Genomic DNA, 230,686 nt, shown 5'->3' with positions numbered 1-230,686 from the left:
CTTCTTTCTGTTGTACTGTTTACCTGTATGCCAAAATATCCCTGGCTAAAGCCATTGGACATAAAGTAAGATCCAACGGGGTCCTGACCGGTGGGCACCGTTACTTCATTATAAAACCATTCAACGCTTTTACCTGCGGGCGGTGTATAACCCAGGTGTACAGAGGGACCTCTTCTGCCCCAGTATACATCGGTTTGAATGTAGTTGAGCCGGCCACTGGTGGCAGCGCCGCTGATGTACAGGTCAGACAGGTCGGCGAAGTAGCTGCCTGTTTTAGATACGCCCTGGAAATCTACTTTCACATAGCCGGTATCCGTTAGGTTGAAATCACCCACATCAATAGTGTGGTAGTTGCCGCCGGAAGCGCTAATAGTTTTCGACTGGCCCGCTGCTGTTATTTTCAGCTGGCTGCTGCCACCGGGTACTTTTCCCCGCAACGCCAGATGCAGCGTGCCGGTGGCGCTGGTGCGGAAGTAAGCGCTGAATACGGAACTGCTGCTGGTCCAGTTGGCCAGGCCATAGTCTACCACTACTTCCGCAGCGCCGGCGCTGCTTTGTGTTAACCAGGCGTTGCTGCCCAATGCCACGGCAATATCCGTAATGCCCGAAGCCTTAACAGTGGCGGGCAACAGACTGTCTTTCGGGGATTCGCCGGAGGCAAAATAGTTCTTTGAACAGGATGCGAGGGTGAGGCATCCGAATGCGAACGCAAGCGATAATTTTGGTTTCATTGCACTGTATGTTTGGTTAAAAAAGACAAATGGGCTCACAGATTTTTTCGTACGCTCTTCTACGTGGTATACCTTGAATTTAGTTACTGCAACGGTTATACGGAAATAACAACTGCCAATTATGACATTGTAATGACGCCTGTATTTTAAGAAGCGGGCCAATTGTGTTATTTATCTCCCGAAAATAAATATGGTGATGACATAGGGGTACACCGGGTACATGGTGTCTTCCTCTAAAGCAATAAATATCACCTTCATGATGAATCAGCAACGCATATACCAACAGCCAGTGCAACGAAAGAAAAGATATACCTGTTTGTTACTCGCCTTATTTGCATTTACTCCTGTACAACGCCTGTGGGCCCAGCTGGGCGCCACTTCGCTGAATGGCCCCGGTATAGGGATCAGCGTGGATTACCTGCCTCCCTCCCGTTATATCAGGCCGGAAGACAGTGTAAAAACAAAGTCCACCACCTCGCAGCAGCGCTATAATTTCGGCGCCGTATTTATGCTGAGCAGCTATGTGGATACCGCTACCGGAAAGGTCCGTAACTGGAGCCTGTCGGCCTCCGGCAGCTATACCAAGCTGATTAACGAAGATTATGATCACCGCATCTTCCCGGAAGAACTGCTGGAAACACAGCTGGCATTGCAACATTTCAGGAGTATCGGTAACCGCTGGGGTATGCTGAGTGTGTTATCCGGCGGGGTTTTCACCGATATGGAAAAGATCAATGGGAAAGATATTTTTATAAACGGAGGCGTATTATTTGTAAAACAACATAACCGGCGGTTCTCTTATGGTATAGGCGCTATGTTTACCAATAGCTTTGGTACGCCTATGTTGCTACCCGCATTGCTCATTAAGTATCAAACAGACAGCAGGTTCAGGATAGATGTTAATTTCCCGGAGAAGGTCAGTGTATCCAGCAGGCTGAATAAACAAACAGACCTGGCGCTGGCGTTCCGTATGCGCGGTTCCTCGTACGACGTGGAAAATGCACCGGATAAAAAGCGGCTGATGGGTTATGCGGAAATAAGCGTGGGACTGGAGAATACCTGGCACCTGAACAGGCATATAGATTTTGTAGCATCGGGCGGCAGCATCCTTTACAGCGGTACTACTTTCCGGGAGAAGAATTTATCGGAGATGTTTTCGGATAAGCCGATGCATCGTTTTGCCACCAACTACTTTTTCAGTGGCGGATTGCGGTGGAATTTCCAGCCACGCAAACAATAAAAAAAACGGTCGCTGTTTGTTTAAAACAAACAGCGACCGTTCAGTTATATTAAGTCTCTATCTCACTTCGTAAGGAGGCTGTGCAGGCGCATTGTAAGGCTTTGTTTGCAACAGGCTCTTTATCTCTGTGATGGCCCGTTCCAGCTGCGGATCAACACCTTTGGCCATATCGCCGAGATTTTCATCTACTGCAATATCCGGATCCACGCCGTGTCCTTCGCGGAACCAGGTGCCGTCGTTGTTAAACATCCGGAACGATGGTACCGTGATGATGCCGCCGTCTATTAACCCCGGTGTGTTGCTGATGCCTATGAGGCCGCCCCAGGTACGGGTGCCGATGATAGGGCCCAGTCCTGCTTTGCGGAAGTAATCCGGGAACGCATCGCCACCGGAACCGCTCCAGCCATTGATGAGCATTACCTTCGGTCCGAAATGCGCATAAGAAGGCCATTGGGTAGGCGTACCGTTACGGGTGGCCCAGTAAGCCAGTGGCTTGCGGTTCAGCATTTCAATAAAACGATCAGGAACCTGTCCGCCGTTGTTGAAACGTTCATCAATGATAAGGGCTGCCTTATCCCATTGACCGTTAAACTGGCGGATCAGCTCATCCTGCCCGTCGATGCCGGTACTTGGCACAAAGATGTATCCCACCTGGTTATTGGTGGCATCCGCAATACGTTTGCGGTTACTTTCTATCCAGGCCAGGTGACGCAGGCGGTATTCACTGCCGATAGTTTTTACAATCGCCGTTTTAGCGCCTTCCAGCGAAGGACGGCTGTTCCAGGTAAGCTCCACTACTTTCCCGGCGAGCGACTGGAACGCACTGTAAGGTTCCTGCGCGGTGGTGAGTGGCTCACCGTTTACGGCCAGGATGTAATCGCCTTCGTGGATGTTTACACCCGGTTCGTCAAGCGGGTTGCGGGCTTCCGCATTCCATGCCGCACCGCGGATGATGCGTTTAACTTTATAGTATTTACCATCTGCCTGCCAGTCCACACCCAGGTAGCCTACATTTTCATGTTTGCCATCTTCAATATCTCCGCCAAAGTTATACGTGTGCGATGCATTCATTTCACCCAGCACTTCATTGATCACAAAGCTCACTTCCTCGCGGGTGCGGGCGCCTTCCAGGAGACGCAGGTATTTATCTTTTACATTATTCCAGTTTACACCGTGCATGCGGGGATCGTAGAAGAAGTCGCGTTCCATGCGCCAGGTGTCCATAAACAGCTGTTTCCATTCTTCTGCGGGGTTCACGGTCATTTCCATTTCTTCCACCCGCATAGCGGTATCAATTTTCTGATTTTCCGCTACATCGATCACGCCATAGGGGCCGTTATTGATCAGTATTTTGTTCCCGTCGGCGGAAAGTTCGTACTGGCCCGGATCTTTGATGATGGTTTTCACCTGTTTGGTGGCGATATCATAGTATTGCAGCGTGGCTTCACCGCTGCTTTCCTCATCGCTGGGCGGCGTGCTGCTAATGAACAGGATCTTGCCTTTCACAGCGCCGAGGCGGGAGTAGTTGCCGCCTGGTACCGGCAGCAGTACCATCCTGGCTTCCATGTTGTCCAGGTCGATGCTGGTGGCGGTTTCCTTTTTCTCTTCCGCAGGCTTCTCCTTCTTCTCTTTTCCTTTTTTGGCAGCCGGTTTTTCCGGTTCTTTTTTATCTTCCTTTACATTCACCGCATCGTTGCGGATAGCCAGCAGGGAGGGTGTTTCCTTTTGCAGGCCAATGATCCCGATCACGGTGCTGTTGGCGTAGATGAAGGTATTGTCGATGCTGCTGTAAGTAGGTTTGAACGACTGGTTAGTGAGTACATAGAGATACTTACCATCTTCATCAAACACCGGCCGGGCGGCATCATAGAAGCCACTGGTCACCTGGTGGCGCTGGTTATTTTTTGTATCGAAGAGGAACACCGCTTCATGACCGTTGTCCATGTCGCGGCTATAGGTGAGCCACCTGCTGTCTGGAGTCCAGCTGAAACGGAAGCCTTCCAGTACATCGGGTGAATAATGAAGGGCTTTGTCTACCGCCGTGGTTTTACCACTGGCAATATCCAGCACCCATATTTTCAGTTCCTGGTCTATAAACGCCACTTGCTTGCTGTTGGGCGACCAGTGCGGGCGATAGCGGAATCCGGCGCCGTAGTGCGTGATTTGTTTAGCTTCATTTTCCTTGCCGGCGGAGGCCAGCCAGAGCTCATATTCGCCCGACTTATCACTCCACCAGGCAATGGTTTTGCCATCGGGCGACCATACGGGGTAGCGTTCTGCCACGCCGCTGGTGCGGGTAAGGTCTTTCACATAACCGTTTATGGCGGGTACGGAGAATACATCGCCGCGGGCGCTTATCAGTGCGCGCTGGCCATCAGGGCTGATGGCGGTGGACTGGATATATTTCACTGTGCGTTGCGTACGTGGTTTCAGCGCAGCGAGATCCGTGCTGATATTGACTTTCACCTCGGTAGATTGCTGCGTGTTCAGCGACAGCACAAACAATTTACCATCAGCTTCATACACGATGTCGTCCGGCCCCAGGGAGGGAAAGTGCACGTCATAGTCTTTGTAGCTGGTAATTTGCTCGTATGCTTTGGTATTGGTATCGTAGCGCCAGAGGTTCATCCTTTTCTCTGCGCCGCGGTCGGACAGGAAGTAGATAAAGTTATTGTGCCACATGGGGAATTCATCGCCGGCTTCACTTTTAGCAGAAATGTTTTCCGACTGTTGCTTCGTAAAATCAAACACATGAATATCTGCTTTCATACCGCCGCGATATCTTTTCCAGTTGCGGAAACTCTGGGAGCGCGTTACCAGGGCCATTTTGGAGCCATCCGGCGACCATGACCCGAATTCAGCGTAGGCCAGTGGCAGTTTGGTAGCGGCGCCGCCATTTTCCGGGATGGTATAAAACTGGTTGAAGCGTTCTTTTGTGCTTTCCCTGCCGGAGGCGAAAAGCACCTGTTTGCCGTCGGGCGTCCAGTCCACCACGCGGTCGGAGCCACCATATGAGGTGAGGCGCAGGGGTACGCCGCCGGCTACCGGTAACACGTATACGTCGGTGTTACCATCATAGTTGGCGCTGAAGGCGAGTTTACTGCCATCCGGCGAAAATTTCGGAAAGGTTTCCACGCCCGGTGGAGAGATCAGTTTGATGGCTGTGCCACCTGTTTTCGGAACAATCCAGATATCATTGGCATAGGAAAATGCGATCTGCGACCGGGATACATCAGGATAGCGGAACAGGCCGGCATCTACCTGTGCCATTGCCTGTTTTCCTGCCATAGCAGCAAGGAAAACCAGGGCCGTTTTTTTCATCATAAGCGTTTTAAATTTTTTGACAGGACCACTTTTACGCGGTTTATTTGTTGCGGATTAAAAACCAGTTTGCTAATCTATGGAAATCCGTTGATACCATAATTACCCCTGATCACAAATAAAATATCATGATAATCAGTATTGCGAAGTAGTTATTTCCCGATGTGCAAAAAATATAGAATAGCCGCTATGGGGAGTCCTGGGGCAAAATGCGTGTGCATAAAGGCTGTGCTGCTTTATATTCCGGGCCTTTTACGCAAAAAAAGCCGATCTTTGTAAGGTATCAAAATATATACATAAATATGGCTAGATCCCAGGAAACAGTTGGTAAAAAAGAAAAAGAAAAGAAAAAAGCGAAACAAAGACTGGATAAACAGGAAAGAAAGGAAGAACGAAAGAGAGAAAGCGGTAAAGGAAAGAGTCTGGAAGATATGATGGCTTACATAGATGAGAATGGTAATATCTCCTCTACTCCACCCGATCCAAGCAGGAAAAGGGAAATCAATGTGGAAGACATTCAGCTCGGACCAGGCAGACAATTGCCGGAAGAACCAGCAGAACTGATCCGCAGAGGTGTGGTGAAATTTTTCAATGAGTCCAAAGGTTACGGGTTTATTATCGATCAGCAGACACAGGATAGCGTGTTCGTACACATTAACCAGCTGACTGAACTTATTAAAGAAAAAGACAAGGTAACTTTTGAAGTGGAGAGAGGACAGAAAGGTCCAAGTGCCGTTAACGTAAAGAAAGAAGTAAAAAGCTAAACTGTAACAGGTCTGGCTTTATTAAAATAAAAAAATCTGAGCGGTTATTGATAATCGCTCATTTTTGTGCGTGGTAAGGTACTGAGCCACCTTCCTAAAAAAATACAGCGTGCCGCATCCAGTGAAAAAATTCTTCCAACGTCCTATCATCTGGCTATCCAACAGATTTTCATCCCAGCCGGATAAATCCCAGGTATTTGCGTCCCTATCCCAGCTTCACGAAGAAATCCTGAAAGGCAACCGGCAAAAAGGGTTGATCGTTCCTTTTGATTACGAGCATAGCCGCTTTATTATCTTCTCCGACCAGCATAAAGGCGGAAAAGATGGCGCCGACGACTTTATGGCCGCAGAAGCCAACTACGTAGCCGCGCTCCGTTATTACTACGACAGGGGCTATACCTTTATTAACCTGGGCGATTGCGAGGAATTATGGGAATGCCCGCCGGCAACCGTGATCCGGGAAAACCGTGATACCTTGCTGGAAGAAGCCCGCTTCCTGCAGCAGCAACGTTACTTCCGGGTATTCGGGAACCACGACCTGGAGTGGCATTACGCCGTACCGCGGCAGCAATTCCTGAAAGGAATCTTCGGGAAGAAACTGAAAGTATATGAAGGGTTGATCCTGCAAACACGCTACCAGGACCATGATTACAAAATCTATCTCACACATGGCCACCAGGGCGACCTGCGCAGCGACGGCAATGCTTTCAGCAAATGGTTTGTAGCCGCCATATGGACACCCATACAACGCTTTTTTGACATCCGGATGGATACCCTTTCCGATTCCTTCGACCTGGCCGACCGGCACAATATCATGATGTACGAATGGAGCATCCAGTACAAAAAAACATTCCTCGTTTCGGGGCATACCCACAAACCGGTGTTTGCATCACTGGATCACATCGACAAGCTTACGAAACAACTGGATAAAGCCCGCGCCCAGGGAGATACCGGCGAGATTGCCATCTTACAAAAAGCATTGGCAGCAAGACAGGCAGAATATGCCGGCAAACAGCTGGTAAAAACAATGGCGTACCCCTCCTATTTCAACACCGGCTGCTGCTGTTTTAATGATGGCGATATTACCGGGCTGGAAATAGCAGACGGCACTATCCGGCTGATTAAATGGAAAAAAGATGCACAGGGGAATTCCCGCGTGGTGCTGGAAGAATCCCCGCTGTATTACCTCTTTGATCAGATGACCTGATCAGCTGTTGTTTGTCTCATTGGTTGATGCTGCACCTCTTCGAGGAACGCCTGTTTCACCACTTTCGCCGTTTTATGATCCCCGGTATGACTCCATCCCGGCGGCATTACAACGTACAGCAGCTTATTTTTTATACCGGGCGCTTTCCGGACATCCTTCCACAAGCCGTACAGTTCACCAAAATAAACATCCAGGAAATTGTTGGGATTCATTTCCCTTGAAATACCATATTCGATCTGCATATCCCGCTTTTCAGGCTGGAAAGTACCAAATACTTTATCCCAGATGTTAAGCAGGTTACAGAAATTGGTGTCCATATACAAAGGGTTCTTTGCGTGATGCACCCGATGATGCGACGGCGTGAGAATGATTTTATTGAGAAAGCCAAGACGCCCGTCTTTAATCAGGTTTTCACCCACATGGATGAAAGATCCCCAGGTACCATCAATGAACATAATGATAAAAAGCAACGGCGGATTAACGCCCATCAGGATACAGATACTGGTGCGGATCACGTCTGCATAAGGCGCCTCCAGGAAGAAATGCGCATAGGTAACCGAAAGGTTCATGGTTTGCGGCGCATGATGGGTAGAGTGCAGGCACCAGAACAAGCGCACCTTATGCCCGTAGTAATGATAAATAAAGTGGGAGAACTCCCAGATCACATATCCATAAATAAACCAGTACCATTTAAGAGAAGTATTGATCAACGCATATTTCTCCAGCAATCCGATACAGAAAGCCACCGCCGCAATGGAAATGAACCGGGAGATGAACCGGTTGGCCACGAAGATCAGGAAGGGCATTTTATAGTCTTCGATCTTGAACTTCTTATAAAAAAGGGCCCGCCCTATTTCCAGCAACAGCAGGAAAGGCACCAGCGGGGAAATAACAGAGAAGATCCCGTTTAGTGTAAGCAACACCTTGTAATTCCCCGTTTTACATACTTCTATTAATTGTGAGATCCCCAGGAATCCGATGATCTCCTGGAATACCGTTTGAATGACCTCCATAACGCGCGTTTATTTAGTTTACTTTGTACGTACAATATACGACTTTGTATGAACAAAGTATATACAAAGGAATACTTTTTTCAGATAAGGAAGTGTTTGGTAAACCGGGATGACATGCCGGAAGCACCGCCTGATGGGCGTAAATCCGTATATTTATACCCGAAGACCGAAAAATTATTTTATGGAAGAGGCGGACAAACTAAAGCGTATTGTAGAAGCGAGAATGAAGCTCAAATCCCGCTTTGAGGAAAAGATGCGGCTCACCCCATCGGTAGCCGACAATAAACCCAAAGGCAGCGGCAATCCTAACCGGCATGGCATGCCGGTATTACCTGTAGGGCAAACCATCACGCATAAATGGCCTGTACTGGACCTGGGAATACAGCCGGAAATTGAAAAAGACGAATGGCAGCTTATCCTGGACGGCGCCGTGGAACACCCGGTAACATTAAACTGGGAAGACTTCCTCGCACTGCCGCAAACATCCGACACCTCCGATTTTCATTGCGTTACCACCTGGTCGAAGCTGAATATGAACTGGGTAGGCGTTCGCCTGCTGGACCTGGCTGCATTGGTACAACCCAAAGATACGGCCACGCATATACTCTGTTACGGCTACGATGATTACACCACCAACGTGTCGCTGGAAGAAGCGCTGAAACCCGATGTGTTACTGGTACACACCTTTGAAGGCGCGCCATTACCCAGGGAACACGGCGGACCGGTAAGAATGATCACCCCTGAATTATATGCCTGGAAAGGCGCCAAATGGATTCACCGCATTGAATTCCTCACCACCAACAAACTGGGCTTCTGGGAAGAAAGGGGCTACTCCAATACTGCTTACCCGTGGCGCAACGACCGGTACAGTTAATTCATTATAAACTTCACCAGCGAGGGCACTAATTGGGCCGACAGCGGCAACGGCGCCTGATTTCCCGCCGGAACCGGTGCGGTGTCTTTCAGTGCATGCGTCATTCCTTTGATCATCAGCAGCTGCGAACCCGGTTTGCAATTGTGAAGGATATCCGCCTGCACAGGCGGTACCTGTACATCACTGGTGCCGCCGATAATAAAGAACGGCATCTTTACAGCCGGCAGCAATGCGCACGGATCATAGTGAAAAGTACTTTTCCAGAAAGTGTATAAGGAGGGGTTAAAAAGCATGCTTAACGCCGCTGGCACCTGTTGCGGATTATTACCCTGCCGGAGTTCATTTAAAATCACGGTTACATCGTTGTACAGCGAATCAGCCAGTTTCGGTTTTAACTGCGCCAGCAATACTTTATCCATACATTCTCCTGGTCCGGATAAAGATACCAGGCTTTTGAAGCTCCTGCGGCCGGCCGCCATCAGCCCTATTAACGCGCCTTCGCTATGACCAATAACCGCCACATTTTTAAACTGCTGTGTATTTTTCTGCAGGTGATCTATCCATGCAATGGCATCATCCGTATAATCATCGAGCGAGGTGGCGCTGCTACTTTTTTTGAAGCCGGTACTTTGGCCGATGCCCCGTTTGTCGTAACGCACGGAAGCAATGCCATTGGCCGCCAAAGCCGCCGCCAGCTGCTGATAGGAGTTACCGTTGGTGGCAGGCGATAATGGGTTATTCCCATTGTGATCAGTGGGGCCCGATCCTGCAATGATGAGTACCACCGGCCAGGGTTGTTTCATCACGGGCTTTGTAAGCACGCCGTACAGGATACCGCCATCTGTGGTAGTCACCGTATCCGTTTCTTCATAAGGCAGCAGTGCGGTAGTTATAAGTTTGGTGCCGGCAATAAAAAAGCCGGCGATCCGGTGATTGTTGTCGAACACCGCCCGGAATGTGAGAATGGCCTTACCAAAGCGGTTATCTGCCAGTATAATATCATAGGCGGCTTCCTTTGCTGTTTTTTGGGAGATAAGCGCTTCCCATTTCCCATAGGATTGTTCGAGCTGTTGCCAGATCCCTTTGAGCATGTCCGGCGTTACCTTTGTTTTCATATTGGCATCCATATTTTCCCTGGCGCCATCCCAGTTTCCTTTACCAAGTTGCTCAAAAAATTGAGTGGTTATCTGATCGTTTTGTTGTGCAGATGCCGTGCAAAACAGGATGCACAGGAATGATAACAGGTACCACTTCTTCATGGGTCCGGATTTTTTTTGTTGACCTAAATTAATCGAATAAGGCTGACAGTCCAATTAAAATCGGGTTAAAAAGACAGGGCGCGTTTATTAAAAAATAAACAACTCTTATAGTCTTATTGCCAGATGAAAAAAGATACTTAACTTAAGATGGTATTTTTTCATCATTAAAACCTCAGTATGATTATGAAACTGAAACACCTGACCACAGTGATCCTCTCCGTGGGACTATTGTTCATGATTTCCTGCAAATCGAAACCAAAGGATGCAGACATACAGGCTGCAGTAACCACTGCATTACAGTCCTCTCCCGGCGTTAGTGCAGATGTTAAGGATGGCGTAGTTACCCTTTCCGGATCTGTTGCCAGCCAGGCTGACAAAGATGCGGCAGAAGCTGCTGTTAAGCTGAACCAGGGTGTTAAGAGTGTTGTTAACAATGTTACCGTAGCCCCACCTCCGCCGCCAGCACCTGCACCGGTAGAAGTTACTGCCGACGATTCACTGAAAACAGCGGTAGCAAGTATTGTGAAAGACTTTCCTGGTATCCAGGCAGATGTTAAAGAAGGAGTGATTATCATTACCGGCGAACAGAAAGCTGACCGTTGGAAGAAACTGAAAATGGCGCTGGATGCCCTGAAACCTAAAAAGGTAGATGCCTCCGGTTTAAAAGTAAAATAATCTTTCTCTTTAAATACAATAATCATGGCAGCATTACAGGATAAATACAAAGAGTTGATTGATGCAGCACAGGCTGCAGGCACCAGCAACCTGAAAGTAAACGAACTGGATGGCGTATTGCATATAGAGGGCGAAGCACCTACCGGCGCTGTAAAGGACCAGCTGTGGAACATCTACGGAAAAATTGATCCCAACTTCCTCACCGGCGACGTAGTGATGAATATTAATGTAGCTACTGCGGTAGCAGGCGCTAAACTGAAAGTGATCACAGAGTCATCTAACCTGAATATCCGCAAAGGTCCCGGCACCGACCAGCCTATTGTAGGAAAAGCAGCACACAATGAAATTGTTTCGCTGATCAGTAAACAAAGCGACCAATGGTGGCTGATCCGCACAGATGCAGGCGAAGAAGGCTATGCCTATGCGCAGTATCTGCAACCGGTAGAATAACTATTGAATGTATAAAAGAGAAGGCGCCCGTATTTATTACGAGGCGCCTTCTCTATTTTATAGCTACAGGTGGTTATTTAAATATCTTAACAGAAATGCGCCAGCGGGGTGTGGTAACTGTCGCTATATAAATCCCTCTTGCAACATTTGGTACCTGGAACTGGAACAGGTTTATCCCCTTCCGCAGCGTAACGTTTTGTGCAAAGATCCTTCTTCCACTTAAATCCACCAGCTGATAAAATGCCGTTCCTGCATAAGTGCTGAACATGTTAGACATTAAAGTAGTGCTACCCAGGAATACGCCGGTGAGTACATTGGGCGTTCCTTTGGTGCTATTGGTACTTTCACCCACCGTAAGCGTTCCGTTATTGTAAATAAACGAATAGTTCGCCGCCGCAGCCCCGGCAGCAGTAATCGGATACTGCCCCGGAAACGAATACAGTGTAGCCGTAGACGTTAGCACCGGGCGTTGGGTGATAACTGTTGAATCATCGTTGTAAACAAATCCGGTGTAATCTATTTCAAAAGCAGGATTGGGCATCCCGTATATTCTGCTGGTATCTTTCGGAGTAGCCGTTAACAGGGCCGGGCTGATCACCAGTGTTCTCTGAATTTTTTCTGCAGATGGATATACGTTATAATCCCACTGGGTAGCGGTAATAGTATCGGTACCCGCACCCAGGATTTTAACCTTCCATTGATTATTAGCGGTACTGTCCCGGTAAACCCTGGTGAGCGCAGGGTTGCCGCCGGAAAAGGTAACGGGCAAAAGCGTGTTATCACTGCCGGCGGTCAATGCAAAGTCAGCATCTCCATATTGCTTCCAGGCAATGGAATCCATTCTCAGGTTACCGGGAATGCCAATTTTGTAGGCGCCTATTGAATCGTTCAATACGATGAAACGTACTTTGGCGCCTTTGTAAGTAGCTATGAGGCTGTCTCTGTGCAATACATTGTAAGTAACAGCTGTATCGGCAGACCATACGGCCAGCACGGCGGAGCTGTCTTCCTGCTTCCGGAACGCCAACGCCCAGATGTTATTATCAACGGTGGGAAGTCTTTTAACAAACCCCGGATTGCTCCCCAGGTACCCCGTCATTTCCTTATAGGCATTATAAGATGGTTTGGGTGAAAAGTCCCATCTCAGCAACCCGAAATTACTTTCCTTATCTGCGGCATTGTTGCCATCGTTATGCAGGTCGTACCAGAATATTTTCTCTACCCCCAACGATAAATAATTCAGGTATACCCGCTGCAGCAGGTTGGCCTGGTCGCTTTCAGAGTAACCTCCCGCCAGCGAAGCGGTACCCATGAGTATACCTCCCTGCCAATCGCCATAAGTAAACAGCGACATGGCTTCTCCTACATTTACATCGGTACTGTTGTACGCATGAATGATGGGATAATAGGTATCGCCCGGCTGGAGGTTTTTGGGGCTGATAAAACGATCAACAAGTACATTGGATAAGGCCGGCACTCCTCCTGCCAGGGCATCAGGACTTACAGCAATCCTGGTAGTACTCTGTGGTATACCGGGTTTGGTCCAGAAAGCTTCAAAGCCCAGCCTGAAATAAGGATAGGTAATCCCTGTTTGCGATACATTGCTCCAGGTACCATCCGGGTTCTGAATACCGGTATAATAGAACGGCAATACATTCACGGCCAGCATTAATCCGCCGTTGATCACATAATTACGCAGGGGTTCCAGCAGGGGCTGATCGGTGGTGGTGGACTCAGAACCCAGTATCACGGGGAACTCCGCGGGATCAACAGTGGCCAGCTCGCTGAACGGGATAGGCTCCAGGGTGATACCCGGCAACCAGGAACGCCACGTTTCCACCTCATCGAGATTAGGAACCCTGGGGGATACCGCAATCCCTACTTTGAAAGAGGTAGTATCTTTTCCTAACTTATGCAAAGCATATCGAATGGCTTTAACAACAAACTGCGGCTGCTTCTGGATGGTAGGCGCCACAAAGGAGGAGCCACCGGACTCCGTGATCCAGACAGGCATACCCGAATCGCCGCGCAGTTTCATTTCTGCATAGAAGTCGTTCCGCATACGGATGATCCGGGCGCTTTTGTCTGTTGCATAGCCATAGGGATGAACAGCTATTTTATCGAAGTAGCCTTTTGCACCGGCGTTGTACATGTTTTTCAGGTAGTCGGTATTCCATCCGGAAAGACCGCCAACGATCACCGCGCAGGCCGTGTCAATACTCTTTATTTCTTCATAGGCTGCTTTCAGCACCGGTACGTATTGCGTTGCATTAGGACTGGGTTTCCAGAAGCCGCCATCCTGTTCATTCCAGATCTCCCAGTATTTCATATCGCCGTGATAGCGGGTTACCACAGCATTTACAAACGCCCGCCATTCGGGCAGGTGATTATAAATAGGCACCATATCCGGCCGGGGTTTGGTAATCTCCGAATCAAACGCCTGTAAGATGGGAAGGATCTGGATACCATACTGCCGGCATTTCAGCAGCAGCGAATCATACCTGCTGAACTGCATAACACCGGCGGTAGCGCATACGTAGGAGAATTGTATATCTACCCGCATCCATTTGATACCTGCCTGCTGGCATTTCAGCAGTTCATTATCAATCATAGGCCACTCCGGATTTTTTTGTGCATGTGCACAAACGCCCCAGGGGCTTCCTGTTTGTGCGGAAAGGGTGATGTAGGGCAACAGGAAAGTAATGCATATAGTAATGCAGCGAATAATTTGGTTGATCATAAAATGTTTTTTAAGATGTTACATTATCAATAGCCGTCATTTTGTGGAAATGCAGAGATACCACCTGCTGTTTTATCTATCTGATCCTGCGGTATAGGTCTTAGTACATGAAAGGGTTTAATATTTGGTGCACCGGTCGGATTATGCAGCCGTACCCTTTCCAGCAATTTCCCGGTACGAACCAGGTCAAACCACCGGTGATGTTCACCAAGCAGTTCCCGTTCTCTTTCGTCCAGGATAAAATCGATGTTGAGATCGGAGGCTGTTATTTCCATAGCGGCCTGGTTGGCAGCCGTTTCTTCTGCAGTGGCGCCGGGTTTGGCGGCACGTTTGCGCACGGCGTTTACATACGGCACTGCTTCTGCAGCCTGGCCGCTCATCATCAGCGCTTCTGCTGCCACGAGGTACGTTTCCGCCAGGCGGGAAACAATAAAATCGCGGGAACCTGCTTCGTTGTTAATGTCGGGGCGTTGCGGATCGAGGAACTTTGTCAGCGTTGGAAAATTGGTTTGGTTATACTGACTGGGAGCAATAACGGTATAATTAACGGCATTCCTTTCTGCAGTGGTATATTCACGCCCCGGAAAATAAGCGGCGGTATCACCCAATTGCAGGGTTACACGTTTACCATTAATCGTATAGGCGCCAGGGTTATTACAATAATATACTGTAACAAAACTCTTTTCATAGCGACTGTCGTGTGCTTTATCAAACAATGTGTCCGTGGTGAAACGGGTAGGTCTGAAATACGAATACGGTCTTCCGTTAGCGAGGTCCCTGGCCATTCCCGGCAGGGAAGTATAGCTCATAATAAAGAACAGGTGAGTTTGGTTGCCAACGCCATTGGTCAATACATTTTTACTGTATTGCACGGCAAAAATAACTTCGGGATTCTTCTCTCCGCTACCCTGTGCAAACACATCTGAAAAATTATTCAGCAGCTGGTATTTATAATTACTGATCACATTTTTCGCCAGCGTAGCGGCCTGCTGGTAATCGCCTGGCTGCCGGGCGGTGGTGCCTGCCCGGGTGAGGTATACTTTCGCCAGCAGGTTTTCAGCTGCTGGTTTTGTAACACGGCCATACTCCGTAGTGATGGCGCCCAGGTTGGCGATGGCAAACTGCAGATCCGCAATGATGGCTTTGTATACGCTGTCAATGGGTGTGCGGTGTGCCACCGTAGTTACTTCAGTAGTTTCCGTGAGCGACAGGTTCACCGGTCCCCAGGTTTGCACCAGCAGGAAATAATACATAGCGCGCAGGAAACGTACTTCTCCCACTTTTGCATTCCGCGTTCCTTCTGCAATGGGTACCAGCGGCGCCCTCGTGATCACAGCGTTGCAGGCGTTCACCGCCAGGTTGAGATCATTCCACGGACTGGAAATAAATCCCCTGCCGGGTGTAAGGTTGAAGTTATAGGCGTCCAATGCCAGCTCCCCGCTGCCGCACATATAAGTATCGGTACCATACACGGTTAACTGTGCGCCCATCTGGTTACCATACCAGGCGCGCAAATAGCTGTAAGCACTGTTTACGCCGGCGTTAAAGCCCTCCGGCGTATTGAGGTAGTTATCCGGAATACCGGAACGCATATCCTCATTCAGTTGTTTATAACAGGAAGAAGTAAAACAGGCGAATATGATGATAATAAAGCAAATCGGCTTCATAAACGGAATTTAGAAAGTGAGGTTGATGCCAAATACATAGTTCACATAAAAAGGCTGACTGAGGATTTCAGGATCTATCCCCTGGTCCTTGTGTACGAAGGACGAGAACACATACGGATTTTGCACGTTGGCGTATATACGAAAAGATTGTATACCGGCATGTTTCAGTGTGCTGCCTGGCAGGCGGTAGCCCAGGTTGATATTTTTGATCCGCAGGTAATCGCCTTTAAAATAGGTAAGCGTGCTGCCGAAAACCGGCCCCTGTCCTTGTCCGGCGCGTGGCCGCGGATAGGTATTCACCGGGTTATCCGGCGTCCAGTAGTCCACGTTTACAGTGTTGTACCGTCCTTCTAGTGCAAAGGTGTTACCGCTGCGCAGCGGATCTTTTACCAGGTGTCCGAATGCACCGTTAAGAAAAACTGACAAATCAAAACCGCGGTAACTAAAGCGGCTGGTGATGCCGCCGGTCCATTTGGGTCTTACCTGGCCCAGGATCATACGGTCGCCTGCATCTATTTTTTTACTGTTATTCAGATCACTCACTTTTATTTGTCCTACTGCAGAACTGTATTGCGCCGCCTGTTGCTCCTCGCCGGTTTGCCAGATGCCTGTTTTTACATAATCGAAATACACGCCGAGCGGTTCTCCGATAAAGCGGGCATTGCCTATGTCATCTACTTTTCCCTGCGACAGGGAAAGGATCTTTTCCTTATTGTAAGCCATATTAAAATCGGTGCTCCATTCAAAACCGCCTTCCTGCTTTGCTTCGATATTTACAGACGATACGGCGAATTCAATACCCGAATTACTGGTAGAACCCACATTGGAAGTGATAGTAGCATAACCGGAAGTAATGGGCAGCAAACGTGGCAACAGGAGGTCAGTAGTTTTGGATTGGTATACATCCACGGTACCGGTAATCCTGTTATTAAGGACACCAAAATCGAGGCCCGCATTGGCCGACCGGGTGGTTTCCCACCTGAGGGAGCCATTACTCAAACTGGCGGGGCGGTAGCCAAAGGCGGCCACCCCGTCCCAGTCGTACGACGTACGTGACAACAATGCCCTCGTCTGGTAGGGATCTATCCCGGCATTACCATTCTGTCCGTAGCTGAGTCGCAATTTCAGGTTGTTCAGCCAGTTCTTCTTACTAAAAAAATCTTCGTTACTGATATTCCATCCCAGTGCTACTGCCGGGAAGAAGCCCCATTTGTTCTTTCCGGCGAACTTTGATGATCCATCGGCACGGCCGGTAAGCGTTAACAGGAAACGGTCGTCGAAAGCATAGTTCACGCGGCCCATCCAGGATAAGATGCTCCAGCGGTTGTAACCACTACCAATACCGGTAATGGTGGCGCCGGCGCCCACGTTATAATAGAGGATGGAATCCAGCCCGGTGGGCAGGTCTTTCACACTACCGCTGCTGCTTTCGCTGTTGAAGTTCTGGAGACTGTATAAGCCGGTTACATTCAGTTTATGTTTACGGGCAAATACTTTGTTATAGGTAAGCATGTTTTCCCAGGTATATGACAGCGTAAATGTTTCGCTGTTATTTGCTGCGGGTGCTGCACCGTTCTGGAAAGTGGATGTAGCACCGCGGTAGTTACCGGTTCTGCTTTCTGTGAGATCCGGGGCGAAGTTCATCCTGAACTTCAGGCCGGGCGCCAGGTCCGCTTCTCCGTATATGCTGCTGAGAATACGGAAACGTTTATTGCGGTTCACTACTGCTCCGGGCTCCAGGTCTACCATCGGGTTTACCTGCAACTGATCCGACGAAGGGCGCATATTTATTTTCCCTGTGCTATCAAAGGCTGCACTTAAAGGCGAAGTGGTGAGCGCAGCATAAAAAGGGTTTACATCGATGCCATTAGACACGCTGAAAGTGCCCAGGGTAGACATGCCCGCTTTAATGCGGCGGCCTATCTTCTGGTCGATATTAATGCGTGTGGTATACCGTGTAAAGTCCTGTATGCGGATGTATCCTTTATCACTGAAATATCCCAGGGAGATGTTAAAGAGCGTATTATCGTTGCCGCCGGATACGCTCAGTTCGTGGTTTTGCGCGATACCGGTACGTAATATCAGCTGCTGATAATCGGTAGTGGAGCCGTTTGCGATAGCTGCCAGCTCCCCTTTGTCGAAAATCTTTTCGTCTGCATTGGGGTCTGCATCATTGTAGCGGCCAACAGCGCGGTTGGCTTCCCGGCGGTATGCTGCAAACTGCGGCCCGTTCATCATATTGGCCTTCCTGGTTACATCGGATATGTTGAGATAGGAATTGTAACTGACCACGGCGGGTCCGGGCTTTCCTCTCCGGGTGGTGATGATCAATACGCCGTTGGCGCCGCGGGAACCATAGATGGCGGTAGCGGAGGCATCTTTTAATACATCGATCGACTCAATGTCATCCGGGTTGATGTCGTTTAACCCACCAGACAATGGAATACCGTCCACTACATACAGCGGATCATTCCCTGCGCTGAACGACCGTACGCCCCTGATCAGCACGGATGGCTGAGAGCCGGGTTTGTTACCGGTATTGTTTACATATACGCCGGGTACCCGTCCCTGCAGCATTTGCTGCACATTGGTTACGGCCACTTCTCTCAGTGCTTTGGATGATACGGAAGAAATAGCGCCCGTTACATCTCCCCTTTTCTGTGTACCATAACCTACTACTACCACTGCATCGAGGCCGGACAGGGAAGGTGTAAGATTCACCAGCAGAAAGTCGCTGCCGGTCAGCGTTGTTTCTCTTGTGTCGTACCCGATATAACTAAACACCAGCGTTGCACCGGGAGAAACATTTTTCAGTTCAAACTCCCCGTTTTCATTGGTAAGCGTACCATTGGCCACATCTTTTTCTTTAACGGTAACGCCCGACAGTGGCGGGCCACCGGCAGCCGTTACTTTTCCTTTTATATTTTCTTTGGGAGCCGGCTGCTCCTCCACAAACACGCGTTTTCGTTTGATAACAATTGTTTTCCCGGAGATAGTGTACCAGAGCGGTTTATCTTTCAGGCAAATTTCCAGCAGGTCAGTAACAGACGCGCTTTGCACATCTATATCCACTTTGCCGGTACGCCGCACCAGTTCTGTATTATACCAGAAAAAATAACCGGTTTGCTGCTGCACGGCATCAAACACTTCCTCCAGCGATACATTCTTTTTTGAAATCGTAACAGATTGGGCAGATACATGCGCAAAGGCATGCATACAAACACCGACCATCAAAACGAAGATCATTTTCATAACGAGGAACATTTTAGGGAACGACAAGCCAGGCAAAGGCTCCCCCTTACACTTAGTGTAGAATTTCATACTTTTGTTCAGGTTGGGTTTATCCGTTAAGCAATCTTTTACAAATGGGTGTTGTCGGATTGCCCAATTACTTGCCAGGGGCGTTGCAACCGCTCCTGGTTTCTTTTTGGCAATCACTAACGGGAACGGGTGTATTATTCACTCATACGTGGACGTTTTTCATCGTGATGGAATCGTTTTTCATTTACCGTGGAAAAAAAATGTGTTACAGGGAAGAAACCATTACCTTTCTTCCTTTAATTTCAAAGTGTATATCTTCTGTTAGTTCAAGCATCTGTAATACCTCTGTCAGACTGCTTTTCCGGGAAATAGTACCGGAAAAATTTTTTGCAGACAGGTTGCCTTCAAACACCGGTTCTATATCATACCAGCGTGCCAGCTGCTGCATGATGGTAACAATATTCTCTGACCGGAACCGGAAAATGCCATCCTTCCAGGCCGTTACACCGGGGAGGTCCGGACGGGAAATAGTGAATTGGTTGTTATTTTTAGATAATCCTGCCTGTTGCCCCGGTTGCAATAATTTGCTCACGGTTCCTTTACTTACTTTCACAACGCCTTCCAGCAGGGTGGATTGGATCTCTGCTGCTTCTTTGTACGCCATAATATTAAAGCGGGTACCCAGCACGGCTACTTCCATGTTGGCTACCGATACTTTAAACGGGGCAGATGCATTCGCGGCTACTTCAAAATAGGCTTCCCCGGTGAGGTTAACGCGCCGTTCGCCGGCATTAAAAGCCACGGGATAGCGGAGCGACGACTCCGCATTGAGCCATACTTTGGTACCATCCGGTAATACCAGTTGAAACTGCCTGCCGCGGGGGGTAGTCATGGTGTTATAACTCATGCCCCCGGTACCGGAAATGGCTTCGCTGTTATAAGCCAGGCGGCCGTTGTTCAACGTTACCTGTGTACCGTTTTGCTTCGCCACTACCCCGTTGCCGAGGCTATCGAGTACCACGGTGCTCCCGTCGGATAAGGTAAGGATAGCGCCTTCGTGGCCAGGCACAATTGCCGGTACGTCCGGTGCAACGGCCATCCGGGGCTTCTCCGGCTGACGCAGCCACAGGTAGGCGCCGCCGGCAAGCAACAGGAAAGCTGCTATCGCTGCGGCGGCCAGCCAGGAATTGTGACGTGGTTGCTGGTACGCAGGCTGTTGTTGTTCCCATTCGTGTATGCCAGAGCGTATATGCATGAGCGTTTGATCCCAATCTGTTTTCCGGGCAAACTTATCATGGGGCGTTTTTCCCCATAACTGCCACAGTTCTTCTTTTACAGGGTCGTCGTTTTCCAGGTCGCCCACCAGTTGCCAGAACTCACGGATCTCTTCCGGCGTGCCGCTGTCATTCACAAACAGGTGGAACAGGTGTCGAAGTCTTGTTGGATCGGTGGACATATAACGTGCTTATACCTTATAAGACGGCACGAAGAAAAAAACAGGACTACTTCTCCCGAAAAAAAATTTAAAAGGCTTTCTGCTCAGCTGATAAAGAAGAGGTTCAAGGCAGCTTTGCTGGAATGATGCCTGCGCAGGAAGTCGCTGATAGACCGGGTAGCCGCTACCATGCTGTTTTTGACCGTACTGGGCGACAGCCGCAGCGCTTCCGCTATCTGCCGGTGGGTAAGTCCCTGTTCACGGCTCATGGCGTAGATCAGCTTCCGTTGCGGAGGCAACTGGTTAATGGCCTGGAGTAATAACTGCCGGCATTCGGCATCTATCAGCAGTTCATCGGCTCCTCTCTGGAAGGCCGGCTCCTGGCGGTCGATATATATTTGCTGTAACCGGGCGTGACGGGCAGTGGTGCGGAGAAAATCAAGCGCTTTGTGATACGCTACCTTGTGTAAAAAGCTTTCCAGGTTCCGGATATTATGCAGCAGTTCTTTCCCGATCCAGAACTTTACAAAGATGTCGGTTACTATCTCTTCTGCAATTTCCGGCGCCTTCACAATGGTGATGAGATAATAATACAGCTTATCCCGGTAACGTTCAAACAACAGGTTAAACGCAGGCTCATTGCCGGTTTGCAGCAATTGTATTAATTCCTCATCTGTATAACTGTTGTCTGCCCCCATTTAACCGCGAAGGTATTTTGAATCTAAAATAAAAAGAATGGTTGATAATACCGCGGAATTTGTCTTTCTCAGGATTAAACTGATTGTACTGATTCAGGGATTTGATCACTTTTGATTTTAAAAGATTCGGGGAGATATAAGCAAAAATATCCGCTTATATCTCCCCGAATCTTTTAAAATCCCAAAAGTCAAATCAAGCTAATCAGTACAATCAGTTTAATCCTGAGAAAGACAAAATCCGCTCCCCATTTTATTTATTTGCCGGAAATCCTGATAAGCGCCACCGAGCGGGGAGCTACTTCATAGCTAATCACCTTATCAACTTCCAGTTTATCAGTGGCCGATGTAACCGCCGCATTTTTATCCGTTACATTCTCCGTCAACACCGTTACCGCTGCATTGGTATGCCGCCCTATAAGGCCAGCCAGGTTGGCTTTGGCAGCTACACTGGTTTCGCCGGCGTTCACCAGTTTAATAATAAGATCACCGCTTTTACTGTCTTTTACGCAGGACACACCTGTATTTTTGTTATTATTCAGTGTGATGATATCCGGGTAGTAAGTATCGCCGGCATTGTTTGAAAACAGGTGCTGTACATAATAATTTGGCGTACGCGTGATAGTAGTGCCTGTGAAATAAATAAGGTTCGGGTTCCAGGAAGTATGGCCGGTGCGGGCCAGCAGCGGGGCGTAAGACGACAGCCGTACCACGTCGCCATTGCGTTCCAGGGCCGTCATGTACACTGCTTCTGCCAGGGCGTTGAACCAGGTATTTCCCCTGGAGGCATATTCTCCGAGGTATACTTTGGATTTATTACGGTTGTATGAATCGTAGCGGTTTTTATTTTCCAGGAACCATTCGGGTTTTTCGTAGTAATGCTCATCTACTATCTGTAACGCATTTTTATCGGCAAACGCCCATCCTGCCTCAAAGTCTTCCCCTGCCGGCGCCGGACCTACAGTTCCAATAAGCGTGATTTCCGGATGCTTTTGTTTTACTGCCGCTTCAATTAATTTAAAGCGTTCCCTGAAAGCGGGGGTTTGTTTGTCTTCGTTGCCGACGGCCAGGTATTCCAGGTGAAACGGCGCAGGATGCCCTGCAGCAGCCCTTTTAGCGCCCCAGGTAGAAGTAGCCGGTCCGTTGGCATATTCAATCAGGTCCAGTATTTCATTGATATACGCGGGCATTTCATCAAGGGGCAATCCTTTTTGCCCGGTACCGCCAATGCGCCAGGTGCCGCCGGAGTTCTGGCAACTCACCGCTGCGGGTACTACCGGTAAGGGTTTGGCGCCAATGTCTTCACAAAACTGGAAGTACTCGAAATACCCCAGTCCGAGCGACTGATGATAGCTCCATATATTTCGCTGTGCTTTTCTTTCTTCTACAGGACCGATGGTATTTTTCCAGCGGTACATATTTTCGAGGCCGTCGCCATGCACGAGGCAACCGCCGGGGAAGCGCATGAACCTGGGTTTTAAGTCGGCGATGGCTTGTCCCAGATCGGCCCTAAGCCCGTTTGGCCGGCCGTGAAAAGTATTGGCCGGGAACAGGGAAACCATATCTATCGCCAGGCTGCCGGGCGCTTTGGCTACCATCACCAGCACAGCGCTATCGGCTGTTTGTTGCGCGGTGAGAACGCCGCTGCTTTTTTTCCATTCCTTTGCATCCGCAGTAAAACTTACTTCTCCGTATACCTCGCCCTTCCGGCTGCGCAGCTGTACTGAAACCGGAATGGGGGTTGCCGACAGCAACCGGGTAAATACCGAAAAGTTATATTGCTCGCCCTTTTTTATAGCAATGCCATCAAAACCGTTGTTCTGTAACCCGATACCTTCCTGGCCGGGTTCTTCGATGGTGAGCACCACATAATGCGGGTTGTTGGGATGGATGGGCGATTTGCTTTCCACATTCACGGCGCCATAGCCAAAGCCTTTGGTTACGTATTCCCAGGCGGTAAAGGAATGCCAGCCCCATCTGTCGGCCGGGGTATACTCAAACGACCTGTTCTGGATCAATTCCGCATACAGGCCGCCATCTGCTGCATAGCTGATATCTTCAAAAAAGATTCCGAACAGATCGGCGGAAATAGGCTTGCCTGCTTTACGTTTTGTTTGTGCATCCGCCTGGTGTGTACCCAACAGGCCAATAAGGAACATAAAGAGTATGTCTTTTCTTAGATTCATTTTCATAACGTGAATTGAGTTTTAAAATCTGCCCGGCGGGATACCCGGCATCGTTCTGACAGGAAAAATAATAAAACTATTTTATTAATCGTCAATTTGACAATTAATTTTAATGATACGGGAAGATGCCTGTATTTTGCTGGTTACAATTGATTCTTCCCTTCCGCTGCAGGATGCTATTCAAAGAAGGTTTTAGCAACCGGAAACTCCTTTTGGCTAGCCGGATTTCTTCCACGGAACCGCCACGGATTATTCCCGGTTCTTTTTTCTCCGGCTGATATTTAAATCCTAACTTCCCGTTATTCATTTTATGACAAATGTCCATGATCATCAGACCATATACGCCCTCCGATAAACCGGCATGTGTAGCTGCATTTAAAAGTAATATGCCTGGCTTTTTCGCACCGGCAGAATTACCCGACTTTGAAGAATGGCTCCGGAAGCAGGACGCCCGGTATACATCTCCCAAAAAAAATAACAACGAACAATATTATGTAGCTACCCTGGAAGAACAGGTAATTGGTTGCGGAGGTTATTATATCGATACCGCAAAACAGGAAGTATCCATGACCTGGGGGCTCATCACGCATGCCTTGCATAAACAGGGATATGGCAAACAACTATTCCTGTACCGGGTACATGTTATTCAGTCGATATGCCCGCTATGCCGTATCAGGCTCGATACCACGCAACACTCCTATCCTTTTTTCGGGAAACTGGGGTTTGTGGTTACCAGTATCACAAAAGATTCCTATGGCCCCGGGCTCGACCGGTACGATATGGAGCTAAAAGCCTGAAGGTTGGAAAGTATTTTTTACCGGATGAAAAAAATGAAGTTATTTGTCCCCGTCATGAATAGCCGGTCGTTATTAAAACGAAACCATAAAACATTCAGCAATGAGAGAATTCATATTAATTTTCAGAAACAGCACCAACTCCCACGACAACCCATCTCCTGAACAGCTGCAGGAAAGAATGAACTGGCTGGCGGGTATTGCCGCCCAGAACAAACTGGCTGATAAAGGCAACCGGTTATCTGCCAGCGACGCTAAAACGGTGAAACCAGATATGGTAACGGATGGCCCCTACACGGAAATCAAAGAATTTATCAGCGGCTATATGATCTTAAAAGCAGCCAATATTGAAGAAGCGGTTGCCTTTGCCCAAGCCAACCCGGTACTTAAAGCCGGCGGCAATGTGGAAGTAAGGGCCATACTCAGACCGGAAGAGAAAAGCTAACGCCAATGGCAGCAAACACCTCAGAACTTTTACCCCAGTTATTCCGGTTGGAGTATTCCAAAATGACGGCAGTATTATGCCGTCTTTTTGGCTTACAGCACATGGAAACAGCCGAAGACATTGTAAGCGAAACTTTTTTAAAAGCCACTGAAGTATGGAGCGCACAGGGTATCCCCGAAAACCCCACTGCCTGGCTGTACACCGTTGCAAAAAATAAAACGAAAGATTATCTCAAACATATTTCCATCTTTGAAACACAGGTAAAAGGCGCCCTTACAAGCGGTGAAACACAGGCGGAACCCGACTTTGATTTCAACCCGCAAACCATCAGCGACAGCCAGCTGGCTATGATCTTCGCCGTTTGTAATCCCGCTAACTCCGCGGAATCACAGATCTGTCTTGCCCTCCAGATCCTTTGCGGATTCAGTGTAGAAGAAATTGCAGATGCCTTTCTCTCTAAAACAGAAACTATTAAAAAAAGATTGCTCAGGGCCAGAAGCAATCTGCGCAACGATAACTTCCAGATCCGGCAGCTACAGGAAGCAACGATAAAAGAAAGACTGGACGTTGTTTTAAGAACCCTCTATCTTTTGTTTAATGAAGGCTACTTTTCCAAATCCAATAATCATCTTATCCGGAAAGACCTTTGCTCAGAAGCAATCAGGCTGGCGCTGATACTCACCGAAAAACCGCTCACCAACACCACCCAATCCAACGCGCTGCTGGCACTGATGTGCTTTCAAAGCTCCCGGCTGGATGCCAGGGCCAACAACGAAGGAGAAACCGTACTTTATGAACAACAGGACAAAAACCTGTGGAGTAAAGAACTCATTGAACAAGGCAACTACTACCTCGTAAATGCATGCTCCGGAAATGAAGTATCAAAATATCATCTCGAAGCAGGCATTGCCTACTGGCATACCACGCCCACCGATAACAACAAATGGTCGCACATCCTGCAGCTGTATAACCAGCTGATATTAATTGAATACTCCCCGATGACCGCACTGAACCGGACCTTTGCCTTTGCAAAAGTTTATGGACATCAACCCGGCATACAGGAAGCGGAAAAACTTGGCCTGAGCAACAACAGCCATTATCATTCCCTGTTGGGCTATCTGTATGCGGAAACCGATACTGATAAAGCGATTGCCCATTACCAGCAGGCTATCTGTCTCACAAAATCAACAGCAGAAAAGAAAACGCTGATGAAGGAGATAAACAGACTGCTGCTATGATATGATCCGTTTTTTTCGATAACTTTATAGCATGCAGGCGGATATACAAACACTCTATCAATCTCCCATTTGCACGGTGCATAATTTTTTGTGCCGGTGCCAGGAGTGTGCGGTATCTGAAAAAGAATACCAGGGAACATTTTCCATTGCCTATATCCGGAAAGGGAATTTCCGTTTCCGGGTTTTCAGGAATGAGCTGGATGCATACAGCGGTCTGTTCCTGCTTTGTAAACCCGGCTATGAGCACAGGGTAGCGCACGTTCACAACATACCGGATCAATGCACCATCTTTTCCTTCGAAGCGGATAGTGAGGCGCTTTTAATGGAACACGCCGCCACCTTTTCCTGGTTTTTCAACAACCCGGATATTCACTCGATCCTGGTAAAAGCTACACCGGAAATGGAATTCCTGCATCAGCATATATTCGGTTTGCTGCAAAAAACACATTCCCCCCGGTTATGGACCGAGCAACTGATGACAGAACTTTTCCTGCTGGTGTTATCCGCCGGAGATCCCCTGCATCCCTTACCGGCATTGAATGATAAACAAAAAAGAAATTACCTGCCGGCGATAGAAAACGTGAAATCGTTTATCAATGAAAACTATGCCGACAATGTTACCCTTCCGCAACTCGCTACGCTGGGAAATATGAGCCCGTTTCATTTTAACCGTCTTTTTAAACAGATCACTGCCGTTACGCCTTACAGTTATATGTTACAGGTAAGGCTCAAACAGGCTACCCTGCAGCTTCGTAACACCAGCCTTCCCGTAACGGATATCGCGTTTTCCACGGGCTTTAACAGCCTTGAACATTTCTCCGCTGCCTATAAAAAACAGTTTGGAAAATCACCCTCCGCCATGCGTTCTTAAAAAGAGCAATTTTCCTTAAACAGATGGCTACCCTGCCGGTTAATTTTGCGGTAACAAACTTCATATCATGAAAACGCAATTATTAACGACCCTGGAAAATGCTAAAAATTATACGCTGAGCGTAGCAGAAGCGATGCCTGAAAAGGGCTACCCTTTTAAACCAACACCAGCCGTGTGGACGTTTGGAGAACTACTACATCATATTGGCTATGGCATTGGCTGGTGGGAAGAAAATTACATCAAACAACGGCCTTCCGACTGGAACCCTCCCGCCCCCACCACCCGCAAAGCCGCTACCATCGCTTACCTGAACCAGGCTTTTAGTGCACTGAAAGAAAGTATGGAAAACACGCCACTGTCGGACCAGGTGGTGGCAGGTTTCTACGCTACTATTGACCATGTTACGCATCACCGCGGACAAGCAACGGTGTATCTCCGCAACCAGGGCATTGTACCGCCTGAATATGTTTACTGATCATTCAAAAAAATCATATGCCGGTTTATTATATCAACAGCTACGATATCATTAATGAAGAAGAATATGCAAAGTACGGTCCGCCGGTTATTCAACTACTGCATAAATACGGCGCCGAAGTACTGGCATCAGACCTACAGGCCATCGCTGTGGAAGGAACGGTAAAGAAGATGAATGCCGTGATTAAATTTCCGTCAGAAGCTGCCGCGCTGCAATGTTACGATGATCCGGAATATCAGCCGCTGAAGGCTATCAGGTGGCGTTCCACTGATAATTGCAGTATGACGCTGGTGCATGGATTGGAGTAACGCGTTCATCACGATGAGTAAGAGATTTTTCGTAAACGGCCGGTTCCTGTTAACCGGCTGTTTTATAGAATTTCTATATATCCGTCCGTTCCATTCACGCGGATGCGTTGTCCGTCTTTGATCAACGTGGTGGCATTCTCTACGCCCACAATGGCCGGTAAGCCATATTCACGTGCAATTACCGCTCCGTGAGTCATCAGTCCGCCTACCTCGGTGACCAGGCCTTTTACAGACACAAATAATGGCGTCCAGCTGGGGTCCGTAAATGCCGTCACCAGTATATCTCCCGCTTCCAGATCAGCATCTTCCATGTTCAGGATAACACGTGCCCGCCCTTCTATCACTCCCGAAGAAACGGGCAATCCTACGATTGCGTTTGCGGGGAGATTTTCCCGTTTATACTTCCCCGTTATGATTTCACCGTCAGACGTGATAACACGCGGAGGAGTTAGCTTTTCATATAATTTGTACTCGTTTTTCCGTTTGGAGATGAGCTGGTGATCCAGTTTATTCGTGCGTACCACTTCGTGCAATTCTTCAAAAGTGAGATAGTATATATCTTCTTTTTCATGGATAACGTTGGCCCGCAGGAGTTGTTCCGCTTCTTTCAGTAACGCCTGCTTATAAACGAAGAAGCGGCTAATAATGCCGTATTTCGGATACTCACGATAACCGGCGAAGTTCCGGAGCAGGCTGATCATTTGTGCTGTTTCCGCGGCTTTTTGTTCGCCATCCGGCAATTGCTTCAACCTGGCTAATAATTCCTGTTCTTTCTTCAAGGCTTCCTGTTTCCCCTCCTCAAATTTCCGTTTGCCGGCGCCCGGCTCAACGTTTTTAATGTTACTTAGCATTATCGGAATAAGTGTAGCCGGGTTTTCGCTCCAGCGGGTTCTCGTAATATCAATTTCGCCTGCACACCGCATTCCGTATTTATTGAGATAAGTATCGATAGCATTCCGGGCTTCGGGTCCACCATTAAACCTGGCCAGTTCATCCAAAAAGCCATCTTCCTTTACCTGTTGTAGATAATTAATTACTTCCGGGTAAGGGCGGATCACATCAGCGACATCCAATAGCTCGAGGCCCATTTCCGAGGTGATATTGTTGGGGGCAGACTGGGCAAGGGTATCTGCTGCATTTTTTTCGCCTAACCATGTGTTCATGTTTTCATTGATCCAGATGGAAGCATCTGCAGAAGCCATGATTGCACTCATATTTTGCGGATCAAATAAGCTCTTCTTTGATTGCTGACTATCTTCCAGGATAAAGTCAAATAAGTCCGGCCCTGATTTCGTTTGAATGTTTTGTTTTAACGCTGCTATGGATGTTTGAAAACGCCGGATCAGATCCGAAACGATCGCCGGATCATTTTTAATCTGGTCCAGGATATCTGCAGCCGATTTACCGCTACTGGTCAAGGCTGGGTTCAACGCTTTGTTATCGGGTAGCGGCTTTATAAAGCCTTCCCGCTCCGTGATGGTTATCAAAGCGTCTTTTATGAGCGGCTCGTGTTGTCCGATGGCATCTATCATCGTTTCTCTGCCGGTGGGCGTGGCCAGGCTATCCGTAATATCAACAAACAATCTTCCACCGGCTTTAAACATTGGCCGGAAAGCGGTCAGTTGCCATAAAGACAATCCCAATGGTTTCATAGGATCCGTCATCATTTGCTGATGACCAACAGATATATACACGTGATTTTCCTGGTCATCCACTTCAGGAACCGGGTATAAAGTAGTGATTGGCCTGCTCTGAACAATATAAAATATATCATCCGCCAGGCACCATTCAATATCCTGCGGACTACCAAAATAAGCTTCGATCTTTCTTCCGGTATGTGCCAGCTGTAAAATTTGCTGATCAGTAAGTACCTGCGCCTTTTGCTGATCAGGACTGAGTTGGCGGGTCACTGTTCCTCCTTCTTCTTTTCCATAGATGGCCAGTTTTTTGGTTCCTGTCATCTTACCGGTAATTTCCCCCTCCTGCACCTTATAGCAATCGGCAGATACCAGGCCGGAAACCAGTGCTTCTCCAAGTCCAAAACCTGCATCGATGGAGAGCTGCTTCCGGTTAGCGGTAACCGGATCAGCCGTAAATAAAATTCCGGAAGCCTGTGGGAAAACCATTTTCTGAATAACAACAGATAAATAAACCTGGCTGTGATCAAATCCGTTTTGTATCCGGTAGATGATTGCACGATCTGTGAACAGGGAAGCCCAACATTTGCTGATATGCTTCAGGATAGCCGGTTTCCCGGTAATGTTCAGGTAGGTATCCTGCTGCCCGGCAAAGGATGCCGTGGGCAGGTCTTCCGCTGTAGCGCTGGAACGCACGGCAAAGGCGTCTTTTTCATCAAACTTTGTGAGATAGGCGCCAATCTCTCCGGCGATGTCCTCCGCAATAGGTATTCTTTCGATGACCGTACGGATTTTTGCGCCCAGTTCACGGATGCTTTCCCGGTCTTCAGCATTAAATTGCGTTAGTTCACTCAGCAAGCTGTTAAGCGCTTCATTATTTCCGGTTACTTTTTTATAGGCCTTTGTAGTAACGCAAAAGCCTCCCGGCACCTGTATCCCCTCTATCCCGGACAGTTCGCCCAGATTGGCGCCCTTTCCTCCCACTAGCATCAGTTTTGTGCTGTTGATCTCCTGAAAACCAAGTACAAATTGATCCATATGTTGTCCCTCCTTTTACCGGTAAAAAATTAAGTGAAGAATGTGCTATGCCGTCAAAAATACAAGGTATGACGCGTCAAAACACCGTTTCTCAACTATATTTTTTTCTGCACAATAATGATAATAGCAGGGACGTTTTATTCCAAAATAGAGGAGATTGGGAAGCACTGTTACTACTGTTTCTTCATCGCATACTTCAGGTACATATCGCCATCAGAGCTGGACTTCACCACGTACCACTTCTTATTATCACTCAGCAAAAGCTCATACGAAACGCCGTTTTTATTTGTAAGCTCCGTAACGCCCGCGATGTGTTTGTCAGCATACTCTTTTTTTACTGTTAGCAACACACTCAGTGGTAACTCGCTTTCCCCGCAGTAGCGTAAAGCGTAAACGAGCGTACCTGCTTTATCGTACCATATTCTGCACTGCGTTTCATCCCTGGTGAAAGAAACGATGTAGTATTCATTGTCTTCCACCCACCGGGTATATTTCGCATCGGGAAATGCCTGGCTGAATAGGCGGAGTACGGTGTCGGTGGGCGCTGCCATTGCCTGAGATAACCAAAGTGCGGCCATTGCCACCAGGAGGAGGATCTTTTTTATACTAAGAAAATTCCGTTTCATAATTTACAATTTAATTGAGGTGATTTTGTTTCTGAATGTAAAATTAGAACAGTCACCATCCTTTAAATTGTACAAAACGGAACAAAGCCTATATTTCCTTTTGAGAAGTAAGAAGTGCTGGTAAGGTTACTTCCCGGATGGCTCTGCGATACTTCGGACATGGGTATCTGATGGACTATCCATGCACTATCTATACTGTTCGCATGCACTCCTCATGCACTCCTCATGCACTATTGATGCACTATTGATGCACTATCAATGCACTCAGGCTGCCAGAGCCTGCTTTTCTCATTAAAAAAACATATCACAGGATTGTGGCTATGATTCAATAATTTTCCATGATGCAACGCTATCATCTTTGCCCAATGCTTTTTCCAAATACTGCACGATAAAATCAGCTGCGGCATCCAGATTGCCTGGATCACGCTCCCACGTACAATACTCGTTTGCTTTCCAATCGACCAGGCTCAGGTCATCTTTCTCATATGTATCCAAATCCCATTGCTTTAGCTGTATGGTGGGGTCGTTCGTAAAAGGATAATATACATTCAGCATATCCCAGGTAAACTGAAACCAGTATTCGGGAGTTGTTGTGTGCTCAAACGAAATGATACACTTCGTGTTCCCGTCAATGGCTAAGTCCATCACTTTTTGCAGATATTCCTTCATGTTTATTTGTTCCATATTCTTTTTTAAATATTACCTGGTAGATTTTAGTGCTCCTTTTATGACCATCCTTTTTTATTTTGGGTTAAGCTGTTGGGCTGCAGCTTCCTCTTGTATACGGGTGGCATGATTGCGTTCTAATTCCTGTCGTTGTTTTTTGTTTAACCGCTCCTTTTTTACAAAACGGCAAAAGCCAAAATACGATTGCGGGTACGCACCAAAATGTATGTTTTTTTGTTCTTCATCCCAATGAATGGCATAAGCATCGTTAGCTACGCTATCACTGCTCCAAAAAAGACTTAACTGCAGGCTTTGTTTATATATATCCGGTTCTGCCTTATGTCCCGGAAGAAAAAGAAGTAACTCATCTTTCAGCAAGGCCTGGTAGGTTGCAGCCGTACTATCTGGCTGGTAAGGGCCAAATATTTTTCTAAAATAGGGTAACTCGCCCGAATAGGCAACTTTACCATAAGCCAGGAACAGGCCGGCCAGTTCTTCGGAAGTTGGAAGTCGCCAGCCTTCAGGGCAAGCCTGCTGTGCCAGCTTCCAGGTATACGTTCGTCCTTCAGGACCGATGGGGTTATGCCGTGGGGTGAAGAAAAAGCTTGAACCGGGCAACCCGATTCTTGCATTACTCATTGTCCATAATTTGCCATTAATACGGCCTATCGGATAACGACTGCCATCCCGCTTATCTATCAGAACAGCATATCCTCCTTTCTTCCGTACAATTTTAGAACTTCCGGCGCAGCTACCTAACATGATAAATGCAAGCGCCGGGCCGCATAGTTTCCTGCATGCATTCGTGATCATATCCAAAAGTAACCACAAGGAGAAGTATAATAAATACCTGCTTACAGGTATTTATCTGCCGGTAAAACTGTATTATTTTTGCTTCTTTTGAAGAAGCCAATACCCGTTTACATTTTACCCTCGCACACTTGCAGATGTTATTAAAATGAAATAATTGATGACCCAAAATAATCTTCTTAAAATATTACCGCTGTTAATAAGCAGCTTTTTTTATTTTACTTCCTGCGCGCAAGAAATCGAATATGCCATACCACCAGGACAGTTTAGTCACATACAACCTATGAGCGAGGGGCTCATGAGCGCAAAAGCAAAAAAAGATGGGTTATATGGTTTTATCAATGCCGGGGGTGAGTGGAAAATACCCGCCCAATATCATCTATCATCCCCGTTTAGTGAAGGCTTAGCATCGGTAGTACCGGAGGGTGCTGATCTGTATGGCTACATTAACAAAACAGGAAAACTGGTTATAGAAACAAGATTCAAAGACACAAGACCTTTCTCCTGTGGACGCGCCATTGTGTGGCTCCCCGACGGCAAAGGCTGGGCCTGTATCAACAGTAACGGTAAAATAATATTTACGGCCGAAAGTATAAAAGCCGAACCTACCAGTATGCCCAATATGTTTAAGGAAGGACTGCTGGAAGTTTTCCAGGCAGATAAAGATAACAATTTCCGCCACGGATTTGCAGATACTGCCGGCCGGTTGGTTATCCCCTATCAGTATAGCAATACCTTTTATTTTTCGGATAACGTGGCGGTAGTAACAGTAACAAATAAATCAGGCAACTCAAACGAAGAAGACGAATACCATGCAATAATTGATAAAAAAGGTACTACCCTGTTAACCATTGTCAACAATAAACAAGACGTAACAATATTTAAAACAGGCATAGCCAGGTTTCTTGAAAATGGACATTATGGATTAATGGATAAGAAAGGTACAATAAGGCTGGCTCCCCGTTTTGATGTGTTGCCACCAGATTACAATGGCGGGCCGCTTTGGGGTATAATACATGGAAAGGCTGATGGCAGCAAAGAAGGCTTTCTGTACCTATTGGACAGCAATTTTACAGAAACAGGCAAATTACTCCTTTATACCACAGGCAAACGTATTACAGGTACTGAGGGCAATTTCAGCGAAGGATTACTGGCGGTAAGACAAGATGAATTATGGGGTTATGTTGACCAAAGTGGCAAATGGGTAATACAACCACAATTTACCGAAGCCGCGCAATTTTATGAAGGGTTTGCTATTGTGAGAAATAGTGAGAATATAGTAAGCATTATTAAGAACCCATTGAAAAAGAACTAATATCCGGAGACCTTGAAAATGGATAAAGTATTACAAAACAGGCGAAAAAGAGCAGCTACTTTACAAAGGAGCCTGGTTTGATGAGCAAAAAAAATTGACCGTTATCCATCATGGAAAAGTTGGTCATAGAGGTACAACGTTAAGAGATATCTCTTAACGTACTAAAAGTAGCTAATGAATTTTTAGAAATTTTTTATAACAATTGTAAAGCTGATGGCTTTGACATAGGACAAAAGAAACTGAATTTTTTTTGTGTAGTTGTAGATGATGAAAGAGCAGTAAGTAGTATCAAAACTTGTTTAAAGGAGTATCGGCTTGACCTTAACAAAGCAAGGATTGCAACAAAACATGAAGGTAAAAATTTTCTGTACCGTTCTATTATTATTCGGCATTATGGCACAAGCACAAGAAGGTAAAACTTATACGGCATTGGTCAATGATCTACGCTCAAAAGATAAAGACGGCGGTAAAATCAGATCAGAATATTATATGCTCAACTTTAAAAAAGATGAGGTACTCATTTTACCTTATACTATAGTTACTGAACAAGGAAACCACAAATATAATACAAGAGCCAGTCATAATGGCGACTGGATGCACGGCACGTGGTACCAATCCGATGGCAGTATCTATGTATATGGGCTACCGGGGGCATGATGGTGTTAAAGATAGTGCGGGGACCGACATCAGAGCAAATAATACCGGCAGGTGGACACGGCATGCCAGGGTTGCCTTTGAAAGCAACCCACACAACAAATACAAATGGACGACAGATGGGCAGTACATTTTTGTATTTGGTTTTAATAATTGGACTATGGCCATGGTTAAAGACGATAAGGTGGTGGTTTTACATGATGGTATAGAGATAGAAATGCACCCAATAGAATGAAAACAAAACTTTTTTATACGGCGCTGTTATTGCTGTACAACATTCTTGTTTGTGCACAAACTGATAAAAGCTACACAGCATTACAAAAACACTTTTCTATGAAAAAAGGAGAAGATGTAAACGACATATGGGAATATTACCTGCTTGATTTTAAGAAAGACCAGGTAGGCATATTAAGGTACGGTATTTATTCTCAACAGCAGGGAGGTAATTACTACTACACGCTTGCATCTGTTGATGATGAGTGGACTTACCATAAATGGCAACAGCAAAACGGCATTATCCAAATAGATTACCTGCCGGAAGAGGATGTTGCAAAAAAACTGAAAATAGCCGGTGATAGTTTAGTAAGCGTTAATGACAACCAAATAGTATTCAGGGAACGTAAGAATCCACAACCAGCAGATACGGTAGTCGGGAAAACTTATGTGACTCATTCCGCTAATAACTATCTTGCCTTTAGTTTTGATAAAGACAGCGTAGAGATAGCTCATTGGAAAGACATTGGCGACAAGGAAAAAGTATTTGTTTATGATGAAACCGAGAAGCCCAGGAAATATAAATGGTTAGCTGATGGCGATTATATCCTTATGCTGGGCTTCGAACCGATTAATGTGGCAATTTTCAAAAATAATACGGTTATAGGTTTCTATTTCAGGAAAGGCAGAAGAATACCAATGACATTAGAAACACGTAAACCAGGGAAAAACGTTCAGTGAGAGATGTTTACGGAAATATATCCTACTCACCTGAAATATATACGGAATCTTTAGGGTTATATAATATCAAATGTTTTATACCGGCTGGAAAATTCATCGATGCTGTTTCCATTAGCTTTTTTACTGCCATTTGAACCTCATTATAATTTAAATCAGCTGCCTGTGTTACCACGATGCTGATACCTGTTTTACCATTTATACGGGAAAAATTTCCATAAGTATAAGGACCAAATTCAACCTTCGCTGCCACATCCTTTAATCTCAAAGCTGTATCGGCATTACTGCGGACAATCATATTCCCGTACTCAACAAGCTGGGTATGCTCACTTTTGCACTTAATAATATAATCAAAAGTCTGTTTACCATTCTTGTATAATATCCCTGTTACCGCTTCCAATTTATCATCCGGAATAGTGGCTAATACTTCCTTCAGCGTTAAATTTAAAGCGGCCATGTGCTCTTTATTTAACCAGATACGCATCAACGAATCTTTATTCTCATCAAAAGTAATCAAATGACTGACCCCTGGAACCCGTTGTATTCCGGGAACAATATTGATTGCGGCATAATTAGCGAGGAATGCCTGATCGTACGGCCCGGTATTTTCCGAATACAAATTAACCGCCATAACTATAGGCTCATTTTTTCTGAGAACAGTGATGCCAGACTGTACTACCTCTGAAGGCAGTTGTCCTGAAGCTACAGAAACCAGGTTTGAAATATTCACTGCGGCCAGGTCCAGATCAGTACCTGGTTTAAAGTAAATGGTAATAATTAATGAGCCGTCGCTACTTGCGGTATAGGTCATATAATCCATGTTTTCAACATTATGAAAGATGGAATCTTTTAATGGCGGAGTTACTGAGCCTAATACAGTTCTGACATCAGCTCCAGGATAAAGCGCCCTCACCTGTATTGAAGGCAAGGCCATATGAGGGAATTGCTGTCCGGGTGATGCCATCCCGGCGCAACTAACCAGGATAATGGATATAGCATAAATAACCGTGGCTGATACGAGCCATTTCAAAAGTTTCTTAAACATCTGTTTTGTAATTATTCAACAAGGAAAAATAACTTCAAATATTGGGCTGCTACAAGGTAACTTATATTTAGATTAAATTCCACTCGTTCATTTTTTTATTGATCCGGCATGAAGGATTCATGGCAGGCACAGGAACCTCCGTTTTTACTGTTTCTTCATCACATATTTCAAGTACATATCGCCATCAGAGGTAGACTTCACCACATACCATTTCTTGTTATCGCTTAGCAAAAGCTCATACGAAACGCTGCTTTTATTCATAAGCTCTGTAACGCCGGCGATGTGTTTGCCGACAGATTCTTTCTTTACCGTTGTTAATTCCCTTTGAGAAGTAAAATTTCTTCTCCCCGGCTATGCGTCTCAAAAAAATACAAGATAAATTCCTGCTAACCGTCCACATTCTGACAGGTTTTTGTAGATTAGCGCCCGAGATCTGAACCACATGAGAAAAGTACTGTTTTTGCTATTACTGGCGCATCAGGGATGGGCACAACCAACCGCGAAGTCCGCCCAGCCAACCAAACCATCTATCGACAGCCTGTCTGTATACAACCGGCAGCTTTCTCCCCGGGAAATGAAGCAGGACCTGCAATTATTCCTCGACATCCGTAAAAAAACCAATTCCGGTTTGTATCGCTACCGTACCCAAAAGCAGATCGACAGCATCTATAAATGGGCTTTCAGGGAGGTGCGCAAGCCTATGCCTGTGCTGGGTTTTTATAAAATCATTCTGCAGTTGACCGATTTTGAAGGCAGCTGCCATAACTATACAGAGCCGCATGCCGACCTTGTCAGGTATTTCAACCAGCAGCGTGGCTTCTTCCCTTTTGCCCTTAAGTATATTGAAGGTAATATGATCTTCAATAGCAAAACAGCGCAAATCCCCGTGGGATCAAGGGTAACAAGTATCAATGGTGTTTCCGACAAGGAATTGATGCACTCTTTTTACAAATACATCACCACAGATGGCTTTACCGAAACAGGAAAGCTATCAGGCAGCGTGAACAAGAGTTATGGATTGCGTTACCTCTATGAGTATGGCATCAAAGACAGCTTTACCATCCGGTTTACCGCCCCGGGCGCCACTATGGAACAAACAGTAACGGTGCCGGCTGTATCGCTGGAAGAACGGAAAGCCAACCTGGTACTACGTCATAGCGCACCGGTAGACAGCGTGATCGATTACAACGTGCAGCCCAAATATAGTTTTAAGATGAAGAATCCTTCAACAGGTTTATTGAACCTGCGGATATTCTCAATGGCCACCGGGGCAGACGATCCGGCCTTCCCGGTGTATGTGGCATTCCTCGACAGCGTGTTCCGGGTACTTGATCAAAACAAAATACCCAACCTCATTGTAGACATCCGCAGCAATCCCGGTGGCAGTGATCCTACTTTTGAACAACCGATGATGTACCTGACGGATTCAAGCTTCAAAGAAAACAAACTGGCTTATACCATCTTTGGTGATGGGATTGCCTATGAAGAATATTTTTGGGGTGTATCCACGGCTGTAAAGATGGACTCAGCATCCAAGGCTGCGGGGAAGCTATTCCTGAAAGATTATTTTCCTGCATTGCAAAACGGCAGGAATATACAAAACATCAAATACAACCCGGTGTATTACCCTAAGCAGCCCGGTTTCAAAGGAAAATTGTATTTGCTTATTGATGAAGAGGTGGCATCGGCAGCATCACACCTGGCTTCTCTTGTGAAAGCCTATGCACGCAATGTGACCATTGTTGGGGTTGAAACCGTTGGCGGATATTATGTACACAATGGCCATATGCCATTGATATATGAACTGCCTCATTCAAAAATAAAAACGAAGTTCTCTATCGTTTATGTGGAGCAGGATGCACCGGTAAAGCCGGATCAACCGGAAGGCAGGGGCATTATTCCCCATCACACGGTATGGCCTTCTTTCAGCGATTTTATGCAAAACCGCGATACCCAGATGGAATATGTGCTGAAACTCATCGCTGAGAAATCCTGACATATCCATCCGGGTAATCACAGCATATGCGGCTGCGGGCTTGTTACAGCGACCAAACTGCCAGCTCGTAGCCGTCGGGATCTGTGAAGTGGAAACGCCTCCCACCGGGAAAGCTAAAGATGTCCTTTACGATCTTACCTCCTGCTGCTACAATCTTTTGTTGGGTAGCTTCAATATTGTTTGAATAGAGAATGATTAAAACACTACCCTTTACCGGTTTACCCGTGGTGAATCCGCCATCTACATAATCACCTTCAAATGCAGTATAGTCCGGTCCGTAATCGGTAAACTTCCAGCCAAAACTCCTGGTGTAAAATTCTTTGGCGCGGCTGATGTCTTTTGACAGGAATTCGATATACTGTACCTGCTCATGTTTTAATTTGCCTTTAAAATGCGTGTCTGCCATAGATCATATGCTTTTTACAAAGATATAAAATGACCGTTGTTGCCTGTTTGTAAAAAACCGACAGTATCATTTAAAGAAACACACAATACAGCCCGCCATTAACAGCGGGCTGTAAAACAAAACTTAATTATCCAGTATAAAGGTGCCGGCTTCCGCCAGGCCGGGTTGCGGCTGACTGTCGAGCCCCGATATTGGTACCAGTTTAAAATATCTGAATTGCTTTCTTACAGGAAGGTTGAAATACTGTTTATTTGGATAGAGATTAAGCAACACAGTGGTACCAAGATCTTCCCAGGTCTGGTTATCATTACCCACCAGTATCTGCAACTCCTTTATTTTCCGGTCACCATCTTTCTGGATGAAAACAAAACCATCTACGGAAAGCGTATCTCCCATATCTACCGTGATCCAATGGTCAGGATAGTTGGTAGCAGGGGCGGAATAGCGCGCTATCCAGGGCGTGGAAGCGCTGTCGTCTATTAACCGTATCGCCAGCCTGCTGTTGTTAAGTTCTTCAGAGCTGAATCCGGCGATCGACCAATTCTCTTTGGTATACATCTTACGTACCGGTTCACCGGAAGGCTTCGGCACAAACGAACCGATTTTAACCGGTACACCGAAATTTGGCGTGCCATCTGCATTCCATGTAAATTTCTGTATGCGCGCATTCCGGCCACCGCCGCCAGCCGCACTGCGTGCGTGGTAGATGATCCAGTCTTCCGTACCGTCCGGTGATTTGAAAAACCCATTATGACCGGGACCAAAAGCGCCACTATCTGCGTTCATCGAGAAAACAGGATTTGCTGTCTTCACCCAATCTGCAGGATTCATAGGATCCCCGTTCAGGTTAAGACTTAACAATCCCAGGCAGTAGGTATCCACCCAATAGCCGCTGCCTGAATATACGATGAACAGGCGTCCGTTGGGGTTGATGATCGCCTGGGGGCCTTCGTTAATGGCGTTTCCGTTCATTTCCCAGGAGTATGTGGGGCTGGAGATGGCTACTTTCGCGCCCGCAATTGTCCAGGGATTACTCATGGGTGCAATGTAAATACGCTGTGGTGCTGCGCCTGCATTGCCCCCGGACCATAACATGTACATTTGCCCGTTATACTTAAAAACGGTTCCGTCTATTGCCCATTGATCCGTAGAATCGGCAACTTTTCCCTTCAATGTCCATGTTCCCTGTGTGGGATCGGCGGAATTATTTTCTACCACATACATCCGGTGATTAGCATTGGTGCCGTTATCGGCAGCAAAAAAGATGTACCATTTATTGTCGATTTCATGAAGTTCGGGCGCCCAGATATTTTTTGAGTACGGCATTCCCTGTGGAGGAATCCAGGCATCGTAAGGTGGCGCCAATGCCAGTTCAGTCATGGCGCTTGTTTTGTAAAGCACCAGTTTACTTCCCTGTGTATACATGAAATAATACATTCCGTTCTTTTGAGTAACCCAGGGATCAGCTCCCCGTGGCATCAATGGATTCGTGAACGTGTTTTCGAGGGTAAAGTTCGCCTCATTCACTTCGTTAGCCAGATTCGCCGTTTTGGCGTTATTGGCAACCAGCTTACCGGGACTTACTTTTTTGCAGGCATAACAAAGTGCAAGACATAAACAGGCAAACAAATAGATAGCATTTTTTTTCATGGAGGAAGTGGATTAACTATTAACGCGGAAAAATGTGATACTTCTTCCTAATATACAAAATTATTCTTTGAACTTTCTCCACAAAAAAACTACCGCGCTAAAGCTGCACCGGCCCGCTTCAGGGTTAATACTGTTATTTCAGGCCATATGCCAATCCTGCCCTTTAATCCGTGGAAACCAAAGCCCCTGTTCACGTACAGGTATTTGCCGCCCTGCTTGTAAAGACCGGCCCATTGCTTGTAGAAATATTTTATCGGGCTCCATTTGAAACCAAACAGTTCAATACCAAACTGCATACCGTGCGTATGCCCGGCTAAAGTAAGATGTACATGTTGTTCATGATCTACAGTTACTTCATCCCAGTGAGACGGGTCATGCGACATCAATATTTTAAAAGAGTGATCAGGTACCCTGGCTGTTGCTTTCTTCAAATCGCCATATTTATGAAAACCGCCTTTACCCCAGTTCTCTACACCAATGAGGGCAACGCGTTCGCCCTGTTTGTTTATTTCTACCGCTTCATTAAGCAGTAATTTAAAGCCGGTTTCTGCGTGAATCTCCTTTAAGCGCGTAAGATTCGCCTCTTTGGCCGCGTTACTTTCCCATTTGATATAATCGCCATAGTCGTGGTTGCCCAAAACAGAATACTTTCCATAAGGTGCTTTCAGGTTTGTAAACATGGGAATCCATTGATCCATTTCTGAAGCTAAATTGTTGACCAGATCTCCCGTAAATAGCAGCAGATCGCTGTTTTGGGAATTTACGAGATCCAGTCCTTTTTGTACGCCTTTGGCGTCACTGAAGCTTCCGGAATGTACGTCCGATATTTGAGTGATCGTAAAACCGTCAAATGACTCAGGGAGATCCGGGAAATAGAGCGTTTCCTTTCTTATCCTGTAAAAATGCCGGCCGCGTGTTACGCCAAAAATGATGACAAGAAAGATCAGCCCTGCCAGTACAAGTGCTGCCTCACTTATATACACGCTCCGTGGTGGAAAGCCCTGGAACAAACGAAGGATATCTTCAGTCAACAAAACCGGCGAAGAAAATAATTTTGGAATGAAAATCAATAGCATGGTCGTCATCAGCAGGGAAACAAGATGCCGTACCTGCTTACCCGCTCTAAGCATGAACAGTGTGGATATTATCCCTCCAATCAATAAAATATCAACAACCCAATAGCCCATATGGAGCGCCGGATTTTGAGTAAGTGTAATAACAGCCTGGTAGAAATAGATATCGCCCACCAGGAAAAGCAATAATATCAGGGAAAGTCTTTTAGCCATATAAATAAAACATGTAAATTAGTAGACGAACAACTAACAGAAATATTTTGGAAATCTGTCATCTTTTTGAACATAATTATGAATACCGACACTAAAATATGAGGCATGGACAATTCCAACACACATAATCGTATCGCAAAAATGACATTTGCCTCGGTCTATCCATTGTATGTTGCAAAAGTGGAGAGGAAAGGCAGAACAAAAGAAGAATTGCACCAGATCATAGAATGGCTGACAGGCTTCGACAAAAAGAAACTACAGGAGCTGATAGAAGAAAAGGTAACTTTTGACGCCTTCTTCCAGCGCGCGTCATTAAATCCTAATGTGAGCCTCATCACAGGAGTAATCTGTGGGTACCGCGTGGAGGACATCGAAGATCCTTTGACGCAGCAGGTCAGGTATTTGGATAAGCTGGTGGATGAGCTGGCGAAAGGCCGGAAGATGGAGAAAATTTTGCGCGGGTCGTGAGGTGTTCACGACAGAACTTCCCGGCTTTCGGTGTGTTACCGGGCCCAACCTGTTTTGCAGCAACCGTTATTATCACTTTATTTTCTCAAAAATGTATTGTTCAATGACGGTATAATAAGAAAAATACACTCCTTTTTTCACCTCCTCTACTACTCTCGGGGAATTCAGAATCAGGTATCCTTTTTCGTCAATTCCGATTTGTGAAACCCCTGCACTTGCTTTGGCTAACTTATACATCATCATAAATCTCCTGTTTTCAATGCTATACTTAGCCGATATCATTTTTTTGAAAGCAGACTTTCCTGTTTCCTTAACATAAAGCTTGAAATGATTGTCCGAAATAACTGCAAAAGCTTCATCCTTACTTTGATCAGCCAAAAGAACGTCCGGAAGCCTGTAATATGTCTTCGTCGGAAGGTATACGGAGTCATTATATCGTATTGAACGAACATTCATCATTCGCCATATCCCGATAAATTTCTTTGGGTCATCAACGATCGTTGTTGTGTCCAGCTGTGCGTGTGGAATGATTGAATTAGCTGTTACAGAAGTAACTACGCCATTTTGAGTAAAGCTCAGTGCAGCCTGGGTCTTTCTTAATGCGGGCGTAAGAAAATTATAGTAAATATCAAAGTCGTTATCCCACTGAGGATATTCAAGTCTTGGTCTTGAAATTTTATAATTCAAAGGGAAATTAATACCCGTATCTTTAGCGATTTTTGAAAGTTGCTCAAAGTCGTTGTCCTGAGCAGAAGTATCAACCGAAGCCGCTGTCAGAAATAGTACAGGCAATGTTTTAATAAACTGATTCAGCATAGAGATAAGTCTTTACAATTGTGAATCGCGTTAAGGTCGTCGCACCGCAACAAGTTATTTCAATAGGTTGCACAATACCTAAAAATACCGAATATATTGCTTAGCTAAACTTTTCGAGCGTGTTAAAACGTATGGCACAAAAGAGAGATTCTCATGGAAATCCCGGTTGGATAATCTTGCTATTACAATTTTGACCCTTATGACCTAATACACAAGCAAAAACGAAGCCGGAGCGTATTTATTTAATTTAAAGGAAAAGGCTCCCTTGTTGACCTTTATACTTTCTCCAAGAGGGGTTCCGCGCAGATCTATCGGCACTACAGCCTTTACGTTACTTTCTTTACCCAGGTTTACTATGCGCTCGCCCTCTATGCCAGCTTGTTCCCACAAACGTAAAATCGTTCCTTCACCATCGGGATTATCACCATATGCGGTAACCAGCAAACCTTTTCCTGATATGGATACCCCGCTTTTACTAGCAGGCATTTTTCCCGCTTCACCGTCCGCAATTGCTGTTAATAAAGGAAGACGGGCCTCCCATGCATTTTGTGCCAGGTTATGAATAGCATTTGAGTTTTTGCTCAACGACCATACCCGAACCCTTTCGCTCCATGAACCATCCTGCCACAAAGCATAATTCGTATTCCACATATTATTGTAAAGGTTAACAAATACAGACGGAACAGTAGGTACATAATCCAGGGAATACTTCCACAATCCCAACTCACCCAGACTAATCAAAGGCGCATCTATAGGCGATAGCGCCATACCTGATTGATCCGGCTGTACAACAACGACACCTGTGTTTACCGCCATAAGACACCTATTGGCGCCTGTAATAATATCCTTTTCCGGATCTACAGCGCCCCCTAAACGACCAACAGTAAAGGTGGGTTGTTTTACACCAAACGGAAAGCAAAGCCATCCTCCCTCGGGTTGTTTATCTGCGGTTTTGGCATTTACAGTCCATTCAATATCAACATAAGCCTCATTGCGGGGAAAGGTGAAAGTCAGCGTATAGTGCTTTGCATAACCTTCTGTTGAGTCAGTAGTTAATGTTGCTATATCTGCAGCATCGGAATGAATAATAGCTATTTTCCAGTTCTTTGGTGTAAATGACAGATAAGGAATCTTATCTGCGCCGGGCATTCCTGGCTTTCCAAAATCATTCAATCCCCATCCATCCTTTACGCGGCTATATGCATTAAACCATTGATTGATTTCATTAGCACTAAAACGCTCGTGAACAAACTGCCCTAAAACATATTTTGAGGATTGATCGACCAGTTCCCTGCTAGTAGATTTTTCAATTAAAGATGCAATCCCCCCCTTTGTTAAATCAAAAGCAACTTTAAAATAAGGCGTATTGAAATCAGGATGCTCATCACTGATGGGGTTTCCATTCCTAAGTTCATCGGGGGTATAAGTCTTGTAGCCGGATGGAGGCACCTCCTTCACATAAACATAACTGCCTTTTTGAAAAGGGTTTTCGATCATTCCGGATCGTTTCCACGGCAAAGGATTATATACTACCAGTCGTTTTCCACTCTTGTTCACCGATGTTGCCAGGAGGTTCAAGTCCTTAGTCAGTTCCCCGGCTACAATATCGTTTGTATTGCGGATATACTGACGTTTGACATCATAAGAATATAGCCATTTTCTTTTACTTCCGGTGGTAGTGTTGTGTGCATCACTGTTTTTCAGGACCGCATAGTTGCCGTTTTCAGGAAGAGGTTCAGCCGCCGCTTCTTCCATCCACTTTTTCCACTCCTCTCCGTAGCTATACCGGGGGCCATATTCTGCGTTCATTCCCCAGGTATGTTCAGCATATAAAAGGCTTTGTTCGTACGCTTTTGCTAACATCGCAGTGATGGGCCTGACAGGTAAGCCCCATGCTTTCATTTGGGTGTGCAACACATCGAGTGCCGATTCCATCGGACGGATGTTTCTTGCAAGCTTTGTCTCCTCCGGGTTAGTCTGCACCCCGTGAATCCACGTATCAGGGCAATCTCCTTTAATAGTTGGCAGAGGAGGATTCTCTGCTAATACCGCCCTGGCAAAATCATCCAGCGTCCCGAAATGTATTCTCACACCCGGCAATTTCTTTTCCGCATAGTCCAGTAGCTTATGAATCTCCTGAGATGACGGTGGACCATGATTATCACCTGTCATTTGCATCGCGAGATAATTTTTACTTGGCCAGTTGGGAGTAGGCCGAATATCAGAACCATACAATGTGGTGTAATTACATAAAACTTTCGAACCATCCGGCCCTTCCCACCAAAACAGCTCGGGGAACCTGGGATACTGGCTGGCAGGATTACATCCTAATTGTAAAAATTGGATACCTGCATGTTTCAACAATGTGGGCAGGATCCACGAATGACCAGGTACATCAGTCATTTTCGCACTAATGGGTAAGGGCAGTCCATATTTTCTTGCAACAGCAGAAGAAAAGCTCAATCCCCGCACCAGGTCTTCATCATCCAGAGATTCAGTTTGCACGGTAAATGGAAGGCCGTGTACGGCTATCGCTCCCGATTTGATGGCCTTTTCAATTCTTGCTTTTCGTTCGGGTGTTTGCAAAGGCCCTAATATCTGTGCCTGTAAAGGCCATCCCGAAACCGTCCATGCAAAGTGCATTTTTTGGGGTAATGATTCACTGCTTTCAATTGTTTTCAGCGCATTATCCATCATCTCTTCCCGGTAGCGCCTAAACACATTTTCCGGCAAATCCGTAAATCCAAGATCAAAATGAGTTTTAAATACAACCCAGATGTCTGTCACTTTTGAATTTGCCTGTCTGAGGTCTTTTAAGTCCTGTCCAAATGCTGCATGCGCGAACAATATAAAACCAATTAATAAGGTTTTTATTTTTTTCACTTTCGAATTGAATTTGAATCAAACAATAATTTTAGCCACGTTAGTTTCTCAATCCCTTGAAGCAGACATGTTCAATAATTGAACTCCCAGTTTCCACCGTTTAATATCATCATACCTAAATCCCTCAAAGGCCAGCTCGTTCTTCTTTCATGCCCGGATTTTCTCTTTCATTTGGGATTGGGTGTACTTGTTGCGGTCTTTTGTTTTATACAACCTAATTTGAATCGGCCTTCAACGATGCATTAAAAAACACATCTAACCCACAACGCTCGCAAGGTTTAATTGATTTTCTCCCGTTGTGCAGGTGGAGTGTTTGCAGGATGTTTGCTAAGCTGTTTGTCATTGCAAGTGTCTTTTGAAGTACCACCTTACCGGTAAAGGACCTGGAAGTTACTTAAAAAAGGAAAGGTCGGATTTTCATCCGACCTTTCTTACGTGCCCAGAACTGGATTCGAACCAGCACACCCTTGCGGGCGCTGCGACCTGAACACAGTGCGTCTACCAATTTCGCCATCTGGGCAACTGATATTGTGTCAGGGCTGCAAATATAAGCAGCCATTTTATTTTTCCAAAATTTCACTGAAATATTTTTTCAGTCAACCGCCGCAATTCCCCTGAAAACCAGCCCGATAAACAAATAACCCGCAAGCGTTGTTAAAATAACTATGACTTCCATCATCATCATACTCGTGCTTATTGCGCTCAACTTTTACTTCTCCATTGCGGAGATTGGTTTAATTTCGGTAGACAAATCCCTCCTCCAGCAGCAGGCAGACAACGGCAATAAAAAAGCCCTCAACGTTTTAAACCTGATCAAAGATCCGGATGAATTCCTCAGCGCCGTGCAGGTAGGCATCACGCTGGTAGGCATACTGGAAGGACTATACGGCGGCGATCTCATGGCCGCCTGGCTGGAACCGGTATTTGTTTCCTGGGGCCTGCACGAAAGCATGGCACACCTCGTGGCGCTCATCGTAGGCGTAGGCGGCATCACTTACCTCACCATCGTTATCGGTGAACTGATCCCCAAAACCCTTGCCCTGCTAAACCCTCAAAAAGTATCTTACCTCATCACCCCCTCGATGATCCTCTTTTCAAAAATTACCTATCCCTTTATCAAACTGCTTACAGCAAGTACCAAATTAATTCTCGGCCTCTTCTCCGTAAATACGATCCGTGAAGAAAAGCTAACGGAAAACGATCTGCGGAGCATGCTCACCGCAGCGTACAAACAGGGACTCATAGACAAAGGAGAATTCACCCTGCATAAAAACCTGTTCTCTGCATACGACCTCACAGCCGAAAACATCATGACACCCTCCGGCATGATCACCTATGTAAATAATGAAATGAGCAGGGAAGTAATAACGGAAACGATTAAACGTAGTATACACCGCACCTTCCCGGTAATCAGTAACAAAAGGGAAGTACTGGGCGCCCTGGGTGTAAAAGACTTCCTGCTTTATCCTGATAAGCCGCTGGAAGCCTTCCTCAGCCCCGTTTCTTTCCTGTCGGTAAACCAGGCCGTGTATGATATCTTCCAGCAGCTGCGCCGCGAAAATACCAATATGGGCGTGGTGATTAACGAATACGGCGCCTGCGAAGGAATCATTTCCTATCATGATATTGTGTCCGGACTGCTAGGTGGCAGCCTGCCGGGATTCAATGCCACAGAGCGTTACCTCGTACAACAGGAAGATAAAAGCTGGCTTACCTACGGCTATACACGACTCAGCTATATCCGCGAAACACTGAATTTTGAATGGCTACGGGAATATGAAAAAGAAGACATTACTATTGCCGGCCTCCTCATCGATAAGCTGAAACATATCCCCGCCCCGGGCGAAAAAGTAATGCTCAACCAGGTAACCTTCGAAATAAAAAAAATGGATCATCACCGCATCGATGAAGTGGTGATCCGTACGCAAACGCTTGCGCAATAATACTTTTACTATAGTTTATGTACCATAACCTTTCTATCTTGACACAAACAACCTGATGGTTATGGTAAGAAAAACCTTCCTGCTCGGACTGCTCGTTTTGCAGGGCTTTATTTCCACTGCACAAACACGAAAACCAAATATTATTTTTATTTATGCAGATGACCTGGGATATGCGGAAACCGGTCCTTACGGACAACAGAAAATAAAAACGCCTCACCTCGACCGCCTCTCTGCAGAAGGCATCCACTTTAACCAGTTTTATACCAGCACACCGGTATGCGCACCTGCACGCTGTATGCTGCTCACCGGCCGTCATGGCGGGCATTCGTATATCCGTGGGAACTATGAAATGGGCGGCTTCCCCGATTCACTGGAAGGCGGACAAATGCCTTTGCCGGAAGGTACGGTTACTATTGGCACCATGCTTCAAAAAGCAGGGTATACCACCGGCGCCATCGGCAAATGGGGACTGGGCATGCAATACAGCACCGGTGATCCTAACCGCCAGGGGTTCGATTACTTCTACGGCTATCTCGATCAGAAGCAGTCACACAGCTTCTACCCTACCCATCTCTGGGAAAACGGCAAAGCCGACAGTCTACGCAATACTTTCATCAATGTACATCAGCCACTGTCGCCCGCCACGGCTACCGATGCCGATTTCGATTATTATAAAGGAAAGGATTATGCGATAGATGAAATGACGAAGAAAGCCACGCAGTTTATCAGGAAAAATCAACAACGGCCCTTCTTTCTCTATCTCCCCTACACCATACCGCATGTGTCCCTCCAGGTGCCCGACAGCGCGCTCCGGCAATACATCGGGCAGTTCAATGAAAAGCCCTACTACGGCCAGCAGGGATACAGCCCGCAGAAATACCCGCTGTCGGCCTACGCCGCCATGATCACTTACCTGGATTCACAGGTGGGCATTATCATGAACCTGGTAGCCAGCCTCGGACTGGACAACAACACTATCATTATGTTTTCCAGCGATAACGGCACCACTTTTAACGGCGGTGTGGACGCCGCCTTCTTCAATAGCACCGGGGGCCTCAGAGGGCTTAAAATGGACCTTTACGAAGGTGGTATCCGCGAGCCTTTCATTGCCCGCTGGCCAGGAAAAATCCCGGCAGGAAAATCATCCGAGCTGCCGGGCGTTCAATACGACCTGATGGCCACCTTAGCCGCTATTGCAGGCATCCCCGCCCCACCGAACGATGGTATATCACTGCTGCCGGAAATGACCGGCAAACACGCTCAACAACCGGAAAGAAAATATCTCTATTTTGAATATCCCGAAAAGGGCGGCGCCATCGCCATCCGCATGGGAAAATGGAAAGCCATTAAAAATGGTCTGAAGAAAAATCCCGCAGCTCCGTGGGAACTGTACGACCTCAGTACCGATAAAGGAGAAGAACATGATGTGGCCGCTGCACACACCGCCATGCTGCCGGTATTCAACGACATTGTAAATAAAGAACACCGGAACGCACATATCAACGAATGGGAATTCATCCACCCAAAAACAAGCAAAACAAAATAAAAACTCCGCCGGGATTTTCAACGCTACTGAAAACCCCGGCGCCTCATTATTTATTTTCCCACTTAAACCATTTCACGCCCAATACTACAAACACAATGGTATAACCGGCAGCCGCCAGTAAAGCCCAGGTGGTATCCATGTTCCAGCTGGCAGGATCCAGGCTCGCCGCCAACACCTTTCTTACCACGCCGTAAGGCGACCAGATCACCAGCAACCCTATCTTCTTTCCCAACACCCCAAACTCGCCAAACATGCCGATCATAATAAATATAAAGTAAACAAGACGGGTGGTAGAATTAACCGTATCCGGATTCTTGATGAGCCCTACAATGGCCTGTCCCATACCCAGGTACACAAAACCACCCAGCATCGCCATCAGCAAACCGGCGATATAACCTACCGGCGAAATATAGATATGATCCACAAAATAACCCACCACAAACACAAGGACCGTCATCAGTACGATCATCGCTACCTGCACAATCAAGCGGCTCATCATAATGGTCCATGCAGATACCGGCCCTACCCTCAAGCGCTGAAACACGCCCCTGTCGCGGTCGCGGGCAATACTGTTTGAATACCCCATCAACCCGATACTGGTAAGGCCGATCGTAATACAGGACGACAGCACAAACACGCCGCCCAGCTTATCCACCAATCCTTTCCACGACACTAAAATAACGAGCGACACCAACAGCACCAGTCCGAACGAACGGCGGTTGCGCCACAGCGTTGTAAAATCGGCCCGCAGCAATGCGGCCATCACAGTCCTATTTTTTGGTACACTTGTTTCCATCCTGGTAGCAATTTGATCAGGAACGAACAGCCGTTCCGGTTAAACCAATAAACACATCTTCCAAAGTAACCTTTCCCTTCCTCACCACGCTCAGCACAGCCGGATCATCCCGGTGCTGCGCAATCAGCGCCTCAGGCGTATCTATGGCGATAATACGGCCATGATCAATGATCGCAATACGGTCGCATACCGCTTCGGCTTCTTCCATCGAATGCGTGGTGAGTAATACCGCATGACCGTTGTTGCGGAAATGCTCCATCCTTTCCCATAACTGGCGCCGCGACTGCGGATCCAGCCCGGTAGTAGGTTCATCCAGCAATACCAGCTGCGGGTTATGAATAGTGGATATCACCAGCGATACCCGTTGTTGCTGCCCGCCGGAAAGCTGCGATATTTTTTTGCCGGATGCCTCCTCCAGGTTGATCTCTGCCAGCTTCTGTTTTACGGCAGCATCCTTTAAGTTTACACCATAGATGCTGGCAAATAACCGGATGATTTCGGAGATAGTCAGCTCCGGCTGAAAACTGGTAGCCTGTAACTGTACGCCCATATTGGCGCGGGCATGCAATGGTTGCTCCCGGATATCGAAACCCGCCACCGTAATACTCCCGGAAGCGGGATGCAGCAATCCCTCAATAGCGCTGAGGGTACTGGTTTTACCGGCGCCATTGGGTCCCAGCAAACCAAAAATTTCGCCGGCATGCACTTCAAAGGAAACGTCCTTTACGGCCTGGAAAGCCCCATACTGCACGTTTAGCTGGCTCACAGCCAGAACAGGAGCAGTTGCTTGTTGTTGATTGATCATCTGATCATATTTAGTTTAAACGGACGGTCGAAAATACAACAACCACGGGGATCACCGCGGCTAAACCGGCGAATGCCACCGGAAAAGCGGTAAATGAAGGAGTTAAAACGGTGAAAGCCAACTGTCCGTTGGCGTATTTGCGTCGGCCCGTAAAAAACCTATGGGGAAACCAGGCACTATAAAGTAACCAGTTGTCTGCGCAAAGCTTCCAGTACCATACCCGTGCGGCTTTGCACGTTTAATTTATTAAACAGTATTTCGCGGTAACCATCCACCGTTCTTTCAGTAACGTTCATTTTAGCGGCAATGGCTTTATAGGTAAGATCACTGCAGGCCAGGTGGAGAAACTCCCGTTCCCGCTCCGTGAGCGTTTGCTTTTGTTCTGACTGCAACAGCAACCGGCGGTAGTTAACATTGGAGGCATCGTTGTTATACTGACCGGTGGTATAAATTTCCGTTAATGCCTTTTCCAGTTCTGTGGGATGGATATCTTTCAGGAGATAGGCACAGCAACCGGCCTTCAGCATTTCTATGATCGTGGCGTCATTGTCTTTCATCGACAACGCTACTACTTTTACCGTGGGATATAATTTCAGTACTGCCTCGGTGGCCCTGGCGCCATCCATTACCGGCATATTTACATCCAGCAACAGGATGTCGGGCAATGCAGGCAGTTGTGCCAGTTTATCCAGCATCTCCCTGCCGTTCATGGCTTCCGCCACAATATGAAAGCCGGCGAAGCCGCTCACCAGTAAACTAAGCGACTTCAGGAACAACTGGTGGTCATCTGCAATACCTATGTTGATCTTCATAAACAAAAATTATTCAAGGGGTAATGTTATCAATACTGCGGTACCGCCGGCGGTAGTTACCTCCCAGCGGATATCGCCTCCAAGTAAAGTGGTGCGGTGCTGCATATTCCGGATGCCCATACCAATAGCCGACATTCCTGCTTTATCAAATCCGGAGCCATCATCTGCGATAATGAGGATCAACTGTTGGTCTGCCGTTCTGATACTGATGTCAATTACCTGCGGACGGGCATGTTTTATACAGTTCTGCATGGCTTCCTGGATAATCCGGAACAGGATGATCTGGGGCTCCGCCTGTAAGGGCAGCACCGTTAGTTCATGGGTAAACTTTACGGTGATGGCCCTGCTGGAATTGATCCTGTCTACCTCCGCCTTCAGGTTTTCTATCAGGCTGAACTGGTCCAGCCACTGGCGGCTGAACGACTTGGAAAGCGCCCGCAGATGCTGAATAGCGGTACTCAGGGTATCTTCTGCAATTTGCAGGGTGTCGGGGATTTCCTTCATGCTCCTTTGGGTAACATTGATCAGGAGCTTGGTACTGCTTAGCAATTGGCCGATATCGTCATGCAGCTCCTGTCCGAGGTGGGCAAAGGCTTCTTCCTGCATTTCAATCTGGGACCACATTAGTTGTTTGTCGTAATCTTCTTTCATTAACTTAAGCTGATGTAAGTATGCATCCTGCTTCTTCTTATAACTTATTACCGCTGCCACTACCACCAGTCCCATGATGGTAACCAGCAACGAAATAAAAATCACAGCTACAAAGAGATCCTGTTTGACCGGAAGCATACGACGCCTTTTATCAGCATAATATACAACAGGTAATTGGATAATGAGTTCAACACCGCGAAAAAATGCCTGGCCCTGGTGGTATCGTTTTCCAGTAACAGGTTATAAAAGGCGTTTACACTCACGGAAGCCGCGAAATAAATAAAGAAGGCAAGGGTTAACCAAAAAACAGGGTGCCGGAATATAGACGCTTCACTATCCGGGGTTATTGAAAAAAAGGATAAAAGGCACCAGCAAATAACCAGGAAGCTTTCTATCGTGATGTTGATACCCGGAAAGGCACGCCACCCGCCCAATACAAAGCTGTAGAAAAGAGATACCATGCAAAACACAAAAATGGAAATACCCATCAGTAAGCGCCAGCGGTAATCCCTGATCCCCGATCGGAGAATAATTGTAATCAGACTATATTCCAGCACCACAAAAAAATGATACACTATAAAAAAACCTAAACCTTCTGTGCCGATCAATTCTACTATCACTTCGGTAATAATAGATACGCCGAGCAATACGCACAGCAGCTTTACTTCCCTGTGTTCCAGGTAAAATAAGCTAATAATAAAACAGGCTATCAATAAAGCATAATATGCGTACACCCAACCGTTCATCGGCACAAAAAGTTTTAATTCGGGTTAACTAAATATCAGGTCCAGGTCTGCCGTGGCTAACGGTGATCCATGACCTTTCAGCAATTCAAATAAATGTTTCAATGGAGGAACCGGAACCGGTGTTCCATTACCTCTCTCCTCTATTTTAGGATCGCCGCCGGCATGCACCATGTCGTTGGCTGTAACTTTCTGCAGCAGCTGCGCATACCCTACCTGGCTGCTATCGAAAGTTAATCCCTCAGCTACCAGGCTCAGTTTTTCGTTGGGCTCCGGAATCGCAAAATGAAAACGTACGTATTCGCAACCTTCCTGGCTGAGAATACGTAAAAGAGAAGCTTTACTGAAATCCACGGAGTATGAACCCTGAAATAAAGGAATCAGTCCCGGATTAGCAATTAAAAATTTGTAGAAGTTATTCAGCATACCAAAATATGCCGCAACAGTAATAGGCATTCCATAGGTCACGGCCTGGTCCTCGGTAAAGGGCATGCGGTAATCCAGCTGTTCAGTTATAGGATTCAGGTAGCCCTGGTCGTTACAACCATAGCCTGCAAGGGACATTTGATCACTCATGTTAGGTCAGTTTAGTGGAAACAAATATTTGACTTTTTGTTCATGACTGATACCGGGAAAATCCCCGGTAATGTATTTTACTGCTTTCCACCTGCAGCCGTCCTCTTTTTTTACAACTTGAGCAAACCCAGCTTGTGAAGGGTGTTTACCGGTTTGTTGTCCCAAAACAATTCAAAATCATCCAGCCCTGCCGCCTCATAGCTGTCTTTCACTTCCTGCAGCGTATATGTTTTAGCGTTAGCCACGGCCAGCTGTTGCAGCATCTGCGTAAGCCATGCTCCCTGGGGAGGTTGCACGCTGATATTTACTTTCTCTTTTTTGCCCTGGAAAGTTAAGGAAGACATTTCCCAGGTACTCCCCTTCTTTGACTTGGTAATAATTTCCATCGCCGGCTGTTTGCCCAGGTACACTACTTTCGACGTGGGCTTCACCGTGCCCGCTTCTTCCTCCATCAGCGCGGTAGTGATGAAATCGGGATGCACCGTGGTTTTCGGTACTTTGAAGTCGAACCATTTAGACAAGGGGTAATCCAGGCAGGCGCCATGCATAAAGTTCAGCAGCGACTTCTTCAAGCCATAGCTGAAAGTTTCATGGTCCGCACCCGTAGGATCAATATGCATAATATCGTTATTGGCAAAGGCGCCGATTTCGTCTGTCTCTTTTTGTACGCTGAATTTCGCGGGCTCCAGTCCCACCGGGCTATGGGCCGTCATGGTAAACTGGTGCCAAAAGGCCGATTGCAGTATCCCCGCCTGGAACATCTGCCGCACCATTTCCAGCGCATCAATGGTTTCCTGCGCTGTTTGCGTAGGGAATCCGTACATCAGGTAGGCATGCACCATAATACCCGCTTCCGTGAAATGCCGGTTTACACGCGCCACCTGGGCCACAGTAATACCTTTCTGGATCAGCCCCAGCAAACGGTCGGAAGCTACCTCCAGGCCGCCGGAAACGGCAATACAACCCGATGCTTTCAGCAACAGGCAAAGGTCACGGGTAAAACTCTTTTCAAAACGGATGTTCGTCCACCAGCTAACAGTGAGCTTACGGCGGATGATTTCCAGTGCCAGCGCCCGCATCAGCGCAGGCGGCGCGGCTTCATCCACAAAGTGGAAACCGTTTTGCCCGGTTTGCGCAATGATGGTTTCCATCCGGTCGCATAGCAGCGAGGCCGTAATGGGTTCATATATCTTTATATAATCAAGAGAAATATCACAGAAGGTACATTTACCCCAATAGCAGCCATGCGCCATGGTGAGCTTATTCCAGCGCCCATCGCTCCAGAGGCTGTGCATCGGGTTTACCACTTCAATAGCGGAAATGTATTTGTCCAGCAGCAGGTTGCTGTAGTCCGGCGTACCCAGCTGGGCCTGTTTGTAATCGTGCGTGGCTTTGCTGTTCACATAAGTTACTTTGTCTTCTGTGAGCAGGAAAGTACGCTTCAGCTCTTCCGCTGTTTTCTTGCCTTCGAGAAACAACAGCAAATTTTCTATGGGCGCTTCCCCGTCGTCGAGCGTGATAAAGTCCACGAATTCAAATACGCGCGCATCCGCCAGCGAGCGCAGCTCGGTATTAGGAAACCCGCCGCCCATCGCTACTTTTACAGCCGGATAATGTTGTTTGATCCATTGTCCGCAGCGCAATGCGGCATACAGGTTACCGGGAAAAGGCACAGAAATCGCTACCATAGCCGGTTGCACCTGCTGCATATGCAGCGCCAGGAGATCGGTCAGGATGGTATCTATATAAGTATATTCCGCCTGTAATGCGGCGTATAATTCATCAAAGCTGTTGGCGGAGCGGCTCAGGCGTTCTGCATAGCGGCTGAAACCAAAATGTGGGTCCACACATTCCATGATCAGATCCGACAGATCTTCCAGGTACATGGTGGCCAGGTGTTTCGCTTTATCCTGCGTGCCCATAGAGCCAAAGGCCCAGTTCAGGTCGTCCAGCTGCGCAAATCTCGAAGCTTCCGGCAGGTAATCCCGTTTACAGATGAGATGTGCCAGCGTGGGATTCTTTCCCTGTAAAAATAAAATAACCGCGTCGATAGTTTGTATGTAATCCTCCTGCAGTACCAGCATCCGTGCAATATTCTCCGAAGCCGCCACCGGCGGGGCCGCAGCAATATGTGCAAACAACCGCTCCAGGCCCTGTTTTGAAAACAAACGGAGCGTTACCTCAATACCCAGGTCCGACTGGAAGGAAGTAATATGCTTTGTATTCAGAAATCCTTTCAGATAAGCAGTGGCCGGGTACGGCGTGTTCAGCTGGGTAAATGGTGGCGTTATTAAAAAAACGGAATTACTCAAGTCAGGTTATTTAAAAGGCAAATTTAGTTCTTTTTTAAGGAGAAACGATACGGATGCCTTAAGAGTATGATGCAGCGGGCCTTTCCTATTAGTCTACAAAATTTATAGACTTTTATTTGGAAATAATAAAAGACCCCTTTATCTTTGTTTCACCACCACTGATAAAGCCACCACTCCATCAGTATTTCACCACCAGTTTTATTTCGTAGCATACCTCGTCGCCCCACCAGGACCGGCAACGTCTTGCATTGTTCAACCAATAATATACAAACATGAAAACGCATAAGCACCTATTTCTAACCGGCCTGATGGTGGCAGGATTATTTGGCAACAGTACCTTTGCCGCCCCTAAAAAACCATTCGTAAAACAAGGCATCTGGAGAGGCGTGTTTACCCTCAGCGAATCGCAGGTCCCTTTTAACTTTGAGCTGAAAGGGAAAGATCCCGAACACGCAGTGTTTACGCTGATCAACGGTTCCCGCCGCGACGACTTCCACGTGCAACGCATTGGCAACGACTCTTTATTTATAAAGATGAACACCTATGATGCCGCACTCGTCGCCAAAATTGAATCAGACGGTAAGATTACCGGCGAATACCGCAGCCTGGTACCCAACTTCCGCGGCAACGCCCTGCCCTTTACAGCGGAACACGGACAAACCTACCGCTTCGCGGAACCTGGCACAGAAGCCGCTCCCACTTACGATATCAGTGGTAAATGGGACCTGAAAATTTACAGTAAGGAACCTACTCCCAACCGGATCGGATTACTGAAACAAAACGGTAATAAACTCACCGGCGTAGTAATGTCTGTAGTGGGCGACAGCCGCGAGCTGGAAGGCACTGTTCATGGCGATGAATTTGAATTGTCAGGCTTCACCGGCCCCAGTCCTATCTACATCAAAGGAAAAGTAAATGATGATAAATCCCTCACCGGGGAAATCAGCCTGGGTATCTACAATAACATCAAATTTGACGGAGAAAAAAATGCTGCCGCCGAATTACCGGATCCCTACAAACTTACTTTCCTGAAAGAAGGGTATAAAAAGCTGGACTTCACCCTGCCGGACCTCGATGGTAACAACGTTTCCCTGAGCGACGACAAATACAAAGGTAAAGTAGTGATCGTGGAAATCATCGGTACCTGGTGCCCTAACTGCACGGATCAGACTTCCTTCCTCTCACCGTGGTACAATAAAAACAAAGACCGCGGCGTAGAAGCAATCGCCATCGGCTTTGAACAGAAAGATGACCTGGAATATGCAAAATATACCCTGGGTAAACTGAAAGAAAAATACAACATACAATATGATATTCTTTTTGGTGGCATTGCTGATAAGAAAGTGGCATCAGAGAAGCTGCCAGCGCTCAACCGCATGATGGCCTTCCCTACCACTATTATAATAGACCGTAAAGGCGAAGTAAGACAAATACATACCGGCTATACCGGAGAGGTTACAGGCCAGTATTACAAGGATTATGTGGCCAAATGGAACCAGGACCTGGATGCTTTAATCGCTGAAAAGTAATTTTAACATTTAATTTCCGGATCCCGTAAACGCTAATCCGCCCGTCACCCTTAAATTGCACCAAATTTAAACACACAACATATATGCAACGATTAGCATCATTATTCTTTATTGGAGGATCTATCTTCCTGATGTCTTTCACCACACCTGCTACTGTCAACAAAGGAGAAAAACCAACCAAAGCTGCTTCCGCCAGGAAAGCAACTGTTTTCCAGGTAGACATTAAAGAAAGCAAGTTAAACTGGACAGGTAAAAAAGTAACCGGACAACACGAGGGTACTATCAATATTGCCGACGGCAAACTGGAAGTAGAAAGCAACGTACTGAAAGGTGGCAGCTTTTCACTGGATACCCGCAGCATCGCAGTAACCGATATCAAAGATGCCGGTGGCAATGCTAAATTACTGGGCCACCTGAAAAGCGAAGACTTCTTCGCCGTGGAAAAATTCCCGGCAGCCACTTTTGTAACTACCAGCGTCACTTCCAAAGGCGGCGGTAACTACGAAGTAACCGGTAACTTAACCATCAAAGGCATCACCAACCCGGTTACCTTCCCCGCAACTGTAACGGTTGCAGGCAGCAAACTCACAGCCAAAGCAGCTATTAAAGTGGATCGTACCAAATACAATATTAAATACGGTTCCAAAAGCTTCTTTGAAGGCATCGGCGATAAAGCCATCTATGATGACTTTGACCTGGATGTAACACTGGTAGCCGCTGCCAAATAATTCGTTCTTGTTTTTACTACCCCATTATATAATTCCTGGGGAGCACGGGCACTCCCGCCCATGCTCCCGGGAATGCCAATAACCATTTCTTTTTACAGCCTCCTTACAGCAACACCTTTTTTTATTCATCAACCAATTACTTTTTTGGCAACCCGCATGTTGCTGCCGGGCATTTCATGCCATCTATAACTTTTACCACCATGAAGCTGAGAAAAATGATATTCATTTTACTGGGTATGCTATGTGCCGTTACTATCGTAGCCGGGTTTAATATCACAGATCCGCCTACCAAAGCCCAACTTGGAAAAAAACTATTCTTTGATCCGTTGCTGTCGAAAGACCGCAGCATCAGCTGTGCCTCCTGCCATATCCCTCAATTTGGATTTGCAGATACCCTCGCCTTCAGCAACGGTATTCATCATACACCTACCAAAAGAAATACACCGGGCATCACCAATCTCTCCGGCCGCCCCAATTTCTTCTGGGACGGGCGCGCCGCTTCCCTGGAAGACCAGGCCCTGCAACCTATCATCAACCCGGATGAAATGGGACTGCCCATTGAAGAAGCCGTACAACGCCTGAACGAAGATGAAAGCTACCAGCGCTACTTCCAGCAACTGTTTAACAGTCCGCCTACCAGCAAAAACCTGCTGCAGGCCATCGCCGCTTTTGAACGCACGCTGGAAACCGCCAACAGTCCGTACGACCGGTACATTGCCGGTGACGATAACGCACTAACGCCTTCGGCTATACGCGGCCGCCTTCTTTTTATCGGTAAAGCCAATTGCAATAATTGTCATTCGGGAGAAGATTTTACTGCGGACCGCTTTAAAAATATCGGTCTTTATAACGGAACTACCCTTACAGATGCCGGTCGCTTTGAAGCGACGAAAGACAGCTCCCACCGCGGCTTCTTCAAAGTACCAGGACTACGCAATGTAGCCGTTACCGCTCCGTATATGCATAACGGTATGTTTAAAACACTGAAAGAAGTAATTGCCTATTACAATGAACCCAACAACATTGTACATGATGGCATCAACCGGGATTTGTCGCTCAGCAAACCACTGAACCTTAGCAAAGAAGAGATGGAAGACCTCGAAGCCTTCCTGGTAGCGCTTACAGACGACCGATTCAAATTAACACATCACTAACCATAAAAATCAACCAGGGCATGAAAAAAATTATACTGCCGGTCATCTCCCCCCTGCTGCTGTTCTCAGCAACACTTACAGCACAGGATAAACATCTCACCGATACCACCAGCCAGCTGGGCGAAGTACAAATTGTAGGCAGCCGCAGCGCCAACCGTACCAAACTGAACTCGCCGGTACCCGTAGATATCATCGATATTAAATCACTCCAGGAGGCAGCGCCACAAACCAGCATTACACAGTTGCTGCAGTATGTGTCGCCCTCCTTTCACTCCGTAAACGGCTCCAATGCCGGCGATGCCGGATCGGCCCTCAGCCTTGCACAATTAAAGGGCCTTGGCGTGGATCAGCTGCTGGTACTGGTAAATGGTAAGCGACGTCATAAAAGCTCCAATGTTAACTGGGGCGGCCTCGGCAACGGCGCCACCGGATACGACCTTAACTCCATCCCCGCCGGCGCTATTGAGCGCATTGAAATACTGCGCGACGGCGCCGCCGCACAATACGGCTCCGATGCCATCGCCGGCGTTATCAATATCGTACTGAAAAAACAAACCAACGATGTGATCGTGAGTACCACCGGCAGCATCCGCCGCCGCGGTGACGGCGCCAGTACCCGCACCAATATCAACTACGGCCTCAAAATAGGCGACCGTGGCGGCTACCTCAACGCCACCGCCGAATTCGCCACACAAGCCGTTTCCCTCCAACCCGGCCGCGATGATGCCGGACTATACAACGGTCCCATTTATGGCGGCGGCGCCAACACCCGCGGGTATGATAACATCTACACCAAAGAAATAGACGATGCCATCCTCGCCAGCCGTGGCATCGACCGCCACTTCTTTGACCAGCGCGGCGGAGGTTCCAACAAAGCTAAAGACGCACTCCTGTTTTTTAATACAGCCATTCCCGTTAGTGACCACGCGGAAGTGTACGCATTTGGGGGGATCAGTCACCGCAACTCCCAATTCACGGCGGTATACCGTCTCCCCGGCTGGACGGAACGCAACAACACCGGCCTTTACCCGGATGGTTTCCTCCCTGCCATGGATAACAGCATCACCGATAAATCCATCGCTATCGGCCTGAAAGCCAAAGCAGGCGAATGGAACCTCGATATCTCAAATGTATTTGGCAAAAATGATTTCGGCAATGTGATCAGCAATTCACTCAACGCCAGCCTGGGACTGAAAAGCCCCACCACCTTCGACGCAGGTAAATACAACGCCTCGCAGAACACCGCCAGCCTGGATATCAGCCGGTACTTCACCTCCGTACTGCATGGCCTCAACATAGCATTCGGCGCACAATACCGTACCGAAACCTACCAGATCATCGCCGGCGAAGAAGCCTCCTACAGCAAAGCAGACCTGCGCCCCATTTACTCGGTAGACACTTCCGTGAACGGGATTCCTTACCTCGCCGACGGCGGCCTTCTTGCACTCAACGGCCTCTCGCCCGGATCACAGATCCATGCAGGGTTCCGGCCTTCCAATGAAGTGAATGTCAGTCGCGCTATCGTGGCCGGCTATGCCGATGTGGAACTCAATGTCACCGAAAAATGGCTGGTATCTGCCGCGGTACGTGCGGAAAACTTCTCCGACTTTGGCAATGTTACCACCGGCAAAATAGCCACCCGGTATAGCTTTGCGCCCTGGCTCGGCATCCGCGGTTCTGCCAATACCGGCTTCCGCGCACCCGACCTCGCGCAGTTCTATTATACCGAAACCTCTACCAGTTTCCAGCAGGGCCGCGCCATCGACCAGGTAACTGCCTCCAATAAAAATGCAGCTACCAGGGCGCTGGGCATCCCTTCCCTTACACCGGAAAAAAGTACAGGGTACACCGCGGGTATCACCTCGCAACCTGCCCGGAACGTAGAACTGAGTGTAGATGCCTATCTTGTGGATATAAAAAACCGGGTAGGCAATACCGGTAACTTCTCCGCTACCGATCCCAATCTCCCCGCAGATGTAAGAGCATTGCTCCTGCAAACGGGTACCACACAGGCGAAGTTTTTCTACAACGCTTTCAGTACCCGCACAAAAGGAATTGAATTCACGGGCAGTTACAAAATACCGCTGCACCGGAATAGCCTGCAGCTGCTGGCTGGCGGCAACTTTGTGAAAAATGAGGTAACGTCTGTAAATACGCCCAAAGGACTGGAACAATATAAATATGTCATCTTCAGCGAATCAGAAAAAGCGAGGGTAACTACCAATATCCCGCAACAGAAAATAACGTTACAGGCTATACTGAATACACCCCGCTTTACATTCCTCGCGCGTACCATTTATTTTGGATCCGTTACCACCGCCTCTGCCCTCAATGCTAATTTCCCGCGGCCCGACTACTACTTCCAGGAGCTGAAGCCCATCTGGGTAACCGACTTCTCCGTAGGATACCGTATCAGCAAAGCCATACAGGTAACCGCCGGCGTAAACAATGCATTCAATGTATTGGGCGATTACTCCGATAAAGCAATAGCAGGATTACGCAATCCATCAGTAGTTGGTATTCAGAACGGCAGCGCAGGCATCCAACCATTTGTGAGATTATATGCCCGTTTCTAATCCTTAAAAAATGCAATCATGAAAAATAATACCCTCTTCCTTCTGAGCAGCTTTACCCTGTTGGCTTTCAGCGCCTGCAATAAAACGGATTACCTTGATGTAAACGCCGGCCAGCGGCCTTCTCTTTCAGCTAATGTCCGTTTTGTAAACGCCCGCATCCCTGCTACCGGCATCCAGTTCTGGACGTTTACACAAAAAGTAACAACGGACGCCGTGCTTCCCGGCGCAGCATCCCCTTATGTGTCTACTACTTTCGGAAATGTACAGATCAATTTCACAGAAGGCAGCGGCACTGCCTATAAAGCCTCCCGGCAGTTTGGCAACAGCGCTACGTATTCTGCCACCGGCGGTCCTAACGGTCCTATTGCCGGATACTACCATACTGTATTTGCTGCATCCACTAAGTACAATGCAGGAAAAGATACCCTGCTCCTTTTCTACGACGATCTCTCTGCTCCCGCTGCAGGCAAGGCGAAGCTCCGCTTTGTTCACCTCGCGCAGGGCATTGCCGGCGTAAGCGTACGGTTAAAACAAAATGATACGGAAACGCCGCTCTTTACCACTATCCCTTATGGAAGTGCCGGCGGTAGCAATCTCCAGGGCGCTGCATACGACAGCGCGCCGTTCACTAACGTAAACGCAGGTACGATTTCATTGATTGTCAGCGCCGGCGAAAATGCGGCGCCTGTTGCTATTGATCAGCAGGCACTCTCCAATATCACGCTGGAAGCAGGAAAAATTTACACCGTTTTTATCCGGGCCGACGGTAAAGGCATAGTGAGTGCAGGCATACTCTCCACTACAAGTTTGTAACCTGCAATAAAAAAGCTGCCTCAAAATTCCTTTTGAGACAGCTTTTTTATTATTGAAACATACCCTTTTAGTTCCTGGAAAAAAAAGTTTTTTGCAGATAACTTTCCAATGAAGCCGGTTTCCTGCCCAACAACTTTTCCAATTCGCTACCTGGCAGATTAAACTCATTCTTCTTAATCGCCTCTGCAAAGCCAGACATAACACCAATATACTCCTGTGGCACGCCTGCTTTCGTTAAGGTGTCTGTATACGCATCTTTCGGAGCGTCAATATAAGCTACCTGCTTATCAGCCAGTTTAGATAATAATTGCGCAATATCAGCAAACGAATAAGTAATATCGGACGCAATGGTATATTCTTTATTATCGTGTCCTGTTCCGGTAAGCACATTAGCCGCAGCTTCCGCCATGTCTAACCTGGATGCATAGGGTACCCTGCCCTCTCCACCCGGAATGAAAACACCGGTTTCCACTACCTTTTCTCCAAGAAACATAGGCAATACATCTGCGTACAGATTGTTGTTTAAAAGAGTATATGTTAATCCGGATGTTTTAAGGTAATTGGCGGTAGCGATGTGTGAATCTACTATCAGGGGAATAACGCTGGTAGTGGCGGCATTGGTAGCAACGCTGGTATAAATAATATGTTTCACACCTGCTTCTTTAGCAGCATTGATCACATTGATCTGCTGACCGGCACGATCACTGTGATCACTGGAAGATACCAGTAACACCTTATCAACGCCCTTAAAAGCCGGTACTAAAGACGGATAATCGTGATAGTTGCCCACTCTGATGCTAATGCCTTTTTCTTTTAATCCACTGGCTTTTGCTTCGTCTTTTACCAATGCCGCAACCTGGTTAGCGGGAACTTTCTGCAGCAGAAAATCGATAACTGCTCCTCCGAAATGGCCTGTGGCTCCTGTTACAAGAATCATAATGATGAGTTATTTAATTTTTAATAATACCCATGTATAACTACCTTTACGTACTAATCGTATGTTAGTTACCTTTGGTAAGTCAAAAGTATTAAACAATTGATTATCAAACAATAAGGCACTCACAGGTGTGCCAATTACCTCCGGGTAAGTAATATTAAAAATCAATCTGTTGACATGATAGAAGATTATAAAAAATTTGATAAATCCATCCCTTGTCCTGTCAGAACATTGATGGATCGCATTGGTGACAAATGGGTGGTACTCGTAATCAGTACCCTTGGAGAGAAAGGAACCATGCGTTTTAACCAGTTGCATGAAATTATTGGAGACATCTCACAAAAGATGTTGACCGTAACGCTTAAAAAGCTGCAGGAAGACGGATTGGTATCCCGTAAAATGTACCAGGAAATCCCTCCCAGGGTTGAATACACACTAACGGCTATGGGCGAAAGCCTTTTACCGCATATTACAGGCCTTGAACAATGGGCTGTTGCTAATATGAGTGGTATTCAACAAAGCAGGCAACAGTATTTGTCCGCTAAATAATAATATCAGAAGCTCACCTTGCCACCTACCGTTATCCAGCGGCCGGGCATAGGCACTGCGCCGGCTTCCACATACGTTACGTCCAGCAGGTTATTGGCATCTGCATAGATCTGGTAACGGGGTTGCCTATACGCAATACGCGCATCCACCAGGGTATAGTCTTTGTAACTTACCCGCATGCAGTAACGCGCGGCAGCGGAAACGCTGAAGTGACGCGCAATATCCGTGCGTACATTGGCGGTAAACTGGTGCCGCAGGCTTTCAATCACATACCGCGAAATCTTAGTCGTGATGGCATCCCCCTTGAAGGATGGGGAAAGATAATTGTAACCGGCATTTACGCCAAAGCTGTTAAACAGCGAACCACCGGCGAAAATAGTGTTGTAGCCACTGTTAAGCGAAAAGCCTGTCATATCTGCCCGCTGGAAATTCTGCGGTTGCCAGGGAACTTTTGCCGGGTCGGCGCCACCGGCCGTATCTTTTACAAAGTCAATAAAATTGCTGACCTGCCTGTAAAACACGGATCCCGAAAAAGAGAACTTACCACTAAACTTCCGTATACCCGCTTCTGCAAAAGCTGCTTTCTCCGGTCCCAGCTTTTCATTCCCGATAATGCCGCCGCCTTTGTAATAAAGATCGGTGTAAGTGGGCAGTCGTTGGGCCGTGCCTGCATTGGCAAACAGTTTTATGTCGGGCGTAATATTAAAGCCTACATCTGCTCCGGGGAAAAACTGCCAGCCATAAACCGTGTTATAATTGAGATAACCGCCTACGGTAAAACTAAAGCGGCAGTCGGCCACCGACTTGTACTCGCCGAACAGACCCAGGTTGGTTCTGTCGTGGTTACCAAGATTAGAGCTTTTAATATGCTCATAACGCCCTTCCACACCGGCGCCAAAGGTACCGATAGCGGTGCTGAACGTATTATTCAGCTCTGCATCAAATACGTGTGTATTATGAAGATTACGGTATTTATCAGGCTTTATGTAGATGTAATCATCTTTGGTGTACCGGTAGCTCACCCTGGGCGTCATTACCCAGTTGGGATTGATGCGCGAAGTATTGCTTACGGCGGCAAAGAGGGTTTTTACCGTTTCTTCTGAATTCAGATCGCCGGGCGATGCATAAAAGCCATTAGCGCCGTAGCCATTATTTACAAAACCAGCCATTACGTTGTACTGGTGCAGGGTATCACGGTTAAAGGCGGCTTGGTAAAATGCGCGGTAGTTGTCGTACGCAGTATTATAGCGGTATCCATTGCCCTGGTTGCGGCTGGCGGAGAGCGACTGGCTCACGCCGTTCTTTACCAGTGCGCCGGTAGCTCCAACGCTGTAAGCGCCGTAAGGGTTGTTGTTTTCGTTCTTTTTAAAGCTGCTGCCTACGCTGCCGCTAACGGTAGCGCCGCTTTGGGTGGCTTTGCGGGTTACGATATTGATAGCGCCGTTCAGTGCGTTGATCCCGTAAATACGGGCGGCAGCGCCCCTCAGCACCTCTATATGGTCCACATCTGCCAGGGATACCGGCAGGTTCATGATGTTATGCCCCGTTTGCGGATCAGTTATTTTTACGCCGTTCAGCAACACCAGGGTCTGATCAAAAGTACCGCCGTCGATCCCGATATCCGCCTGGATGCCGCCCGGGCCGCGTTGCCGCACATCCAGTCCCGGTACATAAGCCAACACCTCTGTAATGGACGACACCGGCATGGCTTCTATCTGCCGGCGGGTGATGATGGTAATGTTACGGTTCACCGCCTTTACAGGCGCTGCCAGCCTGTTTTCCTGTACAATCACTTCATCGAGGTGATGAGTGGTAAGGGCGGAGTCTGCCCGCTGCTGCGCCGTGGCGCTGCCACAGAGGCCCAGGAACAGGGATATCAGTAATTTGTTATTCGGCACTGCTACACGCATCTTTTAAAAATCGTTGCTAAAAGAGCGCAAAAGTACGTATTAAATCATTTATCCAATCATGAAACGGCTTTCCGGGAGCTCAGCCAGGTGTCGCGGTCCATCTCAAACCTCACCTCGCCGTTTTTCATCAGCCCTGCATTTTTCCAGCCGCTGCGGGTGTAAAACCGTTCAGCCCTTGTACCAGGCGCCGTTCCCAGCCACAACGAAGTTTGATATACCGCAAAGTACCAGTCGAGCATCAGCCGCTGCAACTCCCGGCCAATCCCCGCCGCTTCCGTTTGCGGGTCCACAAACAACGCCCAGATGTTATGCCGGTGCGTATCCACAATGGCAAAGCCCACAATAACCCCGGCGGATTCACATAGCCATCCCCTGCCATCGGTGGTGAGATATTGTATGTAATCTGCGGTAGTAACCAGGTCCGGATTATTGAGCACATTTTCTTTTACGGCGGCACGTACCCGCTGCAAACCGGGAATATCTGCAATAGTTGCTTCTCTGAAAATCATATACAGGGATTAAGGGGTTACGCTGACGCATACACGTAATTGTCAGCCAAAAATAATTTCATCACGCGAAATATATTAACCCCGGTAAGATACATTTATCTACACAAAAAATCTTTAATTTTGTAGTGCTATGTTACCAGATAATAACAGGAAAGCAAAGATCATCAAATGGATAAAAAAGCTCGGCTTCTGGGGCTTTCTTTTCTTTCTTATAAAAGGATTATTATGGCTGGCCCTGGGCTACTGGGGCGCTTCCTTGTTCCGTTAAAAACGGAACACCCCCTCTATCACTGTTACCGCCTCTCCCTTCAGCAATACCCGGTTACCCTGCAGTATTACTTTCAGTTCGCCGCCCCGCTGTGATGCCTGGTAAGCAAAGAATTCATTTTTATGCAAACGCGGTGCCCAATAAGACGCTAAGCTGCAATGTGCTGAACCCGTTACCGGATCTTCATCAATGCCCACCGGCGTGGCAAAATAACGGGAAATAAAATCGTAAGGCGATCCTTCTCCGCCCCTTCCGGTAACTACCAGGCGGTAAGGCGCCAGCAGGTTCCTGTCGGGCACAAAATCAGCTACCGCGGCTCCTGATTTCAACTCCACGATGTAACGGTCCACACTAAATTCCACATTGGCCACTTCCCCTTTAAACAATGGGCGCAGCTCTTCCGGCAGCGTGGCGGGCTCACAAGCCCTGGCCGGAAAGTCGAGCGTTATCCATCCGTTTTGCCGGCTGGCGGTGAGCAAACCGCTCAGCGTAGTAAAAGAAATGGTTTCATCCGGGGCCACCAGCCCGGTTTCCCATAATACATGCGCACTGGCCAGCGTGGCATGCCCGCAAAGCACCATTTCCACCAGCGGCGTAAACCACCGCAGGCGGTAACCATTGTCCACCGGCAATAAAAAGGCGGTTTCCGCGAGGTTGTTTTCAGCGGCAATGGCTTTCAATACTTCATCATCCGGCATTTGCCCCAGAAGGCATACGCCTGCCTGATTTCCTTTAAAAGGCTGCCTGGTAAAGGCATCAACCTGAAAAAATCTTACTTCCATACGTTACTGCAATTTGTAACACAAAAATGCAGCGATTTACTTTCCGAAAACAGATGCAATTCTGCTCATTTCGACCATATCAGATGTAAAAAGGCTCCGTGCAACACCTGCACGGAGCCTTTAATACTACATTATCTTGATGACCCTACTTTTTAGGAGGAAGGGCAAAAGCCACGGCTTCATGCTCAAAATGACCTTTGTGAGAGCCATCACAAAATGGCTTGTTGGCAGAAAGTCCGCAACGGCAGATGCTTACCGCTTCCCGGCCGCCCAGGTCGTAATTGTTGCCGTTTTTATCCACGATCTCAAATTCACCTTCTATTTTCAGTGAACCATTGTTGTTAACAGTAATCTTAGTAGCCATAAATGTTCCTTATTTAAGCGGCAAAAGTAGGAAAAACAAATGGCTATTGCGTTAACACCCTGTTACGCCTGCTCCATCACCGAAAGAATATTTCCGGCAGGATCCGTAAACCAGGCAATCACAGGGCCACCTCCACGGAATATTCCTTTCTTGTCGGTTTTAAGTTCCCCTTCATATTGCTGGAACTTTATGCCCTTTGCCGTCAGCTGGTCTACAGCTTCTTCCACATTACTTACCGGGAAGTTAAGCACCGTAAACGTGGCCGGCGTATGATTGGTTTTTTCATAAATTAAAACCGATGGCATACCCGCAATTTTGAGTGTAATCACCGGCTCTTTTTCGCCCGACTCCACTTCTATTCCCAGTGTTTGCTGATAAAAATTCTTTGCCTGTTGCAGGTCATTGACTGAAAAACTGCTGAATGCTTTTGTTTTCCCAAACATAATAACTGATTTTTCAGGTGAAGAATAATTCCAACGAAACCTTGCACAGCGGACTGCTCCATTGAAATATGCTGATATAAATATACTATCAGCCTATCACAGTTACGGGGGGTAAACAGGGCAAATAACGGGTGTATTACGACATAAATTCTTTCACCGCTTCTCCAAGATCGTATACCGGCGTTTGTGCCTTTAATGCGTCTGCCACAATGCTGCTGCCTGCGGCACTTCTGTATCCACCGGCACAATGCACTACCACCGGCTTATCTGCCGGGATTTCGGATACCCGTTCCCGTAGCTGATCCAGTGGAATGGCTATCGCATTTTCAAAAACCGGTTCGTCTTTTACTTCAGATTCCATCCGTATATCTACAATCGTATAATGTTCCGGATGCTCCCTGAAATCTGCCAGTGGTAAGGGCGCCATCGTTTCGGCTCCTTTTGTGTAAACAGCGGCTGCTTTGATATGCTGCTCGTACCCAATTTTGGCGGTCTTCCGTATCAATTCCTCCAGTTCCGTTCCGTTCTCTGCCAGCAGGTAATAAGGTTCTCCCGGTGCCACGATACTTCCCAGCCATGTCTCAAATTTCCCGCCATTCTGCAGGTTGATGGCATTGGGTAAATGCCCGTGCTTAAAACCGGACTGTGGCCGGCTGTCTATGATAACTATATTTTCTTCGAACACCGGTTCTCCTTTTACTATCTCCACCTTATCCAGTGATGCCTGCAAATCCGGCGCTCCCTGGCGGTTTATACCTACATCATACGGAAAGTATTTGGGAATAAACGGTTGCTGCGACAGCAACGCCACCACAAACTCGTCTTCTGTAACCGGCTGCAGGCTCCAGTTGCTCACTTTCTCCGCCGCAATGGTGGTGCTGTCGGCATCACCGAGCGACTTACCGCATAACGTACCTGCCCCATGCCCCGGATACACCAGCACATCATCTTCCAGCACCATGAGCTTTTCATGAAGGGAATGATACATCTGCTTTGCCAGCGCCATACGGCCGGCTGTAACATTACCGGTATTCTCCCGGAGATCCGGACGGCCGCAATCGCCAACAAATAAAGTATCTCCTGTAAATACCGCCCTGGGCTCGCCTCCATGCAGCAGCACCACGCTGATGCTGTCCGGCGAATGCCCCGGCGTATTCAACGCTTTGAGAACAATATCGCCCAACATCATCCGCATCCCCTCATCAAAGGTTACATGCGGATAAGTTGCGCCCGTATACTTTGAACAATAAATTGTAGCTCCCGTAACCCGGTGCAGCTCCAGGTGACCACTCACAAAATCAGCATGCGGATGGGTTTCAATAACGCCGGTGATCTTTGCATTCAATGCCTTTGCATACGCGATGTAAGGTGTAATGTCTCTCGCCGGGTCTATCACGATCACTTCATGCGATTTTTCGCTGTAGATAGCATAAGAATACTGCGCCAATCCCTTGTCTTCAAACTGTTGGATATCCATTACTGTTTATTTTTAATGAGATAATTTCCATACGTCCGGAATGAAACATACAAGTTACAACAATCAGCATTATCACCCGGTACCGTAATTTGTTTGTTTTTGGGAGATGCAAAACGCCCCGGGGATTCCCCGGGGCGTCAAATTATTCACAGTAGTTACTTTACAAAACGTGGCTGCAGATAAGGGGCCAGGCCCGGCAGCTTTACCTTGTACCGGTAAAAACCGCCAAAGGAATCTTCTTCTTTCAATAACTCATGTCCTGCTTTACTGATCCAGAATGTCTGCGAGTAATGCCCCCGGGGCGAATCGCCTTCGGTAAACAACTTCCAGCAGTCCACCGGTTGATTATTCAGCGTCTGCAGCACTTCACTGCCGGTAACTTTATACGTTACATACGCCGGAGGTTCCAGCCCGGCATCGTAAAACCGGATAGCAAAGGTTTTGCCTGCTTTTAAAGGCAGCATCTCAAACGTTTCAATATCGAGGTTCCAGTTATAATTGGGGCGGTCAAAAGCCAACTTAAAATCCGCTGCTTTATTGTTCATGGTGGCGGTGTCGCCGCTGATCCCATTAGCCGTCCAGCGGTAAGCCTGCTGTTCGCCGCCCCTGGTTTGTGCATGAAACAATGGAGAAAAATCTGACACGCTGTTATAGGAAAGGCTTTCAAGATACCGGGCGGTGTCGCTCCCATACCAGTGCTGGCTGATCCGGAATACCGGTTCGTTATTACGATTCGTTTTTTCAATTTCCCGCACCCACAGGCTCAGGTCCAGCCAGTTACTGCGGGAAGGCATCTGGTAATACACAAGGTATTGTTTCACACCAGGCTTCAGGAAAGCGGTATTTAACCGGAGATGCTGCTGATCAACCGTATCGGTTTGCGCAAAAGCGGGAAGCACGGCAATGGTTGCTAACAGAACAGAAAGAATCAGGGAACGTTTGGGTTGCATATTTATCAGGAAATTTAAGTTTTCAATATCCGCTGCATACGGAAGCATAATTATTTTCAAAGATTCCCTGTTTCCCTGCCATCTTAAAATGATTTCAACAACAACCCCGGTATTTTTAATGCCCTGGCAACTTTCCTCCATAACCAGCCACCGTTGAAACTTCCGGCCAACCGGTTGAAATATTACCGGTATTTGTTGAATCGTGAACAACACCCGGTGAACGAGCGCAAAAGCTTCGTAAATTGGGGGCATGCAATTAATAAGTCGTATGCCGGCAGCCGTTAAAGTGCAATGGATACTCTGGCTGGTTGTTTTTTTAATGATGTTTTTCTCGATGCTGCCGGAAGATGGCTTCTGGCAGGCGGTCATTTTTTCGCTGCTCAACGCCCTCTTTTATGCACTGGTCATCTATGGCAATATCAGCTGGCTTTATCCACGGCTTTATTTAAAAGGGCGTATAGCAGTATACGTTATAGCCGTGCTGCTGTTTCTACCGGCGGCAGGATTAGCCAGGGGCTTCTTTCTCAGCTGGATCTACAACACCTGGTTCACTACACATCCCGAGCCCATTACAATGCAAATAATGCTCAGGTACCTGACCGGCATTCCATTGTTGTTTTTACTGAGCTTTGTATTCCGGATGGCCATCGTTTATTTTGAACTGAAAGCACAGGCCGCCGCACTGGTTTTACAAAATACCAAAACGGAACTCAACCTCCTGAAATCACAGGTGCAGCCGCATTTTCTTTTTAACACCCTCAATAACATTTATTATGAAGCCTACCTGGAAGCGCCGCGAACCGCCACGCTCATCGAGCGGCTGTCGGATATCATGCGGTATTTTGTAGATGAAAGTCCGAAGGACCAGGTAGACATCTCCACAGAAATAAATTTCCTGGAAAATTACATAGCTTTGGAACGCATCCGCATCCGGCACGGTATTAACCTGCAATTCACCAGCAATGTACCCGGTGGATGCAGCATTCCGCCGATGTTACTAATGACTTTTGTAGAAAATATTTTTAAACATGGGATCGACAAAACCAGTTTACAAAACCATATTGATATCTCCCTCGTGAAACAGGAAAACAGGTTGCTCTTTACCACCCGCAATAGTTTGCCGCAACAACCGGTACATAACAACCCGCGCGGGTCCGGCATCGACAATCTCCGGAAACGCCTTACCCTGCTGTATGGCGCCGGATTCATCCTGCAAACCAACACCTCCGGAAATTACTTCACCGCATTTTTATCCGTTCCGTTATGAGCCTGAAATGTATGATTGTTGATGATGAACCCAACGCCGTAAACCTGCTGGAACTGCATATTCAGCAAGCCACCGGCTGGCAGCTGGTGGCCAAATGCTACGACGCACTGGAAGCGCTGGCATTTCTGAAAAACAATAAGGCAGACCTGATTTTCCTCGATATCAATATGCCCCGGCTCGATGGTATGGAACTGGCCGCCCTGCTGCCACCGGAAATGAAAATTGTATTCACCACCGCTTATACGGAGCATGCTGCGGCCAGTTATAACTTCCAGACCATCGACTATCTCCTCAAACCCATTACCCTCAAACGTTTCCTGGCTGCACAGCAAAAAATAGAAACAGCGTTTATGCATCCCCGTATGCCGGAAGTTGCCGTTCCCCAGCCTTCGGCCGATTACTATTTTGTAAAAAGCGGTAAAACCCTTCAGCAGATTAAGCTCTCCGAACTATTATATTTTGAAGGAGAAAAGGAATACGTGCGGATTGTTACCCTCCGGGAAGAAGTACTGGTATACAAACGCCTGAAAGATATCGCCGGACAGCTGTCGCCGCCTTTTATCAGGGTACACAACTCCTACATCGTAAACACCAGCCGGATTGATAAAATCCAGGACAATCACCTGTTCATCTCCGGCAAACGGATTCCGCTAAGCGAGAAATTCCGGTCTGCATTTATGGAACTGATCCAGCAGCGTTTTTTATAAACCGGATTTTACTTAAATTGCAGTTACCGCAATTTTCAACCAAAATGAAATACAGGGAAATCCTTCCGGAACAACTGTTAAAACCATATGTAAAATGTTATTATCATTTTGAATCCGAGGCAGACACTGCTATCGACGATGTGGTATTTCCCGGCGGGCATATGGAAATCATCTTCAACATGGGATCAGCTACCTGGAAAACGGGCAGCAATAACATCTTTCAAAATACTCCTAAAATTGAGCTATGGGGTCAAATTACCCGTCCCCTTCCCGTGAAGGCGGTGGGTAGCTATAATAAAATGCTGGGCGTAAGATTTTACCCGCATACCGCCGCTTTTTTTATGCAGGAAGATATCATGCTGCTGAATAACCAGGTGAACGACCCTGCAGATATGCTGGGCACCCCCATCCGGCAATTGCATATGAAACTGCTGGAAGAAGAAAACCTGGACCAACAGATTAAACTGATTTCACAATTCCTGTTAAACAGGTTACAGGAAGTAAACAGGAAACCGCTGAACATCGCTATGGTGGGCAATATCATCCACCAGATGAAACAACCGGATGCCGATGCAAAAATTGAAAGCATCGCCCGGCAACATCTTATATCTTCCCGGTATCTCCATAAACTCTTCTTACAATATACCGGCGTTCCGCCAAAATTTTATGCAAAGCTGCACCGGTTCCAGAAAAGCCTGGAGCTGGTTCAGAAAAATAAGCTTTCCCTCACCGCTATTGCCTATGAATGCGGGTATTTCGACCAATCCCATTTCATCCGGGAATTTAAATCCTTTACCGGCGTTTCCCCTGCCTCCTATAAAGTTTCCCCCTATCCCGTTACGCTGATCTGATTTGTTCCGTTTTGTACAATGCTGAAAGTGCTGCCGGTGCTAATTTGCACTCATTAAATACTTTTAACCGATGAGCGCAAATATTTTCTTTACCCTTTCATTTCTCCTCGCAACGGCTATATCAGGATGCAGCACTACCGCCAATGACGAACTGGCTGAAGCCAAAAAAGCCATTGCCGAAAGCAATGCCATCTATTTCCAGTCGTTTGCCAAAGGAGACTCCAGCATCTTTATAGACCGGTATGCGCCCGACGCCTGCATCATGGCTCCCGGTACGCCGGCACTTTGCGGTAAAGATGCCCCGCTGACCTTTTTCCGGATAGCCTACCGGCAGATAGGATTGCGCAATGGTAAATTTATCACTACCCGGGTATATGGCGGCGGCAATGGGTATGTAACAGAAGAAGGGATCTGGCAGTCGTTTGACGCGAATAATGTAATGTTTGACGATGGGAAATTTCTGGTACTCTGGAAAAAGACGGCTATCGGCTGGAAGATGTACCGCGACTCTTTCAGCAGTAATCATCCTGCCCGGTGATAATGATCAGGCCCGCTATGATAGCGGGCCCGATGGTATTCAATCATTTTGTTTTCGCCACCGTTGAGGCCAGCAACCCCGCCACCTTTGCTTCCATGCCACCCGATTTATTATGAGCCGCATCGGCCTTCACGGCGTTGGCTGCAGCCCACCGCATCAGGTCATCATCATTCCCGGCGGCCGCCAGCTGGGCAATCCGGTAATAAGTATACGCCAACAAGTCGGGCGCGCGCGATACGCATTGCAAAGAACGCTGGTAATACGCCAATGCCTCGGCCGGTTTATTTTGCATGGCGGCAATACGCCCCATGTGGTAAAGCAGCGTATACTCCACGCCATACTGATCATCCGGGAAACCTTCTTTGATATAGGATTGCGCCAGCTTCATGGCTTCCTCATTTTTTTGCTCCCGCCGCAGGTTCAGCACCCGCACCACTTTTGCCTGGGCAAGCGCCTCCGGTGTTAACGCCTCGTCCCAGTGAAGTACTTTAAAATAAGGATCTATCTGCACCTCTTTTACCATGCCGTTAACCGGCAGTTGCAGCTGGCTGTTGCGGTCGCGGATAGTGATGTGTTGCAGCGAAGAAGTTCCGTTGCTATAAGTAATCAATACTTCCAGCGGGAGCTGATAGATACTGTCCTTTTGCGTAATGTTAAGTTGCAATTTATTTTGCTGTTGCTGCCAGCTGCTCTGCCACGCGGGCGCTCCCAGCCGCTCAAACCACTGGCTGTAAAACCACTGTAAGCTGCTGCCATATGCTTTCTCCACTTCCATCTGGAAACCATCCCACGTGATACCACCCCGGCTGTATTGATCCCCGATAGTGCGCAGCGCTTTGTGGAATACAGCTTTGCCAACCGTATTGGATAAGAGTTCCAGGGCAAGAAATCCTTTACTGTCGCCAATGGTATGACCATTGCTACCAGTCAGTGAAATTAACGGTTCATCGTTACCGGCTGCTACATTTTTGAGATAGCCCAATCCGCACTGATCGCTGATATAGCCGGGGTAACCGGTTCTACGGTATTCCATTGCATGGGCGCTGTCGAAATGGCTTACCACCTGTAAAGAGCCGTATTGTGCCAGTCCTTCGGAAAGCATTTCTTCTCCTTTGGTGCCGGCGGCCAATACTTTATTTCCCCACCACTGGTGGCCAATTTCATGACCAAAGAGTGCATAGTTAAATTCGCGCAACGCGCCGGTAGGCATCACCACACCACCTAAAATACTGGCGCCGCCAATACCGGTGATTTCAGCCACATAGTCGGGGTATTCAATAATAGAAAAGTTGGGAATGTCCAGCGGACCAAATTGCAACGACAGGTAATCCAGTACTTCAGCGGATTTACGGCTTAAATCCTTGCCATCAATACCACTGCTCAAACTGTAAGTATAAAAAGACCGCTGCCCCTTATATTCCTGCCGGGTGTAATGACCAATATAAAGTGAGAAGATATCCGGTTGTGCATAATGGAAAGTATAGGTATGATTCTTCACCGAAACCGTGCCCGCCGCCATTGCAGGCATCAGGTTGCCGGAGGTGGTAACCGCAATGCTACCGGTACCGCGGGTATGGTTACCTGCGCCGTCGGTCACCTGCGGATACCAGGCAAGGCCATAGCCGCCTGCCATACAGAAGGTACTGTCGAGATAAAACTGGAACGCCGGCGCGCCACCCCGCTCATACGCACAGGTAAAGTGTAGCGGCGTTCCCACCGGCAGCGGGGAACGGAAATGCCAGCGGTATATAATATCGCCGGACGCTTTCAGGCTCGTATCCATTACAGCAGCAGCGCCCTGTAACTGAAGCGTTACCGGCCCTACGCCTTTGCTGATCACAATGTCTATGGAGTCGGCAGCAGCGGTGTCGGTTTCAAAACTAAATCCACCCTGCACAAAAAAAGATTTCTTTGCCAGGTCTGCTTTCACCTGCAGCTGGTAATCCAGTTTACGTTGTGCTGATAATAATGCCGGTGCTAACAAGTATAACAGGACGATCAATCGACGCATATTCTTTTTTTAACAAAGTAACAGCCGGCGTCACGAAAAAAATGGTACCGGATTAACTTTTTAGTAATGCCCGGAATTTATGGGGAGTAGCGCGGTAAAACATCCGGAAACACTTTACCAGGTGGGAAGCATCTGAAAATCCGGCTGCAAAGGCGATATCTGTTACCGGTAATTTGGTAGTGAACAGTAATGTCATCGCTTTTCGTACCCGCATCTTTAACTGGTACTCGCCGGGCGTAATGCCTTCTCTTTCCTTAAAAGCACGGGCCAGGTAAACGGGGTGTACAAACACCCGCGCGGCTAACGACTGAATAGTATGATGGGTATCAAATTCATTTTCCAGGATCTCCTTTGCCTTTGGCAGCCAGGGCAGGCGCTCAGGGAGCTTATCGCCGGTATATTCACACAGCCAGCTGATGATATGTTCTTCCGGCAGCGAACTGTCGGGGTCCTGAACAAAGGCATACAACAGCCGGTACAGGTAGTCGAACGTTCCGGTTTTATAGATCGCCGCTGCGCGGGGCAGTAAATGATCCAGTTCCAGCTCCTGTAATCCTCCCGGTTTAAATTCTATATTCAGGCATCTGCCGCCCACCTCCTGGAAGTGGTTGGCGTGGCTGTATCCCGCCGGACGGAAAAGCACTTCACCGGGCATCACTGCGCTGTCTGTTTTTTTATTTATCTCTTCATAGCTGCCGCTGATCAGTAAACTCAGGTACGGATTTTCATGATAGTGCTCACGGATCTGTACATCCGGCTGGTATGCCGTAATGTTCAGCCGGAAAGACGCATTCTCGCTGACCTGTTGTTCTTTCCCAAAATAATTACCTGGCGACAGGATAATACTCATAAAACTGGCCGGTTTCCTTTAGCGGCGCCGGTTGTCAAAGATACTTTAAGCATTTGGTTTTCTGACCATTCAGCCCTTATACACCGGACCATTTTACTTACATTTGTATTGCCTAATGAAATAATATATGGAGATTAATGCCTCCGGCGATTACTACCGGTACCTGATACACGATGAAAAGTTTTTTTTTTATGCCCCGCTGCTTAGTTTTTTTTTCAAAGGAGGCGTATGGATGTTATCCATTCCTTTCCTGGCGTACATTATCCGCTCCAAAATAATCTGCACTTTTACGAATAGTATGAAGATTGATGGCGACCAGCTGACTATTAACTACATGAAATTTTTTAAACCCAGGGAGAAAAGCTTTCCGATAGCCGGCACTACCCTTGAACTGCATAACTATCACGATGATGCCCGTTTCCCATCTTACTACCAGCTGGCAGTTGTTATCAACAAAAAAACAAAGTACGTGATAGACAGCCGGGAAGGTTTTACCAAAGAAACATTGTTATCCTTTATGTCGGCCTTTTCAGGAGCTACCTTTTATTCCTGAGCTTCCGTTCTTTCGTATAACTTTAATCCTCTTGATAACCGGATGATGGATTTAGTCATACGGCTTACTCTTGTTTCCATTCTTTTAGCGGAATAGATCCAGTCGATATAAAACTTCTGCTCACTTTCAGACAGGGACTTAAAGAACAGGTGGGCATTGGGTTCATCTTCCAGGCAAACCTTCAGCTCTTCGGGTATTTCGAGCGGATCATCGTCCCGGAACAAAGTGATTTTCACCCAGTCGCCTTCCTTCTTTTTTATCTTCTTCCTGATATCTGCTTTTACCGGGAGAAATAGTATGCTGTTACCCATAGGCATCAGGTGGCATTTTTTTATTTCGTAGTCGTCAATAAATCCTTTCACTTTTACCAACCCAAAGGCTTTCACTTTATCGGGGGTAATTTCAGGAATACGCGCGAAAGTCCATCCACCTTTCCCGTGGAATTTTTCAAGGCGATACGATTGATCAACGATTGGTTTAACAGCCATAAATATTACAGATGGAACAAGTCATAAAGTTATCGAACTTTATTTAAACGACCAGTATCCATCGCGTGTTTCATCGTGTACGAGGCCATAGCGACGGGTATCTTTCAGGCTCCAGTCGAAATTTGCACGTATCCAGTAACGCAACCCCAATATGTACCGTTGCAGCTCATAGTCAGTATCTACATCGAAAGACGGGAGCCAGCCTTCCAGTGTTTCAAACATACGCATCATGCTATTGTGGATGTCTGCCGCCTCCAGCAGCGCCTGCTGCAACGTTAAATTCCTTTCCCGCTGTATCACCAGCACCAGGTTGTGTGCTTCTTCGTTCTCCAGTTCTTTTTTTATAGAAAAGATATCATTGGAGAAGCAAATCAGCTTTGCCGCCAGCCAGCCTAATTGCTGTACTACCTCATGCCGTATTACTTCTTCCGGCAGCCGGATATTGTACATTACCTCCACAGCTTCTACTTCTATCAGCGCGGCGCCATTATACACCCGGGCCACCATGTATTGCTCTATCGTAGGATTATAGCCATGTTCGCGGTTTTGCGCTTCCCAGGTACATGCTTTCAGGTATTCCTTCACGCGGTTTATAAAGCGTTGCTGCCAGGCATCGCTGCCCAACTTCTGCAGCCGCTGCCATACTTCGCTGAAACCGGCCACCAGTGGCGGCGTACTGTCGGCGCCCAGGCTCACGCCATTGATCATGGCATCCATCAACAAACAGGTAGTGGCGTGCAGGTGCGCGGCTGTTTTCCCTTCCAGGGTTTCATCACACTGATCGTCAAACAAAAAAAGCCAGGTATTCAGGTCGGCAATGGGCAGTAAAGCCTCGAGATTGTCTACCGGGAAGGCCCGTGCCGTTAACAGGGCAAACTTTCCTTTTTTGAATCGCTCCAGCGCGGCGGCGGATGTTAAAAGATTAAACTGTTGCGCCCATTCCATCGTCGACTTTTCAATGGTTTCAAAATGCGGGCTGAGATGTGGTTCACATGGGCAATAGAGGTCCGGGAATTGGATCATACAAGGATAGTTTGAGGGTTTAAATCACACGGATATCCCGCAGCCACTTCGGCTACAGAGAATTTTATCAGATGTGTGATGATCGGGTTGTCTGGTTATTTTGAGTTTGTCCGGTTATGGATTAAATATACAAAAGATTTTTTCATTTCCAAGTAGGCAGCATCTGCTGAAATTCTTTCGTATTTCAATCAAACATGAATATCTATCTTCACAAAAAAATCAATGATCATTTCATTCGATCTCGATGATACCCTCATTCCCGGCATTAAAACATTCCCTACCGAACCCCAAACACTATGGCATAAACTTTTCAGCCGGGAAAAGTTAAGATGCGGTACTATCCGCCTGATGAGAGCCTTACAGGGAAAGGGTCACAGCATATATATCTATACTACTTCATACAGGTCGCCCCTGTATATACGACGGTTATTCTTTAGCTACGGAATCAGGGTGAACAAAATCATTAATAAGCGTATTCATGATGAAACACTGCGCGAAAGAGCGGGTATCATCTCTAAATATCCGCCCGCCTTCTCCATCGATATTCATATCGACGACTCTCCCGGAGTAGCGATGGAAGGCGGGCGATATCATTTTAAGACGATCATTATTGAAGAAAATAATACCGGCTGGACAGATTTTATACTAGCCCATCTTAGTCGCCAATAACTTTATTTATCACAGACAACTCATACAACGATGGCGGCGCGCTCGCTTTCGTTACCCTAAACCGCAAGGCCGATGCCCTGTAACTCCGCGGCAGCCGGATCACTTTACAATCGCCCATTGGCGCTGAGCCCAGGTAAATCGTTTGCCATTCCCCATTGATCATAATATCCACGGCATACTCCTGGATGCGTGGCAGTCTTACCTGCGAGAAACCATCGGGCAGTTGTTTTATATCCTTGTACTCAAAGATGCTGATCTTATTAAACGCGTCTGAAGGATTCAACGTAATTTCCAGGCTGGCCAGCGTATCTGCAGCGGCCCAGCGGCTTTCCAGGCTTCCATCGTTAACAGAAGTGCCGTCATAACGATGTGCAGTATCCTCATATACACTCGACGCCTTCACCGGTTTTAAGGCGGAAATAAAAGTGCCATTCTTTGGCAGTGGTTTGGTGAGCGACAAGCCCAGTCTTTTCCCCAGCCCGATAGCCGCCAGCGCCGTGTATTCCCTGATACGGCCGGTTTGGTCGGGCGGTACATTCATCACGAGGCAGTTGTCGTTGTCCGTACACCAGTAAAACAGTTCTTCAAGTTCATCCAGGTCGCGCACCGGCAACTGCGCCGATTTCTCAAACCAGTTCCAGCGGTCGCTGATACAAAGGGTATGTTCAAAAGGCAGGTAGTAAGACTTGCCCGCATGCAGGTACTGCTTCTTGTCATACCGGGTAATGATCTTTGGGTCCCACAAACGGAAGTCTGAAGGGAAGTATTGAAAGAAGTATTTATTGTCGGCGGTCATGTCGGCGGGAACGGTGAAATTACGTTTCCCTTCTTCGTTTACAATCGTGTGATTCACGCTTACCGCACAGGCGGGGTTAAATTGTTTTACCAGTTTATATACCTGGTCGATACCCCACTCTTCCGGCTTGCGGTCCCAGCCGCCATCCAGCCATAGTTCGCAGATGTTGCCGTAGTTGGTAAACAGCTCGGTGAGCTGGTTCAGCATATATTTCACGTACAGCTGCTTGTCCTGGTTCTTATAAGACGGCTCATGGCGGTCCCACAAAGAATAGTATATAGCAAACTGTATCCCGTATTTTTTGCAGGCGTCCGACACCGCCTTCACTACATCGGTTTTCACCGGCGATGCCGCCACATCATAGGTCGTATACTTACTATCCCACAGGCAAAAGCCGTCGTGGTGCTTGGTGATCAGCAGCACGTACCGGAAGCCTGCATCCCTGGCGGTTTTCACCCACTGATCAGGGTCCAGGTGCGTGGGGTTATACTTTTCAACGGGAATGGTGCCATCCGACCATTCCACATCCGCAAAGGTGTTGATACCAAAATGGATAAACATGCCGTAGCCACGCTTTATCATGGCCTGCTGGGCCAGGTTGGGTTTAGTGGAGGGCTGCTGCAGCTGGGCCATCCCGCAATGATAGGCCAGTACCAGTAAAACAGATAGATATACTTTCTTCATAACGGCAATAAAAATAAGCGGGTAAAGGCAATCTTGCTGGTCTTTTCCCACCAATAATGAATTGTATTTTAACATAAATGATCTTTTCGACACCGGAAAACGTCCACATGTCAAAAATCTTTTCTTAAAAAAGCCCTGTCAGATAGGTTTGCAGTAAACAATTAATTATGCAACCAATATCTTCTTCCCGGCAAGCTTATTTAGACTGGCTCCGTATCATCGCCATCGTAGGCGTCCTGTTTTTCCATTCCGCCATGCCCTATGTCTCTGAGTGGGGATGGCATATAAAAAACAAAGAAACCAGCAATGTGCTGCTTGAAATGAACGACTTCCTCCACCGGTTCCGGATGCCCCTGTTGTTCTTTATTTCCGGCACCGTAAGCTATTTTATGCTGCAACGCAATTCCGGTGGCGGCTTTATCGGTCTCCGGTTCAAACGGCTGTTTATTCCGCTGCTGGTGGGTGTACTTATCATTGTTCCCCCACAGGTATACATGGAACGCCTCACCCAGGGCTTCAAAGGCAACTTCTTCGACTTCTACACCGGTATGTTTACCACCGGGGCTTATCCGCATGGTAATATGAGCTGGCACCACCTGTGGTTTATCGCTTACCTGCTGGTATATGATATCCTTTTTGCGCCGCTCTTTGTATGGCTGATTTCCGGCAACGGGAAAAAACTGCTTCAAAAACTAAGCTGGATGGGCAGCAAACGGTATATCTATTTACTCATCATCCCCGGAACATTGGTACATACCTTCCTGCTCATCTGGTTTCCGCAAACCGGCGACCTGGTACATGACTACGGCTACTTCTTCTACTGGCTGTTTTATGTGCTAGCAGGATTTATCTGCATTGCCAATCCGCTGTTCATGGACAGCCTGGAACGGAACCGCCGGTTTTCACTGGCCATCGCCTTCGCAGGCCTTATGATCATCAACTACATCCGCTGGAATAAACTGGAACCCTGGACCTTTGGCAACCATGTTAAACATGACCTCTTCACCTACTCATTTCTGGCCCTGGGTGGTGTCGTTGCCTGGATGTGGGTATTGGCGATAGTAGGTTATGCGAAAAAATATCTCAATAAACCCCTGCCCATACTGTCATATGCCAACCAGGCCGTATACCCCTTCTATATCCTGCATCAAACAGTTATTGTGATACTTACTTATTACCTTGTGCAGGCACCGGATGGCGTTGGGCTGAAATATACTTTTACCGTTCTTATTACTTTTTTAATCAGTATATTCATCTTCCATTTGTTTATCAGACCCTTTGCCATCATGCGTTTCCTGTTTGGTATGAAACCGCCGGCACGGGAAGAAAAAGACCGCAGGTCCAAAGGAGCGAAATTGATACCAGCACAACCCGAAGTGATGTAATTAACTTGTTATAATGAAAATATTCTGGAAATATTTCTTTCCCCCGTTGTATGGCCTGCTGGTATATTTTACCATCCGCCTGCTTACGGACAGCGTTACAGAAATGAAATTCTGGCACCGGCCACTACTGCTGAACATCATTGAAATAGCATCCAGCATACTGATGGGCTATCTTTTTGTATGGATCTTCAATCACCTGTTCCGCTATTTCGATAAAAAGAATCAGGCCGGCTTCTCCTATAAAATCATCCTGAAGGAATTGTTGTATGTCTTCATTATCAATCAACTTATACAGAATGCCGTGTTTACGCCAATGGCCGCCTTCACTGACAACGGCCTGCAATCGTTCGACCTCATCGACATCAATGTGATTCCTTTATTATATTGCTTTATTTATTATGGGGTACGCAGAAGCAACTCGTTCCTGCAGGCATATATCAATAACCGTTTGCAGCTGGAGAAAATCACCAACGACCAGCTGCAAACGGAACTCAAATTTCTGCGGGCGCAATACCATCCTCATTTTTTGTTTAATGCACTAAACACCATATATTTCCAGATGGATATGGATGTAGACGCCGCAAAAAAAACAGTGGAACGTTTTTCAGAGCTGCTTCGTTACCAATTGTATGATCAGCAACAAATGGTAAGCGTGATGAATGAAATACAATACCTGCAGAACTTTATTGCGTTGCAGAAGATCAGATCGTCGCGCAGGTTGCAGCTCAACGTATTTTTTGATGAAGCCCTCCACCATGAACAGGTATATCCGCTGCTGTTTTTGCCGCTGGTGGAAAATGCCTTTAAATACGTAGGAGGAAACTTTTATATCGATATCCATCTGAAAAAACAGGATCATGAAATATCTTTTTGTGTAGAAAATTCAATACCCGATAAAATCAGTTTCGAGGAAAAAGGAGGCATTGGATTGGACAATCTGAAGAGACGACTGGAACTGTTGTATCCCGGTAAACACACGTTTACCGCGCAAATTAAAGAAGATAGTTTTTTGGCTGAATTAAAACTCATTACCCAATAATGGATCCATTAACAATACGCTGCATTATCACGGACGATGAACCGCTCGCCGGAGATGGATTACAACGCTATGCTGAAAAGACGCCTTTCCTGCATGTAGTGGCTGTTTGTGAAGATGCCATACAGCTGAATACCCTGCTGAAGCAACAGCCTGTTGATCTATTGTTCCTGGATATCGAGATGCCTTACATCACCGGCATAGAATTCCTGAAAAGCTATCCCAATCCGCCAAAGGTGATCTTTACTACCGCATACGAGCAATATGCCATACAGGGTTTCGAGCTGGACGTACTGGACTATCTCGTAAAACCAATTTCATTCGACCGCTTCCTGAAAGCTGCCAACAAAGCGTTTGATTATTTCTCCTCACAACACGCCAGCAAAGAACAACCTTACTTCTTTATTAAAACAGATAATAAACTGGAGAAAGTAATATTCAACGATATTCTATTTGCAGAAGCATTGGGCAATTATGTAGCTATTTATACGGCAGATAAAAAAATAATAACACATGCCACCCTGAAATCCGTACAGGAAAGCCTGCCTGCCCGGCAGTTCCTGCAACCACATAAATCCTATCTCATCAACATCAATCACATCAGTGCTATCGAAGGCAACGTGCTGCACATGGGTAGTCATGAAGTACCCATCAGTAAATACCAGAAGGAAGAATTACTGGAGAAGATAGTCAATAACCGGTTGCTGAAGAATAAGTAATATCACTATGCCATCCGGTCCCTGACGAACTGTATAATCTTATCAGCCACAGGCCGGTACTGCGACTGATACTTAATCCTCACCGAACTTTTATAGATGTTATCAAAGTACACCCAGCCGCCCATCTCCTGGATAATATACTTTGGCTGTTTATCTTCATTATAAACTTTGTCGGTGGGTATGTTTGCAAGAAAATCCCGGTATACTTTGTCAAACAACGCTTTATCGATAGCCGGTCCGTTAACGAAAGTAATGTTCTCCTGCTCGTAGTTATAGTAACTGTCGAAATACAAATCTCCCGAAAAATGATACGTGTGATCGTAATAATCAATAACCTCTTCAAAGGTCCCGAACCGTAAGATCTTATCGGAATGTCTCGGCAGGATGATAAAAGGATACTGGGTATTGTCAATGGCTGCAATGATATCCCCGTCGATAGTAGTGGCAATCGTTAACCCGTTCAACACCACCGGTTCTTCACTTTCCGGCAGCTCCCACAAATCCATATACTCCCCGAAATTAGACCGGATATACGCCTCATCGGGCTGGTGGATCATCAGTAGTTCATTGAATGCTCCCAATCCGTAAGTATAAAGAAAATCCCGGTAGCTCACCGGTAAAGGGAATGTTACCGTAGCTGTTATTTGCTGAAACTCAGCTGTGGTCAATGGTTTTATCTGTCCTATTAAGTAAGGAGCCTGCATATCCTGTAATTCACTTATTTACAACCGCAATATACGAAGGGTAACAGAGAATATTCTCACGATAATATTATAAAGCAGTAATTTGTTGCCACATCTAAACTTAAACCTGTGAAAATGAAAATAGCCATCCTGTTGGATGGCTGTAAAGAAAGACTATCTCTTAATTTTACTGGTTCGGAGACTCCAAATTGTCTGCGGTTATAAGGTGTAACATGACATTTTCCTTCCCATATAGACATACCTCAATATCGCTATTCCGTTTTACGATTTCCCTTGCGGAAATCCGGACGTTAAAAATAAAAGTAAATCCCTGTTTCCCGCTTTACAGCCTCTTCAAAAAGGGATTTAATTCTTTTCACGCTATCTATAAGGTTTGCAGTGAAGATATCACTAGCCAACACTTTCTCCAGTTTCTCTATTTCTGCTATATACTCGTCTTCATAAATATCAATATTAACACCAGCGATATTATTTATACGATCAAAGATGCCTGCTTCCCATAGCTCTTTAAACATTGTTTCATCTAATGTCATTTCTATTAATTGTTCTGGCGTTGCCCTATCATAATCCAAAGCGATTTCTGCATCCTTGTTTTTAGGAACAACTATTGTCTTATTTTTCATTGTAAGCTGCTATTGTTTTCACCTCATTATTAGTGTGCCTGGCGGTTTTTATCTTATAAAACACTTACCCTGCTATAATTTTGCTTAATGGAAGTGTTGCTAAACTTTCATTTTGCAGATAATGCTCAATCTTAAGAATTTTATTAATATCCTTCCTCCTTAGCTTAGGGAATAAAATACCAGTGTAATAGCCGGCCACCCTTAAGCGTATTATCTCAATGTATTTAGGATCGGGAAACTCGTTTCTTAACAAACCATTAAATTCATCTAATAAATAGTAACCTGTTTCAAGTTCTGCAGTAGTTACAAAGCTTTTCTGCCCAAAGACCGAAGATAAAAGGTAATTGAATCTACCTGCGTTGCCACTCAATTCATGGTATTGAGGATATAACATCAGTTTTTGGCACATCTCAATGAAAAAATCAAAATAATATTCTACTTCAGTTCTTTCTTTATAAAAAGTACGCAGTTCGTTCCAGCTGGTCCATCTACATCTGTCAATAGACAAATCCACCTGCCGCAGGCATGCACTCACTCCTATCAGATATTTATAATCAATAATTACTTTATCATTCATTGTTACCTAATCTTCATCTTTAATCATACCCGAGTGGGAACCAAACACCACGATACACAGGTGGTTTCATGTTTGGAATTACCCAGCCCTGATTAAGTGTTCTTATATCAACATTTTCAACAACTTTTTTAAAAGGAGGTCTTTTTATAAGATGAAACACTTTCTCATCCAGAATTTTAAGTGCATCATTATAATCACACGCAGTTATACCACAACCGATGCCTATTCCTGGAGGGAAATTAAATGCAGTATCAATCTTAAATTCAAACCAGAACCTTTTATAAATAGTTTTCATTTTTATCCACGGCCTTACCCGTAAATATAAGTATAAACCTCCTATGCAGCCTGGTTGTAAATTTGACTTCCTTTTTTTCGTATTTTTAAGAAAAATGTTAACCCAATGGCAAAACAAACAGGAATACTCCCATTCACTGGGAAATTAGGTAACCTGATCGGTTACCGGAGGAACGGAAGTTACTTCGTCCGTTCCATGCCCGAAGAAGTAAGACAAACCACCGCCACACGGCAGTCGTCAAGGAATTTCGGTATCGCCAGCAGAACGGGTAAACTGATCCGGCAGGCCATTACTCCCCAATTAAGTATTGGCCGCGATGGCACACTCGTAAACCGCCTCAACAAAGCGCTGATACAGGGCCGCCTGCAACAGCTGGAAGGGTTCCGGTTCAATCGTCATACCGGCGTGGATAAGTTCTTCTCCCGGCTCCCCGTCTTATCTTCCGGTGGCGCACTGATGATCCCCGCGCAAACCTGGCCGCCGTCAACAGCCGGCGACAAACTGGAGATCAGTGTCATCGCCGTTCGTATCAATCCGGTTACACGGCAGATAACCGGCAGCCACACCGCCACCTTGCTCGCGGATCTGGATCAGCCATTTAATGGCGCCGCACTGGAAGCCACTACCCCTGGAAAAGGCACCCTGCTGGTTACACTCCAGGCAAGAATATTTAATGGTACCATCCCTACACTAAACCGCCGGTTCATGGCCGCGGATATAATAGCGGTCGTCCTGCCGGCAATCAAACAGAAATCCCGCAAAGGAAACCGCCTGGCTGGTGTAAAACAGGTGTCACCTTACCACCTGCATACAGGTAACAACGTGCAGGTCACCACCAATTCAACTCCGGATCAAGTCCACCTCTACTCCGGGTCATCCCCTACCTTTCGCCCTGTGCCAGGGCATTCCGGGGCGGATGCTCCCCCACCCATTGCTATTCTCTTTTAAAGGCATTATTTTACAAGGATCAACAGACAGGCATTTTTCATGACATACGCTAAAAAGCTCTACGGACTGGATCATTTAAGGTCGCTGGCAATACTGATGGTGTTGTTCTATCACTACCGCATGTTCCAACATCCGGAGTGGCTGGATAACATAATGGGCTTCGGGTGGACGGGCGTAGACCTCTTCTTTGTATTAAGCGGCTACCTGATATCCTATCCCCTCTTTCTAAACATAGCATCCGGGAAAAGCATTTCTCTCCCGGAGTTCTTTATCAAACGTTTCTTCCGGATCATTCCCGCCTACCTGGTGGTACTTGCCATCTATTTCCTTTTCCCGGCATTCCACGAAAGGGAAGCGCTGCCACCGCTCTGGAAATTCTTAACGTTTACACAGAATTTCAACTTCGACATAAAAAACTATGGTACGTTCTCTCATGTGTGGTCACTGTGCGTGGAGGAACATTTTTACCTGCTTTTCCCGCTGGTACTGGCTATCCTGATCCATTTCAACGCATGGAGAAAAGCGGGCATCCTGCTGGCGGCATTATTTCTGTTTGGCATCGGCATCCGGCTGTACTGCTGGTATGCGTTGATTGCTCCCCACGCAGGCGAGGACAACATTTGGATCATCTGGTACCGTCACATGTACTACCCCACTTATACGCGGCTGGATGGCCTGCTGGCAGGTGTTTCCATTGCTGCACTGTTTGCATTTAAACCGGCTGTAAAAGCATGGGTTACCCAACGTGGTAATATAATCCTGTTACTATCCTTGGTTGTTCTTACGGGCGCCTGGTTCCTGTGCGACGACCAGCAGAGCTTTCATGCATCCATATTCGGCTACCCGCTGGTGGCAGCCGGTTATGGATTGATGGTGGTGGCAGCGGTAAGTCCGTCGTGTATACTGTACCGGTACAACAGCCGCGTTACCGCGTTAATAGCCAAACTGTCGTTTGCACTTTACTTATCGCACAAAGGCGTGATACACCTGGTGCAACCCCTGCTGGCTCAAACAGGTATTGCTCCAAAGGGCAACCTAATGCTGGTGCTATGCCTGCTCGTAGCCGTGCTGGCCGCGCTCATACTAAATAAAGCAGTAGAAGCGCCATTCCTGCAACTCCGGCAACGTGTACTGAACAAACGAAAAAGCACCGCCCATAAAAATGTGGCGCTTCTCACAAAGGATTCAGCAGCTTAACTTAACTTCACGTAATTAAAAGAGGAAAGACATATGAATATTGAAAAAGCGATTCTTGCCGGTGGCTGTTTCTGGGGTGTGGAAGAACTGATCCGCCAGCTTCCGGGCGTGATCTCTACAGTAGTGGGATACACCGGCGGCGATGTTCAAAACGCCACCTACCGGAATCATGGCACACATGCGGAAGGCATTGAAGTTACCTTTAATTCAGCAGTACTATCATACCGTTCCCTTCTGGAATTTTTCTTCCAGATCCATGATCCTACCACCCGGAACAGGCAGGGCAACGATATAGGTACTTCTTACCGCTCCGCCATCTTTTACCGGAACGAAGCACAGCACGAAACTGCCAATGAGCTAATTGCGGAACTGAATGCCTCCGGTAAATGGCCCGGGCCAATTGTAACGGAAGTGGTACCCGCAACTGCCTTCTGGAACGCCGAGGAAGAACACCAGGACTATCTCCAAAAGCACCCGCATGGGTACACCTGTCACTTTGTGCGGCCCGAATGGAAAATAAACTAACATAAAAAAGGAGAAAATGAATCAACTTCATTTTCTCCTTTTTTTATACAGAGAGATAAACAATGTTCGCTATTCTGATCTCAGCGACTTCACAGGGTTCATCAGCGCCGCCTTCACCGACTGGTAGCTCACCGTCAGCAAGGCGATTAACAGCGCTCCCACAGAAGCTGCCACAATGATCCACCAGGATATTTCCGTGCGGTATTCGTAACGCTGCAACCAACTATTCATAAAATAACAAGCCACCGGCACCGCTATCACCAAAGCAATAACAACCAGCAGAATAAAGTCCTTCGTCATTAAACGCCATAAATTGAAAACGGAGGCCCCCATTACTTTCCGCACACCTATCTCTTTTACCCGTTGCTCTGCCATGAAAGACGCCATGCCAAAAAGCCCCAGGCAACTGATGAACACCGCCAGCACAGCGAAGAAGCTCGACAATTTACCGATGCGTTGTTCTGCATCAAATTTAGCGGCATACTCATCATCCACAAACCTGTAAACAAAAGGAATACCCGGGTTATACTTTCTAAAAACGGTCTCGATCCGGCCAAGTGCATCAGCCGTTTGTTTAGCAGGATTTATCCTGGCCGTGATTACATTCGCCGCGTTGTAATCCAATGTAAAAACAGTGCGAAAAACCGGCTTATACGGCGACTGCATCACCATATCTTTTATCACGCCAATCACCGTAAAAGGCTGACCATCTTTTTTTACAATTTCTCCTATGGGATCTTTAAGGCCCATGAACTTAACAGCCGATTCATTCAGGATCATAGCAGTGGTATCGGAAGCAAAATCCCTTGAAAAGTCGCGCCCTGAAATGATCTGCCAGTTAATCGTTTTTCCGAAATCATGCGTAACACTTATCGCTCCAAAATTTCCCTGCGCTCCCGGCGCCATGCCTTTCCAGGTATATCCATTGTTGATTGCATCCACATCTGTTGTAGGCGCGGAAGAATAAGACATCTCCGTAATAGCACCTGATGCCACCAACTCATTCCTGATAAGCTCGAAATGGTCTTTCAATGCCGATGTAGACACCGGGATAAGGAGCAATCCCTCACGGCTATAAGCGGTGGGCCGGTTTTTAGCGAAATGGATCTGCCTGAATACTACAATTGTCCCGATAATAAGGATCACCGATACGGTAAACTGTATCACCACAAGGGCTTTCCGCGGAATGGCAGCATAGCGTCCGGCACGGAAAGTACCTTTCAGTACTTTTACCGGTTCAAAGGAAGAAAGATATAACGCCGGGTAACTGCCCGCAATTAAACCGGTGAACAGCGTAACAGCAAAACTAACCAGCCAGAATACCGGGCTGCCAAAGGGGATGCTTACCTTCTTATCGGCTACATCGTTAAATACCTGCAATCCGGCCTGTACCAGCACCAGCGATCCTACAAAACCGATCGCAGCCAGCAGGAGGGATTCGCTGAAGAACTGCATGATCAGCTGACCACGGAGGGAACCTACCGCCTTGCGGATGCCCACTTCTTTGGCCCTCCTTTCAGAACGGGCGGTGCTCAGGTTCATAAAGTTGATACACGCCAGCAACAGCACAAATACGCCAATAATCCCGAAAAGCCATACAAACTGGATCCTGCCACCAATATTCTTTCCGTTCTCCCAATCAGCATATAAATGCCACTTGCTCATGGGATGAAGAAAAACCTCCGGTTTAAAAGCAGCGTCTGCTGCACGTACTTTGCGCAGTTTCACATCTTTTATTTTGGCGGATACTTTTTCGAGGTCCGCATGATCAGCAAGCTGTGCATAGGTTTGCGTGAAATTAGACCGCCAGGGGTTTTCCATTTCCCTGATCCAGGGCTGGTTGCTCAGGTATAATGCCCACGGCGCCATAAAATCCAGGTTCCTGAAGGCAGAGTTGTACGGAAGATCTTCATACACCCCGGTCACTTTCACGGCTGTTCCGTTATCCATTTTCACCAGCTTATCGGTTGGATCCATCTCCCCGAACAATGCCTTTGCCGTAGACGCAGACAACAGGATGGAAGCCGGATCCTTCAACCCGCCACGGGTGCCCTTCAGCATTTTAAGCGTAAGCATCTCCGGAAAATCCGGTTCAAAATAATTCCCTGTTTTGGAAACAGCATTGTTATTATAAGCCAGTACATGCTTATTTTCCCACGAAGCCATTACAACATACTTGAAATCGCTGCCGTATTTATCCCGGATCTCTTCTCCCAGCAGATAAGGGTTAGCCGTTTGGGTACCTACCACCCCATTAAAGGTTTGATGCTGCATCACCGCCACAATACGGTCGTAATTCGCGTGATTCTTACTGAATGTCAGCTCATCATGTATCCACAAACCGATCAGCAGGGCTACCGCCATACCGGTAGATAGTCCCACGATATTGATGAACGAAAACGTTTTGTTCTTCAAAAGGTTTCTCCAGGCAACCTTGGTATGATTTCTTAACATGGCTAACTGATTTACCGTTGAAAAACAATAATGCTGCCATTCCTGTAATACTTACTGGGAGACATTCTATGAATATTTTGTTTTCATGTATCTGTCCGGATACGAACACGGGTGTCTGAAAATGGACACCGCAACAATCAGGCAGGAGATGAAAGGTTCCTACGGGGCTATATTGGACGATGAATTAATTTTTACATCTGCATATTGCCAGGCGGATTCAAATGCAGCTAATACTTCTTTCGCCTCCTCATTTCTCTTCTGCAAAACCAGCGCATTATGTAAACCGATCAATGCCCATCCATTTTTCCTCCATATTTCCAGGTCTTTCCGGTAAACTATCTCTGCCTGCCGGTATTGTCCTGCTTTGAGCAACACAGCGCCTAAATGATGCCGCACGGAGAAGAACCAGTCTGGCGGCTCGTTGTAATTGAGGTGGTCTTCCATAGCCACGGCCTCTTTTAACAATGAAATAGCTGTGTCGAATGACTGTTGCTGAACTGCGATGCCCGCAGCCAGCACCTTTCCGGCAATTTGTACCAGGTCGGCCGAAGTATTGATATTCCAGATCGTCAGACTTCGCAGGATGGTATCAGCAGCAAGTACATGCAGGCTATCCAGTTCTTTTTGGGCCTTTGTTACCTCATGCCTGCCCAAAAAAGCCAGTCCTTTTGCGTAATGCCAGATGGCCCGGGGATACACCAGGTTATTTTCCGGCGATGGAAGCGCCAGTATGGTATCCCACATCGATAACTTCGCGGCAATATAAAACGGGATGGTATAGTAGTGCTGCAAAGTGCCCCAGCCTGGCATGCCCATAATCTCTTCGGAGGTATGTTGCTGTAACCTGACAGCGGTTTGCCAGGCCAGTGTGGAATGGCCTTCCAGTGTGGCAGTAGCCGCCAGAAAGTGATAATTATGCGGGTAGTACGCCAAAGGGTAAGCGCCCTGTGCATGACATGCAATTGTATACACACTATCTGTTGCCAAAGCGCGGATATTTGACAGTGAACCTTCATGATAATCGCCGGTACGGATATAGACATGTGAAGGCATGTGTAACAAATGTCCGGCGCCGGGCACCAGCGTATCCAGTAATTTTGCACTATGTAAAGCTTTTTCCGGCTGCGAAGAGGCTTCCATTGCATGAATATAAAAGTGATGCGCGCCGGGATGAGTGGGGTGAAGTTTCATCAGGTGTTCCAGTACCGCTACTATCGCGGGGGTCCATGCTTTGGGCGCTTGTGTTCTTTTTTCATACAAATCCCAGGGATGCAGGTTCATCATCGCCTCTGCGTATAAAGCACCGATATCCGGATCATCGGGAAATCGCGTATACACTTTTTTCATGGCTGCTGCATAGGCACTGTCCAGGGCGCTACGATCAGCCGGTGGCTCTTTAACGTACCTGGTGGTCAAAGCGGCAATGAGGGCCTGCTCTTTTGAGCTGCTTTGATGGGAAAGCGCCTTTGCCTTCACAACTGCTTCGTAAGCGCGCTGAAAATTATCGGATTCCATGCCGGCATTGTAATTGGGTCCCAGTACATACGCAAGGCCCCAGTACGCCATGGCACAAGTTGAATCCAGCCGGGTAGCTTCAAAGAAAGAACGGGCTGCTTCTGCATGGTTAAATCCATAGGACAGCATCATTCCCTGGTTAAAATAAACCTGTGCTGCTTTCACGGGTGTTGAAATCGTGAAATGAATACCTTGCAATCCATCAAACAGCGGCGCTTTCTTTCCGGATGTATACCATTCTTTGTCAGTGGTGGCAGGAACTACACAAGCAATGGTATTCGCCATGCTTTTTACCTCTTTGATCGGGCGTCCGTGATTGCAGGCCATCAGGCAGCCTGAAATAACAGATACTACATATAAATTTTTCATAAAGGAATTAAATTGTAAACATACTTGGGGGTAATGGAAAATATCGGGGTATAAGCCTGTCGCTGATTACTAATTTACATAAAAAATAGTGATAAAGGGAGAAGCGGGTGTATCAATGTTCAGATACACCCGCTGTAATTTCGTGGGTATGTTTATGCAGCGGCGCTATCGTCTGTGGTTGCATGATCTTCGCTGGCAACAGGGCCTCCGGATGCGGAGGAGGATGAATCTCCACCCAGGAATATTAATAAGGCCGCGGCACTTGCGGTGCCGATGATCAGTCCTAATTTGGATACAGGCTCGGGGTCTGCTAAAGCAGCCATCACTAATACAACCATTCCTCCAAGAGCGAAGGCCGGGATGCCGATATTGATCAGGAATCGCTCTACCCGTTGCCGTAATTCCGGGCTTGTGTCGGGGCTTGGTGAGGCCGTTACGGGCGCTCCTTCCCGGCGCATAGCAGGGAGCGGCCTTGAGGGAAACTCTCTTTCAGCAAATTCCCTTGCTTCAGCAAGATCCTGCGCTTGCTCCCTGGTTAACTGATAGCCCCGGCACCTGTCGTTGATATCCCATTCTCCCAGTTTGGTGCGCAGGCGGCCACGGTCATAATTAAAACGGTCGCGGTGCCCATCCCAGCTTCCATAATCGGGATGTGGGGTACTCCTGCCAAAGAGGCCATGAGGGTCGTTTTCAGCGTCCATAATACGGTGTGCAACTTCATCCAGCAAAGCAATGATCTCCTGGAGCAAATTAAAGCAGGGATCCGGCCCGCCCGGCGTACCGGCGATTTGGCGTTGTACCGTGGCCGGTGCTGTGACGTTTTGCTGCACTACATGCGTAAGCTCATGCGCCAGTAAATGTTGTCCTTCCCGGGAATGAGGGTTGTATTCCTGTTCATTGAATACAACATGATTGCCCAGCGTGTAGGCCCGGGCGTTGACAGCTTCCGCCGACTGCGCAGCTTTATTATCTGTATGCAGCACTACATTGCTAAAGTCGTAGCCTATTTTCTGTGACATTTGCCGCTGGATGGTGTTATTCAGTGGCTGCCCGCCAGTGGAAATCACTTCATTTATCATGTCTGTGGATGGAGCAGCGGCTTCCGCGCCGCCGATCTCTTTGCGGCTCAGCTCTTCTTCATGTTCGCATGCCTTACATTTTCGTTGCAGGGATGTGCTGTGGCCACCATTTACTTTGAGGTTCATAGCGGCAGGCTGAGTAACGGCATCGGCTACCGCGTCGGCCTCTTTTTCCAGCGGGGTATCTGGTTGTCCGACCTTTAGCCGGGGCTGAAAAAAGGCAGGTTTCACAGATTGCAGGTGATCGTTTTTAGCACTGAAAAAAGGGGTAGGCTGTGGGTGTACAGTCCCTGGTGATTGATTGGGTACTTTAGAAAACATTTTGGGGTAGATTAAATGTTAATGGATTTTGGGGTTCATCTTTAGGGAAGTTACTAAAAATTCAGAGAAAAAAGGGGGAATAGGAGAACGTGACTGAGGGAGGTAGTTCGTCCAATATTCCGCGACCACGATCCCATCCTTGTGCATTTCCAATAGCTCTACTTGTTGCCGTCTACTCTCTGCACATAAGATACTGAACATGGGATCATATCTTACTATTTGATTAAGAAAAGTCCGACGGCATAGCTGAATAAATAATTTTGACCTTTTAACTTAATCACATTAGGTATCGTCATATCCTCGCACTTAAACTTATGTTTACCCATCTGATAGTATACCAAATAAACAGGATAAGCGATCCTCGAATTTTGCCACCGGACCAATATAGCGTCATCGAACGTTTCCGGCACTACCGGTAATTTAGCAAAGTCATTTTTATACAGGTCATCTTGTCTGACGAGCAATGCGTTATTCTTCACTTCAAACACATTACATTTTTCTCTGTCGACCTGGTATCCACATGGCTTCAACCCGTAGGATTTTAATAGCTTAATTTCATAGTCATCCAGCATCTTAAACTTTATGCTGTCTGCAAACTTTGAATCCAAAGCCTCCGATTTTTTATCAATACTATCTTTAAAAACAACCGTTGTAAAATAGGCATGTCTTTTATAGTCCGGATAATCGTATTTTTCTCTATTGAAGTACAAATTTCCTTGCTGATCAAGATGAAATGGCAATTTCCAGTCAAAAATCTTCTCTATGATCACTGTTCCATGAATGTCGATAATTTTAAAGGGAAGATGGCTGTCGTCTGGCTTCAATAATATCCTGTCGTCTTTTAGGAAAGCTATTTCGGAGAGATGTTCCAAACCGAGTACCTTTGTAAATTTCGTTGTGTCTTTTACCAGATCCGCCAGGAATGGAACTTCGGGATGCGTATCCTTTTTAGGAAATGGATTACACGCCAACAACGTTCCCATTATAAATACCAGACAAACAGCTATCTGAAAGATTGAAATCGGGGCTCTTCTCATATTTTTCTTTTCATATAGGCAATATGACATTATATAACTGTGCGCTTTTCTAACATCCAAAATACATCAATTGTTGAGGATTACTATAATGCGGTAAAATCCCTTGTAACCCTTGACCAGCTTTATAAAGATGGAGATGTGAAGAAGAAGCGACAGATTATTGGTTCGATTTTCCCCGAAAAACTCGTTTCTGACGGAAGCCGTTAAGCTGATATATAGCATGGGAGCGGGCTGTTCCGAAAATAAAAATGGACAAACCTAAGTTTGTCCATCTCGTGCCCAGAACTGGATTCGAACCAGCACACCCTTGCAGGCGCTGCGACCTGAACACAGTGCGTCTACCAATTTCGCCATCTGGGCAACTGATATTGTGTCAGGGAGCGCAAAGATAAGCAGCTATTTTAATTTTCCAAAAAAATAACGCGAACGCCTACACTAATAATTAAAAATAAAACCAAATGCCGTAATGCTGAAAGGCATCCCACCCTTCGCCACCAGGTACAGATCATGCACACCCTCGGCATGACGCAGGTTACCCGTTAACTTCAACGCATAAGTGCTGTCTCCTGTATAAGGAATATCAAGGGTGCCAATAATTTTACCTTTGGGTTTATCTATCCGGAACTCGAGCCGGGCATTGCTCTTTTTGTGCTCCGATGCCACTTCCACGCGGAAGCCTATTTCACCAAGACTTAAATTTACCTGGGCAAAGCTGAGATAACTGCCCTCCTTCATCTGGAATTCCGTTGCACGATTCCCCTTTTTAGCCGCCGGCGCCACCGTCTGTCCCATAACAGATACCGGCACGAAAGCAAAAAGCAGCAATAACATCAGCCTCATAAGGATAGGATAGGTTGTCTTCTTCTCTTTTTTTTTGATGACCAGGAATGAATTTTCCCGGTGATAAATTAATAATAAAAATCCTAAATTAAGGAATTATGTAATATTATAGCAAAATAATAACCTGGGCTGGTCAGTCTATACCCACAAAAAAGCCCGTAACAACGATTGTTACGGGCGTAAATTCTCTATTGTACAGGGCTATATACCTGCCAGCCGGGCGTAAATTTCCATCATGCCCGCCTGGCCCAGCAACTCCTTCTCTGGACGGTTGCCCAGCAGGTTGTTGCTGCCGTTCCGGTCCTGCTCCCATACCTTATCGGCATACTCCTGCATGGCACGGATATACTTCGGATTGTTATCTGTCTTGTACAACGCCTCATATCCCCGCAGCAACACGGCATTAAACCAGTACGATGAAGGAAACCGTCCGTTCCTGAAAAAGCGCCGGTAGCTGCCTTCCGCAATATGACGGGCCTCTTTTAAATACTGCGTATGCTTTGTAATACGATACAGCTTTACATTGGCTTCCAGCATAACGCCGGCATTGTAAGTATATACCGCGGAATCAATACGGTTATTTTCTGCCGGTTTTATAGCATCCCAATATACGCCGTCTTCATCGCGCAGATACCTGTTTACCCAATTGTATAACAGCAAGGCTGTATCCAGGTAAGTTTGCTTATGAACGGCATCATACAATTGCAGCGCCAGCAAAATAGCCGGTCCGTTGGAGCAGGTATTCTTTGTGGTGATGTCCCTTTCTTTCCAATATAAACCGCCGCCGCTAACGGTATCATAACCTGTCATCATAAAACGGTAGATCTCCTCTCCTTTTTGCAGGTACCATTTCTTCCTGGTACGCGCATAGGCGTCGAGGTAGGCAATACCAATCCACTGGTTATCGTCGTAGTAACGGTCCTCGCGCCTTTCCTTCACTACGTAAGAGGCGTATCCCGGCGCGGGCGGAATGGCATCATAATACTGGTTAATAGCCCCCACCACCGGCGCCATATAGGTTTTGCCGGGATGGATCCGTTCCATTTCATTGGTGGCCTGTATCAGCCCGCAAAGGCCCCACAGGTCGGCATGCGGATTATGATTCTTTGTACGGTCGCTGGTTTGAATGTACAACCCGGTTTTGCGCTCATACAAATATTTGTTCACTGCCTGCTGCAGTATCTCTGCCTTCTGCTTGTTGCTTTGGGCAAATACGCTGCCGGCAGACAGCAAACACCAAAAGGTAATCCTCACTATTCTTCTCCTCATCTCTATCATTTTCATTACTTCATCAGTCCCATGCTCTTCAGCTTCACCGCCGCTTCTATGAGCATGGCGCCGCTCAGCTGGGTGGTCAGATCGCTGCTGGTGGCTGTGGTAGTCCAGTTCTTGTTAAATAATACCTGCGGACGCGTAGTGCCTTTCAGCCACAAGGTTTCTGCATTCAGCTGCAGGAATGCAGCATACTTTGCTACATCTGTGCTGCTGATGCTGCCATCTGTGATGAGCAACATCAGGTAACGCACCAGTACCCCTTTGAACAAGCCGCCATCTCCGCCGCCTTCATCTTTCAGGATATTGGCATTGGTAAATCCTCCGGCTAAGGCGTTGTTGGCGGTTTTCAACGCATCATTGATGTACACGTTCTGACCGGTGAGTTTATACAGCTCCACGCCTGCCCCAATAAACACCCCCTGGTTATAGGTGAAGTTCCAGTTTTTGGTTACCTGTCCGCTGCCGTCCTGGTTAATGCCGTCCCATACAAGACCGGTCACCGGGTCTACCAGCGTGGCTTTCTGCCAGTCGTAGATCTTTTTGGCCCAGGCAATATCATCCGGGTTCTGCGTAAGACCGTACATCCGGCAGGCAATAATACACGCCGGCGCATTGGCGGGCGTGTTCTTATAGTTCTTTGATTTATCCTTGTTCCAGTGGATGCCACCACCCCACACATCGTCCCAGCCACCTTTAATATCGTTCCACAGCAACACGGCCACATCTTTATATTTAGTATCACCGGTAGCTTCAAAGGCGCGTAAACAGGCAAGGTTCATCCACTCCATATCATCATAGAAATGGTTGATATAAGTGCCGCCGTTCTTTGTTTTCATGCCCGCCAGCAAATCATCCATACGGGCTTTGATGGCCGGGTCATTTTTACGTATATAGGCGTCCGTTAGTACGTCCAGTGCATGTGCATTGGGCCAGTAGTTAAAGGTAGTACCGCCTGCATTGTTGGCGTTAAAGTATTTTTCCTGGTTCCAGAAATTGCTGGTGAGCCCCTGTAAAGAGGAATCCCCTATCTGCGCCCAATCGAAAACATAACGTGCCTTGTTGGCTCCCGGGCCCGGGCCATCATCCACCGGTTCTTTCAAACATGCAGTGAAGGCCAGGGAGAGCATCAAAAGGGAATATCGTATCAGCTTCATAGCAGTCATTATTTTACGATGATTTCGTGGGTGTAATTTTTATCCGTGGTGAAGTACAGGTTCACATCACAATTCTTCATGTCCGCTTCTGTTGCAAACTTGTAACAGTAGTTCCACTGGTCATTATTGGTGATAGGACGCAGTTCCCAGAAACTCAGTGGCGTAGCGGAAGTCGGACGGTTGTTATCTGCATTGGAACTTCCTATCCACTCTTCACCGGCATTGCCATCACTGTCTTTCACGTTGATACGGAATTTGTAACGCTCATCACGGCCCCATGACTCCTGTTTAAACGTGATCAGCTGGCTCTGGATTTTCCAGGTGCCGCCACCGGCGTAATTGATCTCGAATAAAAATTTATTCAATGGCGCAAACCAAAGACCAATAGTACCTATTTCGGTTACAGTTGCAGCGGCGTTATTGAAATCCAGGCGCACCCGATACACTTTGGTACCTGCGGTCTGTTCACTTTCACCACCTTCTTTTACAGCTGTACCGGCAATGGAATAAACATCCGGCGTACCGGTGTTCCTGCTGGTGAAATGATATTTACCGTTTTTGAGAGATGTATAAATTTCGTATACCCCCGGAGCAGTGGATTTCAGCTTCAGGGCTTTCGACAGGTCAGCGCCCGCTTCGGTGGCTTCACCGGTGAGGTACACATCTGTAGGGATCTCCGCAAAACCGTTGGGTCTTTCTACTTCAATGGTTTTTGTTTCGGCGGCCTTCTGGATATTATATCCTTTGGATGCCAGCACGGTCCATATCAGTTTACCGGTAGCCAGGGAAGCAATGCCCGCTTTACCCGCTACGCTGTTCAGGTCTTTATGCGACAAGGTCAGCTTGTTCTGTACGCCCCCTCCGTCAGAGGAAAATTTTGCTACAGGTGAAGAGAAATCGCCGCCTGCTTTATCAAACGCTACTTCATACTGCACAAGGGAACCATCTTCCGCACGCGCCTGATCCCATTCAAAGCTCACGGTGGCGCTGGTAGTAGGCTGCAGCTTGATATACTTGTTGTCCAGCGGGGCAGTGAGTTTCGGCACCGGCTGCATATTGGTGTTGAGTGAATAATCGTCTTTCTTACAACTAAAGAATAAAACACTCAGTATGATGATCAGATATTTTTGCATGTTATTACAGTTTTAGGTGGAAGGATATTACCAGTCTTGATTTTGTGAAAGATTTTTATTCTGATCGCGTTCTACGGTTGGTACCGGCCACAGGTAATGCTTTGGATTTGTAAACAACCTGTTTTCCACGATGATGTAACCGTTCGGATCTTTATTGAAAGCGCCGGAAGTTACTTTGATGCCTCTTACCGGTCTGTTCATTACTACATCGGCGGTTTTCCAACGGCGTATATCATAAACCCGCAGTCCTTCAAACGCCAGCTCGGATCTTCTTTCCCTGCGGATCACCAAACGTTGCTGATCCTGGTTAAGCGCTGCATTAAACTGGGTGGCGCCTGCATCGTTAAAGCCGGCACGCACACGGATAGGCTGAATGGTTTGATTCCATACGGCCGCATTCATCTGCCCCAGCTCATTCTTTGCTTCTGCATACATCAGCAGTACATCGGCATAACGGATCATGACCAGGTTTAATCCCGAAGCGTAGTTGGTAGCTGCGCGGTCGTAGTATTTATAGAAGTAATAACCGGTGGGAGAAGCACCCTGATCATCTACCGTATTGGTAGCAGGCACAGAACCCGGTTGTGTAAGAATGGTTTGTTCGGCTCCTGCAAAATCTATTACTTTAGATCCATGATGCAGGATAGTAGCCTCAAAACGCGGGTCCCTGTTGATATACGGCGTGTTCTCATTATAACCGGAACCGGCTTCACCTATAGCTTTACCGTTGGTCATGATGTAATCATTCACCAGGTCCTGCGTAGGCACCAGCACACTTCTCAACGCAGCAATGGTTTGCGGCATAAAGGAACGTTGCTTGTCGTATGTTCTGCCACCGCCATATTGCAGATCCAGGATCACTTCACTATTGTATTCATTGGCTACAGTAAACAGGTTGCTGTAGTTACCAAACAAAGCATAGGTACCATTCTCTGTTTTACCGATCAGCTTTTCACAATCTGTTACCACGGCTGCCCATTCGCTGCGGAACAGGTGTACACGGGCGCTCATGGCTATTGCTGCGCCACGGGTAATACGGCCACGGTCGTTCTGCGACTGCTGCGCATTAGTGGGCAGGTCTTTCTGGATATCCGCCAGCTCCGTTAATATAAACTCCTGGATGGTGTTCTTATCGGTACGTGCAATGGTGCGGGAAGCATCAATGGTGATAAGGTCTGTATAAAAAGGTACATCCCCATACCAGGCAGTGAGCTGGAAGTAAGCGTATGCACGGATAAAGCGGGTTTCTGCCAGGATACGGGCTTTCAGCGTAGCATCCATGTTTGGTACCCGGTCGATGTTGGTGGTAACGGTATTGCACCTACGAATAGTAGTGTAATAATAAGACCATGTATCCGATACACGGCCATTGGCGCCGTCATAACCGCCGTTGGCAATAGCGTTTACGTTGATCAGCCCGCCGCCGCTGTTATACGCATTATCACTCAGCGCTTCATCTCCAAAATAATAATCATCTTTTGAAAGATGTTCATAACAGGCAATCAATGCGTCGAGGGCATCCTGTGAATCACGCCAGTAGGCAGTTTCAGTAAACTCCCGGGTGATCGGCTGATCCAGTTTACGGCAACTGAATAAGGTGCCGGCCACTAATATTGATAAAACTAATTTCTTCATACAATTGATTGTTTAGGCATCAAAACTTAACATCCAGACCAAAAGCAAAAGTGGCCGCATTCGGATAATTACGTCCTGCAATAGGATTGTAATTAGACATGGACAACTTATCATCAAACTGTGTAAACTCAGGGTCCACACCTATTTCACGGAAGCGTTTAGGCATAATCGTTATCAGGTTCTGACTGGTAAAATATACCCGCACACCCTGGATACGCGCCCTGCTTACTAAAGATGCAGGCAGGTTATATCCCAGCTGGAAGTTTTTCAGACGCAGGTATTTGGTGTCAAACAGCCAGTAGTCGGAATAAGCGAAGTTGTTGGCATCTGCAGAACCGATGGTTAACCGTGGGTAGGAAGCGCCCGGGTTGGTAGGCGTCCAGCGATCCAGGTGCTGCACCATGGCGTGGTCTTCGTTGTTATGGAATGCCTCCACGATATCGCCTCTCAGGAACTGTGAACGCTTGCCCACCCCCTGCCAGAACATGGTAAGGTCGAAGTTCTTCCAGCTCACGCTGTAGTTAAAGCCAAAAGTGTAACGGGGAAAAGGATTACCAAAGATGTAGCGGTCGTTTTCATCGATCACGCCATCTTTGTTACGGTCTATATATCTCACATCTCCCGGCATTACCTGCTGGTTGTAGGCAAACGGTACTTTAGGCGCGTTCTTTATATCATCCAGGTTCTGGTATAGTCCCTCGGATTTATAACCGTAGTAAGAAGCGATAGGAAACCCTTCTTTAATAATAAAGGTAACATCAGAACCACGAACAGATTCCTGGCCGAATTTAATCACTTTATTCAGGTTATCGGCGAGGTTGAAGCCAAAGTTGTGATGGAATTTGCCGGTAGTCAGCCGGTAGTTCACTGCCAGCTCCCAGCCTTTGTTATTTACCTTACCTACGTTTTCCAGCGGAGCGGCTGTACCTGCGGTTCCCGGTACCGTCTGGAAAAGATAGATCCCATCTGTTGTCTTATTAAAATAATCGAAAGACGCTGTTAATGCACCTTTAAGGAAATCTGCATCGATACCATAGTTGCTCATGGTAGAAATTTCCCACTGCAACAGGTCGTTGTAAGTAGAGAAAGTATTACCGGGAGCAATGGAATTATTAAAGGCATAATTGGCGTTATTGATGCTCACCCTTGAGAGATAGTTGAATCCTCCGATGTTGGAGTTACCCACCTGTCCCCAGGAGTAGCGCAGTTTAAAGTTGCCGATCTTATCCTTTACTTCTTCCATGAAGGCTTCATCTGTTACTCTCCATCCCAGTGAAAACGCCGGGAAGAACTGCCAGCGGTGGCCCGGAGCCAGCTTGGAAGAGCCATCATAACGCCAGGTTACTTCCGCCAGGTATTTATCGTTGTAAGCGTAGTTAAATCTTCCGAAAAGAGAATTCAGCGCATACAAATTAGGATTGCTCATATCGTTATACGTGCCGATATCCCTGTAATCATAGGTGCCATCCGGTTTGGGAATATAGCCGCCACCGATCGCCCAGTCGTTGTCCAGGTTGGTGGTACCAAAACGGTCGGCACGGAAACCATAGCCTTCGTTCACGGCATCACTGCGCACACCCACCTGTCCTTTTACGTAATGCTTGGCAAAGGTGTTTTCATACTCCACAGTACCGTACACGTTTGTTGTAAGGTCTTTATATTCGGAGTTGTGCATCTCATTGTACAACGGCGGTGTAGCAGTAGTATAATAAGGTGCATACGTAAATTTATTAATACGGGTAGCCGTGTTATCAATATTATAATTACCGGAAGCATTCAGGTTGATCTTAAAATGATCTGCCGGTGTGATTACTACGTCGATTCCACCCATCAGGTTATCTACTGTTCTCAGTTTGTATCCCCCCTGCGCCAGTAAAGCCATTACGCTGTTACTCGTCAGCGGTGGTACTACCCAGTTACCGAGCGTATCTTTCACGGCAGTGGTACGTGGTACGCGCATGGCATCACGCATCAGGAAGCCGATATCAGATACCTGTGTGCGGTAATTAGAGCGGGTGTAAGCTGCGTTACCGCTTACTTTCACATACTTGCTTACATCTACCGATACATTGAGGCGGGCATTGTAGCGTTTGTAGTAGAAGTCCTGCGGCACATATTTATTCTGAAGCATATTGCCCTGATCGAGGTATCCGAGCGACAACAAATAGCTGCTGGTTTTGCCGCCACCGCTTAAGCTTAAATTATGATTCTGCTGCGGGGTATATTTACGGATCATTTCGGTGAGCATGGCGGGTTCGGAACCACGGTCGTGCCACGACTTTATATCACCCGGCGTATACTGCGGCGTTTTACCGGAGTTTACGAGGGCTTCGTTTTTCAGGGTCATGTACTGCCATGCTTCCATCTGCCGGGGCAGTGTGGTAGGCATCTGCCAGCCGTACATACCATTGTAGGTAACAGAGGGGTGATCATCTTTTTTACCTTTCTTCGTAGTAATATAGATTACACCATTGGCGGCCTGTGAACCATAGATAGCGGCGGATGCGGCATCTTTCAGTACAGAAATGGTTTCCACATCGTAGGGGTTCAGGTTCTGCAAACCATTACCTCCGGCCTGCACGCCATCAATGATCACGAGTGGAGCGTTGCCGGTTAAGCTACCTACTCCACGGATGTTCATCGTCATGGGAGCGCCGGGTTCGGCGGTGTTCTGCTGCATGATGAGGTTAGGCGCCTGTCCCTGCAATGCCTGGAACATGTTTACTGCCGGCCTGCTGGTAATATCTTTTGAATTAATGGTGCTGATGGAAGCAGTTACCTGTGTTTTCTTTTGCTGGCCATAAGCTGTTACCACGATCTCACCCAGGTCTTTGGAATCTACATTCAGCATGGCAATGATGCTGGTTCTTCCACTGATGGATATTTCAGAAGATACATACCCTACAGAAGAAAACACCAGTGTGCCATTAGCGGCGCTGGCAGGGATCTTCAGGGTATAATTACCTTCTGCATTGGTAACGGTACCAACGCTCATTCCTTTTACACGCACGTTGGCGCCGGGAATAGTTTGGCCTTTGTTATCCACTACGCGGCCGGTAATGGTAATATCCTGCTGCTGATCACCGTTGGCAGTAAGATTACTACGCTTCAGGATAATTTTATTGGCGATGAATTCATAGTTGATTTCCAGCGGCAACAGGATCATCTGCAGTACATCATCCAGTTTGTTATCCTTTACATTCAGGGATATTTTTTGTGCGGCTTTAATATCATCGTTGGAATACACAAAAACCAGGGAGGTTTGTGCTTCAATCTTTTCCAGTACCAGTGCAAGGCTGGCATTATCAACCTGCAGGCTGATCAGTTGGTTCATTGCCGGAGGTCTTTCCCGTTCCTTTACCGGCTGATGTTGCACCTGCCGGCGTAACCCTGCCGCATAGGCTACCTGCGCGTGCAGATCCAGCACGCTCAGCAGCGATAAGCAGATTATCAGCGACAGGAAAGGCGGACGAAAAGAAGGCTTGTATAATACCTTTCTCATAACGTAGTGGTGATTAAAAATGAATAAATATTGGTGTTGGCTTGATGCTTATTATTCTCCTATAACTAATGTTGAATCGGTGATGCGGTAGTGGAATGCTTTTGATTTACTGAGGTAGTACATAATATCTTCCAGGGAGTTATTATGGAAAGCCCCGGTTAACCGGTACTGTTTGGGTGCGTTGGCTTCAAACTCTACCCGCTTGTTGAAGTTGCGTTGCAGGCTCGCGCCGATTTCCTCCAGTGTGGCGTTTCTGAAAATAAGCCGTCCTTCTGTCCAGGCTTTATCTTCCGATCCAATGGTATTGCCTTTGATAAGCGTACCGCTGCTGGCGGTATAGGTTACTTTTACATCCGGCGTTACCAGGATGGTATCACTGATTTTTTTAGTGCCTTCATAACGGGGAATGAAGGCCACCTTGCCTGTTACCACGGCGGTTTGCACAGGTTCATTTTCATAGGCCCGGATATTGAAAGAAGTACCCAGTACTTTGATGGTACCCTTTTTCAGGTGTACAATAAATGGACGTTTGGCGTTGGTGGCTACATCAAAAAAGGCCTCCCCTTCGAGGAAGATCTCGCGGCTGTCACCCCGGAACTTTTCGGGGTAAGTGATCACACTCTCCGCATTGAGCCAGATCTTACTGCCATCGGCCAGTTCAATAAACGACCGGGTAGCCTTGCCGTTACTGCGTTTCAACCATTGTTCCCGGCCGGCATCCGGTGTTTGACGTGTAGCGTTAAAAAACCAGAGGGCGCCAACCGGTAACAATATGGCAGCAGCAACAGCGGCTACCCATTTCCATCTCCCGGACCTTTTAGGCTCCATCGGATGGATGTTAGTCGTTTGTTGTTTTATCTTAGACAGCGTCCGTTGCAGGGCCTGTTCCGTGTTTCCGGCCGACAGGTGCAGCGGATCTTTAAAATAGTGGTGGAGATGATGATATTTCTCTTTCAGTACCGGGTACTGTTCCAGCAGGGCATCCAGCTCCGCCAGTTCTGCGGGGGTTGCAGCTCCCGCCAGTTTACGGGTAACCAGTAAGACGAAATGTTCTTCGTTTATCATAAAATGGAATCGTGTTCAGGTATAAGGACAGGTAGCGGAGGGAAAACTACTTACAAGCGGAGAAAAAAAATTTTGCTGTGGTCGCCTTCGGCGACTGGAAATTGTCTTGGAGCAGGATTACACTGATTATGCTGATTTTTTTGATTGATATTGTAAGATTTAAAAAGATTAAGGGAGATAAAAGCGAATAAATCAACTTTTATCTCCCTTAATCTTTTTAAAAATCTAAAAAAAATCTCAGTGTAGTCAATATAATCAGTGTAATCCTGCTCCAAGACAATTTCCAATCGCCGAAGGCGATTCCTCGCTTAATACAACATCCGGCAGGAGATGGCCAGTAAAATGATCAGCGGAGGCAATACACCTTTGGTTTTGCCAATGGAACCCAACCCTTCATTCAGCCGGCGCATGGCGCGGAAAAGCTGCGTTTCCACGGTTCTGGGAGAGATATTGAGGATTTCGGCAACTTCCTTGTATTTGAAGCCGTCTTCCTTGATCAGCTGAAAAATGCGGCGGCATTGGGCCGGCAGCGCGGACACGATCTGGTCCATTTTAAAACGCATCTCCTTCCATTCCAGGTCGCGCTCCAGGTCGATGCTGTTACGCAGGTCGGCTGTATCCGAACCGGACAGCGGTACAATGCGCAGATGGGAATATTGCTCCAGGTAATTGAGTGAGTGATTTTTTACGGCTACAAAAAGATATACCTCCAGGTTGGATACCTCCTCTATTTCCTTGCGGCGGTTCCAGAGCTTCACAAAAACGTCGGATACTATTTCTTCTGCCGCTTCCCTTACATGTACATACCTGATACAGAAATGCAACAAACGGTCGTACAGATGACGGAACAAACGGGCAAATGCCTGTTCATCATCATAACGCGCAATCTGCATCTGCCATTCACTAATCTCATCCATCTTCATGTGTATGCTAAAACGTTTTTGCTTAGTGGACAAAAAAAACGAGAATCAGCGGTTCTCTTTTATTGTTCTGGTTGTTTATCGTGAAACTTTGGTTGACATCATTACAATGACAATGTTATAAAAAAAGATCAATATAAACAATTATCCCTGCTGATATATAAATAAATCGATATTCAATAGCGCATTTATTCAATACCAGCGGGGATTCCGCTTACACCCACCCTTCCTTTACCGCCTTCACCACCAACTCGGCTGCCGATTTGATCCCTGTTTTTTTCAGCATGTTTTTACGGTGCTTGTCCACCGTAAGCTTACTGATATTTAAATGCGTGGCGATCTCCCGGCTGGGCATACTGGCCAGCACCAAACGGAGGATCTCTTTTTCTCTTTTGGTCAGGACTTCCCGGCTGGGCGTAAGCGTTTTCCTGATTTCCACATTGGTAAAGGAAGGCTCTCCATCCAGCCCTATAAAAGACAGTACCGGGCGGCCGGTGGATTTCAGATGGGTAATATCCGTATGCACACATAAGGTGCGCAATACAGCGCCGGTTTCATCATGCTGTATGCAGGTGGCCTGCTGCAGTATCCGCACATATTCGCCATTGGCTTTCCTCAGCCGCAGATCGTAGCGCGCTTTATACTTCAGTACTTTTTCCGGCGGCAGCCGGGAAAAGAAATCCACTGTCGCCTGCTCAAATTCGAGGAAGCTCGGTACATCTTCCGGGTGAATACGCGACATCATCTCGGTAATTGTACATTCATCCGCGTTATAACCGAGTACTTCGGATACGCCCGGATGCATGTAGTCGAGTTCTCCCCTTACCGCATTAAATATAAAATAGTAGCACGCTCCCACCTGGAAAAAACTAAGCACCTTCTTGTGTAGTTCCATCTCCAGCGCCAGATCCGGCGGGTCGTTGCGCTCAGCCAGTATATTCCAGACCTTCCTGGTTTCTTCATAAATGCGAATCTTCATGGTACGAGGGAGATATTACAATGTAAACCGTAAACAAACCTGCTAAAAAGAGCCGTTGACGGGCATTCCCGCAACGCCAACTAGCTCAGCAGATTAAAAGATACAAAAACAATTGTGATACTTATGCATATCAATGCAACCAGGAAAGTATAATCTGCCACCTGCTCCAACCGCTCACTGTTTCTTCCATCCCTGCTTTTCAACGATAAAAAAGACAACAGGCAACTCGCCATCAACAGGATGGCGGCTATCCCGGTACAATCATCTATAATGGTAGCATGATTAAAATGCGCCACTTTAATGGAAGTGAGTACGATCAGGCAAAAGCCCAGCAGATTGGTAGAAGTGTTCAGTATGTGCGGCGACTTACTTTGATTTGCCATAGCCCCTATATTAAATGTTAATCATGATTAACAAAAGTCTTGTATTGCAAATGAATAAATTTTGTTGATAGTTTAGGGTCCTGATACCAGATCTTATGAAAAAAATAACACTTATAGCCCTGTGTTTGCCCGCATTCATAAATGCCCAACCCGCGAAATACATCCTGAACGGCAAACTGACCAAACAGAGCGGACCCGCCAAAGTATACCTGAACAAAGTAGTGAACGAAGCCCTGGTAGTAGATTCCGCAGTGGTACAAAATGGTGAATTCCGCTTTGAAGGCACTGTGGAAGGTCCCATCCGTGCCATGCTCATCCTCGATACCAAAGGAGGCGGCATCGATTTTATGCAGCTCCCCCCGGATGCGGATACCCGGATCTTCTTCCTGGAAGAAGGAACCACCAAAGTAGTGATCAACGAACGCGTGAGCAAAGCCCGTATCTCTTCCCCACTCAATGAGGAAGAAATTAATTTTAATAAGTCCATGAAATCTGTCCTGAAATCTATCCGCCAGCTTTCAAAAGAATACAACAGGGCGCCGGCCAGTAAAAAAGACGACAAAGGATTCCAGCAGCAAATGGCTCTGCGCTACCAGGTATCCTATGAAGCACAAAAACTCCTTCAACATAAATACATCGCCGAAAATCCCAACTCTTTTTTCAGCCTCATGGCACTGGAAGAACTGGCCGGTCTGGATGTAAACCCCGGCATGATAGAACCTATCTTCCTTAAACTCTCCGAAGAAATACGCAATACCACCGAAGGAAAAGCCTTTGCAGCAGAAATTGCCCGCGCCCGGAGCCTCACAGTTGGATCAGACGCCCCCGACTTTGAAGTGCCCGACATAAACGGGAAAATGGTGAGGCTGTCCGACTTCAAAGGCAAAACCGTATTCCTGGATTTCTGGGCCTCCTGGTGCGAGCCCTGCAGACGCGAACACCGCAAGATCCTGGAAGCCTACAAACAGTTCAAGGATAAAAACTTTACCATTATCAGCGTGGCACTCGACCCGCCGGCCGACCGGAAATATTTGCTCGAAGCCATTAAAGAAGACAGCATGGTATGGACCAACCTCGCTGATCCTAAAATAGATAAAAACCAGGCTGCCAGGGTGTATGGCGTGAAGGCTATCCCGCAGAACTTCCTGATAGATTCTACCGGCATGATCTTTAATAAAGACCTCTCCGGGGAATCACTCTACCAGCAATTAAACAGTTTACTGAACAAACAGAATGAGTAAAAAGCCATACATTTGCCCTTGTTAGTTATAAATATAATTTATTGTAAATATATAATACATGGACAAACAGCCCCTGTTCTGGGCCGCTAATCTCAAATTATTACGGACACGAAAGAAGATTTCCCAACAACACTTATCTGACTTACTTGGACTAAACCGGAACAAGATCACCGCACAGGAAAGCGGCAAAACGCGCAATCCCCGGATGGACGACCTGGCGCTGATTTCCGGCTATTTCAAAATAGACCTGGACCTCATGGTAAAAACAGACCTGTCGCAGCTGCCGGAAGAACAACTGCTGGAGCTGGAAACCGGAAAAAAAGTGGATCTAACAGGCAGGCATATACGTATTCTCCCCATTACGGTAGACAACAGCAACGAAGAAAACATGGAGTTTGTACCGGCACGCGCCAGGGCAGGCTACCGTAGCGGTTTCAGCGACCCGGCGTTTATTTCGGCATTGCCCAAATTTACCCTGCCCGGTTTACCCAGGGGTAAAACCATCCGCATGTTCCCCATCAGCGGCGACTCAATGGAGCCTATTCCGGATGGCAGTCATGTTATTGCGCAGTACCTGCAGGACTGGTCCCATTTAAAAGATAACACCGCCTGCATCCTGGTGCTGAAAGGCGGAGAAGAAGAAATTGTATTTAAAGTGGTAGGCAACCACATTAAACAAAACGGTACCTTATCGCTGCATTCACTGAACCCTCAATATGAAACAGTAACCGTAGCGATTGAAGAGGTACTGGAGATATGGACTTTCATCGGTTATATGAGCAAACAGTTCCCGGAGCTGAACTAAACCAATCCCGCCAGCGCAAGGCTTCCCGGTGGAAGATAATGAAGCGTTTCCAGCTCCTCCGGCGCCCTGATATTTTTGAACACGCCACCAGCGACCAGGATAATCCGGTCGCTGGTGGCGCGTAGAAGCTCCCTTTACTTATAATTCTCCCGGAACGCCTGCAATGCCTGTTCCATCCGGACTTTCAGCTTCTCTCCCTGCGGCCCGTCGCCGGGCTTGGCAATATGAAAAAGCGCCAGTGTATTATTTTCTTTCAGCTCCCGGCTGCCTTTGTCGCTCTCCGCTATGTGTACTACCGGGCCATCAAATTCCAGCCCGATGTAATAGTCATAGAACACGCCTTTGATAGAGCTTACCGGTGCGCTCAGGCGGTAAAGACTATAACTGTTTTCTACCGGGTAGCGGAAGGTCACCGACAGGATACCCTCTTCGCTCACGCGGAAAGACGATTCAATTTTTGCACCCGCCTCTGTGAGATAGGATAACTCCGGCGGGTATACGACGGCGGCATCGTTAAGTATTTTGGTAAATACGGCGGCGGCTTTGGCCCTGCTTCCCGGGTTGGCTGCCTGTTGCGCGAAGCTGTGAATGCTGAAAATGGTCAGCAGGATGCCGACAAATAAGTAGCGTTGTTTCATAGGTATAATTTCCGGATAGGTGATTTGTTTACGCCCGTAAATATAATATTTTTAAACTATATATCTATCCCCCGGAAATTGAATGATAAAATTGCCGTCTTTGTATACCTGCAGGGAGATACAGCCTTCTGTCAGACCCGCTTCTTTTTAAGATTGTTTACAATCTTTTAAATTTCATTAACAAGTTATTTTTCTCTTTCATACTAATTTCATCCTCACATTAAGAGACCTGTGATTTGTTCAGAAAATCGATTTAGCAAGATAATAATTTTATCAGACCAAAAGTAAATTAATAACAGAAAAAGGAGTTTATCAGGCCAGCATTCAGCTATCGGAAATAACGATGGTATTTATCAAATCAAAATCAGTCAACAACAACGCATACGTTTAGCAATATTTATTCCGGGCATAATACGTCAACCAATATCATAATAACAACTGGGTAATCAGCATTCCAGTATCATTCATCAGTTTCAAATCAATTTACATGACTGTTAATTTTACACAAAACAGCCGTAACGGCGCTGTTATGTTATTAACGTTCTGCCTCACCTTCCTATGCCTGAGAGGTACCGCACAGGTAAAATCTGTCTCCACACAGATCACCGTATCAGGCACAGTAAAGGATGGTTCAGACGGCAACCCATTGCCGGGCGTATCTGTAAGCATTTCAGATACCAAATCAGGAGCTATCACCAACACGGATGGCGGCTACACGCTCAAAATGAATCCGGGCAGCACACTTACCTTCAGCATGATGGGCTACCTCCCCTACTCGGTAACAGTAAAGGAAGCCAACGCACACCTGAATGTAGTATTGCCGGTAGACAAAAAAGTGTTGAAAGATGTGGTAGTTATCGGTTACCAGGAAACATCCCGCAAAACAGTTACCGCGGCCGTTACTTCCATTAATCCGAAAACATTACTGGATGTGCCCACGCCCACCTTCGACGCATTGCTGCAGGGACGCGCACCCGGCCTGGATGTACAGAACTACTCCGGTGAACCCGGCGTAAGAAGCAACGTGGTAATGCGTGGTAACACCGCCGTGAGCCGTAACATCAACAGCGACTTTACCAGCAACTCCGGAAAGGCCAGTCTCGCCCGCGCATTGAGCGGCCCCCTCTACGTAATAGACGGCGTACCGCAAACCACGGAAGACATTGCCGCCATCAATTACGGCTCCGGTACCAACACCGACGTAATGGCCGGCATCTCCATCAACGATATTCAAAGCATCGATATCCTCAAAGATGCCTCTGCAGCCGCGATCTACGGATCAAGAGGCGCAGGCGGGGTAATCATCATCAAAACAAAAAGAGGGATCTCCGGTAAACCGAAAATTGATTTCGCTACCTATCATGGCTTCACCGAAATGCCGCAGCTGGACAAAGTGCTGATCGGCGCAGAAGAACGCCGCGCAAAAATGGAGTTGATCAATCACTACGGCAACTGGGGTACCCTGAAAAATATTCCGCAGGTGCTGACCGACAGTCTCAATCCCGCTTTCAATAATGCCAACGATTACCAGGGCGGTATGTATCAAACCGGCCGGGTAGACAACTACGACCTCTCCATTTCCGGTGGTAATAACCTGATCAACTACCGCTATGGTCTTAACTATTACAGTGAAGATGGGATCATCCGGAAATCCGGCTTAAAGCGTTATAGCTTTAGCAGCAGCACCGGCCTGAACCTCTCTCCGAATGTACAGATCAATACACAAATCCGTTATTCAAAAATAGACCGCCCAAGATCTATTAACGATCTCTCCGGCGGCTACGGTCCTTTCAACGGCGGATACTATGCCTCCAACGCATTGCCTACTTCCCTGCTGTATATGACCGATGCCAACAAAGACTTCATCTTTGGCAACACCACCAGCGGCACAGATCAGAACAGCAATGATAACCTGTCTATCAGCCCGATCATTGAATGGAAGATCTCCAGCAAATTTAACTTCACCACGGTGATCTCCTTTACACAAACCAACAGCCGGATGGACTCCTACACCCCCGGCGCTGTAAGGAGAGATGGAACCGGTAAAGCCACCAGTTTTGTTGATAAATCCAACAACTACTTAATGAGCAATACCCTCCAGTATACCACCACGCTGAATACCAATCACTCGTTCAACTTACTGGCCGGTCAGAATACAGAGTACTGGGAATACCGGGCTACACAATCCAGCGCTATCGGCATTCCGAATGACCAGATCCGCACCGTTACCGTGCTCAATAAAAACCTGGCGGACACCCGCTCCGACCTGCTGCAGAGCGGTATCCAATCACTTTTCTTCAGAGCCAACTACGGCTATAAAGAACGTTACCTGTTATCAGCCGTAATCACTGCGGATGCCTCTTCCCGTTTTGGTAAAAATAACCGCTGGGGTTATTTCCCTTCCGTATCCGGTGGCTGGGTGATCAGCGACGAACCCGCCCTCAAATCTGCCAGCAGCTGGCTTAGCCTGTTGAAATTGCGCGCCAGCTATGGCGTAGCCGGCCGGCAACCGGATGGTGGCGATAACTACCTTTCTTATAATACTTACCGCATCGGTGCAGGTGATTTCCCTGGTAGCACCAATCCTGCTACAAATAGTAACTACGCCTTTGCATATAATGGTATTCCGGCTGTGTCTCTCAACTTCGACAAAGGACTTACCAACAATAGCCTGAGCTGGGAAAAGAGTACACAAAGCAATCTTGGTTTGGATGTAACCTTATATAACGGCAGGTTTAATGTAGTGGCCGATGCTTATATCAAGAATACCAACGGCGGTATCTTTAACCTGAACGTACCCGTAACCACAGGCTATTCCATCCTCACCGCCAATGCCATCGGCATACGCAACACCGGTGTGGAAGTGCAGTTCATTGCCAACGTACTGAAGCCATCTTCAAAATTCCAGTGGCAGGCATTATTAAACCTTGCACATAACGATAACCTCATCACTTCCCTGCCAAACGGAGGCCGTGATATTTATCTCGATAAATACCTGCTCCGCCAGGGACAAGCACTGAACTCGTATAACGTATTTAACAAAACAGGCGTCTACTTTACAGATGCAGATGTACCCGTAAATAAGGCAACCGGATTACCGCTCAATTTCTATGGTTATCCATTTAAAGGTGGCGACCCGATCTGGCAGGATTCCAACGGCGACGGCGTTCTCGATAACACCGACTACATACCGGCTGGTAACCCCAACCCTAAAGTAACCGGCGGTTTTGGTAATACTTTCAGCTATAAAAATTTTACGCTGTATGTGTTCTGTACTTTCACGGCAGGCCGTAAAGTGTTCAACGACTACCTCGCCGGAAAGCTTTCCCAGCTGGTACCTACGGATGATGGCGATCCAGATCCCTATCATTCCCTTTCCACCCATTCCATGCCCGACCTGAGCGGCATTAACTACTGGAGAAATCCGGGCGATAATGCAGCCTATCCGAGTCTCAGTTCCGTAAACGGTACCCGTTACAAATATGCCATGGTGAGTTCTGCCTGGATTGAAAGCGGCGCCTACTTCCGTGTGAAAAACGTATCCCTCTCCTACTCTTTCAAACAGGAAGTGCTGGATAAAATTCACTTCAGACGTTTAAGGATCTATGCGCTGGCCGACAACCTCTATATCTTCAAACAATCTAAAAACATACCTGATCCTGAGCAGGTGGATGCCTTTGGAGTATATAGCGGCAGTGGTTATCCCATTCCCAGAAAATTCACCCTGGGACTGGATCTTAGCCTTTAACCATAAAAAAGAAAATCATGAGAAAACAACGCTTATATATCGCTTATGCAGCTGCTGTTATTTCTGCAGCTACCCTGGTGTCGTCCTGCTCCAAAATACTGGACCTGGAACCGCATAACTCTACTTTTACCAGCGCTTATTTTTCTACGGAAACGGATGCCAAAACATCGCTTGCCGGCGCTTACGCCATCCTGCGTAATATCATGATCCGCGATAACTCCTGGCATAAATACGGAGACATTGTATCCGGAGAACTGAGTATCGACGGTGGCCGGGATAATGGCAACTACAATATTTCCAACGGCGAATTTGTTGGCCTCAACGTAGGCAGTGGCAACTGGAACTGGCAACAGTACTACCAGCTGCTGCAACAGTTAAACCTGATCATCAATAAAGTACCGGGTATCGACGACAGCAAATTCACAGATATCAATAACAAGCGGCATGTGATCGGGGAAGCCTATTTCCTCCGCGCCTTTACCTACTTCTATATGAGCCGCATCTGGGGAGATGTGCCTTTGAAACTGCAACCGGACCTGGATGTATCTACTGCGAAGAACATCCCGAGAAGCCCGGCCGACAGCGTATGGAAGCAATGCCTGGCCGATCTTGAAGTAGCTAAACAAAACCTGGATTTTGGTTATGAAGATGAATCTGAGCGTGCGGTAAGAGCCAATAAAGGCGCTGCATTTGCCCTGCAGGCACACATCCTGGCATGGAAAGGCGACTACGCCGGCTGCGAAGTAGCCGCGAATGAAGTGATCACCAACGGTGGTTACACCCTGATCGATTCTGCCAATTATATGAAAGTATTTATCGGCAAAACACAGGAGGGCATTTTTGAAATCAATATCAACGACGGACAATCAGAAGGAATTTCCCTCGCCACCAATGGCGGCGCAGGCGTTACCCTGATGATGCCGTTTATTGACGGAAAAGGATATATAGAATGGCCGGTTAATGAAAACTACCTGTCCATTTATCAAGACAAGGATAAAGATATCCGCTTCAAAGACTTCTTCTACGGTCTTGGCGGTAACCAGGGACAGATCATCAAGTTTTCCAACATTGCCTATGCCGACGGATCTGCCAAAAAAGATCCCCGTATGACCAATAACCTCACCATCTTCAGGCTGGCAGACATGCTGCTGCTCAGGGCAGAGGCGCTGAGTAAACTGGGTAAGGATGGCGATGCATTGCCCCTGCTTAACAGGGTACGCAAACGCGCAGGACTGGATGATTATGTGGGCACCGGCGACGGCCTTGCCGCTACCATCCTCGAAGAACGCCTGCGGGAGCTGTTCTACGAAGGCCATGCTTATTACGACCTGGTGCGTAATAAAAAACTGACTTCGTACAACGAACATTTCCCCGGCGATCAGTTTGAGAACGGCGGCTGGTTATGGCCTATTGATCCCACCATGTTCAAAGATGATTTCACCCTTACACAAACTCCTTACTGGAGAGGTAAACTCTAACCCATTAAAATCAGCAGTATGAAACACAAAATATATCTCTCTTTCATCGCTCTGGTAGCCGTGGTTTTATTTTCCTGTAAGAAGGAATATACCATCGGCGGCAGTTTGCATGATCCGCATGTAAACATGACCACATACGATTACCTGAAAACAAACCCGCTTTTTGATACCGTAGTGCTGATGATCGATAAAACAGGTTTGAAGGAAGAAGTAAATGCCACCGGCACCTTTTTTGCCATCACGGATTATGATCTCTCCAACTACATCAATTTACGGCAGGAGCTGGAACGCGTACGGAGAGTGGATCCTAACTATATCTTTACTTTCGACTCACTGGATTTTGGCGTCATGAGGGATTCCCTGCGGGCTTATCTCTTCAAAGACCTGATTCCTTTAGACAAGGCTACCAAAACCGGGAAACTGTACAAAGCAAACGACGGGGAACTCCGCCTGGTACAAGGCATTCCCAGCAGGGATTATACCGACGGAAGTGTGTTCACGCAATACCCGGTATACCTGTACCTGACCAAGCTGATTGCAAAACCCGGCTATCCTGTTCCCGTAACGGATGCCGACCTGGCCAACACCATACCGGAGCAATACCTGCAAACCCGCTGTCAGACGACCGGTATACTTACCACCAACGGAATACTGCATGTGCTGAATAACAATCACACCTTCACCTATTTCGCGGATACGTTTAACTGAGTTTTCACCTTTACGCAATGATCATGAAAAGAAATATAAAAATATTCGGCGCCGTGGTGATGGCTGTTTCGGCAGCTATGTACGGTTGCTCCAAAGTGGAAAACGGTTTTCTCAGCAACCAGATTCGTTACGTGGATAACCCGATTAAAATAAAACGGGGCCAGGTACAATCCACCAACCCCGTTAGTAACGACGGTTCCAGCGCGCCCGTGGTATACAAGCTCCTGGATATCCGCGATGCAGTAAAACACACGCATGCCGACTCTGTATTTACCAATTACGAGCGCTATGAGTGGATCGGGAAATTTGATCCGGAAAAAGATACCACCGTGGAGTTGCTGAATAAAAAGAGACAAAAAGTAAACACCCCCTGCTTTGAATTCAACGAGCATACCGGCGCTTTTACTTTTTACGGTACCTCCATCAAAGTGCCACTGGGTACCTATGAATTTGATATCCAGGCTTCCAATCAGAACGGCAGCAAAGAGTATAAAAACATTGCCACCTTTACCCTGATAGATGAACCACCCTATCATGTGGGTGACGGCGGTGCTGCCTGGTTCAAAGACGGCACCACTACCAGTGGCGATTTGGGCGTACCTACCGTTACCATCAGGAAGATCTCCGATGAAGGCACCAATATCATCCTGAAGATCGCGGACCAGAACGGCCGCTATTTTAACCCGGCCAAAGGAGAGATCATCCGGAGAGGCGACCGCAGCGACTTCCAGACCTATGCACAGTTTCATCCACTGGAGAGAACGGATACCAGCATGGTCTGCAACTTTGAAACCACGCCATTCCCTTTATTACAAAGTGCTTACGGATACCTGATCTACTATCGTATTCCCAGCCAGTTTGTAACAGTAGATCCGGGTTACGCACCCACCAACGAAAAGATCTATAACGTAAACCCACGGTTCCAGTTCCAGATTTTCCAGGAGGGTACTTATGAGGTAGTTGTTAAAATAAAACACGTGAACAGGATTATTTAGCAACGATAGAAAGATGAATGAAGTAAGAAAGCCTTTCCGGTAATGCGGGAAGGCTTTTTTATGTAAGAAAGGAATACTCCCCCACCAGTTTCCACGGGCCTTTTAAATACCGCCACACCTCTATCCCGGTGGCAGTTACCTCAAAAGGACGGAAGTTGGCCATTAGTTGTTCATGCGCCTGTTGCGCTTTAAAAGCCGTTACCTGGTTCATGATGGTGATATGCGGCCGTAACGGCTGCCGGTCGCGCGGAATGAGCCAGGGTGACCATTGGGTTTGCAACGCTTCATGTAACGCCTGCAATTCCGCGGACATCAGCGTATAGGCAATACCGTTGGTATACCGCTGCACTTCATTGACCTGTAACACAAAGGAAGGCCGCGCAACCATCGTAGCCAGGGAGGTAATGATCTGTGGTTCATCCGCCGGCAGGCGGTAAAATAAAGTAAGATGTGCGTGTACCTCGTTGGCATGAGCAGGATAATACTGCCGGCGCATCCGGTTAAAGAATGCGGCGTCATCGGGCTGAAGCTGCAGGGTAACGATGAAAGATGCCATATCAGATGCGAAGATAATAATGCAGCACCGGTTTACAACCACTAAAAAAAAGACCGCCCCATAAAGAGACGGTCTTTCTTTTGTCTTCATCATTGTTACCGGTTCACGAGACCAGTAAACTTCTTACTGTACACCCCAGCTTTTGTTAGGTTTGGGGCCCATGAACAGTTCCAGCGTTCCGCCATCGGTTAATTGCTGATGCGTAAACGTGGGTTTGTTCAAAGGTTTGCCATTGAACTTGGCCTGTTGAATATATTTATTTACCATGGAGCTGTTGTGCGCAATCACGGTAAACTGTTTTTTGTCAGGCAATGCGATGCTTACATTTTCAAACACCGGGCTGCCAATAGTATACTCCGGGATACCGGGCGTTACCGGGTAAAAGCCCATAGAAGAAAATACCACGAAGGCCGACATACCACCACCGTCTTCATCGCCGGGAATACCAAAGATGTTATCCTTAAACCAGGTATCCAGTAGGAAGCGGATACGTTGCTGCGTTTTCCAGGGAGCACCGGTGTAGTTATATAAGTAAGGAATATGGAAGCTGGGTTCATTCCCCATAGAGTATTGTCCTACGAGGCCGGTGGCATCCGGGAATTTGCTCCAGAAAGCGTAGCGCGACATATCCAGTGGTTCGCGGAACAGCTGATCCAGTCTTTTTTCAAAAGCATCTTTACCACCCATCAGGCTGATGAGACCGGGGATATCCTGCTGCACCTGCCAGAGGTAAGTCCAGCCGTTGTTTTCATCATAGAAATCACGGCCACCGATACCACCGTCGTATTTTACGTTGATGTCGATCCATTCTCCGTTCCCATCTTTTGGCAGGAAAAACTGTTTATCGGCATTCCAGAGATTTTTATAATTCTTCGCTCTTGGTGCAAACAACCGCTGGTCATCTTTCTTATTCAGATCACCCGCCAGTTCAGACAATGCCCAGTCGTCGTAGCTGCCGCCTAAGGTAACAGCTACTGCCTGTCTTTTTTCAAAAGGATGCACCACGGGTTCGGTTTCTTTTTCGCCGATGCGCAGTGCAGGGAAATAGCCTTTGTTGTGATACACATCATCAAGCGCTGTTTTAGGACCGTTGCGCCATGGAAGCATGGTAGCTTCTGTGGCGTTTTTCCGCATGCCTTCATAGGCTTTTTCTATATCGAAATTTTTCAGTCCCTTCCGGTGTGCGTCCAGCATTACTACAGAAGAATGGAACCCGTTCATACAGGCATGATCGCCAAACAGCACGGGGAAAGTAGGCAACCAGCCGCTTTGCTCGTACATATGTACAAATGACTGCAGCATATCTTCTTCCTTTGCAGGGTTGAGGATCATTCTCAGCGGATGCAGCGCCAGGTAGGTATCCCAGGTCCAGTCATCCACATAAAAAGGGCGGTTGTCTTTGTGGATCTGTTTATCATAACCGCTGTAATATTGCCCGTCTTCCGTAATATCCACAGCCCTTTCATAGCAACGGTATAAAGCGGTATAGAAAGAGCGTTGTTGCGCCGGTGTACCACCTTTTACTTTAACCTGGTTCATTACATCTGCCCAGGCTTTTTTTCCATTGGCGGCTACGGCATCAAAATCTTTCTTACTGATTTCTTCTTCATAACTTTTCTTTGCCTGTTCCGGGCTGATATAGCTGATCGCATATTTAAAAGTAACTTCCTTTGTGGCGGCAGGGAAACTGATAAACGCTTTGATTCCTTTACCAGCAATATTTTTATGATTGCTCAACTGTCCCTGTTCCACCACACCGGGCGTACCTGCTTCGCTGAAAACGCCGTACAGGTATACCTTTACATAGTCGTTATAGGTTTCCATACCGGTTACTACGTTGTTGGGCAGGAAGCTGTAAGCCGCTTCGCCATCATTGTAGGTACCAAACAGCAGGGATTTTTCTTTACCGTTGGGAAAACGGAAACGGTAGTAACCTGTTTTTTTACCGGCGGTAAATTCCACGTTTACTTCTTCCTCCAGCAGCCACGTAGAGTAATACCAGGGACGGTTGGTTTCCAGGTTATGGTCATATGCCATGCGGGCTTGCCAGTTTTTTTCCGACAACGCGCCGGTGGCAGGCTTTACAGAGAATACCTGGCCAAGCCGGTGTGATACCACGTTCAATGGAAAGTCGGAGATCTGGTCGTCCATAAAATCTTTCCGTTGCGGCGTAAACCGGATCAGCTGATTCGGCAACTGCACGGTGGGCCGGGTGGGTTCCAGCAGCTGCCCTACGTTTCCTATGGTAGGGTCAATCAGGTCGATGGGTTGCTTTGCTCCGGGGATCGTATCATACACCGCAGCATGTGCACGGCCGGATAAGCATACAAAAGGTGTCAGCAACAGAAGGCTGTACAGCTTCCAGTTTGTTTTTTTCATTCACTAAAATTTATACGCAGGGAGAATTCCTCATTGGTCAGAGAGCGAATTAACAAAATAGTTTAATCATGCACAAGGCATGATTAAACTATTTACGGGCCAAATCAAAAAGTACTTAGTATGTTGGGTTTTGTGTCCATCCAGGGCTCAGGTTCAGATCCCGGAAGGGAATCGGAGCAATATATTTAGGACCCGGGTTAACAACAGCAGCAGGATTCAACGGAAGATCCTTGAACTCATTTGGATCGCGGCGGGCAATTACTTTTGGCAGCAACTGCAAACGAACGATATCGAACCAGCGTTGACCGAATTCACCGGCAAACTCATATTTGCGTTCATTCACTACAGAGTCGCGGAAAGCCACTGCCGTTAAACCCTTTACGATGTTTGGTAAACCGGCGCGGCGTCTTACCCTGTTCAGCGCTTCGTAAGCATCATCAGAAACGGTGTTGGCCGCCATTGCAGAAGCTTCTGCGTAGGTGAGCAATGTTTCTGCAAAGCGAACAATATCGGTGGTTTTGTTGGTGCTGGCGTTAAAGCTTACTACCTGGGTAGGCGTTTCAACAATACCATCACCGGCGCCATAACGGAATTTGTTATAGTAAGGATGGTGCGTGGCTGTTCTCGGATCATCCCATCTTACCACGCCGATCTTATTGCTCTTAATTTGTGTATGGAATGTTTGATCGGTACGTTTACAAACCGGTGCATCCTTGAAGTAGTTGATTTCAGGGAAGAAGTCATCCCATCCGCCTTCATCATCAGGAATACAGGTGGCGCCAAAGGAGCGGTTTGGCAACTGGCCGCCTACATTGTATTGCAGCCCGAATACAGATTCAATATTATTATTGGTTTTGAATACATCGAGGTAGTCGGCCATCAGGTCGTATTTTCCTGCATCCATTACGGCCTTTGCTTCTGTAGCAGCCAGCGCATAGTTGGAGTGCTGGTTAAGAGGCCAGCCTGCCATGGTGAGGTATACATTTGCCAGCACGGCTCTTGCAGCCAATGCGCCGGGTCTGCCTACATTTACGCCGGTCCATTTGTCGGGCAGCATTTCAGCAGCCTTTTTCAGATCGGCGATGATCAGTTCGTATACTTTGGCGGGTTCTTCTCTTGCCGGTGTTACGGTGATATCTGCCGGACCGGTAACAATAGGCAATGCGCCAAATGTTCTTACCAGATAGAAATAACACAGTCCACGGAGAAAGTATGCCTGCCCGCCGGAATACGTACGTTGCTGAATGGCTTCGTTGGTAGTAGCCGCTACTTTCTCAAAATTGGTGATCACGTTGTTGGCCTGGTAAATGGTATTCCATGGCCCTTCCCATTCGCTTCTCATACTGGCGTTGGTGGTGGTACCCTGGAGCCGGTCAAATTCCCGCGAATCTGCTTTGTTGGATGCAGGGTGCGTGGTTAAGTCGTCAGAGCCAAAGTAGCTGGTCATTTTACTGGTAAAACCCCATGCGCCATCTACAGCAAGCGCCCTGAAAGCGGAGGTTACGGCGCCGTCCAGTTCACTTTGTGTATTAAAATAATTGCCCGGGGTGAGTGTTGCTCTTGGATCTTCCGTCAGCTTCACGCAGGATGATACGCCGATCATGGCTGCAATAGTTAAAGGGAGGAAATATTTTTTGTTCATAATAGTAATTTTTTAGAAAACAGAATCAATTATAAACCAAGTCTTAAACCAATCGTATAGGTTTTGGGGTTAGGTATTGTACCTGTTTCCAAACCTTGTGTGATGGCATTGGTAGCATTGGTTACTTCCGGATCGTAGCCAGGGTAATTGGTGATGGTCCAGATATTCTGGGCGCTGATATAAACATCCAGGCTGCGTGCATGGATCCTGCCCAGCAGTGATTCCGGAATAGTATAAGTGAGGGAGATATTTTTCAGCTTGATGTAGCTGGCGTCATATACATAACGGCTGCTTTTGATTTCGTTCTGGTTGCCGTAGGTAGGAACGTCTGTCTGTTTTTCAGGCGTCCACATATCGAGGAGCTGCGCATTGGTGGCATCGCGTGCATCTCCCAGTCCGCCCATTGTATACGCCTGTGTGAAGGAATACATCTGGTTGCCGTGCGTGCCCTGGAACATTACATTCAGGCTCCAGTTTTTATAGGAGAAATCGTTGATGAAGCCGAAATAGTATTTAGGCATACCGTTGCCAATAGTGGTGAGATCGCCGCCGGAGAGTTTATGATCGCCATCGAGGTCAGCATACTTTGTATCTCCCGGCTTCTTGCCATATAAAGCGGCTTCCGTTTTCTCTTCACTTTTCCAGGTGCCCAGGTATTTGTAACCATAGAAGGTACCCAGCGGTTCGCCTACTTTAATGATAGACACACCCTGCTGTGCAGAACCGATACCATTTACGATGATATTGTCCTGACCACCCAGATCCAATACTTCGTTCCTGTTGAAAGAGATATTGAAGTTACTGGTCCACTTGAAATCTTTTCCAACAACGGGCATACCGCCTACGCTGAATTCCAGACCTGTATTTCTTACGCTGCCGATATTACGCTGGAAGCTTCCGCCGCCATAGTAGAAAGGGTTATCGGTGGCGTACAGCAGGTCGGATACTTTTTTATTATAGGCATCCGCGGTGAAGGTTAAGCGGCCACGCCAGAATTCCATATCCAGTCCCACATCATAGGTGGTGTTCTTTTCCCATTGCAGCATGGTGGATACCGGTGTTCCCAGTGGCGTATTTACACTCGATGTACTGCCGTCGAAATAGTATGGCAGTGCTGTACCGATCTGGGCAATGGTAGAATAAGCAGGAACGGCCTGGTTACCTGTTTGACCATAGCTGGCGCGGATCTTCAGGCCGGTTACTACTTTTGAGCCGGCCATGAATCCTTCTTTGTCTACCGCCCATCCCAATGCAACTGCGGGGAAAGTGGAGTATTTCTCTACCAGGTGGGAAGATCCGTCTGTACGGACAGAAACGGTTAACAGGTACTTATCTTTAAAGGCGTAGTTCACCCTTCCCATGTAGGAAATCAGCGCATCTGCCCAGTAGCCGCTGCTGGTGGACTGGGTTTTACCTAATCCCAGGTTCCAGTAGCCGAGGCTGTAGGTAGATAACTGGTTGGCCTGTGCAATGGTGCTGGTATTGGTTTTGGAAGCCTGTTCCACCAACGCGGTAACGGTGAGTGAATGATCACCGAAACGGTTGTTATAAGTCAGGAAGTTGGAGTTCTGCCAGCTTCTGTACCGGTTGTTTTCCATTTTCGCATAGTCGTTACCGTTAAACGCTTCGTTGGTTCCCGGAGGGAAAACGGATTGCGTTTGCTGGTGCTGCAACTCATAACTGTTATTGGAAGTAAAGGTGAGGTGGTCAATGATCCGGTAGGTAAAAACACCGGTGGCAGTTAAGTTGGAAGTTTTTCCATCTACCGAACGGCTCATGATATTTTGTACCGGGTTTTTAGCCAGGGAGGCGAAATTCGACTGACTGATATAATCACCTGCCGCATTTCTTACGGGGCTGGTGGGATCCCACATACTGGATTGGGAGAACGGATCAACGATATCGCCGGAGAAATCTGTGTTGTGCGATTCCGGCAGCAAACCGGTAATATTTACTTTCAGATCCATTTTCCTGTTCAGCTTAATATCCACGTTGGCGCGCAGCGTATTTCTTTTATAGCCGGAGTTAATCAGCAGTCCTGGCTGATCAAGATGATTATAGGAGAAATAGTACTTTACATTTTCAGAACCGCCGGATACGCCAACCTGGTAGTTTTGTGTTAATGGCTTGCGGGTCAGTTCATCCTGCCAGTCGGTGCCGCCTGGGTTTTTCTGAAGCTCCGCGAGTTGGGCATCGGTAAACGGATGGCCTGTTCCGGCAACATCTCCTTTTTTATTTACCTGCTGCGCAAACTCGTAGGCGTTCATCAGGTTTAATTTTTTTGGCAAAGACGCTTTGCTTATCCAGGCGCTTGCATCTACGCGGGGCTTCCCTGATTTACCGGTTTTGGTTGTTACCATTACCACGCCGTTAGATCCGCGGGAACCGTAGATGGCGGTGGCAGAAGCATCTTTCAGAATTTCCATGCTTTCAATGTCGCTGGGTGCAATTGATTCCAGGTTGCCGCCGATGTAACCATCGATTACGTACAACGGATCATTGCCGCCGGTGATGGAGCTGGCGCCACGGATCCTTACACTGATCCCCCTGCCAGGCTGACCACTGTTGCTTTGCACCGTTACGCCGGAAGTAGTACCCTGCAAAGCCTGTTCTACTCTTACCAAAGGACGTTTGGCAATTTCCACGGCTTTCACGGAGCTGGTAGCGCCGGTTACGTCGCTCTTTTTCTGTGTGCCATATCCCACTACTACGATATCATTCAGGGATCTGGCATCCGTTTTTAATGTGATGGATAAGTCGCTGCCGGTTACCGCTACCTCCTGTGTGAGATAGCCGATATAGGAAATCACCAGCACCGGGGACGCTGTTTCGCCGGTGGCAACCTGGAATTCGCCCTGTGCATTGGTAGGACTTGAAATGTTGGTACCTTTTACTCTAACGGTTGCTCCGGGTAGTGGTTGGCCGGTTTCATCCAGCACTTTACCCTTTGTCAACTGCTTTTGTGCATAGGCCTGCAGCAGGCCCGATGCGAGGAGCATCAGCAATAGTAATCTTTTCATAACGCGAACGATATTTCGATTGATAAGAAAATAATGAATGCAAGTAAGCATCACCGGCCTAACAGCAGCGCTAATAATGAACTAACAGCCGTATTAATGTGCTATTTTTTTAATTTTTTTTTGAGAGAAGAAGATATTAATCCCTTTCAAAGGATTTAAACAACTCCGCCGGCAACACAGGCTGGCGCCGGCGATCAAAAATATAATTACCCATCATGAGGTAATCCATTTCCGTTCGCATAAAAGCAAGCCATGCATCTTCCGGCGTATTCACTACCGGCTCTCCCCTTACATTAAAAGAGGTATTGATCAACACACTGCAACCCGTTAGTTTTTTAAAACAATTAATAAGTTGCCAGAGCTTTGGATGAAGCGTATGGTGTACGGTTTGTACCCTCGCAGAATAATCGAGGTGTATAACCGCGGGGATAGCAGCGCGTTGCTGATGCAACCGTTCATATATGGAGGCGGTAGTGTCTGCAGCTATATTGGTACACAGTGCTTCTTTTAGGGTGGTAGTAAATAACATATAGGGAGAAGCAGTGGCATCGTTAAAATAATGGTGCGCATCTTCTGCCAGTACCGCGGGTGCAAAGGGACGGAAGCTTTCGCGGAATTTTATTTTCGCGTTGAGTTGCTGTTGCATGGCGGCCTGCCGCGGATCCGCAAGGATGCTCCGGTTGCCGAGGGCACGCGGACCAAACTCCATCCGGTCGTGGTACCAGCCCACCACTTTTCCGTTGGCCAGGTGCTCACTCACTTCCTGCGTGAGTACATCAAAGTCCGGCTGATGAACCGCCACCGCCGCATAGCGGACCAGCAGCTTCCGGATATCAGCGTCGCCATAAGCGGGGCCGAGAAATGCGCCCTGCATCCCATCTTCTCCCGGAAAAAAAATACGCGCCTGCTCCATCCCTATATGATAAGCGGCGTATGCAGCGCCCAATGCGCCGCCCGCATCACCGGCAGCAGGTTGTATCCAGATATCCTTAAAAATACCCGCGGCTTTTATTTTATGATTCGCCACACAGTTGAGCGCCACACCGCCTGCCATCACCAGGTGATGACTCCCCGTAATTTCTTTTGCCGTGCGTGCCAGCGCTACTACAATTTCTTCTATAACCTGTTGAATGGCCAGCGCCAGGTTCATGTGTTCCTGCGTGATGGCGGATTCCGGCTCGCGGCGGGAAAAACCAAACAGCGCTTCCCACAATGGGGTGGCCGTCATTTTTAACCCGGTGGCGAATTCAAAATAATCCATGTTCAGCAGGATGGAACCATCGTTTCGTATATCCACCAACGTTGCCAGGATCTTTTCCCGGAACGCAACGGTTTGCGGGGCATCCGGCAGGCCGTAAGGCGACAGTCCCATTAATTTATACTCGCCGCTGTTTACTTTAAACCCCAGGAAATAAGTAAAGGCGGCATATAATAAGCCGGGAGAATGCGGAAAACGCAGCTCCCTTAAAATTTTGATATCACTATTGGCACCATAACAAATGGTAGTGGTAGCCCACTCTCCTACACCATCAACCGTAAGAATGGCCGCGGATTCAAAAGGCGACGGATAAAAAGCGCTGGCAGCATGGGATAAATGGTGTTCAGGAAAATACAGCGGCACTTTCACGGTGGCTCCCAATGCGCGGAACTGGCGCCGGAGCATTTTCTTCATAAACACTTTCTCCTTCATCCACACCGGCATAGCCGTAATAAAGCTGCGCCAGCCACGCGGTACAAAGGCGTGATAGGTTTCCAGCAGCCGTTCAAATTTCAGCAGCGGTTTATCATAAAACGCCACGGCAGTCAGCTCATCAAAAGAGATGCCCGCTTCCGACAATACATATTTAATGGCCTGCGCCGGGAAAGAAGCATCCTGCTTTATGCGCGTAAAACGTTCTTCCTGTGCGGCCGCAACAATGCGCCCGTCGATGATCAGCGCGGCAGCGCTGTCGTGATAAAATGCGGATATGCCCAGGATAATTTTCCTCAACGCAATTAAAATATGGCATAAATAAAAGGCGCCAGCGCCGAAGCACTGGTTAATGCTACCAGCGATGCCAGCAACAGCAGCACGATGATCAGCGGAAGCAACCAGAACTTCTTACGTGTTCTTAAAAAGTAAAGCAGTTCATGCAGAAATTCCATGACGTATAATTATGACCGTTTTAAAATGTGTGCTGCAAATCCTCTTTCGTATATACATGATTACGTATATCCATTACCGATGTCTTTTCTTTTTTGAACCTGCGCAGCTGCAACGCATCTTTGCCCCGCCACTTCCGCCATATGCCCACGGGCACTACCACCAGCACAAAAACAAGGGTAAGGAGTATGCGTATATTTATTTCTCCCAAAACTTTTGCTAACCCAAACCAGGTTACGGCCAGCGGATAAAAAAGCCGGGGCGCCAGCATGGTGATAAGCAGCACCGGCAGCGCAACGGCTACCAGCCTGAAATCACGGAAATACAACGCTGCCGCCAGTAGCGCTGTGGCAGCCACCTGTCCAGATTCAATGCATTGCTGCCGGGTAATGTTGGTGAAGCCTTTCCACATGGCTATACTTTTTTCAGTTGACTTTGCATCGTAAGTGCATCCCGGTTGCCCGGCGAGGCATGCAATACTTTTTCTACGTATAGTACGGCGCCATCTTTATTTCCCATCCGGTAGTACAGTCCGGCGATCTGGTTAAGCACGTCTATATTTGCCGGCTCCCTTGCCGCCTTTGTTTGCAGCTCCAGGATCTGCAACAGGCAATCTTTTACGGGCAGCAGGTTTAACCGCCGTTCGTTATGATCGATGGCATAATCCAGGTAAGGCAACGCTTCGCTGGCGTTGTCCTGTTTCAGGTAAAGCACAAAAAGCGTTCTGGCCACGTCAAATGAGGGCGACATACCAAATACTTTTTTAAAGTAGAAGATCGCTTCCGGCGTATTATCCAGCTTGCCATAGTAGTTACCGGCTTCTTCATAGTAGCCTGTTTCTGTAGGATGTTCCTGTACCCATGCCGCCACGATGGTAGCGGCCCTGGCAAAATCGCCGTTTTGATTATAGGTATTATAGAGCTGTTGCAATGCCGCTGCCCAGGATGTTTTCCTGAAAGCTACTTTATAAGCAAGCTGCTCTTCTGCACTGGAAATCAGCATGGTATCGGAAACGTGCGTTTTATTAAAAGGCCAGCTTCTTTTCAGGTTGGCAATCTTGTAGGCGCCGGACAAGCTATCGATCACGGTAACAGGCATCGTTTGCTGCAGCTGTGCAAAGCTCATTTCTGTTTCGGGCGACGCTTTGAAAAGTCCCTGCGCTTTCATGGTATTATAAAACACATCCGACAACAGCGCATAGCCTTTCAGGTTAGGATGCACATGTTCCAGGATCAGGTCATTGCCGATAATATGGCCGGCGCTGGCAGCTTCAAAAGCGGCATTGGCATCTACCAGGTGAGCGTTTTTATATTTGCTGCACAGCTCCAGCATCACCTTATTGAGTTTGGAGGGCGCACGGAAACGAAGCGCATCAAGATCCCTTGCTTTATCGAAATACGTTTTGGCGGCGGTGCTGTCGCCGTTATGCAGGGTTAATAATCCCAGGTAGTAGTTGCAGCCGGCGTGCGCGTTATAACTGTATTCCGCGGCCATGAAATGCTGCAACGCCATGGCCGAATCTCCTTTGGCAATGGCCTGTTCGCCCTGATGGTACGCGGTATTGAAGCCGGGGTACTTTGTGGAGTCGGGTGCTACGCTGATAAAAGGGAACAGGTCTTTTTCGGTGGATACCAGGTTGCTGATGAATACCGGCACGTTGGCCTGATCCAGTATGTGCAGCGTGTTATCCATGTTGGTAGTGAACTGGGTGATGCCTCTTTCGTACATATCCGATCCGAAAGGGATCTGTTGCGCTGCCACCATCATTTCCATGCGGGTTTTGCCGGCGCCTTCCGTACTGGCGGGTTTCAGCGTGGAAATTTTGTGGAGCGCACTGGCCATGAGCTGGGTGATCCGGAATTCCCGGAGCTTCAGCACCAGGTGGATGAGGAAAGGACTGCCGGCTACTTTGTCGGTGCTGCCCGTGCCCAGGCAACCATAATACTCATTATGACCGGTATAAATAAGTACGGCATCCGGCTGATACGGCAATAATTCTTTTGTAAAACCGGCTACTGTATAGGAATTAACGCCTGTTAGTGAAAGATTAATGATCTCCAGGCGTTTCTCCGGGCAGGAATGCATGAGGCGGTATTGCAGCCAGCGGTGAAAGGAGCCGTTATGAAAATAAGGATACCCGATAGTGGTGGATTCACCCAATACGAAGATGCGAAGGGTACCGGAGTCTTTTACTTTCTTAAATAATTCACTATTTCCTTTGGTGGCGATTTCTGCATTGGAAAAATATTTCAGGGAGGCGGCGGGGTTGAGCTGGTAATAATTCTTGTTTTGGGGAGATGTAATAAAGAGCTCCAGGTTGTGGCCATAATTAAATAACCGCAGTCCTGCTTCCACTCCACCGATAATTAAAAAGGGAAAAAGAATGCTGATGATTTTAATCACCAGCATTCTTTTTTTTTGTAATAAAGCGGCCTGAGTGCCATAGTCGTGGAATCTTGTCTTATTCATTTCAATGCAATTTATACGGCGCGCCTTAATGGCAGCACTAATAATGCACTAACTGTAAAAAAAATTTAGCGGATGGATCGCCTTCGGCGATGGAAATTGTCTTGGAACAGGATTAGGCTGATTATATTGATTACGCTGATTTGATTATCGTTTGTTTTTTATTATAGATTTAATAAAGGATTCAGGAAGATATAAGCGGATATATTATCTCTTATCTCCATTTATTAATTATTAATCATAAAAAATCAAAACATAATCAAATCAGCGTAATCAATATAATCAGCCTAATCCTGTTCCAAGACAATCGCCGAAGGCGATCTATTACTTATCGCCGGAGTAGGCTGTGAAGGACTGCGGAAACTCTTCCCCATACATGTGGAGGTATTCCTTTGCAAATTTGTTGAAGGCGGTTTTCGCCAGTGAATGACGACCCAGTGATACAAGACTGCTGCATTTCATGCGGAGCGCTTCTTCATTGATGGGATCAAAAAGGAAGATGCTGTCGGCGATTTCAATGAGGAGTTCCGGATCTGATTTGAACTGGTTGGCGGCCTCGGTAAGGATATCGAGGGCTGCACCGGAAATTTCGGACTGGATATCGTCCAGCCAGGTGTAATTGGTATCGGGCAGGAAGGAGCCACGATGAAGGATCTTCAGCAGATCGCGCACAGGTTGCTTTTGCAGGGGGCGCGGCGAATGCAGCAGCTGCTGGAACCCGGCCAGGTCCATGTCGATATCAGCAACGGAGTATTGGAGGCTCCAGCGGTCGGCTTCTTTTACAAAAGCACAGGCGCCCAGCTTATCCAGTATGGCTTTCAGCTTCACCATATTTACGGAGCGGTTGTTCTGCGCTTCCTTACTGGACTTATCGCGCCACAAGGTAGCATAGAGCCGGTCGGATGAAATTCCTTTTCCTGAACGGATGGTGTTAATGGCTATCAGCAGGAATAATTCTTTAAGCAACGGCGTAAAGAATCTGGTGATATCCTGTCCTTCTTTGTCCAGTACTTCAAACGGACCAAAGAAATAGATGTTTCCTTTTTTCTCTGCAATGATCTCTTCCGGTGCGGTTTCGTCGGTAGTGGTTTCAGGTATCACCACGGGCAGCGGAGGCAGCGGCGTTGCCGGAGCCGGTGGCACTGCAGCTGCCGGCGTTACTTTTTTGCGGCGTTGCAGGAAAAGGAAGATGCCGATGCCGGCTACCGGGATAAGCAGCAGCAGGTACCAGGCGGAGAATTTCGTAAGACTGGCATTATCCGCCACTATTGCATCCGGCGGAAACTCAAGGGTGTATACCTTTACTTCCGTGATATTGTCTTTTGAAGTATACAAGGTAACGGCCACCAGTTTTTTGCTGTCGCGGCAATAGTAGAGGTCCGCGAACGACTTGATATCATGAAAGAAATATGGGATGGTATTGGCCAGTGGCTTTAACCGTGGCGCCTTCAGAGAGCCTTCCACCAACTGGAGGGTGGTATTAAATTTATCATCAGGGAAGATGAGTGCATAATAATTTTGCGTGTCCGGATCTATCACCAGGCTGTTGGCAAAGCAGAACTGTACAGGTGGTTCTTCCAGCTGGAATACTTTGTGAAAGGAATGGTCTTTCACGTAAAAGGCCATGAGGTCGTAATAATGACGGGGATTTACTACCTGGTTGCCGCTATTGCTGCCATAGCCACCGAGAATATAGGCCGTGTCGCCACTGCTGGTAGCACCAACCGCAGCAAGGTACCGGGGTGTGAGCCTTTCGCCGGTGGTGGGTACAGAGTCCCATCTTTTATCAGCAAAATGATAGCGCTGTACGGTATTCTTATATTGCATTTGTCCGTATCCGCAGAGGATATAGAGAGAAGAATCCTGATGGGAGATAAATTTATTGGCCTGCCAGTAAACGGTGAGCAAATCTGGCGTGTAGTTGATCTCCCATTTCCGGGTAGCGGAATCGTAGGCCCCTGCTTTTTGCTGATCTATATAAAAGTTAAAGAGTTTATGGAGAAACGGGTTGTACACCGACTGGTTTCCCGGCATCAGGCTATCGAGGCGCTGCGCCAGCCGGATGCCCTGTTGCTGTTCATTTTTAAACGAGATATTATAGAGAGAATCGGAGGATACAATGTAGAGGACTTCTTTCTCCCGGTCGAAAGCTACGCTGGGAGTGCCGTTTATTTCCCAGCTCCGGAGCAGGCTCCAGTTGCGGTGCTTCGGGCCTATCCAGTTGGCATTGCGGATCACCGCAGTTTTACCTTCCTGCTGATCAGTGGCTTTGCTGCCGTCGTTTTCAGAGAGCGGCCAGTTGTACCGGGTATGCCCGCCTTCTTTTACCACAATGTTACGGAGATTCATGGGCGGTATATCCACTGTTTGAAAACCTTCGTAGGTATTGGTACCAAAGAACACGCGCGTACACGCCGGGTTGCCCAGTTTTGCGGGGCCTTTGGCAATAAATTTATTGTTCACCGAGATAGCGGCTTCATTGCGCTCCAGGTCGAAATGAATGGTAATATGCGTCCACCCGCCGAAGAGGGCAATTGAGTCGATCGCAAACGCGCGGGAAAAGCTTTCCCCGATGAGGAAGTTAAAGGTTCTTTCTTTCTGGTTATATACCAGGTCTATATTCTGGTTATTGGCGGCGATGATCCTTAATACATATCCGAAATAGGTTTCTTTATAGGGAAGGAAGTTCAGATCGAATGATATTTCTCCGTTTTTTTTGAAACACAGCGGACCAGATGAAGTTAAGTTCAGCGTTGTTCTTCTTTCCTGCACCACTTCATGACTAGAAAAGCGTAATCCATAGGATTGAGCATAACCAGCATTTGTAATCAGATGAACAGATAAAAACAGTAAAAGGATAAATTTCCACATACTCCGCTAAAAAACTAAAATAACTGATTGTCTAATATTTGTTGATCTAAAGCCACGTGGAATATACAAATAATAAACAAATTAGTGCTTTTTTATAGCCTAATAATCAATGACAAATGTAAAATGTACACGCTAAGTTGGCAACCGGTAACTGTTAGTTGCCGGTTATTTTAAATGCTGGATCACTAGTAATTCCCATTCTTCTTCCTGTGTACCGGAGGGCCTGGTTGCTCCTGCCCGGCGATACCAGTAATCAGCATTTCCCTGATCTCCCTCTACCCGGTGCAGGTAAGCATGTACCCTCGCAGCATCGGTTCCCGGCAGATCGTCTACCAGGTCGTGCGCCTTCTTCCAGTTACCTTTTCCTTCGTACCAGAGGGATTCAAGGTATACCGATATGTTTTTGGGTGGATGTGCATCCTGTAAGGATTGCTTAAATTCGTTCAGATCCATCTTTTCAATTTACCAGCCTGAATAATGTGGGCCTCAAATATACGGAAGCAGCGCACAAAATGACAACTTCCCTTTCTCTTCTGATATTAAATTAGCCAATATTCCCTGATCTTTAAAACGATATGGCTATCCTATATTATTTCCTTTCATCCATCTTTAAGAAAAAAAAATACAATATTCTATTATTTTGTGCCCCGCTAATCAAATCCATAATCACCTTACATGAGTGAACAGTTCAAGTTATGCACGCGGAAACTCCCGGCCATGTTTATTGTCGGACTGACATTAATTATGCAGGGATGCGGCGACCATCCTACCAAAAGCAAAGCTACCAAAGCGCCGGAAGACAACCGTTTTACCAAAACCATTCTTTCCAACGACCTCAATGAGCCGATGGAACTGGCCGTAGCCGGTAATGGCAGCGTATATTTTATTGAACGCAGCGGTAAATTGTATCACTATGACCCCGCCACCCAGGCCACCAAAGTCGTATATACGTTCCCGGTACTTCCCGATACAAAGGAAGGATTTGGTAACGGGTTACTGGGTGTTACCCTGGATCCGGGCTTCGACAAAAATCATTATATCTACTTTTACTATACACCCAATAAGCTCCCGGCAACACAACAGGTATCCCGCTTTACGCTGGAAGGGAAAGACTCCCTGGTTGTAGCTTCCGAGAAAGTATTACTGACCATCCCGCTGGAACTGGAAGTGAGCGCGCATACCGGCGGCTCGCTCGACTGGGACCGCAACGGCAACCTCTTTATTTCAACCGGCGACAACACCGTGCCTTTTGCCTCCAACGGATATGCGCCGATAGATACAATTCCCGGCCGCATCACCTTTGACGCAGAACGCTCCGCCGGCAACACCAACGACCTCCGCGGAAAAGTACTGCGTATCCATCCCGAACCGGATGGCAGCTACACCATTCCCGCAGGCAACCTCTTTCCCAAAGGCACAGCCGGTACCCGCCCCGAAATATACGCAATGGGCTGCCGTAACCCCTACCGCATGTCGGTAGACACTGCCACCGGTATCGTTTACTGGGGTGAAGTAGGCCCGGATGCAGGCGAGGACAGTGACCAGGGACCACGCGGATATGATGAAATTAACCAGGCCAAAAAGCCAGGCAACTTCGGATGGCCATTTGTAGTAGGCGATAATAAAGTATACCCGCAATATGATTTTGCTACCAAAACCATCGGCGCACCTTTCAAAGCAGAAGCCCCGGTAAATAATTCACCCAACAACACCGGGCTGAAAGTATTGCCACCAGCACAAAAGGCCATGATCTGGTATCCATACGACTCATCTGCCGTATTCCCGCAACTGGGCAACGGCGGCCGCTGTGCAATGGCCGGGCCGGTATTCCATTATAATGAAGCCACCGCCTCTCCCACCGGTTTACCCGTATGGTATGATAACGCATTATTTATTTACGACTGGATGCGTAACTGGGTGTATGCCGTGCGACTGGACAGTCAGCAGAACTTTAAATCAATGGAACCCTTCATGAAAACCAACGGCGACTTCAGACGCCCGGTAGACATGGCCATCGGTAAAGGCGGCGACCTGTACATACTGGAGTATGGCTCTGTATATGGTATCGACAACGACGACGCGCGACTGGTACGCATTTCGTACAACGGCGGCAACCGCGCACCGGTAGCAGCTATTACCACTGTGGATACCGCAGGTACCGCACCCATGAAAGTAAACTTCAGCAGCAACAAGAGCTACGATTTTGACGAAGGACAAGCGCTGAAATACGAATGGCACTTTGGCGATGAAACCGCTGCGGTAACAGATTCCGCGCCGGTACATACTTACCAGAAGAACGGCGTGTATCACGCCATCCTGAAAATAACCGATCCGGAAGGAGCCAGCAGTACCGATACCGTTACTATCCGCGTGGGTAACACCATACCGGAAGTAAAGATCAGCACCACCGATAACACTACTTTTTATTTTGACAACAGCCCGCTGCATTATACCGTTACCGTTACCGACAAGGAAGATCCGGCTATCAACAACGAACAGCTGATGATCGGCCTGCATTACATTCCGCGCAGCAAAGCGAAAGCAGAGAAAGGACACCAGCTCATCACCGCTGTACCGGCGCATCCGGGTAAGTTGCTGATGGAAGGCAGCGATTGTAAGGCTTGTCACCAGGTAGATAAAGCATCCGTAGGCCCTGCCTTTACACAGGTGGCGAAACGCTATGAGAAAGATCCAAAGGCGCCGGCCTATCTTGCAGCCAAAATCATTAAAGGCGGCGGTGGCGTTTGGGGAGAACACTCTATGGCGGCACACCCGCAACTCTCTGTTGATGAAGCCGGGCAAATTGTGAAATACATTCTCACGCTGGGCACACCACAGGCGGCAGGCAGCCTGCCCGCTTCCGGCAGCGTAGCATTGAAAGATCACCTAGGCAAAGAAAAGTATGGCGCCTATGTACTGGCCGCCACTTATACTGATGGCGGCGGCAACGCCTCCCCGCTCAGTGGCAGCGCCCTCTTACTGCTTCGCTCCCTCCGCGTACAGGCCGAAGATGCGGACTCCGTTAACAACATCAACCGTTCAGCTGACTTCCTGGGAGCCATTCATAATAAATCGTTCTTTGTATTCAGGAACATTGATCTGAAAGGCATCCATAAAGTAACTTACCGTTATTCATCGCTCGACAAAGACGCCGTGCTGGAAATTCATACCGGCAGTGTGAACGGTCCGGTGATCAGCAAACTGGCCTACAAAGCCACCGGCAGCTGGGATAAATTTATAGAAGTAACCGTACCGGTACAGGCGCCCGCCGGTAATAGTGATCTTTACTTTGTGTTCAGCAAAGATCAGCAACCAGACCAGCATTTGTTTACACTGGACTGGCTTGAGTTTAAGCCGTAACTGATTTTATTTTTTTATTTATAAGGACTTTGTACTAACTTTTTCGGAGCAGCTAAACGCTCTGGAGTTTTTACAAGGTCCTTTTTTATTGTTGAAATAATTCATTATGTCTCACAGAGCTTACATCTATAATATATCCACCCCATCAGCAATGCAGCATACCGATGTAATGGTAATGGAGTGGGGTTACGAAGTTCCGCTGCTGCTGCAGCCCCTGCTGATAGACAGCGGCTTTGTAGCAGGCAACATTTACAATACACATACCGACCCGGAAAATTTTGGTCTTTATTATAATGCGGAAAATGGTATCAAAAACATTAAACGGTTTTATAATTTCATCGAAAGCCATCAGTCGGAACTGATAGATGATACAGCACAATTCAGTATCGCCAAAGAAAAATTATTCCAATACCTGGATAAGTTAAGTCAGCCCTATTTTCATGTGGATGCCTGGGACGTTTTTAATATGAGCGATGAAAGTCATCAAAATCAAGCCAGTGAGCTGTTAGCGGTTATCGCCCATAATAACACCGTAATAAACCGTGCAATAGACGCAGATGATATTTCGCTATTGGCCGCTTCAGCATTTGGGGGTGAGGTACTGTCCGGACTCCCCGATTTCAGAACGCTGCTGAATTACCCCGGCTTTGACTACGGCCTCGAACATATTTATGACCAGGAGATCACAGAGGAGGCAGATATTTTTGAAGAGAATGGACTTTGGGGTCTGAAAGATAAGAAAGGAGCAATATTAGTGGAGCCTTTTTACGATGAGTTTTACGGTTTCAATGAGGACGAAGACATCGCCGTTGTGTTAAAAGACGGCAGGTATGGCTATATACATAAGTCCGGGAAAGTTATTGTCCACCCGGTTTATACCGACGCCTATGACTTTACCGGCGGATATGCGGTAGTAAACGTGGATGGTAAATATGGCCTGATACAGCCAAACGGAAACGTTAAACTGCCGCCGCATTACGATGACCTGTCATCTCTAATGCCCCTGGGAAGCTACTGGACAGCCAAATTGAACGGGAAATATGGTGTAATAAATGCCAACGGCGAGGTAGTTTTACCTTTTGATTATAAGGATGAAATTAAAGATTCGGAAGATGAAACATTTTATGTTACAGCAGAAGAAGGAGAAGATAGTCATTTAATATTCTCCGATCAGTTTGTTTTATTAGGCAGATTCGATCCTGCCTTTGTTAAAAGGAGATCTATATATCATTGTGGAAATTTTAGTGAGGAGGTTTTTATCTTCGAAATTTTAAAACATCCATATCAGGCGCATAATATTTTATTATCCTCCACCAGAGAAGCCTTACTAGCTGATTATACTGCCATCATAGAATCCTGGGGATACGCATTCCTTGTCAGTAAAAATGATAAACAGGGATTGTTTAAGTACCCACTGGGATTAGTGCTGGATTTCGACTTTGACTTAATAGAAGATCTGCGGCCAATTACCAATGAACCAATCACCTCCATCATTAAAGAGTTACCAGAACGGCTTGAGCACCTGTCTTTCAACTTTTGTAAAGTTACCGCCAATAAACAAACCGGCTTGTTCTTTACCACCGGTGATTTCAGCAAATGGATACTGACACCCGGATACTCCGAAATGAAATACCTCAAATCACAATACATAGCCTTGCGTAACGATTCCGGCTGGGCTGTTTTTTGTATCGATGGTAATCAGCATACAGATTTTGAATTTGAAGAACTGATCAACCTGATTTCATATACCGGAATCGCCTATGGCATAAAAGGAGACGATGTTTTTGCCATCATGGAGGAAGAAATATTGCCTGCTGACAAAATGCATTTGCTGGATTATGTAGAAGCAAATGGTGAGTACGGCTATTATTACTTCAGCAAAGAAGTTCAGAAAAAATTACAAGCCTATATAGATAAGGAATAAGGGGCTGTGATGCAGCCCCTTCTGTTATTACAGGATCAAAAGTGAATCTTCCACGATTCTTATTTCTTGAATTGTTTTTTTACGATATTAAGATAGCGCTCTCCATAGCTTTCTGCCGGTTCAAGCTGTGAGTCTTCTGCCCAGTTGTTCCATCCGTCTATCATGATCAGCCGTGTTTTGCTGCTGGCATTCATTTTGGCAACGTTGCACAGTTTTATAAACATGGCGCCGCTGTCCGTGCGCGGGTATTCCGGGTTGGTGCTGGTGGGCGTGTTGATCTTCCAGCTATAGGCCGGCGTGATGTTAGGCACATAATCCACCCCGAAATTCTTATCAAAATAATCCTTTGAATATTTCCAGTTCTGGTCCATCATCTGCGGCAGCAGGTACCACCGGTCCCAGTTATTGATCTGTGAGCTGAACGACTGGTGATAAATAGCATCCACACAGCCTTTGAAGCGGATTTCATAGCGGGCGGGCGGCGTCCAGCGGTCCTGCATCCCTACAATGTAAGGTTCTACGCCCAGCGCTTTCAGCTGGCTTCTCAGCGTATCATAAATAGCTTTATTGCTATCGGAAAACAGCGTTTGTGCGTTCTGGATATACAGCAATGGTTTGTCGCCCACTTTCTGGTAATGCGCATCTTTCAGGTAAGGAACAATTCTGCGGAAATCATCGAAGAACTGCGCCAGTTTGAGCTTATCCTTCTCGATGGGATTACTGGCGCTGATGCCGCCGTAGGTGCCGGTGCTGAAGTTATACGACATCGCAAATTTCATTTGTCCTTCGCCATCGCTGTCGATGAAGCCACGGATCAAAGTGGAATCCGACCTGAAATTATTGGCGTCCCTGTTGGGAGAGCGGAAAGAGAACACAAAATAATCGAGGCCCGCTTTTACGCCATAGGCAATATGTTTGGGCATAATACCCGGGGTGAGCAGGCCGTTGGGCATGCCATATTTCCCTGCTACCGGCACTTCTTTAATGTTGGCGTTCCATCCGCCAAAAGATGTATAAAAAGCGCCTACCACATAATTCTCCGTTACCGGTATTTCTTCAATATCGTAGTTCAGGATATTATCATCCACAGAAGGACCGGTGAGGTCTTTTTTACAGGCGTTGAGCAACAGGAAAGCGGCTGCTGCCAATATATAAACACGTTTCATGATATTGATTTTTTAAGGATGATAAGTCTGGGTGATCACGTATCTGAATCCATCCCTTTGCGCGGCGGCTGCCAGATCCTGTATGTTGTTGCCATACCATTTCTGGATGAAGCGATAGTCGTAACTGGCCGGCTCATTATTCCAGTCGGGCACGGTGTAAGGTTTTGCAAAATGCAGTTCCTGGTAAATGTCGTAGTCGTCGGTACGGTTCACGCCCAGTTCTTTCAATGCGCTCTGGTAGCCCACGGGGTTTAAGTTTACTACGGAAATGGGATAAGACATTCTTCCCGGCACATCCGAATACGTTGGGTTGGCAGAGTAAGAAGAGTTGCCTCCGGGGTTGGTGTGTGGCGGCAGGCGGAACACGCGTGTTCTGCGTTCCAGGCACCAGCAGTCGAAGCCGCCGTCGGGGAAATAATTCAGCCAGCGCTGCACCCATATTTTCACATAGGGGTCGGCAGAGATATTGGCGTTGGTGAGACTGAGATAATTATTAAACCCTATCCCGGTGGTGTTCCATTTAATACCCTCGCGTGCTTTGTATTCATCGCGGAGGGTAGTGCTGATATTCCAGGAGGCGAAGTTGGCATCAATACCGGCGTAGTAATATTGTTCCGCACTCTGGCTTCCTCCCAGTCCCATTTGAGCAGCTTCTGCTTTCAGAAACAATGTTTCTGCATAAGAAAGCATGATCAGGGGGCGGCCCACCTGGTAGATGATAGGATTGGCATTGGAGTAGCTGTTGATATTGGAGGTACCCACCATATCGGGCAATCCGGCGAGGGCTGTCCAGCCTGCAAGCTTGGTCCCTGCTTTCGGCTGACCGAGATAAGGAATCGGGTAAGTAACCACTCTCAGGGAATCATCTGCTGTGCTGGTGAGGGTATCTGTTAAGATAAAACGGTTGGCCGTGGGCACGGTGTCGTAGTAAACGCTCAGCCGCGGATCTTTATAGGATCGGAACACGGTGAACAGGAACTCACTGAGCTTAGGCGCCTGGCCGGTAGCGCCGGGTGCGTATGGAAAGTACTGATTGGATTTGATATACTTGATGAAGTAAGGATTTTCGTTGCCGTTCACATTTTCAAAACTCATTTTCGCCGTTTCTGCTTCTGAGTTAATGGTGTTGGCTTCGTTGGCCATTACATCAGCGATGTGTTGCCTTGCGGTAGCGCCCATATTTTTTTGTGTACGGATCGCAATTTTCAGGCGCATGGTATTGGCAAACTTAATCCAGTTTTGCAGGCTGCCGTTATACACGGCGTCGTATTTGAGTTTGTCGCCGTTCAGTTTAATTTTAGCCGCCGCATCTTTCAGCGTGGTGAGTACATAGCTGTAAACGGTATCTTCATTCTCAAACATAATGGTGGACAGGTATTCCGGGTTGTTGGCCTGGTACAGCGGCACTGCTCCGTAGTTGCCCGCCAGGATGGAATAAGCGTATGCCTGGAGGATCCGCGCCACCTGCACCCGGTTGTTGTAAAGCGTATCGCTGCTATAGTTTACCAATACCTGGTTCAGGTTACCCAATACGCCCTGGTAAAATGTTTGCCACATCCCCGCATCGGTTACGTCGTATCTATTGGCCTGCTGACAAAGCAGGTGACCAAGATCCCAGTATTTGGTGGTGTTATAATCGGCCATGCGGGCATTCATATTTTTTACTGCCGCCAGGATACTGGCTTCCGGCGCGGCTTCTGTGAACTGTGTGGGATCGGCATTCAGGTTCTCAAAATCCCGGGTACAGCCCCAGCACATGATCGTTATTAAAGAAAGGATATATACTGCTTTCATGATACACATTTAAAAAGTTACTTTCAGGTCAAATCCATAAATAGAGAAAGGGAAAGATCCGCCGGACTCAATACCCTGGGCATTTCCGGTGGTGTTGGCCGCTTCCGGATCAATGCCCTGCGGCGTGTGTTTGAAGATTGTCCACAGGTTACGGCCCACGAATGCAAGCCTTGCAGATTTCACCGGTGTTGTTTTTAAGATCCTTACCGGAACAGCGTATCCAAAAATCAATTCACTCAGGCGGATATTAGACGCGTTGAAAGTGATGGCAGGCGTATTGTTCAGCACCATATCTGAATTATAGGTAGTTGGATTCATCCAGATACCGCTTTTTTTACCGGGAATCATCCTGCCGTCTTTATCAAGAATAGTTTTACCGGAGGCATCTGTGAGCGGGAAGTAGGCTTCCTCATAACGGGCGCCTTTGGCCCTGTCTGCATCGCTGTAGGCCGTGTTACCCTTGCTGGTGGCTTGTCCTACGCCCATCCTTTCCTGGTCATTTTCACCGAGGATCACGTTGCTCATCAGGAATTCATCACGGCCGTATAAGCTGGCAATGGTGTTGCCCGCGAAGTTGGCGCGGCCATACGAAGCGGAGTAAATAACGCCGCCCCATTTTACGGTGAACAGTACAGAAAGATCGAAGGCGCCATATTTAAAAGCAGATCCGAATGATCCGATCCAATCGGGATGGAAGTTCCCCAGCACTACATTGGGATCCGGGATCGTTCTGCCATTGGAAGGATTCACGATGAGCGTATCGCGCACTTTATATGGCGCATTGCCCGTGAGTACGCCGTACTGCTGGCCTACAATAGCATTCACGGTGGCGCCGAGGTTGGTGCCCAAACTGAGGCGGTCGATGTTAGGAACCAGCGACAGTACCTTATTCCTGTTCATCGACCAGTTGGCCATCACATTCCATCTCAGTTTTTTTGTTTGCAGGGCTACTGCGTTCAACGACAGCTCCACTCCCTTGTTCTGCATTTCTCCTGCATTGAGGATACGGGTGGAGAAGCCGGTTTCCGTTGGTATCTGCGGACGGATGATCTGGTTGGTGGTGTTAGACTGGTACACGTTGGCGGTAAACTGGATACGGCTTTTAAACAAAGCCAGTTCCACGCCGGCTTCTCTCGATAATGTTTTTTCAGGCTTTAGTTCTCCATTGTTCAACTGGTTATTATTACCATAGTTGAGATAGGGATTACCGAGAAATAATCCGCCGTAAGGATACGTGGTGATCAGCGATTGTGGCGGCGCTGCGTTACCTACCTGCGCTACGGATGCTCTCAGTTTACCATAGTTGAGGAAACTGTTTTCCGGCAGGAAGTTGGAGAACACGAAGCTGCCACTGACAGACGGATAAAAGAACGAGCTGTTGTTAACGGGCAGCGTGGACGACCAGTCGTTACGACCCGTGATATCAATAAACAGGAAGTCGCGGTAAGCAATAGTAGCATTACCATAAACCGATTGCACATTAGAACGCACCAATGATTCCGTTGCAGCCGGAAACGCAGTACTGTTCTGGATGCTGGGCATATCATGTACCAGCAGCGAAGCAATGCTGGCGCCCCTGAACTGGTTATAGTTATTTACATATTCCGCTCCCAGGTTGGCGGTGAGGGTAATGGATTTACTCAGTTTATTATTATACATGAACATACCCTGGTAATCCCACATCTGGTTATTTTGGGAGGAGTTGGAATAAAATCCGTTGGGTGTCCGGAGCCCACCCAGTTCCCTGTATTGATAGTAGCTCGCCATTTTTATATCTGACGAACCCATTAAGCGGAAGCTGAGGTGGTTAGTCAGTTTAGCCGTAGCCGTTATACCTGCCAGCAAGCGGTGGGACCTGTCTTCGTTTTCATTTTCGTTGATCATCCACAATGGATTTTCCACGCTGCCTACTGCGCCGAAGGTAACGGAGTTGCCAAAGGCATCTGTCCATGGCGACAGCGAGTTGATATTTACGCTGCGGGGCATGTACACATATGCTGCCATCGGGCTGGAGGGGTCCAGGTTACGGTAGGTACGGTTCCGGGTGCCCTGGTTGGTATACATCACCCTGGCTTCCACATTCAGGAACTTACCGAGTTTACGGCCGGCGTTGAGCGTAACGTTATGCTTTTTAATGATGTTCTGGTTTTTCAGCACATCATTGCTGTTGGTAAACATATACGACAGCCGGAACGACGACAACTCATCTGCTTTGTTGATAGAGATGCCGGAGCTGTTGGTGATGCTTGGCTGGTAGAGGGAAGTGATATTATTGGGTTGTGGCGAATAACCTCCTTCCACCCTTTTGCCGCTAAAGTCGTTGTAGGGCTGGCCGAGCATAGGCATCCCCCAGGTAGATCCGTTGAGGCCCATACGTACCGCATCGGTGCCGGTAACGATGTTGTTACCGTTGCCCACCAGGTAGCCATTGGCGCCTTCGCCGTATACGTTCTGGTAAGCAGGGAATTCAGCGATGGAGTTCACGAGCGTATTCTGATTGATAGCGATACCGAGGTTACCGTCGCCGATCTTTCCTTTTTTGGTAACGATGAGTACCGCTCCGTTGGCGGCGCGGGAGCCATAGAGTGCGGCAGCGTTGGGGCCCTGCAGGATCTGGATGGACTCTACATCGTCGGGGTTGATATCGGCGGCGCCGTTGCCAAAGTCGAGGTTATCCCTGCCATCGCCCATGTCGTTGTTGATAGGCACGCCATCCACCACCCATAGTGGCTGGTTATTTTGCGTCATGGAGTTTTCCCCTCTCAGGATAAGGCGGCTGGAAGATCCGGGCTGACCGGTAGTAGTTACCTGGAGGCCCGCCACTTTACCGGCAAGGCCATTCACGATGTTCAGGTCGCGCGCTTCGGTGAGGTTGTTGGGATTCACCGCCTGCGTAGCGTAGCCTATTGACTTGGATTGCCTGTTGAGTCCCATTGCACCCGCAATGACCACATTTTTTAAGTTGATAGGTGAAGGCGTTAATAAAAACTGAACCGTTGTTTGTCCGTTCAGCTCCATTTCTTTTGTTTCATAACCTGTCATGGTAGCCCGTAGTACCGTTGCTTTCGGATCGGCCACATAAATAGAGAATACGCCATCTTCGTTGGTGGCTACCCCGTTGCGGGTATCTTTCACCATGATGCTGACTCCGGGTAAAGGATTGTTTTTGTCATCCGTGGCTTTCCCCCTGATAAGGGTTCGCTGGGCCATTGCCTGTGTAAAACAGAGCAGGAGCAAGACTGGCAAGCAGAATCTCATAATTGATTGATAATTAATGGTTTAAAATAAACAGACCGTGGAATTGATTTCCAGTAAAGCAGGAGCTACGCTGATAGTACATGTTTAGGACAGGGAGACTTTCAGTTTCGTGGAATCCAGTAACATAACGCTTTGCTGAAAAAATGCTTCTTCAAAAATTATATTGCAAATCAATGATCTACACGCTAATAAATCCATTAACGAACGTATTAATGCGCCGTTAATCGTGATATTTTTTTTGAAAAAGACAGAAAGCAGTTATCAGGAGATGATATCCTGGAAGTTCGGGTGGAAGTTTTCGCCGTACATGTGCCGGTAATCTTTATAAAATTTCTCATAAACTGATTTGGCGATGGAGGGTCTTCCCTGCCGGATCAGGTTTTTACATTTTGCGCGCAGGGCTTCTTCATGGATAGGGTCAAAAATAAAGATGGCGTTAGCGATATCGATAAATATTTCGGGAGAAGCGTTAGCAGGTAGTCCGTTCATTTCCAGGAGCAGGATATCGAGCGCTTTGGAGGAGATGTCGGATTTGATATCTTCGAGCCAGGAATAGTCCGTGCGGAAAAGAAAGGTGCCTTCTTTCACTATTTTTAACAGCGATTGAATTCTTTCCATACCCGGCGCAGCGGTTTTCACCAGCCGGCTGAACTCGGCCAGGTCAACCCAGAGCAGGTCCGGGTCGTAGGTAATTTTCCAGCGCCCTTCTTCACGGAGGATAACGCCGCTGCCCAGTTTTTCCAGGATGGCTTTCAGCTTTACCATGTTCACGGAGCGGTTGTTCCGCGCGTCTCTCTCCGGCTTATCATGCCAGAGGATTTCATATAATTTTTCTGAAGAAATACCTTTGCCTGACCAGGCAGTGTGAATCACGATCAGCAGGAGCATCTCTTTCAGCAGTGGCGACAACAGGTGCGTTAACGCATTCTTATCTTTGTCCAGTACCTGGAACTCACCAAACAGCAGCAGGGCTGCCCTGTCGGGCATCACTTCTTCCAGCACTGCTGCGCCGGGTGATGCAGGCGCTTCTTCCGGCAGCACCGGCCTGGCGGGAACTGCAGTTACTACCGGCTTATTATTCCGGCGTCTATATAAATAATAATATACTACGCCTGCTATAACTACTACCCCTGCCAGCCCGAACCACCACCATTTTATACCGGTACCAGCTATGCCTGAAGCAGCGGATAATGATAGCTGCGCGGGGGGAAATGCCAGCGAGTAGATGCGTACTTCGGTAGATTTATCCCTATCTACAATTTGTGTAATGGCCAGCAACTGGTGGCTGCGGGCGCAGTAATACAAATCGGCGGCAGAGCGGTTATCGAGAAATGCGTAAGGAATGGTATCTCCTGCCAGCTGGAATTCCGGGCGTGCCAACGACCCTTTGATCAGTTGCAGCCGCGACATAAAGCGGTCGTTCGGAAACATCAATGCATAGTAGCTGTTGTCCGTTGTATCAATCACCATCGACGACGCGAATACAAAGGGCTCTGCGGGTTCTGGCAGGGTGAATAGTTTTTGTATGCGGTTGTTGGCCACATCATACCGGAGCATGTCGTAATAATACCGTGGGTTCAGCATCTGTTCCCCGTTATCGCTGCCATAGCCTCCCAGCAGGTAGGCGGTGTCGCCGCCTGCAGTAGCGCCCAGCGCAGCAAGATATCTTGGTTTATAATCCGTTTGCTGTACTGCTACTTTCTCCCATTTGCGGGTGGGGAAAGAGAATCGTTGTACGAGGTTTTTATACTTCAGCTGGCCATAGCCGCCGAGGATATATAATGCGTTATCGCTTTTGCGGATAAATTTATTTGTTTGCCAGTACTGGGTGATATCGGTAGAATCGAAAGGAATATCCCAGCTGCGGGTGGCTGGTTGCCACGCTGCCAGCTGTTGCTGATCGATATGGATGCTGTATAAAGTGCGATTGGCGGGATTATACACCGACTGGTAACCGGCGGCCAGGTACTCCCGTCTGCTGAGTGGCTCCGCCTTCACGGACCGGTCGCGCAGGAGGAAATGATGGATACTGTCGGCGCCCACGATATAAATTTCTTCTTCCAAAGGATCAAAGGTATAACTGCCATTACCCTTCACCGTTAGTACCTTCAGCAGCTGCCACCGTTGGTGCAGCGGCGTTCCCCATACCGGGTTGATCACATTGGCCACGCGGCGGTGGATACTGTCCACCGCATGCACGCCGGACAGTTCATTCAACGGCCAGAACCCATCCATCTCTTTATTGTGGTACAGTGCAATGCCCTTCACCTGCATGGGCGGTACATCGCTGGTTTTAAAGCTGTGCAGCTGGCAGGCGCCAAAAAATATCCGGAAGCATTGATCTTTCAGCATTATTTTTCTGCTGCCAAAATTTTTCCCGTTAACCGTAAGCGACAGCATCTGCCCGTCGTATTGCAGGCTGCAGGAATTCCAGCGATGGAAAAGCAGGGTGCTATCCAGCTGGAAGTCGAGATGCGTATACACATCCCCAAAAACGATACTGAATTTCTGATCAAAGTGATTATAAATAAGATCGATGTTCTGATGATGATTATTGATCATGCGCACCAGGTAGCCGTAGTACACGTTCCTGTCGGGGAAGAAGTTAAAGTCGAACGACAGGCCAAAACTGCCATCCAGGCAAAGCGGTTCTTTTCCATTTAATTCCAGCGAGGTTCTTTTCTCCTGTACCTGCTCGAAGGAAGAGAAGACCAACCCCTGCGATTGTGCAGGCAAACAAAAAAATATCAATACCCCAACAAACAGCAGGGCTTTAAAGGAGCACATCTTCATGGTGGAACACTAAAGGGCACATCGACGTATGCGTATTCTGGTTGTTTATTAAGCGGGAAGATAGGTTGTTTTGTTGAAATAATTTGAGTAATATGGCTGCCGAACGATGATTTAAAGGAAGTATATGAAGCGCATCTCTTTACTGGCAGTAATGATTTTTACATTTTTGATCTCCTACAGCCAGCAACTTTATGTTAAAACATTTGGCGATCCCCACCACCCTGCTATCGTGTTTATTCACGGAGGTCCCCGTGGAAATTCGGTGCTTTTTGAAGGTACCACCGCCCAAAAACTGGCCGGCAGGGGCTTTTATGTGATTGTTTACGACCGGAGAGGCGAAGGCCGGTCGTCCTATGACAACGCTAAAGTAACCTACGGGGAAGCGTTTGAGGATCTGAATGGCATCTATAAAAAATTCCATCTCACAAAAGCCAGTTTAATAGGTTTTAGCTTCGGCGGTTTGGTAACAACCCTGTTTGCGGAAAAGTATCCTGAAAAAATAAATGCAGTTGTGCTCACCAGCGCATTGTTTGCGCAGCAGGCTACATACAATCATATCCTGGATTCTGTAAAAAGAATTTATACCCGGAAGCAGAACGCTATACAGTTGAAAAAGATAACGGACGTTGCACTGCTTGATAAAAATTCCGCAGCCTACCGTAAGGCATGTTTCGCACTGGCAGCTGAAAACGGATTCTTTAAAGCGGGGCAACTTAGTGATGAAGCAACAAAGATCTATGCAGCCTATGAAGCCAGCGATCTTTCTAAAAAAGATATCAGGAACGACCAGGCACCCGGACTTTTTTATAAGAACGAAAAGCTGGTGAACATTGATGTAAGGCCCATTCTGGCAAAGCTGAAAAGCAAAGGCATCGCTATTTTTGGCTTGTACGGTAAAGATGATGGTATTTTTTCCAGTGAGATGATTAATAGTATCCAGGCGATCATTGGCGCGGAGCATTTTAAATACCTTGATCATGCCTCGCATTATCTTTTTGCCGATAGACAAGACGCATTTCTGAACAGTATAGCGGCATGGCTACAGGAAACGGAGCCGCATATTAACGGCCCGCGCGTGTATGGCGCAAGACCCGGCAAAGCGTTTATGTACACCATTCCTGCCACCGGCAAGCGCCCCATGACTTTCCAGGTAAAGCATTTACCTGAAGGCGTAACGCTCGATAAAAACAGCGGGGTGATTTCCGGCAGCGTTAAAGAAAAAGGAGACTATGCAATTGAACTGATCGCCGTTAATAAATATGGCCGGTCCGCCAAAACATTCACACTGGTGATTGGCGACAAGCTCGCATTAACACCGCCAATGGGATGGAGCAGCTGGTATAGCTTTGGCCGCAACGTAACGCTGGATAAAGTAATCCGTACCGCTGAAATGATCCGCAACAAAGGATTGCAGCAATATGGCTGGAGCGTGATAGAAATCGACGATCCCTGGACAAAACAACCGGGAAAAGAAGATTTCATCTGGACAAAGCTGAAACAAAAAGCAGGAACAGCCTACTCTTACTACGAAGGTCCGGACAATTTGCCCGGTCGTGTTGGACAGGTGCGCAATGAAAACGGCGAGTTGATTCCCAATCAGTATTTCACCGATATAAAAGCGTTTCCCGCGCTGATGCATAAAATGGGTTTTAAGGCAGGGATATACAGTTCTCCCGGCCCGCTTACCTGTGGCGGTGTAGCCGGCAGCTATGGCTATGAACAAACAGATGCAAAATTCTTTGCAGACAACGGCTTCGACTACCTGAAATACGATTGGTGCAGTTACGGCTCACTGGCTAAAAACGAATCCAAAGCGGAGTTGATCAAACCCTACCGGTTGATGTCCGATGCACTGCAGGCACAGAAGAGGGATATCATTCATGCGCTGTGTCAATATGGAATGGGCAATGTATGGGAATGGGGCAATGAATCCGGCGGGCAGCTATGGCGCACCGAAGGCGATATTGCTGATAACTGGCACTCCGTGTATGGCGCCATCCGGAAACTGGCAGACAAAGCTCAATATGTAAAGCCCGGAAACTGGAACGATCCGGACATTCTCCAGATCGGCGTGGTGGGCGCGCAAAGCGAAGGAGAAGCAAAACGTAACCACCTCACACCAGATGAACAGAAAACGCATTTCAGTATGTGGTGTATGCTGGATGCCCCGTTGCTGATTGGCGCCAACATTGAGCTGCTGGATGATTTTACGCTGGGGCTGATCACTAACGAAGAAGTGATTGCGGTAAACCAGGATGCCTTAGGTATGGCGGCAGGTTTAAAAACGGTGTTGCCGGATACCGTGGAAGTATGGAGTAAGCCACTGGAAGATGGCGGTACAGCCGTTGGCTTGTTGAATGCAGGCGACAAAGCAGTAACTACTACTTTTCCGTTTAGCGCCGTGGGTTTGGAAGGAACGTATGCTGTAAGGGATCTGTGGGAGAAAAAAGATCTGGGTTTATTTTCGAAAGAAATAAGCATTACCATTCCTCCACATGGCATTGTGTTGTGGAAGATCATCAGAAAGAAAGCAGGCGCCACCCGGTAACCCGCTTTACATTTTGCTGTTTATGAAAACAGGTTCCGGAAATTAATCTTATATTAATACTAATATCGTCGTCGTATTAATTTTAATAGCTAATGAGATATCTGCTGTTTTCATTACTTGTATTATGCCCCTTTCTATCGGCTGCACAAGCCGATACAATCAGCTTCAACAAACAGAATCTGATTCAGACTTTGAAAAAACTGAGCGTAACAGAATCTGAAAAAAGCATTAAAAAATATGAGCAGGAGAAGGTGATCAACCGGCAGCGGGCTACCCTGGAATACTTACAGGGCATTGACCGGCAGGCAAAAATATTCCTGAAAAGAGGTATCGACACCACTGCCTTTAATAAATTCATTACAGATGTAAAACAGTCGCTGGAGATTGTGAAAGATGGTATCCTCGTTAACAAGGGTACCAATCAAACACAACGCAACCTCGATGTATCTGCTTCCATACTGGATGAATTAAACGCCCGGGTTACGGATAAAAAACGGTTACTGCAAACCTATTCCCGTAGAGTAACCACCCTGAACGTCCAGATTGATTCGCTTTCCACCGATCCATCACTCTATGCGCTTCCGGAAGACTCCGCCGACATCATCAAGCATATCAGACGCATGTATGTTACCGCCAAGGGGATCGTTCCTGTCGATAGCGCCCTGGACAAAATTGCCACTATCATCGAAGAACAGCAGCTGAAAACAGATCTCCTTTTGTTTGATATCAATTCCACGAAAGAGGATATCGAGATCTATAGCGGCCATCTCTCCTCCCAGTCCTTTCAGAAAGAATTCCCTTTTATATGGCAGGACCCGATCTATTCCAGACCCCTAAAAGATATCATTAAGTTCTCCATTGCCAAGGAGACTATTACCCTCCTCTTTTATGTGGAAGATCATTTCATCAGGATATGCTTTATGTTTATAATGCTGCTTGGCTCGTGGTACTTTCTCCGCGCTTTAAAAAAACAATTACTGGAGTCGCCGCATTCCAATGCCGACAACCTGGTTGTTGCCCATCCCCTGCCAGCGGCGATCCTTATTACCTTCTCCCTTTTTCAATTCCTGTTTGCATCACCGCCCTTTATTTTCAACTTTGCGCTCTGGCTGCCTGCAGCGATTTGCCTGGGGATCGTTTTCAGGAGCTACATCAGTGTTTACTGGCAGCGGTTCTGGGCAATCACCACCTTCCTTTTTATACTGGCGGGCATAGATAATATGATTTTACAGGCCTCCAGGCCGGAGCGGTATTTTATGCTGGCGGTATCAATAGGAGGAAGCATTTTTATGGCTTCCTTATTAGCGAATAAAAAGAAAAGTGAACTGAAAGAGCGAAAAATTTTATACTTCATTACCATATTCCTGTTGTTTGAAATCAGTTCTTCCTTACTGAACCTGCTGGGCCGGTTCAATGTAGCAAAAGCGCTTATGATCAGCGGGTATGTGAGTTTGATCATGGGGATTATTTTTCTGTGGGTGATCCGGCTTATCAACGAAGGCCTGGTACTGGCCTCCAGTGTATATAAACAGCCCAGCCGGCAATTATTCTACCTGAATTTTAACAGGGTAGGAAAACAGGCGCCGGCCATTTTCTATATAATACTCGCCCTGGGATGGATTGTAATAGTCGCCAGGCATTTTTATCATCTCAGGGGATATGCCGCTTCAGTTAATAATTTCGTGACGATGGAGCGAACCATAGGTGATTACAATTATTCCATTACCGGTATTTCCATTTTCATTCTTGTGCTGCTGTGTTCTTTTTTCCTGTCAAGACTCGTTTCTTACTTTGCCGCTGAACACGACGTACCTAATGATACAAACGGTACCCGGAAAAAATTCTCGCCCGGAAGCTGGCTGCTGGTTATCCGGATCTTTATCATTACAGCAGGACTGGTACTGGCATTTGCAGCAGCGGGTATCCCGATCGATAAATTCGTGATTGTTCTGGGCGCGCTTGGCGTGGGTGTAGGACTCGGATTACAGGGATTGGTAAATAACCTGGTAAGCGGTTTGATCATCTCTTTTGAAAAACCGGTAACGGTAGGCGATATCATTGAGTTCGACGGAAAAATTGCCACCATAAAATCCATCGGATTCAGAAGCAGCGTTGCTAAAAGTATAGATGGCGCTAATTTAATTATACCCAACGGCGACCTGCTAAGTCAGCATCTCACCAACTGGACAATGGGCAACAATTTCAGACGATGCCACTTAGTGGTGGGCGTTGCCTATGCCACGGATCTTAACGTAACCCAAACATTACTAACCGATCTCCTGAAGGGAGATGAAAGAATCCTCTCCTACCCTTCACCCGGCGTATTTTTTAAAGATTTTGGCAACAGCGCTATAGAAATTGAACTGGTCTACTGGATCAGGGATATTAAAGAATATATGCTGGTAAGAAGCGATCTTATCGCAAAGATATTTGATGCTTTCAAAAAAGAGCATATCACCATCCCATTCCCACAGCAAGACATACATATCAGGAATGGAGCACCAAAGAATGATATCTCCTGATTGCAGGAAAAGATATATTTATTTACACCCAATTTCATCCAATGAACAAACGATCCATCTATATTATCCTTCTTGCCATCATACTGCTGTTCACGCTCTATGAAGAGCTGAAACTAAGACCTTACTTATTAAAGCATCATATTACCACCTTTTACATGGCGGATTCCCTGCCCAATCTCCTTGCGGTAGTGGTCTTTTTCCTGGGATATATGGTGATAAGATATCCTGTTGCCGAACAAAAAGTGGCCAGCCTGATTTTTGCATTTGTGGCCGGGCTCACGCTGTATGAAGTTTTCCAGTTGTGGATGCCCGGCCGGACCTTTGATGTAAAAGATGTAATTGCTTCTGTACTTGGAGGCGTGTTCTGCTACCTGGTATCCCTGATCGTTAATAAAATGAGCAGGGCAAAGGCGTAAGGTAAAGAAAGAAATAAACAAAAAAGTATCCCACTTTTTCATCTATCCCCATCTATTTTATAACAATCTTTTGCGCCTGCCGGAAGCCAGGACTATCAAACCCCACGAGGTATAAACCAGGCTGAATATTACCGGTTTCAATCACAAATTTGTTCACTCCTTTCTCCACCCGGATGCTCCGGGTTAAAACAATGCTTCCATTCACACGGGTGAGACTTAGTTTTGCGGCGCGGGACGCAGTGCTGTTATACTGAACCACAAACCGGTCAACAGCCGGATTAGCATATACGATCATGGTGTTACCTGCCAGATCTTTCGTACTTTTTTGGCTCGGCGCCATCAACCTGTTATCCGCTTCCCCCATGCCCAACATCATGATGGATGATGCGGTAATATTCAGTATAAAATCGTGCGTGGTTGTATAGTCGGCCTGGCCGCACGGCCCCGGATCTGTATTCCATGCATCATAATAGCGTATACGCATAGGTATTTTACCGGTAGCCGCAGTGACCGGAACGGCTAAGGAAGCTGCAATATTTAACATGGTAGCGCTGTTGTCCTGGCTGGCGTTGCCTACAGACAACACCGTTTCGCCTGCGTCCCCAAAGTTGCCGTTGTTATTCCAATCCACATATATTTTTGCCCTTGCCCATTTTGTGTTGGTGGTATTAATAATGTTCATATTGCAGGAGCTTCCCTGTGCCACGGTTATGGAGTCTGCCGTATAAATACCATAGCCATTGGGCGGGTAGGCACTGTTGGTGTAGCTGATGTTGTGTGCAGCGCCGGTGGTGGTGAAGGAGGTGATATACCGGTCCTGCGCATGGCCTCCTCCGGCCGGCACACAAAGCACGGGGGAACCGCCGCTGCCGCCCTTCTGAAATTCAAGGTCGTCGAGTGTTACGGCACTGCCGCCGGTATTTGAAAAGGTCACTTTCACCGTTTTCATATTGGTGCCATACTCAGCGCTGGTGCTGAAATCAAGGGTTTGTTGCGTAAATGTTGACGATACAGCCGTGGTAAGTGAATATAAATTCTGTGATGCACCGGTTACAGGCGTAATATTTTCAACCGTTGCTTTTAACGATCCGCTTCCGCTCATCCAGTACTTCAGCTGGTAGCTGGTACTGTTATCAACATATACATATTGTGATAACGTTTGACCCGCGGCCAATACAAAGCAATTATTCCCCGATCTTTTTCCCACAGTGGAAACGGTGGCAGTTCCTTCCCAGGGAAACAGCTGGCTGCTGTATTCAGCGCCCCCGTTGGGCAGTTCATTGCCGTTTACAACCGGCCACTGATAGCCGCGGATATAATCTACTTCCATATTGGAGCTGTCTCCGGTACCATACATCCCCAGGAAAACATTCATAAAATGATTTGGCGATTTGATATTGCTTTTATCTGACCATTCCTTCACCAGGGTTCCGTTGAGATAGTATTTAATACTGGTGGGAGTCCAGAGCAGGCCATGTGTTGCCCAATTGGTGTGGTTCGTTAAACTGGCATTATACGTTCCCAGGTTTCCCTGAAACGTTCCATCGGCCGCCACATTTCCATGTATGGTAAAAGGCGTGTACGTGGCGGTGGATGCATTCCCGCTTTGTTCAAAAACGTCTATTTCAAAAACCTGCCCGCGTGGCCGTACACCGGTAACAGGGCCGGTTTTTGAGGTAAACGTATTACCCGCCTCTTCATAATATTTAAGATCAGGACCGGGAGAATCAAGCCAGTAGGCAGCATTGAGGTTTGCAGCCTGGCTGGTGTTATTCCGTCTTGCCCTGATTTCGAAGTAGCCTCCCCGTTTGTTATCGAGATAATTTTCGTTTGAATTCCAGTCGTAGGTTTGTATCGAAGAAACTTTTCTTCCGCTGGTCCAGAACGGGTCGGGCGCATTATTGGATATCAGCAGCAGGATGCTGTTGCCCGTCATCCTGTAGGAAGGTTGCGGCAATGTATTATTGCGCATTTTTGAATAGCTGGAAGTATCCCTGTAGTCGATCGTTGAATAATAGTTGGTACTCCATTTATTTCTGTTCAGTAGCCCGTCATTAAATTCATCCTGCCAGAAAATCTGCATGCCCGCCGGAACACCGGCGGAACTGGGTATAGAAAGATTGGATGCTTCCACAGCATCGAGCACCCAGTTTTTGATAGTGGTAGCTGTTCCGGAAAGCGCCGTACTGCTGCCGGCGGCATTATATGCTTCTACCCAGGTATAGTAGGCGGTGGCCGGAACAACCGATGAAACATAGTACCGCGTTGTATTAGCAGCAACGGTGGCATTGGGTACGGCAGGTTTGGAATTGGTGGTATTCCAGTAAATCTTATAGCCCAGTTCAGTAGCAGCGTTATCGGTCCAGTCGAGCCTTATCCAGCTCCTGGTTCCCAACAACCGGAGGTTGGATGGTGAAGCGGGCACCTGTGCATTTGTAATAAGATATAAAAACAGCAATAGCGTTAACAGTAAGTTTCTTTTCATAATGGGATTGTTAGGTTAAAGTGAAATCAACTTAATATCGGTTCTCCCAAATAATAAATTCGGGGCCATTCATCCAGTAATTCATCAAATACTGATTATTCCCCGGCTTTGCGGCCATATTTCCGGCTATGATATCCGGCTTACCATCTCCGTTAAAATCTTTTACATCCATACATACCCACCGGCCCAGGCCAGCCACCTGTTTATCAGTATGTAATTCAAACTTCCCTTCTTTCTTTTGCAGCAGGTAAGTAAGGGCCAGGTCGGGGTGTTGCGCAAAATCGGCGAAGAAGCTGATGGCAGCGAGATCCAGGCGACCGTCGTTATCAAGATCCACCGGCACCGCTTTGTAACAGCCATAAAGCGGCTGGAAGAAAACCTGGCGGTAGGAATTGCCCATGTTCCTGAAAATATAGATGCCATGATAAGGCTTCAGTACCGGCGACTGATCCGCATTATCGCCACATGTAAAAATGATATCCCGGCGGCCATCGCCATCCATATCGGCCAGCTGGAAGTAAGTGGCGCCGTACGAAGGCGGGAATGTAAGTACTTCTTTTAATTCAAAGTTTCCATTTCCTTTGTTGAGTAATTGGAAGATGCCTTCTTTCCCTTGTGCAAACAGTACCCAGATATCTTTTTTGCCATCGCCATCAATATCTTCTACATACATTCTTTCGGCGCCGGGGAGATTAACGATCACCTTCTTACCGGCTTTGGTAAATATGGATAATCCTCCTTCCATAAAACCAAACTCGCACACTACTAATTCATCATCCAGCATCAGGGATTGTACCGGCCGGTAAAGCCCGTCATATAAAATTTCCCTCTTTACAATTTTATTGGCAGCGATGGTAATTTCTTCCACCGCACCATTCCGCGTTACGCCGCCCGGATTAAGACTTCCTATATGTGTGAGCAGGTAACGCCCTGCACCCGCCGGTGCTATATCTACTACGGTGCTGTTATCAAGGCTATCCAACTGGCGTAATGCCGGATCTGAAACACGGAGGATATGTTTATTAATATCGGATTGAAACAGCAACTTTGCTTTTTCATCATAGTAAATACACGATGTAAAAGACGCTGATTTTTTCGGAGGCAATTTCAGGGAGAAGTTATTGCCGGGCAGCCGAACAGGGAATACCGGCTGCGCAGTTTCTTCCGGCGCCAATGCGGTGTACCAGGTCACAATTTCGTTCCAGTCGTCCAGTGGAATAACCGTTCTCATGGAAGCAATGGCCGGGTCACGCAGCTGCTGCAGTGCCGGCGGCAGCATTTTGTATTCCCCGCTGCGGTCTTTATAAATATCCGCAAAGGCGCCCATAGCCGGCAGTACGCCATTCGCCCAGATACGCGTGGGCAACAGATCCGGTTCAGGGAACTGATGACAGGAGGAACAATACTTTTCCGCAATAGCGCGCCGGTGATCTGCCTTATTCCCTGCGCATCCGTAAAGTAAAATTAAAGCAACGGACCAGACCAGTGCCAGGTCCGTTGCTTTAGTTTTAGTACCCATTATTTTGTTTGATAACACCCTTGGATTCGTCGATTACTTTCCGGGGCAGCGGATACAATACAAATTCCGGTTTGGCGAATATAGAGCCTTCATCTTTTGCGTGTTGTATAAAGGTACCCCACCGGATCATATCTTCCCGGCGGCTTCCTTCACACCACAGTTCAAAGAACCTTTCATCCATGAGTTTTTTCCTGAACGCATCCTTAGTAAACTGACCGGGTAAATAAGTGGCTACACCCGCGCGGGTTCTCACTGCATTCACCAAATCGTAGGCTTCCTGTACGGGGCCCTGGGTTTCGTTGATGGCTTCCGCCATCATCAGCAACACATCTGCATATCTCCATACTACAATATCGGTTCCCTGCGCTTCGCTGATAGCGCCGGGATCGGGACCATATTTCATGGGAATGGCGCCAATATAATTATTTGCACGGGCGTCGAATGTAGCACCGCCGGAAGTGGGCCATTTAGCCAGTAAAACGCTCAGGCGTTTATCGTTCTGATCAAATTTGTCGTATGCTTTCCAGGGCATTTTATATCCGCCCCATTGTGTAATGGTGAGCCCTTCGGGATCTACATAGTTACCGGGCATACACATGGCCAGCCACAGGTTATTATTCACCGACGCATCAAACCTGCACGGGATGGCCAGTATTATTTCCTGGTTGTTGCCTTTGTTGGCGAAAGTGAAAATGTCTTTATAATTCTTTTGCAGATTGTGGCCATAGGCTTGTAATTGTCTGCCGGTACTGATGACAGCTGTCCAGTTTTTTTCATGCAGATATAATTTCATCAGGCCCATGAGACAGATGTCTTTCGTAAACCTGCCATAATCGGATGCGGCCTGTTCGCTGGCTTTTGGTAATCCCTCCAGTCCTTCCTTATAGTCTTTCTCTATCTGGGTTACCATCCATGCGGCGTCGGGCCGGGGAATAGACGGTGCAGTGGGATTGGCTGCTTCTTTGGCATCCAGCCGGATTGGCACCGGGCCGTAGTAATTATAAAGAATCCAGGAGTAATGAGCGCGCAATGCTTTGAGTTCTGCGATATACCTGTTTTTCAGGGTTTCATCCATCTGCACGCTTTGTATTTTATCGATGTCAATAGCAATTTCAGAGATCACGGGCATCAGACCGTTGTAATGATTCAACAGTTGCGAAAAATCTTCCGAAAAATTCAGCTGGTTAAATTTACGCCAGCCATCCCAACCCCAGGAACACACCAGTTCATCTGTGGTGAAACTGCTCTGGGCATTCCAACCTTCATTGGCGGCGCCCCAGCCGCCTCCGTAAAAACCGGCATTGAGCATACCGGCATACATACCGGTAACTGCTGCTTTTACATCTTCTGCGTTAAGAAAGAAGGTAGAAGACGAATAGCGGTCGTATGTTTTTTCTTCCAGCGCCTTTTCGCAGGAAAAGCCGGCTAAGGAGAAAAGAAAAATTATCAGTAAAGCGTATCTGTAGTTATTTGGATATTTCATTTCTATTCCTTTTAAAATGAATAAAGTGGCTAGAATCTGGCATTCAAACCAATAGTATAAGAACGGGACATGGGATATGCCAGGTAGTTCTGCAATTCAGGATCAATTCCCCTGTAAGAAGTAATAATGAAAGGATTCTGCACATTGGCATAGATCCGTAAGCCGCTCAATACATTTTGTTTTGCAATCATTTTTCCGCCGAAAGTGTAGCCCAGGGTGATATCCCTGCACCGGAGGAAGCTGGCATTTTCCAGCCAATAATCGGAGTTGGAAGCATAGCTGGCGTAAGGATCATTGAGCCCGGTCGGGTACTTCGCATTCACATTATCGTACGACCATCTGTCTTTTGCAATGCTCAATACGTTCCAGCCAAATTGTCCGAGCTGGGCATATGTGCTGAATGCAGATGCATAATCCGAGTTATATTTCTTCTGAATAAAGCCATACATAAAAATGCTCAGGTCAAAATTCTTATAGCTGAAACTATTGTTGAATCCAAAGCTGTAGCGGGGGCCGTCGATGCCCAGCAGTACCTGGTCGGCAGAAGAAATTTTACCATCAGGTTTCCCTGTAAGATTACCGGCATCGTCGTAGCCATTTAAGTCTTTTACCACAATGCCGCCCGGCAGGATGCCCGGCATACTGGCAGGAGCAGCTTTATCGCCCTTATAGATCCCATCACTGATATAGCCATAGATACCGTTGAACGGACCATCGGGGGCAATATATTTTGCCAGTGATCGTAAAGCATCCGGGGATCTCCTGACCCAGGAGTTATAGTAGTGCGACAAATTGATGGTGGTAGACCAGTTAAAGCCTCCGGGTGTTACGCTCACAATATTTTTGGTATTCAGGCTCGCATCCCAGCCGCGGCTGCGGGTTTCACCTGCGTTACCCGCCACGCTTGACACCGGGAAATCGGAAGCCAGCGGCACGCTCTGCAGCAGGTTCACAATTGTTCTGTTGAAATAGTCGAATGAACCTCCTATCCTGTTGTTAAACAACTGGAAGTCCAATCCTACGTTCACATCCCGTTGTGTTTCCCAGCTTAAGTTATCATTACTCAGCTGGCTGAGGGAAACGCCGGGTAAACTGGTACCTCCAAACACGTAAGAGGTATTGGCTGTATAGTAGGAGAATGCGCTTCCGCCGATGTTACTGTTACCGGTGGTACCATAACCTGCCCTTAACTTCAGAAAGCTGATTACCGGGAGATTATTTTTCAGAAAGTTTTCTTCAGAGATGATCCAGGCTGCTGAAACGCCGGGGAATGTGCCCCATTTTTTGTTGGGTGCAAAGTTGGAAGCACCGTCCCTTCTGATGCTGGCAGTCAGAATATATTTATCTGCAAAATCATAAATTACCCTGCCAAAATATGATTTCCAGATACGTGTAGGATTCCTGTAAGAGCTTACGCCGGGTCGTGGTGCGGTACCATAGCCGATGTTATTAAACAGAAAATTATCCGTCGGGAACCGGTCGTTATAAAGTCCTAAACCATCCCAATCGCTTACCTGGTAAGAATGCCCGGCCAATGCCTGGATATTGTGTTTTTCCCCGAAGCTTTTATTATAGTTGATGGTGAATTCTGAAATTTTGGAGACAGAATTATTTTCGTTGATAGATGCCTGTCCTCCTGCGCGTGCGCCATAGAGGAAGGTTTTAGGCAGATAGGCATACCGTTTCCCGGACGACTGATCATAGCTGTAATTCATTTTGGCTTTCAGGCCGGGGATCACCGTCCACTCCGCATAACCGGAAGTAAGGAGGCGGCTGCTTTTGGTATAGTCGGTGATATCCAGGAAAGACAACGGGTTGGGTGAGTTCTGGTAATCCGGGTTGATGAGATAGTTACCGGCAGCATCTTTGAGCGGCATATTTGCCGGGTAATAAAATGCGGATAACACCATTCCGGAATATTCATTTGCCTGCGTGCCTACGTTGGCATTAATGGCATTGGATCCGGAAGCGATCACATTTACGCCCACTTTTATATTTTCGCCTACTCCCTGGTCAAGACTGATCCTTCCATTGTACCGTGTAAACGCCGAGTGTTCCAGCACGCCCTGCTGATCCAGGTAGTTGCCGGATACATAGTAACGTGTTTTATTGCTGGCGCCGGAAAGGGAAATATTATGCTGCTTTGTATAGCCTTTCCTGGTGATCGCATCTATTGCGCTGGGTAATAAAGCGGTGGTATCGATTTGTGTTTGTGTATACTTTGGAATATAGGGCGTTACGGTGGCCGGATCAGTGCTGCCATAAGGAGCAATCTTATTACTCAGCATCCATTGTTCCAATCCTATTTTGTTACGTTGCTCCATGTATTCTTTCGTATTCAGGATATCATAAAACCTGATGATGTCCTGGAAAGCGTAGCTTCCGCTGTATTCGATATGAGGTTTGTCTCCTTTACCCTGTTTGGTAGTAATGAGCACAACACCGGCGCCGGCCCTGGCGCCATAGATCGAAGTAGCCGAAGCATCTTTCAGAAAATCGATCGATTCAATATCGTTGGGGTTAATAAAATTGAGCGGCGACCGGTCAACGCCGGAGCTGCCATACCGCGTGTCTGAAGAAGGTTCGGCGGCATTATCGTTAATGATCACCCCATCTACCACGTACAACGCCCCCGGAGAAGCAAACGATGGGTTGCTTCTTATCTGGAGATTGACGCCGGCGCCTGGCTGTCCGCTGCTCTGGATGGCGGAAACACCCGCAGCGCGGCCTGCCAATGCCTGTACCACATTGGTAGAAGCGGCCGTATTCAGCTCGGCAGTTTTTACAGAAGAAACCGCACCGGTTACATTCTTTTTCTTAACCGATCCGTAGCCAATTACTACTACCTCCTGTTTTTGCTCGATAGCGGCTTTAAGTACAATCTTAAGTTTTGTGTTGCCATTCAGCGGAACCTCCTGTGTAACCATCCCGATAAAGGAGAAAATAAGTGTACGGGAAGAATTATCAGGCACGTTGAGGGAGAAGTTACCTCCTGCATCGGTGCTCACGCCCAGCTTCGTTCCTTTCACCTGGATAGACACGCCCGGTAACGGCGCTCCGTTTTCATCTGTTACTTTGCCGGAAACTTCCACCCGCAGTGGCGCTGTGCCGGTTGGACCAGCAACATTCCGGCTAACAACAATCACATTGTCTACAATACTATAATGAAATGGCTGCCCTTTTAAACTCAGCTCCATCACTTCCGGCAACGAGGCGTTATCTACATGGATATCCACTTTCCTGGCTTCTTTCAGCAGGTTAACATCATACCAGAAAGAGTACCCGGTTTGTTTTTCAATTAATGAAAAGATCCGTTTAAGCGACAGGTTGCGCTCATTCAGCGTCACTGACTGGGAACGGGCGCTGGCCGATATTCCCGTGCTGATAACAATTAACAGGACCGCTAGCTTCATAATTAGCAGTTTTTTTATTTTTTTCCAATTAAAAGGGATGCTTAAGCTGTTCCCCTCTGAGCGGGGGAATTTTTCTTTCCGAAAAGCCTGCAATTTCATACTTTTGGTTGTTTGGATATTAAATGAAAGATTTCTGACAAGGGAATCCCGTTTAGTTCAGGCGCCGCCGCTTCATCTCGCACATGAAGCGGCATTTTTTTGAACTATTACAATAAGTAGGTAGAACAGGACCATGACTATCCTGAGTACATTATGAAAATTCTGGCTGACATAGCTTTTGGTTGATATTAATTTGTGCTATCGGGATTTAATGATGATCTTATTTCCTGTAATTCTGAAATTGATGCCACTCAACTCTAACACCTTCATCATCTGTGATACTTTGGTAGTACGGGAAATGCGTCCGTTATAACGGCCATCCGGCAACGGGCCATCATACTCCACATCGAGGTTATACCATCTTTCTACTTCCCGCATGATCTGGCTGATATTTGCTTCTTCAAAAACAAAAAATCCGTTCTTCCACCCCATTACTTCATCAAGATTTACGTGATCCGAAAGCGTAATCTGTCCATCTTTCCCAACAAGTGATTGTTGTCCGGGTAACAGCAGTTTTGTATTGGTGCCCTGTTTCACTTTTACGGCGCCTTCCAGCAAAGTGGTTTTTATATCCGTTTCGTTATTATATGCGTTGATATTAAAATGCGTGCCAAGCACGGCTACTTCCATACTTCCGGCTTTACAGAAAAAAGGAACCGGGGTGCCTTTCACTACCTGCTTTGCCACTTCAAAATATACTTCCCCGGTGATCTCCACCCGGCGTTCATTGTCTGAAAAAGCAACAGGAAAGCGGATAGAAGAAGCGCTGTTCAACCATACATTGGTGCCATCAGATAACGTAAGTTTAAAGATGCCGCCCCGGGGCGTTGCCACCTTATTGTAGATGGGATCACCGGAGCCGTTTGTTCCGGCGGCATAAGAAAGATGTCCGGGCGCCTTGCTGAGATTAACAGTTCCCTGTCGCGTGATAGCCCCGCTGCCGGCGCTGTCGAGATTCACGGTGTTACCATCTGCAAGTACCAGTACCGCCTTGTTGGCGGCAGGCAATGCATCACCCTGGGGTGGTACATGCGCTGAAACGGGCGCAGTACGGCGGGCAGAGAAATGCGACCATGCCCATCCTGCTGAAACCAATATTAATACGGCAGCGGCAATCTTTACAAAATTGAAGATCTTAGTTCTTTTGCCAGGAGCCTCCCCCTGGATAATCTTATTATACATGAACTCCCAGTCAATTTCAGCACCATCCTCAACGGCCCCGGGGCCCTCGAAATCCTTGTCCAGTATATTATTGAACAACTCCCTGACAGCGGGGTTTTCCAGGTAGCGGAACAGCTCCTGCATTTCTTCAGGAGTACAGCGTTTCCGCGTATATTGCTGTAACAGGTACTGCAGCCTGTCATAAGTGGGAATTACCTTGTCTGTCATAAAACGTGCGGGTGGAAATTACTTCCTCCACTATATAGACTGTTGATAAAAGCAACCGTACCGGTTGAATTCAAAAAAAAATGTTTTTTTTATAAAAAGAGAGAAAGCAGGATACCCATGATCAGCACAGAAGATTCGTACTGGCTACTCATATAGGTCCTGATATAACGAAGGATTTCCACGAGGGAATTCTTAACGGTAGGCACGGAAATGCCCAGTTTCACAGCTATTTCCTGGTTACTTAGTCCCTCCCGCCGGCTTAGGTAGTAGATGGATTGCTTCCGGCTGGAGAGGCCGTTAACCGCCTTTTGGATAATATTGGCGGTTTCAGCTACCAGTACTGCCTGTTCGGTATAATCGCCGCTTTCATGAATATTTGCCCATACCTGTTCATGCAAACGCTTGTTCCTCGCCACCCGTGAGAGGTGATCAAACACCTGGTTGCGTGTCATGGTATAAATATACTTTTGCGGGAGCTGGATATTGATAAGGTTCAACCTGTTTTTCCAGATTTTCAGGAATACATCCTGGACTACTTCCTCTGCATCAGTTCTGGAATGGGTGAACTGGAGAGAGAACGCGAACAGGCGCAAACGGTAGCATTCAAAAAGCTCTTTAAAGGCCAGTTCATCTCCTTCAGCAATATGCCGGAAGAGCGCTAGTTCACTGTTTAGCTCATTTTCTTTTTTCATTAAGTTCACTGTACAAGGTAAATTTAGTCCTTTTTTTCTTATCACAAAATTTGCCTTGCAGAACAGATAATATGCATAATTCGCCGGTGACTAAATTTGAGGCCATCCTGATTCACATTACAATAATGGGAAATATTTTCACGCCGGCTTCCCTTTCTTATTAAATTCCAGCGCAAGGGTTACCCAGTAATTAAAATCCTTCTTTGTCCTGAGATGATCCTCATTTACGTATACAAATCCCTTGTATTCCCGTCCTTTCATGATCACGGTACGGCAGCCATCTTTTTTAACGGCTTCGGCATGAATAGCGGGATCAATGCGGCACATCATCTGGCCGGGGCCTGCTGTCAGGCACATTTTACCATTCACCATAAACGCAATCCGGCCAAACATCTTCTTTTCTTCAACATGCGGTACCGCTGCGAGTGCCTGCCGGATTTTGTCTGCCAGCTTTTCACTGTAAGCCATGAAAATTATTTTGGGATGTTCCTGTCAAAAGTAAGCGTATCAAAGAAGATAGTCAGTGAGTCGAGCTTCCCGTTCTTTGCTTTCCAGATCTCCGCTACATCGCCATTGATGCTTGTGCCGTTGGGAAATATAAAGTCGTAGTTTCCGATCACGCAGGCATTTTCACCATCTACAATCATTTCTTTTACGCGCATCGTTTTAAACGCCCGTGAAAACCTTTTAATAACTTCTATGTAGGCCGCTTTTCCTACGGCCGGCGCCGGTTTTGTCATGTCGCCGCCAATAAATCTGAAGTCGTCAGAGATAACCTGCTCCCAGCCTTCTTTCTTAGCAAAACCATTGTAATAAATTTCGAGTAGTTGTTGGGTTGACGTGGAGTTTTCCATTTTTTCTATTTTTAAGAATCAGGAATCGCAATTTTAGTTATTGCATTTTGCAAGTAAAAATAAGAAAGTTATTGTAATTTGCAAGTACTTTTAAAATCAGGCGGTATGGAAAAAGTCAGATCAGATTGTCCCATTAGTTGTTCCCTGGATGTTTTTGGAGACAGGTGGTCACTGCTTATCATCAGGGATATTATGCTTAGAGGGAAATTGTCTTACAGTGAGTTCCTGGAGTCGGAGGAAAAGATTGCCACCAACATCCTTGCTAACAGGCTGAGCGTACTGGAAGCGGAAAATATCCTTTCAAAACGGGTATCGCCGGCAAATAAGTCGAAGTTCATTTACAGTCTTACCCCAAAAGGAATAGACCTGTTACCCATCATCATTGAAATAATGGATTGGGGGGCAAAGTACCATATAAACTGCCCGCGGAAGGAACTTGGAAAGAAGATTAAAAAAGATAAAGCCGGGGCTATCAAAGAGTATTTTGCAAAGCTGAAGAAGCAGTTTTCCTGATATGCTATTTTGAATAGTTGCATATACCAGGCCCAGGCATATGCCATTTCGGGATAACCCGTAGATAAGCCGTATATAAGCCGTATATGAGCCGTAGATAACCCGTACCTGTAGAGATACGACTTATCTATGCCTTATCATTGTTTTTGCTATGGATATGGTAGGTTTATCTCCTGAAACACCCTTATCTGTAACCAGGATGGCTACCGTAAACAAAAGGAGCCGGCAATACATTGCCAGCTCCCTGATTCATCTTCCCCACAGGGGATTTTTATTTTAACCCTCATCTTAAAAAGCAAACTCAAAAAAGGAGAATTTACTATTAACACCAAATACTTTTTGCCCTTACCTTAGTAAAAGTTTATGCTTATTGAGAATCGTCACTTTTAGTAACCCGTATTATGTAGTGCAACCAAAATCATAGTTCGTACCTATTTGCAAACAAGATCCTGTAACATCCTGTAAATCTAAACACGCGTATTATTTCAACCAAATATCAAGTTTCATTTAAAACAACAGAACATGAGAAATCCTCTCCGGCTATTGGCGATACTATCGCTGATACTCCTGATGTTGCCCAACACTGCTTATGCACAGGAACAAAAACTTATTACCGGCATTGTGTTAGCCGATGACGGTAATCCCCTGCCCGGCGTTACCGTCAGAATAAAAGGCAGCAACCGTAACACACAAACAAATGCTACCGGCCAATACCGCATCGCGGTAACTCCGGGAGAAGTCCTGGAATTTTCTTTTATCGGCTATGAAACCCAGAGTATCCCTACAGGGAAAAACCAGACGATCGACGTTAAAATGCTGACGAGTTCCAGCTCCCTTGAACAGGTGATTGTAACGGGTATGGGTATTAAAAAGGAGAAAAAAGCATTGGGGTATTCCGTACAGGACATCAAATCGGCCGAACTGCTGAAAAACAAAGATCCTAACCTGGTGAATTCCCTCAACGGTAAAATTGCGGGCCTGAACATTACAAATTCCGGCGGCGCGCCGGGTGCTTCTGCATCCATTATCATCCGTGGTGGTACATCCCTGGAAGGAAACAACCAGCCGTTGTTTATCATCGATGGTATGCCCATGGATAACTCCACAGGACAGGGCGATAACAGCGCCTTCGATGGTTCTATTAACCAAAGTACTACCTATAGCAACCGTGCGATGGACATCAACCCGGAAGATATTGAGTCTATTTCTGTATTGAAAGGCCCCGCCGCTGCCGCGCTTTACGGACTCCGTGCTGCTGCCGGCGCTATTGTGATCACTACCAAAAAGGGTACTACCGGTAATGTGGCCGGTTCCGTTACCAGCCGCTATATTACCAACTGGGTAAACCGGCTGCCCAAACAGCAAAGCATCTATAAACAAGGATCCAACTACAGCGGTACCTTTACCGATCAAACAGCGATGTCGTGGGGAAATAAATTTGAACCGGGAGAGAAGATCTATGATAATATGAAAGATTTCTTCCAGACAGCCAATGCGTTTGATAACAGCTTCACCATTTCAGGAGGTACTGCTACCGGCAACTTCTATCTTTCAGGTTCTAACCTGAACCAGTCGGGTGTGGTGCCTTCCACAGACTTCAGCCGCTCCACGGTGCGGTTTAACGGTGAACAGAAAATAGGCATTTTTACTTTCGGCGTGAACGCTACCTATGCCCGGAGTGAAACGCAGAAAACACTTACCGGAAGCGGGTTATGGGCCTCCGGCGGTTCCGGCTATATGGAAAGCATTGTTGCCTGGCCACGGAACGATGACATGAAAGTATGGCTGAATGCAGACGGCTCCAAACACAGGCTGCTGCCCGATATCCCGCTGGATACAGACATCGACAACCCCTACTGGATCATTAACCGCAATCCGCAGTCGGATAAAACCAACCGCTTTATTGGTTCGGCGTATGTAAATGTAAAAGTAACCAGCTGGTTCGACGCTACCTACCGCCTGGGCATAGACAACTACTATACGCAGCTGCGGAATTTAATTTCCCCCGGCTCCAGTGTTAAAGAGGGCTGGCAAAAAGGGATGCTGTCTGAAACAGACCGGAACTACAATTACATCAACTCCAACCTGATGCTGAACTTCCATAAAACCTTTCATAAAGACTGGGATGCCAGCCTGCTGTTGGGTACTACTACAGAAGACAGCTACACAAAATCCAATTCTGCCCGCGCAGAAAGTTTCCAGATACCCTCGTTTATCAGTATTAACAATGCTGCCAAAGAAAACCAGTATATCAGCCAGGGAATCAGCCGCAGACGGCTGGCCGGCTTCTACGGCGACTTACGGCTATCGTATAAGAACATTGTATTCGTGAGCGCTACCGGGCGTAACGACATTGCCTCTACCCTGCCGCCTCAGAACCAATCGTTCTTCTATCCTTCTTTGAGCGGAAGCCTGGTATTTACAGAGCTGATCCCCAAAAACAATATCCTGAGCTTTGGTAAGCTGCGCGCTTCCTGGGCACAGGTGGGTAAAGATGCTCCCACCTACCAGACCAACACTTACCTGTTTGGGCCAGAACTCACCATTGGCGGTGGTTTCCGCAACTACTGGTCGAGAGGAAACGATAACCTGAAACCGGAGACTACTACCTCCACAGAATTTGGCACCGAAATGCGTTTCCTCAACGGCCGGCTGGGATTTGATTTCACCTGGTATGTTACCACCAGCCGCGACCAGATCCTGACGCCCCGTGTAAGCAATGCCACCGGTTATATCCTCAGCTCCGTGAACACCGGTACCATTGAAAACAAGGGTATTGAAATATCTATTAATGCTACTCCCATTAAAAAGAAAGATTTCAGCTGGGACGTAATGCTTAATGCTTCGCATAACAACGGCGTAGTAAAATCCCTGCCTGGTTCCCTGCCTATTTTGTATGTAACAGATGTGCATCTCGCAGTTGGCCAGGCTGCATCCTTTGATGGCGGCGTGTTTATGGGCGTAAGCGGTTCCGTATGGCAGAAAGATGAAAATGGTAACCTGCTGCTCGACTGGAATACCGGCTACCCCATTCCCACCACTTCCCTTACTACGTATATAGGTAACCGTGAGCCCGACTTTCTGGGTGGCTTGAATAACAGTTTCACCTATAAGCAATTTAACTTTTCCTTCCTCTGGGATTTCCGGGTTGGCGGAGATGTGTTTAATGGCACCGACTACCTCCTTACGTCTTATGGCCTGAGTGAACGCACCGAAAACAGGAACAGCGAAATCACCTTCACTGGTGTAGCAAAAAATCCAACCAGTGGAAAGTTTGAACCGGTAACTAAAACAGTGACGGCTTCAGAAAAATACTACCGCGATGTATATGTAAAGAACGCCCCGTTTTTCCTGGAAAAAGTAAACTGGATGAGGCTCCGTTCTGTGTCCCTCTCCTACTCGCTTCCCAGAACATGGCTCACCGGCGCACGCTGGCTGAGAGACGCCACGGTAACAGCTACCGGCACCAACCTGCTGCTGCTGACCAACTACTCCGGCATGGACCCTGAAACCAGTACTGCCGGCGCCGGCGTAATAGGTTCCGGCTCTTCCGGCATCGACTATTGCGGCGTGCCTGCCACAGCCGGATTTGCCATTGGTTTAAATCTTAAATTCTAAACGTGCGGAACATGAAAAAAGTAATCTTTATCATCAGCCTGTCGTTTGCACTTACCTCCTGTAAGAAATGGGTGGACATCAACGACAATCCCAATAGCGCCAACTCATCTGTACCAACCGCTGAACAACGGCTGCCACCACTCATCGCGCAGTTCTGCGATGCGTATGAAAGCACCGGCACCCGTGCAGCCTATCTTTCACAACAACTGGCTTCTGTATATGTCAGCGGCGGCAGCAACTACAATCTTACTGCCTGGGTATCCAACAGTACCAACATACAGTGGCCGTGGCAGTGCTGGTATGTAAATACTGCCGTGAATGTGACGCCGCTGATCACCGCAGCAGAAAAAGTGCAGGCCTATCATTATATCGGCGCCGCCAAAATCATTAAAGCATGGGGCTTTGGTACCCTGGCAGATGTTTACGGCATGATGCCCTATGATCAGTTTGATGATCCCACTACCATTACGCCTAAATTTGACCAGGCATCTTACATCCAGGAAAAAGTGCTGGCGCTGCTGGATGAAGCCATTGCAGACCTGCAGAAAACCCAGGGCCCCACTGCACCGGCACTGGCCAAAGGAGACATCCTCAACAATGGCAGCACCGATAAATGGATCCGCCTGGCCTATGGCCTGAAAGCCCGCTGGCTGAACCACACTTCCGCATTGCCGGGCTTCAACGCACAGGCTGTACTGGATGCCGCATCAAAAGGCGCACAATCGAAAGACCAAAGCGCCGTAATGCAATATGTAGATGAAGGTCCAACGGTAACCTCTTCTGCCAAAGAAGCGTTGCAATACACCAACACGGCTACTACCGCCAGGATCACCAAGCTGTACATGGATTACCTTACCAATAACTATACAGGCGCCCCCAAAGGTATCAATGATATGGAAGATCCGAGAGTAGACCTGCTCGTTCCCAGCACCGCCGACCGGAACGGCGTGCTGCATCGTACACAGGGCGTGGATATGACCTCCGGTATTACCAATACAGGCCCGTTGTCATATACCTACAACTCCAGTAATAATACTTTTTCCAACAAGGATTCTATTTATGTGATCATGCGTAAAACACCGTATGCGCCAACAGCTACCGACCGGATACAATCCACCGGCACCTGGTATACCCGCAGGGGCGGAAAAGGTTTATTATTTACCAATGCAGAACTGCGTTTCATTGAAGCAGAAATCCTGATTAAGCAAGCCAAAAACACAGAGGCGTTAACAGCTTACAAAGCCGGTATCCGCGCGCATATGGAGCTGCTGGATATTCCTGCAGGCACCATCGACGCGTTCCTGAACAGCAGCTCCGTTGTACAGTTGCCGGCGTTGCTTACGCTTAGCAATATCATGATCCAGAAATACATTGCGCTGTCTTATTCCCCGGAAAACTGGGCAGACCTGCGCCGGTTAAATTACTGCACCGATGCCGCCGGGAATTATAGTGAGGCCACCGGTGTTTATAAAGGATTTAAACGTCCGGCGCATGTAAACACGCTGTATTATCCAGCTCAAACCGACTGGCCACGCCGCTTTGCCGTACCAAGTTACGAAATCAATTACAACAGCACACAGGTGCTGAATGCGGATCCTACAGCGAGTAGCCCGACGTATATCAGTCAGCCGGTGTGGTGGAATAAAAAGTAAGGCGAAGGTTGTCTTACTCAGGATTAGATTGATTATACTGATTTTGCTGATTTTATTTTTTTGGATTTTATAAAGGATGTAAAAGACTTTGGGAGATATAAACGGATATTCGCTTATATCTCCCAAAATCTTTTAAAATCAAAAGTGATCAAATCCTTAAATCAGTATAATCAATCTAATCCTGGGTAAGACAACATCCGCTTAAACATCTACCTGGTTTCGTTATCCCATTAAGGTACATCATCATCTTTAAAAAACGGTTGCAGGAAAAAGTGCATGATCAATAATCCCAGTACAAAACCAATACCCAGTATAGCGAGCACACTCGTTAACGGCACACTGTGACACTGACTCGGTATGCTGCTGATCCCTACAAACGACATCTCCTTATTCAGGAAAAGCGCCATAAAACCACTGACCACCGTAAGTAAGATTAGTACAATCAACAGGATCAATAATTTCTTCCGCCACTTCCAATCGTCACCCTGTGTTTTTACAAAGTAAAAATAAACTGCTCCTGCTATCAACACTAAAATAAAAAAGCCGATAGTGAAATAAACAAAGTAAACATCGCCTTCATACTGTGACGCATCAACGCTACACGGATCTTTGAATAAAATAGCATAGATACGCAGTTCCCTTTTTACACGCTGCCAGAACGTGAGATGTTGTGGGACCGGGGGATACAGGGAAACGGTATCAAGAACAAGTGTATCTGTAACAACAAATTTATCCACTAATGCATCCCAGAGATCCGTAGTGCCGTTATCCGCTCCCAATGTCCAGATGGCAATACCACCCAGTTCATTCTTCATCGCAAAATCATACTTCATCGACATACTGATGCCATCATCAAACCAGATCTCTTCTTTTACCACGCCATACTGATCTCTTACTTCTATAAAAAAAGTACTGGTTGTTTCATCGAAGATGGCAACGGTATCAGAGGGGTATTGTTTACGGATATCACTGTAGCTTACATAACGGCTGAATACATCCGGGTTGCCATCTCTCCCCTTCTTCCACACTGCGCCATAGTAAGGCAATAACAGGGAAAGCTGCGCAGGTGGGATATCTCCCTGCAGGTAACGGGATACTGCTCCTGTCAAAGACTTTGAAGCATTGCCATCCAGCGGTGCAAGTGGCCCGGCTGTTTCTCCGCCAGCTTGCGTAAAATCAATGATAAAGTAATCGACATAGCTGCGCAGGGCGCGCAGATCATAGTTGTAAGAAGGATCGTACGGTGGTACAACTACGTTAATTTTGAAATTCTTATTTGTATTTTTTAGTACACCTGAAAGCGTAGTGATGAAGCTGCTGAAAGCATCGCGCTGATGATCCGGCAACGCCTGAAAATAAATAGTAACGCCATCCGCCTTTTGTTGTACTAACAAACGGGCAAGGCTATCCGAAAATAAGGTTTGTGCATTTTTACTTTTCAGGAGGGCAAGTATGTTGCTGCTTTTTTTATCAAGAAAAAGAAACTGCAGATTGCATCCTGCCGACAGGGCGTCCCGGACAGACCTTACTTCATCCTGCTGGAACGCAGGCTGGATACGGCCCGTCTGGCCATCTACCAGGTATCCCAGGAAACTGTAAGTACTCAGCGCGTTAAAATTATACGTGGTATATGCCTGCTCCATCCAGTAGGGCTGGATACCCATTACATTTATTTTTTGTGAGAGGCGGACCAGGTAACGCGCACCGAGGCTGTCGCTCAATCGTAAGGTATCTACCTGATCGGGTGGCCGTCCGTACAAAGACCGGATAGCGGTGAGATGCGCGGCTTTGGTATTCTCCGCTTCCTGTTCCTCACTCTTCTTTTGCAGAATCGGCATCATTTTATCCACCAACGCATCAAGGTCGGTTCCGGGTACTGGACTATCCGGTTCCTGCACCGTTTTTTTACTGCTGGTATCTGTGTCCGGACTTGCAGGTTGTGAAGCATGACTTAATGCGATGGTATTAAGCAATGCCATCAACGAATCGAATTGTTGGTTCTCTCTTTTGGTTAATGCTTCGTTTAACTTTCGTATGTCATCCTTACTAACTACCAGTGAATCCGTTAACGTTTGGTTGATGATATATAAAACGCGGGCGCGCTCGCGCGCGTGAGCATTATGTCGGAAGCGAAATACTTTTAAAATGCGTTGTATAAGTTTAGCATTCACCGCAGTATCCGATGGCACCTTCGGAGGCTTCGGCAATTTCGGCACTGGTGGCGGCTTTGGCGGCTTCGGTAATTTAACTGGAGATTCCTGGAAATAATGGCGCACACTACTATTGTTGCCGTATACGGTACTGTTGCAATGAAAAAAAACGAGGAATGCAATTATTAGGGCGGTTATTTTTTGAGCGGGAGTCATCAGGATATTTAGATAATAAAAGATAGAAAAATATTTTTTCAAATAAAAATATTTAAATCGCTTTTTTGAATTTATATTGTGACATCAACTTGAAAACTCAATTCCATTTCTCAAAATAACGAACATCTTTCAGCCCGGAAATTTACAGGACAGTACACATCACACGGTAAGCATTAAATACTAATCCAATGATCTATGAGGCCCTTAGCTGTGTTACAGAAGATATTAACAATAACCTGAAGCGAAAATTACAGATTAACGAAGATAAGGTGATACTTTCCGGTATAGTAAACCAGGATGGATCCGTAGCGATACAAGGCGAAAACAAAATGCTTGTAACGCTTGTCAATGTTGAAAAAGAGACAGCAAGAACATCCGTTTCAAATACCGGCGCTGGTATGTATAACACTTCAGCAGCGGCGGTATCCGTGAACCTCTATGTATTATTTTCTGCCTACTTCAGCAGCAATAACTACGCGCAGGCTTTAAGATTCCTTTCCTACACCGTTGCTTTCTTTCAATCGAAAAATACCTTTACCGCACAGAATACACCTGCGTTAGATGCTGGTATCAGCAAGCTTGCCTTTGAACTGGAAAGCCCCGGAGCCGACAGGCTAAACAACATGTGGGCTACGCTGGGCGCCAAGTACATGCCATCCGTATTGTACAAGGTGCGCATGCTTACGTTCGACGATTCAATCATCAAAGAATACAGGCCAGCTGTTGCGGGCACTGCCGGAGAAATGTTACCGGCGAGATAAATGTTATCCTTAGCTAGTTGAAAAATATGAATGAAACAGCAATATGAAATACTGACTACTATCCGCTATCGTCATGATTTTTTCCAGGCGCTATCCTACGAAGGCATTGGCATCCGCATGTCTGCCGCTACCGGAAAACAGTTACTGAATGCAGATCTGATGCTTAAACAACAGGCATCCGGGTTCTTGTTACTATACAATACCCTGGGCGCTGGAAAGCGCACCAGGAGCGACTTACTGCGGGATAACACCACACTTACCTTTGAGGTAATACTGAAAGATCCCTTGTTTTATAACTATACCGCCATTGATGCCGCCGATATTTCCACACAGTGTTTTGTGTTTGGTAATGATGCCGCCAATGCGCCGGGCGTTTTACACCGGTATCCTTATGCTGATGCAGCAGACCTGCGCGGAACAGCTACTTTGCAGGAAACATTTTTCACCAAACCGTTCGGATTACTGACGCTGGTGCTGAATGAATCTCTAAAGGATAACTACGACATCCGGTTTCAGGCCAGAAGCACTTACTGGTGCTATTACCTGATGAGTGAACAGCTGGCAACACTGCCGCACCCGGTGATCCTGAACAACAATGGCGCCTCCTGTTTCAGCGAACCACTGCTGGCAGCGCTTCCAGAGAGAAACAAAGTACCCGTGCTGGTATCGAATGACCCTATTACACTTTCAGATAGGACTCCTGACGTATTAAAACTGGCGGACAGGCTACCGGACGAAAGTAACAAACACAAGATCATCATCTCCCAGCTCCCATCACCGGAAATCAACAGGATCTCTGCTGCAGGAAGATCATGGCATACCAATGGAAAAACGTACTCGGAAATATTTTTATACTAAACAAAAAAACACCTAATATGGCATCAACCTTCATGACCCCCGGGGTTTATATTGAGGAGAAAAATGCGTTCCCCAGTTCCATTACCGCTGTGGAAACTGCAGTGCCTGTGTTCATAGGCTATACGCAGAAAGCAGAAAGGAATGGTAAATCCCTTATCCACAAGCCTACCAGGATCACGTCCTTTGCGGAGTACCTGGAATACTTTGGCAGCGAGTTCAAACCTAAATTCACCCTGGCGGATGCAGACCCCAAAGTGAAGCAGGAAACCTTCAACATCAACGGGAAACCCACCGTAGTGCAGATTAAAGACAACAACACGGCGTACTTCTACAACAGTATCCGTTTGTTTTTCGGCAACAGCGGGAGCCTCTGCTACATCCTGTCGGTAGGCACTTACGGCCATTCAGCGGATGGCCTTACCATTGCGGCAGATGATTTCATTGGCTCAGACACCAAGCCCAATGTATTTACCCTGCTGGAAAAAGAAGCAGAACCTACACTGATTGTAATGCCCGACATCATTGCACTGGGGGCAGATGCCTATACCACGGTGTACTCGCAGGTGTTACAGCATTGCGCAGACATGCAAAGCCGCTTCGGCATCTTCGACCTGGTAAAACAAAAACCGTCAGATGTACTGGAAGAGGTAATAGGCGCCTTCCGGGACCAGATTGGCGTAAATTCACTCAACTATGGCGCGGCCTATCACCCCTGGCTGAAAACCACTATTGTACAACCGGATGAAGTGGATTTTGAAAACCTGGATGCTACCGTTGACCTGGAGAAATTATTACCTGAACCTGCTGCTGCACAGATCATCACCAAATATAAAACCAACGCAACACCAGATAAGAATACGAAAAAGAATTTCCATCAGTCGCTGAAGGCTGCCAGTCCCACGTACGTGCATATCCTGGAGGAAGTGCGTTCACAGATGAATGAATTGCCGCCAAGCGGCGCCCTGGCAGGCATTTACACGCTGATTGATAATTCACGCGGCGTATGGAAAGCTCCTGCCAATGTATCGGTGAACATGGTAACAGCTCCTACGGTTAACATCTCCGGAGAAGAACAAAAAAACCTCAACGTAGATATCATGGCAGGAAAATCCATCAACGTGATCAGGCCATTTACAGGCGTAGGCACGCTGGTATGGGGCGCGAGAACACTGGATGGTAATAGTCTCGACTGGCGTTATATCAACGTAAGACGCACGCTCATCATGATTGAGCAATCTGTAAAACTGGCTACGCGCGCTTATGTATTTGAGGCCAATGATGCCACTACGTGGATCACTGTAAAAAGCATGATCAACAACTTCCTGCAAAACCTCTGGAAACAGGGCGCGCTGGCAGGCGCAGCACCGGAGCAGGCTTTCGATGTACAGGTGGGGCTTGGCACCACTATGACACCGCAGGATATCCTGGAGGGCAGAATGCTGATCACCGTGAAGGTAGCGCTTACACGTCCTGCTGAATTTATCATCATCACTTTCCAGCAGCAAATGCAGGAATCTTAACCAGCAACTAAAATTTATTCAATAACTTTTAAAACTTGCAATTATGGCAGATGACGGCTCCACCCAATCACAGGCCACCTGGCCTATGGTAAAGTTTTCTTTCAAAGTCATGTGGGATGGCAAAGAGATCATATTCCAGGAAGTAACCGGGCTTACTTCCGAAACACAGGTAATAGAATACCGTGGCGGCAGCAATCCTGTATACTCGGTAGTAAAAATGCCGGGGATCGCCAAGTTCAATAATATCACCCTGAAGAAAGGCATCTTCAAAGGAGATACTACCCTGTGGGATAATTATGATCTCATCAAAATGAATACCATCAAGCGTTCCACCATCGTAATCAGTTTGCTGGACGAAACCGGGCAAACGGCTATGAACTGGACACTGACCAATGCGTTTCCCTGTAAAATGACCGTTACCGATATGAAATCCGACGCCAATGAAGTGGCGGTGGAAACAATGGAAGTAGCGCATGAAGGACTGCATTTAACCAAATAAAAAAAACGGACAACGGGTAGCGAAGCCGCAGGAATGACTTCGTTATCCGTTACTCCGCTTATTCATGGCTTCAAATAAATTGTCATGCCTATTCCACCACCACCACCGTCGTCCGCACAAACGCCCTTTTACCCGCCCGTAGGATTTTACTTCCGGGTAATGGTACCGGGGATCACTGGCGGCAATGAGGGCAACTTCCAGGAAGTAAGCGGACTAACCGCCACCATTACACCGCTGGAAGTAAAGGAAGGAGGTGAAAACAGGTTTACCCACCGTCTTCCGCAGGCGCCCAAATATGGTAACCTGGTGTTGAAAAGAGGCATGCTCACCGGCTCTCCGCTGATACGCTGGGCGCAGAACAGTATTAATCTTTTTACGTTTTCGCCGGTAGCGGTAGTAGTAAGTTTGATGAATGCCAACCGCGGATTAGTGGCCTCGTGGCAATTTGTAAATGCTTATCCCGTAGCATTGAAGATATCAGAATTCAAAGCGCAGGAAAATGTTATTGCCCTCGAAACACTGGAACTATGCTATGATTATTTTCAACAAATCAGTTAGTTATGCCTTTGGAAATAAGAGAACTGGTGATAAAAGTCACCATAGAAGAACATCCCCCGCAGGCAACCCACCACACCGGCGTGAAAGACCTGCAAGCCCTGAAAGATAAGATAGTGAGGGAATGTATGGATAAATTAATTACCAGTATAGAGAACTTACCCGCAAGATGAACCCTACAGGAGGACCCACAAAATTATTACTGGCCGGCTACGCAGATGCGGAAGCCACAGAGCTGATCGATAGTGTATCTGCCGTGATCAACCCGGATAACTATACGCTCAACTATACCATCAATTATAAAAATACGGATGAGCAGGGCGCAGTAGCGCCCACACAGATCTTCAGCAGCATGGAGTCGGGCAACTTCGACCTGGAACTGCTGGTAGATGGAACCGGCGTAATCCCTATTCCCGGCGGATTAACGGTAGATGCCTATATCGAAAAAGTGATGAACATCGCGTATAACTACCAGGGAACAGATCACCGCCCCAATTACCTGCGTATCAGCTGGGGAAACACCAGCTTTACAGGCGTATGTAAAAATATCAATATCAAGTACAGCCTGTTCAGTACTACCGGTGTAGCATTGCGAGCTGTGATCAAACTTACCGTGATAGAGTCGGTAGCCTTTGCAACGAAAATAAAAGAATCCGGCGTATCATCACCGGACCTTACACATATGCGGACCGTACTGGCCGGCGATACCCTTCCCTTAATGACCTATCGTATTTACGGTGAACCGGGGTATTACATGGAAGTAGCCAGGGTAAATGGTTTGAACAGCATCCATGATATTAAACCCGGCGACGGACTCTATTTTCCCCCGCTAAAGAAATAAATACTTATGGCAGCAGTTGTACCTATCAATATAGCAGATCCTACCCTGCAGTATACCATCACGGCAAACGGCACCGCCGTGCAATACACGTACCCTGTTATATCTGTAACGATACATCATGAACTGAACCGGATCTCCTGGGCAGAAATCATGTTATCGGATGGCACCACGGCGAAAGCATCCACCGGTGTGATCGGCGATTTTCCTGCCAGCGACAGCGACAGCTTTTTACCCGGCAACACGGTTACCATTACTGCCGGTTATGGCAATACCGGTGAAGAACTTATTTTCACCGGCGTAGTGGTAAAGCAGTCGATACAGGCCACCGACCAGGGTTTCCACCTGATCGTCACCTGCAAGCACAGCGCCGTACAAATGACCATCACAAAAAAAGATGCAGTCTTTATAAACCAGACAGACAGCGCCATCATGTCTACCACCGTTAGTAATAATGGATTGAGTGGAGATATACAAAGCACCAGTGCTATCAATGAACTGGTATTTCAGAAGTTTTGCACCGACTGGGATTTCCTGTTATCACGCGCGGAGTTTAACGGCTTCGTGGTATCACTGGTAGGCGCACAAATAGTGGCGGCCCCGCCGGTGGTAAGCGGAGAGCCGGTAGTATCAGTGGCTTTCGGTGAATCACTGATCAACTTCAACGCCTCTGTGAGCGCAGAAAAACAGGTGCCTTCCCTCACCGCTGCCGCATGGGATCCGCAAACATTGGCCATGATCACTGCTACTGCCGCGGAACCGGGGCTGAATGCGCAAGGCAACCTGGAAGCTACCACGCTGGCTTCCGCACTGCATCAAACACCGCTGCAACTGGTATCCAACTCACCGCTGGCGCAGGAGAGCTTACAGTCGTGGGCCAACAGCACCTTGTTGCGTATGCGCCTGGAATCTATCAGCGGACAGGTGTCCTTCATGGGCAATGCCACCGTATGGCCCAATACATTGATCACTTTAGCCGGCGTAGGTTCGCGCTTTAACGGTAACGCCTATGTGTGGGCCGTAACGCATACTCTCAAGGAAGGCGTGTGGAATACCAACGCAAAATTCGGGTTGAACAGCAAGCCTATTTATGAAAGGGAAAACTTTTCCTACTCGCCTGCAAACGGGCAGTTGCCCGCTATACAAGGACTTCAGCTGGGCACCGTAGTAGCCATTTCACAGGACCCTGGCGCGGAGTACCGCGTGCAGGTGATGCTGGCTACCACGGCTACCGGTCAGCAAGGCACCTGGGCCCGGCTGTCTACTTTCTACGCCACAGAAAGCGCAGGCGCTATCTTTTTCCCGGAAGTAGGCGACGAAGTAGTAGTGGCTTTTATAGAGAATGATCCGCGTTACCCGGTGATCATCGGCTCCCTGTACGGTAAGATGAAAACGCCGCCGGTGATACCCGCAGATAATAACAATTACATCAAGGCGCTGTATACCAAAAGCCAGCTGAAAATTACGTTTGATGATGAGAACAAGATCATCACCGTAATTACGCCGGGAGGCAACAGCATTGCACTGAACGATATGGCGCAGGAAATAGTGATCCAGGATCAGAGCAGCAACAGCATCACGATGGCGCCGGCAGGCGTTACCATTAACAGCGCCAGCGACCTTACGCTGCAAGCCACGGGGCAGCTCAAACTGAATGGCATGGCCGTGAATGTTGCCGCCACCACAGCACTGGAAATGAGTGGCGCCACGCTTTCCATGTCGGCGGATACTACGCTCAGCGCTACGGGGAACGCGTCTGCCACTCTCTCTTCTTCTGCCTCCACTATCATACAGGGAGGCGTGGTAATGATTAATTAAAACCTAAAAAACAACTCATGGGACAACCAGCCGCAAGGATCACAGATATGCATGTATGCCCGCTCATCACACCGGCGTTGCCACCGATTCCGCATGTAGGCGGCCCGATAGTAGGACCCGGCATGCCCACCGTATTAATCGGCGGACTGCCCGCTTCTGTAGCAGGTGATCTGTGTACCTGCGTAGGGCCGCCGGATTCGGCTATCATGGGATCGTTCACAGTGCTGATAGGCGGGCGGCCCGCGGTACGTATGGGCGACAGCACCGCCCACGGCGGCGTAATAGTATTAGGATGTCCAACGGTATTAATAGGAGGTTAACAATGGCAAAAGATATCAAATCATTTTTAGGGACAGGCTGGAGCTTCCCTCCTTCCTTCGACAAACCCAACGCATCAGTACTGATGGTATCTGATGTGGCAGATATTGAAGAAAGTATCCGCATCATTCTCAGCACCATTCCCGGCGAACGCACGATGTTGCCGGATTTCGGCTGCAACATCCGCAAGCTGGTATTTGAAGTGGCAGACTCGCGTTTTTCAGGAGAACTGAATCACCTCATCTATCACGCCTTGCTGGAATACGAACCACGGATTAAACTGGTGGACTCGCAAATCGTTGACCAGACAATGGAAAGCGGCACCGTGTATGTACAGATCAACTACACCGTGATCTCTACCAATACGCGGCACAACCTGGTGTATCCGTTCTATTTCCTCGAAGGTACCAACATCAGTACGCGATGAGTAACTACTTTGAAAATATACAGGATGGCGTCAGCCAGTTGGAACGGCAACTGGATGCATTGCAACCTGCCTATGTAAAAGTAGACGACAGAAGTACCTTCGACCTGCTGGCGCAGCTGACGGCGCTCTCCAGCCAGTTTAACTATTATAATTTCAATCATCAGCCGGATGGCGACTGGCAGGAGTTCTTTCACGCGGATCTCGTGATCATGCTCATCGTTTGCTCCAATCTCCAGTTCACAGCCTATGAAGAAAAATATCTCTTCCTGCGGGATGCAATGGGCAAGGCTGGAAATGAAGCCAGTCTTTTTAAACATACCGCCGGTTTCTTCTCCCTGCTCTATGACATTGCCATTGAGCTGATGGATGTATTGCAGAAGTTATCCCTGTCGGATAAACAGCAGGTGATCCGGCATTATGCAGACCAGGTGATCCAGTCCGTGGAAGAAGAAACCACGAAATTATACCGTTACGAACTACAGGTAAAACAATTGTTTCCTTATGAAACGGCCAGGCATCATACCCTCCGCAGCGCTGCTACCACTGCCAGGTTGCAGGCGCTGTTCCCCGGCATTTCAAACAATACTACCGAAGGGGAAGATACCTTCGGCGGATTTTTTTCGCTGAATGAAATTTATGACACCCTGCGTACTAAATTTTACCAGACTTCCAGCTCCTCATCTTACTATCTGAAGAATCAGCTCCACGAACGGAAACATACGCCGCATATGGGGCTGTTAATGACCTTTACGGAGCTTTACAAACACCTGCAGGACCAGATCAACGAAATGCCCAAAAGGCATCTCGATTATTACTACCGCACCATACTGGGTATGGAACCGTTGCACGCCGTGCCGGATAAAGTACATATCCTGATCATGCCGGCGCCGCAGGTAGATAATCTTACCATCGATAAAGGAGAAATAGTGCTTGCCCCCACTATCGCCAGGAAGGAACCGCTGAAATACCAGCTGCGCGATACGCTCAAAGTACATGCTACCACTATCACAGCGGTACATACCCTGTATGTAAGTAACTATCTGCAGATCGCGGCGCGGTCGCTGCAAACCAATAACATCTGCGAAGCTGCTATCTATCATGCTATTCACCCGGTAATACCGGCGCCGGCATTTGCAAAGCTCACTATCCCGCCTGTTACCTGGCCGTTGCTGGGTGAAGATCAGCACGACCTTTCGCAATCCGTACGCACAATGGAAAATACGTCGGTTGGTTTTATGATCGGATCACCCGCTTTATACCTTACAGAAGGAAGCCGCTCCGTGCAGGTACGGGTGCATTTCAACGCTGCCAGCTATGCGGGGCTGATAACATACCTGCAGAATTTTTCTGCCGTTACCGGCAGAAGCCCCGCTGTTATCACCAGTGAACTGATGTCCGGCGCATTTCTTTTATACTACACTACTCCCACCGGATGGGCGCCCATTAAACATTACAATGTGCGTTGCAGCGCTGCAGAGCAGGCAGACAACGCCATCCTGATCAACTTCCTGCTGCGCGGCAGCGAAGCTCCTTCCGGTGTATATAACCCGGAAGTGCATGGCGCCAATATTTCATCGGCGTTGCCACTGGTGAAAGTATTGCTGAACAATAACAGCTTTCATCACTCCTACTCTTTTCTCCGTCACCTCGTACTGGAGCGGGTAACGGTAACGGCTAAGGTAACCGGCTTCCGGGCGGTAAAGCTGGATAACAATATCGGGGAACTGAATGCCTATAGTTCTTTCAGGATCTTTGGTCCCATGCCTGCGGTAGGTTCGTTTCTTGATATCTGTAACACCAATGTTTTTAATAAGTATACAAAAGACTTCAGCATAAAACTGGAATGGCTGGAGCTGCCTAAAAATATAAATGGGTTCGATACCTACTTTGCCGCTTATCCGGGCAATATGACCAACAACGCTTACAAGGTAGGACTCAGCAGCATTAACAACGGCGTATTTTTGCCCGAACGCGGCAACCAGGAACAGTTCCGGCTTTTTGATACCTATCGTGACAAAGAAGGCGACGTGTATCTGGCAGATACCACACTGATCAAAGACCCCGACTTTAACAAGATCAGTTTCTCCAACGGAATGAAACTGGATAAAGAAGCAAAGCGCAGCGGCACAGCTTACAGGCAGGGCGCCGTCAGGCTGGAACTGTCGGCCCCTTCCGAAGCATTCGGGTACCAGTTATATACACTCATCTTTCCTGAAATAATTTTATACAACGCCAAACACCCCTCGCGGAAAAAGCCAATGCCGGGCCTGCCTTATGTGCCGGTGGTAAAGTCCATTTCCATCAACTATACGCTGGAGCATTCCGAATCATTGAAGCCCGGAAAAATATCTATACCGGGAGAAACCATGGAAGTACATCATGTGGGCGTATTCGGGAATGAAGAAATTTATCCCGGCAATGGCGCCAATGATTTCTCGCTGCTTCCTGTGTTCAATGAAGCCGGTCATTTGTATATTGGTTTTAACCAGCTGAAACCGGGAGAAGAGTTGTCGCTGTTATTCCAGTTGGAAGATAAATATTTCACCGACACCACTACCCGCCTTACCCCGCTGAACTGGAGTTACCTGGCAGACAACAAATGGCATCCTTTTGAAGGTATGTGTCTCTTATCAGACAATACCAATAATCTTTCGCGGAGTGGCATTGTAAAGATCAGGGTGCCCTGGGACATCAATACCAATAACAGCATCATGTCGCCAGACGCCTGGTGGATCAGGATTTCAACGCCTTCCCATGAATGTATCACACCACGGGTCATTGGTATTTTCCCCAATGCAGTAACTGTAGAACGCGTGTTTGAAGGCGTGGGCGGTTCGCTGGAAAAGGTATTGTCGTTCCCACCACTGACCATAAAAAATACAAAGCGGGATATCCGCACAATCCAGGCCATCTGGCAACTGTTTCCTTCTTTCGGAGGCCGTAAAACAGAGCCGGAAAGTAAGTTCTATACGCGGGTGAGTGAAAGGCTGCGGCACAAGCAACGGCCTGTTGCAGCACTGGATATTGCACAGGTATTACTGGAAGCTTTTCCGGAGATACTGATTGTAAAATGTATCACTGCGCCACCCGGCGCCAGGGATGAAGATGTAAGCATTGTGGTGGTTCCGCGGCAATCGGACAGCGGCCTGTTTATCAGTGCAGAACCTAAAGTAGACCTGGATACGCTGTGCCGCATCCAGAATTTTATGCAGCAGCATATCTCTCCTTTTGTTGCGTTATCGATCCGCAACCCGGTATATGAAAGCGTGAAAGTTGTGTGCAGTATTATGTTCAGGGATCCGTCTGAAAACAACCAGAACAGCCACCTGCAACAGTTACACCTTGATATCCAGAAATATCTTTGCCCGTGGTTGTTTGATCCTTCCTCGCATTTGAAGATAGGCAGCACCCTGTATAAATCTGAACTATTGAATTATATCAACCGGCAGCCTTATGTAGAATACATTACCGGTTTTTCGCTGGTGCATTTTTACTATATGAAAGATGAAGATACCGGTATGGTGACTGCCTACAGCACAGATACCGCCATAGGCGATCTTCAGCAGGTTACGCCTTCTTTGCCGCAGGCCGTGCTGATCCCGTCGAAGGAACACCTCATCACGGTATTGCGGTCGCCGGAATACAAAGAGCCGGAACCATTGGGCATTGATGCGCTGAAGATCAGCAGCGAACTCATCATCGGCAACGATCATCCCGTTATAACGCCAACGGACCAACGACCGGATCATGCTACCGATGAAGAAATGCTCACGATCTCTATAATGCCACCCTGATCAATATCTGGCAACTATTCATCTCTTTATATAAACTCCTGACATATGGACATGCAAAATAAAAAAGTATACGGGCGGGATGAGCTGAAACAGTATTTCAGAAATGGTGTGATGCCAACAGAAAATCATTTCGGCTACCTGATAGATTCTACCATCAACAAACAGGAAGATGGTTTTTCAAAAGATGAAGACAATGGCTTGCTGGTATCTACGCTCGGTGACTCCAAGCGGCTGGTATCCTTTTACCGCGCTACCGACGACCTTGAGCCTTTCTTCTGTATGGAAAAGGATGAACAGGACTACCCGGCCCTGCGCCTGAAACCCGGCACCGGTGAAGATGATCAGACCGGTCCCGGAAAGAGTTTCTTTTTTCATATGAACGGCAACCTGGGCATCGGGAAAAAAAGTGATCCCCGTTTTAAAATAGATGTCAACGGTTTTGCCGGTATGCAGGGACGCATGGGTACTTTCAAAACAGGCGCCGTTCCGGCCAATGGCAAATGGCATCCCATCCTGGAATCATTGGATAACTGCCAGGCATTTGAAGTGATGGCCCGAACCGGCAGGAAAGGCGCTGGCAGGGTAGCATTGCTTCATGCCACCGCGCTGGCCGCCTATGGCGGATCACATAACCGGATCAGCCAGCGTTGCGCCCACTATGGCTTCTTCTGGAATAAGATCAGGCTGCGCTGGAAAGGCACCACGCATAACTATGCGCTTCAATTACGCTCCAACAGCAACTATGGAGATGGCGTGGAAATATTTTATAACATCACCCGGCTATGGAGCGATGAGCTGTTTATGCCGGATGAGTATTACTATTAATGTTGTCATATGCCCGATAGTCCCGTTCTGATCAACAGAGACAAAGCCATTGCCCCCGCAATGGATTACGATCTTTTAATGAAGGAAGCGATTGCCCGTGTGCAGGAGCTGTCCGGTACCGAATGGACCGATTACAACCTGCATGATCCCGGTGTAACCATCCTGCAACAGTTGTGCTATGCGATCACGGATCCCGCCTACCGTACCGCTTTCCCGATAGAAGAAATACTGGCAGATAAAAAGGGCGACATTGATCCTTTGCCGCACTCTTTTTTCCGGCGCGCAGAGATGCTTACCTCTGCACCTGTAACGGCAGACGATTACCGTAAAGTGGTGCTGGATGAAATAGACGATATAGAGAATGTATGGATTGAACCCGTGCAAACCGCCCACCCATCCGGTTGTACAAAAGGCGTATACCGGGTATTTATACAGGTGGAAGATGCGATTGCGAGGAACATGAAAGCCAATGCAGACCAGGTACAACAGCTCGCAGCGCAAACCGATCATCTCCTGCAATCGTACCGGAATATCGGGGAAGATTTTGAACCCGCAATAGTACTGCAGCCACAGGAAATTTTTATCAAGGCAGAAATTTTTGTAGACAGCAGACATGAACCCCAGCAGATCCTCGCCCTCATGTGCAATGCTTTTGAAATGACTATCCATCCGCCGGTAAGATTTGTATCGGCCGCGGAAATGTATATCAATGGCCATACTGCGGAAGAAATGTATGCAGGTCCGCTACTGAAAAAAGGCTTCGTGGCAAACAGCGATCTGCATCCCCGCAAACAAACTGCCGATCCCGCCGATCTGATGAAAAGCGTATCAGAAGTACCCGGCGTAATGAAAGTAAAAGCCATTTACCTCGCAGATGAAAATGGTAACTTCCAGGCGAAACCTGTACAGATCAAAGAAGGCCACTACCCTTACCTGGAGATGGTGAGTGAAAAGCACGAGATAAAAATATCGAGCGATAAATTTGAATACAGTCTGCGTGATGCCGGCTTTCTCAATATGTACGAACAGGTGAAAACAGTGACCCGCAGGAAGTTTGCTGGCCACCAAAACTCCGAGGCTTCCAAACCGCTGAAAGGAACCTACCGCAATTTAGGCCAGTACTATTCGCTGCAACACTACTTCCCGGCTATTTATGGCATCGGGCATGAAGGGCTGGAAAAAGATTCGCCTGCCCTCCGCCAGGCACAGGCAAAACAGCTGAAAGCGTACCTGCTTTTCTTTGAACAACTGCTGGCCAACTATCTCGCACAGTTGAGTAACATGGGCAATTTGTTTTCGCCCTTCCTGCAACAGGTACCCCCAACTACGTATGCCACACAGCCATTGTACAATGTACCACACGCCGCCACTTTATTGAAAGCGTTTACCGATCAGGCTATACCAGCCCCCTGGGATGATTTCAGGAAGGATAACGGAAACCCCTATATTAAAAACATGCAGGAAGCTGCAGAGCCAGACAAAGTGTACCAGCAGCGAAAGAACACGATCCTGGATCATTTGCTGGCCCGCTTCAACCTCGTGTTATTGAAATACCCGGTTTCTTTCTATGAACAAACGTATGCCCGCGACGCCCCTCCTACCCGGATCAGCGCAGAGCTGGAATGGAAAGCGGAGATCCTGCGCGACCTGCCGGCACTCAGCGCTAACCGCAACCGGTCGTTCAACTACCGGGAAGACATTTTTAATGAAGGCACCTTATCCGGTTATGAAAACATTTTGCATAAACTGCTGCATGTACGCGTGGAAAAAAGAAAACGGCTTACCGCCGTATTTGACACCGGCAGCTGGAAAGTAGCGGTGAGCCACCCTTCCGAACCACACCTCCATGTTCACCTGGTAAAGGAATATAAAGTAAAAGATGAACTGCTGAAAGTGAATATTGCTGAGAGTACCTCCGGTGAAATCATTACCGGCAAGAAATACGACTACGGCCGGCAATCCGTGTCCCTGCTGCGCTACGGGCTGGACCCCGGCAATTACCGCATTATATATGATGAGGAAGAAGATGTTTACCTGGTGGTATACCGTCATGCTGCACACGCATTATGGCAGGTAGTAAGCCGGGAACAGACCCATGAAGAAGCTGTGCAGGCGGAAAAAGAAATGATCCGGCACCTGAAGCAGATCAGTATAGCATCCGAAGGATGTTACCTGCTGGAACACCTGCTGCTGAAGCCTGCGTACACAGACAGCAGTTTTGGATTCCGTATTTACAGCAGGGCTAATAAACTGTTGCTGCAACATGCACAATGGCTCACCCTCGATGAACGGGAATCACAGCTGGAAAACATGGCGCCGCTGGCAGCGGCCCTTAATGAAAAGGATGCCTATGGCAGCTGGCAACAGCTACAGCAGTATTACAAGATCTACTTCTATCCGGCAGATACGCCGGAACTGTTAACAGCAGCGCATTTCACGTCGCCTGATTATAAAGCAGCCGCTGAGAAAACAATGCTGGATCTGCTGTTGCTGATCAGGCAGATGAAAACCGGGCAGCACCGGCAGGTGCGTGTGGCGCCCTATGTAAAGCAGGGTACATCGCAAATGTTGCAGGAAGACTTTTTCAAATTCGGCATGAGCATTATTTTTCCTTCATGGCCGGCGCGTTTCCAGTATAAAGAGTTCAGAAATTTCGCAGAAGGACTTTTCCGGGAACATACCCCTGTACAGTTTCGTATGAACTTTAGCTGGCTGGGAATCACTGCCATGCAGGATTTTGAATCACGTTATTTCGGCTGGCTCAAAGCAATGCGTGGGGAGGGCGACCGGCCCTCCGCCGCTACTGCATTACTGGAGCTTATGATAAAGGATCCGGCATTTTCTCAACATGTAGTTACCGTATAATGGAAGCACACATCATCCGGCGATACAGCTTTGACATCACCTACGATTCGAGGCCCAGGGCTTTTGCCTTGCAGGACAAAGTAAGCATGCTTTTCCGGCAAAGTATCAGCAACCGTACGGATGAACTGCTGCAACAACTGATCCCCGCTGATATGATGGCCTCTATCGATGGCCTGGTGCTGGACATTGGCACCATTCCTTTCAGAGACCTGGAGACTGAGCTGCCGGTGAAGATACTCGCTGCTTTGCAACAGGCGCTTACCGACCTGCTGTATCACCAGCAGGCAGGCACACAGCATAGCGTTAGCGGAGACATTACCATCCGGAAAGGCGAAGACCGGCAGCTGGAGCTGATGACCTTTTTCCTGTTGCAGGGTGTAATGCCCTGGTGGGCTACTGCTGCTGAACGCGCACAACCGGGAGATATCGTTTTGCAATTATCAAAAACATCTCCCGGTAAACTGGCTGATTTTATCCGCAGTATTGGCCGGAGTCAAAGTGTACGGGAGCGGATCGTGTGGCAATTTCCCGTTGCCGTATTACAGGCTATAGTGGAAGTACTGGAGCCGGCGGAAGCATTGTTTATTATTGCCGGCAGCCGGGAAATAGTGTTGCTGCAACAACAGCAGCAACTACTGCATACGGAAGCCAGCGAACTGGAAAAAGCCGTGTGGTTGTTTATGCTCACCTACCTCATTATGGAGCGGGGCAGCAACTTTAACCGCAAAGAGTTTGTACGCAGCAACCTGCTGAAGCTGGCCGGGCATTTCAATCTTTCTTATGAAACCATCCTGGAACTGTTTTACGAGGCATTGTGGCGATACAAATCTTCCATCCCGGAAACGGGGCTGGGCAGCTATATCAGGGATCTTTATAACGAACTAACAGTTACCCCTCAACGAAAACTGGTTTCCGGCAGCGATCCTTCTTACAAAAAATTAATGGCAGATACCGGGGAACAAATCAATGTACTCCGCTACTACCTGTTGTATGGCGCTATTCCGTGGTGGGCGCCGGGTGTTACCCCGGCATCTCTCCAGCTGATGTTTAACAATACCGGTTACCGTGCCGCCACCTCCCTGAAACAGATGTTGCAGCTGGTATTGCAACACCAAACGGCCGCACACCGGTGGAATGAGCTGATGCAAACCAATGCAGTAGCAGTTGAGCAAACAGGGTATTTAAGGGAGATAAAAAACTGGGCAAACGACGCCATTGCCACGGCGCCCTTTGCCGGAGACACAGGTATAAAACGGTTACTACTCCGCGACGTGATCCTGCACCTGCTTACCTATGGCAGCATTTCCTGGTGGGGGAAAACGTATGCGCACTACTCTCTTAACAGCTTACTGGAGCAACTGGCCGATCAGCATCCGGACCAAACGCTGACCATCCTCGAATACGCCGCCACCTTACCAGGAGCGATGTACCGGTTGGTTACCGGCGTAAAGCCCACGGTATTTTTCCGGCTGCTGAAGAGCAGCGGGATGAGCAGCGCCGCAGAAGAAATATACGACAACGTATATACGCTGTTAATGGCCGTGCAACAATTCGTTACGGTGAGTACCCTGCCGCCGGAGCAGTTTATCCTGCAAGCTATCTGGCAATCGCTTACAGCGACGCGCTACCGGCGGATCAGTAAGGAGGTATTACTGCAACACCTGCTCCTTCCCGCCTGGTCGGAGGCTCCTGTATCCGCGCCGCATATGATCCGTTTCCTGTTGCAACAGCTGCTGCCTGTTATTAATCATCTTTCCGGCAATACCGTGCTGGCCAATGATTTGCAGGCATGGACCCTTCCCGCGCGTTCCGTTTCCACGCAGGAAACAGAACGCTTACCGCCACAGATAACAGCCTCCCCCGATGCGGTAACCAGCTGGCTGCAACAATTCCTGACCACGGGACAATTGCCTCCGGCAGCAGGTAACTCCTCAGTGGCTTATGCGGCAAGATTACTGCAATGGCTATACGAATATCATGAGGAATACATGAAAATGTTACAGGACAACATTACCTTATCGCCTTCCTTGTTCCGGCAGCTGGAGGAACTCTTCCTGCAACTGGAACCACATATCGAGCCGGTACAGGCGTTGCTGCAACCCTGGCTGGAGAAAACCATTGCGGCAGGTAGCGTCCCGTTTACCGCAGGCAGCAATAGCAGGATCTACCAACCCACGGTAGCGTTCCGGTCGTTGCTGCAACGTATGCAGCGCTTCCCCTCTATTACGGCGGAGCATCAGCAACAAACAGTACTGGACGAAGCGCGGCAGTTACTAACGGTATACCTTACACGCCACCGGTTGCCCGACAAACTGGGTCCTTTGTCATTATCGGCGACCAATGAAATCATCAAAGCAACCGTGATCCTGTTGTTTAACGCCGCCCCTGCCATCCTTCAACAGCTCTTTACCAGCTACCGGCAGCAGCTGGCGGCCAGGCTGCAGATATATGGGTTATTCTCCTTCTATGCCGGGGTACCTGACAGTCATATCCGGCAAAGCCTGGATGTATTCGCCGTACAGGATAGTTTGCTCCTGCTGCAGGAAACAGCCGGTAATAGTCACCAGGGCAGTATCACCGACTTGCGGAAAGCCGTCCGTTTTTATAAACAGCGCAGCCGGCAGGAACGGAAATTATTCTATAGTAAAATACTACAGCATCCCGCACTGATAGAACAAATGGCGCAGCATCTCGATGAAGAAGCTTTTCTCGATATCATGCAGGATGTGCCGCTTGGCTGGAGCGCCAACGTTACGGATGCGCTGCATGAATTGCAACGGCTGCTGGAAACACTGCTTCCCGGCAGCCAGGAAAAAATGCAGCTGCAACAGGTATTCCGGCGGTTTCACCTGCTATTGCAGGGTGCGCATATACATGTATACGATGCGCGCAGCTATGCTACCCGTTTCCTTGATTTTGTGAACGTGGCGGCGCCTGGCATTGCGGAGGCATTAATCAGCCAACTGGTAAAAACAGCACAACTGCCGGCGGCACTATCGTATACGCATATACGGCATGTGGTACCGGTGTTGCAACAGGAAGCGCAGCTAAGTATTACTGCCAACCGTCACCGGGCCTTGCTACGGGAAAGCCTCTACGAAAAAGACCAGCTGCAAACCATGAGGGCCGTTACCACTGCAGCCGCCGGGCAGCCGGAAATCCCGGAAGCGCCGCCACGGGAACCAGAGAGCTGGGCTAAAGTAAAGAAGCCACCACTGGATACCATTTACACCGGCAACGCCGGTCTGATTATACTCCATCCGTTTATTCCTTATGGCTTTAAACGGATTGGCCTTGTAAACGACGAAGGGTTTGTAAACAGGGATGCGCAGCATCGTGCAGTACACCTGCTTCAGTATATGGTAAACGGAAAGGAAATACATGCAGAGCATGAGTTGGCACTCAATAAAATAATGTGCGCCCTCCCGTTGGAGGAACCGGTGCCGGCAGAGATGTTACTTACAGACGAAGAAAAACAACTCTGCGAAGAACTGCTGAAAGTTGTGATCCAGCGCTGGGAGAAAATGAACAACTCTTCTGTGGAAGGCTTCCAGGCCGCCTTCCTGCAGCGCGACGGCGCGCTCTGGGAAAAAGATGATGACTGGTGGCTACGGATAGAAGAACGGGGCTACGACATGATACTTCAAACCTTACCCTGGGGCATTGGCATGATCAAAACCCCGTGGATGGAAAAAACAATATATACAGAATGGGCATACAGTTAATAGCAGCCAATGCGGCTGCATTGGAAAAAGAACTGGAGTGGTTCCGGTTACTGGCTGAAGCACGGATGCAGCAATACTTCCAGCAATCAGTGGTGGAATACCCACCTATGCCGGACCTCTCCGACGATCCATCGGTGTACGCACAGATCATAAAGCACTACGGCATGTCGCATGCCGAACGGACCATATTGCTGCTCGCACTCATCCCGCATATACAACCACAGCTGCTGGACATTTTCTTTGTAAAGAACGCTACATACGACAGGGGCTTTACAGAATTTGGCGGTATTAAAGGACTGATGCATGGCGGCTTTTTGCCAACCGGGGAAACAGCCGCATTTCTGCTGGCTACCGGCGACCTGCAACAACGGTTTAACCTGATCCGCTATTTCAGTCCTGATCATTTCTTTGCCAAACATCAAATCCTCAGACTTACTCCTGCCGGCGAAGAGCCGCTGCTAAGCGGCACCCTGAGCCTCTCGGCCGAATATCTCAGCCTGTTTACACAAGGACTTTCGCACCGCCCCGATTACAATACACAGTTTCCTGCCAAACGCATTGAAACGGGTATGGAGTGGCGCGACCTGGTGCTGGAGCCGCATGCAATGGAAGAAGTGGAAGATATCCGTACCTGGATCGAGCATGGTACTACCCTGTTGCACGACTGGGGCATGCACAACAAAATAAAACCTGGCTTCCGCAGTCTTTTTTATGGTCCGCCGGGAACGGGAAAGTCGCTCACCGCCTGCCTGCTGGGCAAAACGTTCAACATGGATGTGTACCGGATCGACTTATCAATGGTGGTATCAAAATTTATTGGTGAAACAGAAAAGAACCTTGCGCAGGTATTTGACAGGGCTATCAACCAGCAGTGGATTTTGTTTTTTGATGAAGCAGATGCGTTGTTTGGAAAACGCACGCAAACCTCTTCTTCCAACGACCGGTATGCTAACCAGGAAGTAGCATACCTGCTACAGCGGGTGGAAGATTTTCCCGGCGTGGTGATACTGGCCACTAACCTGAAAGCCAATATTGATGAAGCTTTCGCCCGCCGTTTCCAATCAATGATCTATTTCTCTATGCCTGGCCCGGAGCAACGGTTACGCATATGGGAACAATCGTTTCCCGCACATATAGCGCTGGAAGATAAGGTGAACCTGGAAGACACTGCGCGTAAATATGAAATGACCGGTGGCACCATTATCAACGTAGTGCGTTACAGTTGCCTGATGGCACTGAAACGGGGAGATAAAACCATCCGGCAAAAGGATGTACTGGCGGGCATCCGCAAGGAGTTTGGGAAAGATGGAAAGATTGTGTAAGCCTTACTGCTACTTCAACCAGGACATATCGCTTCCTTCAAAATCACTGACCGCCAGTGAAGGGACTTTAATAGACAGATCGTCTGCTGATATTTTATTTTCCATTGCTTCACTAAAGTACTTTTTATTTCCCGCGGGGATATTGCGGGGGATTCCTCTTATCCTGCTGTTGGTTCTTAATGTTTCCCGCATTCCCTCCGGACCTGTAGAACCCATTGTTTCTAATCCCCGGGGGCTATACAAAGGGTTATCACCTGAAGCGTCAGGATACTCTTTAAGCCTGTCGCCATCTGCATATAACTCGTTCAATTTCTTCTCTGCATTGGCGCTGATAAGACTTATATTCTCCGCACCTGGTAATGAAGCGATGAGGTCGTTGGTGGCTTTTTTAGCTTCCGACCTGTTATGAGTGAGCATGCCGGTTTTATAGATCTTCTTTTTCACTTCTTCAAACAAATCAGGATGTTCCGCTTCAGCCAAACCGCCGGATGCACCACCTTCCTCCGTATTCTTTCGGAAACCAAGATCGCTGTCTGAATAAATGCCGCCATACTTACTGAGAATACTGTAACGCGCCAGGTCGGATGCAGTGCCAAAATTGGTCCATGTATCATTTGGATCAGCAGGTGCTCTTTTAATATAGCCGGCCTCCTTCTGATAATGTTCTGTAAAGATGCTGTTGTCGGCAGAAATATCTTTAATGATGATTCCATGCTCGCCAGCCCAGACGGACATATCTCCAAAACCATTTTGTATACGATTAGTCCGGTCGCGCCAGCGGCTATCAGACCACAACCAGATCTGCGCAGCAGGATTTCTTTCCTTCCAGGCAAGTACATTCGTTTTCCCGCTTCCGGGCATCGAGCCTCCTATCCAGATGAAATGAATGATCTTTGGCAGGCCCCCATCTTCCTTACCCTTAAATTCACTGATGTAGTGTTCAATAGCTTGCGCCTCTTTACCTTTCTCCAGCGGATATACTTTGGGCTCCCGCATCAGTACCTGTATTAAACCATAGTTTGGTTCAAACAGTGCAGGATTCAATGCAATGATATCACTGATGGTGGGTTCCTCCTCTGTACCTTGATAGATAAACTTTCGCTGGACCGGCGCATGTTGAGAGATACCATTCCTGCCTGCTATGTGATCCGCATTGCTGCGAAAGGTACGTTCCTGGGGGCTATTTCGGGTATACATGGGGATACTGTTTTCGTTAATCCGTATAATGAAATTAACGAAAAAGCGCCGGCTTTCAACATGCTAAGAGAATTAGTTTAACCCGCAGGATTATACAGATACAAGGTTTTCAACACCGGCCTGTTTTCTTAAATTCATCAATGCGTACCGTACCCTTCCCAGTGCTGTATTAATGCTGATGCCGATGGTTTGCGCCATTTCCTTATAACTCAGATCGGCGTAATACCGCAGGATGAGGGCTTCGCGCTGCAGTCCGGGCAAACGGTCGAGCATCCTGTTTATTTCTTCAGTCACCTCCGCCCGGATCATGCGGTACTCCTGGCTGTGTTCCGTAACCTCCATATAATCGCCCAGGTCATCGTTGTAGGTGACTATGGTGCTTTGCCGTTGATTAGCTTTCCTGAAATGACTGATACAGGCGTTATGGGCAATCCTTACCGCCCACGCCAGGAACCGGCTGTTATCAACATAGTGGCCCGATTGCAATGCGTTCACTATCTTTATAAATACTTCCTGGAAGATATCTTCTGCCAGGCTTCTGTCTCTCACAAGTAAAACAATAGTAGTAAAGATCCTGTTCTTGTGGCGGTATACCAACGCGGTAAAGGCCGGGTTGTTTCCTGCAATATACAGGCGGATCAACTCCTGATCCGTAAGGTCACTATATGGGTTCATACACGGTTTCGTAAATTTTGGTCAATGAATGTTTTCAAATGGGGCTACCCTGAACAGGGCAGCCCTTTTATATACTGGTGGTTGTATTAGCCAACCTAGTCCTTGAGATTTAAATATTTTTTTACCTGGCTGTAATCGTTCCAGTCGATACCTGCCGCAGATCTTGCAGACACGCCACCGGGAATAATTACATACCTGTATTGATAACGTTTATCCGTAGTAGTGGTACTGATAGGTGCATTCGCAAGCAGGTCGATGGCGCCAACAGAGGCAACAAACCTTACCAGGTAGCCATATTCATCTACATACGGTAACGCTTGTACGAAAGAATTGGCAGCAGTACCGAGATTGATATATACGTTGATAGACGCATTGGCCAGTAAGGGAGCTGTTAACTTCGGCGCATCCAGGCTGGCGCCATATATGATGGTGTTAATAGTACCATTCTGATTAAAGATGGTATCTGCAGGTGCAAACGCCACATCCTTCCAGGTGGAATAAATAACATTCGCTGTACCGGTTGCGCCTGAATCGCCTTTAGGACCGGTGGGTCCGGGGATACCGCTTGGACCAACAGGGCCCGCAGGACCAGCAGGACCCGGATCTCCATCTTTGGAGCAGGCAGCAAAAAATAATACAACCGCAGTGATCAATGCATAGGGCATAAAGCGTGTAACCTGTTTCATAATGACAATTGTTTGTTTGTTTTTATTGATTAAATGAAAAGATGAAAAAATTGATAGCCGCTACCATACGTTACGGGGACAGGTATCTCCATACTTGTTACCCAGCAGGAAACCGATCATGATTTCATGAGTGCCCCTGCTCACTGTGTTCAGGGAAGACGACGTATAGTCGTAAGAGTAACCGATGTTAAACTGTGAGCTGATGTTTACCCCAAACATAGCCGCCACCCCGTCGTTGATCCGGTAGGAAGCGCCCAGCCAGAGGCGGTCGCGGTACATGAACCTGGCGTTGACATCTACACTGAACGGCATGGCGGTAATCATTTTCAGCATCACCGACGGCATCACATTCAGATCGTCGTTTATCCATAACCGGTAGCCGGTAGTAAAGAATAAATGTGGCACCAGTTTGCCGCTGTAAACAGAGTCGCCTACTACTTTGCCATTATCAAACCCGATTTGCTGCGGGATAATATTCTGGACGGATAAGCCGGCGAAATAATCTGCCGAGTACAGCCACAGTCCTGCATTTACTTCCGGCTTCCATTTATTCAGTATACCGGTACTGGTGCCAAGTACAGGATCGGAAGGATCAAAGAATTCCACCCTGCTGGCATCCAGACTCACCTGTTGCATACCGATACCAATACCTGCGCTGACGCTGGTTCTGGGAGAAAGATTGATGTGATGCGCATAGGCGCCGCTAATGGAAAATCGGTTAAGCGGACCGGTTTTGTCGTTCAGCACAGTGAGTCCCACACCCGGATGCGGAGGCGGCGTGGTATAGTCCTGCCAGTAGGCTTTTCCGCGGGGATTACTCCCTTCCGGATCAAAGCCTGTGGGCGACGCGGTACTGTAATCCGATTTACGCAAAGGCCCCTGCAGGGTCATATACGTGGTTACCGGTGCACCTTTCATACCTACCCACTGATGCCGGTGACTGAAGCGCAGGTCCCAGTAGTTTTCAATACCCGCCAATGCCGGGTTGATGATGAAAGGATTCATGATATACTGCGTGTAATGTGGCTGTTGCTGTGCATGGGTAACATGCACGAGCAAAACAAGCAAACCTGTGAGCACAATGTTTTTCATGGATCAGTGATTTTGGGTTAAACAGCCGGGCTGTTACTTTTTAATGATGGTAAATGCCGTTCTCCTGTTCTTCTGCCTTCCTTCCGGATTATCACTACCATCTTCCAGGGTATTGGACGCTACCGGCTGCGTATCGCCATAGCCTATATAAGTAAGCCTGGAGCGGTCAATACCTTTGCTTACAAGATATTCCACGCAGGTTTTTGCACGGGCTTCCGACAAGCGCTGGTTAAAGGCGGGCTTACCTTTGCTATCCGTGTGCGCACTCAGCTCTATGTGCATATCCGGATTGGCGGTGAGCAGTTCCGCGAGTTTATCCAGTGAAGGGAATGAACCTTCCTGTAACGTTGCCTTGTTGAAATCGTAATACACGTTTTCCAGCACTACCGGCGCTTCCGGCGTAACCAGCTTCGTCAGGCATAATACCGGCACCGTCATACCGGCGGTGTCTTCGTTCAACGGAACGGTTATCTCCTGCGTATTTGTCGTATATCCGTCTGCGTTAGCAATGGCTTTTAATGGTAAAAAATCTTCCACGGTAAAAGCATAGCTACCATCGGCGGCGGTGGTGTGCGTGTATACCACTTTATTGCTGATGGTATCTATTACGTTAATGGCTGCACCAGCCAGCGGCGTATTATTATCGCAGGATACCACGATACCGCTTAATTGCTTCGGCGGACGGTTTTTATGTACAAAGAACAGCTCCAGGCAGCATTCTGCAGCGCGGTCGGTACCCAGCAGCACTTCATCCAGCAGGTTTTTATTATTGCTTCTGCTGGTAAAATAAATATCATCTTTCACAGAGTTCACCGGGTAACCCATGTTCACCGGCGCTTTCCACGTGCCTATATTTCCTTTGCTGGAGAAAAAGTCGTACCCGCCCATGCCTACGCGGTTGTCCGCAGAGAAGATCAGCGTTTTGGTAGCAGCATGATAAAATGGCGCCTGTTCATTGCCGGCGGTGTTGATCACTTCTCCCAGGTTAGCTGTTTGCAAGGGTTTCCCCGATTCATCAATGGTGGCATACCATAAGTCGAAACCACCGTAGCCATCGGCCCTGTCGCTGGCGTACAACAATGTTTTACCATCTTCCAGTAAATACGGTTGCTGGGTATTATTACCTGCCGAATTCACCAGCGCATCCATCACTACCGGATCGCTCCAGTTATCACCGTTTTTACGCGACACATATATGGCCGACACTTTCTTACCATGATCAATATGCCAGCGGGTAAGGAATAACAACTCCCCGTTGGGCGACAAACACGCAGCGCCCTGGTGCAGTCCTTCCGGTTGATCCAGCTTTAACAGGCGGATACCGGATACCTGCCCGGCTTCATAGCTGGCGGTATACAGGCGGTTGATATAGGTATGATTTTTTTGAAAAGAACTATCCGGCCTCGTAGAGGTAAAGATGAGGGTGCTGCCGTTGCTCCACAAAGGCGCATAGCTGGCGCCGGTGGTATTTAACGCAGGAGGCGCCTTCTTTACGCTGTACTCCGACAGATCTTTTTTATTCAGCTGCGCCGTAATAAATTCCAGGTTCTGCAATTCGCGTTTAGCCGCTTCCGTGAATTTATCATTAGCGGTATAGCCGTCGAGGAAATTTTTAAATGCCTGCGTGGCCTCTTCATACTTAGCCAATGCGCGCAGGGATACCGCATAGTAATAAGACGCCAGCGGGAAACTGGTTTTATCCAGTTCCATCACGGATTCATAATAAGGCGCCGCCTTACCGTAGTTATGAAGATTCCGGTAACTCTCTGCCAGCTTATACACCGCCTGTTGTTCACTGCTCACCTTTACTGTTTTATTTTTTACCACAGACACGGCGGCATACGGTTTGTAAGTATCCGGCTTCACCGTTTTGGTGCGGGAGCCCAGGTACTTTTCATAATAGGTAGCCGCTGAATTGTAGTCTTCTTTACTGTAGTACTGATCTGCCGCTTTGAGGTAGTTATAGGTAAACTGTGCGAACGACATCATACCGGATAACAGCAATGCGGAAGTAAATAATATTTTTTTCATGAGATCCTGTTGCTTTTAAAAGTTGATTACAATCGTGGACAAACAAATTCTACATCCGGTGTTCTTACCGATCTGCGACCAATGAACGTAAGGGATATTTCAAAGCTGTTGGAGCCATGCGCCATTTTGCTGAGATCGGAGGTATTGATATCATAGCTGGCGCCAAGCATCATGTTTTTATAGATGAATCCCGCGTGTGTAGTCACGGCATCTTTATACCGGTAGTTCACGCCCAGCAGGAAATCCGTTCCCGCGGCGGCATTCAACTGGCCATAGGCGCCAATCATTTTTTCCTGTGCAGGCCCCTGTTGCATAAACAGGAAGTTGGGCGTAATGCTGAGTATTTCCGACAACGTTAATTTCACACCACCATGTACATTAAAGCGCATCGGGAAACGGGCATCTCCTTTGGCGCTGAACTGGTCCTGTGGTTTTGTGAGATGCATAACGGATATGCCGCCATAGATATTAAAGTTCTTCCCGGGGGTAGCGTCATAATACAAAGCGCCTGCGCCCGCATCAAAGGAGGCTGCCGAGTTGCGGGTAAGTACATCCGATACCGGGTTGCCGGGGTTGTATCCCGTAACAGGATTCCACTGCTCACCATAGGTGAGTTTGGAAGGGTCAAACCTGCGCTGGATAAAGCCGAGCTGCAAGCCAAAGTTTAACTGGTGATAATGGGAAGCATCCAGTTTCACACCGGTGTAGGCCGCGCTTACGTAGGCGGTGGTATAATTGTAGCCGCCATCGCCGGCAGTTTGGTTTAATACGCTGGCGCCTATATTAATATTTTTTGCGGTGGGTATTTCCCCGCTTACGCCATATGTTTTAAACGGGCTGATATTCCCCCACTGGGTACGGTAAATTGCCGCCACGCGGTAGTCGCCGTCAAATACGCCGGTAAGCGCAGGGTTTAACCAGGACGGATATACGTAGTACTGGGAAAAATGGGGATCGGTTTGCGCCATTAACCGGGTACCGGAGCATACAGTGGCAGCAAAGATGAATAAGGTTGCAATGATCGTTCTCATTTACAATACAATTTTATGTGAATGATTTACTTTACCTGATAATAGTTACATAGCCCGTGATAGGCGCCATACCTGCCCTGAGCTTAATTACATAATAGTAAGTGGCCAGTGGCAGCTGGTTGCCCTTAAACCGGCCGTCCCACGGTACACTATAACCGGTGGAGCGGTATATCCTTTGTCCATAGCGGTTAAATACTTCCACGGTGCTTTCTGCATAATCAGACAGGTTGCTGATGATCCAGGTATCATTCACACCATCTCCGTTTGGAGAGAAAGCATTTGGCGGCGCAACGGGCTTCAGCACTTTCACCGTCATGGCGTCACGTGCCATACAACCGTACTTGCCAATGGCAGTAAGTGTGTAAGTGGCATCATGCATAGCGGGAATTACCGGCGACAACACCGTAGGATCGGGGAAGTCGGCTGCTGGGTCCCAGGCGAAAGTGAGATTCACCGAATCGTTGGCCACAGGCCTGAAGCTCACAACAGTACCCTGTGGCACAACAAAGGATGGTCCGGCATCTATCACCGGCTGGAGGTATACGATCACCTTACTGCTATAGGCAGAAGATCCGCAACCCGACTGATTTGCTACCTGCAACTGCACACTGTATTCACCAGGTGCGGTATATTTTTTTACCGGATGCTGTTCAGTAGAAGTGGTGCCATCACCAAAGCTCCACTCCCATTTATTAATGGCTCCGGTAGGATCTGTACTCTGATCGGCAAATACATTATCAGCGCCCTGGCAAAGGGTATCCGGCGTTACTTTAAAGGACGCCACCGGCTGACCAAAGAAGGCACTTAATGTTTTAGCCGACGAATCTTTACAACCATAAGCAGTAGTAGCCACCAGTTTCACATTAAACGGTCCAAAGGCTTTGTATTGCCAGGTAGGATCTTTTGCTGTGGAGCCTGTACCACCATCGCCGAAACTCCACTGATATGAAAGACCCGACTTATCTTTTGCTGTAGTGAGATTGGTAAACGCAGCGGTTCCATCCGGCATACATACTTTGGCAGGCAACGTGAAATCTGCTTTAGGCAGCTCATGCACGGCCACTATGGCTTTGGCGGTATCGCTGATGCAATTATGATCACTCACTGCCACCAGCTTCACGAGGTAAACGCTGTCTTTCAGGTAAGTGATGGTAAACGGATTGTTATTGGTGTTGTTTCTCAATGTACCATTGGCCAGGTCCCATTTCCAGTTGGTAATGTTTCCGGCGGAGATGGTAGACTGGTCCGTGAAAACGGCACTCTGCCCCAGGCACAAACCTGCCGTAGCAGTGAATGCAGCTGCAGGTTTAGGATATACTACCAGCGTAGTGGAAATAGAATCGGTACAGCCGCTGTCGGTGGTAAACACATACCAGATGGTATGCGTACCGGCGCCTGCGGTGGCAGGTGTGAAGTTACCTGTGGAGTCCGTAGCCGGGCCACGATAGTAGCCTTTACCGGCCACGCCATTTTGTATAGTGGCTTTGCCTACTGCTATGGTACCGGGCGTGTTTACGCAAACGCCAGTCAGGGCAGCATAGGCCAGTTGTGGTTTCAGTTTAAAAGTAGCCGTTACCGTAGTATCTTTCGTACAGCCCTTATCGGTAGTTACACTATACTTAATGGAGTAGGTACCAAACTTCGTATAGGCGTGCGTGGGATCTTTCGCTACGGAGGTATTCGGATTCGCAGTTGTTGCGTAGGCATCCCCGAAGTTCCAGGCATGTGTACTGATGGTTTGCGCATCAGGCACTACTGCGCCGCTGGTAAACTGTACCAGGCCGCCTACCGGGAGGCAATCGCCGGGATAAGCGAAGAGCGGATTGGGTTTGGCGTAAGCCGTAACCGTTTTTGAAACGGTGTCGCTCACACAGAGGTTGCTTACTTTCACCACGTGTTTTATGGTGTAGGTGTTATGGTCTTTGTAAGTAATCGTTTGTACGGCACCGGTAGTGGCGTTCAGTACAGAATCATTACCAAAGTTCCAGTACCACGACTTTAAAGGCGCTGTACCTCCATAGGTAGCGTTATCAGTAATCTTCAACACCCCTCCTTCGCATAATGCCGCGGCATCTGTAGTAAATGACGCTACCGGCTTAGCCACTGCAGCCACCTGGAAGGAAGTATCTCCCACACAGCCATCCCTTGAAATTACCGTTAACTTTACGGCAGCATTGCCTACAGGAAATACTTTTCCTACCTGTATGCCACTGTCTTTTACCGCTCCCGGGAACTCCCACTGCCAGCGATCGATCAGCGGATCCTTCAGGCTTGTATCTCCCTTAAAATAAACAGTATCCAGTGTACACCCGGTATAGGTGTAGGTCATTACTGCACGCGGCTTTCCTTTCACGGGTACCGTGAATCCCACCTTCTCTGTGTTGTTACAGTTTTCAATGCTCGGATGTGTGGACATCACCGGCACATCGTACTCTCCTATGGCGCTGAACTGGTAAGTACCGGGTAAAGAGTATTTATAATAAGTGATCCCGTTGATCAGTACCGTACCGGTGCTTACCGGTGCGTTGACTGTTACATCTGCATTTGGCGTAATGGCGGTGCCGAGTGTGCTGAGCCGCCATACCATTTTTGTAGGCTTGTACGCCATTAAAATGGATAATTGCACGGGCGTATTGGTACAGGTAAAATCATTCGACGTTTTAGAGGTATCATAACTGTTGTGAATAGAGCCTACAGCATTGAGGTTATTGATCAGTGTACCTGCGTTGTAACCATAACTTTCCACGCTGCCCAGGCCATAGGTAACCGCGGTGAAAGCCGAGTCGCTGCTCACAATACATTGTGCAGGTGCGGCCGGCCATCTTTTGATCACCACCGTATAACCGTTGAGGTTAGGGTGCGGGTACGAGAAGTCGAACAACGGGCTGCCGTCAATCCTGAGCGAGGTAACGCCGGCTGTAGGAATGATCATGGTGAGATAGTTGGTTTCTATAAACTCACGGTCGTTCCGGTAAAAACCAATCCGTTTAATGGCCTGTTCAATAGGACTCAGGTACACCATTTCCGGATCACCTAATCCGCCATTGTTGCCACAGGCACCGGACGATGACATAAACTGCGCCACCAGTACCGGTTTATCGGATTCTATATAATCGGCGGTATTGCTAACAAACTCGTAGTAGGAATTGGCGATCAGACCGGTGAGGATAACACCATTTCTTTTTACAATGGTAGCAGGATCTTTCACCACTACCTTATAAATATTATACTGGAGAGTAGACGGCATATCATCTTCAGACGTGGGCGCGGTGAGATAACGTTTACCCCATGCCTGGAACGGGAAAATCTGCTGGATATTATTATCGCCACTGCTGCCGGTGTTATTGCAGGTGATGGCCGTACGGCTGCTGCCGGAATATACAGCCACAGGATAACACTGTCCCATTGGGTTACCGATCGATTTAATGGTAGTACCGGTCAGCTGCCGGCCTGCACCACCACCCAGCGAGGCGCCTACCAGCTGGTAAATATCCCCCCGGTTTAGTGTAACCGTAAACGGTACGCCGGCAGGCCGGCCGTTGCGGGTTAATACCGAAGGCGTGATTTCCACTACCGTATTATTCTGATTTGCTATTACGAACATCCAGGAAAAACAGTCATCTGCGTAGTTCTGCATACTGTTTACAGAGATGTAGGAATAGCCCCACGTTTCTTCCGGCATCAGCATCGTAGCACCCGAAGAAGCGCTACCATAAATATGCGCATAGGCAACAATGGGCACGTTACTTTGTATGTGAATAGACTTGCCCGTAAAAACACCTTCACCGCCGGTACCGCCAAAAGATGGCGGCAGGGAATACAGTCGTGCATCTATAGCACCCGATTTGGGGATCAGGTCAGAAGCAATAACGGTATTGGCCGGGATGCTATACGTGCGCGTCCAGGTGGTGCCGGTAATGCTCACTGTAACTGTGGCAGGTTGCTCTGCACTCAGGTACAGGATCATTTCCTGGCTATTGCTTTGCCCCATTTCCATGAACTGATGGTGTCCGTAGCCCACCCAGAAATCTTTCCCTTTATTGGAAAGATTCTGGGCGTATGCAACATTGGCTACGAACTGAAACAGGGTCAGGGATACGGCAAGGCAAAGTCGCTTTATGTATATTAGTTTGGTTGACATCTTCTTCAATTTTTCATATTGAAATGATTATTGTTTGATGATCATCTTCGACGTCGTTGTACCATCTGCAAAAATGGTATTCAGCATATAAGCTCCCCGTTGGATATCCTGCACATCCAGTTGGTTGTTTTTACCGGTAACGGCTACACGCTTGATGGTTTTGCCATCCATCGCGTAGAGTACCAGCTGTTGAATGGATTTACGCGATTGTATAGTGAGGGAAGAAATAACCGGGTTCGGATACACCTTCACAGATCGCTGCAACATTAAAAGGCTGTCGATATCCTGGCGCATGGGCCGGATAGTTGCATTGGCACAAGGCCAATGCAACATCCAACACCCAATGACTAACAGTAACAACTTCTCTATGCTTACTTTTTTCATATAACTGTTTTTAGCGGATCAGGTTAATAACTCCTTTCTTCTCTGTTTTACTTCCATCTGTAAGGGTAAGATGACATACATAGATGTATACGCCGGAAGGCAGTGCCTTTCCTTTGTAGTTGCCATCCCAGCCTACAGACTGGTTATTGGATTCGAATACTTTTTCGCCCCACTGGTCAAAAATGGTGATGTGCAGCTGTTTGATGATGTAACCATATACCAGCAGTACGTCGTTTCTGCCATCGTTGTTAGGTGTGAACGTATTCGGGATATAGATGCCATCAGGTAAGGTTTTACCTTCTGCCGGCAGCGATGCTTTGTCTTCGCAACCTTTCGCACGCACAATCAGTTTCACGGTCTGTACCGGTTGTAATCCGTTGACGATATGCACCAGTCCTTCCCTGCCGGATGTTGGCAATGTCCAGCTGGTACCGCCATCCAGAGATACTTCGTAGCCGGTGGCATTGGCAACTGCCTTCCATTTAAAGCGGATCATGTTTACGCCTACGCTGTCGACCGTTACCACCGGTGTTTCCAGAACCGGCAATACATGTATAATGGCTTTGGCGCGCGCCAGTCCGGGACATCCGTGTGTGAGTGTTTCCAGGTAATAATTACCGTCGGCGGCAATGTTGTTAATCGTGTAGTCGTTGCCGGTATGCAGCAGGTTACCGCCTGTTGGGGCATCGTACCAGTTGTACAATACGCCGGGTTCAGGATTCTTTGCAGACAAGGTAACATCCGTGCCGTTACATACGGTCATAGAATCTTTCACGAGTTGAGCCACCGCCGGCGCATACACTTCTACTTCTTTGGTAGTATCGCCTACGCAACCTTCTGCTGCCACAATGCTCAGTTTCACTTCTTTCACGCCCGGGTATCTGAAGTACTTCAGGGTATCTTTTGCAGACGACACGGTAGAATCGGCAAAACTCCATTTCCAGGTGCTGATACCCACACCGTTGCTGGTAGTGGCAGTGCCTTTGAACAGGGCGCCATCGTTCAGGCATCCGGTATAGTCAACGCTGAAATCAACCACCGGCGCAGGGATTACTTTTATCTGCAGGATGCTTTCAAAACTGTTGCTGCAGCTTTCTATATCCGGATGTGAAATCAGGATAGGCACTTCATACAAACCTGGTTTGCTGAAGATGTAATCAGCCGGTACGGTAAAGCGATAGTATTTCCGGTCGTTGCTGATCAAAGAATCCACTGGTACCGGGTTGTTCTGCACGATATCGGTTTTAGGCGCAAGGCTGGCTACCTGGCTGAATTTCCAGGTGATCGCCGTTGGTTTCACCGGTATGAGCATGGAGAAACGGAATGGTGTTTTGGCGCAGGTGTAGGTGTTGTTCTGACCACTGTTATTCATTACGTTGTTGAATGAAGGCAGGATGTTCAGATTTTTCACCAGGGTACCGGCGTTGTAACCATAGCTTTCCACACTACCGAGGCCGTAGGTTACGGCCGTAAAGGCAGAGTCGCTGGTTACGGTACACTGTGCCGGAGCGGCCGGCCAGCGTTTCACCACTACCGTATATCCGGCAGCGTTAGGATGCGGATAGGTATGATCGAAAGTAGCGCTACCGTCGATCTGCAGGGAGGATACACCTCCCGTAGGTATAATGAGGGTAAGATAGTTGACAGTGATAGCCTCCCGTGTATTGCGGTACAGTCCTACCCTTTTAATACCCTGTTCTACCGGGCTCAGGTAAATCATTTCCGGATCCCCGTTGCCGCTGGTGTTAGGGCAGCTTCCGCTGGAGGACATATACTGGGCTACCATGATAGGCTGGTTGGCTTCAATATTATCAGCCGTGCCGCTTTCAAACTGGTAGAACCGGTTGTTGATCAGGCCTGTTAAAGTGGCGCCGTTTATTTTCACTACAGTGGCAGGGTCTTTCACCAGCACACGGTAGATGTTGGTCATGAACGAACTGGCCGAGCCGCTGGAGGAAGTAGGTGCTGTGAGATACTTTCTGCCCCATGCCTGCGACGGGAAGTTCTGCTGGATCAGGTTATCGCCTGAACCGCCGGTTTCGATGCCGCAGCCAATGCCGGTACGGCTGCTGCCGGAGAACACCGCCATCGGGTAGCATTTTCCATCTTCATTGATCACTGATCTCACATGACTGCCGGACAAGTCGTAGCCTTCGCTGCCACCGCCTGGCATCATGGCGCCCAGTACCTGGTACACTTCACCTTTATTCAGTGTAACCGTAAACGTTGTATTGGCAGGTTTACCTGCCAGCGTAGGCACTGAAGGTGTGATTTCCACTTTTGTATTATCATAGTCCGCTATTACATAGAACCAGGAATAGGTGTCTGTGCTGTAATTCTGCCTGGACGAGAGCGTAGCATATTCATAGCCATAGGTACCTACCGGCAGCAGCATGGTGGCGCCGGAAGAGGCACTGCCATAAATATGTGCGTAGGCAACAATGGGCACATCACTTTCTATGCTGATACCTTTATCGGATAATCCCTCTTCTATCAGGCGGGCATCGCTCAGTCCACTCTTTGGTATTATTTCGGTAGTGATGGTTTTATTGGCAGGAATGTGATACACTCTTTCCCAGCTGGTACCATTAATACGTACTGTTACGTTAGAAGAATCCTGTGCATTGAGATACAGCACCATGTTCTGCGAGTTATCCCCGGAGAAGAACTGGTGATGGCCATAACCCACCCAGAAACGGGTACCACGGTTGGAACTGTCGGCCGGCTGCAGCAATTGTGAAGTAACCGTACCGCCATTAAGACCGGTAAATTTATCCAGGAAGTGTACCGAGCTATCCCTGATTACATTCGGGATATCATATACGTGGCTCAGCGAATCTACGATCCATGCGTTGGCGCTATCGGTGCGGCCCATCCGGATATCCTTCTGGCGCCTGATATAACCCTGCCACGGATCGATATAGAACTGATCGATGTTGAAGTTATACTGGCCATTAGCCGGTGTTACATCCACATCGGTATAGAAATACATAAAGTCCCTGCCGGTAGCCAGATTTGGCGGCCTGATACCGGAGTAGCGTCTTACAGCGATATTGTTAGGTATAGCTGTGCCAGGGTTCCAGGTAATTTTTGTTACCGTATCCGTACCAAACATAAATGTTTGCGTAACGCCCGGAGCCGGTGTGGCCGGGAATGCCGGGAGTGCCGGTGGTACAGCAGTAGGCAGGAATTCGTAAGCGCCCATATCCGGTACGCCTTCTGTGAGCTTAACTGCCCTGGCGGCGCCGTTGATGTCCTTATCGTTACCTTCTATCTGCACACCACGGCCATGAATAGCCCATACATCGGGAAGCGCAATGGCAGGTTGCAGCGTGCTATCATCTGCGAATGCTGGTTTGTATACAATAGAATTTATATCCAGCGTATCTGCGGCGATATAGTCATGCAGTGTAGCATAGCTGCCCGCAGGCGTCTGCTGCTTAACCAGCACCGTGCCTTTTGTATACAGGGTATTATAATCGCTCTTCATGTACAGCGGGTTAGCGATATACATGGCGATACCACTGGTGTCTGAAGCAAAAATGTTATTCTTCACTTTAACATTACCATAGTAAGATGCGGTATGATTGAAGTACGCGGCATAGTTATCGCCGGTGGCAGTGGAGCTGTTCAGTACCGAGTTATTATAGTAGTTGAGGTTGGAACTGCTTGCGCTATAGATACCATAGGCATTCACTCCATTGGCTTTCACGCTGATCACGTTGTTGGAAACGGTGGCGCCGTCTGCCTGGTAAAGTTCCAGTGCGCGGACTTCCCCGGTAATGTTTCCTCTTGCTGTAATGCGGTTTCCGGATACAATGCCTTTCACACCGGCATCGGAAGTAGCATAGTAGAGGTATATTCCGTGAACATCATCGGTGGTGTTGGTCACCTTAACTTTATTCCCAGAAATCGTGTACCCGTTGGTGTTATCTGTATAGATACCATAGGCATCAGCTGCCATATTGCCGCTGAGGTTCACCTGGTTGCGCCGGATCATGAGGCTGTCGGCATACTCTACATACAAACCGTTTGAATACGGTTTCTCTATAATATTGCTATCCAGTGTAAGTCCGCGTGCAATAGCGCCGTAACTGCCTTCCCAGTAAACGCCATTCGATCCGTTGGTGATGGTATTACCGGTGATCACGTTGCCAATACCGATACATTCGTCGGCGTACACACCACTTACAGTAGTACCGGTGCTGGTGCTAACCGGCAAAGGAATAGCGCAATTAACGATGCTGTCGTACGAAGATTCTTTGGCGTATACCACTGCTCTTGCGTTGGTGGTACCAGCCGGTTTAATAGTGATAGCCCTCCAGGTAACGTAATCCACACTGTCCAGCTGCAACACATAATTCAAGGCAGATGTACCGGCGTAGGTAAGCGTTACCGCAGCAGCGCTGTTTGTTTCACTCCGGAAGGTTACCCTGTTTACTGCAGAAGCACCAGGGATATGATGCATGGTGATCTGCTCTGTATAGGTGCCTGCCTTTGCGAGGAAAGTAACGGGACCGGCTATACCGCATTCCAGTTTGGATACAGCACTGCTGAACGACTGGAAGTTAGTAAGACTGCTAGGCGCCGCTGGATTGATGGTATAAGTACCTGCCAGCAGTGGCGGGTTCAGGTTAGCCTTTACTACAGTAGAATAAGCACTGTCCGTGCCTCCGCATATAATTAAGCAGCGGTAGTAGTTTTCTACCCCGATGGTAGTATTAAATACACTCACATATTGTGAATCGCTGGCAATTACCCACGGACCTGTAGCAGTAGCAGAACGTTGCCACTGGTAGGTTTGTGTACCACCCGTGCTGTTGCCGGTAAGGTCCAGTTTGATATCGGTACCCATACACACCGGTGTAAGCGGGAATACGGTTGAAGTACCCGGTACCACTGGTTTGCTGCAATTGGGAACACTCACTTCGTAAGCACCCATATCCGGTTTGGTAGTGCTCCTGGTTACACCGAGGATATCCGTGGTAATGCCTACCGGCTTACCGGTATTATCCAACGGAGAAATAACGGTGGCATAGTTACCTGCAACAGGATCTGCAAACACAGGCTGTATGGACAAGGAGTTGCTATCCAGTTTGGTAGCGGCTGTCCATGCAGCCAGCGTAGGATAGTTACCACCTATATAAGCCGTATTGAAATTGCTTTTTACATAAATATCATTGTAATTGGAAGTAAGCGCGGTGCTGGTGCCGATGCTTAAACCGGTTCTGTTTCCTTTACCGGATCTGCTGACATCAAGAATATTATCAAAGAACTGGATACCGGTAGCAGTACCTGACTGATAGAAACCGGTAGTTCCGTTGGAAGAGGTATTCTTAAGATCATTCAGCGCAACCGTGTTGTGATAGTAGTATACATAGTCGGCGCTGTAGTTGGAAAGGCCGTACTGCGTACCCTGACCACGGAAATCATAGATCACGTTATTGAAAACTTTCGCCGGATTGGTAGCAGTTGCATCTGCATAGGAGAACTCCATACCGTAAACAGTGGAGGTGCTATTTGGTGCGCCACCCAGCAGGTTGTGGATACGGTTGTTGCTTATCACCACATCTGCCGCTTTGTTATCAACGCTGATACCATACACGGAGTAGCTGTTATTGTCACGGCCCGGCCTGGAAATATCATTATGATCTATCAGGGTGTTGGTGGTATAGCTTACCGTAATACCTGTTTCATAAAACTCTTTTATGACGTTGTAGCTAATGGTATTGCGGGTAGGAACAGAAGCAGTAGCGCCATAGATGAGCACTCCATTGTATCCGCCGGTAATGGTATTTTTTGTGATGACGTTACCATCACAGTCGTTACCGGTACCGGTGGTGGGACTGGATTCGCTGCCGTTGATCACGATACCGGCAAATTCATTATAGGTACCGGTTTGATCGATGATGATGTTACAACGGCGGATGGTGTTGCTGTCTGCATTATTGAGCATCTGTACACCATAGCCATAATCGTCGCTGGTAGCATCTATAGTGAGGCTGTCGAACGTAATATGATCGGCGCCACGCAGTTTTATCACCGCCCTTTCATTATTATCGGAAGGCGCAAACTTTATCGTATTGCCGTTACCGTTAAAGGTGATGGTGTTAATAGCAGAGGTGCCTGCGATAGAATCCAGGATCAGCTGTTCCAGGTAAGGACCGGAGCCGGCTACCACATTCATTACCACAGGACCTTGTATACCGCATTCCATAGCCGCTTTGGCAGCGTTGAAGCTGATAAAGTTAGTAGTGCTGGCCGGTGCGTTTTTATTGATGGTATAACCTCCGCCGGGGAATGCCTGGTTTACTGTAAGCAGTATTGGCTGCGAGTAAGCCGTATTACCACTACATGTAACGGCTACACGGTAATAGGATGTTGTAACCGCGGTGATAACTGTATCCGGGTTGGTAAGCACATTACCGATGTTGGTGTATGTGCCCGTAGCGGTGGCTGATCTTTGCCACTGGTAGGTTTGTCCGAGCCCGATAGAATTATCGGTGAGTGACAAAGCCACTTTCCTGTTTACACAAATCACCGATGGGCTTACCTGCGCATTACCTGCCAGCGGCGGGTTAATGCAGGGACCGGGTGTAAACTCATATGCACCGATATCTGGTGTGGAGGCGCTTCTTACTGCATTATTAATATCTACCGTAATATTTACCGGTAAACCTTTATTATCGATAGAAGCATTCGCTGGCTGATAATTACCGGTAGTGACAGATACAAACAGCGGATTGGAACTTACTGAGTTGCTGTCCTGTAAAGAAGCGGTTTGCCAGTCGAGGAGTGCCGCGTTATTAGCGCCAAAGTAGCCTACATTGCTGGTACCGCCGCTGGCGGCCAGGTAGTAATCATTCCTGTTGGCATGAATAGTACCGTTGGTAGCGCCAAAGTAAATACAGTACTTACTTCCGCCACCACCACGTGTTACAGCAATGAGGTTATTTAAAAACTCTATACCATCGGCTTTGGATGTTTGATAAAAGCCGCGGGCAGTATAGGTAGTACCTGTAGTAGAGCTTCCATCCAGCGCAATAGTATTATGGTAATACCAAACGTTGTCGGACCCTGAATTGTAAATACCATAAGCATCTCCCTTACCAGTATAATTATACATCAGGTTATTGCTTACCACGTTTTCCAGCTGCGCGAGTGCATCGGTACTGCTGAAGTAAATACCATAAGCTGCACTGGTGCTGTTGGGAGCGCCACCAAAGGGATTGCTGATGATATTACGGGTAACGTTTGCCTTTGTACTGAGATTTGTAAAATAGATGCCATAGAACGTACCTACACCGGTACGCGCCGGCCGGCTGATCGTATTATTTTCTATCAGCGTATTAAAGGAACCGGTTACATAGATACCGTAGTTATAGAAATTGCTGATCTTATTGCCGGTAACTTTATTATTACCGTTTGCAAAGGTATTGCTGCCGGTTAACGCAATTCCATAGTAGCCACCATTGATAGTATTATCAGAGAAGGTATTAAAATCGCATTTCGCCTCTCCGGTAGTAGTCGCCGAAGTGAGCGAGCTGCTGATGACGATACCTGCGTTACTGCTAGTACTGGCAGTAGAATCCAGCAGGAACGTACAGTTTTTGATGGTGTTGTAATCTGCATCGCTGGTGAGGTGTACACCCCATCCGTTGCTGGTACCGCTGGTTTTAATTACCAGGTTATTAAAGGTAAAATAGTCGGCGTCCGACAAGCGGATCACTGCCGGTGCTGAGGAGGTGCCTGCAAAGGTAAGCGTGTTGCCGTTACCGTTAAAGGTAATGGTATTGGTAGCAGAAGCGCCCGGCACAGGTGTGATCAGCAGCTGTTCAGTATACGGGCCGCTGCCTGGAGCTACGTTAAATACTACCGCGTTATTGATACCACACTTAATAAAGTTGTATGCATCATTAAAGGAGGCAAAGTTATTACCACCGGTGGGCAGGGCCTTATTAATATTAAAGACGCCTGACACCGGCAGCGGAGAAGTGACTGTTACAGCGTTGGAGGTAACAGTGGTATTGGAAGTGACACAGGTTACATTACAGCGGTAGTAGCTGGTGGCCGGCTGTGTGGTTACAAGCCGGTTGGTAGTATCGTTGGGCATGTTGGTCCAGGTAGTATTATCAGTGGACTTCTGCCATTGATACTTAATACCTGAAGCGACGGTGGTGCCGGACAATGTTATAATCACCTGCCCGTTCATACAAACGGTTGATGAGTTGGCAGTAGCCGTTCCTGCGGTGGGTGTACCGGTGCAGGCTACGGCCGGCGTCCAGGAAAAGATCACATCCGGACGGGTGGTCATAGAACCGGTATTATCGGTGTTAGTGGTACCACATAGATAATTCAATCCGTCGGAGCGGTAAGTATGTGAAGCATCAAAGGGAAGCCCTGTTGTATAAGGTACTTCCGGGTTGTTGGTGTAGGTAAGGCGGGTATCTGAATCAGGTGCGCCGTTACATATTTCCACTACAATGTTATCTGTACCATTCCAGAAAAAGCCGGAGACAAAGGGAAAAACATTGGTGCCGGTTTGCGGAAGGTAATTAACCGGACCAAACACCTGGTTGGTGATGGGCACCCAGGTGCTGTTGTCCAGCGAGGTATCGGTGGTAGTACCAATTTTAATGGTATACTGCTCAATAGTGTCTGTACCATTGAGATTGAGCACCTTGTATTTCAGCCCGCTGATAACACCGGCATTCATCCCTGCGGCATGCAGTTCTGAAGCGCGGTACAGGTATTGCGTCCTGGTGCCTTCATAGTAATCCTGTAACGGGCACGGATATCCCGTGTTGGTGTTACCGGAAGTACTTTGACCAATGCTGATATCCGTTTGTGCCGATAGCCGGAACGCCAGCATCAGCAATACTCCTACAAGTAATGTTGTTTTATATAGATAATGAACAGTACAATTTCTCATATGAGGTTATTTGAATTTTGGTTGAATGCATTTAGAATCCCTGCCAGTTGATCCATGATTTACCATCGCGGGCATTTACCATGTCGTAGGTAAGGGAACTGGTTTGTACCAGGTAGAATCCCGCCGGATCGGCCATCAGCGATCTCGTTTTATTGATAGCGGTTCTGTCGGCGGGTAAACTGCCATACAAGCCGTTATCATTAAAAATGATCCTGCCATCCTGGGTAAAGGTGGGTGCGTCGTACCCTGGTCCGTAGGAGATTACATTCCCGCCGGTTTCCCGCCTTACAACAAAGCCAAGTAAATCCAGCGAAGTACCGGGACCATCTATCTGGGGATAGTAAGTAAGGAAGGCATAGGCCGGCAGACCGGTGATACCGCAGGCATCATCCTTTCCGTTTACATGAAAGCCATAGTAGGTAGCCCAGTAGCTTTCATTCTGTAATGCGTGTTGGTACCATCTCCTGGGCGCCGCGGCATCAATTGCCAACGGCGTTACCGTTTCACTGATGGCGGCGGCTTTGCCATTGACCGTAAAAGTAATAGCGCCGTTTTCCCACTTCACCTGGTCGAAGCTGCTGATAGTGATGGTACTGTCAGTAAACGCCGGCATTAAAGAAATACCGCCCGGCGTGTATACGTAACCGGTAGTTGCCTGCTGTACTTTACCATTGGCGATCCAGGTAAAATTTACCCGGTGCAGGTATGGATTGATGCTGATATCATAGCGGCTGGTGCCTATCGTTAACTTATGAAAATAGGTAAGTATAGCGCTGATACTGTCGATAGAGCGGTTGATCCGGTGCTGGAGATAATTATCCTTATCCTGTTGCGTGGCCTTCACCAATATGGCTTTACTGCCATGGAAACGGCCGGTCAGCCAAACGGTATCGCCCACAGCGCCGTTAATAGCGAATTCAAAATCGGAACCCAGGCCCTGGCCGTATTGCCCGCCATTCTGACCGGCATCCGGATCGGAAAGCACATGCAGATAAGAGTAGGTATCAAACAGCAGGCAGGGTTGCTGCAATGCTTTCAGGCGCCAGCTGCTTTCGCGCATTGTTCCGGTGCTGGCGGCATCAAAGTCAGAATACATCTGCACACGGTTAGCATCCGAAAAACTAAAATAAAAACCAAATACACTGCCCGGAACGCCCGCGGGATATACGAACGCTTTCCAGCCATAAGGCGCGGTTGTAAGCACCTGCTGGTAACGGGCCAATGTATCATTGATACGTTCGTCCGGTGATTTATCAAACAAAGGGTCTGTTTCCTTTTTACAGGCAAACATCCCGGTGATGATGAAGAATAAACAGATCAGATTATTTCTCATACTATTATTTTTACTCCTTCGGAGTCTTTTGTTTTAATAGAGTAACTGATTAATTTCTTTCCTGGTACGGGTTTGAAGGCTGTAAAAGTTGATATGCCATACCGTGAGAAAATAGCTGACTACCATTGCTTCCTTCTGCCGCAGCCTCGACTGTGCTTCTGCTTTGGTAACGCCGTTGATGCTGGTTCCTTCCGGGATACTGTTTACGATGTCATCAAAGCCTTGCTTTCCTTCTACCAGCATGGTAGATACCATCTCTACAAAGTCTTCGTCAAAGGCCGACATCGCGTAAGGTGTTACAAAGCCATCGCGGCGGGCATTCATATCGGAGATGTTGTTCCAGTTGCCGGTGTAAAAACCAGCGCAGATCCGTTTGAATTCTACCGGGTACATCACTGTTTGATGCAGGATGTGGCCAAACTCATGTTCTATTACATGGAACATCTGTTTCACATTGGCGGAATCGGAGGGTTTATAGCCTTCCATCGACTTGGTGAGGAAGTCATTTACCAGGTACAGCACTACCTTGCGGCCGCCTTCTGCGGTACCCAGGGTGATGGTACCGTTTTCGTTCCAGCTGGCGCTGCCGGAGAGAATAAAATACTTGGGGCAGTATCTTTTAAAGAAGAGCGCGCCTGCTTCCGCGATGTAGGTGTCCATCCATACTTTCTGAATGGCCGACATCACCGGGATTATTTTTTCTTCTTTGGGAGGTACCAATGTTTTGTTCAGTTCAAATTCGAACTGGTCCCATTTATACTTTACGGCAATATTAAAAGGCACGGTAAGGCTATCGTGCAGCCATTTATCCAATGGAGAAGCGGCCCAGGTATCTCCGCCGAGGCCGGGAATATCTTCCACATTGCCCAGGTCATCTTTCTTGCTGCAGGCCATCAGCAAGCACAGGGGGATGATGAGTAAGAATGCTTTCATTTGTGTATGTATTAATTTTGGTACTATCGCTGTGTTATTATCTTGGATTCAATGCTATTCCTGAAGTAGTGGCGGAAGCCGGGATCTGGAACAGGCGGCGGTTATCATCGGCCTTTAACTCCAGTACCTTCCCTTCGCGGGTGGTGTGTACCACGGGCATTTTATATCGTTGCAGATCAAACCAACGCTGACCTTCCTGTACATATTCCGCGCGTTTGAAATCGAGGATGGTACGGATACAAACGGTTTTCACATCGCTGATACCATAAAAGCTCTGCATTGCCGCCAGGGAAATATTATGTTCCGAGGCGTTGTAATTCCGGATACGTTTACTGGCAAACAGGTTGAGATCTTTCAATACGGCGCTGGTGTTATTGAGATATACATTGGCTTCTGCTCGGTTAAACAATACTTCTTCCGTAGTGAACAAGGGCGTCATTACATAGGGCTGGCCAATGGTGGCATTCACGGAGTTCTTCACAAAATACTCGGAGAGCTTTGGCACAAAATAATCCTGTGAGCCGTAGTAGTATAACGGGTACGACCAAACGCCGCCGGTAACATTCCGGCCAAGAATAAGCGCTTCATGCTGGAAGTCGAGATCATACCGGAGCCGGCCTGCATTGCGCCCCCACAGGGAAGGCGCTTCCACGATCAGCAGGTTGGCTTTTTCATTGGCATTGGCATAAATGTCAAAGATCTGCGCCGGCGACATGCTGCCATAAGTGGTATTCCACAGGCGCATGTTGGAGGCAACATCATTGTTTGAAAAAGTATTGTCGGCATAGGCTACTACTTTCGGGTAATCTTTTTTATACAGGTAGAACCTGGTGGCGAAGGCATATGCAGCGCTGCGGTTAAAATGAAAACGGGGTACGCTGTAGGCATCGTCGCTGATCAGCGGCAATCCGGAAAGCAGGTCCTTTTCCACCATGTCATACACGTATGCCACTGTTTTACGCTCGTACTGTTTCATTACTACTGTTTCCGGCACGGTTACGTATGGTATACCCGGATCATTTGCAGCGGTAGTGGCATCGTAGGTTTTGGCAAAAATGTTTACCAGCATAAAGTGGGCATAGGCCCTGGCCAGCAGCGCTTCCCCCCGCTGACGTGTGTAAGCGGCAGGATCAGCAGCTTTTCCACAAGCTTCCAGCGCCTGGTTGGCGGCGGCAATTGCAGTATAACAGGCCCTCCAGTAAGCTTCGGGAGAGTCTTCCTCTATCCATTGAATGTCATTAAACAGGTAGGCGTCACCGTTAGGCCGGTAGTACTCTCCTACTCCTTTGTCGCCCACATTGTCCGACATGGCTTCGCACATGGTGATGTAGCTGGCCTGCGGATAAGCGGACCCCAGCAGCTTGCTTACTTTTACCGGTGAACTGAGGTCCGTCCAGGTGCTGTCCGGTACCTGTTCCAGGTATTTTTTACAGCCGGCGGTTACGATGGTCATCAGTGCAAACGCTCCTATAATGACAGGCTTTATTTTTCGTTTATTCGCAGAGGTTATATAGTAGATTGACATAGCTCTTCTTTTTAAATACCTACTTTTAATGAAAAAGTGAATTGTTTCTGGATAGGCTGTGCCACACCACCAGCGTTGAAAAACTCGGGGTCCTGGCCCTGCAGTTTTTTATCTGCATAAATCAGCCAGGGATTAATGGCGGCGGCACTTACTGCTACATTGCTTATTCCTGCACGTTTGATAAGTTCACCCGGCAGCTGGTAGGTAAGCGAAACTGTTTTCAGGCGGATAAAATCTCCTTTTGCCACTCTTTCGGTGGAGTAGTTATAATTATTGTAGGGGTGGGCGCCTCTCAGCAGGATCTGTTCAAAAGCATCCAGCATAGAAGGAACACCGGTTTTACTTTCATCTCCCGGCATTACCCAGCGGTCATAAAACTCTTTGGGCATGGCATCGAGGTCTGAATATGAAGTTTTAAAGGCAGGATACAAGCGGATCTTGTTGCCAAACTGGTAGGTAAAAAATATGTTCAGTGATAAAGCTTTATAGCGGAATGTATTGGAAAACCCGCCGGTAACCGGTGGATCAACCGGGCCTTCGTATACCAGGTGAGCTGTATTTAATGATTGCAGGTTCACATCGCCGCTGATAACGCCATCCTGGTTAATAAAGGATGGGGAGCCTGATTTAGGATCAAGACCAGTGTATTGCAGCGAGAAAAGACTATGTACCGGGTAACCTTCGGTGTTACCACCTTCTGCTACCACCAGGTCGAAGATGCCGGGAATATTTTTTGCGTTGGTAATTTTGTTTACGCTGTATCCGAGCGTAACATTGGATTTCCAGCCCCAGTCTTTACTACGGATCACATCGCCGCCTATCATGACTTCCACTCCCCTTGAATCCATATCCGCATAGTTGGCGGCTTTAAACATTTCCCCGCCGATGCCCGAAGTTTTGATGCGGCTGATCAGGTCAAAGCTTTTGCGTGTGTAAGCATCTATACTAAAATTGAGGCGGCCGTTGAAAAGCCCGCCATCGACGCCGATGTTAGTGGTGTATAATTTCTCCCAGGTGAGTTCATCATTCTGCAGGTGCGACAGGCGGATCACCGACTCTACTTCTGTGAGATGTGGCCTGTTGGTATTAACGGTTTGGTATACGATGTTTGAATTGGTAGCAGGGCCCATGCTCGCGGTTAAGCCGTAGCTGGCGCGCAGCGTGAGATAGTCCAGCTGACGGATGTTAGCGGCGAAAGACTCCCGGTCTATATTCCAGGAACCGGCCACGCTCCAGGTGGGCAGCCATCTTGCCTTACGGGATTGTCCGAGACGGTTGGAACCGTCGTAGCGGCCGGTAGCCGTAAAGTTATACTTGTTGTTATAGGCATAGGTGCCGGTAGCATAGAAAGCCGCGAAGCGATCATAGTCCCTGCTCATGCCGAAGTAAGGGAAATTGCTTTCAATGGTTTGTTTCAGGATGCGGTAGTCGGTGAAAGTGGCGCCACCATTTTCATACTGGTAACCGTAGCCGGTATTGGAAGCGTTCTGGCGATCGGCATACTTTACCTGCTGACCTACCAGTACGTTGATATTATGTTTCTGCGCGAAGGTGTCGGAGTAGTTGAGGCCATTACGGAAATCGTAGTTCAGCAGCTGGTCTTCCGTGCGGTTATAGAAGCCGCCGGCGGGCAATACTATTACTGGTTGTGCGTCGGGATTTTCCGGATCGCGGTAAAGGAATTTGTTCCTTTCTGCGATGGTAGCGTTCCCGGCGGCGCGGTAAGCGTTGGCCATGTTGGCGTTCTCTGTGATCTGGTGTTCACGGGAAGATTTTACATACCTGATAGCACCGGTAAATTCGTAGCGGATGTTTTTGGTGAGTTTAAAAGACAGATCGCCCTGCAGGCGCAGATCCATCATGTTCAGATCGAGGTAATTATTTTCGAGTTCGTTGATGATATTGAAGGGAGCATAGTTTCTTCTGAAGTATTCCAATTGTCCATTTTGATCATAGGCAGTAAGTGTGCGGCTTGTATTCAGCGAGTAGCTGAATGGGTTAATATCGAAATCGCGGTCGTATTGTCCTTCTACAGGGTTACTGCTGCGGGTGAGGGCGCCGGGCGCTTTCTGACGGCGCACAGAGGCCAGTGAAGAGAATCCGGCGGATAACCTGTCGGAGAGTTTATAGGTGTTACGATAATTCAGTGTGTAGCGGGTTACTTTATCCGCGAGGGTCCAGCCGTTATCGCTATAAAAGCTGGTAGAGAAATAGGATTGAGATTTATCTGTACCGGAAGAAATGCTGAGGGAATGTTCCTGTACAAAGTTGTTGCGGAAGAGCAGTCCAAACCAGTCGGTGTTGGCTTTGGCATAGCGCAGCAAAAATTCTTTTCTGTGTTCGGGATCGTTTTCTACCGGGAAGTTGCCGTTTCCGTCTGCATCCAGTTTTTCATATAATTTACCGAATACGCCGATATCTCCACGGGAAAGGATATCGGAGTTGAGGATACCTTTTCTTTCCAGTTCTGCCAGTACCGACATTTGCTGGCCGGAGTTCATGATATTAAAGTTGTTGTAGTTTGGTTTCAGCTGTGTGCTGAAGTTGCCGCTGTAGTTAATAACGGGCTTGCCTGCACGGCCTTTTTTAGTGGTGATCACCACTACCCCGTTCATGGCGCGGGCGCCATATAACGCCGCTGCTGCGGCATCTTTCAGGATGTCGAAGCTTTCGATATCGTTGGAGTTGAGGCCGGCTACTGCGGAACCCAGCAAGGTGGTGGGATCACCGCTGGAGAGCTGATCATTGGAGATATTTACCACGTCTTCCAGTACCACACCGTCTACCACCCATAATGGCTTGTTGTCGCCATTAATAGAGGTAGCGCCGCGGATGCGTACTTTGGGGGCGGTGCCGAAGGTACCGGATACGTTCTGAATGGCAACGCCGGCTACTTTTCCTTCCAGCATGCGGCTTACGTCTGTCATGCCATCAATTCTCACATCTTCTCCTTTCAGCCTGGTAGCGGCGCCGGAGAATTTTGTTTTATCGATGCTCTGGAAACCGGTTACTACTACTTCCTGGAGACGGGTAGGTTTTTCTTTCAGTACGATGGTAAGTGCGCCGCTTCTGAATTCTGCAACGCTGATTTCTTCTGTTTTATACCCGGTAAAATTAAATACAAGGATAGCATCGTTGGCGATCTTCTTCAGTTCAAATACGCCTTTATCGTTGGTGGTGACCCCGCGCGAGGTACCTTTGATAACGATGCTTACGCCGGGCAAGAGTTCTTTCTTTTCATTGGTCACCACTCCTTTTACATCTGTAATAGGAACATTGATCTTTAGCAGTGTATTCGTTACCGCTAGTGGATTCAGTTTCTTGCCACTGTCGTGTTTAATCACTACGCGGTCGTACATCACACTATAGGAAAGCGAGTAAGGAGTAAGTAGTTTATTAAGGAGGTCGCCTACTTTTTCGTTGTGAGCATTCACGCTTACCTTATTAACATCCAGTGCTTCATTGCCTACGTATACAAAGGATACTTCTGCGAGGCTTCCTATCTTTTCCAGTGCATCTTTTAAAATGACATTCTTTAATTCGATCGTAATTTTTTTATCGAGTGCGTCCTGCAAACCGTTGCCGGCATGGGCTTGCGTCACTGCCAGCAGGAGCAGTAAGCAATAGATGAATGATAGTTTTCTTCTGAACATAATTGTTTTTTATTGGTTTCTTTGGGCCATAGGTTCCCCGTTCCGGTTTTTGGACAAAACCGGGCAATAGAGGGCCTTCTGCATAAGCAGGGTATTTTTTACTCAACTATATCATGGCAATATGTTAGCCGGGCGGTAAGGGTATTACTTGTATCATGTACTGTTTAGTTTGGTTGAAAATAGTTCTACGGTTTATTTACGGTAAGTATTGGCAATAGGCAGCCCTGTGATCAATTTTTGTGATCACTTAGTTAACTAACCAGCATGAAGTTCTTTCAGGCTAAAGGCCACCAGGATAGTATACCAGACTTTAATCTTTCTCCTTCTTAAATTTTGGTTCAGCTTTGTTGATAGCAGTTTCTCATTTTGAATATATAGTTTGGTTAACGATATAGCGGTCGTTATTTATTACCTACAGTTCCCACCAACGATGATATATCCTTTATTGATATTATCTTTTTTGACTCTGGCATCTAATGAAAAAGCAATCAATGCAAGTGCTTTATCTAAATCGTCCACTGTGTTAAAAGATCCGTAGAACCTGCACTGTGCCGATTTTTGGTCGGTTATTACCGGCACGTTATAATATCGCTGCAGGTCTGTTGCCACTTTGGACAAAGGATCTCCCTTATAAATGAATTTGCCGCTCATTTTCTGGGCAAAGAATATTGCATCTTCTGTTCCATCCTGTAGCAGCAAGTCTTGCGAGGCCGGGTTGTATACCGCGCTTTTGTTGGCTGTTAATACCAGTTGGCCATTTTTATGCGGTTTGCCTTCACGGGTGTTCACCTGTACCATTCCTGATACCACTACTACCCTGGCGGCGTTGCCTTCGTGTACTTCCATGTTAAAGGAGGTACCCAGTACGGTAGTGTTGATCAGCGAAGAGGAGATGATAAAAGGATGTTTCGCATCATGGTTGATTTCAAAGAAAGCTTCTCCTTTTAATATTACTTCACGATTTTTTTTATCAAATACTTCCGGGTAGGTGATACTGGAGCCTTTCTCGAGGTGTACCACTGAACCGTCGGGTAATTTCACGGTTTGCCGTTCTGATGTGGTGGCAAATACCTTTTGTTTTACGCGGTCGTGGAGCAACATATACCAGGCGGCTCCTGCCAGCAGTAATACAGCGGCTGCCGCTGCGGCTTTGTGTTTGAACAACCGGAAAATACCTTTGAAAGAACTATCTGCAACGCCTATACGCTGGTGAATGTTATTCAACATCCTGTCCGACAGGCGTTTATCTAATATATGCTTTGCCGTTAGGAGGTCGGCCTCAAAATATTCGGCGGCTACTGTTTCCAGTTCGGAAAAATCATTGGCATCGAGGTATTCTACCATCCACTCCTGCTCTGTGGCAGTCCATTGATCTTTACTTAACAGCTGTTTGAGATATTCCTTTCTGTTGGGCACTAGCGTGATGGTTTAATCTAAATACGCGCAGTTAATAAAAAAGGGTGGGTTCTTTTTGAACTTTTTTTGAAAAAACAAAATATTAATTAAAAGATAATATGAAATAGGTTCGTTTATTTATGAATCATGGTAGTTCAGGAACAGCATCAGGAGCACAATATACTTACGGTCGCCGTTACGTTGCATATAGTCGTTTAGCTTGATCATGGCGGCAGACAGGTGTTCTTTTACAGTATTACGGGAGATGTTCAGTTCATTGGCTACTTCTTCATAGGTTTTACCTTCCAGTTTACATCTTGTTACTATTGTTCTTTTTTTAGGAGATAGTTTTGAAATCGCCTGTTCCAGCAAATGATATTGTTCTTCGTCGATGTTTTTACGCTCGATGGCTACCGCATCATCGGCGTCGGTTTGGAAGATGTTTTTGTGGAAAGCCTGTTCACGCAGCTTTTTCCTTACAAAAGATACACACATATTAAAACTGATAACAAACAACCAACCACTTACAGACTGGTCTGGTTCGATATCCTGTCGCTTTTCCCACAGGCGTGCGAAAACATCCTGGAGAATATCTTCTGTAACCACATCATCTTTCACAAACTTGAAAATATTCCGGTATACGGCCCCGTGATACTTCCAATACAAACTATCAAAGGCGCTTACTTCGTGGTTTTGTAACCGCACTACTAATTCAGCATCTGGTATATTCATATCTCTTCTTTTATATAAATCATATCGTGGAATACAATTTATATGGCTAGAAAAAAGCCAGGTCTCCCAAAGGCAATGGCCATCTATTTTGCTGCATAAATTAGTAACAAATATTATTATTTTATAAATAAATTCGTATTAGCTATAATTATAAATTATTACACACCGGTAAAGAGCTGGGAAAACGTTTGCTGGTATTGATTTTACAGCCTTATGGGAAAGATGGGAATAGAAATTTCTGGTACAGGTAGCTTCTGTACGAAGTGAAAACAGGGCGATAATTACTAATATGTTGGGGTTATGAAGGCTGGTTCATCTCATAGTGTTTCCACTCCCACTGCAACAGGGATACAATAATGGGCACCAGTGCCACACCTTTTGGAGTAAGGCTGTATTCTACACGTCCAGGCGTATCCATGAATGTTTCACGAACAATAATCTCATCTGCTTCCAGCTCTTTCAGACATTTTGCAAACACCTTTGCAGAAATATCCCCTACAATAGCATGTAGTTGTCCGAAGCGGATTTTACGCTTGCGTAAGGCATAAATAATAATGGGTTTCCACCGGGAGCCGATAATTGATTTTGACCGTTTATTCGGGCAATCACTGTATTTGCTGAACGTCTTTTGTTTCATTTGTACTTACCTTATGGTTACTGGTATTGATCCTAAGCCGCTGTAAAATTACGCATTTGGTTGTTGCTTTGCGTAAAAGATATACTCAATGAATTACGCATCGTTTTTTACACCGTTTCAATACAAAGGTCTGCACCTGAAAAATCGTTTTGTGATGGCGCCCATGACACGCATGGCATCGCCGGATGGCATTCCCACCCAGGCAGTAGCCGACTATTATGCCCGCCGCGCTGCCGGCGAAGTAGGACTGATCCTCACCGAAGGAACCGTGATCGACCGCCCGGCATCGAAGAATGAAAAAGACATTCCCAATTTTTATGGCGCCGCCGCACTGGCAGCATGGAAAAATGTAGTAGAGCACGTACATGCGCAACATGGTGTTATTGCGCCACAGATATGGCATACCGGCGACGCCCCCGGCATGACGGGATGGATGCCACCCGCGCCCAAAGAAAATCCTTCTACTATGTCGGTCGGTGATATCGAAGCCACCATCGCCGCATTTGCCAGCGCCGCTAAATCGGCCCAGGAAGCCGGATTCGACGCCATAGAGCTTCACGGCGCACACGCCTACCTCATCGATGAATTTTTCTGGGACAAAACCAACCCACGCACCGACGACTACGGCGGCAAAACCATCAAAGAAAGAAGCCGCTTTGCAACCGCCATCATAAAAGCCATAAGAGCCGCCGCAGGCCCCGACCTCGTGATCATCCTGCGCGTATCACAATGGAAAGCCACCGACTATAACGCAAAACTGGTGCACAACCCAAAAGAAATGGAAGACTGGATCATTCCACTGGCAGAAGCAGGCGTAGACATCTTCCACGCCTCACAAAGAAGATACTGGGAACCAGAGTTTGAAGGCTCCGATCTCAATTTAGCCGGCTGGATTAAAAAAGTAAGCGGTCAGCCTACCATCACCGTTGGCTCCGTGGGCCTTGCCGGTGATGTAATGGGCGCTTTTTCCGGTGAGGGTTCAGAAGTGGTTACGGATATGCGTGAACTGGAGCGCCGCTTTCAACGGGGCGATTTTGACCTGGTGGCAGTGGGGAGATCTATTTTGCAGGATCCTAACTGGGTGAAGAAAGTGAAGGAGGAACAGTTTGATCAGCTGATGGCGTTTGATGCGGCGAGCATGGGGAGGGTGTATTGAGGGAGGCTGCAGATATAGAACATAAGAAAGCGTTCGTTGCATACATGAGAAAAACCGGGTCAATGACCGGTTTTTCTCATGTATGCAACGAACATCCTCATTTAATAGTAAATAAAATCTCTTAAATACAACTTTTATTCGATTCCAAACATGCCGCGGCGTTATTAAATTTGCGCCATGTTTAATTCCTGTACCTGGCGCCGGCCCCGAAACGCCGGACACTTTGTTCCCGTAACAATAACCCTGCTGTTAGCCCTGCTTATGCAAACAGCTTTTTTAAACGCCCAATCCAATAACAGGGCAAATTACCAACTGCTTTGGCGTATTGATGGACCCGGCCTTCAGGCTCCCTCTTACCTGTTTGGCACCATGCACCTTACTGATAGGCGCGTATTTGAGTTTAGCGACTCCGTGCTTACAGCATTACGCAACACTTCAGCTTTTGCCATGGAGGTGGATATGGATTCAATGATGACATACATGTTGTCTCCCGGAGGTCCCTTACAGGATACTGTTAACCATATGCGGCACTTACTGAACACTGAGGAGTACCACTATGTAGACAGCCTGGTAAAAGATAAAACCGGCTCTTCCCTTGACCAACTGAAATTAAAGCGTTTGTGGTTCATCGAAAAGTTGCTCGTTGATGAAGAGGAAGAACTCAATAAAAATGCAGCTCCGGGCCAAAAACCAGAAAATATATTCCTGGATGGCTGGTTGCATCAGAAAGCCACCAGGCTTAATAAACCGGTGCATAGCCTCGAAAAGATCCAGAACCAGCTAGGCGTTATGAGCGCGAACGTTTCGGAAGCGCAAAAAGAAATATTCCTGTGGAGCATTGGTTACCAGCCTGCCGGTCAAGGTGATGCGCAAGACCGAACCGACCGGCTCGAAGCACGGGTAAGCCATCTCAATGAACTCGCAGACCTCTATTATGAAGGCGATCTCCGGAAAATATCAACACTTGTGGATGGTTGGAAAGACCCTGAAGATGGACCCAGCCTGGAAGTCCGGAACAAGGAAATGGTGACCAATCTTGTTTCAATGCTTAACAAAAGCAGTGTTTTCGCCGCTGTAGGTGTAGCCCATTTACCTGGTGAAAAAGGTATGTTATCGTTACTTCGGGAGAATGGATATTCTGTTTCTCCGGTAAGTGCCAAATTTACTGGCGAAACACGCCGCCAACGACAACAGCTGGACAGCCTGAAAGGATATTCCTTGAACAGGATTGCAAATGGTTACAGCGTTGTATTGCCTGGTGTTCCTGTGGTATATCCTTTACCGGGTGTAAACGGTAAAATGTTCCTCGGAGGCAATGAAGCAGAAGCCGGGATTGCCTTTTCCATGGATATTCCTCAACTGGCAACTGACCGTCGTCAATTGGTGCAGTCCATGATCGCCAACATGGCAGCACAGGATAATGCTGTATTGCAAAAATCCTATCCTATCACATACCGCAACATATCAGGTACAGAGGCAGTCTTATTACAAAAAGACGTACCTTTTTATATACGTGTCTTTATCATCAGCAACAGGGCGTTTCTATTTATGCACAGTTCCCAGAAAGCTGACAGCAGTGATAGAAAAGACTTTTTCCGGTCTGTGCGTTTCTATGATATTGTGCGGCCTGAAACGGTATATGATACGTTATATCAACCAAAGCTTGGTTTCTCTATGCTTCTGCCATCGGAGCACAATCATATCCACGTGGGTATGAAGGAAGGTATGCGCCCCGAAGAAGTATATTCTGCATTAGATAACGCCCATAAAATCTCTTATGTATTGCGTATAGAAAAAATGCAACGGGGTTATTATAATATTGATGATAAACAGGTGCTGGAATACCTTCGTGCATCAATACTCCGGCAAGACAGCACATTACAACTGACCGACTCTGTTTTAACGGAAAAAGACGGTTTCCCCCAATACCAGCTTACTTATCGGCATAACAATAGCTTTGTTTCCCGTTTGCACTATATTCCCCGTGGCAATCTTGCCTACTGCCTGATGACAACTTATGATACCGCTCATACAGATCGCAGCTACTGGCAACGTTACCTCCAGGCTTTTCACATACTTCCATTACAGTCACAAGCCCCGGTCATAGCCTTTGTACCTGCAGATAGCAGTTTTATAATAACCGGACCGGACAAGTTTACCGGTGGACCTCTCGAACGTCAATATGGATCATCTCTTGTTGATGTTAATTATTATACGTCTATGGATAGTGCTTCTCATTCAATGTATATAATAGAAACAGAAAAATATTCCCCTTACTATCATAACGAACCTGACAGCCTCCTGAAAACGTATATGTTTAACATAGACACGACCTTTATTATAATCGGCAGTCGAAAGTACTCCCAGGATGGTTTGTCTATATATGAGGCTGATCTGAAACACCGGAATACCGGCTTACGGTTTTACCGGAAAGCAGTGGTTGCCGGACATAGCATTTACCGGTTATCAGCCATTGTCCCAGAAGAACTGGCAGGCACCGGGTATGCACAGCAATATTTTTCTTCTTTTCATCCCAGCCAGACAGATACTCTGCAGCTTCAGCAGAAAAAGCTCTCCAGACTGTTGATGGATCTACAAAGTGCCGATACTTCAATATTCAATAAGGCCAACGCTTACCTGAAACACCTTCACCCCGACAGCTCGGATACCGGACCGATTATAAATGCACTAGACAAGCCTTTCCCGGCCGATACCGGTATCAGTAACGCTAAAGTCCAGTTGTTGCTTTCACTGGAAAATGCAACCAGCGACGCCGTGGTGCATGCAGCCGAGAAATTATTCGTTACCACAGAGAGTGTTCCGCAACGTAAAAATATACTGCGCTTCCTGACCAGTATTTCTTCGGATTCCGCCATTCTCACCTTTCTGCGTTTGGCGCCGGAACTACCGGTTGGCACTTCGTTTCCCCGGAATATTTTTGCTTTCTCATTCAGGGATGACAGTCTATATCTGCAATACCTCCCCGCCATGATTAATACTGCCAGCCGTTCGGAGAGCTTTCTGTATGCCTTTACTGCGTATACCAGCGACGATTCTATATGGCGTTCTCCTCAGCTCACACAATATAAACTCGACCGTCTCCTGCCCGGTATAACACAACTGTTTAAACAACAATTAAAACAATGGAAGAACCGGCAACCAGATTCAGACAGCAGCTGGTATTGGCAAAACGACTTACTGCGTACAGGCCGGATACTAGCACTACCAGGCATGCCTTCTTCCGCTGTTGAAAGCTTCCGTGAGCTACTGGCAGATACTACCATGTCGCTGCGTGCCCTGGGAGCACGTGGGTTAATAAGCCAGGGCATCAAGGTAAACGATAATATCCTTCGCAAAATTCTCACGGATCATAGCGAAGCATATCCATTCATTCAGGCATTAGAGCAACAAAAACAGTTGTCGCATATCCGTCACCTGCTTACCCAGGAGCTTGTAGGACGCAGCTACGTCTCCTATTACCTGAGCGACGACTATAACGTAACAGCTATCGAGCAGGTGTCCCGCGTGAAGGCACACCCCACCGTGTCAATGATATTGTACCGTTTCAAAACAGATGAAAGTGAAGACTGGGAATATGTTTTGAACGGCCCACACCCGACGGATCCTGCTAAGATCAATTTTGAGCCGCAGCTAATGCATTGGATTGAAGGGAAAAGTACCGTCGGGAATAAAGCAAAACTCAATGCTGAGGCAGTGAAAGCTTATAAAGAGTATTTGGAAGAGGATTGAGGCTTTTTATATTGCATTAAAACGGGATAGCCTGGTCAATGACCAGGCTATTTTATTTCAGCATGCAACGATTTTGAAATTTGTAAGTATGAATGTGATGAGATGTTGCCGTCCATTGAAGTCGCTAAAACCTTAGCCCGACTCCTGGAAACAACCGTGGGTTACTTACTGGGCGAAGCTGCCAACAGTAATACGTTTAAAGATCCTGCTATGTTGCAGCGACTTAATGAGATCAGCTCATTGCCTGAAGAAGATAAACGCTGTATTTTATATACTATTGATAGTCTGCTACAGAACGCCAGAACTAAAAAGGCATTTGCACATAAATAATAAACCCGGTCGATTGACCGGGTTTATTATTTATGTGCAAATGCCTTTCCTATTGAAAATATTTAACGATACTCCTAATTAAATCTAACTGTTGATAGTCATCAGTCTCTACAATCCTGGTAGGTATCTCTTCTCTGTCTTCTTTAATATTATACAAAGCATAATCTAAAAAACCTTTACTCCAAAAGTAAATATAACCACTAAATTTCGATGAGTCTAAATCAACTCCTGTTAAAACACCTAGATTATTAGAATCACTACTATCCCTCCTGATACTAATGATCGTATCTCTGTTTACTAGATATAAAAACTCCTTTTCTAAAAACTCAATAAAATCCATCTAATCCTTTTTTTCTTTAACTTCAGAAATATTTTTAACCTCCGGATTCAGCATGCCTCCTTGCTTCTTCAATTGATATTTCATAGCCGCATTAGCTCCACCTCCGATCGTTTTAAACCAATCAGCCTGACCTCCTTGAAGTAAACTATTAGTAGGTACATCAAACTCTACATATACAGAATCCGGTCCCGCCTGCTTTCTAAAAGAAGCTGGCCCGCTAGTAGCAGTAAAGGTCATCCCTCCTGCTCCTTCCTGTATTCTTCCTGTAGACTTCATAGCCTCATATTCTTTAGCTTGCATCCATCTTCCCACTCTGGTAAATGAATTGCTTTCAGTATTAACTTTGGCAGCATTAGTATTACCTCCTTGTACCGCTGTTGTTTGCTGATTTGTTTGTTTAGTGACAGTGGTAGCATTAGTAGTCCTTTGAGGCGCAGCCTGAGATCTGCTCATCGCATAATTAACAGTAGCCGCCGTCTGAAAACCTTCTGCTACAGTATTACCAATTTCCTCTGCATGCTGAGTTTGTTTCTGTCCGTCGGTTTGAACAGTATTCATAAATTCATTCCGGTAATCCTCATCATAAGCAACCTTCCTCAAAACATTTAAGCCGCCTTGGCTTGCTGTATTAAAGGAGTAAGTACCTACAAATTTCCCACTCTGATATACATCTAAGGAGGGAATTTTCATACCGAACAAGTCGAAAATCGTCCACCCCAAAGGTGCTCCAACGTTCTTACCTAAAAATACAAATCCGATTTTATGTCCCTTATCATCTAAATCCAGTCTATAATCATAAATCTCTTTACCATCAAGATCAACGTTCTCAATAGGGTTATTTGCTGTAAACTGATATGGTGTCAACTCTGGATACTGCT

173 protein-coding genes and 2 tRNA genes (2 of these 175 running past the window's edge) are annotated in these 230,686 nt (G+C 47.4%); 72 read left to right on the top strand and 103 right to left on the bottom strand.

The features are described 5' to 3' along the window. Positions 1-731: the 5' portion of a DUF3472 domain-containing protein gene (locus PV783_RS18985; protein WP_420989178.1), read on the bottom strand. 610 nt of this gene lie to the left of the window's left edge; only the first 731 of its 1,341 coding nucleotides appear in the window; the start codon lies at positions 729-731; the stop codon falls past the left edge of the window. A 256-nt stretch (positions 732-987) separates the two neighbouring features. Here PV783_RS18985 and PV783_RS18980 point away from each other — a divergent pair, with 256 nt between their 5' ends. Next, positions 988-1,971, top strand: coding sequence for a DUF6268 family outer membrane beta-barrel protein (locus tag PV783_RS18980; protein WP_420989177.1), 984 nt, complete (start codon positions 988-990; stop codon positions 1,969-1,971). Positions 1,972-2,028: 57 nt separating this feature from the next. Here the strand turns inward: PV783_RS18980 and PV783_RS18975 are convergent, their stop codons facing one another. Further along, complete coding sequence (locus tag PV783_RS18975) at positions 2,029-5,295, bottom strand: S41 family peptidase (protein ID WP_420989176.1); 3,267 nt, start codon at positions 5,293-5,295, stop codon at positions 2,029-2,031. A 299-nt stretch (positions 5,296-5,594) separates the two neighbouring features. On the opposite strand from PV783_RS18975, the gene PV783_RS18970 reads away from it, so the two are divergent. Both PV783_RS18970 and PV783_RS18965 read left to right on the top strand, forming a co-directional pair. Then, complete coding sequence (locus PV783_RS18970; RefSeq protein ID WP_079469927.1) at positions 5,595-6,056, top strand: cold-shock protein; 462 nt, start codon at positions 5,595-5,597, stop codon at positions 6,054-6,056. Between the two features lie 121 nt (positions 6,057-6,177). After that, a complete protein-coding gene (locus PV783_RS18965; protein WP_111578480.1) occupies positions 6,178-7,263 on the top strand; it encodes a metallophosphoesterase in 1,086 nt (361 codons plus the stop codon). On the opposite strand, the gene PV783_RS18960 is transcribed toward PV783_RS18965, so the two are convergent. Continuing rightward, positions 7,251-8,276, bottom strand: coding sequence for a sterol desaturase family protein (locus tag PV783_RS18960; protein WP_079467490.1), 1,026 nt, complete (start codon positions 8,274-8,276; stop codon positions 7,251-7,253). The genes PV783_RS18965 and PV783_RS18960 overlap by 13 nt on opposite strands. Positions 8,277-8,457: 181 nt before the next feature. On the opposite strand from PV783_RS18960, the gene PV783_RS18955 reads away from it, so the two are divergent. After that, complete coding sequence (locus PV783_RS18955; RefSeq protein WP_079469929.1) at positions 8,458-9,150, top strand: molybdopterin-dependent oxidoreductase; 693 nt, start codon at positions 8,458-8,460, stop codon at positions 9,148-9,150. On the opposite strand, the gene PV783_RS18950 is transcribed toward PV783_RS18955, so the two are convergent. Then, a complete protein-coding gene (locus tag PV783_RS18950) occupies positions 9,147-10,409 on the bottom strand; it encodes an alpha/beta fold hydrolase (protein ID WP_420989175.1) in 1,263 nt (420 codons plus the stop codon). The genes PV783_RS18955 and PV783_RS18950 overlap by 4 nt on opposite strands. A gap of 183 nt (positions 10,410-10,592) precedes the next feature. Here PV783_RS18950 and PV783_RS18945 point away from each other — a divergent pair, with 183 nt between their 5' ends. Together PV783_RS18945 and PV783_RS18940 are read left to right on the top strand one after the other, a co-directional pair. After that, the gene (locus PV783_RS18945; protein WP_420989174.1) at positions 10,593-11,084 is read left to right on the top strand and encodes a BON domain-containing protein; all 492 of its coding nucleotides are present in this window, start codon (positions 10,593-10,595) and stop codon (positions 11,082-11,084) included. A 24-nt stretch (positions 11,085-11,108) separates the two neighbouring features. Further along, the gene (locus PV783_RS18940; RefSeq protein ID WP_079467492.1) at positions 11,109-11,534 is read left to right on the top strand and encodes an SH3 domain-containing protein; all 426 of its coding nucleotides are present in this window, start codon (positions 11,109-11,111) and stop codon (positions 11,532-11,534) included. 73 nt (positions 11,535-11,607) lie between these two features. Here PV783_RS18940 and PV783_RS18935 read toward each other — a convergent pair whose 3' ends face one another. The 6 genes from PV783_RS18935 to PV783_RS18910 all read right to left on the bottom strand — a co-directional run bounded on the left by PV783_RS18935 (position 11,608) and on the right by PV783_RS18910 (position 23,524). Further along, positions 11,608-14,274 (bottom strand): MBG domain-containing protein, encoded by a 2,667-nt coding sequence (locus PV783_RS18935; RefSeq protein WP_420989173.1) that lies wholly within the window; start codon positions 14,272-14,274, stop codon positions 11,608-11,610. 26 nt (positions 14,275-14,300) lie between these two features. After that, on the bottom strand, positions 14,301-15,941 hold the full coding sequence (locus PV783_RS18930; RefSeq protein ID WP_420989172.1) for a RagB/SusD family nutrient uptake outer membrane protein: 1,641 nt from the start codon (positions 15,939-15,941) through the stop codon (positions 14,301-14,303). Positions 15,942-15,950: 9 nt separating this feature from the next. Next, positions 15,951-19,193 carry a TonB-dependent receptor gene (locus PV783_RS18925; protein WP_420989171.1) on the bottom strand — a complete coding sequence of 1,081 codons (3,243 nt, stop codon included), beginning with the start codon at positions 19,191-19,193 and terminating at the stop codon, positions 15,951-15,953. A 274-nt stretch (positions 19,194-19,467) separates the two neighbouring features. Next, a complete protein-coding gene (locus PV783_RS18920) occupies positions 19,468-20,658 on the bottom strand; it encodes a FecR family protein (RefSeq protein WP_420989170.1) in 1,191 nt (396 codons plus the stop codon). An 83-nt stretch (positions 20,659-20,741) separates the two neighbouring features. Beyond that, entirely contained in the window at positions 20,742-21,335 is a 594-nt protein-coding gene (locus tag PV783_RS18915; protein WP_079467497.1) for an RNA polymerase sigma-70 factor, read from the bottom strand. Positions 21,336-21,589: 254 nt separating this feature from the next. Then, positions 21,590-23,524 carry an alpha-L-arabinofuranosidase C-terminal domain-containing protein gene (locus PV783_RS18910; RefSeq protein ID WP_420989169.1) on the bottom strand — a complete coding sequence of 645 codons (1,935 nt, stop codon included), beginning with the start codon at positions 23,522-23,524 and terminating at the stop codon, positions 21,590-21,592. Between the two features lie 317 nt (positions 23,525-23,841). Between PV783_RS18910 and PV783_RS18905 the strand changes: the two genes are divergently transcribed. The 6 genes from PV783_RS18905 (at position 23,842) to PV783_RS18880 (ending at position 27,649) form a co-directional block, all read left to right on the top strand. After that, positions 23,842-24,315 carry a GNAT family N-acetyltransferase gene (locus PV783_RS18905; RefSeq protein ID WP_420989168.1) on the top strand — a complete coding sequence of 158 codons (474 nt, stop codon included), beginning with the start codon at positions 23,842-23,844 and terminating at the stop codon, positions 24,313-24,315. A gap of 100 nt (positions 24,316-24,415) precedes the next feature. After that, positions 24,416-24,757 carry a YciI family protein gene (locus tag PV783_RS18900; RefSeq protein WP_079467499.1) on the top strand — a complete coding sequence of 114 codons (342 nt, stop codon included), beginning with the start codon at positions 24,416-24,418 and terminating at the stop codon, positions 24,755-24,757. 5 nt (positions 24,758-24,762) lie between these two features. After that, the gene (locus PV783_RS18895) at positions 24,763-25,995 is read left to right on the top strand and encodes an RNA polymerase sigma factor (protein WP_420989167.1); all 1,233 of its coding nucleotides are present in this window, start codon (positions 24,763-24,765) and stop codon (positions 25,993-25,995) included. A 31-nt stretch (positions 25,996-26,026) separates the two neighbouring features. Beyond that, a complete protein-coding gene (locus PV783_RS18890) occupies positions 26,027-26,866 on the top strand; it encodes a helix-turn-helix domain-containing protein (RefSeq protein WP_420989166.1) in 840 nt (279 codons plus the stop codon). A 67-nt stretch (positions 26,867-26,933) separates the two neighbouring features. Continuing rightward, positions 26,934-27,341, top strand: a complete 408-nt coding sequence (locus PV783_RS18885; RefSeq protein WP_420989165.1) for a DinB family protein — start codon at positions 26,934-26,936, stop codon at positions 27,339-27,341. A gap of 17 nt (positions 27,342-27,358) precedes the next feature. Continuing rightward, positions 27,359-27,649 carry a DUF1330 domain-containing protein gene (locus PV783_RS18880; protein WP_420989164.1) on the top strand — a complete coding sequence of 97 codons (291 nt, stop codon included), beginning with the start codon at positions 27,359-27,361 and terminating at the stop codon, positions 27,647-27,649. Positions 27,650-27,711: 62 nt separating this feature from the next. Here PV783_RS18880 and ppsA read toward each other — a convergent pair whose 3' ends face one another. The 4 genes from ppsA to PV783_RS18860 form a co-directional block, all read right to left on the bottom strand. Further along, on the bottom strand, positions 27,712-30,324 hold the full coding sequence (gene ppsA, locus PV783_RS18875; protein WP_420989163.1) for a phosphoenolpyruvate synthase: 2,613 nt from the start codon (positions 30,322-30,324) through the stop codon (positions 27,712-27,714). Between the two features lie 173 nt (positions 30,325-30,497). Beyond that, entirely contained in the window at positions 30,498-30,950 is a 453-nt protein-coding gene (locus PV783_RS18870) for a hypothetical protein (RefSeq protein ID WP_079467505.1), read from the bottom strand. Between the two features lie 318 nt (positions 30,951-31,268). After that, entirely contained in the window at positions 31,269-31,634 is a 366-nt protein-coding gene (locus tag PV783_RS18865; RefSeq protein ID WP_420989162.1) for a hypothetical protein, read from the bottom strand. A 57-nt stretch (positions 31,635-31,691) separates the two neighbouring features. Further along, positions 31,692-32,378, bottom strand: a complete 687-nt coding sequence (locus PV783_RS18860; protein WP_420989235.1) for an FISUMP domain-containing protein — start codon at positions 32,376-32,378, stop codon at positions 31,692-31,694. Positions 32,379-32,709: 331 nt separating this feature from the next. Between PV783_RS18860 and PV783_RS18855 the strand changes: the two genes are divergently transcribed. The 4 genes from PV783_RS18855 (at position 32,710) to PV783_RS18840 (ending at position 35,349) form a co-directional block, all read left to right on the top strand. After that, positions 32,710-33,741, top strand: a complete 1,032-nt coding sequence (locus tag PV783_RS18855; RefSeq protein WP_420989161.1) for a WG repeat-containing protein — start codon at positions 32,710-32,712, stop codon at positions 33,739-33,741. 315 nt (positions 33,742-34,056) lie between these two features. Beyond that, positions 34,057-34,398: a hypothetical protein gene (locus tag PV783_RS18850; RefSeq protein ID WP_420989160.1), complete on the top strand. Its 342-nt coding sequence runs from the start codon at positions 34,057-34,059 to the stop codon at positions 34,396-34,398. Next, positions 34,361-34,630, top strand: a complete 270-nt coding sequence (locus PV783_RS18845; RefSeq protein WP_420989159.1) for a hypothetical protein — start codon at positions 34,361-34,363, stop codon at positions 34,628-34,630. The genes PV783_RS18850 and PV783_RS18845 overlap by 38 nt, the downstream gene beginning before the upstream one ends. A 98-nt stretch (positions 34,631-34,728) precedes the next feature. Beyond that, a complete protein-coding gene (locus PV783_RS18840; RefSeq protein ID WP_133256176.1) occupies positions 34,729-35,349 on the top strand; it encodes a hypothetical protein in 621 nt (206 codons plus the stop codon). A 22-nt stretch (positions 35,350-35,371) separates the two neighbouring features. Here PV783_RS18840 and PV783_RS18835 read toward each other — a convergent pair whose 3' ends face one another. Then, on the bottom strand, positions 35,372-36,391 hold the full coding sequence (locus PV783_RS18835) for an efflux RND transporter permease subunit (RefSeq protein ID WP_420989158.1): 1,020 nt from the start codon (positions 36,389-36,391) through the stop codon (positions 35,372-35,374). 442 nt (positions 36,392-36,833) lie between these two features. Between PV783_RS18835 and PV783_RS18830 the strand changes: the two genes are divergently transcribed. Further along, positions 36,834-38,387, top strand: a complete 1,554-nt coding sequence (locus PV783_RS18830) for a S41 family peptidase (RefSeq protein WP_420989157.1) — start codon at positions 36,834-36,836, stop codon at positions 38,385-38,387. A 43-nt stretch (positions 38,388-38,430) separates the two neighbouring features. On the opposite strand, the gene PV783_RS18825 is transcribed toward PV783_RS18830, so the two are convergent. The 3 genes from PV783_RS18825 to PV783_RS18815 form a co-directional block, all read right to left on the bottom strand. Continuing rightward, the gene (locus PV783_RS18825; RefSeq protein ID WP_420989156.1) at positions 38,431-38,793 is read right to left on the bottom strand and encodes a VOC family protein; all 363 of its coding nucleotides are present in this window, start codon (positions 38,791-38,793) and stop codon (positions 38,431-38,433) included. A 123-nt stretch (positions 38,794-38,916) separates the two neighbouring features. Next, positions 38,917-40,443 (bottom strand): family 43 glycosylhydrolase, encoded by a 1,527-nt coding sequence (locus tag PV783_RS18820; protein WP_420989155.1) that lies wholly within the window; start codon positions 40,441-40,443, stop codon positions 38,917-38,919. Between the two features lie 89 nt (positions 40,444-40,532). After that, on the bottom strand, positions 40,533-41,729 hold the full coding sequence (locus PV783_RS18815; RefSeq protein ID WP_420989154.1) for a metallophosphoesterase: 1,197 nt from the start codon (positions 41,727-41,729) through the stop codon (positions 40,533-40,535). Positions 41,730-41,834: 105 nt separating this feature from the next. On the opposite strand from PV783_RS18815, the gene PV783_RS18810 reads away from it, so the two are divergent. After that, positions 41,835-42,197 (top strand): DUF2200 domain-containing protein, encoded by a 363-nt coding sequence (locus tag PV783_RS18810; RefSeq protein WP_420989153.1) that lies wholly within the window; start codon positions 41,835-41,837, stop codon positions 42,195-42,197. Positions 42,198-42,269: 72 nt separating this feature from the next. Here the strand turns inward: PV783_RS18810 and PV783_RS18805 are convergent, their stop codons facing one another. From PV783_RS18805 to PV783_RS18790, 4 genes are all read right to left on the bottom strand, one after another. After that, entirely contained in the window at positions 42,270-43,013 is a 744-nt protein-coding gene (locus PV783_RS18805; protein ID WP_420989152.1) for a hypothetical protein, read from the bottom strand. Between the two features lie 204 nt (positions 43,014-43,217). After that, positions 43,218-45,896, bottom strand: a complete 2,679-nt coding sequence (locus PV783_RS18800) for a DUF5054 domain-containing protein (protein ID WP_420989151.1) — start codon at positions 45,894-45,896, stop codon at positions 43,218-43,220. A 48-nt stretch (positions 45,897-45,944) separates the two neighbouring features. Beyond that, complete coding sequence (locus PV783_RS18795; protein WP_143313572.1) at positions 45,945-46,031, bottom strand: RagB/SusD family nutrient uptake outer membrane protein; 87 nt, start codon at positions 46,029-46,031, stop codon at positions 45,945-45,947. Positions 46,032-46,332: 301 nt separating this feature from the next. Next, positions 46,333-46,416, bottom strand: a tRNA-Leu gene (locus tag PV783_RS18790). A gap of 145 nt (positions 46,417-46,561) precedes the next feature. Here PV783_RS18790 and PV783_RS18785 point away from each other — a divergent pair. Together PV783_RS18785 and PV783_RS18780 are read left to right on the top strand one after the other, a co-directional pair. Continuing rightward, positions 46,562-47,839 (top strand): hemolysin family protein, encoded by a 1,278-nt coding sequence (locus PV783_RS18785; protein WP_420989150.1) that lies wholly within the window; start codon positions 46,562-46,564, stop codon positions 47,837-47,839. Positions 47,840-47,900: 61 nt separating this feature from the next. Continuing rightward, positions 47,901-49,385, top strand: coding sequence for an arylsulfatase (locus tag PV783_RS18780; RefSeq protein ID WP_420989149.1), 1,485 nt, complete (start codon positions 47,901-47,903; stop codon positions 49,383-49,385). 46 nt (positions 49,386-49,431) lie between these two features. Here PV783_RS18780 and PV783_RS18775 read toward each other — a convergent pair whose 3' ends face one another. From PV783_RS18775 to PV783_RS18745, 7 genes are all read right to left on the bottom strand, one after another. Continuing rightward, complete coding sequence (locus PV783_RS18775) at positions 49,432-50,181, bottom strand: ABC transporter permease (RefSeq protein WP_420989148.1); 750 nt, start codon at positions 50,179-50,181, stop codon at positions 49,432-49,434. A 16-nt stretch (positions 50,182-50,197) separates the two neighbouring features. Then, positions 50,198-50,986: an ABC transporter ATP-binding protein gene (locus tag PV783_RS18770; RefSeq protein ID WP_336388711.1), complete on the bottom strand. Its 789-nt coding sequence runs from the start codon at positions 50,984-50,986 to the stop codon at positions 50,198-50,200. 176 nt (positions 50,987-51,162) lie between these two features. Beyond that, positions 51,163-51,798: a response regulator transcription factor gene (locus PV783_RS18765; RefSeq protein ID WP_079467524.1), complete on the bottom strand. Its 636-nt coding sequence runs from the start codon at positions 51,796-51,798 to the stop codon at positions 51,163-51,165. Between the two features lie 9 nt (positions 51,799-51,807). Next, a complete protein-coding gene (locus PV783_RS18760) occupies positions 51,808-52,587 on the bottom strand; it encodes a sensor histidine kinase (protein WP_111580393.1) in 780 nt (259 codons plus the stop codon). Further along, complete coding sequence (locus tag PV783_RS18755) at positions 52,557-53,195, bottom strand: hypothetical protein (protein ID WP_079467526.1); 639 nt, start codon at positions 53,193-53,195, stop codon at positions 52,557-52,559. Before PV783_RS18755 ends, PV783_RS18760 begins: the two co-directional genes overlap by 31 nt. Positions 53,196-53,219: 24 nt before the next feature. Beyond that, positions 53,220-53,768, bottom strand: a complete 549-nt coding sequence (locus PV783_RS18750; protein WP_079467527.1) for a hypothetical protein — start codon at positions 53,766-53,768, stop codon at positions 53,220-53,222. Between the two features lie 110 nt (positions 53,769-53,878). Further along, positions 53,879-56,080 (bottom strand): B12-binding domain-containing radical SAM protein, encoded by a 2,202-nt coding sequence (locus tag PV783_RS18745; RefSeq protein WP_420989147.1) that lies wholly within the window; start codon positions 56,078-56,080, stop codon positions 53,879-53,881. A 272-nt stretch (positions 56,081-56,352) separates the two neighbouring features. Here PV783_RS18745 and PV783_RS18740 point away from each other — a divergent pair, with 272 nt between their 5' ends. The 5 genes from PV783_RS18740 (at position 56,353) to PV783_RS18720 (ending at position 62,880) form a co-directional block, all read left to right on the top strand. Beyond that, on the top strand, positions 56,353-57,609 hold the full coding sequence (locus tag PV783_RS18740; RefSeq protein WP_420989146.1) for a peroxiredoxin family protein: 1,257 nt from the start codon (positions 56,353-56,355) through the stop codon (positions 57,607-57,609). 83 nt (positions 57,610-57,692) lie between these two features. After that, a complete protein-coding gene (locus tag PV783_RS18735; RefSeq protein WP_079467530.1) occupies positions 57,693-58,337 on the top strand; it encodes a YceI family protein in 645 nt (214 codons plus the stop codon). A gap of 200 nt (positions 58,338-58,537) precedes the next feature. Beyond that, positions 58,538-59,491, top strand: coding sequence for a cytochrome-c peroxidase (locus PV783_RS18730; RefSeq protein ID WP_420989145.1), 954 nt, complete (start codon positions 58,538-58,540; stop codon positions 59,489-59,491). Positions 59,492-59,511: 20 nt separating this feature from the next. Next, entirely contained in the window at positions 59,512-62,067 is a 2,556-nt protein-coding gene (locus PV783_RS18725) for a TonB-dependent receptor plug domain-containing protein (RefSeq protein ID WP_420989144.1), read from the top strand. 18 nt (positions 62,068-62,085) lie between these two features. Beyond that, a complete protein-coding gene (locus tag PV783_RS18720; protein WP_420989143.1) occupies positions 62,086-62,880 on the top strand; it encodes a DUF4397 domain-containing protein in 795 nt (264 codons plus the stop codon). A 67-nt stretch (positions 62,881-62,947) separates the two neighbouring features. Here the strand turns inward: PV783_RS18720 and PV783_RS18715 are convergent, their stop codons facing one another. Next, complete coding sequence (locus PV783_RS18715; RefSeq protein ID WP_420989142.1) at positions 62,948-63,817, bottom strand: SDR family oxidoreductase; 870 nt, start codon at positions 63,815-63,817, stop codon at positions 62,948-62,950. A gap of 177 nt (positions 63,818-63,994) precedes the next feature. Here PV783_RS18715 and PV783_RS18710 point away from each other — a divergent pair, with 177 nt between their 5' ends. Beyond that, a complete protein-coding gene (locus PV783_RS18710; RefSeq protein ID WP_420989141.1) occupies positions 63,995-64,366 on the top strand; it encodes a winged helix-turn-helix transcriptional regulator in 372 nt (123 codons plus the stop codon). Between the two features lie 5 nt (positions 64,367-64,371). Here the strand turns inward: PV783_RS18710 and PV783_RS18705 are convergent, their stop codons facing one another. After that, positions 64,372-66,276, bottom strand: coding sequence for a TonB-dependent receptor plug domain-containing protein (locus PV783_RS18705; protein ID WP_420989140.1), 1,905 nt, complete (start codon positions 66,274-66,276; stop codon positions 64,372-64,374). A 56-nt stretch (positions 66,277-66,332) separates the two neighbouring features. Continuing rightward, a complete protein-coding gene (locus tag PV783_RS18700; RefSeq protein WP_079467536.1) occupies positions 66,333-66,785 on the bottom strand; it encodes a GNAT family N-acetyltransferase in 453 nt (150 codons plus the stop codon). Between the two features lie 130 nt (positions 66,786-66,915). Between PV783_RS18700 and PV783_RS18695 the strand changes: the two genes are divergently transcribed. After that, positions 66,916-67,053 (top strand): alanyl-tRNA synthetase, encoded by a 138-nt coding sequence (locus PV783_RS18695; RefSeq protein ID WP_079467537.1) that lies wholly within the window; start codon positions 66,916-66,918, stop codon positions 67,051-67,053. Here PV783_RS18695 and PV783_RS18690 read toward each other — a convergent pair. The 5 genes from PV783_RS18690 to PV783_RS18670 form a co-directional block, all read right to left on the bottom strand. Then, entirely contained in the window at positions 67,050-67,835 is a 786-nt protein-coding gene (locus PV783_RS18690) for a PhzF family phenazine biosynthesis protein (protein ID WP_420989139.1), read from the bottom strand. The genes PV783_RS18695 and PV783_RS18690 overlap by 4 nt on opposite strands. Positions 67,836-67,980: 145 nt before the next feature. Next, the gene (locus PV783_RS18685; protein WP_079467539.1) at positions 67,981-68,199 is read right to left on the bottom strand and encodes a CDGSH iron-sulfur domain-containing protein; all 219 of its coding nucleotides are present in this window, start codon (positions 68,197-68,199) and stop codon (positions 67,981-67,983) included. A 62-nt stretch (positions 68,200-68,261) separates the two neighbouring features. Continuing rightward, a complete protein-coding gene (locus tag PV783_RS18680) occupies positions 68,262-68,642 on the bottom strand; it encodes a VOC family protein (RefSeq protein WP_420989138.1) in 381 nt (126 codons plus the stop codon). Between the two features lie 136 nt (positions 68,643-68,778). Next, positions 68,779-70,119 carry an MBL fold metallo-hydrolase gene (locus PV783_RS18675; RefSeq protein ID WP_420989137.1) on the bottom strand — a complete coding sequence of 447 codons (1,341 nt, stop codon included), beginning with the start codon at positions 70,117-70,119 and terminating at the stop codon, positions 68,779-68,781. Positions 70,120-70,274: 155 nt separating this feature from the next. Beyond that, entirely contained in the window at positions 70,275-71,069 is a 795-nt protein-coding gene (locus PV783_RS18670) for a hypothetical protein (protein WP_420989136.1), read from the bottom strand. Positions 71,070-71,319: 250 nt separating this feature from the next. On the opposite strand from PV783_RS18670, the gene PV783_RS18665 reads away from it, so the two are divergent. The 4 genes from PV783_RS18665 to PV783_RS18650 all read left to right on the top strand — a co-directional run bounded on the left by PV783_RS18665 (position 71,320) and on the right by PV783_RS18650 (position 74,432). Then, complete coding sequence (locus tag PV783_RS18665) at positions 71,320-72,336, top strand: sensor histidine kinase (protein WP_420989135.1); 1,017 nt, start codon at positions 71,320-71,322, stop codon at positions 72,334-72,336. Further along, on the top strand, positions 72,333-73,043 hold the full coding sequence (locus tag PV783_RS18660) for a LytR/AlgR family response regulator transcription factor (protein WP_420989134.1): 711 nt from the start codon (positions 72,333-72,335) through the stop codon (positions 73,041-73,043). The genes PV783_RS18665 and PV783_RS18660 overlap by 4 nt, the downstream gene beginning before the upstream one ends. 44 nt (positions 73,044-73,087) lie before the next feature. Further along, a complete protein-coding gene (locus PV783_RS18655) occupies positions 73,088-73,894 on the top strand; it encodes a helix-turn-helix transcriptional regulator (protein WP_111580407.1) in 807 nt (268 codons plus the stop codon). 70 nt (positions 73,895-73,964) lie between these two features. After that, positions 73,965-74,432, top strand: coding sequence for a YybH family protein (locus PV783_RS18650; protein ID WP_420989133.1), 468 nt, complete (start codon positions 73,965-73,967; stop codon positions 74,430-74,432). Between the two features lie 43 nt (positions 74,433-74,475). On the opposite strand, the gene PV783_RS18645 is transcribed toward PV783_RS18650, so the two are convergent. Both PV783_RS18645 and PV783_RS18640 read right to left on the bottom strand, forming a co-directional pair. Continuing rightward, positions 74,476-76,443 carry a M1 family aminopeptidase gene (locus tag PV783_RS18645; RefSeq protein WP_420989132.1) on the bottom strand — a complete coding sequence of 656 codons (1,968 nt, stop codon included), beginning with the start codon at positions 76,441-76,443 and terminating at the stop codon, positions 74,476-74,478. A gap of 52 nt (positions 76,444-76,495) precedes the next feature. Then, a complete protein-coding gene (locus tag PV783_RS18640) occupies positions 76,496-77,293 on the bottom strand; it encodes a helix-turn-helix domain-containing protein (protein WP_079467548.1) in 798 nt (265 codons plus the stop codon). 127 nt (positions 77,294-77,420) lie between these two features. On the opposite strand from PV783_RS18640, the gene PV783_RS18635 reads away from it, so the two are divergent. Continuing rightward, positions 77,421-77,846: a hypothetical protein gene (locus PV783_RS18635; protein ID WP_420989131.1), complete on the top strand. Its 426-nt coding sequence runs from the start codon at positions 77,421-77,423 to the stop codon at positions 77,844-77,846. On the opposite strand, the gene PV783_RS18630 is transcribed toward PV783_RS18635, so the two are convergent. Beyond that, positions 77,837-78,334 (bottom strand): YdeI/OmpD-associated family protein, encoded by a 498-nt coding sequence (locus tag PV783_RS18630; protein WP_111580413.1) that lies wholly within the window; start codon positions 78,332-78,334, stop codon positions 77,837-77,839. The genes PV783_RS18635 and PV783_RS18630 overlap by 10 nt on opposite strands. A gap of 39 nt (positions 78,335-78,373) precedes the next feature. Beyond that, positions 78,374-79,357, bottom strand: coding sequence for a terpene synthase family protein (locus PV783_RS18625; RefSeq protein WP_420989130.1), 984 nt, complete (start codon positions 79,355-79,357; stop codon positions 78,374-78,376). Between the two features lie 222 nt (positions 79,358-79,579). On the opposite strand from PV783_RS18625, the gene PV783_RS18620 reads away from it, so the two are divergent. Next, complete coding sequence (locus PV783_RS18620) at positions 79,580-80,026, top strand: hypothetical protein (protein ID WP_420989129.1); 447 nt, start codon at positions 79,580-79,582, stop codon at positions 80,024-80,026. On the opposite strand, the gene PV783_RS18615 is transcribed toward PV783_RS18620, so the two are convergent. Further along, on the bottom strand, positions 80,013-81,506 hold the full coding sequence (locus tag PV783_RS18615; RefSeq protein ID WP_420989128.1) for an alpha-L-fucosidase: 1,494 nt from the start codon (positions 81,504-81,506) through the stop codon (positions 80,013-80,015). The genes PV783_RS18620 and PV783_RS18615 overlap by 14 nt on opposite strands. Positions 81,507-81,673: 167 nt before the next feature. Between PV783_RS18615 and PV783_RS18610 the strand changes: the two genes are divergently transcribed. Genes PV783_RS18610 through PV783_RS18600 form a run of 3 tightly spaced genes read left to right on the top strand, consistent with a single transcriptional unit; the run spans position 81,674 to position 84,646 of the window. Further along, the gene (locus tag PV783_RS18610; protein ID WP_420989127.1) at positions 81,674-82,891 is read left to right on the top strand and encodes an acyltransferase family protein; all 1,218 of its coding nucleotides are present in this window, start codon (positions 81,674-81,676) and stop codon (positions 82,889-82,891) included. Positions 82,892-82,904: 13 nt separating this feature from the next. Beyond that, the gene (locus tag PV783_RS18605; protein WP_111580416.1) at positions 82,905-83,930 is read left to right on the top strand and encodes a sensor histidine kinase; all 1,026 of its coding nucleotides are present in this window, start codon (positions 82,905-82,907) and stop codon (positions 83,928-83,930) included. Beyond that, complete coding sequence (locus PV783_RS18600) at positions 83,930-84,646, top strand: LytR/AlgR family response regulator transcription factor (RefSeq protein WP_420989126.1); 717 nt, start codon at positions 83,930-83,932, stop codon at positions 84,644-84,646. The genes PV783_RS18605 and PV783_RS18600 overlap by 1 nt, the downstream gene beginning before the upstream one ends. Before the next feature lie 5 nt (positions 84,647-84,651). On the opposite strand, the gene PV783_RS18595 is transcribed toward PV783_RS18600, so the two are convergent. The 4 genes from PV783_RS18595 to PV783_RS18580 all read right to left on the bottom strand — a co-directional run bounded on the left by PV783_RS18595 (position 84,652) and on the right by PV783_RS18580 (position 86,845). Further along, on the bottom strand, positions 84,652-85,350 hold the full coding sequence (locus PV783_RS18595; protein ID WP_420989125.1) for a hypothetical protein: 699 nt from the start codon (positions 85,348-85,350) through the stop codon (positions 84,652-84,654). A 290-nt stretch (positions 85,351-85,640) separates the two neighbouring features. After that, positions 85,641-85,973: a hypothetical protein gene (locus PV783_RS18590; RefSeq protein ID WP_420989124.1), complete on the bottom strand. Its 333-nt coding sequence runs from the start codon at positions 85,971-85,973 to the stop codon at positions 85,641-85,643. Between the two features lie 64 nt (positions 85,974-86,037). Then, positions 86,038-86,550, bottom strand: a complete 513-nt coding sequence (locus PV783_RS18585) for a hypothetical protein (RefSeq protein WP_420989123.1) — start codon at positions 86,548-86,550, stop codon at positions 86,038-86,040. A 19-nt stretch (positions 86,551-86,569) separates the two neighbouring features. Beyond that, positions 86,570-86,845 (bottom strand): hypothetical protein, encoded by a 276-nt coding sequence (locus PV783_RS18580; protein WP_111580420.1) that lies wholly within the window; start codon positions 86,843-86,845, stop codon positions 86,570-86,572. 105 nt (positions 86,846-86,950) lie between these two features. Here PV783_RS18580 and PV783_RS18575 point away from each other — a divergent pair, with 105 nt between their 5' ends. From PV783_RS18575 to msrA, 3 genes are read left to right on the top strand one after another with little or no spacing between them, the layout of a single operon-like run. After that, the gene (locus PV783_RS18575) at positions 86,951-87,793 is read left to right on the top strand and encodes a hypothetical protein (RefSeq protein ID WP_420989122.1); all 843 of its coding nucleotides are present in this window, start codon (positions 86,951-86,953) and stop codon (positions 87,791-87,793) included. Positions 87,794-87,832: 39 nt separating this feature from the next. Continuing rightward, positions 87,833-88,990 (top strand): acyltransferase family protein, encoded by a 1,158-nt coding sequence (locus PV783_RS18570; RefSeq protein WP_420989121.1) that lies wholly within the window; start codon positions 87,833-87,835, stop codon positions 88,988-88,990. 33 nt (positions 88,991-89,023) lie between these two features. Continuing rightward, positions 89,024-89,515, top strand: coding sequence for a peptide-methionine (S)-S-oxide reductase MsrA (msrA, locus tag PV783_RS18565; protein ID WP_079467563.1), 492 nt, complete (start codon positions 89,024-89,026; stop codon positions 89,513-89,515). Between the two features lie 69 nt (positions 89,516-89,584). On the opposite strand, the gene PV783_RS18560 is transcribed toward msrA, so the two are convergent. The 15 genes from PV783_RS18560 to PV783_RS18490 all read right to left on the bottom strand — a co-directional run bounded on the left by PV783_RS18560 (position 89,585) and on the right by PV783_RS18490 (position 109,176). Then, complete coding sequence (locus PV783_RS18560; RefSeq protein WP_420989120.1) at positions 89,585-91,969, bottom strand: ABC transporter permease; 2,385 nt, start codon at positions 91,967-91,969, stop codon at positions 89,585-89,587. A 159-nt stretch (positions 91,970-92,128) separates the two neighbouring features. Further along, a complete protein-coding gene (locus tag PV783_RS18555) occupies positions 92,129-93,853 on the bottom strand; it encodes a hypothetical protein (protein ID WP_420989119.1) in 1,725 nt (574 codons plus the stop codon). Between the two features lie 152 nt (positions 93,854-94,005). Next, positions 94,006-95,253, bottom strand: a complete 1,248-nt coding sequence (locus PV783_RS18550; RefSeq protein ID WP_420989118.1) for a DUF4157 domain-containing protein — start codon at positions 95,251-95,253, stop codon at positions 94,006-94,008. Between the two features lie 215 nt (positions 95,254-95,468). Further along, positions 95,469-96,290 (bottom strand): hypothetical protein, encoded by an 822-nt coding sequence (locus PV783_RS18545; protein WP_420989117.1) that lies wholly within the window; start codon positions 96,288-96,290, stop codon positions 95,469-95,471. A gap of 276 nt (positions 96,291-96,566) precedes the next feature. Beyond that, positions 96,567-96,650, bottom strand: a tRNA-Leu gene (locus PV783_RS18540). Between the two features lie 75 nt (positions 96,651-96,725). Beyond that, a complete protein-coding gene (locus tag PV783_RS18535; RefSeq protein WP_079467584.1) occupies positions 96,726-97,130 on the bottom strand; it encodes a carbohydrate-binding protein in 405 nt (134 codons plus the stop codon). A 201-nt stretch (positions 97,131-97,331) separates the two neighbouring features. Beyond that, complete coding sequence (locus PV783_RS18530) at positions 97,332-98,399, bottom strand: glycoside hydrolase family 76 protein (protein ID WP_420989116.1); 1,068 nt, start codon at positions 98,397-98,399, stop codon at positions 97,332-97,334. A 14-nt stretch (positions 98,400-98,413) separates the two neighbouring features. Continuing rightward, positions 98,414-99,559 carry a glycoside hydrolase family 76 protein gene (locus PV783_RS18525; protein WP_168771528.1) on the bottom strand — a complete coding sequence of 382 codons (1,146 nt, stop codon included), beginning with the start codon at positions 99,557-99,559 and terminating at the stop codon, positions 98,414-98,416. A gap of 8 nt (positions 99,560-99,567) precedes the next feature. Beyond that, a complete protein-coding gene (locus tag PV783_RS18520; protein ID WP_420989115.1) occupies positions 99,568-100,692 on the bottom strand; it encodes a SusE domain-containing protein in 1,125 nt (374 codons plus the stop codon). A gap of 27 nt (positions 100,693-100,719) precedes the next feature. After that, positions 100,720-102,327, bottom strand: coding sequence for a RagB/SusD family nutrient uptake outer membrane protein (locus PV783_RS18515; protein WP_420989114.1), 1,608 nt, complete (start codon positions 102,325-102,327; stop codon positions 100,720-100,722). Between the two features lie 19 nt (positions 102,328-102,346). Beyond that, the gene (locus PV783_RS18510) at positions 102,347-105,829 is read right to left on the bottom strand and encodes a TonB-dependent receptor (RefSeq protein ID WP_079467588.1); all 3,483 of its coding nucleotides are present in this window, start codon (positions 105,827-105,829) and stop codon (positions 102,347-102,349) included. Between the two features lie 51 nt (positions 105,830-105,880). Next, the gene (locus tag PV783_RS18505; RefSeq protein WP_420989113.1) at positions 105,881-106,894 is read right to left on the bottom strand and encodes a FecR family protein; all 1,014 of its coding nucleotides are present in this window, start codon (positions 106,892-106,894) and stop codon (positions 105,881-105,883) included. 308 nt (positions 106,895-107,202) lie between these two features. After that, the gene (locus PV783_RS18500; RefSeq protein WP_079467590.1) at positions 107,203-107,817 is read right to left on the bottom strand and encodes an RNA polymerase sigma-70 factor; all 615 of its coding nucleotides are present in this window, start codon (positions 107,815-107,817) and stop codon (positions 107,203-107,205) included. A 211-nt stretch (positions 107,818-108,028) separates the two neighbouring features. Continuing rightward, positions 108,029-108,793 carry a LuxR C-terminal-related transcriptional regulator gene (locus tag PV783_RS18495; RefSeq protein ID WP_420989112.1) on the bottom strand — a complete coding sequence of 255 codons (765 nt, stop codon included), beginning with the start codon at positions 108,791-108,793 and terminating at the stop codon, positions 108,029-108,031. Positions 108,794-108,873: 80 nt separating this feature from the next. Then, positions 108,874-109,176 (bottom strand): hypothetical protein, encoded by a 303-nt coding sequence (locus PV783_RS18490; RefSeq protein WP_079467591.1) that lies wholly within the window; start codon positions 109,174-109,176, stop codon positions 108,874-108,876. A 95-nt stretch (positions 109,177-109,271) separates the two neighbouring features. Here PV783_RS18490 and PV783_RS18485 point away from each other — a divergent pair, with 95 nt between their 5' ends. Then, positions 109,272-110,417 carry a redoxin domain-containing protein gene (locus PV783_RS18485; RefSeq protein WP_420989111.1) on the top strand — a complete coding sequence of 382 codons (1,146 nt, stop codon included), beginning with the start codon at positions 109,272-109,274 and terminating at the stop codon, positions 110,415-110,417. 58 nt (positions 110,418-110,475) lie between these two features. After that, entirely contained in the window at positions 110,476-111,222 is a 747-nt protein-coding gene (locus tag PV783_RS18480; protein WP_420989110.1) for an XRE family transcriptional regulator, read from the top strand. Between the two features lie 134 nt (positions 111,223-111,356). Here the strand turns inward: PV783_RS18480 and PV783_RS18475 are convergent, their stop codons facing one another. After that, the gene (locus PV783_RS18475; protein WP_420989109.1) at positions 111,357-111,860 is read right to left on the bottom strand and encodes a hypothetical protein; all 504 of its coding nucleotides are present in this window, start codon (positions 111,858-111,860) and stop codon (positions 111,357-111,359) included. 487 nt (positions 111,861-112,347) lie between these two features. On the opposite strand from PV783_RS18475, the gene PV783_RS18470 reads away from it, so the two are divergent. From PV783_RS18470 to PV783_RS18455, 4 genes are read left to right on the top strand one after another with little or no spacing between them, the layout of a single operon-like run. Beyond that, a complete protein-coding gene (locus tag PV783_RS18470; protein ID WP_420989108.1) occupies positions 112,348-115,608 on the top strand; it encodes a SusC/RagA family TonB-linked outer membrane protein in 3,261 nt (1,086 codons plus the stop codon). A 17-nt stretch (positions 115,609-115,625) separates the two neighbouring features. Further along, positions 115,626-117,086 (top strand): RagB/SusD family nutrient uptake outer membrane protein, encoded by a 1,461-nt coding sequence (locus PV783_RS18465; RefSeq protein WP_420989107.1) that lies wholly within the window; start codon positions 115,626-115,628, stop codon positions 117,084-117,086. 18 nt (positions 117,087-117,104) lie between these two features. After that, a complete protein-coding gene (locus PV783_RS18460; protein WP_420989106.1) occupies positions 117,105-117,794 on the top strand; it encodes a hypothetical protein in 690 nt (229 codons plus the stop codon). 23 nt (positions 117,795-117,817) lie between these two features. Next, positions 117,818-118,789: a DUF5007 domain-containing protein gene (locus PV783_RS18455; RefSeq protein WP_420989105.1), complete on the top strand. Its 972-nt coding sequence runs from the start codon at positions 117,818-117,820 to the stop codon at positions 118,787-118,789. Between the two features lie 58 nt (positions 118,790-118,847). On the opposite strand, the gene PV783_RS18450 is transcribed toward PV783_RS18455, so the two are convergent. From PV783_RS18450 to PV783_RS18405, 10 genes are all read right to left on the bottom strand, one after another. Continuing rightward, positions 118,848-119,345 (bottom strand): 2'-5' RNA ligase family protein, encoded by a 498-nt coding sequence (locus PV783_RS18450; RefSeq protein ID WP_420989104.1) that lies wholly within the window; start codon positions 119,343-119,345, stop codon positions 118,848-118,850. A 123-nt stretch (positions 119,346-119,468) separates the two neighbouring features. After that, entirely contained in the window at positions 119,469-121,724 is a 2,256-nt protein-coding gene (locus tag PV783_RS18445) for a GH92 family glycosyl hydrolase (protein ID WP_420989103.1), read from the bottom strand. A 115-nt stretch (positions 121,725-121,839) separates the two neighbouring features. Then, positions 121,840-123,366, bottom strand: coding sequence for a RagB/SusD family nutrient uptake outer membrane protein (locus tag PV783_RS18440; RefSeq protein ID WP_420989102.1), 1,527 nt, complete (start codon positions 123,364-123,366; stop codon positions 121,840-121,842). Between the two features lie 29 nt (positions 123,367-123,395). Continuing rightward, positions 123,396-126,386 carry a SusC/RagA family TonB-linked outer membrane protein gene (locus PV783_RS18435; RefSeq protein ID WP_420989101.1) on the bottom strand — a complete coding sequence of 997 codons (2,991 nt, stop codon included), beginning with the start codon at positions 126,384-126,386 and terminating at the stop codon, positions 123,396-123,398. Between the two features lie 136 nt (positions 126,387-126,522). Beyond that, a complete protein-coding gene (locus PV783_RS18430; RefSeq protein WP_420989100.1) occupies positions 126,523-128,376 on the bottom strand; it encodes a carbamoyltransferase in 1,854 nt (617 codons plus the stop codon). A 5-nt stretch (positions 128,377-128,381) separates the two neighbouring features. After that, positions 128,382-128,531 carry a DUF5989 family protein gene (locus PV783_RS18425; protein WP_168771530.1) on the bottom strand — a complete coding sequence of 50 codons (150 nt, stop codon included), beginning with the start codon at positions 128,529-128,531 and terminating at the stop codon, positions 128,382-128,384. Between the two features lie 20 nt (positions 128,532-128,551). Beyond that, on the bottom strand, positions 128,552-128,941 hold the full coding sequence (locus PV783_RS18420) for an SxtJ family membrane protein (RefSeq protein WP_111580445.1): 390 nt from the start codon (positions 128,939-128,941) through the stop codon (positions 128,552-128,554). 2 nt (positions 128,942-128,943) lie between these two features. Further along, positions 128,944-130,998 (bottom strand): hypothetical protein, encoded by a 2,055-nt coding sequence (locus tag PV783_RS18415; RefSeq protein WP_420989099.1) that lies wholly within the window; start codon positions 130,996-130,998, stop codon positions 128,944-128,946. Positions 130,999-131,319: 321 nt separating this feature from the next. Then, entirely contained in the window at positions 131,320-133,866 is a 2,547-nt protein-coding gene (locus tag PV783_RS18410; RefSeq protein WP_420989098.1) for a hypothetical protein, read from the bottom strand. A gap of 165 nt (positions 133,867-134,031) precedes the next feature. Continuing rightward, positions 134,032-134,319, bottom strand: coding sequence for a hypothetical protein (locus PV783_RS18405; protein WP_420989097.1), 288 nt, complete (start codon positions 134,317-134,319; stop codon positions 134,032-134,034). A 222-nt stretch (positions 134,320-134,541) separates the two neighbouring features. Here PV783_RS18405 and PV783_RS18400 point away from each other — a divergent pair, with 222 nt between their 5' ends. Both PV783_RS18400 and PV783_RS18395 read left to right on the top strand, forming a co-directional pair. After that, positions 134,542-137,226, top strand: a complete 2,685-nt coding sequence (locus PV783_RS18400; RefSeq protein WP_420989096.1) for a PQQ-dependent sugar dehydrogenase — start codon at positions 134,542-134,544, stop codon at positions 137,224-137,226. 106 nt (positions 137,227-137,332) lie between these two features. Continuing rightward, positions 137,333-139,150: a WG repeat-containing protein gene (locus PV783_RS18395; protein WP_420989095.1), complete on the top strand. Its 1,818-nt coding sequence runs from the start codon at positions 137,333-137,335 to the stop codon at positions 139,148-139,150. A 59-nt stretch (positions 139,151-139,209) separates the two neighbouring features. Here the strand turns inward: PV783_RS18395 and PV783_RS18390 are convergent, their stop codons facing one another. From PV783_RS18390 to PV783_RS18375, 4 genes are all read right to left on the bottom strand, one after another. Next, positions 139,210-140,316, bottom strand: coding sequence for a glycoside hydrolase family 99-like domain-containing protein (locus PV783_RS18390; RefSeq protein WP_420989094.1), 1,107 nt, complete (start codon positions 140,314-140,316; stop codon positions 139,210-139,212). A 12-nt stretch (positions 140,317-140,328) separates the two neighbouring features. After that, the gene (locus PV783_RS18385) at positions 140,329-142,110 is read right to left on the bottom strand and encodes a SusD/RagB family nutrient-binding outer membrane lipoprotein (protein WP_420989093.1); all 1,782 of its coding nucleotides are present in this window, start codon (positions 142,108-142,110) and stop codon (positions 140,329-140,331) included. 9 nt (positions 142,111-142,119) lie between these two features. Continuing rightward, a complete protein-coding gene (locus tag PV783_RS18380; RefSeq protein ID WP_420989092.1) occupies positions 142,120-145,368 on the bottom strand; it encodes a SusC/RagA family TonB-linked outer membrane protein in 3,249 nt (1,082 codons plus the stop codon). Between the two features lie 261 nt (positions 145,369-145,629). Next, positions 145,630-148,161, bottom strand: a complete 2,532-nt coding sequence (locus PV783_RS18375; protein WP_420989091.1) for a kelch repeat-containing protein — start codon at positions 148,159-148,161, stop codon at positions 145,630-145,632. A 124-nt stretch (positions 148,162-148,285) separates the two neighbouring features. Here PV783_RS18375 and PV783_RS18370 point away from each other — a divergent pair, with 124 nt between their 5' ends. The 3 genes from PV783_RS18370 (at position 148,286) to PV783_RS18360 (ending at position 153,647) form a co-directional block, all read left to right on the top strand. Beyond that, positions 148,286-150,709: an alpha/beta fold hydrolase gene (locus tag PV783_RS18370; protein ID WP_420989090.1), complete on the top strand. Its 2,424-nt coding sequence runs from the start codon at positions 148,286-148,288 to the stop codon at positions 150,707-150,709. A gap of 191 nt (positions 150,710-150,900) precedes the next feature. After that, entirely contained in the window at positions 150,901-153,231 is a 2,331-nt protein-coding gene (locus PV783_RS18365) for a mechanosensitive ion channel family protein (protein WP_420989089.1), read from the top strand. A gap of 41 nt (positions 153,232-153,272) precedes the next feature. Continuing rightward, on the top strand, positions 153,273-153,647 hold the full coding sequence (locus PV783_RS18360) for a VanZ family protein (RefSeq protein ID WP_420989088.1): 375 nt from the start codon (positions 153,273-153,275) through the stop codon (positions 153,645-153,647). 52 nt (positions 153,648-153,699) lie between these two features. On the opposite strand, the gene PV783_RS18355 is transcribed toward PV783_RS18360, so the two are convergent. The 8 genes from PV783_RS18355 to PV783_RS18320 form a co-directional block, all read right to left on the bottom strand. Then, on the bottom strand, positions 153,700-156,132 hold the full coding sequence (locus tag PV783_RS18355; RefSeq protein ID WP_420989087.1) for a GEVED domain-containing protein: 2,433 nt from the start codon (positions 156,130-156,132) through the stop codon (positions 153,700-153,702). 31 nt (positions 156,133-156,163) lie between these two features. After that, positions 156,164-157,651: an FG-GAP repeat domain-containing protein gene (locus PV783_RS18350; protein ID WP_420989086.1), complete on the bottom strand. Its 1,488-nt coding sequence runs from the start codon at positions 157,649-157,651 to the stop codon at positions 156,164-156,166. Then, entirely contained in the window at positions 157,641-159,134 is a 1,494-nt protein-coding gene (locus tag PV783_RS18345) for a RagB/SusD family nutrient uptake outer membrane protein (protein ID WP_420989085.1), read from the bottom strand. The genes PV783_RS18350 and PV783_RS18345 overlap by 11 nt, the downstream gene beginning before the upstream one ends. A 29-nt stretch (positions 159,135-159,163) precedes the next feature. Then, a complete protein-coding gene (locus PV783_RS18340) occupies positions 159,164-162,547 on the bottom strand; it encodes a TonB-dependent receptor (protein ID WP_420989084.1) in 3,384 nt (1,127 codons plus the stop codon). A gap of 297 nt (positions 162,548-162,844) precedes the next feature. Further along, positions 162,845-164,035, bottom strand: coding sequence for a FecR family protein (locus tag PV783_RS18335; RefSeq protein WP_420989083.1), 1,191 nt, complete (start codon positions 164,033-164,035; stop codon positions 162,845-162,847). A gap of 89 nt (positions 164,036-164,124) precedes the next feature. Beyond that, positions 164,125-164,727, bottom strand: coding sequence for an RNA polymerase sigma factor (locus PV783_RS18330; RefSeq protein ID WP_420989082.1), 603 nt, complete (start codon positions 164,725-164,727; stop codon positions 164,125-164,127). A 138-nt stretch (positions 164,728-164,865) separates the two neighbouring features. Continuing rightward, positions 164,866-165,195 carry a TfoX/Sxy family protein gene (locus PV783_RS18325; RefSeq protein WP_420989081.1) on the bottom strand — a complete coding sequence of 110 codons (330 nt, stop codon included), beginning with the start codon at positions 165,193-165,195 and terminating at the stop codon, positions 164,866-164,868. 5 nt (positions 165,196-165,200) lie between these two features. Beyond that, the gene (locus PV783_RS18320; RefSeq protein WP_420989080.1) at positions 165,201-165,581 is read right to left on the bottom strand and encodes a nuclear transport factor 2 family protein; all 381 of its coding nucleotides are present in this window, start codon (positions 165,579-165,581) and stop codon (positions 165,201-165,203) included. Positions 165,582-165,686: 105 nt separating this feature from the next. Between PV783_RS18320 and PV783_RS18315 the strand changes: the two genes are divergently transcribed. From PV783_RS18315 to PV783_RS18305, 3 genes are all read left to right on the top strand, one after another. After that, the gene (locus tag PV783_RS18315) at positions 165,687-166,094 is read left to right on the top strand and encodes a winged helix-turn-helix transcriptional regulator (protein ID WP_079467623.1); all 408 of its coding nucleotides are present in this window, start codon (positions 165,687-165,689) and stop codon (positions 166,092-166,094) included. A 522-nt stretch (positions 166,095-166,616) separates the two neighbouring features. Further along, positions 166,617-169,712 (top strand): SusC/RagA family TonB-linked outer membrane protein, encoded by a 3,096-nt coding sequence (locus PV783_RS18310; RefSeq protein WP_420989079.1) that lies wholly within the window; start codon positions 166,617-166,619, stop codon positions 169,710-169,712. An 11-nt stretch (positions 169,713-169,723) separates the two neighbouring features. Beyond that, positions 169,724-171,364, top strand: coding sequence for a SusD/RagB family nutrient-binding outer membrane lipoprotein (locus tag PV783_RS18305; RefSeq protein WP_420989078.1), 1,641 nt, complete (start codon positions 169,724-169,726; stop codon positions 171,362-171,364). 230 nt (positions 171,365-171,594) lie between these two features. Here PV783_RS18305 and PV783_RS18300 read toward each other — a convergent pair whose 3' ends face one another. Beyond that, on the bottom strand, positions 171,595-173,343 hold the full coding sequence (locus PV783_RS18300) for a glycosyl hydrolase family 18 protein (protein WP_420989077.1): 1,749 nt from the start codon (positions 173,341-173,343) through the stop codon (positions 171,595-171,597). Between the two features lie 166 nt (positions 173,344-173,509). Here PV783_RS18300 and PV783_RS18295 point away from each other — a divergent pair, with 166 nt between their 5' ends. The 16 genes from PV783_RS18295 (at position 173,510) to PV783_RS18220 (ending at position 193,855) form a co-directional block, all read left to right on the top strand. Further along, entirely contained in the window at positions 173,510-173,632 is a 123-nt protein-coding gene (locus PV783_RS18295) for a hypothetical protein (protein WP_262488086.1), read from the top strand. Between the two features lie 286 nt (positions 173,633-173,918). Then, entirely contained in the window at positions 173,919-174,491 is a 573-nt protein-coding gene (locus PV783_RS18290; protein WP_079467627.1) for a DUF4255 domain-containing protein, read from the top strand. A gap of 30 nt (positions 174,492-174,521) precedes the next feature. Next, positions 174,522-175,349, top strand: a complete 828-nt coding sequence (locus tag PV783_RS18285) for a hypothetical protein (RefSeq protein ID WP_420989076.1) — start codon at positions 174,522-174,524, stop codon at positions 175,347-175,349. A 17-nt stretch (positions 175,350-175,366) separates the two neighbouring features. Continuing rightward, positions 175,367-176,869: a phage tail sheath family protein gene (locus PV783_RS18280; protein WP_079467629.1), complete on the top strand. Its 1,503-nt coding sequence runs from the start codon at positions 175,367-175,369 to the stop codon at positions 176,867-176,869. A 43-nt stretch (positions 176,870-176,912) separates the two neighbouring features. Continuing rightward, positions 176,913-177,368 (top strand): phage tail protein, encoded by a 456-nt coding sequence (locus PV783_RS18275; RefSeq protein ID WP_079467630.1) that lies wholly within the window; start codon positions 176,913-176,915, stop codon positions 177,366-177,368. Positions 177,369-177,452: 84 nt separating this feature from the next. Continuing rightward, positions 177,453-177,926: a phage tail protein gene (locus PV783_RS18270; protein ID WP_420989075.1), complete on the top strand. Its 474-nt coding sequence runs from the start codon at positions 177,453-177,455 to the stop codon at positions 177,924-177,926. A gap of 2 nt (positions 177,927-177,928) precedes the next feature. After that, positions 177,929-178,096: a DUF5908 family protein gene (locus PV783_RS18265; RefSeq protein WP_159454144.1), complete on the top strand. Its 168-nt coding sequence runs from the start codon at positions 177,929-177,931 to the stop codon at positions 178,094-178,096. Next, a complete protein-coding gene (locus PV783_RS18260; RefSeq protein ID WP_079467632.1) occupies positions 178,093-178,764 on the top strand; it encodes a CIS tube protein in 672 nt (223 codons plus the stop codon). Before PV783_RS18265 ends, PV783_RS18260 begins: the two co-directional genes overlap by 4 nt. 6 nt (positions 178,765-178,770) lie before the next feature. After that, complete coding sequence (gene vgrG / locus PV783_RS18255) at positions 178,771-180,579, top strand: type VI secretion system tip protein VgrG (RefSeq protein WP_111580468.1); 1,809 nt, start codon at positions 178,771-178,773, stop codon at positions 180,577-180,579. Positions 180,580-180,596: 17 nt separating this feature from the next. Continuing rightward, positions 180,597-180,899, top strand: a complete 303-nt coding sequence (locus tag PV783_RS18250) for a PAAR domain-containing protein (protein WP_079467634.1) — start codon at positions 180,597-180,599, stop codon at positions 180,897-180,899. 2 nt (positions 180,900-180,901) lie between these two features. Beyond that, on the top strand, positions 180,902-181,324 hold the full coding sequence (locus PV783_RS18245; RefSeq protein WP_111580469.1) for a GPW/gp25 family protein: 423 nt from the start codon (positions 180,902-180,904) through the stop codon (positions 181,322-181,324). Next, positions 181,321-185,118: a hypothetical protein gene (locus PV783_RS18240; protein ID WP_420989074.1), complete on the top strand. Its 3,798-nt coding sequence runs from the start codon at positions 181,321-181,323 to the stop codon at positions 185,116-185,118. The genes PV783_RS18245 and PV783_RS18240 overlap by 4 nt, the downstream gene beginning before the upstream one ends. A 45-nt stretch (positions 185,119-185,163) precedes the next feature. After that, positions 185,164-185,943 carry a hypothetical protein gene (locus PV783_RS18235; RefSeq protein ID WP_079467637.1) on the top strand — a complete coding sequence of 260 codons (780 nt, stop codon included), beginning with the start codon at positions 185,164-185,166 and terminating at the stop codon, positions 185,941-185,943. A gap of 9 nt (positions 185,944-185,952) precedes the next feature. Next, complete coding sequence (locus PV783_RS18230; protein ID WP_420989073.1) at positions 185,953-188,808, top strand: hypothetical protein; 2,856 nt, start codon at positions 185,953-185,955, stop codon at positions 188,806-188,808. Then, positions 188,808-192,533 (top strand): contractile injection system tape measure protein, encoded by a 3,726-nt coding sequence (locus PV783_RS18225; RefSeq protein ID WP_420989072.1) that lies wholly within the window; start codon positions 188,808-188,810, stop codon positions 192,531-192,533. The genes PV783_RS18230 and PV783_RS18225 overlap by 1 nt, the downstream gene beginning before the upstream one ends. Further along, positions 192,518-193,855, top strand: coding sequence for an ATP-binding protein (locus tag PV783_RS18220; protein ID WP_079467640.1), 1,338 nt, complete (start codon positions 192,518-192,520; stop codon positions 193,853-193,855). The genes PV783_RS18225 and PV783_RS18220 overlap by 16 nt, the downstream gene beginning before the upstream one ends. A gap of 9 nt (positions 193,856-193,864) precedes the next feature. Here the strand turns inward: PV783_RS18220 and PV783_RS18215 are convergent, their stop codons facing one another. From PV783_RS18215 to PV783_RS18140, 16 genes are all read right to left on the bottom strand, one after another. Next, positions 193,865-195,052: a glycosyltransferase gene (locus PV783_RS18215; RefSeq protein WP_420989071.1), complete on the bottom strand. Its 1,188-nt coding sequence runs from the start codon at positions 195,050-195,052 to the stop codon at positions 193,865-193,867. Positions 195,053-195,142: 90 nt separating this feature from the next. Then, complete coding sequence (locus tag PV783_RS18210; RefSeq protein ID WP_079467642.1) at positions 195,143-195,727, bottom strand: RNA polymerase sigma factor; 585 nt, start codon at positions 195,725-195,727, stop codon at positions 195,143-195,145. Between the two features lie 95 nt (positions 195,728-195,822). Continuing rightward, positions 195,823-196,413, bottom strand: coding sequence for a collagen-like triple helix repeat-containing protein (locus PV783_RS18205; protein ID WP_420989070.1), 591 nt, complete (start codon positions 196,411-196,413; stop codon positions 195,823-195,825). 60 nt (positions 196,414-196,473) lie between these two features. Further along, positions 196,474-197,505 carry a PorP/SprF family type IX secretion system membrane protein gene (locus tag PV783_RS18200; RefSeq protein WP_079467644.1) on the bottom strand — a complete coding sequence of 344 codons (1,032 nt, stop codon included), beginning with the start codon at positions 197,503-197,505 and terminating at the stop codon, positions 196,474-196,476. 33 nt (positions 197,506-197,538) lie between these two features. Then, positions 197,539-199,536 (bottom strand): OmpA family protein, encoded by a 1,998-nt coding sequence (locus tag PV783_RS18195; protein ID WP_420989069.1) that lies wholly within the window; start codon positions 199,534-199,536, stop codon positions 197,539-197,541. A gap of 26 nt (positions 199,537-199,562) precedes the next feature. After that, positions 199,563-200,567 (bottom strand): PorP/SprF family type IX secretion system membrane protein, encoded by a 1,005-nt coding sequence (locus tag PV783_RS18190; RefSeq protein ID WP_420989068.1) that lies wholly within the window; start codon positions 200,565-200,567, stop codon positions 199,563-199,565. 31 nt (positions 200,568-200,598) lie between these two features. Continuing rightward, the gene (locus PV783_RS18185) at positions 200,599-204,708 is read right to left on the bottom strand and encodes a PKD domain-containing protein (protein WP_420989067.1); all 4,110 of its coding nucleotides are present in this window, start codon (positions 204,706-204,708) and stop codon (positions 200,599-200,601) included. Positions 204,709-204,735: 27 nt separating this feature from the next. Continuing rightward, positions 204,736-205,092 carry a T9SS type A sorting domain-containing protein gene (locus PV783_RS18180; RefSeq protein ID WP_111580479.1) on the bottom strand — a complete coding sequence of 119 codons (357 nt, stop codon included), beginning with the start codon at positions 205,090-205,092 and terminating at the stop codon, positions 204,736-204,738. 10 nt (positions 205,093-205,102) lie between these two features. Beyond that, a complete protein-coding gene (locus PV783_RS18175; RefSeq protein WP_420989066.1) occupies positions 205,103-214,024 on the bottom strand; it encodes a right-handed parallel beta-helix repeat-containing protein in 8,922 nt (2,973 codons plus the stop codon). A 31-nt stretch (positions 214,025-214,055) separates the two neighbouring features. Further along, the gene (locus PV783_RS18170; RefSeq protein ID WP_363440392.1) at positions 214,056-215,357 is read right to left on the bottom strand and encodes a DUF4302 domain-containing protein; all 1,302 of its coding nucleotides are present in this window, start codon (positions 215,355-215,357) and stop codon (positions 214,056-214,058) included. Positions 215,358-215,390: 33 nt separating this feature from the next. Continuing rightward, the gene (locus PV783_RS18165) at positions 215,391-216,290 is read right to left on the bottom strand and encodes a zinc-binding metallopeptidase (protein ID WP_079467651.1); all 900 of its coding nucleotides are present in this window, start codon (positions 216,288-216,290) and stop codon (positions 215,391-215,393) included. A 37-nt stretch (positions 216,291-216,327) separates the two neighbouring features. Beyond that, positions 216,328-217,815 (bottom strand): RagB/SusD family nutrient uptake outer membrane protein, encoded by a 1,488-nt coding sequence (locus PV783_RS18160; protein WP_420989065.1) that lies wholly within the window; start codon positions 217,813-217,815, stop codon positions 216,328-216,330. Positions 217,816-217,826: 11 nt separating this feature from the next. Then, positions 217,827-221,468, bottom strand: coding sequence for a SusC/RagA family TonB-linked outer membrane protein (locus PV783_RS18155; RefSeq protein WP_420989064.1), 3,642 nt, complete (start codon positions 221,466-221,468; stop codon positions 217,827-217,829). 408 nt (positions 221,469-221,876) lie between these two features. Continuing rightward, positions 221,877-222,884 (bottom strand): FecR family protein, encoded by a 1,008-nt coding sequence (locus PV783_RS18150; protein ID WP_420989063.1) that lies wholly within the window; start codon positions 222,882-222,884, stop codon positions 221,877-221,879. 117 nt (positions 222,885-223,001) lie between these two features. Further along, positions 223,002-223,595: an RNA polymerase sigma factor gene (locus PV783_RS18145; protein ID WP_079467655.1), complete on the bottom strand. Its 594-nt coding sequence runs from the start codon at positions 223,593-223,595 to the stop codon at positions 223,002-223,004. A gap of 298 nt (positions 223,596-223,893) precedes the next feature. Next, a complete protein-coding gene (locus PV783_RS18140) occupies positions 223,894-224,232 on the bottom strand; it encodes a winged helix-turn-helix transcriptional regulator (RefSeq protein WP_420989062.1) in 339 nt (112 codons plus the stop codon). Positions 224,233-224,320: 88 nt separating this feature from the next. Between PV783_RS18140 and PV783_RS18135 the strand changes: the two genes are divergently transcribed. The 3 genes from PV783_RS18135 to PV783_RS18125 all read left to right on the top strand — a co-directional run bounded on the left by PV783_RS18135 (position 224,321) and on the right by PV783_RS18125 (position 229,468). Beyond that, complete coding sequence (locus PV783_RS18135) at positions 224,321-225,388, top strand: 12-oxophytodienoate reductase (protein ID WP_420989061.1); 1,068 nt, start codon at positions 224,321-224,323, stop codon at positions 225,386-225,388. A 177-nt stretch (positions 225,389-225,565) separates the two neighbouring features. Then, the gene (locus PV783_RS18130) at positions 225,566-229,138 is read left to right on the top strand and encodes a TraB/GumN family protein (RefSeq protein ID WP_420989060.1); all 3,573 of its coding nucleotides are present in this window, start codon (positions 225,566-225,568) and stop codon (positions 229,136-229,138) included. A 102-nt stretch (positions 229,139-229,240) separates the two neighbouring features. Next, positions 229,241-229,468, top strand: a complete 228-nt coding sequence (locus PV783_RS18125; RefSeq protein ID WP_420989059.1) for a hypothetical protein — start codon at positions 229,241-229,243, stop codon at positions 229,466-229,468. Between the two features lie 49 nt (positions 229,469-229,517). Here the strand turns inward: PV783_RS18125 and PV783_RS18120 are convergent, their stop codons facing one another. Both PV783_RS18120 and PV783_RS18115 read right to left on the bottom strand, forming a co-directional pair. Further along, entirely contained in the window at positions 229,518-229,808 is a 291-nt protein-coding gene (locus PV783_RS18120; RefSeq protein WP_420989058.1) for a hypothetical protein, read from the bottom strand. Next, a protein-coding gene (locus PV783_RS18115; protein WP_420989057.1) for an RHS repeat-associated core domain-containing protein crosses the window boundary here: on the bottom strand, positions 229,809-230,686 show its 3' portion. Its footprint extends 211 nt past the window's final position; the window shows 878 of its 1,089 coding nt (coding positions 212-1,089); its start codon lies off the right edge, out of view — the gene reads right to left on this strand; it ends in the stop codon at positions 229,809-229,811.

The organism is Chitinophaga sp. CC14 (assembly GCF_048957795.1).
Taxonomy (GTDB): domain Bacteria; phylum Bacteroidota; class Bacteroidia; order Chitinophagales; family Chitinophagaceae; genus Chitinophaga; species Chitinophaga ginsengisegetis.
This window is presented reverse-complemented; position numbering and strand designations above follow the sequence as displayed.

Bases quoted from the DNA above. Each gene is read 5' to 3' on its own strand.
- PV783_RS18980 (WP_420989177.1), top strand. From the start codon at position 988: ATGATGAATCAGCAACGCATATACCAACAGCCAGTGCAACGAAAGAAA.
- PV783_RS18975 (WP_420989176.1), bottom strand. From the start codon at position 5,295: ATGATGAAAAAAACGGCCCTGGTTTTCCTTGCTGCTATGGCAGGAAAA.
- PV783_RS18970 (WP_079469927.1), top strand. From the start codon at position 5,595: ATGGCTAGATCCCAGGAAACAGTTGGTAAAAAAGAAAAAGAAAAGAAA.
- PV783_RS18960 (WP_079467490.1), bottom strand. From the start codon at position 8,276: ATGGAGGTCATTCAAACGGTATTCCAGGAGATCATCGGATTCCTGGGG.
- PV783_RS18955 (WP_079469929.1), top strand. From the start codon at position 8,458: ATGGAAGAGGCGGACAAACTAAAGCGTATTGTAGAAGCGAGAATGAAG.
- PV783_RS18950 (WP_420989175.1), bottom strand. From the start codon at position 10,409: ATGAAGAAGTGGTACCTGTTATCATTCCTGTGCATCCTGTTTTGCACG.
- PV783_RS18945 (WP_420989174.1), top strand. From the start codon at position 10,593: ATGAAACTGAAACACCTGACCACAGTGATCCTCTCCGTGGGACTATTG.
- PV783_RS18940 (WP_079467492.1), top strand. From the start codon at position 11,109: ATGGCAGCATTACAGGATAAATACAAAGAGTTGATTGATGCAGCACAG.
- PV783_RS18935 (WP_420989173.1), bottom strand. From the start codon at position 14,274: ATGATCAACCAAATTATTCGCTGCATTACTATATGCATTACTTTCCTG.
- PV783_RS18930 (WP_420989172.1), bottom strand. From the start codon at position 15,941: ATGAAGCCGATTTGCTTTATTATCATCATATTCGCCTGTTTTACTTCT.
- PV783_RS18925 (WP_420989171.1), bottom strand. From the start codon at position 19,193: ATGAAAATGATCTTCGTTTTGATGGTCGGTGTTTGTATGCATGCCTTT.
- PV783_RS18920 (WP_420989170.1), bottom strand. From the start codon at position 20,658: ATGTCCACCGATCCAACAAGACTTCGACACCTGTTCCACCTGTTTGTG.
- PV783_RS18915 (WP_079467497.1), bottom strand. From the start codon at position 21,335: ATGGGGGCAGACAACAGTTATACAGATGAGGAATTAATACAATTGCTG.
- PV783_RS18910 (WP_420989169.1), bottom strand. From the start codon at position 23,524: ATGAAAATGAATCTAAGAAAAGACATACTCTTTATGTTCCTTATTGGC.
- PV783_RS18905 (WP_420989168.1), top strand. From the start codon at position 23,842: ATGATCATCAGACCATATACGCCCTCCGATAAACCGGCATGTGTAGCT.
- PV783_RS18900 (WP_079467499.1), top strand. From the start codon at position 24,416: ATGAGAGAATTCATATTAATTTTCAGAAACAGCACCAACTCCCACGAC.
- PV783_RS18895 (WP_420989167.1), top strand. From the start codon at position 24,763: ATGGCAGCAAACACCTCAGAACTTTTACCCCAGTTATTCCGGTTGGAG.
- PV783_RS18890 (WP_420989166.1), top strand. From the start codon at position 26,027: ATGCAGGCGGATATACAAACACTCTATCAATCTCCCATTTGCACGGTG.
- PV783_RS18885 (WP_420989165.1), top strand. From the start codon at position 26,934: ATGAAAACGCAATTATTAACGACCCTGGAAAATGCTAAAAATTATACG.
- PV783_RS18880 (WP_420989164.1), top strand. From the start codon at position 27,359: ATGCCGGTTTATTATATCAACAGCTACGATATCATTAATGAAGAAGAA.
- ppsA (WP_420989163.1), bottom strand. From the start codon at position 30,324: ATGGATCAATTTGTACTTGGTTTTCAGGAGATCAACAGCACAAAACTG.
- PV783_RS18870 (WP_079467505.1), bottom strand. From the start codon at position 30,950: ATGAAACGGAATTTTCTTAGTATAAAAAAGATCCTCCTCCTGGTGGCA.
- PV783_RS18865 (WP_420989162.1), bottom strand. From the start codon at position 31,634: ATGGAACAAATAAACATGAAGGAATATCTGCAAAAAGTGATGGACTTA.
- PV783_RS18860 (WP_420989235.1), bottom strand. From the start codon at position 32,378: ATGTTAGGTAGCTGCGCCGGAAGTTCTAAAATTGTACGGAAGAAAGGA.
- PV783_RS18855 (WP_420989161.1), top strand. From the start codon at position 32,710: ATGAGCGAGGGGCTCATGAGCGCAAAAGCAAAAAAAGATGGGTTATAT.
- PV783_RS18845 (WP_420989159.1), top strand. From the start codon at position 34,361: ATGGCAGTATCTATGTATATGGGCTACCGGGGGCATGATGGTGTTAAA.
- PV783_RS18840 (WP_133256176.1), top strand. From the start codon at position 34,729: ATGAAAAAAGGAGAAGATGTAAACGACATATGGGAATATTACCTGCTT.
- PV783_RS18835 (WP_420989158.1), bottom strand. From the start codon at position 36,391: ATGTTTAAGAAACTTTTGAAATGGCTCGTATCAGCCACGGTTATTTAT.
- PV783_RS18830 (WP_420989157.1), top strand. From the start codon at position 36,834: ATGAGAAAAGTACTGTTTTTGCTATTACTGGCGCATCAGGGATGGGCA.
- PV783_RS18825 (WP_420989156.1), bottom strand. From the start codon at position 38,793: ATGGCAGACACGCATTTTAAAGGCAAATTAAAACATGAGCAGGTACAG.
- PV783_RS18820 (WP_420989155.1), bottom strand. From the start codon at position 40,443: ATGAAAAAAAATGCTATCTATTTGTTTGCCTGTTTATGTCTTGCACTT.
- PV783_RS18815 (WP_420989154.1), bottom strand. From the start codon at position 41,729: ATGGCTAAAAGACTTTCCCTGATATTATTGCTTTTCCTGGTGGGCGAT.
- PV783_RS18810 (WP_420989153.1), top strand. From the start codon at position 41,835: ATGGACAATTCCAACACACATAATCGTATCGCAAAAATGACATTTGCC.
- PV783_RS18805 (WP_420989152.1), bottom strand. From the start codon at position 43,013: ATGCTGAATCAGTTTATTAAAACATTGCCTGTACTATTTCTGACAGCG.
- PV783_RS18785 (WP_420989150.1), top strand. From the start codon at position 46,562: ATGACTTCCATCATCATCATACTCGTGCTTATTGCGCTCAACTTTTAC.
- PV783_RS18780 (WP_420989149.1), top strand. From the start codon at position 47,901: ATGGTAAGAAAAACCTTCCTGCTCGGACTGCTCGTTTTGCAGGGCTTT.
- PV783_RS18775 (WP_420989148.1), bottom strand. From the start codon at position 50,181: ATGGAAACAAGTGTACCAAAAAATAGGACTGTGATGGCCGCATTGCTG.
- PV783_RS18770 (WP_336388711.1), bottom strand. From the start codon at position 50,986: ATGATCAATCAACAACAAGCAACTGCTCCTGTTCTGGCTGTGAGCCAG.
- PV783_RS18765 (WP_079467524.1), bottom strand. From the start codon at position 51,798: ATGAAGATCAACATAGGTATTGCAGATGACCACCAGTTGTTCCTGAAG.
- PV783_RS18760 (WP_111580393.1), bottom strand. From the start codon at position 52,587: ATGCTTCCGGTCAAACAGGATCTCTTTGTAGCTGTGATTTTTATTTCG.
- PV783_RS18755 (WP_079467526.1), bottom strand. From the start codon at position 53,195: ATGAACGGTTGGGTGTACGCATATTATGCTTTATTGATAGCCTGTTTT.
- PV783_RS18750 (WP_079467527.1), bottom strand. From the start codon at position 53,768: ATGAGTGATCAAATGTCCCTTGCAGGCTATGGTTGTAACGACCAGGGC.
- PV783_RS18740 (WP_420989146.1), top strand. From the start codon at position 56,353: ATGAAAACGCATAAGCACCTATTTCTAACCGGCCTGATGGTGGCAGGA.
- PV783_RS18735 (WP_079467530.1), top strand. From the start codon at position 57,693: ATGCAACGATTAGCATCATTATTCTTTATTGGAGGATCTATCTTCCTG.
- PV783_RS18730 (WP_420989145.1), top strand. From the start codon at position 58,538: ATGAAGCTGAGAAAAATGATATTCATTTTACTGGGTATGCTATGTGCC.
- PV783_RS18725 (WP_420989144.1), top strand. From the start codon at position 59,512: ATGAAAAAAATTATACTGCCGGTCATCTCCCCCCTGCTGCTGTTCTCA.
- PV783_RS18720 (WP_420989143.1), top strand. From the start codon at position 62,086: ATGAAAAATAATACCCTCTTCCTTCTGAGCAGCTTTACCCTGTTGGCT.
- PV783_RS18715 (WP_420989142.1), bottom strand. From the start codon at position 63,817: ATGATTCTTGTAACAGGAGCCACAGGCCATTTCGGAGGAGCAGTTATC.
- PV783_RS18710 (WP_420989141.1), top strand. From the start codon at position 63,995: ATGATAGAAGATTATAAAAAATTTGATAAATCCATCCCTTGTCCTGTC.
- PV783_RS18705 (WP_420989140.1), bottom strand. From the start codon at position 66,276: ATGCGTGTAGCAGTGCCGAATAACAAATTACTGATATCCCTGTTCCTG.
- PV783_RS18700 (WP_079467536.1), bottom strand. From the start codon at position 66,785: ATGATTTTCAGAGAAGCAACTATTGCAGATATTCCCGGTTTGCAGCGG.
- PV783_RS18695 (WP_079467537.1), top strand. From the start codon at position 66,916: ATGTTACCAGATAATAACAGGAAAGCAAAGATCATCAAATGGATAAAA.
- PV783_RS18690 (WP_420989139.1), bottom strand. From the start codon at position 67,835: ATGGAAGTAAGATTTTTTCAGGTTGATGCCTTTACCAGGCAGCCTTTT.
- PV783_RS18685 (WP_079467539.1), bottom strand. From the start codon at position 68,199: ATGGCTACTAAGATTACTGTTAACAACAATGGTTCACTGAAAATAGAA.
- PV783_RS18680 (WP_420989138.1), bottom strand. From the start codon at position 68,642: ATGTTTGGGAAAACAAAAGCATTCAGCAGTTTTTCAGTCAATGACCTG.
- PV783_RS18675 (WP_420989137.1), bottom strand. From the start codon at position 70,119: ATGGATATCCAACAGTTTGAAGACAAGGGATTGGCGCAGTATTCTTAT.
- PV783_RS18670 (WP_420989136.1), bottom strand. From the start codon at position 71,069: ATGCAACCCAAACGTTCCCTGATTCTTTCTGTTCTGTTAGCAACCATT.
- PV783_RS18665 (WP_420989135.1), top strand. From the start codon at position 71,320: ATGCAATTAATAAGTCGTATGCCGGCAGCCGTTAAAGTGCAATGGATA.
- PV783_RS18660 (WP_420989134.1), top strand. From the start codon at position 72,333: ATGAGCCTGAAATGTATGATTGTTGATGATGAACCCAACGCCGTAAAC.
- PV783_RS18655 (WP_111580407.1), top strand. From the start codon at position 73,088: ATGAAATACAGGGAAATCCTTCCGGAACAACTGTTAAAACCATATGTA.
- PV783_RS18650 (WP_420989133.1), top strand. From the start codon at position 73,965: ATGAGCGCAAATATTTTCTTTACCCTTTCATTTCTCCTCGCAACGGCT.
- PV783_RS18645 (WP_420989132.1), bottom strand. From the start codon at position 76,443: ATGCGTCGATTGATCGTCCTGTTATACTTGTTAGCACCGGCATTATTA.
- PV783_RS18640 (WP_079467548.1), bottom strand. From the start codon at position 77,293: ATGAGTATTATCCTGTCGCCAGGTAATTATTTTGGGAAAGAACAACAG.
- PV783_RS18635 (WP_420989131.1), top strand. From the start codon at position 77,421: ATGGAGATTAATGCCTCCGGCGATTACTACCGGTACCTGATACACGAT.
- PV783_RS18630 (WP_111580413.1), bottom strand. From the start codon at position 78,334: ATGGCTGTTAAACCAATCGTTGATCAATCGTATCGCCTTGAAAAATTC.
- PV783_RS18625 (WP_420989130.1), bottom strand. From the start codon at position 79,357: ATGATCCAATTCCCGGACCTCTATTGCCCATGTGAACCACATCTCAGC.
- PV783_RS18620 (WP_420989129.1), top strand. From the start codon at position 79,580: ATGATCATTTCATTCGATCTCGATGATACCCTCATTCCCGGCATTAAA.
- PV783_RS18615 (WP_420989128.1), bottom strand. From the start codon at position 81,506: ATGAAGAAAGTATATCTATCTGTTTTACTGGTACTGGCCTATCATTGC.
- PV783_RS18610 (WP_420989127.1), top strand. From the start codon at position 81,674: ATGCAACCAATATCTTCTTCCCGGCAAGCTTATTTAGACTGGCTCCGT.
- PV783_RS18605 (WP_111580416.1), top strand. From the start codon at position 82,905: ATGAAAATATTCTGGAAATATTTCTTTCCCCCGTTGTATGGCCTGCTG.
- PV783_RS18600 (WP_420989126.1), top strand. From the start codon at position 83,930: ATGGATCCATTAACAATACGCTGCATTATCACGGACGATGAACCGCTC.
- PV783_RS18595 (WP_420989125.1), bottom strand. From the start codon at position 85,350: ATGCAGGCTCCTTACTTAATAGGACAGATAAAACCATTGACCACAGCT.
- PV783_RS18590 (WP_420989124.1), bottom strand. From the start codon at position 85,973: ATGAAAAATAAGACAATAGTTGTTCCTAAAAACAAGGATGCAGAAATC.
- PV783_RS18585 (WP_420989123.1), bottom strand. From the start codon at position 86,550: ATGAATGATAAAGTAATTATTGATTATAAATATCTGATAGGAGTGAGT.
- PV783_RS18580 (WP_111580420.1), bottom strand. From the start codon at position 86,845: ATGAAAACTATTTATAAAAGGTTCTGGTTTGAATTTAAGATTGATACT.
- PV783_RS18575 (WP_420989122.1), top strand. From the start codon at position 86,951: ATGGCAAAACAAACAGGAATACTCCCATTCACTGGGAAATTAGGTAAC.
- PV783_RS18570 (WP_420989121.1), top strand. From the start codon at position 87,833: ATGACATACGCTAAAAAGCTCTACGGACTGGATCATTTAAGGTCGCTG.
- msrA (WP_079467563.1), top strand. From the start codon at position 89,024: ATGAATATTGAAAAAGCGATTCTTGCCGGTGGCTGTTTCTGGGGTGTG.
- PV783_RS18560 (WP_420989120.1), bottom strand. From the start codon at position 91,969: ATGTTAAGAAATCATACCAAGGTTGCCTGGAGAAACCTTTTGAAGAAC.
- PV783_RS18555 (WP_420989119.1), bottom strand. From the start codon at position 93,853: ATGAAAAATTTATATGTAGTATCTGTTATTTCAGGCTGCCTGATGGCC.
- PV783_RS18550 (WP_420989118.1), bottom strand. From the start codon at position 95,253: ATGTTTTCTAAAGTACCCAATCAATCACCAGGGACTGTACACCCACAG.
- PV783_RS18545 (WP_420989117.1), bottom strand. From the start codon at position 96,290: ATGAGAAGAGCCCCGATTTCAATCTTTCAGATAGCTGTTTGTCTGGTA.
- PV783_RS18535 (WP_079467584.1), bottom strand. From the start codon at position 97,130: ATGAGGCTGATGTTATTGCTGCTTTTTGCTTTCGTGCCGGTATCTGTT.
- PV783_RS18530 (WP_420989116.1), bottom strand. From the start codon at position 98,399: ATGAGGAGAAGAATAGTGAGGATTACCTTTTGGTGTTTGCTGTCTGCC.
- PV783_RS18525 (WP_168771528.1), bottom strand. From the start codon at position 99,559: ATGAAGCTGATACGATATTCCCTTTTGATGCTCTCCCTGGCCTTCACT.
- PV783_RS18520 (WP_420989115.1), bottom strand. From the start codon at position 100,692: ATGCAAAAATATCTGATCATCATACTGAGTGTTTTATTCTTTAGTTGT.
- PV783_RS18515 (WP_420989114.1), bottom strand. From the start codon at position 102,327: ATGAAGAAATTAGTTTTATCAATATTAGTGGCCGGCACCTTATTCAGT.
- PV783_RS18510 (WP_079467588.1), bottom strand. From the start codon at position 105,829: ATGAGAAAGGTATTATACAAGCCTTCTTTTCGTCCGCCTTTCCTGTCG.
- PV783_RS18505 (WP_420989113.1), bottom strand. From the start codon at position 106,894: ATGATAAACGAAGAACATTTCGTCTTACTGGTTACCCGTAAACTGGCG.
- PV783_RS18500 (WP_079467590.1), bottom strand. From the start codon at position 107,817: ATGAAGATGGATGAGATTAGTGAATGGCAGATGCAGATTGCGCGTTAT.
- PV783_RS18495 (WP_420989112.1), bottom strand. From the start codon at position 108,793: ATGAAGATTCGCATTTATGAAGAAACCAGGAAGGTCTGGAATATACTG.
- PV783_RS18490 (WP_079467591.1), bottom strand. From the start codon at position 109,176: ATGGCAAATCAAAGTAAGTCGCCGCACATACTGAACACTTCTACCAAT.
- PV783_RS18485 (WP_420989111.1), top strand. From the start codon at position 109,272: ATGAAAAAAATAACACTTATAGCCCTGTGTTTGCCCGCATTCATAAAT.
- PV783_RS18480 (WP_420989110.1), top strand. From the start codon at position 110,476: ATGGACAAACAGCCCCTGTTCTGGGCCGCTAATCTCAAATTATTACGG.
- PV783_RS18475 (WP_420989109.1), bottom strand. From the start codon at position 111,860: ATGAAACAACGCTACTTATTTGTCGGCATCCTGCTGACCATTTTCAGC.
- PV783_RS18470 (WP_420989108.1), top strand. From the start codon at position 112,348: ATGACTGTTAATTTTACACAAAACAGCCGTAACGGCGCTGTTATGTTA.
- PV783_RS18465 (WP_420989107.1), top strand. From the start codon at position 115,626: ATGAGAAAACAACGCTTATATATCGCTTATGCAGCTGCTGTTATTTCT.
- PV783_RS18460 (WP_420989106.1), top strand. From the start codon at position 117,105: ATGAAACACAAAATATATCTCTCTTTCATCGCTCTGGTAGCCGTGGTT.
- PV783_RS18455 (WP_420989105.1), top strand. From the start codon at position 117,818: ATGAAAAGAAATATAAAAATATTCGGCGCCGTGGTGATGGCTGTTTCG.
- PV783_RS18450 (WP_420989104.1), bottom strand. From the start codon at position 119,345: ATGGCATCTTTCATCGTTACCCTGCAGCTTCAGCCCGATGACGCCGCA.
- PV783_RS18445 (WP_420989103.1), bottom strand. From the start codon at position 121,724: ATGAAAAAAACAAACTGGAAGCTGTACAGCCTTCTGTTGCTGACACCT.
- PV783_RS18440 (WP_420989102.1), bottom strand. From the start codon at position 123,366: ATGAACAAAAAATATTTCCTCCCTTTAACTATTGCAGCCATGATCGGC.
- PV783_RS18435 (WP_420989101.1), bottom strand. From the start codon at position 126,386: ATGAAAAGATTACTATTGCTGATGCTCCTCGCATCGGGCCTGCTGCAG.
- PV783_RS18425 (WP_168771530.1), bottom strand. From the start codon at position 128,531: ATGGAATTTCTGCATGAACTGCTTTACTTTTTAAGAACACGTAAGAAG.
- PV783_RS18420 (WP_111580445.1), bottom strand. From the start codon at position 128,941: ATGTGGAAAGGCTTCACCAACATTACCCGGCAGCAATGCATTGAATCT.
- PV783_RS18415 (WP_420989099.1), bottom strand. From the start codon at position 130,998: ATGAATAAGACAAGATTCCACGACTATGGCACTCAGGCCGCTTTATTA.
- PV783_RS18410 (WP_420989098.1), bottom strand. From the start codon at position 133,866: ATGTGGAAATTTATCCTTTTACTGTTTTTATCTGTTCATCTGATTACA.
- PV783_RS18405 (WP_420989097.1), bottom strand. From the start codon at position 134,319: ATGGATCTGAACGAATTTAAGCAATCCTTACAGGATGCACATCCACCC.
- PV783_RS18400 (WP_420989096.1), top strand. From the start codon at position 134,542: ATGAGTGAACAGTTCAAGTTATGCACGCGGAAACTCCCGGCCATGTTT.
- PV783_RS18395 (WP_420989095.1), top strand. From the start codon at position 137,333: ATGTCTCACAGAGCTTACATCTATAATATATCCACCCCATCAGCAATG.
- PV783_RS18390 (WP_420989094.1), bottom strand. From the start codon at position 140,316: ATGAAACGTGTTTATATATTGGCAGCAGCCGCTTTCCTGTTGCTCAAC.
- PV783_RS18385 (WP_420989093.1), bottom strand. From the start codon at position 142,110: ATGAAAGCAGTATATATCCTTTCTTTAATAACGATCATGTGCTGGGGC.
- PV783_RS18380 (WP_420989092.1), bottom strand. From the start codon at position 145,368: ATGAGATTCTGCTTGCCAGTCTTGCTCCTGCTCTGTTTTACACAGGCA.
- PV783_RS18375 (WP_420989091.1), bottom strand. From the start codon at position 148,161: ATGAAGATGTGCTCCTTTAAAGCCCTGCTGTTTGTTGGGGTATTGATA.
- PV783_RS18370 (WP_420989090.1), top strand. From the start codon at position 148,286: ATGAAGCGCATCTCTTTACTGGCAGTAATGATTTTTACATTTTTGATC.
- PV783_RS18360 (WP_420989088.1), top strand. From the start codon at position 153,273: ATGAACAAACGATCCATCTATATTATCCTTCTTGCCATCATACTGCTG.
- PV783_RS18355 (WP_420989087.1), bottom strand. From the start codon at position 156,132: ATGAAAAGAAACTTACTGTTAACGCTATTGCTGTTTTTATATCTTATT.
- PV783_RS18350 (WP_420989086.1), bottom strand. From the start codon at position 157,651: ATGGGTACTAAAACTAAAGCAACGGACCTGGCACTGGTCTGGTCCGTT.
- PV783_RS18345 (WP_420989085.1), bottom strand. From the start codon at position 159,134: ATGAAATATCCAAATAACTACAGATACGCTTTACTGATAATTTTTCTT.
- PV783_RS18340 (WP_420989084.1), bottom strand. From the start codon at position 162,547: ATGAAGCTAGCGGTCCTGTTAATTGTTATCAGCACGGGAATATCGGCC.
- PV783_RS18335 (WP_420989083.1), bottom strand. From the start codon at position 164,035: ATGACAGACAAGGTAATTCCCACTTATGACAGGCTGCAGTACCTGTTA.
- PV783_RS18330 (WP_420989082.1), bottom strand. From the start codon at position 164,727: ATGAAAAAAGAAAATGAGCTAAACAGTGAACTAGCGCTCTTCCGGCAT.
- PV783_RS18325 (WP_420989081.1), bottom strand. From the start codon at position 165,195: ATGGCTTACAGTGAAAAGCTGGCAGACAAAATCCGGCAGGCACTCGCA.
- PV783_RS18320 (WP_420989080.1), bottom strand. From the start codon at position 165,581: ATGGAAAACTCCACGTCAACCCAACAACTACTCGAAATTTATTACAAT.
- PV783_RS18315 (WP_079467623.1), top strand. From the start codon at position 165,687: ATGGAAAAAGTCAGATCAGATTGTCCCATTAGTTGTTCCCTGGATGTT.
- PV783_RS18310 (WP_420989079.1), top strand. From the start codon at position 166,617: ATGAGAAATCCTCTCCGGCTATTGGCGATACTATCGCTGATACTCCTG.
- PV783_RS18305 (WP_420989078.1), top strand. From the start codon at position 169,724: ATGAAAAAAGTAATCTTTATCATCAGCCTGTCGTTTGCACTTACCTCC.
- PV783_RS18300 (WP_420989077.1), bottom strand. From the start codon at position 173,343: ATGGCATTGCTTAATACCATCGCATTAAGTCATGCTTCACAACCTGCA.
- PV783_RS18295 (WP_262488086.1), top strand. From the start codon at position 173,510: ATGCGTTGTATAAGTTTAGCATTCACCGCAGTATCCGATGGCACCTTC.
- PV783_RS18290 (WP_079467627.1), top strand. From the start codon at position 173,919: ATGATCTATGAGGCCCTTAGCTGTGTTACAGAAGATATTAACAATAAC.
- PV783_RS18285 (WP_420989076.1), top strand. From the start codon at position 174,522: ATGAAACAGCAATATGAAATACTGACTACTATCCGCTATCGTCATGAT.
- PV783_RS18280 (WP_079467629.1), top strand. From the start codon at position 175,367: ATGGCATCAACCTTCATGACCCCCGGGGTTTATATTGAGGAGAAAAAT.
- PV783_RS18275 (WP_079467630.1), top strand. From the start codon at position 176,913: ATGGCAGATGACGGCTCCACCCAATCACAGGCCACCTGGCCTATGGTA.
- PV783_RS18270 (WP_420989075.1), top strand. From the start codon at position 177,453: ATGCCTATTCCACCACCACCACCGTCGTCCGCACAAACGCCCTTTTAC.
- PV783_RS18265 (WP_159454144.1), top strand. From the start codon at position 177,929: ATGCCTTTGGAAATAAGAGAACTGGTGATAAAAGTCACCATAGAAGAA.
- PV783_RS18260 (WP_079467632.1), top strand. From the start codon at position 178,093: ATGAACCCTACAGGAGGACCCACAAAATTATTACTGGCCGGCTACGCA.
- vgrG (WP_111580468.1), top strand. From the start codon at position 178,771: ATGGCAGCAGTTGTACCTATCAATATAGCAGATCCTACCCTGCAGTAT.
- PV783_RS18250 (WP_079467634.1), top strand. From the start codon at position 180,597: ATGGGACAACCAGCCGCAAGGATCACAGATATGCATGTATGCCCGCTC.
- PV783_RS18245 (WP_111580469.1), top strand. From the start codon at position 180,902: ATGGCAAAAGATATCAAATCATTTTTAGGGACAGGCTGGAGCTTCCCT.
- PV783_RS18240 (WP_420989074.1), top strand. From the start codon at position 181,321: ATGAGTAACTACTTTGAAAATATACAGGATGGCGTCAGCCAGTTGGAA.
- PV783_RS18235 (WP_079467637.1), top strand. From the start codon at position 185,164: ATGGACATGCAAAATAAAAAAGTATACGGGCGGGATGAGCTGAAACAG.
- PV783_RS18230 (WP_420989073.1), top strand. From the start codon at position 185,953: ATGCCCGATAGTCCCGTTCTGATCAACAGAGACAAAGCCATTGCCCCC.
- PV783_RS18225 (WP_420989072.1), top strand. From the start codon at position 188,808: ATGGAAGCACACATCATCCGGCGATACAGCTTTGACATCACCTACGAT.
- PV783_RS18220 (WP_079467640.1), top strand. From the start codon at position 192,518: ATGGGCATACAGTTAATAGCAGCCAATGCGGCTGCATTGGAAAAAGAA.
- PV783_RS18215 (WP_420989071.1), bottom strand. From the start codon at position 195,052: ATGTATACCCGAAATAGCCCCCAGGAACGTACCTTTCGCAGCAATGCG.
- PV783_RS18210 (WP_079467642.1), bottom strand. From the start codon at position 195,727: ATGAACCCATATAGTGACCTTACGGATCAGGAGTTGATCCGCCTGTAT.
- PV783_RS18205 (WP_420989070.1), bottom strand. From the start codon at position 196,413: ATGAAACAGGTTACACGCTTTATGCCCTATGCATTGATCACTGCGGTT.
- PV783_RS18200 (WP_079467644.1), bottom strand. From the start codon at position 197,505: ATGAAAAACATTGTGCTCACAGGTTTGCTTGTTTTGCTCGTGCATGTT.
- PV783_RS18195 (WP_420989069.1), bottom strand. From the start codon at position 199,536: ATGAAAAAAATATTATTTACTTCCGCATTGCTGTTATCCGGTATGATG.
- PV783_RS18190 (WP_420989068.1), bottom strand. From the start codon at position 200,567: ATGAGAACGATCATTGCAACCTTATTCATCTTTGCTGCCACTGTATGC.
- PV783_RS18185 (WP_420989067.1), bottom strand. From the start codon at position 204,708: ATGTCAACCAAACTAATATACATAAAGCGACTTTGCCTTGCCGTATCC.
- PV783_RS18180 (WP_111580479.1), bottom strand. From the start codon at position 205,092: ATGAAAAAAGTAAGCATAGAGAAGTTGTTACTGTTAGTCATTGGGTGT.
- PV783_RS18175 (WP_420989066.1), bottom strand. From the start codon at position 214,024: ATGAGAAATTGTACTGTTCATTATCTATATAAAACAACATTACTTGTA.
- PV783_RS18170 (WP_363440392.1), bottom strand. From the start codon at position 215,357: ATGAGAAATAATCTGATCTGTTTATTCTTCATCATCACCGGGATGTTT.
- PV783_RS18165 (WP_079467651.1), bottom strand. From the start codon at position 216,290: ATGAAAGCATTCTTACTCATCATCCCCCTGTGCTTGCTGATGGCCTGC.
- PV783_RS18160 (WP_420989065.1), bottom strand. From the start codon at position 217,815: ATGTCAATCTACTATATAACCTCTGCGAATAAACGAAAAATAAAGCCT.
- PV783_RS18155 (WP_420989064.1), bottom strand. From the start codon at position 221,468: ATGTTCAGAAGAAAACTATCATTCATCTATTGCTTACTGCTCCTGCTG.
- PV783_RS18145 (WP_079467655.1), bottom strand. From the start codon at position 223,595: ATGAATATACCAGATGCTGAATTAGTAGTGCGGTTACAAAACCACGAA.
- PV783_RS18140 (WP_420989062.1), bottom strand. From the start codon at position 224,232: ATGAAACAAAAGACGTTCAGCAAATACAGTGATTGCCCGAATAAACGG.
- PV783_RS18135 (WP_420989061.1), top strand. From the start codon at position 224,321: ATGAATTACGCATCGTTTTTTACACCGTTTCAATACAAAGGTCTGCAC.
- PV783_RS18130 (WP_420989060.1), top strand. From the start codon at position 225,566: ATGTTTAATTCCTGTACCTGGCGCCGGCCCCGAAACGCCGGACACTTT.
- PV783_RS18125 (WP_420989059.1), top strand. From the start codon at position 229,241: ATGTTGCCGTCCATTGAAGTCGCTAAAACCTTAGCCCGACTCCTGGAA.
- PV783_RS18120 (WP_420989058.1), bottom strand. From the start codon at position 229,808: ATGGATTTTATTGAGTTTTTAGAAAAGGAGTTTTTATATCTAGTAAAC.